200 protein-coding genes, 7 tRNA genes, 13 pseudogenes and 2 riboswitches (2 of these 222 cut by a window edge) are annotated in these 230686 nt (G+C 63.9%); of the genes and pseudogenes, 137 read left to right on the forward strand and 83 right to left on the reverse strand.

Annotated elements, in window-relative coordinates:
- A protein-coding gene (locus ACRHIG_RS12505; protein ID WP_489630331.1) for a LysR family transcriptional regulator crosses the window boundary here: on the reverse strand, positions 1–314 show its 5' portion. 595 nt of this gene lie to the left of the window's left edge; the window shows 314 of its 909 coding nt (coding positions 1–314); its start codon is at positions 312–314; the stop codon falls past the left edge of the window.
- A gap of 98 nt (positions 315–412) precedes the next feature.
- On the opposite strand from ACRHIG_RS12505, the gene ACRHIG_RS12510 reads away from it, so the two are divergent.
- Positions 413–1636, forward strand: coding sequence for an MFS transporter (locus ACRHIG_RS12510; protein WP_489630332.1), 1224 nt, complete (start codon positions 413–415; stop codon positions 1634–1636).
- Positions 1637–1649: 13 nt separating this feature from the next.
- Here the strand turns inward: ACRHIG_RS12510 and ACRHIG_RS12515 are convergent, their stop codons facing one another.
- Entirely contained in the window at positions 1650–2537 is an 888-nt protein-coding gene (locus tag ACRHIG_RS12515) for an EamA family transporter (RefSeq protein ID WP_489630333.1), read from the reverse strand.
- A gap of 77 nt (positions 2538–2614) precedes the next feature.
- Between ACRHIG_RS12515 and ACRHIG_RS12520 the strand changes: the two genes are divergently transcribed.
- A complete protein-coding gene (locus ACRHIG_RS12520; RefSeq protein ID WP_489630334.1) occupies positions 2615–3103 on the forward strand; it encodes an Lrp/AsnC family transcriptional regulator in 489 nt (162 codons plus the stop codon).
- A 4-nt stretch (positions 3104–3107) separates the two neighbouring features.
- Positions 3108–3929: an APH(3')-I family aminoglycoside O-phosphotransferase gene (locus ACRHIG_RS12525; protein WP_489630335.1), complete on the forward strand. Its 822-nt coding sequence runs from the start codon at positions 3108–3110 to the stop codon at positions 3927–3929.
- A 13-nt stretch (positions 3930–3942) separates the two neighbouring features.
- On the opposite strand, the gene ACRHIG_RS12530 is transcribed toward ACRHIG_RS12525, so the two are convergent.
- Positions 3943–4470, reverse strand: coding sequence for a hypothetical protein (locus ACRHIG_RS12530; protein ID WP_489630336.1), 528 nt, complete (start codon positions 4468–4470; stop codon positions 3943–3945).
- 138 nt (positions 4471–4608) lie between these two features.
- On the opposite strand from ACRHIG_RS12530, the gene ACRHIG_RS12535 reads away from it, so the two are divergent.
- Positions 4609–4992, forward strand: a complete 384-nt coding sequence (locus ACRHIG_RS12535; RefSeq protein ID WP_489630337.1) for a glutaredoxin — start codon at positions 4609–4611, stop codon at positions 4990–4992.
- A gap of 8 nt (positions 4993–5000) precedes the next feature.
- Here ACRHIG_RS12535 and ACRHIG_RS12540 read toward each other — a convergent pair whose 3' ends face one another.
- Positions 5001–5237: a DUF3820 family protein gene (locus ACRHIG_RS12540; protein WP_034749909.1), complete on the reverse strand. Its 237-nt coding sequence runs from the start codon at positions 5235–5237 to the stop codon at positions 5001–5003.
- A 144-nt stretch (positions 5238–5381) separates the two neighbouring features.
- Between ACRHIG_RS12540 and ACRHIG_RS12545 the strand changes: the two genes are divergently transcribed.
- The 18 genes and pseudogenes from ACRHIG_RS12545 to ACRHIG_RS12630 all read left to right on the forward strand — a co-directional run bounded on the left by ACRHIG_RS12545 (position 5382) and on the right by ACRHIG_RS12630 (position 37013).
- The gene (locus tag ACRHIG_RS12545) at positions 5382–6593 is read left to right on the forward strand and encodes an MFS transporter (RefSeq protein WP_489630338.1); all 1212 of its coding nucleotides are present in this window, start codon (positions 5382–5384) and stop codon (positions 6591–6593) included.
- 75 nt (positions 6594–6668) lie between these two features.
- Positions 6669–7886 carry a YeeE/YedE family protein gene (locus ACRHIG_RS12550; RefSeq protein ID WP_489630339.1) on the forward strand — a complete coding sequence of 406 codons (1218 nt, stop codon included), beginning with the start codon at positions 6669–6671 and terminating at the stop codon, positions 7884–7886.
- A gap of 68 nt (positions 7887–7954) precedes the next feature.
- Positions 7955–9433: a sodium:solute symporter gene (locus ACRHIG_RS12555; RefSeq protein ID WP_489630340.1), complete on the forward strand. Its 1479-nt coding sequence runs from the start codon at positions 7955–7957 to the stop codon at positions 9431–9433.
- Between the two features lie 75 nt (positions 9434–9508).
- Entirely contained in the window at positions 9509–11383 is a 1875-nt protein-coding gene (sppA, locus tag ACRHIG_RS12560; RefSeq protein ID WP_489630341.1) for a signal peptide peptidase SppA, read from the forward strand.
- Between the two features lie 72 nt (positions 11384–11455).
- A complete protein-coding gene (locus ACRHIG_RS12565; RefSeq protein ID WP_489630342.1) occupies positions 11456–12007 on the forward strand; it encodes a GNAT family N-acetyltransferase in 552 nt (183 codons plus the stop codon).
- Positions 12008–12444: 437 nt separating this feature from the next.
- Complete coding sequence (locus ACRHIG_RS12570) at positions 12445–13803, forward strand: efflux RND transporter periplasmic adaptor subunit (protein ID WP_489630343.1); 1359 nt, start codon at positions 12445–12447, stop codon at positions 13801–13803.
- Positions 13800–16915: pseudogene (locus ACRHIG_RS12575) on the forward strand (efflux RND transporter permease subunit). The gene ACRHIG_RS12570 and the pseudogene ACRHIG_RS12575 overlap by 4 nt, the downstream one beginning before the upstream one ends.
- A complete protein-coding gene (locus tag ACRHIG_RS12580) occupies positions 16912–20151 on the forward strand; it encodes an efflux RND transporter permease subunit (RefSeq protein ID WP_489630344.1) in 3240 nt (1079 codons plus the stop codon). Before ACRHIG_RS12575 ends, ACRHIG_RS12580 begins: the two are co-directional and overlap by 4 nt.
- Positions 20148–21569 carry an efflux transporter outer membrane subunit gene (locus ACRHIG_RS12585; RefSeq protein ID WP_489630345.1) on the forward strand — a complete coding sequence of 474 codons (1422 nt, stop codon included), beginning with the start codon at positions 20148–20150 and terminating at the stop codon, positions 21567–21569. Before ACRHIG_RS12580 ends, ACRHIG_RS12585 begins: the two co-directional genes overlap by 4 nt.
- 127 nt (positions 21570–21696) lie before the next feature.
- Positions 21697–24276 carry a chemotaxis protein CheB gene (locus ACRHIG_RS12590; RefSeq protein WP_489630346.1) on the forward strand — a complete coding sequence of 860 codons (2580 nt, stop codon included), beginning with the start codon at positions 21697–21699 and terminating at the stop codon, positions 24274–24276.
- The gene (locus ACRHIG_RS12595) at positions 24273–26408 is read left to right on the forward strand and encodes a PAS domain-containing sensor histidine kinase (RefSeq protein WP_489630347.1); all 2136 of its coding nucleotides are present in this window, start codon (positions 24273–24275) and stop codon (positions 26406–26408) included. Before ACRHIG_RS12590 ends, ACRHIG_RS12595 begins: the two co-directional genes overlap by 4 nt.
- Before the next feature lie 87 nt (positions 26409–26495).
- Positions 26496–28652, forward strand: coding sequence for a S46 family peptidase (locus tag ACRHIG_RS12600; RefSeq protein WP_475415224.1), 2157 nt, complete (start codon positions 26496–26498; stop codon positions 28650–28652).
- 145 nt (positions 28653–28797) lie between these two features.
- Complete coding sequence (locus ACRHIG_RS12605; protein WP_489630348.1) at positions 28798–31572, forward strand: type VI secretion system Vgr family protein; 2775 nt, start codon at positions 28798–28800, stop codon at positions 31570–31572.
- A gap of 25 nt (positions 31573–31597) precedes the next feature.
- A complete protein-coding gene (locus ACRHIG_RS12610) occupies positions 31598–32104 on the forward strand; it encodes a phospholipase D-like domain-containing protein (RefSeq protein ID WP_489630349.1) in 507 nt (168 codons plus the stop codon).
- Positions 32105–32148: 44 nt separating this feature from the next.
- A complete protein-coding gene (locus ACRHIG_RS12615) occupies positions 32149–33597 on the forward strand; it encodes a phospholipase D-like domain-containing protein (protein ID WP_489630350.1) in 1449 nt (482 codons plus the stop codon).
- A gap of 58 nt (positions 33598–33655) precedes the next feature.
- Entirely contained in the window at positions 33656–35248 is a 1593-nt protein-coding gene (locus ACRHIG_RS12620; protein WP_489630351.1) for a tetratricopeptide repeat protein, read from the forward strand.
- Between the two features lie 4 nt (positions 35249–35252).
- Positions 35253–36437, forward strand: a complete 1185-nt coding sequence (locus tag ACRHIG_RS12625) for a tetratricopeptide repeat protein (RefSeq protein WP_489630352.1) — start codon at positions 35253–35255, stop codon at positions 36435–36437.
- 42 nt (positions 36438–36479) lie between these two features.
- Positions 36480–37013 (forward strand): hypothetical protein, encoded by a 534-nt coding sequence (locus tag ACRHIG_RS12630; protein WP_489630353.1) that lies wholly within the window; start codon positions 36480–36482, stop codon positions 37011–37013.
- A 3-nt stretch (positions 37014–37016) separates the two neighbouring features.
- On the opposite strand, the gene ACRHIG_RS12635 is transcribed toward ACRHIG_RS12630, so the two are convergent.
- On the reverse strand, positions 37017–37418 hold the full coding sequence (locus ACRHIG_RS12635) for a hypothetical protein (RefSeq protein ID WP_489630354.1): 402 nt from the start codon (positions 37416–37418) through the stop codon (positions 37017–37019).
- A gap of 151 nt (positions 37419–37569) precedes the next feature.
- Positions 37570–38193, reverse strand: coding sequence for a TetR/AcrR family transcriptional regulator (locus tag ACRHIG_RS12640; protein ID WP_489630355.1), 624 nt, complete (start codon positions 38191–38193; stop codon positions 37570–37572).
- Positions 38194–38260: 67 nt separating this feature from the next.
- Between ACRHIG_RS12640 and ACRHIG_RS12645 the strand changes: the two genes are divergently transcribed.
- The 3 genes from ACRHIG_RS12645 to ACRHIG_RS12655 all read left to right on the forward strand — a co-directional run bounded on the left by ACRHIG_RS12645 (position 38261) and on the right by ACRHIG_RS12655 (position 40013).
- Positions 38261–38779, forward strand: coding sequence for a DUF2867 domain-containing protein (locus ACRHIG_RS12645; RefSeq protein ID WP_489630356.1), 519 nt, complete (start codon positions 38261–38263; stop codon positions 38777–38779).
- Positions 38780–38865: 86 nt separating this feature from the next.
- Positions 38866–39477, forward strand: a complete 612-nt coding sequence (pnuC, locus tag ACRHIG_RS12650; RefSeq protein ID WP_489630357.1) for a nicotinamide riboside transporter PnuC — start codon at positions 38866–38868, stop codon at positions 39475–39477.
- Positions 39474–40013 carry an AAA family ATPase gene (locus ACRHIG_RS12655; protein ID WP_489630358.1) on the forward strand — a complete coding sequence of 180 codons (540 nt, stop codon included), beginning with the start codon at positions 39474–39476 and terminating at the stop codon, positions 40011–40013. Before pnuC ends, ACRHIG_RS12655 begins: the two co-directional genes overlap by 4 nt.
- Here the strand turns inward: ACRHIG_RS12655 and ACRHIG_RS12660 are convergent.
- From ACRHIG_RS12660 to ACRHIG_RS12670, 3 genes are all read right to left on the reverse strand, one after another.
- Positions 40010–42106 carry an alpha/beta hydrolase family protein gene (locus tag ACRHIG_RS12660; RefSeq protein WP_489630359.1) on the reverse strand — a complete coding sequence of 699 codons (2097 nt, stop codon included), beginning with the start codon at positions 42104–42106 and terminating at the stop codon, positions 40010–40012. The genes ACRHIG_RS12655 and ACRHIG_RS12660 overlap by 4 nt on opposite strands.
- A 12-nt stretch (positions 42107–42118) precedes the next feature.
- Complete coding sequence (locus tag ACRHIG_RS12665) at positions 42119–44266, reverse strand: TonB-dependent siderophore receptor (protein ID WP_489630360.1); 2148 nt, start codon at positions 44264–44266, stop codon at positions 42119–42121.
- A gap of 86 nt (positions 44267–44352) precedes the next feature.
- Positions 44353–44450, reverse strand: a riboswitch (TPP riboswitch).
- A 66-nt stretch (positions 44451–44516) separates the two neighbouring features.
- Positions 44517–45674, reverse strand: coding sequence for an iron-containing alcohol dehydrogenase (locus ACRHIG_RS12670; RefSeq protein ID WP_070288711.1), 1158 nt, complete (start codon positions 45672–45674; stop codon positions 44517–44519).
- Positions 45675–45816: 142 nt separating this feature from the next.
- Between ACRHIG_RS12670 and ACRHIG_RS12675 the strand changes: the two genes are divergently transcribed.
- Together ACRHIG_RS12675 and ACRHIG_RS12680 are read left to right on the forward strand one after the other, a co-directional pair.
- Complete coding sequence (locus ACRHIG_RS12675) at positions 45817–46122, forward strand: ferritin family protein (RefSeq protein ID WP_070288812.1); 306 nt, start codon at positions 45817–45819, stop codon at positions 46120–46122.
- Positions 46123–46215: 93 nt separating this feature from the next.
- Complete coding sequence (locus ACRHIG_RS12680; protein ID WP_489630361.1) at positions 46216–46695, forward strand: Imm26 family immunity protein; 480 nt, start codon at positions 46216–46218, stop codon at positions 46693–46695.
- Positions 46696–46937: 242 nt separating this feature from the next.
- Here the strand turns inward: ACRHIG_RS12680 and ACRHIG_RS12685 are convergent, their stop codons facing one another.
- Entirely contained in the window at positions 46938–48296 is a 1359-nt protein-coding gene (locus tag ACRHIG_RS12685) for a sensor histidine kinase (RefSeq protein WP_475415240.1), read from the reverse strand.
- A 13-nt stretch (positions 48297–48309) separates the two neighbouring features.
- A complete protein-coding gene (gene ompR / locus ACRHIG_RS12690) occupies positions 48310–49011 on the reverse strand; it encodes an osmolarity response regulator transcription factor OmpR (protein ID WP_223278807.1) in 702 nt (233 codons plus the stop codon).
- 326 nt (positions 49012–49337) lie between these two features.
- On the opposite strand from ompR, the gene ACRHIG_RS12695 reads away from it, so the two are divergent.
- Entirely contained in the window at positions 49338–49664 is a 327-nt protein-coding gene (locus tag ACRHIG_RS12695; protein WP_489630362.1) for a hypothetical protein, read from the forward strand.
- A 160-nt stretch (positions 49665–49824) separates the two neighbouring features.
- A complete protein-coding gene (locus ACRHIG_RS12700; RefSeq protein ID WP_489630363.1) occupies positions 49825–51684 on the forward strand; it encodes a flagellar assembly protein A in 1860 nt (619 codons plus the stop codon).
- Between the two features lie 3 nt (positions 51685–51687).
- On the opposite strand, the gene arfB is transcribed toward ACRHIG_RS12700, so the two are convergent.
- Positions 51688–52086 carry an alternative ribosome rescue aminoacyl-tRNA hydrolase ArfB gene (gene arfB / locus ACRHIG_RS12705; protein ID WP_034749850.1) on the reverse strand — a complete coding sequence of 133 codons (399 nt, stop codon included), beginning with the start codon at positions 52084–52086 and terminating at the stop codon, positions 51688–51690.
- A gap of 196 nt (positions 52087–52282) precedes the next feature.
- Here arfB and ACRHIG_RS12710 point away from each other — a divergent pair, with 196 nt between their 5' ends.
- On the forward strand, positions 52283–52765 hold the full coding sequence (locus tag ACRHIG_RS12710; RefSeq protein WP_489630364.1) for a chemotaxis protein CheW: 483 nt from the start codon (positions 52283–52285) through the stop codon (positions 52763–52765).
- Between the two features lie 39 nt (positions 52766–52804).
- Here the strand turns inward: ACRHIG_RS12710 and ACRHIG_RS12715 are convergent, their stop codons facing one another.
- The 5 genes from ACRHIG_RS12715 to ACRHIG_RS12735 all read right to left on the reverse strand — a co-directional run bounded on the left by ACRHIG_RS12715 (position 52805) and on the right by ACRHIG_RS12735 (position 58144).
- On the reverse strand, positions 52805–54772 hold the full coding sequence (locus ACRHIG_RS12715) for an ATP-binding cassette domain-containing protein (protein WP_489630365.1): 1968 nt from the start codon (positions 54770–54772) through the stop codon (positions 52805–52807).
- Positions 54773–54887: 115 nt separating this feature from the next.
- A complete protein-coding gene (gene prmB / locus ACRHIG_RS12720) occupies positions 54888–55778 on the reverse strand; it encodes a 50S ribosomal protein L3 N(5)-glutamine methyltransferase (RefSeq protein ID WP_475415245.1) in 891 nt (296 codons plus the stop codon).
- A gap of 56 nt (positions 55779–55834) precedes the next feature.
- Positions 55835–56971 (reverse strand): succinyl-diaminopimelate desuccinylase, encoded by a 1137-nt coding sequence (gene dapE / locus ACRHIG_RS12725; protein ID WP_489630366.1) that lies wholly within the window; start codon positions 56969–56971, stop codon positions 55835–55837.
- 69 nt (positions 56972–57040) lie between these two features.
- Positions 57041–57397 carry an ArsC family reductase gene (locus tag ACRHIG_RS12730; protein ID WP_489630367.1) on the reverse strand — a complete coding sequence of 119 codons (357 nt, stop codon included), beginning with the start codon at positions 57395–57397 and terminating at the stop codon, positions 57041–57043.
- Between the two features lie 138 nt (positions 57398–57535).
- Positions 57536–58144: an RES family NAD+ phosphorylase gene (locus ACRHIG_RS12735; protein WP_489630368.1), complete on the reverse strand. Its 609-nt coding sequence runs from the start codon at positions 58142–58144 to the stop codon at positions 57536–57538.
- Positions 58145–58476: 332 nt separating this feature from the next.
- On the opposite strand from ACRHIG_RS12735, the gene ACRHIG_RS12740 reads away from it, so the two are divergent.
- On the forward strand, positions 58477–58857 hold the full coding sequence (locus tag ACRHIG_RS12740) for a hypothetical protein (protein WP_489630369.1): 381 nt from the start codon (positions 58477–58479) through the stop codon (positions 58855–58857).
- A gap of 126 nt (positions 58858–58983) precedes the next feature.
- Here the strand turns inward: ACRHIG_RS12740 and ACRHIG_RS12745 are convergent, their stop codons facing one another.
- From ACRHIG_RS12745 to dapC, 4 genes are all read right to left on the reverse strand, one after another.
- Positions 58984–59901 carry an FAD-dependent monooxygenase gene (locus ACRHIG_RS12745; protein ID WP_489630370.1) on the reverse strand — a complete coding sequence of 306 codons (918 nt, stop codon included), beginning with the start codon at positions 59899–59901 and terminating at the stop codon, positions 58984–58986.
- Positions 59901–60530 carry an FAD-dependent oxidoreductase gene (locus ACRHIG_RS12750; protein WP_489630371.1) on the reverse strand — a complete coding sequence of 210 codons (630 nt, stop codon included), beginning with the start codon at positions 60528–60530 and terminating at the stop codon, positions 59901–59903. The genes ACRHIG_RS12745 and ACRHIG_RS12750 overlap by 1 nt, the downstream gene beginning before the upstream one ends.
- Positions 60531–60652: 122 nt before the next feature.
- Positions 60653–61480: a 2,3,4,5-tetrahydropyridine-2,6-dicarboxylate N-succinyltransferase gene (gene dapD / locus ACRHIG_RS12755; RefSeq protein WP_070223998.1), complete on the reverse strand. Its 828-nt coding sequence runs from the start codon at positions 61478–61480 to the stop codon at positions 60653–60655.
- A 17-nt stretch (positions 61481–61497) separates the two neighbouring features.
- A complete protein-coding gene (gene dapC, locus ACRHIG_RS12760; RefSeq protein ID WP_489630372.1) occupies positions 61498–62727 on the reverse strand; it encodes a succinyldiaminopimelate transaminase in 1230 nt (409 codons plus the stop codon).
- A gap of 251 nt (positions 62728–62978) precedes the next feature.
- Here dapC and tsaB point away from each other — a divergent pair, with 251 nt between their 5' ends.
- The 4 genes from tsaB to ACRHIG_RS12780 are packed head-to-tail and all read left to right on the forward strand — an operon-like array spanning position 62979 to position 66019.
- Complete coding sequence (tsaB, locus tag ACRHIG_RS12765; RefSeq protein WP_489630373.1) at positions 62979–63704, forward strand: tRNA (adenosine(37)-N6)-threonylcarbamoyltransferase complex dimerization subunit type 1 TsaB; 726 nt, start codon at positions 62979–62981, stop codon at positions 63702–63704.
- Positions 63701–64192 (forward strand): ribosomal protein S18-alanine N-acetyltransferase, encoded by a 492-nt coding sequence (gene rimI, locus ACRHIG_RS12770; RefSeq protein ID WP_489630374.1) that lies wholly within the window; start codon positions 63701–63703, stop codon positions 64190–64192. Before tsaB ends, rimI begins: the two co-directional genes overlap by 4 nt.
- Positions 64189–65088 carry a uracil-DNA glycosylase gene (locus ACRHIG_RS12775; RefSeq protein WP_489630375.1) on the forward strand — a complete coding sequence of 300 codons (900 nt, stop codon included), beginning with the start codon at positions 64189–64191 and terminating at the stop codon, positions 65086–65088. The genes rimI and ACRHIG_RS12775 overlap by 4 nt, the downstream gene beginning before the upstream one ends.
- The gene (locus ACRHIG_RS12780; RefSeq protein ID WP_489630376.1) at positions 65081–66019 is read left to right on the forward strand and encodes a DUF1853 family protein; all 939 of its coding nucleotides are present in this window, start codon (positions 65081–65083) and stop codon (positions 66017–66019) included. Before ACRHIG_RS12775 ends, ACRHIG_RS12780 begins: the two co-directional genes overlap by 8 nt.
- 75 nt (positions 66020–66094) lie before the next feature.
- Here ACRHIG_RS12780 and lplT read toward each other — a convergent pair whose 3' ends face one another.
- A complete protein-coding gene (lplT, locus tag ACRHIG_RS12785; protein WP_489630377.1) occupies positions 66095–67357 on the reverse strand; it encodes a lysophospholipid transporter LplT in 1263 nt (420 codons plus the stop codon).
- Positions 67358–67616: 259 nt separating this feature from the next.
- Here lplT and alr point away from each other — a divergent pair, with 259 nt between their 5' ends.
- The 4 genes from alr to fliD all read left to right on the forward strand — a co-directional run bounded on the left by alr (position 67617) and on the right by fliD (position 72224).
- A complete protein-coding gene (gene alr / locus ACRHIG_RS12790) occupies positions 67617–68708 on the forward strand; it encodes an alanine racemase (protein ID WP_489630378.1) in 1092 nt (363 codons plus the stop codon).
- 73 nt (positions 68709–68781) lie between these two features.
- Positions 68782–70158, forward strand: coding sequence for a DNA repair protein RadA (radA, locus tag ACRHIG_RS12795; protein ID WP_230540493.1), 1377 nt, complete (start codon positions 68782–68784; stop codon positions 70156–70158).
- 131 nt (positions 70159–70289) lie between these two features.
- Positions 70290–70610: a PilZ domain-containing protein gene (locus ACRHIG_RS12800; protein WP_475415257.1), complete on the forward strand. Its 321-nt coding sequence runs from the start codon at positions 70290–70292 to the stop codon at positions 70608–70610.
- Between the two features lie 228 nt (positions 70611–70838).
- Complete coding sequence (fliD, locus tag ACRHIG_RS12805; protein ID WP_475415258.1) at positions 70839–72224, forward strand: flagellar filament capping protein FliD; 1386 nt, start codon at positions 70839–70841, stop codon at positions 72222–72224.
- Positions 72225–72305: 81 nt separating this feature from the next.
- Here fliD and ACRHIG_RS12810 read toward each other — a convergent pair whose 3' ends face one another.
- On the reverse strand, positions 72306–72839 hold the full coding sequence (locus tag ACRHIG_RS12810; RefSeq protein ID WP_489630379.1) for an AraC family transcriptional regulator: 534 nt from the start codon (positions 72837–72839) through the stop codon (positions 72306–72308).
- A complete protein-coding gene (locus tag ACRHIG_RS12815) occupies positions 72749–73105 on the reverse strand; it encodes a cupin domain-containing protein (protein ID WP_489630380.1) in 357 nt (118 codons plus the stop codon). Before ACRHIG_RS12815 ends, ACRHIG_RS12810 begins: the two co-directional genes overlap by 91 nt.
- A gap of 100 nt (positions 73106–73205) precedes the next feature.
- Between ACRHIG_RS12815 and ACRHIG_RS12820 the strand changes: the two genes are divergently transcribed.
- The 3 genes from ACRHIG_RS12820 (at position 73206) to ACRHIG_RS12830 (ending at position 75788) form a co-directional block, all read left to right on the forward strand.
- A complete protein-coding gene (locus ACRHIG_RS12820; protein WP_489630381.1) occupies positions 73206–74456 on the forward strand; it encodes an MFS transporter in 1251 nt (416 codons plus the stop codon).
- A gap of 32 nt (positions 74457–74488) precedes the next feature.
- Entirely contained in the window at positions 74489–74983 is a 495-nt protein-coding gene (rraA, locus tag ACRHIG_RS12825; protein WP_475415261.1) for a ribonuclease E activity regulator RraA, read from the forward strand.
- Between the two features lie 166 nt (positions 74984–75149).
- Entirely contained in the window at positions 75150–75788 is a 639-nt protein-coding gene (locus ACRHIG_RS12830; protein WP_489630382.1) for a choice-of-anchor C family protein, read from the forward strand.
- 108 nt (positions 75789–75896) lie between these two features.
- On the opposite strand, the gene ACRHIG_RS12835 is transcribed toward ACRHIG_RS12830, so the two are convergent.
- A complete protein-coding gene (locus tag ACRHIG_RS12835) occupies positions 75897–76280 on the reverse strand; it encodes a MerR family transcriptional regulator (protein ID WP_489630798.1) in 384 nt (127 codons plus the stop codon).
- Positions 76281–76361: 81 nt separating this feature from the next.
- Here ACRHIG_RS12835 and ACRHIG_RS12840 point away from each other — a divergent pair, with 81 nt between their 5' ends.
- The 4 genes from ACRHIG_RS12840 (at position 76362) to ACRHIG_RS12855 (ending at position 79851) form a co-directional block, all read left to right on the forward strand.
- The gene (locus ACRHIG_RS12840) at positions 76362–76799 is read left to right on the forward strand and encodes a hypothetical protein (RefSeq protein ID WP_475415263.1); all 438 of its coding nucleotides are present in this window, start codon (positions 76362–76364) and stop codon (positions 76797–76799) included.
- Between the two features lie 74 nt (positions 76800–76873).
- Positions 76874–78718: a DUF4153 domain-containing protein gene (locus ACRHIG_RS12845; protein ID WP_489630922.1), complete on the forward strand. Its 1845-nt coding sequence runs from the start codon at positions 76874–76876 to the stop codon at positions 78716–78718.
- Between the two features lie 178 nt (positions 78719–78896).
- Complete coding sequence (locus ACRHIG_RS12850) at positions 78897–79307, forward strand: hypothetical protein (protein ID WP_489630383.1); 411 nt, start codon at positions 78897–78899, stop codon at positions 79305–79307.
- Positions 79308–79428: 121 nt separating this feature from the next.
- Positions 79429–79851: a hypothetical protein gene (locus tag ACRHIG_RS12855; protein WP_489627761.1), complete on the forward strand. Its 423-nt coding sequence runs from the start codon at positions 79429–79431 to the stop codon at positions 79849–79851.
- Positions 79852–80008: 157 nt separating this feature from the next.
- Here ACRHIG_RS12855 and ACRHIG_RS12860 read toward each other — a convergent pair whose 3' ends face one another.
- A complete protein-coding gene (locus ACRHIG_RS12860; protein ID WP_489627372.1) occupies positions 80009–81358 on the reverse strand; it encodes a transposase in 1350 nt (449 codons plus the stop codon).
- Positions 81359–81471: 113 nt separating this feature from the next.
- On the opposite strand from ACRHIG_RS12860, the gene ACRHIG_RS12865 reads away from it, so the two are divergent.
- From ACRHIG_RS12865 to ACRHIG_RS12875, 3 genes are all read left to right on the forward strand, one after another.
- The gene (locus tag ACRHIG_RS12865; RefSeq protein ID WP_489630384.1) at positions 81472–81741 is read left to right on the forward strand and encodes a hypothetical protein; all 270 of its coding nucleotides are present in this window, start codon (positions 81472–81474) and stop codon (positions 81739–81741) included.
- A 427-nt stretch (positions 81742–82168) separates the two neighbouring features.
- Complete coding sequence (locus ACRHIG_RS12870; RefSeq protein ID WP_489630385.1) at positions 82169–82597, forward strand: LysE family translocator; 429 nt, start codon at positions 82169–82171, stop codon at positions 82595–82597.
- 9 nt (positions 82598–82606) lie between these two features.
- Positions 82607–84148 (forward strand): aminotransferase-like domain-containing protein, encoded by a 1542-nt coding sequence (locus ACRHIG_RS12875; protein ID WP_489630386.1) that lies wholly within the window; start codon positions 82607–82609, stop codon positions 84146–84148.
- Here ACRHIG_RS12875 and motA read toward each other — a convergent pair.
- Positions 84102–84964 (reverse strand): annotated as a pseudogene (gene motA, locus ACRHIG_RS12880) (flagellar motor stator protein MotA). The gene ACRHIG_RS12875 and the pseudogene motA overlap by 47 nt on opposite strands.
- A gap of 3 nt (positions 84965–84967) precedes the next feature.
- The gene (locus ACRHIG_RS12885; protein ID WP_489630387.1) at positions 84968–85927 is read right to left on the reverse strand and encodes a LysR family transcriptional regulator; all 960 of its coding nucleotides are present in this window, start codon (positions 85925–85927) and stop codon (positions 84968–84970) included.
- A 104-nt stretch (positions 85928–86031) separates the two neighbouring features.
- Between ACRHIG_RS12885 and ACRHIG_RS12890 the strand changes: the two genes are divergently transcribed.
- On the forward strand, positions 86032–87201 hold the full coding sequence (locus ACRHIG_RS12890; protein ID WP_489630388.1) for a mandelate racemase/muconate lactonizing enzyme family protein: 1170 nt from the start codon (positions 86032–86034) through the stop codon (positions 87199–87201).
- A 2-nt stretch (positions 87202–87203) separates the two neighbouring features.
- Here ACRHIG_RS12890 and ACRHIG_RS12895 read toward each other — a convergent pair whose 3' ends face one another.
- A complete protein-coding gene (locus tag ACRHIG_RS12895; protein ID WP_489630389.1) occupies positions 87204–87560 on the reverse strand; it encodes a glyoxalase superfamily protein in 357 nt (118 codons plus the stop codon).
- Positions 87561–87600: 40 nt separating this feature from the next.
- Positions 87601–88347, reverse strand: coding sequence for a hypothetical protein (locus tag ACRHIG_RS12900; RefSeq protein ID WP_489630390.1), 747 nt, complete (start codon positions 88345–88347; stop codon positions 87601–87603).
- Between the two features lie 139 nt (positions 88348–88486).
- Between ACRHIG_RS12900 and ACRHIG_RS12905 the strand changes: the two are divergent.
- From ACRHIG_RS12905 to nosR, 9 genes and pseudogenes are all read left to right on the forward strand, one after another.
- Positions 88487–89543: pseudogene (locus ACRHIG_RS12905) on the forward strand (Lnb N-terminal periplasmic domain-containing protein).
- A 79-nt stretch (positions 89544–89622) separates the two neighbouring features.
- Positions 89623–90876: a DEAD/DEAH box helicase gene (locus ACRHIG_RS12910; RefSeq protein WP_489630391.1), complete on the forward strand. Its 1254-nt coding sequence runs from the start codon at positions 89623–89625 to the stop codon at positions 90874–90876.
- An 87-nt stretch (positions 90877–90963) separates the two neighbouring features.
- Positions 90964–91422 carry a hypothetical protein gene (locus tag ACRHIG_RS12915; protein ID WP_475415272.1) on the forward strand — a complete coding sequence of 153 codons (459 nt, stop codon included), beginning with the start codon at positions 90964–90966 and terminating at the stop codon, positions 91420–91422.
- 135 nt (positions 91423–91557) lie between these two features.
- Positions 91558–92421, forward strand: coding sequence for a response regulator (locus tag ACRHIG_RS12920; protein ID WP_489630392.1), 864 nt, complete (start codon positions 91558–91560; stop codon positions 92419–92421).
- A gap of 20 nt (positions 92422–92441) precedes the next feature.
- Positions 92442–92774 carry a hypothetical protein gene (locus ACRHIG_RS12925; RefSeq protein WP_475415274.1) on the forward strand — a complete coding sequence of 111 codons (333 nt, stop codon included), beginning with the start codon at positions 92442–92444 and terminating at the stop codon, positions 92772–92774.
- Positions 92771–93610: an HDOD domain-containing protein gene (locus ACRHIG_RS12930; RefSeq protein ID WP_475415275.1), complete on the forward strand. Its 840-nt coding sequence runs from the start codon at positions 92771–92773 to the stop codon at positions 93608–93610. Before ACRHIG_RS12925 ends, ACRHIG_RS12930 begins: the two co-directional genes overlap by 4 nt.
- Before the next feature lie 14 nt (positions 93611–93624).
- The gene (locus tag ACRHIG_RS12935; protein WP_489630393.1) at positions 93625–94167 is read left to right on the forward strand and encodes a PAS domain-containing protein; all 543 of its coding nucleotides are present in this window, start codon (positions 93625–93627) and stop codon (positions 94165–94167) included.
- Positions 94134–95087 (forward strand): ATP-binding protein, encoded by a 954-nt coding sequence (locus ACRHIG_RS12940; protein ID WP_489630394.1) that lies wholly within the window; start codon positions 94134–94136, stop codon positions 95085–95087. Before ACRHIG_RS12935 ends, ACRHIG_RS12940 begins: the two co-directional genes overlap by 34 nt.
- On the forward strand, positions 95084–96433 hold the full coding sequence (nosR, locus tag ACRHIG_RS12945) for a response regulator c-di-GMP phosphodiesterase, NosR family (protein ID WP_489630395.1): 1350 nt from the start codon (positions 95084–95086) through the stop codon (positions 96431–96433). Before ACRHIG_RS12940 ends, nosR begins: the two co-directional genes overlap by 4 nt.
- On the opposite strand, the gene ACRHIG_RS12950 is transcribed toward nosR, so the two are convergent.
- The 5 genes and pseudogenes from ACRHIG_RS12950 to ACRHIG_RS12970 form a co-directional block, all read right to left on the reverse strand.
- A complete protein-coding gene (locus ACRHIG_RS12950; RefSeq protein WP_489630396.1) occupies positions 96430–97761 on the reverse strand; it encodes an ATP-binding protein in 1332 nt (443 codons plus the stop codon). The genes nosR and ACRHIG_RS12950 overlap by 4 nt on opposite strands.
- Positions 97762–97851: 90 nt before the next feature.
- Positions 97852–98523, reverse strand: coding sequence for a hypothetical protein (locus ACRHIG_RS12955; RefSeq protein WP_489630397.1), 672 nt, complete (start codon positions 98521–98523; stop codon positions 97852–97854).
- Positions 98520–99544: pseudogene (locus ACRHIG_RS12960) on the reverse strand (MlaD family protein). Before ACRHIG_RS12960 ends, ACRHIG_RS12955 begins: the two are co-directional and overlap by 4 nt.
- Before the next feature lie 52 nt (positions 99545–99596).
- On the reverse strand, positions 99597–100412 hold the full coding sequence (locus ACRHIG_RS12965) for an MlaE family ABC transporter permease (RefSeq protein WP_070224172.1): 816 nt from the start codon (positions 100410–100412) through the stop codon (positions 99597–99599).
- Positions 100413–100492: 80 nt separating this feature from the next.
- Positions 100493–101368, reverse strand: coding sequence for a LysR family transcriptional regulator (locus ACRHIG_RS12970; protein WP_475415280.1), 876 nt, complete (start codon positions 101366–101368; stop codon positions 100493–100495).
- Between the two features lie 119 nt (positions 101369–101487).
- Between ACRHIG_RS12970 and ACRHIG_RS12975 the strand changes: the two genes are divergently transcribed.
- On the forward strand, positions 101488–102861 hold the full coding sequence (locus tag ACRHIG_RS12975; protein ID WP_489630398.1) for an MFS transporter: 1374 nt from the start codon (positions 101488–101490) through the stop codon (positions 102859–102861).
- Positions 102862–102876: 15 nt separating this feature from the next.
- On the opposite strand, the gene ribB is transcribed toward ACRHIG_RS12975, so the two are convergent.
- Positions 102877–103524, reverse strand: a complete 648-nt coding sequence (gene ribB / locus ACRHIG_RS12980; RefSeq protein WP_489630399.1) for a 3,4-dihydroxy-2-butanone-4-phosphate synthase — start codon at positions 103522–103524, stop codon at positions 102877–102879.
- A gap of 95 nt (positions 103525–103619) precedes the next feature.
- A riboswitch (FMN riboswitch) is annotated at positions 103620–103770 on the reverse strand.
- A gap of 185 nt (positions 103771–103955) precedes the next feature.
- Here ribB and ACRHIG_RS12985 point away from each other — a divergent pair.
- From ACRHIG_RS12985 to ACRHIG_RS13010, 6 genes are all read left to right on the forward strand, one after another.
- Positions 103956–106799 (forward strand): M16 family metallopeptidase, encoded by a 2844-nt coding sequence (locus tag ACRHIG_RS12985; protein WP_489630400.1) that lies wholly within the window; start codon positions 103956–103958, stop codon positions 106797–106799.
- A 93-nt stretch (positions 106800–106892) separates the two neighbouring features.
- Positions 106893–107090 (forward strand): hypothetical protein, encoded by a 198-nt coding sequence (locus tag ACRHIG_RS12990; RefSeq protein WP_489630401.1) that lies wholly within the window; start codon positions 106893–106895, stop codon positions 107088–107090.
- Positions 107091–107230: 140 nt separating this feature from the next.
- Positions 107231–108790 carry a methyl-accepting chemotaxis protein gene (locus tag ACRHIG_RS12995; protein WP_475415284.1) on the forward strand — a complete coding sequence of 520 codons (1560 nt, stop codon included), beginning with the start codon at positions 107231–107233 and terminating at the stop codon, positions 108788–108790.
- A gap of 85 nt (positions 108791–108875) precedes the next feature.
- Entirely contained in the window at positions 108876–109745 is an 870-nt protein-coding gene (locus ACRHIG_RS13000; protein ID WP_475415285.1) for a ThiF family adenylyltransferase, read from the forward strand.
- Complete coding sequence (locus ACRHIG_RS13005) at positions 109746–110576, forward strand: nitroreductase family protein (protein WP_489630402.1); 831 nt, start codon at positions 109746–109748, stop codon at positions 110574–110576.
- Entirely contained in the window at positions 110498–110845 is a 348-nt protein-coding gene (locus ACRHIG_RS13010; RefSeq protein WP_489630403.1) for a hypothetical protein, read from the forward strand. Before ACRHIG_RS13005 ends, ACRHIG_RS13010 begins: the two co-directional genes overlap by 79 nt.
- A gap of 19 nt (positions 110846–110864) precedes the next feature.
- Here the strand turns inward: ACRHIG_RS13010 and ACRHIG_RS13015 are convergent, their stop codons facing one another.
- The 4 genes from ACRHIG_RS13015 to ACRHIG_RS13030 form a co-directional block, all read right to left on the reverse strand.
- A complete protein-coding gene (locus tag ACRHIG_RS13015; protein ID WP_475415287.1) occupies positions 110865–111857 on the reverse strand; it encodes an EDSAP-1 family PEP-CTERM protein in 993 nt (330 codons plus the stop codon).
- Between the two features lie 111 nt (positions 111858–111968).
- Positions 111969–112949 (reverse strand): EDSAP-1 family PEP-CTERM protein, encoded by a 981-nt coding sequence (locus tag ACRHIG_RS13020; RefSeq protein ID WP_489630404.1) that lies wholly within the window; start codon positions 112947–112949, stop codon positions 111969–111971.
- Between the two features lie 188 nt (positions 112950–113137).
- On the reverse strand, positions 113138–113491 hold the full coding sequence (locus ACRHIG_RS13025; protein WP_489630405.1) for a glycosyltransferase: 354 nt from the start codon (positions 113489–113491) through the stop codon (positions 113138–113140).
- On the reverse strand, positions 113452–114369 hold the full coding sequence (locus ACRHIG_RS13030) for a glycosyl transferase family 1 (protein ID WP_489630406.1): 918 nt from the start codon (positions 114367–114369) through the stop codon (positions 113452–113454). The genes ACRHIG_RS13025 and ACRHIG_RS13030 overlap by 40 nt, the downstream gene beginning before the upstream one ends.
- Positions 114370–114509: 140 nt before the next feature.
- On the opposite strand from ACRHIG_RS13030, the gene ACRHIG_RS13035 reads away from it, so the two are divergent.
- The 4 genes from ACRHIG_RS13035 to ACRHIG_RS13050 all read left to right on the forward strand — a co-directional run bounded on the left by ACRHIG_RS13035 (position 114510) and on the right by ACRHIG_RS13050 (position 116086).
- Positions 114510–114683: a hypothetical protein gene (locus ACRHIG_RS13035; protein ID WP_475415290.1), complete on the forward strand. Its 174-nt coding sequence runs from the start codon at positions 114510–114512 to the stop codon at positions 114681–114683.
- A 221-nt stretch (positions 114684–114904) separates the two neighbouring features.
- A complete protein-coding gene (locus ACRHIG_RS13040; RefSeq protein WP_475415291.1) occupies positions 114905–115042 on the forward strand; it encodes a hypothetical protein in 138 nt (45 codons plus the stop codon).
- Between the two features lie 129 nt (positions 115043–115171).
- Complete coding sequence (locus tag ACRHIG_RS13045) at positions 115172–115540, forward strand: hypothetical protein (protein ID WP_489630407.1); 369 nt, start codon at positions 115172–115174, stop codon at positions 115538–115540.
- An 87-nt stretch (positions 115541–115627) separates the two neighbouring features.
- Positions 115628–116086 carry an acyl-CoA thioesterase gene (locus ACRHIG_RS13050; RefSeq protein WP_086147498.1) on the forward strand — a complete coding sequence of 153 codons (459 nt, stop codon included), beginning with the start codon at positions 115628–115630 and terminating at the stop codon, positions 116084–116086.
- An 89-nt stretch (positions 116087–116175) separates the two neighbouring features.
- Here the strand turns inward: ACRHIG_RS13050 and ACRHIG_RS13055 are convergent, their stop codons facing one another.
- The 3 genes from ACRHIG_RS13055 to ACRHIG_RS13065 form a co-directional block, all read right to left on the reverse strand.
- Positions 116176–117582 (reverse strand): DEAD/DEAH box helicase, encoded by a 1407-nt coding sequence (locus tag ACRHIG_RS13055; RefSeq protein ID WP_071322891.1) that lies wholly within the window; start codon positions 117580–117582, stop codon positions 116176–116178.
- Between the two features lie 489 nt (positions 117583–118071).
- The gene (fabI, locus tag ACRHIG_RS13060; RefSeq protein ID WP_230540585.1) at positions 118072–118860 is read right to left on the reverse strand and encodes an enoyl-ACP reductase FabI; all 789 of its coding nucleotides are present in this window, start codon (positions 118858–118860) and stop codon (positions 118072–118074) included.
- Positions 118861–119008: 148 nt separating this feature from the next.
- Positions 119009–120367, reverse strand: coding sequence for a transglycosylase SLT domain-containing protein (locus ACRHIG_RS13065; RefSeq protein WP_489630408.1), 1359 nt, complete (start codon positions 120365–120367; stop codon positions 119009–119011).
- A gap of 339 nt (positions 120368–120706) precedes the next feature.
- Between ACRHIG_RS13065 and ACRHIG_RS13070 the strand changes: the two genes are divergently transcribed.
- Both ACRHIG_RS13070 and ACRHIG_RS13075 read left to right on the forward strand, forming a co-directional pair.
- Entirely contained in the window at positions 120707–121279 is a 573-nt protein-coding gene (locus ACRHIG_RS13070; protein ID WP_101484633.1) for a DUF1415 domain-containing protein, read from the forward strand.
- Complete coding sequence (locus ACRHIG_RS13075) at positions 121279–121473, forward strand: DUF1289 domain-containing protein (protein ID WP_070223900.1); 195 nt, start codon at positions 121279–121281, stop codon at positions 121471–121473. The genes ACRHIG_RS13070 and ACRHIG_RS13075 overlap by 1 nt, the downstream gene beginning before the upstream one ends.
- Positions 121474–121631: 158 nt before the next feature.
- Here the strand turns inward: ACRHIG_RS13075 and ACRHIG_RS13080 are convergent, their stop codons facing one another.
- The gene (locus ACRHIG_RS13080) at positions 121632–122138 is read right to left on the reverse strand and encodes a DUF1993 domain-containing protein (protein ID WP_489630409.1); all 507 of its coding nucleotides are present in this window, start codon (positions 122136–122138) and stop codon (positions 121632–121634) included.
- Between the two features lie 260 nt (positions 122139–122398).
- Here ACRHIG_RS13080 and ACRHIG_RS13085 point away from each other — a divergent pair, with 260 nt between their 5' ends.
- Together ACRHIG_RS13085 and ACRHIG_RS13090 are read left to right on the forward strand one after the other, a co-directional pair.
- Positions 122399–125524 (forward strand): sensor domain-containing protein, encoded by a 3126-nt coding sequence (locus ACRHIG_RS13085; protein ID WP_489630410.1) that lies wholly within the window; start codon positions 122399–122401, stop codon positions 125522–125524.
- Between the two features lie 10 nt (positions 125525–125534).
- Positions 125535–127808: a xanthine dehydrogenase family protein molybdopterin-binding subunit gene (locus ACRHIG_RS13090; RefSeq protein ID WP_489630411.1), complete on the forward strand. Its 2274-nt coding sequence runs from the start codon at positions 125535–125537 to the stop codon at positions 127806–127808.
- A 6-nt stretch (positions 127809–127814) separates the two neighbouring features.
- Here the strand turns inward: ACRHIG_RS13090 and ACRHIG_RS13095 are convergent, their stop codons facing one another.
- Positions 127815–128243 carry a thioredoxin family protein gene (locus ACRHIG_RS13095; protein ID WP_489630412.1) on the reverse strand — a complete coding sequence of 143 codons (429 nt, stop codon included), beginning with the start codon at positions 128241–128243 and terminating at the stop codon, positions 127815–127817.
- A 277-nt stretch (positions 128244–128520) separates the two neighbouring features.
- On the opposite strand from ACRHIG_RS13095, the gene ACRHIG_RS13100 reads away from it, so the two are divergent.
- Complete coding sequence (locus ACRHIG_RS13100) at positions 128521–129438, forward strand: 23S rRNA (adenine(2030)-N(6))-methyltransferase RlmJ (RefSeq protein ID WP_092714677.1); 918 nt, start codon at positions 128521–128523, stop codon at positions 129436–129438.
- Between the two features lie 73 nt (positions 129439–129511).
- Here ACRHIG_RS13100 and ACRHIG_RS13105 read toward each other — a convergent pair.
- Positions 129512–130260, reverse strand: a pseudogene (locus ACRHIG_RS13105) (SAM-dependent methyltransferase).
- A 55-nt stretch (positions 130261–130315) separates the two neighbouring features.
- Positions 130316–130924: a Maf-like protein gene (locus ACRHIG_RS13110; protein ID WP_489630413.1), complete on the reverse strand. Its 609-nt coding sequence runs from the start codon at positions 130922–130924 to the stop codon at positions 130316–130318.
- 223 nt (positions 130925–131147) lie between these two features.
- Between ACRHIG_RS13110 and ACRHIG_RS13115 the strand changes: the two genes are divergently transcribed.
- From ACRHIG_RS13115 to ACRHIG_RS13250, 28 genes and pseudogenes are all read left to right on the forward strand, one after another.
- Positions 131148–131645: a YceD family protein gene (locus ACRHIG_RS13115; RefSeq protein ID WP_086140344.1), complete on the forward strand. Its 498-nt coding sequence runs from the start codon at positions 131148–131150 to the stop codon at positions 131643–131645.
- Positions 131646–131959: 314 nt separating this feature from the next.
- Positions 131960–132142, forward strand: coding sequence for a 50S ribosomal protein L32 (gene rpmF, locus ACRHIG_RS13120; RefSeq protein WP_034749653.1), 183 nt, complete (start codon positions 131960–131962; stop codon positions 132140–132142).
- A gap of 209 nt (positions 132143–132351) precedes the next feature.
- Complete coding sequence (gene plsX / locus ACRHIG_RS13125; RefSeq protein WP_102294926.1) at positions 132352–133419, forward strand: phosphate acyltransferase PlsX; 1068 nt, start codon at positions 132352–132354, stop codon at positions 133417–133419.
- A gap of 15 nt (positions 133420–133434) precedes the next feature.
- Entirely contained in the window at positions 133435–134433 is a 999-nt protein-coding gene (locus ACRHIG_RS13130; protein WP_489630414.1) for a beta-ketoacyl-ACP synthase III, read from the forward strand.
- 32 nt (positions 134434–134465) lie between these two features.
- Positions 134466–135407: an ACP S-malonyltransferase gene (gene fabD, locus ACRHIG_RS13135; RefSeq protein WP_489630415.1), complete on the forward strand. Its 942-nt coding sequence runs from the start codon at positions 134466–134468 to the stop codon at positions 135405–135407.
- A gap of 49 nt (positions 135408–135456) precedes the next feature.
- Complete coding sequence (gene fabG / locus ACRHIG_RS13140) at positions 135457–136200, forward strand: 3-oxoacyl-ACP reductase FabG (RefSeq protein ID WP_035820245.1); 744 nt, start codon at positions 135457–135459, stop codon at positions 136198–136200.
- A gap of 178 nt (positions 136201–136378) precedes the next feature.
- The gene (gene acpP / locus ACRHIG_RS13145; RefSeq protein ID WP_008449912.1) at positions 136379–136618 is read left to right on the forward strand and encodes an acyl carrier protein; all 240 of its coding nucleotides are present in this window, start codon (positions 136379–136381) and stop codon (positions 136616–136618) included.
- A gap of 29 nt (positions 136619–136647) precedes the next feature.
- Positions 136648–137898, forward strand: a complete 1251-nt coding sequence (fabF, locus tag ACRHIG_RS13150; protein WP_326455852.1) for a beta-ketoacyl-ACP synthase II — start codon at positions 136648–136650, stop codon at positions 137896–137898.
- Positions 137899–138077: 179 nt separating this feature from the next.
- Positions 138078–138548, forward strand: coding sequence for a hypothetical protein (locus tag ACRHIG_RS13155; RefSeq protein WP_489630416.1), 471 nt, complete (start codon positions 138078–138080; stop codon positions 138546–138548).
- Between the two features lie 66 nt (positions 138549–138614).
- Positions 138615–139238, forward strand: a complete 624-nt coding sequence (gene rpoE, locus ACRHIG_RS13160) for an RNA polymerase sigma factor RpoE (RefSeq protein ID WP_070223871.1) — start codon at positions 138615–138617, stop codon at positions 139236–139238.
- 72 nt (positions 139239–139310) lie between these two features.
- Positions 139311–139646: an RseA family anti-sigma factor gene (locus ACRHIG_RS13165; protein WP_475415301.1), complete on the forward strand. Its 336-nt coding sequence runs from the start codon at positions 139311–139313 to the stop codon at positions 139644–139646.
- 252 nt (positions 139647–139898) lie between these two features.
- A complete protein-coding gene (locus ACRHIG_RS13170; protein WP_489630417.1) occupies positions 139899–141389 on the forward strand; it encodes a DegQ family serine endoprotease in 1491 nt (496 codons plus the stop codon).
- A 54-nt stretch (positions 141390–141443) separates the two neighbouring features.
- Positions 141444–141689: a glutaredoxin family protein gene (locus tag ACRHIG_RS13175; protein ID WP_489630418.1), complete on the forward strand. Its 246-nt coding sequence runs from the start codon at positions 141444–141446 to the stop codon at positions 141687–141689.
- Between the two features lie 317 nt (positions 141690–142006).
- The gene (gene lepA, locus ACRHIG_RS13180) at positions 142007–143800 is read left to right on the forward strand and encodes a translation elongation factor 4 (protein WP_475415304.1); all 1794 of its coding nucleotides are present in this window, start codon (positions 142007–142009) and stop codon (positions 143798–143800) included.
- Positions 143797–144714, forward strand: a complete 918-nt coding sequence (gene lepB / locus ACRHIG_RS13185; protein WP_099400487.1) for a signal peptidase I — start codon at positions 143797–143799, stop codon at positions 144712–144714. The genes lepA and lepB overlap by 4 nt, the downstream gene beginning before the upstream one ends.
- A gap of 92 nt (positions 144715–144806) precedes the next feature.
- Complete coding sequence (gene rnc, locus ACRHIG_RS13190) at positions 144807–145622, forward strand: ribonuclease III (RefSeq protein ID WP_034749615.1); 816 nt, start codon at positions 144807–144809, stop codon at positions 145620–145622.
- A 1-nt stretch (position 145623) separates the two neighbouring features.
- Complete coding sequence (gene era / locus ACRHIG_RS13195) at positions 145624–146526, forward strand: GTPase Era (RefSeq protein ID WP_076566641.1); 903 nt, start codon at positions 145624–145626, stop codon at positions 146524–146526.
- A gap of 28 nt (positions 146527–146554) precedes the next feature.
- Positions 146555–147426, forward strand: a pseudogene (gene recO / locus ACRHIG_RS13200) (DNA repair protein RecO).
- 49 nt (positions 147427–147475) lie between these two features.
- Complete coding sequence (gene pdxJ / locus ACRHIG_RS13205; protein WP_475415306.1) at positions 147476–148237, forward strand: pyridoxine 5'-phosphate synthase; 762 nt, start codon at positions 147476–147478, stop codon at positions 148235–148237.
- A 22-nt stretch (positions 148238–148259) separates the two neighbouring features.
- Entirely contained in the window at positions 148260–148661 is a 402-nt protein-coding gene (acpS, locus tag ACRHIG_RS13210; RefSeq protein ID WP_489630419.1) for a holo-ACP synthase, read from the forward strand.
- Between the two features lie 7 nt (positions 148662–148668).
- Positions 148669–150548: pseudogene (gene uvrC, locus ACRHIG_RS13215) on the forward strand (excinuclease ABC subunit UvrC).
- 127 nt (positions 150549–150675) lie between these two features.
- Complete coding sequence (gene pgsA, locus ACRHIG_RS13220) at positions 150676–151260, forward strand: CDP-diacylglycerol--glycerol-3-phosphate 3-phosphatidyltransferase (RefSeq protein WP_034749601.1); 585 nt, start codon at positions 150676–150678, stop codon at positions 151258–151260.
- 114 nt (positions 151261–151374) lie between these two features.
- Positions 151375–151450, forward strand: a tRNA-Gly gene (locus ACRHIG_RS13225).
- A 92-nt stretch (positions 151451–151542) separates the two neighbouring features.
- Positions 151543–151618, forward strand: a tRNA-Gly gene (locus tag ACRHIG_RS13230).
- A 71-nt stretch (positions 151619–151689) separates the two neighbouring features.
- Positions 151690–151765 (forward strand) — tRNA-Gly (locus tag ACRHIG_RS13235).
- Between the two features lie 56 nt (positions 151766–151821).
- Positions 151822–151897: transfer RNA gene (locus ACRHIG_RS13240), tRNA-Gly, on the forward strand.
- 88 nt (positions 151898–151985) lie between these two features.
- Positions 151986–152061, forward strand: a tRNA-Gly gene (locus ACRHIG_RS13245).
- 42 nt (positions 152062–152103) lie between these two features.
- Positions 152104–152177: transfer RNA gene (locus ACRHIG_RS13250), tRNA-Cys, on the forward strand.
- Here the strand turns inward: ACRHIG_RS13250 and ACRHIG_RS13255 are convergent.
- The gene (locus ACRHIG_RS13255; RefSeq protein WP_489630420.1) at positions 152146–152463 is read right to left on the reverse strand and encodes a hypothetical protein; all 318 of its coding nucleotides are present in this window, start codon (positions 152461–152463) and stop codon (positions 152146–152148) included. The two genes, ACRHIG_RS13250 and ACRHIG_RS13255, sit on opposite strands and share 32 nt — an antisense overlap.
- On the opposite strand from ACRHIG_RS13255, the gene ACRHIG_RS13260 reads away from it, so the two are divergent.
- A complete protein-coding gene (locus ACRHIG_RS13260; protein ID WP_489630421.1) occupies positions 152456–153943 on the forward strand; it encodes a SulP family inorganic anion transporter in 1488 nt (495 codons plus the stop codon). The genes ACRHIG_RS13255 and ACRHIG_RS13260 overlap by 8 nt on opposite strands.
- A gap of 33 nt (positions 153944–153976) precedes the next feature.
- On the forward strand, positions 153977–154429 hold the full coding sequence (locus tag ACRHIG_RS13265; RefSeq protein WP_489630422.1) for a hypothetical protein: 453 nt from the start codon (positions 153977–153979) through the stop codon (positions 154427–154429).
- 22 nt (positions 154430–154451) lie between these two features.
- Here the strand turns inward: ACRHIG_RS13265 and ACRHIG_RS13270 are convergent, their stop codons facing one another.
- Both ACRHIG_RS13270 and ACRHIG_RS13275 read right to left on the reverse strand, forming a co-directional pair.
- Positions 154452–156158 carry a methyl-accepting chemotaxis protein gene (locus tag ACRHIG_RS13270; protein WP_489630423.1) on the reverse strand — a complete coding sequence of 569 codons (1707 nt, stop codon included), beginning with the start codon at positions 156156–156158 and terminating at the stop codon, positions 154452–154454.
- A 15-nt stretch (positions 156159–156173) separates the two neighbouring features.
- The gene (locus ACRHIG_RS13275) at positions 156174–156362 is read right to left on the reverse strand and encodes a hypothetical protein (protein WP_489630424.1); all 189 of its coding nucleotides are present in this window, start codon (positions 156360–156362) and stop codon (positions 156174–156176) included.
- A gap of 178 nt (positions 156363–156540) precedes the next feature.
- Here ACRHIG_RS13275 and ACRHIG_RS13280 point away from each other — a divergent pair, with 178 nt between their 5' ends.
- The 9 genes and pseudogenes from ACRHIG_RS13280 (at position 156541) to ACRHIG_RS13320 (ending at position 169123) form a co-directional block, all read left to right on the forward strand.
- The gene (locus ACRHIG_RS13280; protein WP_489630425.1) at positions 156541–158691 is read left to right on the forward strand and encodes a TonB-dependent receptor; all 2151 of its coding nucleotides are present in this window, start codon (positions 156541–156543) and stop codon (positions 158689–158691) included.
- 248 nt (positions 158692–158939) lie between these two features.
- Positions 158940–162011: a formate dehydrogenase-N subunit alpha gene (gene fdnG, locus ACRHIG_RS13285; RefSeq protein ID WP_489630426.1), complete on the forward strand. Its 3072-nt coding sequence runs from the start codon at positions 158940–158942 to the stop codon at positions 162009–162011.
- Between the two features lie 13 nt (positions 162012–162024).
- Positions 162025–162948 carry a formate dehydrogenase subunit beta gene (gene fdxH, locus ACRHIG_RS13290; RefSeq protein ID WP_489630427.1) on the forward strand — a complete coding sequence of 308 codons (924 nt, stop codon included), beginning with the start codon at positions 162025–162027 and terminating at the stop codon, positions 162946–162948.
- Positions 162935–163606, forward strand: a complete 672-nt coding sequence (locus ACRHIG_RS13295; RefSeq protein WP_489630428.1) for a formate dehydrogenase subunit gamma — start codon at positions 162935–162937, stop codon at positions 163604–163606. The genes fdxH and ACRHIG_RS13295 overlap by 14 nt, the downstream gene beginning before the upstream one ends.
- A 100-nt stretch (positions 163607–163706) precedes the next feature.
- Positions 163707–164774, forward strand: a complete 1068-nt coding sequence (fdhE, locus tag ACRHIG_RS13300) for a formate dehydrogenase accessory protein FdhE (RefSeq protein WP_489630429.1) — start codon at positions 163707–163709, stop codon at positions 164772–164774.
- Positions 164771–166179 (forward strand): annotated as a pseudogene (gene selA / locus ACRHIG_RS13305) (L-seryl-tRNA(Sec) selenium transferase). Before fdhE ends, selA begins: the two are co-directional and overlap by 4 nt.
- Positions 166176–168131 carry a selenocysteine-specific translation elongation factor gene (selB, locus tag ACRHIG_RS13310; protein WP_489630430.1) on the forward strand — a complete coding sequence of 652 codons (1956 nt, stop codon included), beginning with the start codon at positions 166176–166178 and terminating at the stop codon, positions 168129–168131. The pseudogene selA and the gene selB overlap by 4 nt, the downstream one beginning before the upstream one ends.
- A gap of 12 nt (positions 168132–168143) precedes the next feature.
- Positions 168144–168239: transfer RNA gene (locus tag ACRHIG_RS13315), tRNA-Sec, on the forward strand.
- Positions 168240–168412: 173 nt separating this feature from the next.
- Complete coding sequence (locus tag ACRHIG_RS13320) at positions 168413–169123, forward strand: substrate-binding periplasmic protein (protein ID WP_475415320.1); 711 nt, start codon at positions 168413–168415, stop codon at positions 169121–169123.
- A 14-nt stretch (positions 169124–169137) separates the two neighbouring features.
- On the opposite strand, the gene ACRHIG_RS13325 is transcribed toward ACRHIG_RS13320, so the two are convergent.
- The 7 genes and pseudogenes from ACRHIG_RS13325 to fur form a co-directional block, all read right to left on the reverse strand.
- A complete protein-coding gene (locus ACRHIG_RS13325) occupies positions 169138–169878 on the reverse strand; it encodes a GGDEF domain-containing protein (protein WP_489630431.1) in 741 nt (246 codons plus the stop codon).
- A gap of 3 nt (positions 169879–169881) precedes the next feature.
- Positions 169882–170280, reverse strand: coding sequence for a DUF1987 domain-containing protein (locus ACRHIG_RS13330; protein ID WP_475415322.1), 399 nt, complete (start codon positions 170278–170280; stop codon positions 169882–169884).
- 22 nt (positions 170281–170302) lie between these two features.
- The gene (locus tag ACRHIG_RS13335; RefSeq protein WP_070222302.1) at positions 170303–170860 is read right to left on the reverse strand and encodes a SiaB family protein kinase; all 558 of its coding nucleotides are present in this window, start codon (positions 170858–170860) and stop codon (positions 170303–170305) included.
- Between the two features lie 65 nt (positions 170861–170925).
- A pseudogene (locus ACRHIG_RS13340) lies at positions 170926–172082 on the reverse strand (SpoIIE family protein phosphatase).
- A 232-nt stretch (positions 172083–172314) separates the two neighbouring features.
- The gene (locus ACRHIG_RS13345; RefSeq protein WP_489630432.1) at positions 172315–172905 is read right to left on the reverse strand and encodes an NAD(P)H-dependent oxidoreductase; all 591 of its coding nucleotides are present in this window, start codon (positions 172903–172905) and stop codon (positions 172315–172317) included.
- 73 nt (positions 172906–172978) lie between these two features.
- The gene (locus ACRHIG_RS13350) at positions 172979–173341 is read right to left on the reverse strand and encodes a MerR family transcriptional regulator (protein WP_070222296.1); all 363 of its coding nucleotides are present in this window, start codon (positions 173339–173341) and stop codon (positions 172979–172981) included.
- Between the two features lie 69 nt (positions 173342–173410).
- A complete protein-coding gene (gene fur / locus ACRHIG_RS13355) occupies positions 173411–173848 on the reverse strand; it encodes a ferric iron uptake transcriptional regulator (protein ID WP_475415326.1) in 438 nt (145 codons plus the stop codon).
- A gap of 238 nt (positions 173849–174086) precedes the next feature.
- Between fur and ACRHIG_RS13360 the strand changes: the two are divergent.
- Positions 174087–174981, forward strand: a pseudogene (locus tag ACRHIG_RS13360) (LysR family transcriptional regulator).
- Positions 174982–175126: 145 nt separating this feature from the next.
- A complete protein-coding gene (locus tag ACRHIG_RS13365) occupies positions 175127–175744 on the forward strand; it encodes an OmpW/AlkL family protein (RefSeq protein ID WP_475415328.1) in 618 nt (205 codons plus the stop codon).
- Between the two features lie 76 nt (positions 175745–175820).
- Here the strand turns inward: ACRHIG_RS13365 and ACRHIG_RS13370 are convergent, their stop codons facing one another.
- The 9 genes from ACRHIG_RS13370 to ACRHIG_RS13410 all read right to left on the reverse strand — a co-directional run bounded on the left by ACRHIG_RS13370 (position 175821) and on the right by ACRHIG_RS13410 (position 184992).
- On the reverse strand, positions 175821–176648 hold the full coding sequence (locus ACRHIG_RS13370) for a MetQ/NlpA family ABC transporter substrate-binding protein (RefSeq protein WP_489630433.1): 828 nt from the start codon (positions 176646–176648) through the stop codon (positions 175821–175823).
- Between the two features lie 25 nt (positions 176649–176673).
- Positions 176674–177348 carry a methionine ABC transporter permease gene (locus tag ACRHIG_RS13375; protein ID WP_152251093.1) on the reverse strand — a complete coding sequence of 225 codons (675 nt, stop codon included), beginning with the start codon at positions 177346–177348 and terminating at the stop codon, positions 176674–176676.
- Complete coding sequence (locus ACRHIG_RS13380) at positions 177341–178150, reverse strand: methionine ABC transporter ATP-binding protein (RefSeq protein ID WP_034779177.1); 810 nt, start codon at positions 178148–178150, stop codon at positions 177341–177343. The genes ACRHIG_RS13375 and ACRHIG_RS13380 overlap by 8 nt, the downstream gene beginning before the upstream one ends.
- A gap of 185 nt (positions 178151–178335) precedes the next feature.
- On the reverse strand, positions 178336–179469 hold the full coding sequence (locus ACRHIG_RS13385; RefSeq protein ID WP_489630434.1) for a TonB family protein: 1134 nt from the start codon (positions 179467–179469) through the stop codon (positions 178336–178338).
- Between the two features lie 11 nt (positions 179470–179480).
- Positions 179481–180098, reverse strand: coding sequence for a biliverdin-producing heme oxygenase (locus tag ACRHIG_RS13390; protein ID WP_475415333.1), 618 nt, complete (start codon positions 180096–180098; stop codon positions 179481–179483).
- A 35-nt stretch (positions 180099–180133) separates the two neighbouring features.
- Positions 180134–183055, reverse strand: a complete 2922-nt coding sequence (locus ACRHIG_RS13395) for a TonB-dependent receptor (protein WP_489630435.1) — start codon at positions 183053–183055, stop codon at positions 180134–180136.
- Positions 183056–183156: 101 nt separating this feature from the next.
- The gene (locus ACRHIG_RS13400) at positions 183157–184152 is read right to left on the reverse strand and encodes a FecR family protein (protein WP_489630436.1); all 996 of its coding nucleotides are present in this window, start codon (positions 184150–184152) and stop codon (positions 183157–183159) included.
- Between the two features lie 8 nt (positions 184153–184160).
- The gene (locus ACRHIG_RS13405; protein ID WP_489630437.1) at positions 184161–184697 is read right to left on the reverse strand and encodes a sigma-70 family RNA polymerase sigma factor; all 537 of its coding nucleotides are present in this window, start codon (positions 184695–184697) and stop codon (positions 184161–184163) included.
- Between the two features lie 67 nt (positions 184698–184764).
- Positions 184765–184992, reverse strand: a complete 228-nt coding sequence (locus ACRHIG_RS13410) for a hypothetical protein (protein WP_475415337.1) — start codon at positions 184990–184992, stop codon at positions 184765–184767.
- 26 nt (positions 184993–185018) lie between these two features.
- Between ACRHIG_RS13410 and ACRHIG_RS13415 the strand changes: the two genes are divergently transcribed.
- The gene (locus ACRHIG_RS13415) at positions 185019–185585 is read left to right on the forward strand and encodes a YceI family protein (RefSeq protein ID WP_475415338.1); all 567 of its coding nucleotides are present in this window, start codon (positions 185019–185021) and stop codon (positions 185583–185585) included.
- Between the two features lie 173 nt (positions 185586–185758).
- On the opposite strand, the gene ACRHIG_RS13420 is transcribed toward ACRHIG_RS13415, so the two are convergent.
- From ACRHIG_RS13420 to ACRHIG_RS13430, 3 genes and pseudogenes are all read right to left on the reverse strand, one after another.
- Positions 185759–187567 (reverse strand): NAD(P)-binding domain-containing protein, encoded by a 1809-nt coding sequence (locus tag ACRHIG_RS13420; protein WP_489630438.1) that lies wholly within the window; start codon positions 187565–187567, stop codon positions 185759–185761.
- 143 nt (positions 187568–187710) lie between these two features.
- Complete coding sequence (locus ACRHIG_RS13425) at positions 187711–187890, reverse strand: helix-turn-helix domain-containing protein (RefSeq protein ID WP_489630799.1); 180 nt, start codon at positions 187888–187890, stop codon at positions 187711–187713.
- A pseudogene (locus tag ACRHIG_RS13430) lies at positions 187891–188852 on the reverse strand (sigma-54-dependent Fis family transcriptional regulator); the annotation flags it as partial.
- A gap of 201 nt (positions 188853–189053) precedes the next feature.
- Here ACRHIG_RS13430 and ACRHIG_RS13435 point away from each other — a divergent pair.
- The 5 genes from ACRHIG_RS13435 to ACRHIG_RS13455 all read left to right on the forward strand — a co-directional run bounded on the left by ACRHIG_RS13435 (position 189054) and on the right by ACRHIG_RS13455 (position 194533).
- Complete coding sequence (locus ACRHIG_RS13435) at positions 189054–189179, forward strand: hypothetical protein (RefSeq protein WP_489630439.1); 126 nt, start codon at positions 189054–189056, stop codon at positions 189177–189179.
- A gap of 44 nt (positions 189180–189223) precedes the next feature.
- Complete coding sequence (locus tag ACRHIG_RS13440) at positions 189224–190549, forward strand: alginate export family protein (RefSeq protein WP_489630440.1); 1326 nt, start codon at positions 189224–189226, stop codon at positions 190547–190549.
- A gap of 28 nt (positions 190550–190577) precedes the next feature.
- Entirely contained in the window at positions 190578–191906 is a 1329-nt protein-coding gene (locus ACRHIG_RS13445) for a serine hydrolase domain-containing protein (RefSeq protein WP_489630441.1), read from the forward strand.
- Positions 191907–191985: 79 nt separating this feature from the next.
- On the forward strand, positions 191986–193554 hold the full coding sequence (locus tag ACRHIG_RS13450) for a CHASE2 domain-containing protein (RefSeq protein WP_489630442.1): 1569 nt from the start codon (positions 191986–191988) through the stop codon (positions 193552–193554).
- Positions 193555–193819: 265 nt separating this feature from the next.
- Entirely contained in the window at positions 193820–194533 is a 714-nt protein-coding gene (locus tag ACRHIG_RS13455; RefSeq protein ID WP_489630443.1) for a PEP-CTERM sorting domain-containing protein, read from the forward strand.
- Between the two features lies 1 nt (position 194534).
- Here the strand turns inward: ACRHIG_RS13455 and ACRHIG_RS13460 are convergent.
- The 3 genes and pseudogenes from ACRHIG_RS13460 to ACRHIG_RS13470 all read right to left on the reverse strand — a co-directional run bounded on the left by ACRHIG_RS13460 (position 194535) and on the right by ACRHIG_RS13470 (position 199757).
- A pseudogene (locus ACRHIG_RS13460) lies at positions 194535–197299 on the reverse strand (Hsp70 family protein).
- A gap of 5 nt (positions 197300–197304) precedes the next feature.
- Positions 197305–199173: an Hsp70 family protein gene (locus tag ACRHIG_RS13465; RefSeq protein ID WP_489630444.1), complete on the reverse strand. Its 1869-nt coding sequence runs from the start codon at positions 199171–199173 to the stop codon at positions 197305–197307.
- Positions 199170–199757, reverse strand: coding sequence for a DUF2760 domain-containing protein (locus ACRHIG_RS13470; protein ID WP_475415928.1), 588 nt, complete (start codon positions 199755–199757; stop codon positions 199170–199172). The genes ACRHIG_RS13465 and ACRHIG_RS13470 overlap by 4 nt, the downstream gene beginning before the upstream one ends.
- 272 nt (positions 199758–200029) lie before the next feature.
- On the opposite strand from ACRHIG_RS13470, the gene ACRHIG_RS13475 reads away from it, so the two are divergent.
- From ACRHIG_RS13475 to urtE, 7 genes and pseudogenes are all read left to right on the forward strand, one after another.
- Positions 200030–200629 (forward strand): transglutaminase-like domain-containing protein, encoded by a 600-nt coding sequence (locus tag ACRHIG_RS13475; protein WP_489630445.1) that lies wholly within the window; start codon positions 200030–200032, stop codon positions 200627–200629.
- A 16-nt stretch (positions 200630–200645) separates the two neighbouring features.
- Positions 200646–201434 carry a DUF4349 domain-containing protein gene (locus tag ACRHIG_RS13480; RefSeq protein ID WP_475415926.1) on the forward strand — a complete coding sequence of 263 codons (789 nt, stop codon included), beginning with the start codon at positions 200646–200648 and terminating at the stop codon, positions 201432–201434.
- 197 nt (positions 201435–201631) lie between these two features.
- Positions 201632–202885, forward strand: coding sequence for an urea ABC transporter substrate-binding protein (gene urtA, locus ACRHIG_RS13485; RefSeq protein ID WP_489630446.1), 1254 nt, complete (start codon positions 201632–201634; stop codon positions 202883–202885).
- Positions 202886–203022: 137 nt separating this feature from the next.
- Positions 203023–204608, forward strand: a pseudogene (urtB, locus tag ACRHIG_RS13490) (urea ABC transporter permease subunit UrtB).
- Positions 204605–205726 carry an urea ABC transporter permease subunit UrtC gene (gene urtC, locus ACRHIG_RS13495; RefSeq protein ID WP_489630447.1) on the forward strand — a complete coding sequence of 374 codons (1122 nt, stop codon included), beginning with the start codon at positions 204605–204607 and terminating at the stop codon, positions 205724–205726. The pseudogene urtB and the gene urtC overlap by 4 nt, the downstream one beginning before the upstream one ends.
- Positions 205723–206553, forward strand: coding sequence for an urea ABC transporter ATP-binding protein UrtD (urtD, locus tag ACRHIG_RS13500; protein ID WP_489630448.1), 831 nt, complete (start codon positions 205723–205725; stop codon positions 206551–206553). The genes urtC and urtD overlap by 4 nt, the downstream gene beginning before the upstream one ends.
- A gap of 2 nt (positions 206554–206555) precedes the next feature.
- Positions 206556–207254 carry an urea ABC transporter ATP-binding subunit UrtE gene (gene urtE, locus ACRHIG_RS13505; RefSeq protein ID WP_489630449.1) on the forward strand — a complete coding sequence of 233 codons (699 nt, stop codon included), beginning with the start codon at positions 206556–206558 and terminating at the stop codon, positions 207252–207254.
- 2 nt (positions 207255–207256) lie between these two features.
- On the opposite strand, the gene ACRHIG_RS13510 is transcribed toward urtE, so the two are convergent.
- Both ACRHIG_RS13510 and ACRHIG_RS13515 read right to left on the reverse strand, forming a co-directional pair.
- Complete coding sequence (locus ACRHIG_RS13510) at positions 207257–207841, reverse strand: chromate transporter (RefSeq protein ID WP_475415920.1); 585 nt, start codon at positions 207839–207841, stop codon at positions 207257–207259.
- Entirely contained in the window at positions 207838–208425 is a 588-nt protein-coding gene (locus tag ACRHIG_RS13515; protein WP_475415919.1) for a chromate transporter, read from the reverse strand. Before ACRHIG_RS13515 ends, ACRHIG_RS13510 begins: the two co-directional genes overlap by 4 nt.
- Positions 208426–208643: 218 nt before the next feature.
- On the opposite strand from ACRHIG_RS13515, the gene ACRHIG_RS13520 reads away from it, so the two are divergent.
- Positions 208644–208865 (forward strand): hypothetical protein, encoded by a 222-nt coding sequence (locus ACRHIG_RS13520; RefSeq protein ID WP_489630450.1) that lies wholly within the window; start codon positions 208644–208646, stop codon positions 208863–208865.
- A 416-nt stretch (positions 208866–209281) separates the two neighbouring features.
- Here the strand turns inward: ACRHIG_RS13520 and ACRHIG_RS13525 are convergent, their stop codons facing one another.
- Positions 209282–209881 carry a response regulator gene (locus ACRHIG_RS13525; protein ID WP_489630451.1) on the reverse strand — a complete coding sequence of 200 codons (600 nt, stop codon included), beginning with the start codon at positions 209879–209881 and terminating at the stop codon, positions 209282–209284.
- A gap of 340 nt (positions 209882–210221) precedes the next feature.
- The gene (locus tag ACRHIG_RS13530) at positions 210222–210770 is read right to left on the reverse strand and encodes a phosphohydrolase (protein ID WP_166448106.1); all 549 of its coding nucleotides are present in this window, start codon (positions 210768–210770) and stop codon (positions 210222–210224) included.
- A gap of 200 nt (positions 210771–210970) precedes the next feature.
- Here ACRHIG_RS13530 and ACRHIG_RS13535 point away from each other — a divergent pair, with 200 nt between their 5' ends.
- Together ACRHIG_RS13535 and ACRHIG_RS13540 are read left to right on the forward strand one after the other, a co-directional pair.
- Positions 210971–214114 (forward strand): NAD(P)-binding protein, encoded by a 3144-nt coding sequence (locus ACRHIG_RS13535; protein ID WP_489630452.1) that lies wholly within the window; start codon positions 210971–210973, stop codon positions 214112–214114.
- Between the two features lie 2 nt (positions 214115–214116).
- A complete protein-coding gene (locus ACRHIG_RS13540) occupies positions 214117–215028 on the forward strand; it encodes an alpha/beta hydrolase (protein ID WP_489630453.1) in 912 nt (303 codons plus the stop codon).
- Here ACRHIG_RS13540 and ACRHIG_RS13545 read toward each other — a convergent pair.
- Complete coding sequence (locus tag ACRHIG_RS13545; protein ID WP_489630454.1) at positions 215013–217520, reverse strand: ATP-binding protein; 2508 nt, start codon at positions 217518–217520, stop codon at positions 215013–215015. The two genes, ACRHIG_RS13540 and ACRHIG_RS13545, sit on opposite strands and share 16 nt — an antisense overlap.
- A gap of 20 nt (positions 217521–217540) precedes the next feature.
- Positions 217541–217822 (reverse strand): hypothetical protein, encoded by a 282-nt coding sequence (locus ACRHIG_RS13550; RefSeq protein WP_489630455.1) that lies wholly within the window; start codon positions 217820–217822, stop codon positions 217541–217543.
- 233 nt (positions 217823–218055) lie between these two features.
- Here ACRHIG_RS13550 and ACRHIG_RS13555 point away from each other — a divergent pair, with 233 nt between their 5' ends.
- Positions 218056–218685 (forward strand): LysE family translocator, encoded by a 630-nt coding sequence (locus tag ACRHIG_RS13555; protein WP_475415914.1) that lies wholly within the window; start codon positions 218056–218058, stop codon positions 218683–218685.
- On the opposite strand, the gene ACRHIG_RS13560 is transcribed toward ACRHIG_RS13555, so the two are convergent.
- On the reverse strand, positions 218648–219394 hold the full coding sequence (locus ACRHIG_RS13560) for a YceI family protein (protein WP_475415913.1): 747 nt from the start codon (positions 219392–219394) through the stop codon (positions 218648–218650). The two genes, ACRHIG_RS13555 and ACRHIG_RS13560, sit on opposite strands and share 38 nt — an antisense overlap.
- Positions 219395–219919: 525 nt before the next feature.
- On the reverse strand, positions 219920–222625 hold the full coding sequence (locus ACRHIG_RS13565; protein ID WP_489630456.1) for a M1 family metallopeptidase: 2706 nt from the start codon (positions 222623–222625) through the stop codon (positions 219920–219922).
- Between the two features lie 254 nt (positions 222626–222879).
- On the opposite strand from ACRHIG_RS13565, the gene ACRHIG_RS13570 reads away from it, so the two are divergent.
- Positions 222880–223503: a glutathione S-transferase family protein gene (locus tag ACRHIG_RS13570; protein WP_475415911.1), complete on the forward strand. Its 624-nt coding sequence runs from the start codon at positions 222880–222882 to the stop codon at positions 223501–223503.
- Positions 223504–223643: 140 nt separating this feature from the next.
- On the opposite strand, the gene ACRHIG_RS13575 is transcribed toward ACRHIG_RS13570, so the two are convergent.
- The gene (locus ACRHIG_RS13575) at positions 223644–224132 is read right to left on the reverse strand and encodes a prolyl oligopeptidase family serine peptidase (RefSeq protein ID WP_489630457.1); all 489 of its coding nucleotides are present in this window, start codon (positions 224130–224132) and stop codon (positions 223644–223646) included.
- A 38-nt stretch (positions 224133–224170) separates the two neighbouring features.
- Entirely contained in the window at positions 224171–225748 is a 1578-nt protein-coding gene (locus ACRHIG_RS13580; RefSeq protein ID WP_489630458.1) for a prolyl oligopeptidase family protein, read from the reverse strand.
- A gap of 388 nt (positions 225749–226136) precedes the next feature.
- Between ACRHIG_RS13580 and ACRHIG_RS13585 the strand changes: the two genes are divergently transcribed.
- Positions 226137–226715: an RDD family protein gene (locus ACRHIG_RS13585; RefSeq protein WP_489630459.1), complete on the forward strand. Its 579-nt coding sequence runs from the start codon at positions 226137–226139 to the stop codon at positions 226713–226715.
- Between the two features lie 30 nt (positions 226716–226745).
- Here the strand turns inward: ACRHIG_RS13585 and ACRHIG_RS13590 are convergent, their stop codons facing one another.
- On the reverse strand, positions 226746–228476 hold the full coding sequence (locus tag ACRHIG_RS13590) for a CehA/McbA family metallohydrolase (RefSeq protein WP_489630460.1): 1731 nt from the start codon (positions 228474–228476) through the stop codon (positions 226746–226748).
- 336 nt (positions 228477–228812) lie between these two features.
- On the opposite strand from ACRHIG_RS13590, the gene ACRHIG_RS13595 reads away from it, so the two are divergent.
- A complete protein-coding gene (locus tag ACRHIG_RS13595; RefSeq protein WP_489630461.1) occupies positions 228813–230120 on the forward strand; it encodes an MFS transporter in 1308 nt (435 codons plus the stop codon).
- A 10-nt stretch (positions 230121–230130) separates the two neighbouring features.
- A protein-coding gene (gene nirB / locus ACRHIG_RS13600; RefSeq protein WP_489630462.1) for a nitrite reductase large subunit NirB crosses the window boundary here: on the forward strand, positions 230131–230686 show its start. The gene runs 1997 nt beyond the window's last position; the window shows 556 of its 2553 coding nt (coding positions 1–556); it begins with the start codon at positions 230131–230133; the stop codon falls past the right edge of the window.

Below are 230686 nucleotides of genomic sequence, written 5' to 3' on the forward strand. Positions count from 1 at the left end.
GGCACGAAGCAGTTGATGCGCAGGCGTCCGCGCGGCGCCGCGCCCTGCGATGCTTCGCGCTCGGCGCCATCGATATCGTCGAGGATGCGCTTGCACTGCACGAAGAAGGCGTCGCCCTCGGGCGTCGTATGCAGCTGGCGCGTGCTGCGCTGGAGCAGGCGGGCGCCCAGCCGCGCTTCCAGGCGATTGACGAGCTTGCTGACGGCCGACGGCGTCAGGGCCAGGCGGCGCGCGGCGGCGGAAAAGGCGCCCGTTTCCACCACGGCCACGAACACGGCCATCTCGAACGCGCGGTTGATGTCTTGCCTGGCCATTATTGAATCCATTTCACAGATGTTTCCATTATTAGAGTCTATATCAAAAGTATTTATCTCGATACACTGGCCCGCTTGAACCATTTGTTGGAGCCATCATGACCACCGCAGCCCCTGTTTCCCCTTCAGCCAGCAGCATGCCGCCCGGCGTGCTGGCGCTGGCCGTCGGCGCCTTCGCCATCGGCGTGACCGAATTCATCGTCGTGGGCATCCTGCCCGCCATCGCGAAGGATTTGCAGATTTCCATCGAATCGGCCGGCTCGCTGGTCAGCCTGTACGCGCTGGCGCTGGCCATCGGCACGCCGCTGCTGGTGCTGCTGATGTCGCGCCTGCCGCGCAAGGCGGCCTTGCTGGGGCTGATGAGCGTATTCCTGGCCGGCAATCTGCTGGCCGCCTTTTCCCACACGTTCGAACTGCTGCTGGTGGGACGGGTCATCACGGCGGTGGCGCACGGCACCTTCTTTGCCATCGGCGCCACCGTGGCGGCCAGCCTGGTGCCCAAGGCGCAGGCGGGCAGGGCGATTTCCGTGATGTTCGCGGGACTGACGCTGGCCATGGTGATCGGCGTGCCCTTCGGCAGTTTCCTCGGCAACCTGATGGGCTGGCGCTTGCCCTTCTTTGCCGTGGTAATCCTGGCCGCGCTGGGCCTGGCCGCCATGGCGCGCTGGCTGCCGGCCGGTTTGCAGCAGGGCAAGGGCGGCAAGGCCATGACGCAGCTGGCAGCCCTCGGCAGCGGCCCCATTCTGACGATGATGGCGGTGACCACGTTCGGCTTTGGCAGCAGCTTTGCCGCGTTTACTTTCATCACGCCCATCTTGACGGACGTGACGGGCTTTTCCGCCACCATGGCCAGCGCCTTGCTGATCGTGTTCGGCATCGCCACCTTTGCCGGCAACCTGGCGGGCGGCTACCTGACGAGCCACCTGGGCTGGCAAAAGGCCTTGCGTGTGATGCTGCTGTTGCTGGCCGTGACGCAAGCGGGCGTTGCCTTGAGTATCAGCTCGCCATGGATGATGACGGTAATGCTGTTCGTCTGGGGCGTGTTCGCCTTCGGCCTGTCGCCCGCCTTGCAGGCCGGCATGCTGGCGACGGCCGAGCGCTACACGCCGCAGGCCGTCGATTTTGCTTCCGGCCTGAACATTTCCGCGTTCAACCTCGGCATTTCCTTCGGTTCCATGCTCGGTGCGCTGATGGTCTCGCGCCAGCTGATGGCGTCGTCGCCGTGGGCCGGCGTGGCCGCCGCCTTGCTGGCCTTGCTGCCGCTGGCGTGGCTGGCGCGCAAGAACCTGGCCGCCCACGTGGCGGGGGCGGCCGTGCACTGAGGATAGGGAGGACTCAGGTATGCACGGCGGCGGCCGGCGCCCGTTTCTGGCGCTGTGCCATGTAGGAACTGCCCATCGAGGCGGCCATGATCATGGCAATCGCCAGCCATTGCGCGGCGTCAAGGCGTTCATCGAGCAGGATGAAGGCCAGCATGGCGGCCACGGCCGGTTCCATGCTGCTCATGATGCCGAACGCTTGCGGCGTCAGCCGTTTCAGGGCCACCATTTCCAGCGAGATCGGTATCGCGCTGGAAATGAGCGCTACCCCCAGGCCGATGCCCAGCACGACGGGCGAGAGCAGGGCGGCGCCGCTGTGCATCACGCCCACGGGCACCACCACCAGCGCGGCCATGGTCAGGCCCAGGGATACCGAATGGCCCGCATGCAAATGGCTGGCGCGCTTGCCGAAGACGATGTACGAGGCCCAGCAGACGGCCGCGCCCAGAGCGAACAGCACGCCCGTGGGATCGAGATTGCTGATGTCGTGGCCGAGCGGCAACAGCAGCGCCAGTCCCGCCACGGCCAGGGCCACCCAGACGAAGTCGAGCGGGCGGCGCGAGGCCAGCAGGGCCACGGCCAGCGGCCCGGAAAACTCGATGGCCACGGCGATGCCGAACGGGATCGTGCGCAAGGCCATGTAGAAGCACAGGTTGGTCAAGCCCAGCGCCGCGCCGTACAGGGCCACCGTGCGCAGGTCGGCGCGGCTCAGCTGCCAGCGCCACGGGCGCCAGAACAGCAACAGCAGCAAGGCGGAAAAGCCCACGCGCACGGCCGTCGTGCCTTGCGCGCCGACCAGCGGGAACAGGCTGTGCTTGGCCCATGAGGTGCCCAGCCCCAGCGCGGTGACGGAGCCGAGGATGGCGAGCAGGGGAATGAACGAGGAATAGCGGCGTAATGGCATGATGATAAATGGCTTGATATCGAAGTAGCGAAAGTTTATTGTGTCTGCTCCGATATTTGCACTGCATTTTGCCCTCCATGACGCAACTTTCGCTCACGCCTTCGCCCGCCCTCGATGCCTTCGACCTGGCCATCCTCGACATCTTGCAGCGTGATAACACGACTTCGCAGCGCGAAATCGCCCAGGCCGTGCATTTGTCCGCGCCGGCCGTACAGCGGCGCATCCGCCGCCTGCGCGAGAGCGGGGTGATCCGCAGCGAGGTGGCGGTGCTCGACGCCAGCCGCCTGGGCCGCCCCTTGACCCTGACGGTGGAAGTGCATCTGCACGACGAGCACCCGCAGCGCACGGCCGGCATGCGCGCGCGCATCATGGCCGAACCTGCCATCCAGCAATGCTATGGGATTACCGGCGAGGCCGATTACCTGCTGGTCATCACCGCCAGCAGCATGGCCGAGTACGAGGCGCTGACGGAACGCCTGTTCGGCGGCGACGACAATATCCGGCGCTACCGCACCTCCGTGGCATTGACCTGCCTCAAGATGGGCTTGCACGTGCCGCTGGGATAGAGCGATGAGTACCTTCGACAGCATGCAAACCTCTGTGACGGAGGCTATGCCCGCCAGCCTGCGCACCGCCGTTGCCGGCTATCAATGGACGCGCGACAGCATCGGCGCGTCGGATGCCGCCGTCTACCGCCTGCAGGGCAGGGATGGCGCGCCGGACCTGTACCTGAAGCACGGCAGGGGGCCTGCCGCCGCCGACCTGGCCGATGAAGCGGCGCGCCTGCGCTGGCTGGCGCCGCACCTGCCCGTGCCGGTCGTGGTCCAGTTCGGCCAGGCGGCGGACCGGCAGCAGGCATGGCTGCTGATGACGGCGCTGCCAGGCACAACGGCGTCTGCGGTGCTGGAAGCGAACCCCGCGCTAAGGTCCACCGTGGTCGACGCGCTGGCGGCCTTCCTGCGCCGCCTGCACGCGCTGCCGGTGGCCGGCTGTCCGTTCGACGCCGGTCCTGCCGTCCGGCTGGCCCAGGCGCGCCAGCGCATCGATGCGGGCCTGGTCGACACCGATGATTTCGATGCTGAACGGGAAGGCTGGACGGCGCAGCAGGTGTGGGCGGCGCTACAGGATTGCCGGCCTCTCGCGCCCGACTTTGTCGTCACGCATGGCGATTTTTCGCTGGAAAATATCCTCATGCACGAAGGAAAGGTTGCCGGCTGCCTCGACGTGGGACGGGCGGGCGTTGCCGACCGTTATCAGGACCTGGCTATCGTCTGGCGTGCTCTCGGTGAGTTGGACGCCGCGCTACAGCAAAGGTTTGCTGAGCAATATGGGCTCCTTGATATCGATCAAGGCAAGCTGCAATTTCACTTGCTGCTCGACGAGCTGTTTTGAAGGCTGCCAGCCATCAAGGCTCTTCGCGCTCCGCATCGCGTTCGCGGCAGCTCAAGGACGCGTAATGACCTTGGGGCAGCCGGGCCTGGATGGCAACCTCGCTCAGTGCTTGCCGGATATCGACGGGGTCGCTCAAGGTGCAGCGCTGGGCGATGGCGAACGCTTGCAGCTTCTGTGTGCTGCCCTGCACCTTGAGCGTCACGCCCGCCCCGGGGCTGACGCAGCAGCCGATGTATTGCGTGATGTATTCTTCCTCGATCAGCACCAGTTCATGCCCCATGAAGCTGGCCGGCTTCTTGAGCAGGTAGTAATCGGTGTAGTCGAAGCGCTGGTCCGGGTGCTTGCCGACGTAGCCTTCGCGCATGTAGGCCCGGATCGCCTTGCCGGAGGTGCCTACCCTGGCTGTCGTGCCCTTTTTCAGGTGCAGCGCCTGGATCAGGCCGCTTTCGAGTCCCGGATCGGCAGCGGCGAGGGCGCTGGAGGAGCAGGCGGCGAGCAGAAGCGAGCCGATCAGGCGGCGGGTGCGGCACCATTCAGACATGGGAAGGATTGCTTGCATACATTTCATAGGTGAAGAGACGGGAAGCGCAGTGTAGCCCACGCCGGCCTGTGCGCGTGGCACAAGTGCGTGGCACAATGCATGACCCGCACGCCACGTGCCACTGACACCAGGAATTTCATGACCCGCGCCATCCTTGACGAAGCCCAGATCCATCCCGCCGCCCGCCCTTTGATCGGCAGCAAGCACCAGGACATCGTGCGCGAGGTGCAGGCGGCCATCGGCGCGCACCAGGTCGTGGTGGTCGGCATGGCGCTCAATCCGTTTCCGCGCAAGGCGCGCAAGATACTCGACGTGCTGGGCACGCCCTACCAGTACTTGCAATACGGCAGTTATCTGAACCAGTGGCACCGCCGCAATGCCTTGAAAATGTGGACGGGCTGGCCCACGTTTCCCATGATTTTCGTGAATGGCGTGCTTATCGGCGGCGCCAGCGAGCTGCAAAAGCTCGTGGAAAATGGCGAGTTCAGCGCCATGCTGGCGAAGAAGCTGCGCGCGATTTAAGCTCCGTCCTATTCCCCCGGCCGCCACGGCGACTTGCGCGTGCGCAAAGGGTCGAGCAAGCTGCGTAAATCGTTGTGGTCGAGCTCATACATCAGCGCAATTAAACTGCCCAGTTCGCCCGAGGGGAAGCCCTCGCGCGCGAACCAGCCCAGATAGTGTCCCGGCAAGTCGGCCAGCAGCCGTCCCTGATATTTCCCATAGGGCATTTCGCGCGTGACCAGCAGCGCCAGTTTTTCTGAATTCATGCGACAGCTCCGTAATCGATCGATGCAGTGTAGCAGAACACGACATTGTTGAGTATGGGGCAACTATCTTCTGCCCGCTGACGTATTTTTCGAAACAAAGAAAACCCCGATACTGCATGCCAACATCATTTATCGGAGTTTGTCATGCCCATTGCCTTGCTCGCGCTGACCCTCAGCGCATTTGCCATCGGAACCACCGAGTTTGTCATCGTGGGGCTGTTGCCCACCATCGCCGCGGACCTGGGCGTCAACCTGCCGTCGGCCGGCCTGCTGGTCAGCCTGTATGCGCTGGGCGTCGCCGTCGGCGCGCCTGTCCTGACTGCCCTGACGGGCAAGATCCCGCGCAAGACCCTGCTGCTGTCGCTGATGGTCTTGTTTACTTTGGGTAACTTGCTGGCCTGGAAATCGCCCGGCTATGAAACCCTCGTCATCGCCCGCATCCTGACGGGGCTGGCGCATGGCGTGTTCTTTTCCATCGGCTCGACCATCGCCACATCATTGGTGCCCAAGGACAAGGCGGCCAGCGCGATCGCCATCATGTTTACGGGCTTGACCGTGGCCCTGGTGACGGGCGTGCCGCTGGGCACCTTCATCGGCCAGCACTTCGGCTGGCGCGAAACCTTCCTCGCCGTCTCGGCCCTGGGTCTGGTGGCGTTCATCGGCAGCCTGCTGTACGTGCCGTCGACCATCAAGCACAGCAAGCCCGCCTCGCTGCTGCAGCAAGTGCAGGTGCTGGGCCAGCCCAGGCTGCTGCTGGTGTACGCCATGACGGCCGTCGGCTATGGCGGCTCCTTCATCGCCTTTACCTATCTGGCGCCGATCCTGCAGCAAGTGTCGGGTTTCAGCGCCGGCGCCGTGGGCGCGGTGATGCTCGTGTATGGCGTGTCCGTGGCGTTCGGCAATATATGGGGCGGCAAGCTGGCCGACAGGAAGGGGCCAGTGCGCGCCCTGAAACGGATCTTCCTGCTGCTGGCAGCCGTCCTGCTGCTGTTGACCTTCACGGCGCCGCATCCCGTGCTCGTCGTCATCACCGTGCTGCTGTGGGGCGCCGTGGCCTTCGGTAACGTGGCCGGTCTGCAAGTGTATGTGGTGCAGCAAGCGGAACACTTCACGCCCCGCGCCGTGGACGTCGCTTCCGGCCTGAATATCGCCGCTTTTAACCTTGGCATCGCCGGCGGCGCCTGGGGCGGCGGCCTCATTGTGGAACACCTGGGCCTCGTGCACACGGGCTGGATCGGCGCCATCGTCGTGCTGGGCGCCTTTGGCTTGACGGCCTTGAGCGGCCGGATGGACCGCCTGCATCCCATCCCCGTGCGTGCGGGCGGCGAAAAGTCGATGCATGCGGTGGGGCATTAGTCTACAGGCAAGTCGCTGGCATGCGCGAGAGCAGGGTTTACAATAGCGCTTACCTTTATCTCGCCCATACTCCCCATGTCCGATACCGCAATGTCACCGCTGCGCCTGCGCGCCGCCATCAACCCGAAACCGCTGGGCGTCGCCCTGTTGCTCATCGTGCTCGGCGCCTGCTACCTGGCGCAGACGGTGGGCGCCACGCAGGCCGCGCTGTACGTGGTGGGCGCCTTGCTCGGCGTCACCCTGTATCACGCGGCCTTCGGCTTCACGTCCGCCTGGCGCGTCTTCATCGCCGACGGCCGCGGCGACGGCTTGCGCGCGCAAATGCTGATGCTTGCCGTGGGCGTGGCGCTGTTCTTCCCCGCGTTGTCGGCCGGCACCCTGTTCGGCACGCCGGTGGCGGGCCTGGTGTCGCCCGCCGGCACCTCGGTGATCTTCGGCGCCTTCATCTTCGGCATCGGCATGCAGCTGGGCGGCGGCTGCGCGTCCGGCACGCTGTACACGGTGGGCGGGGGCAGCACGCGCATGCTCATCACGCTGGCCGCCTTCATCGTCGGCTCCGTGATCGGCACGGCGCACATGCCGTTCTGGACGGCGCTGCCGCAATTGAAACCCATTTCCCTCGTCACAAGCCTGGGCCTGGTACCCGCGCTGGCGCTGAACTGGCTCGTCTTCGCGCTGATCGCCGGCATCACGGTGCTGGTGGAAAAGCGCCGCCATGGCAAGCTCGTCGCGACGCCCCTGCGCCCGTCGCAGGCATCGCCCTGGCTGCACGGCCCCTGGCCGCTGGTGGCGGGCGCCATCGCGCTTGTCGTGCTCAATTTCATCACCCTGGCGCTGTCGGGCCGGCCGTGGGGCGTGACGTCCGCGTTCGCCCTGTGGGGCGCGAAAGCGGCGTCCGCGGTCGGCATCGACACGGCCAGCTGGGCCTATTGGTCGACCAAGGCCAATGCGGCCGCCCTGGCCGCGCCGTTGACGCAAGACAAGACTTCCGTGATGGACATCGGCATCGTGCTGGGCGCCATGCTGGCGGCGGCCCTGGCCGGACGCTACGCGCCCGTGTGGCGCATCCCACGCCGTTCGATCATCGCCGCCGTCGTCGGCGGCTTGCTGCTCGGCTACGGCGCGCGCCTGGCCTACGGCTGCAATATCGGCGCGTATTTCAGCGGCATCGTCTCGGGCAGCCTGCACGGCTGGCTGTGGCTGGTCTGCGCTTTTCTGGGCAACGTCATCGGCACGCGTTTGCGCCCGTGGTTCGGCCTGGAAGTGGAGAAAGTCAAACCGACTGGCTGCTGAGGCCGGCATAAACAGGGGCTTTGCTGTATATTTCGGCCCCTGTTCCCCTTGCCGCCAGCGTATCTCCCATGTCCCCCCTCATCCTGTTTGCCGTCATCCTCGCGTATTTCCTGATCCTGCTGGGCGTGGCATGGCGCACCTCGCGCCACGCCACCAATGACAGTTTTTTCATCGGCAACAAGGACAGCAACTGGATGCTGGTGGCCTTCGGCATGGTCGGCACCACGCTCACGGGCGTGACCTTCATCAGCGTGCCGGGCGCCGTGGGCAGCAACGGCTTCGGCTATATCCAGCTGATGATCGGCTATGTGCTCGGCTACCTGGCCATCACCTTTATCTTGCTGCCGCTGTACTACCGGCTGCAGCTGACCTCCATCTACCGCTACCTGGAAGTGCGTCTGGGCCGGCGCTCCTACCAGAGCGGGGCGGCGTTTTTCATCGTCTCGCGGCTGCTGGGCGCCACGGCGCGGCTGTATCTGGTGGTCAATATCCTGCAAGCCACCATTCTCGACAGCCTGGGCGTGCCGTTCTGGCTGACGTCGTGCGTCGTGCTGCTGCTGATCCTGCTCTACACCTACGAGGGCGGCGTGAAGACCATCGTCTGGACCGATACCCTGCAAACGGCGTGCATGCTGGCGGGCCTCGTCATCTGCAGCGTGTTTTTGCTGCGCGCAATGGACCTGTCCCTCGTCGACAGCCTGGAGCGCATGCGCGCGCAAGGCCTCACGCGCATCTTCACCGTCGACCCGGACAGCCCCGCCTATGTGTGGAAGCATATCCTTGCCGGCATGTTCATCACGATTGCCATGACGGGCATGGACCAGGAAATGATGCAAAAGAACATTTCCGTGCGTACCTTGCGCGACTCGCAAAAGAACATGCTGAGCCTGACCGTGGTGCTGACGGGCGTGCTGCTGCTGTTCCTCTTCCTCGGCGGCTTGCTGCACCTGTATGCGCCGCAGGCCGGCGTGACGGCCACGGGCGACAAATTGTTCCCCGCCGTCGTGCTGGGGCACTTCCCCGCCGTGGTGCAGCTGATCTTTTTCATCGCCCTCGTTTCCGCCCTGTTTCCCAGCGTGGACGGGGCGCTCACTGCCTTGACGTCCACCTTCTGCATCGACCTCCTGGGCGTGCAGCGCAGGCCGGACTTGAGCGCGGCCGCGCAGATGCGCTGGCGCCGCCGTGTGCACCTGGGTTTTGCGGCCCTGTTCCTGGTGCTGATCATGGCCTTCAAGTGGTTTGACGATCCCAGCATGATAGGCGTGATCCTGAAGCTGGCCAGCTATACCTATGGTCCGCTGCTGGGTCTGTTCGCCTTCGGCCTGCTGAGCCGGCGCGGCGTGCGCGACCGCTGGGTGCCGCTGGTGGCCGTGGCGGGGCCGCTGCTGTGCGCGCTGATCGAAGGGGAGCAGGCGCGGCTGTTCGAGCATTACCGCATCGGCCTGGAACTGCTGATCCTGAACGGCGCCATGGTGCTGGCTGGCCTGTTCCTCATTTCCACGCCGCCAGGGCAGGGCGGCCAGGACGCGCAATACTTGTCAAAATAAGACGAATCCCAAGGCGATGGCGGCCATTTTCAGCTATATTGATTTCCTTTAGGTACATAACCTCACGGAGCATCGATGTCACTCAACCCCTTCCCGCCGCTACGCCGCGGTTTTGGCGCATTCTGGCGCGCGCTGGACGCCACCCGCCGCGCGGTCATCAATCTGATTTTCCTGCTGATCGTCATCGCCATCCTGATCGCCATCTTTGGTGGCGGCGCCAAGCCCCTGGCGGACAAGACCACCCTGGTGCTGGACTTGCAAGGCCCGCTGGTCGAGGAAACCCCGGGCGGCGTGCGCGAGGCGGTGCTGGCCAATGTCAGCGGCGAAGTCAAGAAAAGCGTGCAGCTGCGCGACGTGCTGGCGGTGCTCGACACGGCGGGCAAGGACAAGAACATCGGCTCCATGGTGATCCTGCTCGACGAATTGCAGGGCGGCGGCCTGGCGTCGCTGCGCGAAGTGGCGGCCGGCGTCGAGCGCTTCCGCGCCACGGGCAAGAAAGTGACGGCCTGGGGTTCCAGCTACAACCAGCGCCAGTACCTGGTGGCGGCCAAGGCCGACGAGGTATTCCTGCACCCGATGGGCGGCGTCATGCTGGAAGGCTTTGGCCGCTACCGCAATTACTACCGCGACGCGCTCGACAAGGTGGGCGTGACGGTCAACCTGCTGAAAGTAGGCACGTATAAAAGCGCGGCCGAGCCCTTCATCGCCAACGGCCCGTCCGAAGCGGCGGCTGAAGCGGACCGCTACCTGAACAACGGCCTGTGGGCCACCTACACGGCGGACGTGGAAAAGGCGCGCAAGCTGCCGGCCGGCGCCATCATGCAAACGATCGACAACCTTCCCGCGCTGATGACGGCGGCCGGCGGCGACATTGCCAAGCTGTCGCTCAATGGAAAACTGGTCGACGGCCTGAAAACGCGCGATGAACTGCGCCAGTTCATGATGGCGCGCGGCGCCAAGAACACGGAAGGCACGAACTTCCGCCAGGTGAACTACTCCGATTACCTGGCGCGTCTGCGCCCCGTGCACATCGGCGACGCCGTCGGCGTGGTCATCGCCTCCGGTGAAATCGGCGACGGCATCGCGCCGCCGGGCGCCATCGGCGGCCTGTCTACCTCGCGCCTGATCCGCCAGGCGCGCGAAGACAAGTCGATCAAGGCCATCGTGCTGCGCGTCGATTCGCCGGGCGGCAGCGCCTTCGGCTCGGAACTGATCCGCCGCGAACTGGAGCTGACGCGCGCCGCCGGCAAGCCGGTGGTCGTCTCGATGGGCAACGTGGCCGCTTCCGGTGGCTACTGGATCAGCACCTCGTCCGACGAAGTGATCGCCGACGCGGCCACTATCACGGGTTCCATCGGCGTGTTCGCGATCCTGCCGACGGCCGACAAGGTGGTGGAAAAGCTGGGCATCCACACGGCCGGCTCGCCCACCACCTGGCTGGCCGACGCGGGCAACCCCTTGCGTCCGCTCGATCCCCGCTTCGCGCAAGTGATCCAGGGCTCGATCAACCACGTGTATGGCGACTTCCTGAGCCTGGCCGCCAAGGCGCGCAAGACGACGCCGGAAAAGATCGATGCAGTGGCGCAGGGCCGCGTCTGGACCGGTTTGCAGGCGAAAGAGCGCAACCTGGTCGACCGCATCGGCAGCTATGGCGATGCGCTGGCCTCGGCCGCCAAGCGCGCCAATCTGGGCACCGACTACCGCGTGACCTACCTGGAGCAGGAAACGTCGAACGTAGACCGTTTGATCGGCATGTTCGGCTCCAAGGCCATGGCCTCGCTGGGGCTGGGCGAGCACGTGAAACTGGGCCTGGCCGGCACGGGCTTGCCAGCCGATGCGGCGCTGGGCATGGCGCAGGACCTCTCCTGGCTGTCGGGCATCACGCGCGAGCACAAGCCGTTCATGGCCCTCACGCACTGCCTGTGCGAGGTGCCTTTGGGTGGCAAGTAAGGTCAGGCCTTACACAGCGATATGACACCCCAAGCCGGCTTTGCCCGGCTTGTTTTCCTTGAGGAGCGGACTATGGCAAGCGACATGAACGGCGATACGGATAGCGCGATCGCCATCCGACCTTGCGTGAAAGGCGATGAACAGGCGCTGGCGCTGGTGGGACAGGCTACTTTTCTTGAAGCGTTCGCCGGCATCCTCGATGGCGCCGACGTCATCGCCCATTGCCAGCGCCAGCACGACGCGCAGCTGTACCGCGACTGGCTGGCGCTGCCGGCCATGCGCCTGTGGCTGGCCGAGGCCACGCCCGGCGGCGCGCCCGTGGGCTACCTGGTGCTCAGTCCTGCCAGCCTGCCGGTGGCGGACTCCCGCCCGGACGACGTGGAAATCAAGCGCATCTACTTGCTGCACCGCTTCCAGGGCCGGCGCGTGGGCCAGCGCCTGATGCAGGCGGCGCTGAGCCAGGCGCGCGCCGGCGGGGCGGGGCGCGTGCTGCTGGGCGTGTACGCGGAAAACCACGACGCGCTGGCGTTCTATGCGCGCTGCGGTTTTGCGCAGCTGGGCCGGCGCACCTTCCGCGTGGGCCGTACCGACTACCAGGATGTCATCCTCGGCATGACCTTGTAAAACCAGGTAAAGAATCGCCCCCGTCTGTGAGCACTTGAGCCCCACGCGGCGCCAGGTCAAGCCGGCTGGCGGGAGATTTGTAGCGAGTTTGTATCTGCATGCGAGTCGCCCGCGTCACGTGCTCGCCGTGGCGCGGCGCCCCGCAAGCCTGATTTTTTCACTATTCCCCCGCAGTGGCGGCCTGCCTGCCGGCCCGTCTGCTCCTCCCATGCCTGCCTGGCTGTGTGTAATTGTTTCAAGTAGAAATGAAACAGTTACATGACTATGCTAGAGTCGTTTCACGCTAGGGAGCGATGTTTTTTCAGCTGACTTTCAGCTCTTGACTCCCCCGGCTATGTACCGAAACAACCCCGAAAAACGGTCGTCCGGCCTGAGTGTGTCCCACCTCGGCCGGCGCCACAGACTCGCCGTGCCAGCGGCTACTACAAGGATAAGCGATGGATTCGCAGACAACACCCAACACCCCGCGGCGCAGCCGCCGCTCGAAAATCGTCGGTAGCGTCATCGCGCTGGCAGTGATGGGCGCGCTGGGCGGCGGTGCCTGGTACCTGACCCATTCCGGCGCCAGCGCCCAGGGCGGCGCCGGCGCTGGCGGCCCCGGCGGTCCCGGTGGCCCAGGCGGGCCAGGCGGACGCCGCGGCGCGCCCTCGACCACCGTGGGCGTGGCCACGGCCGTGAAGTCCGACCTGCCCGTGGTGCTCGATGCGCTGGGCACGGTGACGGCCGCATCGACCGTGACGGTGCGTCCGCAAGTGTCGGGCATCTTGAAGGAGCTGAAATTCAAGGAAGGCGGCATGGTCAAGGCGGGCCAGGTGGTGGCGCAGATCGACCCGGCGCAGTTCGAGATGGCGTTGATGCAGGCCACGGGCCAGCGCCAGCGCGACGAGGCGCAGCTGGAAAACGCGCGCCTGACCCTGAAGCGCTATCAAACCCTGCTGGGCCAGGATTCCATCGCGCGCCAGGATGTCGACACGCAGGCCGCATTGGTAAAACAGTTGGAAGGCACGGTCATGACGGACCGCGCGGCAGAAGGCACGGCCAGGCTGAACCTGGGCTATACCAGGGTGGTCTCGCCGATCAGCGGCCGCGCGGGCCTGAAGGTGGTCGATATCGGCAACCTGGTGAGCACCAGCGACGCGGGCGGCGTGGTGGTGGTGACGCAGTTGTCGCCCATCGACGTGGAATTCTCCGTGCCACAGGATAAGGTGCAGACCATCCAGGAGCGCCTGAATGGCGGTTCGGCCCTGGCGGCGCTGGCGCTGGACCGCACGCGCACGCATACCCTGGACAAGGGCAGCCTGACGGCGCTCGACAACCAGGTCGACGTGCAGACGGGCACCGTGCGCGCCAAGGCCCGCTACACGAACGACAAGATGGCGCTGTTCCCCAGCCAGTTCGTCAACGTGCGCCTGGAACTGGGCAACATCACGGGCGCCGTGCTGGTGCCCGTCACGGCCTTGCGTCACAGCAATAATGGCGATTTCGTGTATGTGCTGAAAGCGGATAAAACCGTCACCGTGCGCATGGTCACGCGGGGCCAGGCCACCACCGACATGGTGGAAATCCGCGCCGGCCTGGAAGCGGGAGAACAAGTCATCACGGAAGGCGCCGACCGCCTGAAGGAAGGCGCGAAGGTCATGCTGGCGGGCGACAAGCCGGCCATGGGCGGCGCGGCAGGTGGCGAACGCCGCCACCGCCGCCAGCACGCCGATGGCAGTGGCGGCGCGGCCAGCGCATCGGCCTCCGCATCGGCCAGTGCGCCGGCGACCGCCCCGGCGAAGGGCGCTGCGCAATGAGTCCATCGACGCCGTTCATCCAGCGCCCCGTCGCCACGGCGCTGCTGATGCTGGCCATCGTGCTGGCGGGGCTGGTCGGCTTCAAGTTCCTGCCGCTGGCCGCCTTGCCGCAGGTGGATTTCCCCACCATCCAGGTGCAGACCCTGTACCCGGGTGCCAGTCCGGAAGTCATGGGCCAGACCGTCACGGCGCCGCTGGAGCGCCAGTTCGGGCAGATGTCGGGTCTACAGCGCATGAGTTCCACCAGCGCGGCCGGCGTCTCCCTCATCACCCTGCAATTCACCCTGGGCCAGACCCTGGACGTGGCCGAGCAGGAAGTGCAGGCCGCCATCAACGCGGGCGGCTCGCTGCTGCCGACCGATTTGCCGGCGCCGCCCGTGTACGCGAAGATCAACCCGGCCGACGCGCCCGTGCTGACGCTGGCCATCACGTCGGACACGATGCCGCTGACGCAGGTGCAGAACATCGTCAACACGCGCCTGGCGCTGAAGATCAGCCAGGTCAATGGCGTGGGCCTCGTCTCGCTGTCGGGCGGCCAGCGTCCCGCCGTGCGCATCCAGGGCGACACCAAATTGCTGGCCTCGTACGGCCTGGGCCTCGACAGCCTGCGCACGGCCATCGCGGCGGCCAACGTCAACAGCGCCAAGGGCAGTTTCGACGGCCCCACGCGCTCGTTCACCATCAACGCCAACGACCAGCTGGTGACGGCGGAAGATTACAAGCGCCTGATCATCACCTATAAAAACGGCGCGCCCGTGCGCCTGGCTGACGTGGCCAATGTCGTCGACAGCGCGGAAAACACGCGCCTCGGTGCCTGGTCGGGCAAGCAGCCGGCCATCATCCTGAACGTGCAGCGCCAGCCCGGCGCCAACGTCATCAAGACGGTGGACGCCATCAAGGCCCTGTTGCCCGACCTGCAGGCCAGCCTGCCGGCGGCCATGAAGCTCGACGTGCTGAGCGATCGTACGACGGGCATCCGCGCCTCCGTCGAACACGTGGAAATGGAACTATTATTGTCCGTGCTGCTGGTGGTGCTGGTGATCTTCGCCTTCCTGCACAGCCTGCGCGCCACGGTGATCGCCAGCCTGTCCGTGCCGATTTCGCTGATCGGCGCCTGCGGCGTCATGTATCTGCTCGGCTACAGCCTGAACAATCTGTCGCTGATGGCCTTGACCATCGCCACGGGCTTCGTCGTCGATGACGCCATCGTCATGATCGAAAACATCGCCCGCTACATCGAGGAGGGCGAAACGCCGATGGCCGCCGCGCTGAAAGGCGCGTCGCAGATCGGTTTTACCATCATCTCGCTGACGGTGTCCCTGATCGCCGTGCTGATTCCCCTGCTGTTCATGGGCGACGTGGTGGGCCGGCTGTTCCGCGAATTTGCCATGACCCTGGCCATCACGATCCTGATTTCCGCTGTGGTCTCGCTGACCCTGGTGCCGATGATGTCGGCGCGCTGGCTGAAAAGCCACGCCGATGAAAAAATCAGCGCCACGGGCCAGCGCATCCAGGCTTTCCTCGACAAGGTCATCCATCAGTACGACCTTGCGCTCGTTTGGGTGCTGAAACGCCAGGGACTGACCCTGCTCGTGGCCCTGGCCACCTTGCTGCTGACCGTCGTCCTGTATATCACCATCCCCAAAGGCCTGTTCCCCACGCAGGACACGGGCCAGCTGCAGGCGCGCATCGAAACCTCGCAAGCCGTCTCGTACGCGCGCATGGCCGCCTTGCAGCAAGCGGCCGCCAGCGCGCTGCTGGAAGACCCCGCTGTCGATACCTTGAGTTCCCTCGTCGGCGTCGATGCGGCCAACAACACCATGCTGCACACGGGCAGCATGCTGATCAACCTGAAGCGCCCGCGCAGCGGCAGCCAGGACGAGATCATGGAACGCCTGCGCAACCGCGTGGCCCAGGTGGCCGGCGTGACCCTGTATCTGCAGCCGACGCAGGATCTGACCATCGATGCGGAATCGGGGCCGACGCAATACCGCGTCTCGCTCGAAGGGGCCGACACGGCCACCGTCACCGAGTGGGCCGGCAAGCTGGCCGCCCGCATGCGCGAGCAATCGCAGTTGCGCAACGTCGTCACGGATGCGGGCGCCACGGGCGCCGCCGTCACGGTGGCGATCGACCGCGACAGCGCCGCGCGCATGTCGGTGACCACGGCCACCGTCGACGACGCGCTGTACAACGCCTTCGGGCAGCGCATCATCTCGACGATTTTCACGGAAACCAACCAGTACCGCGTGATCCTTGAGGCGCAACCGGGCATCGTCACCACGCCGGCCGACCTGTCGGACCTGCAGGTGCGCACGGGTTCCGGCAAGTCGACGCCGCTGTCCGCCTTTGCCAGCGTCAGCGAAAAACAGGCGCCGCTGCAGATCACGCACGTGGCGCAATACCCGGCCACGACCCTGGGCTTCGATACGACGCAAGGCGTGGCGCTGGGCAGCGCCGTCGACGCCATCCGCCAGGCGGCGAAGGACATCGCCTTGCCGCCATCGGTGACCTTGACCTTCCTCGGTGCGGCCGGCGCGTATGAAAACTCGCTGTCGAATCAGCTGTGGCTCATTCTGGCCGCCGTCGTCTGCGTCTACATCGTGCTGGGCGTGCTGTACGAAAGCTACATCCATCCGCTGACGATCCTGTCGACCCTGCCGTCGGCCGGCGTGGGCGCCTTGCTGGCGCTGATGATCTCGGGCCAGGACCTGGGCGTGATCGGCATCATCGGCATCATCCTCTTGATCGGCATCGTGAAAAAGAACGCCATCATGATGATCGACTTCGCCATCGAGGCCGAGCGCGACGAGGAAAAAGCCCGCAGGAAGCCATCCACCAGGCGGCGCTGCTGCGTTTCCGCCCGATTTTGATGACGACCCTGGCGGCCCTGTTCGCGGCCGTGCCGCTGATGCTGGGCTGGGGCGAGGGCGCCGAGCTGCGCCGTCCGCTGGGCCTGGCCATCTTCGGCGGCCTGATCGTCAGCCAGGTGCTGACCCTGTTTACCACGCCCGTCATCTACCTGGGCTTCGACCGCCTGGGCCAGCGCTTTGCGGGCAAAGGGAAGAACGCTGTCAGTCTCGATAAACCGGGTGCGGGGAGTGCCGCGTGAACCTGTCCGAACCGTTCGTCAAGCGTCCCATCGCCACCGTGCTGCTGACCATCGGCATCGCGCTGGCGGGCGTCGGCGCCTTCTTCGTGCTGCCCGTCTCGCCGCTGCCGCAGGTCGATTATCCGACCATTTCCGTCAGCGCCAGCCTGCCCGGCGCCAGCCCCGCGACCATGGCCACCTCGGTAGCCACGCCGCTGGAGCGGCGCCTGGGCGTGATCTCGGGCGTAAACGAAATGACGTCGTCGTCGGGCACGGGTTCGGCGCGCATCAACCTGCAGTTCGACCTGAACCGCAAGATCGATTCGGCCGCGCGCGAAGTGCAGGCGGCGATTGCCGCCGCGCGTGTGGACTTGCCGGCCACCTTGCGCAGCAACCCGACCTACCGCAAGGCCAATCCGTCCGACGCGCCCGTGATCATCCTGGCGCTGACGTCGAAAACGCGCACGCCGGGCCAGATCTACGATGCCGTGTCGAACCTGGTGCAGCAAAAGGTGGCGCAAGTGAAGGGCGTGGGCGACGTGGAACTGGGCGGCGGTTCGCTGCCGGCCGTGCGCGTGGAACTGCTGCCGTATCAGCTCAATCACTATGCCGTGTCGATGGAGGACGTGCGCGCCGCCATCCAGGCCAGCAACGCCAACCGGCCGAAAGGGGCGATTTCCGGCGACGAGCGCAGCCTGCAGATCTATTCGGGCGCGGCGACGGCTTCGGGCGGACGCAGCGCGGCCGACTACCGCAGCCTGGTCGTGGCCTGGCGCGACGGTGCCGCCATCCGCCTCGACGACGTGGCCGAGGTGGTCGACGGCGTGGAGAACAACAACACCCTGGGCCTGTTCAATGGCGACCCGGCCGTCATCGTGCTGATCACGCGCCAGCCGGGCGCCAACGTCATCGCCACCGTCGACGGCGTGCGCGCGCTGCTGCCGCAACTGCAGGCGCAGCTGCCGGGCGACATCAAGCTGCAGGTGGCGTCCGACAGCACCAATTCCATCCGCTCGTCGCTGCACGAGATCGAATTCACCCTGATCCTGTCGATCGTGCTCGTCGTGCTGGTGGTCAGCGCCTTTTTGCGCAGCGTGCGCGCCACCATCATTCCCGCCGTGGCCACCATCGTTTCCCTGCTGGGCACCTTCGGCGTGATGTACATGCTGGGTTTCAGCCTGAACAACCTGTCCCTGATGGCGCTGACGGTGGCCACGGGCTTCGTCGTCGACGACGCCATCGTGGTGCTGGAAAACACCCAGCGCCACATCGAGGCGGGCATGGACCGCTTCAAGGCGGCCCTGCTGGGCGCGCGCGAAGTGGGCTTTACCGTGCTGTCGATCAGCCTGTCGCTGGTGGCCGTCTTCATTCCGCTGCTGTTCATGGGCGGGCAGGTGGGGCGCTTGTTCCGCGAGTTTGCCGTGACCCTGTCGGCCGCCGTGATGATTTCGCTGGTGATCTCGCTCACGACCACGCCGATGATGTGCGCCTGGCTGCTGAAAAGCGGCCAGCAGCACCAGCCGCCTGGCCGGGTCGCGCGCTGGTTCGAACGGGGCTTCGAGCGCATGCTGAAAGTCTACGAGCACTGCCTGGACTGGGCGCTGTCGAGCGCCGCGCTGGTGATGACCATCCTCGTCTTCGTCGTCGGCTTGAACGTCTACCTGTTCGCGGCCGCGCCCAAGGGCTTCTTCCCGCAGCAGGACACGGGCCAGATCAACGGCGGCATGCGCGCCGACCAGAGCATCTCGTTCCAGGCCATGCAGAGTAAATTGCGCCAGCTGGTCGACATCATCAAGGACGATCCGGCCGTCGCCACCGTCGTGGGGTTTACGGGCGGCGGACGGGCAGGGGGCGGCTTCATGTTCATCGACCTGAAACCCGCGTCGCAGCGCACGGACAAGGGGCAAGCCGTGATCGCGCGCCTGCGTCCGCAACTGGCCAAGGTGACGGGCATTTCGCTGTTCCTCAACCCCGTGCAGGATTTGCGCATGGGCGGGCGCTCGAGCAATTCCACGTACCAGTACACCCTGATCAGCGACAACCAGGCCGACCTGAAGAAATGGGCGGCGAAGCTGGCCGACCAGATGAAACTGCAGCCGGCCCTGATCGACGTCGACACGGACCAGGCGGAAAACGGCGTGGAAACCTTTGTCACCATCGACAAGGACCGCGCCACGCAGCTGGGCGTGCAAGTGAAGGATATCGACAATGCGCTGTACAACAGCTTCGGCCAGCGCCAGGTGGCGACCATCTACGATGAGCTGAACCAGTACCACGTGATCATGGAAGTGGCGCCCCGCTATGCGCAAAGCCCGGAAGCGCTGCGCTCCGTGTATGTGCCGGCGTCGAATGCGGCGGCCGTCGCCGCCACCAGCACGGCGACGGCGACCGCCAGCGTTGCCGCGACAGCGTCCAACACGACGGCGGCGCGCGATCCGTCCAGCGGCTCGGCCCTGTCCACCACCCTGGCGCACATGGTGCCGCTGTCGTCGTTCAGCAGCTTTGCGGAAAGCTCGACGGCCACGTCGATCAACCACCAGGGCGGGGAACTGGCGACCACCGTGTCGTTCAACCTGGCCGACGGCTATCCGCTCAGCGACGGGCAGGCTGCCGTGGCCCAGGCGGAGTCGGAAATCGGCATGCCGGTCAACGTGCGCGGCAGCTTCCAGGGTTCGGCGAAGAGCGCGCAGGACAGCAACAAGGAGCAGCCGCTCTTGATCCTGGCGGCCATCGTGGTGATCTACATCGTGCTGGGCATCCTGTACGAAAGCCTGATCCATCCCGTCACCGTGCTGTCGACCTTGCCGTCGGCAGGGGTGGGCGCCGTGCTGGCCTTGCTGCTGTTCCGCATGGAGTTTTCCATCATCGCCCTGATCGGCGTGTTCCTGTTGATCGGTATCGTCAAGAAAAATGCTATATTGATCATCGACTTCGCGCTGGAGGCCGAGCGTTCGCGCGGACTGACAGCCGTGGAAGCGGTGCGCGAGGCATGTCTGCTGCGTTTCCGCCCCATTCTGATGACCACCCTGGCGGCGGCGCTTGGCGCCTTGCCGCTGGCGATCGGTTTCGGCGAGGGGTCAGAGCTACGCCAGCCCTTGGGGGTCGCCATCATCGGCGGCCTGATCGCCAGCCAGTTACTCACATTGCTGACCACCCCGGTGGTCTACATCCTGCTCGACAAGCTGCGCACGCGCAGCGCCGACGAGCAGCAATTGAGCCGCATTCCTGGGCCAGATAACCCGAGCACACAATCATGAAGCAAGTAAAACCTATTTCTTCCGCCATTCCCGCACGCCGCCTGCTGGCCGTGGCTGCTGCCGTCCTGCTGGCCGGCTGCGCCGTCAGCCCCGCGTATGAAACGCCGACGGCCGCCGCGCCGCAAACGTTCAAGGAGGCGGCCGGCTGGCAGCCTGCCGCGCCGGCCGACACCCTGGAGCGGGGCCCGTGGTGGACCCTGTTCGGCGACGCGCAGCTGAACCAGCTGGCCGAAGGCATCGACATATCAAACCAGAACGTGGCGGCCGCCATCGCGTCGTACGAGCAGGCGCGCGCGCTGGTGCGCGAACAGCGCGCTTCGCTGTTCCCCACCGTGAACCTGACGGGCAGCGGCGCCCGCTCCGGTGGCGGGGGCGAGCAGCAGACGAACAACAACTTCAAGGCTGCCATCGGCGCGTCGTGGGAGCCGGACGTGTGGGGCAAGCTGCGCGCCGGCGTGACGGGGGCCGACGCCAGCGCGGCCGCCAGCGCGGCGGACCTGGCCGCCGCGCGCCTGTCGGCGCAGGGCGAGCTGGCCACGAATTACTTTTCGCTGCGCCAGAGCGATGCGCAGATCGCGCTGCTGAACGCCACCATCGATGGCTACAAGCGCGTGCTGGAAATCACCGGCAACCGTTTTAACTCGGGCATCGCCGCGAAGTCCGACCTGCTGCAGGCGCAGACGCAGCTGGCCAATGCGCAGATCGACCTGTCGAGCCAGACGCGCGCCCGCGCGCAGCTGGAACACGCGATCGCCATCCTGTTGGGCAAAGCGCCGTCCGACTTCAGCCTGGCCGTGGCGCCGTGGACCCTGACCGTGCCCGAGGTGCCGCTGGGCGTGCCATCGACCCTGCTGCAGCGCCGCCCAGACATCGCCGCCGCCGAGCGCAGGGTGGCCGTGGCCAACGAGCAGATCGGCATCGCCCGTTCCGCGTATTACCCGAGCCTGAACCTGACGGGATCGTACGGTTCCGGCGCCAGCAAGGTGGGCGACCTGTTCAATGCCTCATCGAGCCTGTGGTCCCTGGGCGTGTCGGCCGCGCAAACCCTGTTCAACGCGGGCGCCACGACGGCCAGCGTGGACGCGGCCAAGGCGGGGCATGAGGCGGCCGTCGCGCGCTACCGCCAGACGGTGCTCAGTGCCTTCGGCGCCGTGGAAGACCAGTTGTCGGCCACGCGCGCGCTGGCCGAGCAGCTGGCCTTGCGCCAGCAGGCGTCGTCGGCCGCCGACCAGGTCGAACAGCAGATGCTGAACCGCTACAACGCGGGCCAGGTCGGCTATACGGACGTGGTGACGGCGCAGGTGACGGCCCTGTCGGCGCGCCGTTCGCTGGTGCAGGCCCAGGCGGACCGCCAGACGACGGCCGTGGCACTGATCCAGTCGCTGGGCGGCGGCTGGCATGTGCCGCAGGCGCAGTAAGGGGCGGCTTGGCGCAGGGTAAAACCCCTGCGCCAAATTCACGTTTTCCTGCGCATCTTGAGTGCTAGAATGCAAGATTATCAATTCCCAGCCTGACGGTCCCGCCGTGGCTGCTTTCTTGCAGACGATGACACGCAGCAAACACAGCAATATGTCCGTTCCCGACGTGGCCACCATCGTCTTTCCCGTGGTGGCCATCGGCGCTTCCGCCGGCGGACTCGATCCCATCGTCGCTTTCCTGGCGAACGTACCGCAGGAAAGCGGCATCGCCTATGTGGTGATCCAGCATCTTGATCCCACGCAAAAAGCCATGCTGCCGGAATTGCTGCAGCGCGCCACCAGCATCCCCGTCGCGGAAATCACGCATCAGTCGGAATTGCGCCCCAATCATATCTACGTGATTCCGTCGAATGCGGACCTGGGCCTGTCCAAGGGCCGATTCGTGCTCAGCGAGCCGGTGCAGCTGCGCGGACACCGGCTGCCCATCAATGCCTTTTTCGAAAGCCTGGCCGCCGAGCTGGGCGAACTGGCCGTCGGCGTGATCTTTTCCGGCATGGGCAGCGACGGCACGCGCGGCTTGCAGGCGATCAAGCAGGCGGGCGGACTGACCCTGGCCCAGCATCCCGATACGGCCAAGTTCGACATGATGCCGCAAAGCGCGATTTCCGCCGAAGTGGTGGATCTCGTCGATTTCCCCGACAAGATGCCGGACAAGATCATCACCTATCTGTTCCGCAGCAGTTTCCTCAGCTTGCCGGGGCATGAACCGAACGGCCGCAATTCCCTGCAGGAAATCGTCGCCTTGCTGTCCGAGCATACGGGCAACAGTTTTACGGATTACAAGATCAACACGGTGCTGCGCCGTATCGAGCGGCGCATGAGCTTGTACCAGATGACGTCGATGGAAGAGTACGTTCCCTACCTGCGCGACAATCCCGCGGAAATCGACTTGCTGTTCAAGGAATTGCTGATCGGCGTGACGAGCTTTTTCCGCGATCCGAAAGTGTGGGAATACCTGAAGATGGTGGTCGTGCCGCAAATGCTGGCGGCCCACCCGGACGGGCGCGCCTTCAAGGCCTGGGTGCCCGCCTGTTCCACGGGCGAGGAAGCGTATTCGCTGGCCATGGTGTTCCATGAAGTGGTGGCCGGCATCAATCCGCCGTCGAAATACAGCCTGCAGATCTTTGCCACCGACCTGTCGGCCGACGCCATCGACCGCGCGCGCCAGGGGCGCTTTCCGCACAGCATCATCAGCGACGTATCCGCCGAACGGCTGGAGCGCTTCTTTATCAATGACAAGAACGGCTACCATGTGAAGAAAGAGATCCGCAACACGATCATCTTCGCCCAGCAAAACATCATTTCGGACCCGCCGTTCACCAAGCTCGACATCTTGTGCTGCCGCAACTTGTTGATCTATCTCAATGCCAAGCTGCAGCAGCGCCTGATTCCCCTGTTTCATTACGCCTTGAACCGCGATGGGATTTTGCTGCTGGGCAGCGCCGATACGCCCGGTCATTTTTCCGAGCTGTTTTCGCCGCTGACCACGTCGACCCGGCTGTACCGCCGCCTCGACAACCTGGCGCGCCAGCGCCTGCCCACGTATTTTCCCACCAAGGTTTCGTTGGCATCCCCCACACCTAGCGACACGAGAGAAGTCAGCATGACCGGAAAGATTCAATCCCATGTCGAGCAATTATTGCTCCAGAAATACTCACCTGCCGCCGCGCTGCTGAACCAGGATGGGGACATCCTGTATATCAATGGCCGTACGGGCGCCTTCCTGGAACCGGCGGCCGGCAAGGCCAACTGGAATATCCACGCCATGGCGCGCGAAGGCTTGCGCTACGAGCTGGCCGGCCTGATCAAGCAGGCGCTGCAGAGCGAAAGCGTGGTGCGCCTGAAGGGCCTGGTCGTCAAGGACCACCTGGGACAATCGCTGGGCGTGGACCTGAGCGCCGAAGCCCTGAGCCAGCCCGAATCCCTGCGGGGCATGGTCTTTGTCACGTTTTCCAGCGTGCCCCTGGTGGCCGAGGCGCGGCGCGGCCGTTCGCCGAACCCCAAGGTGCTGGAACTGGAACAGCAGCTGGCGCAGGCGCGCAATGAGATCCAGGCCGTGCGCGACGAGATGCAGACCTCGCGCGAGGAACTGAAATCGGCCAACGAGGAGTTGCAGTCGACCAATGAAGAGCTGCAGTCGACGAACGAGGAATTGACCACGTCGAAGGAAGAGATGCAGTCGCTCAACGAGGAGTTGTATACGGTCAATGCCGAGCTGCAATCGAAGGTCGATGATTTGTCGCTGGTCAACAGCGACATGAAGAATCTGCTCAACAGCACCGATATCGCCACCATCTTCCTCGACAGCGACTTGCGCATCCGCCGTTTCACGGCGCCGGCCACGCAAATCTATAAGCTGATCCAGACGGACTTGCGCCGTCCGCTCAGCGACATCGTCAACGACCTCGATTATCCGGACCTGGAAGACGATGCGCTCGAAGTCATCCGCAGCCTGGTATTTTGCGAGCGCCAGGTGCCGACCAAGACGGGGCGCTGGTATAACGTGCGCATCATGCCGTACCGCACGATCGAAAACGTGATCGACGGCGTGGTGGTGACCTTCATCAACATCACGGAATCGAAGCTGCTGGAAGCCCAGCTGCGCCAGATGCAGTCGGACGGGGCGGGCGGAGAGAGCGCGCCATGAGCGAACCATTCGACAGCGGTGCCGTGCCTGCCAGGCTGAGAGAGCAGGCCGAGCAATTGGCGGCGGAGCAGCGCCAGGCCGTGCCGCCGCCGCAGTCGAATGAAGACATGATGCGCCAGCTGCACGAGTTGCAGGTCAGCCAGATCGAGCTGGAAATGCAGAACGCGGCCCTGGCCGAGCTGGAGCAGCTGAAGAATGAATTTGAAAGCAGCCGCGACCGTTATGCGGAACTGTACGAGCAGGCGCCCGTCAGCTATTTTTCGCTGGCGTGCGATGGCGTCGTCACGCGTGTCAACGTGGCCGCTTGCGGCTTGCTGCAGCGCGACAAGAACCAGCTGCTGGGGCGGCGCTTCGAGCAATTCGTCGCGCCCCATGCACAGGGCCGCTTCCGGCGTTTCCTCGACGCCGTCTTCAACAGCGGTGCGCGCCAGGTGCTCGAAGCGCAGCTGTTCGAAGCGGAGGCGGGCGGCACGGGCGGCATGGGCATGGTGCGCATCGAGGCCAATTTCGACGCGGCCAGCGCCACGGCGCGCATGCTGGTGACGGACCTGGGCGACGAGCACGCGCGCGAATCGGCCTTGCGGCGCGCCTTCGTCATTCTCGACAGCATACGCGAAGGCGTGCTGGTGACGGACAGCGACAACCGTATCATTTCCGTCAACCCCGCCTTCACCACCATCACCGGCTACCAGGCGGAGGAAGCCATCGGACGCGACCCGTCCTTCCTCGGCGGCGGCACGCATTTGCCGCAGTTTTATGAAGCCATGTGGCGCAGCCTGCACCAGGATGGCAGCTGGTATGGCGAGCTGGTGAACCGGCGCAAGAATGGCGAGCGCTTCGTCGAATCGCTGTCGATCACGCCCATGCGCAGCCAGGACGGCGCCATCAGCCATTTTGTCGGCGTGTTTTCCGATATCACCGAACGCAAGCTGGCCGAGGCGGACCTGCGCGAACTGCACCGCGAGCTGGACCAGCGGGTCGTCGACCGCACGGCCGAACTGCTGCGGGCCAACCAGCACCTGCAGCTGGAAGTGCACCAGCGCGAGCGGGCGCAGGAAGCCTTGCGCGATGCCGAGCGTTTCTTTCATGCCACCATCGATTCGCTGACGGACCGCGTGCTGGTGCTGGACCAGGCGGGCAGCATCGTGCATGCCAACCAGGCTTGCCTGGCCTTCGTCGGGCAAATCCCGCGGCCGCTGAACTACCTGGAATTTTGCGAGATGGACCCGCGCTGGCAGCGCAGCGCCGGACGCGAGCTGGCCGCCGGCATCCGCTCCGTCATTGCCGGCACCGCCGACGCATTTGCGCTCGAATACGAATTTACCACGCGCTCAGGTCCCCGCTGGTCGCAGGCCAGGATCAGCCGTTTTCTGGGCGAAGGGCCGCTGCGCGTGGTGGTGGCGCACACGGACATCACGGAACGCAAGCTGATGGATAGCGCCTTGCGCCAGTCGCACGCCCAGCTGCGCCAGCTGGCGCTGCACCTGGAAACGGCCAAGGAAGACGAGCGCAAGCGCATTTCGCGCGATATTCACGATGAGCTGGGGCAAAACCTGCTGGCGCTGCGCATCGACATTTCCATGCTCAGCGCGCGCACCGAGGGTTCCCATCCGCGCCTGCACCGCCGCGTCGGCGCCGTGCTCAGCAATGTAGACACCACCATCAAGAGCGTGCGCGGCATCATGAACGAGCTGCGCCCGATGGCCCTGGACTTGGGCTTGCAGGCCGCCATCGAATGGCAGGTGGGCGATTTCCGCAAGCGCAGCGGTGTCGCCTGCCGCCTGCTGATCCGCGACGAGGCCCTGTTTGCCGCCATCGGCAGCCAGGCCGAGATCGTGCTGTTCCGCATCGTGCAGGAAGCGCTCAGCAACGTCATGCGGCACGCCCAGGCCAGCCAGGTCGAGATCGAGCTCAGTTCGGATGCCTGCGCCGTGTACGTGGCCATCAGCGACAACGGCATCGGCATCACGCCGCAGCAGCAGCGCAAGAAACAGTGTTTTGGCCTGATCGGCATCGCCGAGCGGGTGACGGCGCTGGGCGGGCATTTCGAGGTGGGCTTGCCCGCGTCGGGTGCCGGCTGCCGGCTGGCATTGCAGATTCCGCTGCACGGCATGGGGCGTCCGTCCGCCTGATACAGAAATTGCAATGGGTCAATTTTTGCCGACCCAGGCCCCTTGGACAGGCTATACTTTCGCCTGCTATTCATGGAGGGGCATATCTTGTTCAAAACAATCGTTTTACCAGTCGCCTTACTGGGCGCGTTCGCCGGCGCACACGCCGACGAAGGGCAGTGGCAACCACACCAGCTGCCACAGCTGAAAGCCGAACTCAAACGGGTCGGCATCGACATTCCTGCAGAAAAACTCGCCGACCTGAGCAAGCACCCGATGAGCGCCATCGTGTCGCTGGGCGGCTGCTCGGCCGCTTTCGTCTCCGACGCGGGCCTGGTGGTGACGAACCATCACTGCGCGTATGGCGCCGTGCAGCGCAATTCCACGCCGGAACACAATTACATCACCAACGGCTTCCTGGCCAAGACGCGCGCTGGCGAGCTGCCGGGCGGTCCGAACAGCCTGGTGTATGTGACGGACAAGGTGGAAAACGTCAGCGAGCGCGTGCTGAAAGGCTTGACGGCCGACATGAGCGGCCGCGCGCGCCACGAAGCCGTGGAAAAGCGCATCAAGGACCTGATCGCCGAATGCGAGACGGATAAGATGTACCGCTGCTCCGTGCCAGCCTTCCACCGCGGCCTCGAGTACTACCGCATCCGCCAGATGATGATACGCGACGTGCGCCTCGTGTACGCGCCATCGGACAAGATCGGCAACTTCGGCGGCGACACCGACAACTACGAATGGCCGCGCCACACGGGCGATTACTCGTTCCTGCGCGCCTACGTGGGCAAGGATGGCCGTCCGGCCGACCCGTCGCCCGACAACGTGCCGTACAAGTCGAAGGACTTCCTGGTGGTCTCGGCCGAAGGCTTGAAGGCCGGCGACGGCATCTTGCTGGCGGGCTATCCCGGTCGCACCAGCCGCTACAAGCTGCCGGCGGAAATCCGCTTCGCGCGCGATACGGCCTTCCCCCTGAAAGTATCCGAACTGCAAGCTGACCTGGCCGTGATGGCCGACGCCACGCAGGGCGATGCCGCCTCCGCCGTGCGCTACGCCAGCGTGGTGAAAAGCATCAACAACGTGCTGAAGAAAACCCAGGGCTTGCTCGACGGTTTCGCCCGCAAGGACATCGCCGCCATCAAGGATGGACAGGACGCCGAGTTCCGCGCCTGGTACGCCAAGCAGCCGAACGTGTCGGCCACCCTGCTGGCCGAACTGGACGCGGCGATCGCCAGCGACATGGCCCTCAGCGAAGAAGAGTTCGCCTGGACGGTGGCCACCAACAGCGATCTGCTGAAAAGCGCGCGCACCGTCTACCGCCTGTCGCAAGAGCGCCAGAAGCCGGACGCCGAGCGCGAATCGGGCTTCCAGCAGCGCGACCTGGCCTTCATCAAGGCCCGTCTGACGCGCCTGGAACAGTCGTATGTCAACAAGGTCGACCAGGCGCGTTTTGAAGCCGGCCTGAAGCGTTATGCCCAGCTGGCGGCGAAGAGCCACCCGCAAGGCCTGGACGCGCTGCTGCCGGCCCCAGGCGCCGTGGCGGCCCTGTACCAGCAGACGCAACTGGCTGACACGGCCAAGCGCCTGGCCTGGCTGGAAAAGGACCAGGCTGCCGTGGCCCAGTCCGACGACGCCTTCATGCAGCTGGCCGTCAAGCTGCAGCCCGTGGAACTGGCGCTGGAAGAGCGCCGCAAGGAAATCGACGGCAACCTGGAACGCGTGATTCCGCAATACATGCAAGCCGTGATCGCCTGGAAGAAATCGCAAGGCAAGCCGGTGTATCCTGACGCCAACTCGACCCTGCGCGTGACCTACGGCACCGTCGCGCCGTATTCGCCGCGCGACGGCATCACCAAGGGGCCGTTCACGACCGTGGAAGGCATCGTCGAGAAAGTCACGGGCAAGGCCCCGTTCGAAGCGCCGCAAGGCTTGATCGACGCCGTCAAGCAAAAACGCTACGGCCAGTTCCGCGACCCGGCCCTGGGCACGGTGCCCGTCAACTTCCTCACCAGCGCGGACACCACGGGCGGCAATTCCGGCTCGGCCGTGATGAACAAGCGTGGCGAGCTGATCGGCCTGAACTTCGATTCGACGTATGAATCGATCACCAAGGACTGGTACTTCGACACGGCCATCACGCGCGCCATCCACCTCGACATCCGCTACATGCTGTGGGTGATGAAGGAAGTGGACCACGCGGATAATTTGCTGCAGGAAATGACGATCAAGTATCCCAAGTCTGTGAAAACTGCCAACAAGTAAGCTTCAGCTTGCATTAGCGCAAAGCCGCATCCGCCCCGGGGCCGATGCGGCTTTTTTGCGTATGGTCAACTGGTTTGAGTTCCATCAATATGCCAGCGTCCGCCATGGTTAGCATGGACCAGGGAAACTATGCGATGGAGGCAATATGGATGATGGCGAGCTGGCAGCCGATCTTGCGCGCCTTTTCGGCGCGGGCAGACAAGTTCAGGACAGCCGCTTGCTGCGCATGGATTTTCCGTGCGAGGACGGTCCGCCCGACACCGCGCTGCTGGTCAACAGCTTGCGGGCACACGAGGAAATGTCACGCGACTTCCGCTTCGACGTCGAAGTGCTGTCCGACAATCTCCACGTTCCCCTGACGGCGATGATGGGACGCATGGTCACGATTTCGATGGTGCGCGATGACGGCAGCTTGCGCTATTTTAATGGTTACGTCGGCGAATTTCGCCTGTTGCGCAGCGATGGCGGTTTCGCCTTCTACCAGATGGTGCTGCAACCCTGGCTGGCGTTGTCCAGGCTGCGCATGGACAACGTTTCGTTCCACGAACGCACGGTCATCGACATCAGTGAAACGACCTTCAATCATTATTTGCAGCGCGACTGGCAAAACCGGCTGCATGAGGAAAAAGCGATATTAAGCTGCGCCAACCAGCATAATGAAACCGATTACAACCATCTGCACCGGCGCTGGGAAGACCAGGGTATCCATTACTGGTATGAACATCGCGCCGACGGCCATACGCTCTGTCTGGGCGACAATACCTGGCTGAGCGACAGCATCGATCCAGGCGACGGCCATGCCAGCGAAGCCGACGAGATGGTGTTTTGCAGCGGCGCCGGCTCGCTGGAGCGCGACGGCATACGCGATTGGCAGGCAATACGCAAGATCGCCTCAGGCTCGCTCACGCTGGCCAGCTTCAACTACAAGCATCCGTATGCCAGCCGCGCCAGCGGCTATGCGCTGCACCAGCAGGGCGACGTGTTTGCCCATGAACTGTATCAAAACACCGGCTATGGCTATGCCGGCATGGGCGACGGCGAAGCGCTGGCGCAACGCCGCCTGGAGGAGCAGAACTGCCAGGCGCAATACTTCGAAGCGGGCGGCAATCACCGCTGCGCCCAGGCCGGGCGCAGTTTCACGCTGGGCGGACACTTCAGCGCCCAGCAATCCATGCCGGCCAGAGGTGAGGCGGCGCGCCCGGACATCGGCGCGCGCGAATACCTGATCCTGTCGGTCGATCACGTCGCCAGCAACAATTACCAGGCAGGCACGGGCGCGAAGTCGCATTATGAAAACCGGTTTAACTGCATCCGCAAGAGCATCCGCTGGTATCCGGGGCGGCAGTTCAACAGCACACCTTGCGCCTTGCCCGGCGTGCAGACGGCGATCGTCACCGGGCCGGCAGGCGAAACCATCCATACCGACGGGCTGGGCCGGGTGAAGGTGCAATTTCACTGGGACCGGCTGGGCAAGTTCGACGCGGGCAGTTCGCCATGGATCCGGGTCATGACGCCATGGGCGGGCCAGGCGTTCGGCCAGATCGCGCTGCCGCGCATCGGCCAGGAAGTGCTGATCCAGTTTCTCGACGGCAATATCGACCGTCCCGTCATCGTCGGTGCTGTGTACAACGGCAACCATGCGCCGCCGTGGAATTTGCCGGGGCAACGCATGCTGGGCGGCTGGCGCAGCGCCGAGCTGATGCCTGGCGGCGGCTGCGGCGTGCGCGGCAACCAGCTGGTGCTCGACGACACGCACCAGCGCATCCAGGCGCAACTGAAAAGCGATCATCAGCACAGCCAATTGTCGCTCGGCTGCATCAGCCGCATCGAAGACGCCGGCGGGCGCAAGGATGCGCGTGGCGAGGGCTGGGAACTGGCGTCAGACGCCTGGGGCGTGGCGCGGGCCGGGCGCGGCATGTTGCTGACCACCGAAGCGCGCCCTGGCGCCGCCTCGCATATCAAGAGCATGGATGAAACCTTGCGCCGGTTGGCCGAGGCTGCTGAGCGGCACAAGGCGCTTGCCGCCCTGGCGCAGCATTACGGCGCGCAAGAAAGCGCCGCCCAGCAGGGTGCCGCCGCCGATGTGCTCAATGCCCAGCATGCCGCGATCAAGGGCGGTGCCGGCAGTGGCGAAAGCGCATTTCCCGAACTATCCAAGCCGCATCTGGTGCTGGCCAGTCCGGCCGGTATCGAAACGACGACCGCGCAATCGACGCACATCGCCAGCGCCGAGCACACTGCGCTGACGTCCGGGCGCGACCTGTCGCTGGCGGCCGGCGGCGGCCTGTTCGCCAGCATCGGCGCGGCGTTCCGCCTGTTCGTCCACAAGGCTGGCATGAAACTGATCGCCGCAGCTGGCCCGGTGCAGATCGCGGCGCAAACCGATACGGTCGATATCGTCGCCAACAAGGTGCTGGAATTGATCAGTCAGACGGACTGGGTGAATATTCGCGGCCGCAAAGGCGTGCGCCTGCATGGCGCCAATTGCATGCTTGAAATTAGCGACAAGGTACAGTTTTTTACCGCGTCGCCGACGCTGTTCCATGGAAACCTGGAAACCTTGGCCCCCAAGAACCGGCCGCAACCGGAGCAGGAGCCGCCCATCGCGCCGGCAGCGGGGCAGTTGCAGCATACGATACAGGCCCATGCGGATGGCGGGCAATACGCGCAGGTGCCGTACACGCTGTACAACGGGGAAGCCGAAGTCGAGCAAGGCCTGACCGACGAATTCGGCCGCATCCTGATCGCGCATCAGGATGGCACGCCGCGCTACCGTGTCGTCCTTGGCAATGGCGAAGAGTTTTCATTGCAAGCGAGCGCACGCTTCGACCCGGACGCGGCGCCGGACGGCGAACACAAGCTGTCGAACCGCGGTTGGCGCGCGTTCGACGACACGGCCGACGGCCGCGGGGTTCAATGATGCACGACACTGACTGGAGAGCGCCATGCCGGAATCGAGCGGCCGCATCGAAACCACCCATATCGACGAAGTCGGACGGACTGCGACCAGTTCGCTTCAGTGGCTGCTGGAAAACCGCAACCTGAAGGGCAAGGCCACTCATCCGATTACGCATAACAACAAGCTGACACTGTTCATCTGCGGACAGGAAGGGTTCGCCGACATCGCCAGCGAGATCGCCAAGGCTAAACATTCGATCGACCTGTGCTGCTGGGGTTTCGACCCGGGCATGGAACTGGTGCGCGGCAGCAGCGCCACTTGGCCGCGGGGCGAAACGTTTGGCGACTTGCTGATCGCCGCCGCACGGCGTCATGTCAGGGTGCGCCTGCTGATCTGGCATGACCGGATCGGTTCGCCGATGGTGCGCAATATGCCGGGCTATTCGCACGGCACCTCATCATGGAAAACCGATGGACAACGCTTTGATGACATCAGCGCCAAAGCCAGCCTGGCGATGTTGCACGATGCTGTCCAAAAAAGAAACATATTTTAGGCAACGGTTATTGGGGCGAGTACGTCCGGCCCGAGGATATGCCGATGATGGCGCGTGAAGAATATTGTCACAGCTGGTATGCGGCCGCGTTCAAGGGCCTGTTTGGCGGCCTGGAGATCCGCTTGCGGCACGGCGACAGCGGCGCGATCGGCAAGAGTATCGCGACCGAAATAAACCAGCCGCACGGCTTGACGATGGGGGAAATCGAGAAGCCCGGCATGCAATATCTGGGCACGCACCACCAGAAGCCGGTCCTGATCGATTTCGCCCACGAAGAGGGGGCCAAGGCCGTCGGTTATGTGATGGGCCTGAACTCGGTGACCGATTATTGGGACACGACGGCCCATCTGCTCGACGATACGCGCCGCGAACAGGGCGGCGTCAACGAGCGGCGCGAGTGTGTGCAGGGAATGGCCGCGGACGGCGGGTTCTCCACGCTGAAACCGTACCAGGATTATGCCTGCCGCATCGACGGCGGCCGTGCGCTGATCGCGCTCTACAATAATTTCGTGAAGGCGTGGGATCGCGCGATCGACGACCGCACGCGTTCGGCTTCCAAATCCTGTGTCAGCTGGGAGTTGCCATGTGGCAGGCCACCGGCGCGGCTGTTGGATAAGGCCGAGCCAAGCGACTCCACCGTGCAGATCGTCCTGACGCAGCCCGAGGAGCAGGACAAGACGATCAAGGAAACCTATTTTCGCGCCGTGACCCAGGCCAGCCTGGCGGCCGGCTACCTGTACGTGGAAAACCAGTATTTCCAGTATGAAGAATGGGCCCGGCACTTGCTGGCCGAGCGCAAGAAGGTGGTCGCCGCCTGGAAGGCCGGAAGCCTGAAAGCTGGCAAGACCATGCGTGATATGCCGGTCATGCACGTATTCATCGTCATTCCCGTGCCGGAGCGCGCGCAGATGGTGCCGCGCACCCACGACACGCTGGCTGCGCTGGGGCAGCATGCCGGCATGACGGGGCAAAACACCATGATCGACGACTACAACAAGCGGCCAAAAACCCGGCGTGTCAGGGCGGGATTCGGCATTTCCACTGAGGCGGAAGTCAAGTTGCCCGACGTGGTGCAGCACTCCAACGGCATCAACAAACCCGGCGTGATGGCGCTCGAAAGCGAATTCGGGCTGAAGGTATCGGTGGCCATGCTCAATGTCAGCGCGTTTGACAAGGACCGCTGGCGCTACCGTGAAATCTACATCCATTCCAAATTGATGCTGGTCGACGACGCGTTCATGACGCTGGGCAGCGCCAATCTGAACCAGCGCAGCATGGCCGTCGACAGCGAAATCAATATCGCCACCGTCGACCACCGCGTGGCCCGCGATTTGCGCAAGCGGGTGTGGCGCATGCATAGCGGGGAACTGGTTGATGGCGGGGGCGGGACGAAGACGGAGATTGTGGATGCTTTTGAAAAGTGGGGAAACTTAATGAAGGCCAATCGGACGAAAAAGCTGGCAAAAAAAGGAGGAGCAAAATTAAAAAAATGATTGGTTTTCTGTTGCCATTAGAAGATAGCCGAAGTTCTACTATACGTCTGGGGTGAGCATGAAACAGTATCAAAAGATATTCATTCGCCCGCCATTTTTTATCTTGGCAGTTTTCCTATGTATACCTTTATTCTCCTGCAAAATGCCAAACGACAAAGTCTTGCCGCGCAACCAAAGTTTGCCGCTCTTCAATCCGCATGTTCCTGACTTCATTTGCGAAGTGGAGGCAAGCAAGGTGCCGCCCATTGATGCGCAAGCCGAGGACTGGTTTTTCGAAGCGCGCGCCTTGGAAGATCCTGAAATTTTCGTGGAAGACCGCGATTACAAAAAAATCGTTGCTCTGACGCATCAGGCTGCAGAGCGATTGCACTGGAAGGCGATGCTCAATCTGGCCAGCCTGTATGTGGAAGGGCGCGATCCTTTATATGGTGAGGAAGAGGCTGTGCAACTGGTGGAAAAGGCAATGCGGCTGGGCATACCTGCCGCCTATGACCGGATGGGAACGTATTATGCGAATGGCACCGGCGTTGACGGCGACATCACTCGCGCTTATGCCTTCTGGCAAAAGGCTGCTGTCATGGGCAATCCTCAGGCGATGGCATTTTTAGGAGAGAAATTAAGAGCGGGAACAGACGGTGCTATTCCTGGATATTGGGCCAATATTCCCGTAGCGATAAAAATGATGGCATGTGCGCTTTCTCAGGGATACGGGCCTGCTGCGTTTAACCTGCACTATTTGTATGCAATACCAAGAGCTGCAAATGGCGATGAAATTGGCGATCGAACTCCTGCAACCAAACAGCGTGCTCTAAATGTGTTGCATGAGGGAGTCAAGTTTGGCTGCGCTGAGTGCGCGAGCGCATTGGCAATTGAATTTGGTTCACCTTTTGATCTTGCCGATATGCTGGCGCCCTATGTGGACAAGGCTCGCGGCGAACGTTATGCGGTACTTAATCGTGAACTGGGATTCAATCCCAATGCGCGCTTTCCTAATCTGGACAAGGTCTTGCCGCTCCCGCCCGCCGATCTGCCGCCTTGGAATGGCGACAGGGATACCTTGCTGCATGCCGCCAAGGGCGTCCGCCTACCACCAGCCACCCCGCCGCCAAGCGCCGCCTCGCTGTTGCAAAAACCATATTTCCTGGCCGCCGACTATGCGCTGCGTCCCACCGGCTTGCTCAGCGACGCGCCGAATGCGCCGTTTTCCGCATACTGGCAACCCGCCGGTGGGCAGGGTTTGACGGAGCCGGCCCGGCTGTTCGGTGAAGACGAAGCGTTCCGCCATTTCAGCACGCTCGATGCCGCTGGAAAGAGCCGTTACGGCCCCGTGACGTGGGAACAGTGCCTGACGATGCGGCACAACCATGGCGCCGTGGAACCGCGCGCGGCGCGCGGTTTGCTGCGCGAGGTGGCGCGGCCCGAGCCTTTGTTGAACTGCGCTTGCGACCAGGTCTGTCCGGTCAGCGGCGTCTGGCAACCGTGGGTGGCGGCAGACCATCCGCTGCAGGCCATCGTCAACCAGTACTGGCGGCAGGCGTGGCTGAACCAGGGCGCGCCGTTCCCGCGACCGCGCCGCGACTGGCAGCTGGACTTGCCAGATGGCGACGTGACGTGGCATTTGATGGATGCGTCCCTTCCTGCTCTTGGATAAGGCAATGGATCGCAATCAATCCAGCATGGCTGCCATGAGAGGACGCTTCGCGTCGCTTATTGTCTTGTGCTGCCTGCTGGCCTGCAAAATGCCTAACGACAAAGTCCTGCCACGCAACCAAAGCCTGCCGCTTTTCAATCCGCATGTTCCCGACTTCATTTGCGAAACCGAGGCGAGCAAGGTACCGCCCATTGATGCGCAAGCCGAGGACTGGTTCCTCGAAGCGCGCGCCATGGAAGATCCCGAAATTGCCGTGGAAGACCGCGATTACAAAAAAATCGTTGATCTGACGCGTCAAGCGGCAGAGCGGTTGCACTGGAAGGCGATGCTCAATCTGGCCAGCCTGTATGTGGAAGGACGCGATCCTCTATATGGTGAGGAAGAAGCGGTGCAACTGGTGGAAAAGGCGATGCGGCTCGGCATACCGGCCGCCTATGACAGGATGGGGACGTATTTTGCGAATAGCACCGGAGTCAACGGCGACATCACTCGTGCTTATGCCTTTTGGCAAAAGGCTGCGCAGATGGGTAACCCGCAAGCGCTGGGTTTTTTAGGAGAAAAACTCACTGCGGGGAAGGATTATCCAGGTGCTGAAATGTGGGGGAACATTCCTGTGGCAATCAAGATGATGGAATGCGCGCTGGGGCAGGGATATGGCCCATCCGCATATGATTTATCTTATTTATATGTTGTAGTAAGAACGCCTGACGGCACGTCTGATGGGGAAAGAACAACTGAAACCAAAGAACGTGCGTTGCAAGTATTACATACCGGAGTAAGGCTGGGCTGCGAGAAATGCGCAAACAAACTCAAGATTGAATTCGGAGATCCATTTGATCTCGCAAATATGCTGGTTCCGTATATTGATAAGGCGCGAGCGGAACGTTACGGCGTACTTAGTCGTGCCCTCGGCTTCAACCCCAATCGCCGTTTTCCCAACCTCGATAAAGTCCTGCCATTGCCACCGGCTGATCTGCCGCCTTGGGATGGTCAACGAAAGAGCCTGCTCGACGCCGCCATGGGTGTCCGCCCGCCGCCAGCCACCCCGCAGCCAAGCGCCGCCTCGCTGTTGCAAAAACCATATTTCCTGGCCGCCAACTATGCGCTGCGTCGCGCCGGTTTGCCGTCCCGGCATGGCCCCGCACTGTTCACGCGCCACGGCCTGCCGCATTGCCTGCGCCACGTATAATTCCGCGCACTATCCACCGCTATTCTTTTTCGACAGGTTCCCATGCCCCAGACTCCCGATTTGCCGCCGGATTGGCACGCGTTTGAAACAGCCTACGACGTCGAGGCAACCTGGTTCAGGCTGGCCAGCGCATCGCTGGCGCTGCTGGGCGCGTCCGCTTTCAAGGATCAGGCATTTTCAGCCTTTGCCTTCAACGCCGTATCGTTCCCGTCCATTTCGCTGAGCTTTGATACCGATCCCGGTAACAGGGCGCGCGATTACTATCCTCCTGACTGGTCGAACGAGTGCATGGAAGCCGACGTGCCGGAAATCGGGCAATTGTGGGAGGAGGGGCATGCAGGGATCGAAGGCGCGCTGAGCGAGCTGATCGACGCCGCCGATGACGAGCTGCTCTGCGCCATCGAGGAAGGCTATCTGCACAGCCTCAGGAAAACCATGGTGCGGCTGGAAACGAGCCATGCCTTCGAGCAGATCAAGACGTGCGCGCCGTTCTGGACCGTGGTCACGCAAATCGATGCCGATACGGATGAAGAGGAGCGCCTGCTCGAACAGGTGCGCCGAGACCTTCTGGCGTGAACGTTATATCAGGGCTTGCCAGGCCTTCACTTCCCCGTCCGTGAGCGCCGGCCCCCAGCCGCCGCGCAGCGCCGCATCGTGCTGCGCATAGTGCCCAAACTGCGGTAGCGCCACGTCATGCCGGACGCAGATGGCAAAGACGGCTTCCAGCTGGCGCCTGCTTGCCGCAAGGTCATCGCCATGCCAGGTGCAGGCGCTCGTTTCCAGCACATGCTGCACCAGTGCTTCCAGCGTGCCCAGCAGGTGCCCGGGCAGTGCCGCGCGCACGTCTTCCGGCCAGGGATCGCCCATGCCCGTCACCGCCAGGGATGCAAAGCCCCGTTCCCAGGCTGCAAACCCTCCAGGCGCGAGTTGCGCCACTTTCCACACGTGAGCGGCGAACGCGGCCAGGGCGGGATGATCCATATCAAAGCGCCGGCAAAAACGTTGCAGGCACGTGACGGCAATGCATTGCCTGGCGATCACGGAGAGTGTGTCGATTGAAATATCCTGCATAAATCAACAATGTATCAAGTAGGGGGACTCATCTTGCGATGTCTGTTCATCTGTACAGCCATCACTGTTTTTCATCGGCCTGCCGCAGCGCCTCCACCGGCAACTGGAAGAAGCGCGGCACCATGGCCGGCGACAGCGCGTCGCCGCCGTCCGCCATGGCCAGGCGGCCGCTCAACAGCAGCATCACGTAGCCGTGGCCCAGCGACCAGCCGGCGCTGGCGGCGGCCTTGTCCCAGCGCGGGTCGAGGCCAGCTTCGCGCACGGCCGCGCCCGCCGTCTGCAGCACGTACTGGAAGCACGCCTGCGCCGCTTCCTGCAGGGCGGGGAACTGGCGCACGTCCTGGTGTTCGAACATCAGCCGGTAGTGGGCGGGCGCGGCCAGGGCGAATTCGATGTATTGCTGGCCCAGCAATTGAAAGCGCTGTTCGGCGGCCAGGCTGCCCGGCGGCGGCAGCTGCGTTTCCCATTTCTGTATCAGGCTGGCGAAGCCGGCCGCCGCCACCTCGGCCAGCAGGGCTTCCTTGCTGGGGAAGTGGCGGTACACGGCGGCGGCCGAGACGCCCACCGTGCGCGCCAGTTCGCGCAGCGACAGGGCGGCGTCGTGCTGCTGCGCCAGTTGCGCGATGACGGTGGCGACCAGGGTGTCGCGCAAGTTGCCGTGATGATAGGTGCTCGTTGTTGTCATTCTATGTTATCGCTGTTCACATTGTCGTGTATGATGGGCATGTTATCACTGAAAACATGGAGAGCACATGCATGAGATGAACATTGCCGTCCGCACCGTGGACTTGCCGCCCGGCGCCAGCATCGCCCCCTTGTATCCCGGCAGCAACCTGGCCGATGCGTACGCCGTCGACTTGCCGACGGCGCAGGCGCGCCAGATGGACATGCAGAGCCTGGCGCGCCAGCTGTTGGGCAGGCAGCCGGGCTGGGCGCGCAAGCTGATGGTGCTGCGCGACGCCATCGTGGCGCGTTTCGGCATCCGGACGGCAAAACAGATGGAAGCGCGGCCCGGCAAGCGCATCGGCATCTTCCGCATCTATGCCGTCAGCGACGACGAGATCATCCTGGGCGAGGACGACAGCCACCTGGACTTCCGTCTGTCCGTGCTGCGCAACCGCGACGCTGGCCGCCATGGCAGCGTGACCGTCTCCAGCGTCGTGCATTGCCACAACTGGGTGGGACGCGCCTACATCCTGCTGATCCGCCCGTTTCACAAGCTGATCGTGCGGCATTCGCTGGCGCGCGCGGCCAGGGCAGGCTTCGCCTGAGGCGGGGAGGGGGCGGACGGCAAGGGCAATCTTGCTTATTCATGGCCGGTATTGCATACTGCACCACCAGCCTCATCACGATTCCCATGAACGATACGCTTCTCCTGCTGGGTTTTGCCACCACGCCGCTTGAACTGATTTCCTTTGTCCTGGCATTGACAACCGTTGCGCTGAACATCCGCCAGAATCACTGGGCGTGGCTGTTCGCCATCATTTCCTCGGCCGCCTATGGTTTCGTGTTTTTCGAGTCGCGCCTGTATGGCGACATGGCCCTGCAGCTGTTGTTCATCAGCGTCTCATTCTGGGGCTGGTACCAGTGGCTGCATCCGGCCAGCGGCGGCAAGACCCTGCCCGTCACGCGCCTCGATGGCCGCGGCTGGCTGGCCTGCGCCGCGGGCTGGCTGGTGGGTTTCCTGCTCATCGCCTGGCTGCTGACGACGACGGACACGGACGTGCCCCATGCGGATGGTTTCCTCACGGCAGGCAGCCTGGTAGGACAATTCCTGTTGTCGCGCAAGAAGCTGGAAAACTGGATCGCCTGGATCATCGTCGACGTGCTGTATGTGTGGCTGTATGTGCACAAGGGCCTGACCCTGACGGCCGTGCTGTACGCCTTCTTCGTGGTGATGGCCGTTATCGGCTTGCTGGCGTGGAAGAAGTCGGCGCCCGCCGCGCCCGGCGCGATGGTCCTCAAGTGACGGGCCGCTGCGTGCGCGTGGCCATTCTGGGCGCGGAATCGTCGGGCAAGTCGACCCTGGCGGCGGCCCTGGCCGAGCGCTACGGCACCGTCTGGGTGCCCGAGTATTTACGTGAGTTCGTCGCCACGCAGGGCAGGGTGCCTGTGGCGGAAGACCAGTATGGGATTGCGCGTACGCAAGTTGAACGCGAAGACGCGGCCGCCGCGCAAGCCCGTCACTTCCTGTTCTGCGACACGACGCCCTTGATGACGCTGGTCTACAGCCGCCATTATTTCAATGGCGCCGATGCGCAACTGGCGGCGCTGGCCGCCGGCCATCAATACCACGCGACCATCGTGACTGCCCCCGACAGCCCCTGGACGCCAGACGGTTTGCAGCGCGAATCGGAAGCCGTGCGCCAGCTGATCTACCGCTATCTGCTCGACGAGCTGGACGCGCGCGGCATCGCCTACCTGCTGGTCAACGGTCCACTCGCGCAGCGCTTGAAGCAGGTTGACGGCTGGATGGCGGGGGCTGCGGCAGTCCTGCAGCGTTAAGGCCTGCCAATATGCTGGTGCAGGAATGCTTCCAGTTTCCGATACATCGCGGTGGCGTTGCGCGTCTTGTAAAAGCCATGCCCCTCGTCTTCCACCATCATCCATTCGGGCGCGTTATTGGCGGCAATCAGCGCCTTGCGCATCAGCTCGGCCTGCACGGGCGGCGTGGTCTCATCCTTGTCGCCATGGATGAGCAACACCGGCACCTTGATCCGCTGCGCTTGCTGGCTCGGTGAAATGGCATCGAGTTCGCGTGTATCCTCGCCCAGATAGTCCTGGAACTCGCGCCGCACATACTTGAGGCGGCGCGTCATGGGGGCGTCCTGCAGCAGCTTCAGTTCATACGCGCCGGCATAGCCAATCGCGCATTTGAAGGCGCCAGGCGCACGGACAGGCAGCATCATGGCCACATACGCGCCGAAGCTGGCGCCATACGAACAGACGCGACTGGCATCGACTTCACCCTGCGCCAGTACGGCCGCGAGGCCGTCGAGGATGTCATCCTGGATCAGCGTACCCCATTGGCGATAGCCGGCGCGCCGGAACCGCTGGCCGCGACCATCGGAGCCACGGTAATTTACCTGCAGCACCGCATAGCCGCGGCTGGCAAGGAATTGGGCGTCGCTATCGAAATACCAGGTGTCGGCGATGCCGTGCGGGCCGCCATGGGGCATCACCACCAGAGGCAGCTTGACGCCGGGAGCATGCTTCGGCATGGTCAGGTAGCCATGCAGGTCCAGTCCGTCACGTGCCTTGAAGGCAATCGGCCGGCGCGGGGCCATCTGTTCCGGATCGATGTCGGCCATGGTCGCATACAGCAGGTCGGCCTTGTTGCTGGCTTTGTGATACAGGTAATAGCTGCCCGGATCGCGGTCGTTGGAAACGGCAAACAGCAAGGTGGCGCCATCGTCCGTGAAATTGATGAACTGGACATGATCGTCCGGAAACGAGGCGCTCAATTGCTGGTGCAGTCTGGCGCTATCGCTGGCAGGATCGACGTACACGGTGCGTGGCCTGCCGATGTCGATGACGACGGCAAATGGCGTGTCGTCGGGCGCCAGCATGGCAGTTCTGACGTCGCCGACGGCATCCTGCGCCAGGACAGTTTGTTTGCCGCTGGCAAGTTCTTGACGTATCAGCGAATACGGGCCGTTATCGTTGTTCTGAAAGGCGAAAAACGCGCTGTCGTCCGGCGTGAACTGGAATGGAATGAAATTCCTGCCTTTTTGCATCGTATGCAGACGCCATTCGCTGCTGGCATCGTCATAGCGATACAAGATGGGAGTGAGCTCGTCGTTCCAGCCATAGGCAAAACGTGGCACCTGATTATTCTGCAAGATGTAACTCAGCCGCGGCGCAGCAATATTGGCGATCAGCTTGCGCACGCCCTGTTTGCTGTCCACGTCATACAGCATCGAGCGGTCGCGATCCCAGTCCTGGGCGGACAGAAAGACATGGCCCGTGCGCGGCCGGGGAATGGTATTGATATAGGCGTAGCCATAATCATCCTGATACTGTCCGCGGCTTGATGAGCGAAACATTTCATAGCCATACAAATATTCCTGCTTGTTGCCGTCGAGGTCAAAGGCGAGGATTTCTCCCGTCGACATGGGCTTTTCGAGGGAGCCTTGTTCCTCGCCCTTGCGCATGACGAGGCGCCGGTTGTTCAGCCAGAAGTAGCTCATCGGCACTTCAAAGATACGCAGGCGCAGCGTGCCGACCAGTTGCATCTCGGGCAGGCTGTAGATCCCGATGGTGGGAACCATGCGTTCACCCTGGGGAACTTGCACCGTCACGGCCAAATGCTTGCCATCTGGCGAAAGCCGCAGCTTACTGACGGCATCGCGCTTGGTGAAGTGTTCGATGGGGATGAGTCGCTCTGCCGACCAGGCAGCGCTGGCAGCCAAAGTCGGGAACAGGACGGCGACGAGTAAGGGCAAGGCGCGTGGCAATGTAGGCATCGGCAAGGGTGGGTAGTTGCAAATAATGATATTTATTGTAGCAATAAAATCAATTCCTATTAGGAAATATTTCCAGCTTCCTCGCCATCCTCGCCGTCGTCCCCGTGCCAGGTCTCTTGCGCCCTGGATCAATCTTTACAGGAATTAAAAATCGAACTGCGCCGACACCTTGAAGGTGCGGCTGGCGCCCGGGTACAGGTAGCCGTCGGACTCCGGCGTCACATCGCGCCAGTAGAACTTGTCGGCTACGTTGTTGACGGCGGCGCGCAGCACGGCGCGCGTGCCGGCGATGCGCGTGGCGTAAGCGGCGCCCAGGTTGAACACGTGGTACGACGGCACGAAGGTCGTGTTGTTGTACTCAAACGCTTTCTTGCCCGCATATTCCCAGCTGCCATTCACGCTCAGGCCCGCCACCTGTTGCACGGCATAGTCCGCATGCACGGCCGCCTTGAAGGCGGGCACGTTGGGCACGCGCTTGCCGTCGAGGTCCGCATTGCCCGTGCCTGACTGCTGGCTGTTCAGGGCCGTCACGGAAGCGCCCAGGCTCAGGTTGGACGATGCCTTGCCCTGGGCCGACAATTCCAGGCCCCGGTGCTGGGCCTGGCCTTCGCGCACGAAGTAGCCGGCCGTATTCTGGAATTCCAGGCCCTTGCGGATCTGGAACAGGCTGGCCGCCAGCATGAAGTCCGGCGTCACATCCATCTTGGCGCCCAATTCGATCTGCTTCGAGCGGCTCGGCGACAGCTCTTCGTTGGCATTCATCGCCTTGCGGTCGGCCGTGCCGCCATGTTCCATGCCCTGCGAATAGGCCGCATACACGGACACATTGTCGAGCGGAGTGTAGACGAGCGAGACGTTCGGCAGCAGGAAGTCATGCTTGGCGCGGATTTCCGTGTCGGCCTTCAGCACGTACTGGTAGCCGTCGACATTGATATGGCGCAAGCCGCCATGCAGTTTCCAGTTCGGCGCCAGGCTGACGATATCCTGCACGAAGACGGAGTTTTCCGTATCCTTGCGCACCAGGCGCACGGGACCCGTGACGCCGGGCGACGTGCCGACGATCTGCGGCTGGTAGATGTTGCTCACGCCCACCCAGTCGTACACGTACAGGCCGGCGCGGTCCTTGCGGCGGAAGGTCGAGACGCCGGCCGTGAAGTCATGGCGCAGGGAGCCGGTGGCGAACTTGCCCTGGATCATGGCTTGCGCGCTCAGCGGTTTTTTCGTCTCGCCCAGGCTGCGGTAGTCATACACGTCGTAATCGCCATTGCCGCAGAAGCCGGGGTACAGGTCCTGTCCGCTGCAGCCGTACGGGAAGGCCGTGTAGTCGTCGCGCTTGAACGAGTGCTGGTTTGCCGACAGGGTGGCGTGCCAGTCGTCATTGAAGGCGTACTGGAAGCGCAGGCCGATATTGCTGGTGACGGTTTCCACGGGGCGCGTCCACGGCTGCAGGTTGAGCATGGCGTCGGCGCTGATGCCGGTCGGTAAGGTTTTATTGTTCAGCAGCTGGAAGCCGGGCGCCGTGGCCTGCGCCTTGTCCTGGTAGTCGGCGTCCAGTTGCAGCAGGGCTTGCGGCGAAATCTGCCAGTCGAAGGCGCCGGAAATGAATTTGCGGTTGCCGTCCGCGCCCTTGATGTAGGAGCGCAGGCGTTCGGCCGCCACATTGACCCGGTAGCCGAAGCGCGTGTCTTCCAGGCGTCCGCCCAGGTCGACGGCGCCGTACAAGGTGCCCCGTTCGCGCGTTTCCACGGTCACCGTGCGCAGCGGCGCGGCGGTGGGGCGCTTGACGATGAAGTCGATCACGCCGCCCGGCGCGGCCACGCCCGCCTGCAAGCCGGCCAGGCCTTTCAGCACTTCGATGCGTTCCTTGTTTTCCAGCGGAATTTGCGTGTCGCCAGGAATGGCCACGCCATCCTTGCGGTAGCTGGAATTGTTGTCGAGCTTGAAGCCGCGGATCGTAAACTGTTCCGCATAACCGACGGCGTTGTAGGCATCGTTGATGCTGGCGTCGAGCTTGACGGCATCGCTGAGATTGCGGATTTGCAAGTCCTGCATGTCTTTTTGCGAAATGACGGTGACGGACGCGGGCGTCTGCAGCAGCGGCGCGTCGGAAAAGCCACCCACGGAGGCGCGCTTGGCGGCCGGCGCCTTGCTGGCCGTGACGACGACTTCGGCCATGCTTTGCGCCTGCGGGTCGGCGGCTTCGGTGGTGTCATTCGCGGCGAAGGCAGGCGCGGCAAACGCGTGCAGGATGGCCAGTGTCAGGACGGAAACAGATAAATTCGGTGTGGACATAGATTGCTCGTGGTTCAAGCCGGCTCTGGGAAAGAGCACGGCAGGCTGCTTGTTCGGCTGGCGCCAACGCAGGAGCTATCAAAGGAGGGAGGTACTTTGCGCTTTCCTTCGCTGGCATTATCCAGATCAGGTACGAAGGGTATCTCTCACCCGGATGACTGCTCCAGGACCCCTAGCGAACTGACAGCTTAGCATGAAGCACGGCCGGCTGTCCCCCTGGCCGACCGTTTTACAACAGTGTGGCGCGAATCTATAAACTGAGTTCCAGCACCTTGCGGCTGACGGCCGGCGTCACTTCGCGCTGTTCGCCCAGCGCCGTCATGCCATGCGCTTCCAGGGCGGACACGACGGCGTCCACGCTGGCATGGTTCAGGCCGTAATCGGCCAGGCGCGTCTTGACGCCCATGTGGCGGAAGAAAAATTCCGTGCGCGCGATGGCCGCCTCGATGCGGCCATCCTCGTCGCCGCCATCGAGGCCCCACACGCGGGCCGCGTATTGCAGCAGCTTGGCGCGCTTGGCCTGTTTGCGCACGCGCAGCATGCTGGGCAGGATGATGGCCAGGGTTTGTGCATGATCGAGCTCGTACAAGGCCGTCAATTCGTGGCCGATGGCATGCGTGGACCAGTCCTGCGGCACGCCCACGCCGATCAGGCCGTTCAAGGCCAGGGTGGCGCTCCACATCACGTTGGCGCGCACGTCGTAGTCGTCCGGGTGCGACAGGGCTTTCGGGCCTTCCTCGATCAGGGTCAATAAAATGCCTTCGGCGAAGCGGTCCTGCACGGACGCGTTCACGGGATAGGTCAGGTACTGCTCCATCACATGCGCAAACGCATCGACGACGCCATTGCCCACCTGGCGCAGCGGCAAGGTGAACGTCTTCGACGGATCCAGCACGGAAAATTTCGGATACACCTTGCGGCTCATGAACGAGCGCTTTTCCTGCGTGGCCTTGCGCGTGATCACGGCCGAGCCGTTCATTTCGGAACCCGTGGCCGGCAAGGTGAGCACCGTGCCGAAGGGCAGGGCGGCCTCGACGATCTTGCCGCCCTTCGCCAGGATGTCCCACGCTACGCCCTCGTGCAGGGCGGCGGCGGCGATGAACTTGGTGCCGTCGACCACGGAGCCGCCGCCGACGGCCAGCAGGAAATCGATGCGCTCGCTTTTCACCATGGCCACGGCCTGCATCAGGGTTTCATAGCTGGGATTGGGTTCGATGCCGGCAAATTCCAGCACCGTGTGGCCGGCCAGCGCCGCCCTGACTTCATCGTAGACGCCGTTCTGCTTGATGCTGCCGCCGCCGTAGGTCATCAGGACCCGCGCCTGCGGCGGGATCAGGCCGGCGATGGCGGCGATCTGGCCCTGGCCGAAGAGGATTTGCGTCGGATTGTAAAAGTCGAAATTGAACATGGGGCTCCCGCTGCCGAGGTGTAGGCTGTTGCTGAGCCATGATTATGGCCGAACGGGTGAAATCGTGTCGTGGACGCTTGAGCTTTTCGCCCGCGCGGTGGAGAATGCAGCCGATGTCACCACCACGCGAAAAGGAATGCGCATGACCACCGTCCCACTGGAAGAATCCGGCTTGCCGGCCACCGCGCTCGACATGCACCGCGCCATCGGCGCCGCCATCGCCGCGCTGCAGGCGCTGGACTTGAACAGCCAGCGCTTCGAGGCGTGCACCGACCCCGAACTGCGCCGCGTGCTGGCCCACGCGGGCGACACCAGCCGCAAGGAAGCGGCCATGCTGCTCGAATGGATGCGCCGCCGCGACGCGCGCCTCGATACGGCCATGAAGGAGGCGCTGTTCAAGGCGGGCCCGATTGTTGCCCAGTATCACTATGACGAGAAAATATTGTAACTATCGGTTTGTTGTTGTGGCGTACCATGCGCCACATGGCCTTTGCTTCGCGTAGACTGTGCCCCGAACACGATTTTGGGGGAGTCTGCAGAAATGAAATCATTACCATACCGAGAAGGCAGCTGGTTTGCCGTGCCTTTGCCGGGCGGCGGTTATGCCGTCGGCGTGGTGGCGCGTACGGCGCCTGCCGGGCGCATCATGCTGGCGTATATGTTCGGACCACGACGCGATGTCTTGCCGACACTCGATGAACTGGAAGGCTTGCGGCCGGAACAGGCCGTGCGCCGCCTGCGCACGGGCGACATGGCCCTGCTCAACGAGCGCTGGCCCCTGCTGGGCGACAGCCGCCACTGGAACCGCGACGACTGGCCCATGCCGGCGTTTATCCGCCGCAATGAATCCTTGCAGCGCGCCTGGCGCGCCAGCTATGCGGACGCCGATCCGGCCAAGCTGGACCGCGAGGAATCGATCCCCTTCGACACGCCGGGCATGGAAAGCGATTCCCTGTATGGCTACGGGGCGACGGAATTGTTGATGAGCAAATTGCTGGTGCAGGAGCAGGCGTCGGCCTGATGGCAGTCGGGCGGCGTTGGCGTTGGATTAGCATGGCGATGCCGTGCTAATCCAACCTAAATAAATCACACCGCCGGCAAACTGATCTGAAACGCCAGTAGGTGCCGGAGCCTGCATCGGGCGGCGTAGGTCGGATTAGCGAGGCCTTGCCTCGCGTAATCCGGCCACATTGTTGGCCAAGGCCGCTGGTGGTGTCGGCTTACGCGCTTTGCGCTAAGCCGACCTACACCGACCAGCGCCGCTTATGCCGCCGGCAAGCTGATCTGAAACGCCAGGCCGCCGCCTTCGCGGTTGCGCACCTGTAATTCGGCGCCGTGGCGCAGCAGCACGCGGTCGACGATGGCCAGGCCCAGGCCTGCGCCGTTGGCCTGCCCGCGCGCCGTGTCGAGGCGGGTGAACGGCTTCATCAGCTGCTCGATCTTTTCCGCCGGCACGCCCGTGCCGTGGTCCTGTACTTCGATGATGACCTTTTTCGCGCCGTGGCTGGTGCGCACGTGGCAGGCGATGTCGATTTCCGTCACGTCGCTGCCCGGCGTCTTGCCATAGCGGCGCGCATTCTCGATCAGGTTGTTCAGCACGCGGCGCAAGTCGGTGGGGTTGCCCATCGCATGCGCGCCGTCGGCGATGCTGGCGTTGAGCTTCACGTCCGGCAGGCGCATCGCTTCGCGCGTCATGTCGTGGAGCAAACCGCTCAGATCGACGTCGGTAAAGCTCGACGCTTCCGTCGGCTTGGCGTAATCGAGGAACTGGCCGATGATGGCGTCCATCTGCCCGATATCGGACTGGATGCCTTCGCGCGCCTCGTCCGACAGGTTGGCCATTTCCACTTCCAGCTGCATGCGCGCCAGCGGCGTGCGCAAGTCGTGCGAAATGCCGGCCAAAATCACGGCGCGGTCCGATTCCACCTGTTTGAGATCATCGACCATCTGGTTGAAGCTGCGGTTCGCCTCGATGATTTCGATCGGGCCCTTTTCCGGCAGCGGCGCCGGCTGCTTGCCCTTGGCGATGTCGCGCGCGGCCGCCGTCAGGCGCGACAGCGGCAGATTGATCAGGCTGGAAATGATGGCCGCGCCCAGCAGGGACAGCAGCGATACCAGGCTGGCCCAGCCCAGCCACTGGAAGCCCGTGAGGCCGCGCAGGCGCTCGCGGTCCAGCATCAGCCAGTATTCGTCGTCGTCGATCTTGAAGCTGACCCAGAAGCCCGCCACGCCGTTGACGCGCGCGGAAAAGCGCGTGTCCTTGCCCAGCTTGGCCTTTACCAGCGCCTCGATCTCGGGCATCAGGTAATTGTCGGGCGGCGGCTCGATGCGGTCGTCCTCTTCCAGCGAGAAGATGCGGATGCCTTCGTTGCTGACGAGGTCGAACAGCAGCTCGCGGCGCAGCTCGGGCGCCGAGTGCGTCAGGGCCGCATGCGTGATGGTGACGACGGAAATGATCTGGGCGGAAATCTGCTGCGCCTGCGGTTCGCGCTGGATGACGGAAATCATGCCGATCCAGGTGATCATGCTGACCGTGGTCAAGGTGCCGAGCAGCAAAAAGGTGCGCCAGAACAGGCCGCTTTTCAGCCGCGCCAGGCTGATATCGGGAACAAGCTTCATCATGCCTCGCCAGCGATCAGCGCGGCTGTCCGTCCGGGATGAAGACGTAGCCAAGGCCCCACACGGTCTGGATGAACAGCGGGCTCGACGGATCGGGTTCGATCAGTTTACGCAGGCGCGAAATCTGCACGTCCAGGCTGCGGTCGAACACTTCGTATTCGCGTCCGCGCGCCAGTTCCATCAGTTTCTCGCGCGACAGCGGCTGGCGCGCATGGCGGGCAAACACTTTCAGCACGGAAAATTCGCCCGTGGTCAGCGGCACCGTTTCGCCATTCTTTTTCAAGGTGCGCGTACCCAGGTCCAGCACGAAGTCGCCGAATTCGAAGGTTTGCGGCGTTTCCGACGGCGCGCCCGGGATTTCATCGGGACCCTTGCGGCGCAGCACGGCACCGATGCGGGCCACCAGCTCGCGCGGGTTGAACGGCTTCGGCAGGTAATCGTCGGCACCCATTTCCAGGCCCACGATGCGGTCCACGTCCTCGCCCTTGGCCGTCAGCATGATGATCGGCGTCTGGTCGCCCGCGCCGCGCAGGCGGCGGCAGATCGACAGGCCGTCTTCGCCGGGCAGCATCAGGTCGAGCACCAGCAGGTCGTAGCGTTCGCGCAGCCACAGCTTGTTCATGGCCGTCGCGCTCTCTGCCGTGAAGACATTGAAACCCTGTTCGGTCAGGTAGCGCCGCAGCAGGTCGCGCAGGCGCACATCGTCATCGACCACCATGATCTTTGCCTGGTGGCCGTGGATCGATTGCGTTGTTGTATTGCTGCCGGTAGTGGAGGTTGTGGTCATTTAGGGTGTCGTGTTATCTTATATTAGTTGCTATAGTAACGCCTCGCGCGGCGTCGGCAAGGGGCTGTGGCGACCCATTACAAAGTGTTACAAACTTTACCCAATTACTCTTACTGCACCGTGTAAAGCATCATACACTGGGGCCACAGTGGAAATCAGCTTTAAGTTTATACGGCATTGCGGAAGAGGAACTCAATGAATATCTTTACTAAAAAATTCACGCCGCTCCCAGCGCAGCTATCGCCGCACGTACGACTGTGCTGTCCGCATTTGCCGTTTGTTCCGTGTTGGCCGCCAGCCTGGCGCTGGCGCAAAACCAGCCGCCGCCACGCCGTGACGACCAGCAGCAAATGCAGGCCCAGCGGTACGAACAGGTACAGCGCAGCAATAGCAATGATACGCGACTGCGCGAACAGCGTGACGCACGCAGTTTCGACACGCGCGCCGAAGAGCAGCGCCGTGCCAACGAAGGCGCCGACGCTTCGCGCCGCACGGGCCGCATGACGCCCGACGAGCGCCGCGACCTGCGCCGCCAGATCAACGAAGTGGGCCAGGACATCTATTCGAATCCGCCGCGCCGCTAGGCATCGCACACCTCATCCGACAGGGCCATCTCGCAAGACATGGCCCTGTCTGCATTTGGCCCTCAACATTGTTGTCCAGCCAGGCACAGCGCCACGCCCCGTGATATTGTTATAGTGCAATAAGACAATTCTCTGAATCTGTTGCTGGGGGAGGCAAGTGGTGAGCGACGACGACACGCCCGTTCCTGATGCGGCGCCCGCAGGCAGCCTGCCGCATGGCCTCGTCCAGCGCGGCGAGGGCGTGTGTCTCGACCTGTCGCTGGCGCCGGCGCAGTTGCGCGCCGCCGTCGACCAGCTGTTCCAGTCGGGGCAGCTGCTGGCCGGACTCGATTACGGTTTGTTCCTGCTGACCCTGTTCCATGCCCCCACGCCCCGCGCCGCGCCCAAGGGCGACGCCTTGCTGCGCATCGCCGCCCGCGTGGCGCCATTCCCGCCCCAGCGCCGCGCGCTGTATAAACAGGTCAAGATCCGCGGCGACAGCGCCGAGTTTTACTTTGAAGCATTGCTTCCTGACGCGGATGGCCAGGTGCCGGCGCGCCGCGAATTCGACGAGCTGGTGGCCGACCTGTGGGGCAAGGGCGTACGCTACGGCATCGATAGCGCGGCCGTGCGCGCCATGCTCGGCAGCGGCAAGGCCGAGCGCATCACGGTGGCGCGGGCGCTGGCGCCGCAGCCGGGGCGCGACGCCCAGCTGGTCGAGGTATCGCAAGGCATCCACCGCGACGACGCGCCGCGCGAACGTCCCGATGGCCGGCTCGACCTGCTCAGCTTCAAGAACCGCTTTCCGCAAGTGAAAAAACATGCGCGCCTGCTGCGTTTGCTGCCATCGTTCCCCGGCTTGCCCGGCTACGACCTGGCCGGCACGGCGCTGCCGCCGCCCGCGCCGCTGGAACTGGACCTGGCGGCGGTGGCCGGCGTGGGCACGGCGGTCGAGCGCTTCAGCGATGGCGATTTCGTCGTGGCCACGCAGGATGGCTACGTGAATGTCGATGAGCACGGCAAGATTTCCATCGAAAACAAGATCGTCAGCCGCGAAGGCGTCAGCAGCCGCACCACGGGCAACCTCAAGCTGCGCGCCGCCTACGAGGAATATGGCGAAGTGCAGGAGCAGCGCCAGCTCGACGGCAGCGACATCACCATCCATGGCGATGTGTACGGCCATCTGCACTCGCATGGCGGATTAATATGGCTACAGCGCAATCTGGTGGGCGGCACGGCGTTCAACGAGCATGGCGACGTGCGCGTCGAGGGCGTCGCTTCCGGTTCCGTGCTGCAGGCGCTCAGCGGCGAAGTGCACGTGAAGCGCGCGGAAAGCTGCGTCATCGCCGGCACGCGCGTGGTGATCGACAGCGCCAGCAATTGCGAAATTATCGCCGACGAGGTCGTCATCGAACTGGCCGAAGGCTGCGCCGTGGCGGCGCGCACCATCCGCATCGGCAGCGCCGGCCCGCGCAAGCAGGTGGAGATGCTGCTGTTCCCGCTGGTGCCCGACTTGAGCGCCCTGGAGCAAAAGATGGCGGAAAGCCTGGCGAAGGCCGCGCAACACCAGCAGATGCGGCACAAGCGCCAGCAGGAAATCGACGCCATCGCGCAATTGCCCGAGGTGCGCAACTATCTGACCCTGGCAGGCCAACTGCGGCGCGGCGAATTGCAGCTGCAGCCAGCGCAACAGCTGCAATACGACAAGCTGGCCACGCGCATCGCCCCCGTCCTGAAAGAGGTGGCGCGGCTGCGCGTGGAAGTCAAACAGTCGGAAATCCTGCACGCGCAGATGCTGGCCCTGGTGGAACAATTGCGCCAGGAGCGGCAGGCGACGGCTGGCCAGTCGCGCTGCACCCTGGGCCTGGTCGATGGCGAGACGACGGTACGCGCCCTGGTCGTGCCGCCCGGACCGGCCAAGGTCTACGACCGGCCGCCGAAGGAGATCAAGGCCTTGCTGCGCAGCGCCACGCCGGCCACGCTGCCCGTGTTTGCGGACAGCACGGGCAGCCTGGACTGGACGTATGCGCCGCCGCCCTAGCGTTTAATCCGTGACCTTGCCGCGCGACTGCTTGAGGACGCTGTGCGTGCTCTTGCTGTCGAGGCGGCGCCGCTGCGAGCTGCGCGTGGGCTTGGTGGCGCGGCGCACGGCGGGCAGGAAGGTCACGCTGTCGATGATTTCCTGCAAGCGCCGCAAGGCTTCTTCCTTGTTCTGCTCCTGGCTGCGCGACTGCTGCGCCTTGAGGACCAGCACGCCATCCTTGCTGATGCGGCTGTCGCGCAGGGCCAGCAGCCGTTCCTTGTACGCTTCCGGCAGCGACGAGGCGGCGATGGGAAAGCGCAAATGGATGGCGCTGGACACCTTGTTGACGTTTTGCCCGCCCGGGCCCTGGGCGCGGATGGCGGAAAATTCAACTTCAGCGGGATTGACGAGGTGTTGCATGGCCTGCCTGTGGAGAAGCGATGTGGGTATTGTAAGGGAAGTTGGCTGCGCCGGCGCAAGGCCGGGACGGCCAGCCAATGATGCCTTCCTGGAAAGTTGATGTTTCTCAACGCCGCCTGTGGCGATGCTGGTTAGCATGGGGCCAACGTTGCGCCACTGCGCATCCTGGCAGCGCTTACCGGATGAAAGGAACACCATGCAGCCGACGACCACGCCTGGCGCCACAACCGCGCAATGCCTGACGCAGTACTTGAGCTTTCGGCTGGGCGGCCTGGAATACGGCCTCGACTACCGCTGCGTGCGGGAATTGCGTCCGCTCAAGGAGCTCGACCGCTTTTCCTCGGAAGGGGAAGTGCTGCACAGCGTGGCCGTCTCGCGCGGCGTGATCATCCCCATCGTCGACATGCGCGCCGCGTTCGGCAGCGCCCACGGCGCGCCCGACCCGGCCACCGACGTGATCATCCTGCAGCTGAGCAATGGCGTGATGGGCATGGTGGTCGACGGCGTCACCGACATCGTCAGCCTGGCGCCCGGCGACATCGCCGCCGTGCCCGGCCTGGGCGAGGCGGAGGCCGACTATCTGCTGGGCCTGGGCACGGTGGCGGGCCGCCGCCTGATTCTCGTCGACATCGACCGCCTGATGGCCATCCGCAGCCCCAGTCCCATGCAGGTAGCCTGAAAAAAGACGACCCGGAGGTCGTCTTTTGTCGCTGCTTGATTAACCGAGTTTTTCCAGCTGATCCTGCAGATCGAGCCATTCCGCTTCCAGCTGCGCCAGGTCCTTGGTGAAGAAGGTCTGGTCGGCCAGCAATTGCTTCAGCTTGGCCTTGTTGGCGGCGTCATAGATGGTCGGCTCGCCCAGCTTGGCATCGGTTTCCGCCTTTTGCGCGTTGCGCTTGGCGATCTGCTCTTCCTGACGCTTGATCTTGTTCTCGATCGGCTTGCGCAGGGCGGCCGTTTTCTGGCGTTCCTCCGCTTCCTTGCGCTTGTCGCGCACGGGCGCGGCAGGGGCGGCGGCCGGCGCGGGTACGGACGACGTTACCGGGAAATCGGTCTTGTTGGCCTTGCCGGCGGCCGGCAGCACATCGGTACCCTTGCCCAGCTTGGTCTTGAAGAGCCAGTCCTTGTAGTCGTCCAGGTCGCCGTCGAACGGCTGCAGCTTGCCGTCGGCGACGATGATGAATTCGTCGGTGGTGGCGCGCAGCAAATGGCGATCATGGGACACGACGACCAGGGTGCCTTCGAACTGCGCCAGCGCTTCCGTCAGCGCTTCGCGCGTTTCCAGATCCAGATGGTTGGTCGGTTCATCGAGCAGCAGCAGGTTCGGACGCTGCCAGACGATCAGGGCCAGCGCCAGGCGGGCTTTTTCGCCGCCCGAGAACGGGGCGATGGAAGCGGTGACCATGTTGCCGGGGAAGTTGAAGCCGCCCAGGAAGTTGCGCAATTCCTGCTCGCGCACGGTCGGCGCGATTTTGGCCAGATGCCACAGCGGCGATTCGTCGTGGCGCAGCATTTCCACCTGGTGCTGGGCGAAGTAGCCGATGTTCAGGCCCTTGCCCATGGTGGCGTCGCCCGTCAGCGGCATCAGTTCGCCGGCGATGGTCTTGATCAGGGTCGATTTGCCGGCGCCGTTCTGGCCCAGCAAGCCGATACGCTGGCCGATCTGCAGCGAAAACTTGATGCCGTTGACGATGGTTTTATGCGTGATTTCGCCCGTCGCCTCGTTTTCGATCTTGTAGCCCGCATCGACGTCTTCCATCACCAGCAGCGGGTTCGGGGCCGACAGCGGCTCGCGGAATTCGAACGAGAATTCGGCGGCGGCGCGCAACGGCGCCAGTTCTTCCATCTTCGCCAGCGCCTTCATGCGGCTTTGCGCCTGGCGGGCTTTCGAGGCTTGCGCCTTGAAGCGGTTTACGAAGGATTCCAGATGGGCACGCTTGCGCTGCTGCTTTTCCAGCGCGCCGGCGGCCAGGATCATCTGCGCCGCGCGCTGACGCTCGAAGCTCGAGTAGTTGCCCGAATAGCGTTTCAGCTTGCGCTCGTCGATATGCACGACCACGTTGACCACTTCGTCGAGGAAGTCGCGGTCATGGGAGATGATCAGCAAGGTGCCGGCGTAGCGCTTGAGCCAGTCTTCCAGCCAGATGATGGCGTCCAGGTCCAAGTGGTTGGTCGGTTCATCGAGCAGCAGCAGGTCGGACGGGCACATCAGCGCTTGCGCCAGGTTCAAGCGCATGCGCCAGCCGCCGGAAAAACTCGCCACCGGCTGCTGCATCTGGTCCAGGGTAAAGCCCAGGCCCAGCAGCAATTGCTCGCCGCGCGACTGCACGGTGTAGGCGTCGGCATCGGCCAGCGCGCTGTAGATCTCGCCGATGGCGATGCCGTTTTCCGATGTGGCCGGCTCCGATTCCAGGCGCGCCAGTTCCGCTTCCAGCTTGCGCAAGGTGACGTCGCCGTCGATGGCGTAGTCGAGTGCGGCACGGTCCAGCGGCGGCGTTTCCTGCGCCACGTAAGCCACGCGCCATTTGGCCGGGAAATCGATCTCGCCCTGGTCAGGGTGCAGTTCGCCGCGCATCATGGCGAACAGGCTCGATTTGCCCGCGCCATTGGCGCCGATCAGGCCGATCTTGTCGCCCGGATTGAGGGTGACGTCGACTTGTTCGAGCAACGGTTTGATGCCGCGCATCAGGCTTACTTGTAGGAAACGTATCATTTTTTCTTTGTGAAGGCTGGGCTTTACCCCTCGCCGTAAAATTCAGGCATGTCGGAATACGCTACGCTAATCCGACCTACCAAGTCGATCAAACCAGCTTGAGCTGCTCGGCCGTCAGCAGGAATACCATGTCGTCGCCGGCGCTCGTCGTCAGCCAGGTCAGGCCCAGCTCGCCGAAGGCCGCTTCCGCGTAGGCGCGTTCGTTGCCGATTTCAATCATCAGGATGCCGTCGTCCGTCAGGCGCTCGGCTGCGCCGGCGATGATCTTGCGCACCAGGTCCATGCCGTCGCTGCCGCCGTCGAGGGCGATCTGCGGTTCGGCCAGGTATTCCTGGGGCAGGGCGCCCATCGACGCGGAATTCACGTACGGCGGGTTGCTGATGATCAAATCGTATTTCTTGGCCGGCACGTTCGTGTACAGGTCCGATTCGATCAGGTGCACGCGGTCTTGCAATTTGTACGTGTCGACGTTGCGCTTGGCCACGGCCAGGGCATCGGCGGAAATGTCCACGGCGTCGACGCTGGCGTTCGGGAAGGCATCGGCCATCATGATCGACAGGCAGCCCGAACCGGTGCACAGTTCCAGGATGTTTTCCACGGCTTCCGGTTCCGCCACCCATGGCGAGAAGTACTCAGGGATCAGCTCGGCGATGAAGGAGCGGGGCACGATCACGCGCTCGTCGACGTAGAAGTTATACGTGCCCAGCCAGCCTTCCTTGGTGATGTAGGCGGCCGGCACGCGGTCGATGCTGCGGCGGTCGATGACCGTCATCACGCTGGCCACTTCCGACGGCAGCAGCTTGGCGTCGAGGAAGGGTTCGAGCTTGTCGAGCGGCAACTTCAAGGTGTGCAGGATCAGATAGGCCGCTTCGTCGAACGCTTCGGCGCTGCCGTGGCCGAAAAACAGCTTGGCGGTGTTGAAACGGGTGACGGCGTAGCGCAGCAGGTCGCGTGGCGTGGAAAACGGGTTCGGGGTCATGGCATTCTCGAAAAGACGGTGTTCTGGCCCGCCGTGACGGGCCTCGGTATTCTGGTTCAGACGGGCAGCAAATGCTCCAGCGTGCGCCGGTAAATATTCTTCAGGGGATCGATGTGGCGCAGTTCGATGTGCTCGTCGATCTTGTGAATACTGGCATTGGGCGGCCCGAATTCTATCACTTGGGGGCAGATTTGCGCGATAAACCGGCCATCCGAGGTGCCGCCCGTGGTCGACAGCTCCGTCGTGAGGCCCGTTTCTTCCAGGATGGCGGACGACAGCGCATCGGACAGGGTGCCGCGCGGCGTGAGGAAGGGCAGGCCGCTTAGGGTCCATTGTAAATCGTATTGCAAGTCATGCTTGTCGAGGATGGCGTGCACCCTTTCCTGCAGGCTTTCCGCCGTGCTGGCCGTGGAAAAGCGGAAGTTAAAATCGATCACCATGTCGCCCGGAATCACGTTATTGGCGCCCGTGCCCGCGTTGATGTTGGACATTTGCCACGACGTGGGCAGGTAATACTCGTTGCCCGCGTCCCATTTTTCCTCGACCAGGTCGGCCAGCGCCTGCGCCGCTTCGTGGATCGGGTTTTTCGCCAGGTGCGGGTAGGCGATATGGCCTTGCACGCCCTTGATCGTCAAGCGGCCCGACAGCGAACCGCGGCGGCCGTTCTTGATCATGTCGCCCAGCTGCGCGCTCGAGGTCGGCTCGCCCACCAGGCAATAGTCGATCTGTTCGCCGCGCTCTTTTAACTTATTGCAGACGATGACGGTGCCGTCCGTGGCCGGGCCTTCCTCGTCGCTGGTGATCAGGAAAGCGATGGAACCCGTGTGCCCTGGCGTGGCGGCGATGAATTCCTCGCAAGCCACCACCATGGCGGCGATCGAGGTCTTCATGTCGGCCGCGCCACGGCCGTACAGCTTGCCGTCGCGGTGCGTGGGAATGAAGGGCAGCGAGCGCCATTGCTCGACGGGGCCGGTGGGCACCACGTCCGTATGGCCGGCAAAGACGAATACGGGCGAGGTGGTGCCGCGGCGTGCCCACAGATTGGTGACGTCGTTCGACTGGATCGTCTCGCAGACAAAGCCCAGCGGCGTGAGGAGGTCGATCAGGTGCTGCTGGCAGCCTTTGTCGTCGGGCGTGACCGAGGATAGGGCGATCAGTTTTTCGGTCAGGGCGAGGGTTTTGGAGGTGGTCATGGTGTGGAGCGGGGTCGTACCCTTGGGACTCGGCGTCCCCGTACGACCCCAGCTTTGCAGGTGTCGGGTTTAAACTGAAAAAATGTTCTTGTACTGGGCATCGGAAAACGCCACGCTGAACTGGCCATCCTTGTCCAGCACGGGGCGCTTGATGATGGATGGGTTTTCCAGCATCAGTTCCAGGGCGCTGGCGGCGTCGACGGTGGCGGCTTTGCGCTCGTCGGACAGGGCGCGCCAGGTCGTGCCTTTCTTGTTGACCAGCACATCCCACGGCAATTGCTCGAGCCACGCTTCCACTGTGGCGCGTTCCAGGCCCTGCTTCTTGAAGTCGTGGAAGGTGAAATCGAGTTGCTGCGCGGCCAGCCAGGTGCGGGCCTTTTTGACGGTATCGCAGTTGGGGATACCGTAGAGTGTAATGGTCGTCATGGGTAGGGCTAAGGGGAATGAATGCGGTTCGCTTGATCGCGGCGCTTGCGCCAGGCCAAAATGCGATGGTAGCCGCCATTATACAGTCGATGCGCAGTCGATGCGGCAGTGCAACACGGTTGCATGTTGCGGGCAGGTTCAGGGCCAGGCGCTGCGAATGCCCAGTTGCGTGGCCACCTGGCCGAAGTCGCGGTGCGTGGATAGCGGCGTGGCGGATGCCATCGCCAGCTTGGGCGCGGCGCGGTGGAACAGCACCCCTGCCGTTTCATCATTCTTGTGGCGCGACATGTAGAGCATGCCATCGACCTCGTCCGGATGCGCATGGATGGCGGCCGACCAGGCTTTGGTGGTTTGACACGACGATGTGCCGCTGAGCCCCGCGTGGCCGCCCAGCTTCCGGAGGGCGGCACCCGTCAGGTCGGCCAGGATGAGTGTTTCTCCCGTGAACCGTATGACAAAGCGCGCCTGTATCACGGCCAGGCCGATGATGAAGTGGTTGCGGATGGGCTTGCGGTCGTGCAGCAGTGTTTCGGCCAGCGCCACGGCCAGCGATGCGCCCAGGTAGCAGGTGCCGAAGCGGGCCGCCGCTTGCGGGTGGGGATCGTCGAAGCGGTAGGTATTCGCCCTGCCGAAGTACGGTTCACCCGTGGCATGGCCGGAAACCCGGTACAAGGTGGCGGGATCGCAGCGCACCGTTTGCAGCGCTGCGGGCAGTTGCGGCAAGCGGGGCAGGCGCAAGGTTGCCACGGTGTCGCCGCTATTCGTCGGCGTAGGCGCGGGCGGCCGCCATCACGGCGTCGAGTTTTCCTTTTGCCAGGGCTTGCAGCGGCGACTTTCCGCCCAGCGACAGGCGCGGGGCGGTAAAAAGTCCCATTTGGCGGCGCCGGGCAAGTCGCCGAGAATTTTGCTGACTTTTTCCAGGGTGTGGCGGTCGTGGCGGGGATCGGCGAAAAATGCGGGTAAACATATTCGCCGGAGGCGCCGCGCAAGGCGAACAGGCGCCTGGCTTTCATTGCCGCACTGATTGCCTGCGGCGTGACTGCCAGCCGGGCGCGCAATTCGGGGCCGGATAGCAAGCTGTGCGAGGCCACGTCTTTTTCACGCTGCTGCCGTTCCTGTTCTTCCAGGCCGCGCATGAATTGCCGGGTGCTGACGTGGCCTGCCTGAATGTCGAGGACGGAAGCCAGGTTCAGTTCGCGCTCGGCCACGATATCGAGATCGCGCCGCATTTGCGCCAGCAGCGCGGGCCGGTCGTCGTGCGGCACGGCGTCCAGCAGCGATGCATAGGCTTCCTGGAAAGTGTCTTGCGCAATGTTGAAGCGCAAGCCGGTGGCGCTGGCGGCCAGCGTATCGGCCAGCTGCCTGGCCAGCGAGGGCGCGGCTGGCGCATGGGCGGCTTCGGTAGCTGCCTCACCAATTGTGCCGGTGTCGCCATTGCCGGCAGGGCGACGTGTGTTTGATGTGTTTGACATGGCCAACTCCTTGCAATGCATGTTTCAGCATAGGACACGAAGTCAAACAAAGCAAACAAAGCAAGTAAATTAATTTCAACGCGTTGATGCAGCACAAACCTTGAGTGCAGCGGACTACACGGGCCGTGGCGCCGCCTTGCCCGGTTCGGCAGGACCGAAATGCAGGCCCAGCCGCAAGGCCAGGGCGCGCAGGGCGCCGCTTTCCTGCAGGTGCAGGGCCAGCGCGATGTGGCCGTCGGGGCGCACGAGGTAGGCCGCGTCGCGGCCCAGGCCGGCCAGCTTGGCGGCCACGTTATAGGTATAGCAATGCACGGGCAGTTTCAGCACGCGCGCTTCGTCCAGCAGTTCCGGCGCCGGTTCGCCATAGATATGCAATTGCCAATCCATGCTGCGCAGGGCGATAAAATTGTCTTGCGTGCCGTCCGAGAACCAGGGTAGGCGGTCGCCGCCGCGAAGGTATTCCGCATGGCCGGTGGAGAGGGCGCTGTCTTCATAGCTGATCTCGATTTGCGACACGGTCTTGAACAGCAAGCGGCGCGCCCGCGCGAAGCCGGACAGGAAGGGCAGCGCGTGCGGCACCAGCCAGCGCCGCAGGAATTGCCCGGCCATGCCCTGCGCGACGATGGCCTGGAAGGCGCGGTCGGTGGTGGCGACGAGCTTGCGGGCAAACACGATGCGCTCGCTTTCATAGGTGTCGAGCAGGGCATCGTTGCTTTGGCCGTGCAGCTTTTGCGCCAGTTTCCACGCCAGGTTGACGGCGTCGCCCAGGCCCGTGTTCATGCCCTGGCCGCCCACGGGGCTGTGCAAGTGGGCCGCGTCGCCGAGGATGAAGCAGCGCCGGGCGCGGAATTGCGCCGCCACCCGGTGATGGACTTTATAGGTGGAAAACCAGTTCACGTGTTCGACGTGGATGCCCAGCAGGGTTTCCACGTCGCTACGCACGTCGTCGAAGACGGGTGCCGGCGCGCCGTCGGGGCGGTCGGGCAGGATGCCGATCAGGCGCTGCATGCCGCTGGTGCGCACGGGCAACATCAGCGCAAAGAGTTCGCGCCCAGGTGGGCGTGCAAATCCGTGTTGTTGCCGGCCACTTGCGCATCGGCCACGTAGTACAGGTGGTCGTAGGTGCCGCCCGAGAACGCGAAGCCGGCGATCTCGCGTACCTTGCTGCGGGCGCCGTCGCAGCCGCAGATATAGTCAAACGTGCAATATTGGCGTTCGCCATTGTGGAGCAGGATGGCTTGCACTTCGCTATCGTCCTGCGTCCATAGGTCCAGCGTGACGTTCCATTCCACGTGCACGCCGGCCGCCGCCAGCTTGCTGATCAGAAAGCGTTCATGCTCGTCCTGGGGCAGGCTCAGCACGAAAGGATAGGGGCTCAGCCCTTCGCCGATCTCGCCCAGCGCCAGTTTTACCAGCTCCTCGCCGCCTTCGTGGATGTGCATGGCATTGATCTTGATGCCCAGGTGCACCAGTTCGTCGGCAAAGCCCAGTTGCTGGTAAAACTCCAGGGTGCGCGCATGCACGGCCATGGCCCGCGACGCCTGCCCGGGGCCGCTGTTTTTATCGATGATGCGGCAATCGACACCATGGCGCGCGAGGCGCAAGGCAAGCATGAGGCCGGTAGGACCGGCGCCGACGATCAATACGGGAGGAGTATTCATGCCATCCAGTATAGGACAGGATGGAACAGGACAGCGGGACGATTGAAGTTGCTAGTCGGAAATAAAAATGTCCCGCCGGAGCGGGACATTCAGGGTGCTGCGTGCGCCTTGCGGCGCATTAATTAAATACCGCGCAGCAACTCGTTGATGCCCGTTTTCGCGCGGGTTTTTGCATCCACGCGCTTGACGATCACGGCGCAGTACAGCGAGTACTTGCCGTCTTCCGAAGGCAGGTTGCCCGAGACCACGACGGAGCCGGCTGGCACGCGGCCGTAGGTTACTTCGCCCGTGGCGCGGTCGTAGATCTTGGTCGACTGACCGATGTACACGCCCATCGAGATGACGGAATTTTCCTCGACGATGACGCCTTCGACGATTTCCGAACGGGCGCCGATGAAGCAATTGTCTTCGATGATGGTCGGGTTCGCTTGCATCGGTTCCAGCACGCCGCCGATGCCGACGCCGCCGGACAGGTGGACGTTCTTGCCGATCTGCGCGCAGGAACCGACGGTGGCCCAGGTGTCGACCATGGCGCCTTCATCGACGTAGGCGCCGATGTTGACGTAGGACGGCATCAGCACGACGTTCTTGGCGATGAAGCTGCCACGGCGGGCGACGGCAGGCGGCACCACGCGGAAACCGCCCTTGGCGAAGTCTTCGGCCGTGTAGTTGGCGAACTTGGTCGGCACCTTGTCGTAGAACTGCATCGTGCCGTCCGATGGCAGGACCACGTTGTCTTCCAGGCGGAACGACAGCAGCACGGCTTTCTTGACCCACTGGTTGACGACCCAGTCGCCCGAGGTTTTTTCCGCCACGCGGATGCTGCCGTTGTCCAGGCCATTGATGACGTGGGAGACGGCGTCGCGCAGTTCGGCCGTGCCGTTGCGCGGATTGATCTCGGCGCGGTTTTCCCAGGCCTGGTCGATGATGGTTTGCAGTTGTTGGCTCATGATGATGTCTTGTTCATTTAGTTGGTTGATGCGGATGCGGAAAGCTGCTGGCAGAATTTTACTATGCGCAAGGCCGCTTCCAGCCCTTCGGCCGTTTCGGCCACCAGGGCCATGCGGATGCGGTTGCGGCCCGGATTGATGCCGTGCGCGTCGCGCGCCAGGTAGCTGCCAGGCAATACCGTGACATTATATTCGGCGTACAGGCGTTGCGCGAATTCGGTGTCGGACAGTCCCGTGCGGCTGACGTCGGCCCACAGGTAGAAACCGGCGTCCGGCAATTGCACGTCCATCACCGATTGCAGCAGCGGCGTGATGGCGTCGAACTTGGCGCGGTACTTGGCGCGATTTTCCTCGACATGGGTTTCGTCGTTCCAGGCCGCGACGGAGGCCGCCTGCACGGCGGGGCTCATGGCGCCGCCGTGGTAGGTTCGGTAGAGCAGGAATTTTTTCAGTACTTCCGCGTCGCCGGCGACGAAGCCCGAGCGCATGCCCGGCACGTTCGAGCGCTTCGACAGGCTGGAAAACACCACCAGGCGCGCATACGGGCGCTCGATCGTGGACAGGCCCAGCATGTGCGCCGCCTGCAGCGCGCCCAGCGGAGGCGTGTCGCCGTGGTAGATCTCGGAATAGCACTCGTCGGCGGCGATGACGAAGTCGTAGCGCTCGGACAGGGCGAACAGGTGTTCCCAGTCCGTCAGGGTGAGCACGGCGCCCGTCGGGTTGCCCGGTGAACACAGGAACAGCAGCTTGACCTTTTCCCACACGCTGGCCGGTACGCTGTCGTAATCGCAGCCGAAATTGCGCGTGGGGTCGGAATTGACGAAATACGGTTCGGCGCCGGCCAGGTAGGCCGCGCCTTCATAGATCTGGTAAAACGGATTCGGGCTGATCACGAGCGAACCGGCCGACGGATCGATCACCGTTTGCGCCAGCGCAAACAGCGCTTCGCGCGAACCGTTCACGGGCAGGATTTGCGTGGCAGGATTGAGCTTGGGGATGCCGTAGCGGCGCTCCAGCCAGCTGGCAATCGCGCTGCGCAAGGCTTCCGAACCGATGGTGGTCGGATAGCTGGCCAGGCCGTGGATATTGTCGACCAGCGCCTGCTCGATGAAGGCCGGCGTCGGGTGCTTGGGTTCGCCCATGCCCAGGCTGATGGGCGCATACTCGGGATTGACCGTCACGCCGGCAAACAGTTGACGCAGCTTTTCGAATGGATATGGTTGCAGTTTAGCAAGAAGTGGATTCACGGAACGGACCAGGGCAAGAGTGGAAAGACGATGTTGCTGAGCGATGTAGCTTAGTAGTGTTGCTTAGTCATGGCTGAACGATTGCTTGGCGCGGCAGACTTGATGCCGGTCAAATAATAGGCTGCGTCTTTTATTATAGCCGTCCTCGCGGGGCCGCTGTGCAAGCCGCGTCAGCTTGACCGCTGCCCGTCTGCTCCGGGCAGGCCGCAGCGGGGAGTGCCGCGCCATGGCGCGGCAAGGTAAAATACGGCATGCCTATCTTACTTCCCACCTTGCTTGCCATTGAAACTTCGTCCGAACTCGCCTCCTGCGCCTTGCTGCGCGGCGATGTCGTCCTGTCCCGTGCCTCGTCGGGCGTGCGCACCCATTCCCAGTCGATCTTGCCCATGGTGCAGGAATTGCTGGCGGAAGCGGGCGTGACCCTGGCCGACGTGGATGCCATCGCCTATGGCTCCGGCCCCGGCTCGTTTACGGGCGTGCGCACGGCCTGCGGCATCGCGCAGGGCCTGGCCTACGGCGCCAAGCTGCCCGTCGTGCCCGTCGTCACGCTCGACGCCATGGCCCTCGCATGCCACCAGCAGCATGGCGCACAGCACATCGTGACCGTGCTCGACGCCCGCATGGGCGAAGTGTACTGGGCGCAATATGATTACCAGGATGGCTTGCGGATCGTTTCGCCACCGGCCCTGAGCGCGCCGAGCGGCGTGGCGCCGCAAGGCGACGTGGCCGGCTGCGGCAACGGCTTTGGCGCCTATGCCGAGGCGCTGGCTGCGTTGCCGTGCACCGCCACGGCCGATGCCGTCATCATGCCGCACGCCGTGCAGGTGGCGCAGCTGGCGCGCATCGCCTTTGCGGCCGGCCGGTGCGTGACGGCGGCCGAGGCGCAGCCTTTGTATTTGCGCAACAAGATCGCGTATACCAGTGCCGAGCGCCTCGACATGCAACAGGCCAAAGCCGCCGCGGAGTCCGCGCAATGAGCGTGGAGGGCCAGGACAATGCTGCCGGCTGGGACTTGCTGCGCCTCGACTATCAGCCGATGGTCGAAGCGGACTTGATTGAGGTGCTGGCGCTGGAGCAGCGCGTGTATCCGCATCCCTGGACGCACGGCAACTTCGTCGATTCCCTCAACAGCGGCTACCCGGCCTGGGTGCTGCGCGACGTGGATGGCACCTTGCTCGGCTACTTCTTGCTGATGCTGGTCGTCGACGAAGCGCATTTGCTGAACGTGGCCGTCGAGGGCGCCATCCAGGGGCAGGGGCTGGGCCGCTTCCTGCTGAACCAGTCCTGCGCCTGCGCGCGCCAGCTGGGCATGGAATCGATGCTGCTGGAAGTGCGCCCGTCGAATACGCGCGCGCTCGATATTTACCAGCGCTATGGATTTGAACAGATAGGCCGCCGCAAGGGATATTATCCGGCGGCCAATTCGCAACGTGAGGACGCCATCGTCATGCGTTATACCTTATGAGCCGCAGCGCCGTTTTCCTCGATGAAATGGGCGTGGGGCCGTTGTGGCGCCTGCGCCAGGGTGTTGCCCCCGAGGCTATTGAAGCTCTTGAAGCTCCCGTGGAGATGGAAACCGCTTTGGCGCCAACCGTGGCCGAAGCCGCTGAAGCCGTGATCGAGGTGGTTGCCGAGGTGGCCGCTGCGGTCGTCGTCGAAGTTGCCGCCGAGGTGCGGGCCGAAGCGCCCGTCGCCGTTGCCGCTACGCCAGTGCCTGCCGCCGCGCCCGACGATACGGCCTGGTTCGACGATGCGCCTCCGCCGCCGCCCGCCAGACAGCTCAGCGATACGGACATCGCCGCCCTCGACTGGGATGGCTTGGCGGCCGCCGTGTCCAAATGCGCGCGCTGCGACTTGTGCAAGACGCGCAAGGGCGTCGTCATGGGCCGTGGCGACCGCCAGGGTGCTTGGCTGATGCTGGCCAGCAGCCCGTCCCGGCTGGAAGAGCGCGAAGGGCGCGCCTTGCCGGGCGAGCAGGGCAAGTTGCTCGACAATATGTTGAAAGCCATCGCCGTTGACGCGGCCAGCGACGTGTACATCACGCACTTGCTGAAATGCCGTCCGCTCGACGCGGCGGGCCAGGAACGCTTGCCCACTGAGGCCGAGTCCGCCGCCTGCCGCCCGTATTTTGACCGCGAACTGGCTCTGCTGCAGCCGCGCACTATTTTGACGCTCGGCTCGATGGCCGCCGCCGGCATCCATCCCGGCGAAAAGCCCGTGCGCGGCAAGGTGCGCCAGCTGGGCAATGCCTCGCTGATCGCCACCTTCCATCCGGAAATGCTGTTGCAGGACGAGACGGGCAAGGCCAAGGCGCGCGCCTGGGCCGACCTGTGCCTGGCGAAAAGCACGCACGGTGGTTGATACGGCCGTCGCTACTTTCCAGGCCCGCTTCGAACGCCGTTGGGGCCATCTGACGCACCCCCGCGTGCGGGCGCTGGCCTGGCTGCTCGACTCGCCCGACTTGCTGGACCCGTCCAGCCCCCACTGGGGTGGGCGCATCGCCAGCTTGCCTCCCGTTACGCCTGCCGTGGCCGCCTGGCTGGGGGTGCTGCAGGATGACCCATCGCCGCTCGATGCGGCGCTGGGGTCGAAATTCTATTCCCGCCTGGGCCTGTATGCTGAAAAGCTGCTGGCCTTTTATTTTGAGCAACACGGCGTGCTGGCTGCGCATGGCCTGCAGGTGCAGGTCAACCGCAACGACACGGTCGGCGAATTCGATTTCCTGCTGCATGACGACAGTGAATTGCTGCACTGGGAATTCGCCACCAAGTTCTACCTGCTCGAAGGCACGCCCGATCCCGGCGTCTTCAACCACTTGATCGGCCCGAATCTGGCCGACACCCTGGGCTTGAAGATGCGCAAGATTCTCGACAAGCAACTGGCCCTGTCCCGCCATCCGGCCGCGCAAAGCCTGCTGGCGCAGCCCGTGCGCGCGGCGCAGGCGCTCGTCAAGGGCTGGCTGTTTTACGCCCTCGGCACGGCGCCCGGCATGGACGGCATTTCCCCTGCACACGGTCACGGCTTCTGGTGCACGCCGGCACAATTGCCGGAACAGCGTTATATCGTGCTGCCGCGCCTGCAATGGCTGGCGCCGTTCAAGGGGTGCGGGGTGGCAGTGCTGGATGTGGAAGCCTTGCGCGCGCAGTTGTTTGATCTGGCGCAACCGGTGATGGTGGCCACGGTGGATACTATCGAAGGCTGGGAAGTGGAGCGCACGCGCGGTTTTGTCGTGCCGCATGACTGGACGGAGCAGGCTGCCGCGCGGCGGATAGCAGGTGCGCTACCTGCGTAACCATGAACCACAGCCGTAACGCCGGAGTCATGTAGGTCGGATTAGCGCATAGCGCGTAATCCGACGCCACATTGCTTAATGCTTCTGCTCGCCAATCAATGACAAGTTGTCATGCTCGGCCTGGTTCAGCTTGTGCTTGCGCATGATGGCGTACATGGTGCCGGCGACGAACAAGCCGAACAGGGTGATGATGATATTGAGTGGCAGGTGCAAACGGATCATGATCGAATACACGGCCAGCATGGTGAGAATCGACAGGTTCTCGTTGAAGTTCTGCACGGCGATAGAATGGCCCGCGCTCATCAGGACGTGGCCGCGATGTTGCAGCAGGGCATTCATGGGCACGACGAAGAAGCCGGACAGGGCGCCGATCAGGATCAGCAGCGGGTAGGCGATCCATACGGAGTGCACTTGCGTCATCATCATGACGATCACGCCCATGGCGATGCCGAGCGGAATGACGGTCAGCGACTTGCGTAGCGGAATAAAGCGCGCCGACAGCACGGCGCCGGCCGCCACGCCGATGGCGACCACGCCCACCAGGCTGGTCGCCTTGTCGAACGGCATGTTCAGCGATTGCTTGGCCCACTCCAGCACGATCAGCTGCAAGGTGGCGCCAGCGCCCCAGAACAGGGTCGTCACGGCCAGGGTGATCTGGCCCAGCTTGTCTTTCCACAGGATGGAATAGCAATTGGCAAAATCGGTGATCAGTTTGATAGGATTGCGCTCCTGGTGCGGATACACGCAGCCCGTGTCTGGAATCTTCAGGTTGGCCAGGGTTGCCAGCGCATAGATGCCGACCACCACGCACAGGGCCGCTTCCGTCTTGTTGGTGATGCCCGTGTCGATCAGGGGGAAGTCGAAGGACAGCAGCAGGTCGGACACGTGGCCGCTGACGAGCGCGCCGCCCATGACGGTGCCGAGGATGATGGAGGTGACGGTCAAGCCTTCGATCCAGCCGTTCGCCGCCACGAGCTTTTCCGGCGGCAGCAGTTCCGTCAGGATGCCGTACTTGGCGGGCGAATACACGGCCGCGCCGAAACCGACGACGGCGTAGGCCAGCAGAGGGTGTACATGGAAGAAGACGAGGGCGCAGCCGAAGATCTTGACCATGTTGGCGATGAACATGACCTTGCCTTTCGGCAAAGCATCCGCGAAAGCGCCGACAAAAGCGGCCAACAGCACGTAAAACAAGACGAACGATAATTTGAGTAGCGGCGTGATCCACGCCGGGGATTTCATGGACACCAATAAATCGACGGCGACAAAAAAGAGGGCGTTATCGGCCAGCGAGGAAAAGAACTGCGCCGCCATGATGGTATAAAAACCACGATTCATTCTGGAATGCCTGAAATCATATCTGGCTTGCTTTATACCACGAAAAAACGGCAAACCCCAAGTTTGGACGGGGCCGCTTTGCATAGTCTTGCCTAAGCGAAGCTTAATTAATCTGCCGTAGAAAAATACATCACATGTGAGCATTTTGTACATGGTGTCCTGGACGCCGGTCTGGTGCTCGCCGGCGGACCAGCTTGCGGTCCCCGCTTGCGGCCCATCCGGTAAAATACGGCTTTCCCACTTGCCGTGTGTCACGCTTATGCCCAGGCCACTCCTCGCCACCATCCATCTCGATGCCATGCAACACAATCTGGCGCGTGCCCGTGCCGCTGCCCGCGGCGCCAAGGTGTGGGCCGTCGTCAAGGCAAATGCCTATGGCCATGGCCTGGAACGGGCCATGCGGGGCTTTGCCGAGGCCGATGGTCTGGCGCTGGTCGAGGTCGATTACGCCGTGCGCTTGCGCGAACTGGGCTGGAGCAAGCCCATCCTGCTGCTGGAAGGATTTTTCGATGCCAGCGATTTGCCGCTCATGGCCCAATATGGCTTGAACGGCAGCGTGCATTGCGAGGAACAGATCGCCATGCTGGCAGCGGCCCGCCTGCCGCACGCCATTGACGTGCACCTGAAAATGAATACGGGCATGAACCGCCTGGGCTTCATGCCGCACGCCATCGCCGCCGCGTATGCGCGCCTGCGCGCCATGCCGCATATCGGCACGATTACCCTGATGACGCATTTCGCCAATGCGGACGAGGCGGGACCCACACGCCTGCCTTTGGCCCAGCAGATGCTGCGTTTTGAGGCGGGCGCGTCCAGCATCGGTACGCCGCTGCCGCGCAGCCTGTGCAATTCGGCCGGCGTGCTGATGCACCATCTGGACAGCGACTGGGTGCGCCCCGGCATCATGCTGTATGGCGGCACGCCCAGCGGTGCTCCCGGCGGCACGTCCGCGCAGGACTTCGGCTTGCTGCCCACCATGACCTTGCGCAGCAGCATCATCGGCATCCAGGATATCGCCGCCGGCGAAGTGGTCGGCTACGGCAGCCGCTATGAGGCGGCCGGCAACGTCAAGGTTGGCGTGGTGGCGTGCGGCTATGCGGACGGCTACCCGCGCCACGCGCCCGAAGGCACGCCCGTGCTGGTCGACGGCGTGCGCACGGGGCTGATCGGCAGGGTGTCGATGGACATGCTGATGGTCGACCTGACCCACGTGCCTGGCGCAAAGGTCGGCAGTGCCGTCACTTTATGGGGTCAGGGCATGCCGATCGACGAGGTGGCCCTGGCCGCCGGCACCATCGGCTACGAGCTGATGTGCGCGCTGGCGCCGCGCGTTCCGGTGAGCGAAGCGTAGGTGACGCGCAAGCGCGGTTTGTATATACTGTATATATAACCAGCTGTTTCATCTTACCCGGGCAAAGCACACCATGGCAAAAGTCAAGACCATCTACACCTGCAGCGATTGCGGCGCCATCAGCAACAAATGGATGGGGCAATGCACCTCGTGCAACCAGTGGAATACCATGGTGGAAACCCTGCCCGAGACGGGCGGCAACAACCGCTATTCGAACCCGCAGCACATGTCGCTGGCGCAGACGGCGCCCGTGCTGTCGCTCGACGATATCGACGCCATCGACGTGCCCCGCTTCGGCACGGGCATCGAGGAATTCGACCGCGTGCTGGGCGGCGGCATGGTGGCGGGCGGCGTCGTGCTGATCGGCGGCGATCCCGGCATCGGCAAGTCGACCCTGCTGCTGCAGGCGCTGGCGAACATGTCGCACCACAAGCGGGTGCTGTACGTCAGCGGCGAAGAGTCCGGCGCGCAGATCGCCCTGCGCGCCAAGCGCCTCGTCATCGACGCCAAGGAACTCAAATTGCAGGCCGAGATCCAACTTGAGAAGATTCTCGCCACGCTGGCCGATTTAAAACCGGAAGTGGTGGTCATCGACTCGATCCAGACCGTGTATTCGGACGCCCTCAGCTCGGCGCCCGGTTCCGTGGCGCAAGTGCGCGAATGCGCGGCGCAGCTGACGCGGGCGGCCAAGCAGACGGGCGTGACCATCATCCTGGTGGGCCACGTGACGAAAGAGGGCGCGCTGGCCGGCCCCCGCGTGCTCGAGCACATCGTCGACACGGTGCTGTATTTCGAGGGCGACGCCCATTCCAGTTTCCGCCTCGTGCGCGCCATCAAGAACCGTTTCGGCGCCGTCAACGAACTGGGCGTGTTCGCCATGACGGAAAAGGGCTTGAAGGGGGTGTCGAACCCGTCGGCGCTGTTCCTGTCGCAGCACGATAATCAAGTGCCCGGCTCGTGCGTGATGGTGACGCAGGAGGGCACGCGTCCCCTGCTGGTGGAAATCCAGGCTCTCGTCGACACCAGCCACCTGCCGAATGCGCGCCGGCTGTCCGTCGGCCTGGAGCAGAACCGCCTGGCCATGCTGCTGGCCGTGGCGCACCGCCATGCGGGCATCGCCGCCTTCGACCAGGACGTCTTCATCAATGCCGTCGGCGGCGTCAAAATTACGGAACCGGCGGCCGACCTGGCCGTGTTGCTGGCGATTAACTCGTCGATGCGCAACAAGCCCTTGCCGCGCGGACTCGTGGTGTTTGGCGAAGTGGGGCTGGCCGGTGAAATCCGCCCCGCGCCACGGGGCCAGGAGCGCTTGCGCGAAGCGGCCAAGCTGGGCTTTACCCTGGCCGTGGTGCCCAAGTCCAACCTGCCGAAGCAGGTCATCGAAGGCCTCAAGGTCATCGGCGTGGAGCGCATCGACGAAGCATTTAATAAATTGCGCGACCTGGAGTAAGAGTTGGTATGGTTTAAATGCCAAGCTTGAGACAAGTCAAACTAAATTTCCGTTTAGAACTATAATATTTGTCCGATGGATTCGCGCAGCGAGTTCGCGTCGACAATGAATTGATAGAGAAGCGGAATACAGTGTCAGTTGAGCAAAGGCAGGGCGCACGCAAGATATTGCGTGCCAAGGCAATGTTGGTTATGGATGGCGCGGGTCCCGTGGCGGCGCGCACCCTCGATGTGGGGCCGGGCGGCATGTCGGCCGTCATCGCGGAACCGGTGCCGACAGGCAAGCAGGGCAAGGTGCTGTTCGAGTTGTTTTACGACGGCTCGGCGCACATCATTGAGGCGCGCGCGTCCGTCTCGCACTGTATTTTCAGCAGTGCAGGTTTCAAGGTGGGACTCACTTTCCTGCAGCTGGACATGGCCGTCAGCAGCGCCATTTCGAAATTCATGCGCTGAGTCGCGTCCGGAAAGTGCTGCCGGTGAAATGCGCTAACATGGTGCATATGGGTTTGCAGTCAGGAAAAACCTGTTCTGTTCGCTGTTTTGATATTCCGGTAATACTGCATAATTATCAACCAGAAGAGGGACGCCGCCGCGCCACGCGCGCCTGCCGTCCGTTTCAGCGCAGCACGGTCACGACCTGAACCGTGTGCCATGACCATACACCCGACGGGAACGCCTACCATGTTTAATTCGACCATCAACAGCAGGGCTTACACCAACAACACGCAGCAGACGACGCAGGGCAATATTTCGGCCGATGTGTATGCGAAGGTGGAGCGTCAGATGCAGTCGCAGAATACGGGCGTCGTCAAGCTCAATGCCAGCCTGGCGCGCGACCAGGCCAAGTTCTCGGGCCTGGGCCAGCTTCAATCGGCGCTGGCGAAATTCCAGACCGTGGCCAAGAACATGGCCGGCAGCGGCCTGGCCACGTCGGCCACGTCGAGCGCCAAGGACGTGCTGAGCGCCACCACCACCGACAAGGCCGTCAGCGGCAGCCATGAATTGAACGTCAAGCAACTGGCGCAGGGACAGACCCTGCTCAGCGGCGCGCAGAAATCCTCGAGCGCGGCCATCGGCACGGGCGCGCCGGCGCTGGTCAAGATCGAGGTGGGCACGGCCGACGGCAAGCAATTTACGCCCGGCAGCGGCAAGATCATTGCGGTGACCATCGACAGCAGCAACAATAGCCTCGACGGCATCGCCGCCGCGCTGAAGCAGCAGGGCATCGACGCCAGCGTGGTGAAGGGCGCCGACGGCTATTCGCTGGCCATCAATGGCAAGAGCGGCGCCGACAGCAGCATGCGCATCAGCGTGTCCGGCGACGCTGCCGTCAGCAATCTGCTCAGCTATGCGCCTGGCGCCGGCAAGGGCATGCAGCAGACGGCCGCCGCGCAGGACGCGCTGCTGACCGTCGACGGCAAGGACATCAAGAGCGCCACGAATACCCTGACGACGGCCGTCGAGGGCGCCACCATCGAATTGAAGAAAAAGGGCACGACGGATCTCGTCATCGCCAAGGACAGCAGCCAGATCGCCACCAACGTGGCCAGTTTCGTCACGGCCTACAATGAGCTCAACAGCAAGCTGCAGAGCCTGCAGCAGGGCGATTTGAAATCCGACACGGCCCTGGGTCAGGTGCGCTCGCAGATGGAGCAAGTGTTGCGCACGGCCAGCACGGGCGTGCCATCGTCGGTGCTGGGCAGTGCGGGCGTGACCCTGGGCAAGAGCGGCGAGCTGGTGCTCGACGACAAGAAGCTCAAGGCGGCCATCGCGGCCGATCCGGACGCCGTCAGCAAGATGTTTACCAATAACGGCAAGGGCGTGGCGGACCAGTTCGCCAGCAAGATCGGCGAGCTGACGGGCGAAACGAGCATCATCCGCAAGGAAGTGCAGACGGTCGGCAAGGAGATCACCACCCTGACCAACAAGAAAGCCGTGCTGGCCAAGGCGCTGACGGCCCAGGCGCAGGCCCTGGTGAAGGCGTATTCGGCCCAGGAACAGATGGGGACGAACTCGGCCCTTCCCGGTTATACGGGCAAGAATTCCCTGTTCGACTTCATGGCGTAAGCCCGCAGCCGCCCATCCGCCGCGCGGGGCGGGGCGGCTGCGCCTTGCCTTGCCCGCTGCAGCGGCGCGCCTGCCAGCTGGCTATAGTCTGTCGCCCTGGGCAAAGAAGGCCGACGGTGAACTGCCGAAGGTCTTCTTGAACATGGCGGAAAAGGCTGACTGGCTGGCGTAGCCCAGTTCTTCGGCCACCTGCGACAGCGGCACGCCGCGCGCGATCAGGGGCGCCGCGTGCGCCAGGCGCACCTGCTGGCGCCACTGGCCAAAACTCATGCCCAATTCCCGTTCGAACAGCCGCGCCAGGGTACGCTCCGAGGCGCCGACCAGCTGCGCCCAGTGTTCCAGGGTCTGGTTCGAACCCGGCTTCTCGATCAGGCTGTCGCACAGGGTCTTCAGGCGCTTGTCGCTGGGCAAGGGGACGCGGATGGGGCGCGTGGCCGAGCGTTTCAATTCATCGAGGATCAGTTCGGCCAGCAAGGCCTCGCGCGCCGGCTCCTGGCCCGGGTCCAGCTGTTCCAGCGCCATGATCAGCTGGCGCAGCAGGTTCGACACTTCCAGCACCTTGCAGTCGTGGCCCGCGAACGGGGCGCGCGCGGCATGGATGCACAGGGGGCGCAAGCGGGTTTTTCCAGTATCGTGACGGCATGTTCCACGTTGGGCGCGATCCAGATGGCGCGCATCGGCGGCAGCACCCAGCTGCTGTTGTTGGCGGTGATGCGCAGCACGCCTTCGAGCGCCATCGTGACCTGGCCCCAGGGGTGGCTGTGCGGTAACAAGAATTCATCGGGTTGCAGGTCGCGCGCGATCATCGTCACGGGGATGGTCGCGCTGGGCGCTTCCCGCGGCGGACACATGCGGGTATGGTGGAGGATAGGTACACCCATCAGCTTGGCCTTAATTCGATAAATTATGTCGTTCTGTCGGAAAACAGACGATGGTATTTTGCATACACTTGAGCTTCACCAGTATAAGACAGGGTATGACATGATAACAACCAACTCGGCAAGGGACTTGCCACCGCCGTCACCGCCCACCTTGCGCAGCGATGCGCGCGTCATCGCCCTGGTGGGGCTGGCGCATGGCGTGTCGCACTTCTACCACCTGATCCTCGCGGCTCTGTTCGTCTGGTTGAAACCCGCATTCGGCCTCTCGTATGCGGAACTGGGCCTGCTGATGACGGTGTTCTTCATCATCTCGGGCGTGGGGCAGGCGCTGGCCGGCTTCGTCGTCGACCGCTTCGGCGCCCGCGCCGTGCTGTTTTCCGGCATTTTCCTGCTGGGCGTGTCGGCGCTGGCCCTGTCCACCGCGCACAGCTATGCGGCGCTGATGCTGGGCGCCATGCTGGCAGGCATGGGTAACAGCGTGTTCCATCCGGCCGACTATACCATCCTCAACCAGCGCGTTTCGGCGGCCCGCGTGGCCTACGGCTTTTCCGTGCATGGCATCAGCGGCAACATCGGCTGGGCCCTGGCCCCGCTGTTCATGACCTATGTCGCCACCCATTACGATTGGCGAATCGCGCTGCAATGCGCGGCCGTGCTGCCGTTCGGCGTGCTGCTGGTCCTGTTCCTGAACCGCCACGCCATCCGTCCCGAGCCGGTCAGGAAGGCGGCCCCAGGCCAGATCGCCGGCGGCGAAGGCACCCTGGACTTCCTGCGCCTGCCGGCCGTGTGGATGTGCTTTGCCTTCTTCTTCATCACCGCCATCGCCCTGGGCGGCATCCAGAGCTTTGCCAGCGTGGCCCTCGTCAAGCTGTATGGCATGAGCCTGGCGCTGGCCACCAGCGCCTACACGGCCTATATGCTGGCCTCGGCCGTGGGCATGCTGGCCGGCGGCGTGGTGGGCGCGCGCAGCAAGCAGCCGGACCGCAACGTGGCGATCGCCTTTTCCGCCGCCGCCCTGCTGGCCGTGCTGCTGTCCATGGCCGTCGTGCCGGCCTGGGGCGCGGTGGTGCTGATGGGCGCCATCGGCCTGACGTCGGGCGTGGCGGGACCGTCGCGCGACCTGATGATACGCGCGGCAGCGCCGAAGAATGCCACCGGGCGCGTGTATGGCGTCGTGTATTCGGGCCTCGACAGCGGCCTGGCCGTCGGCCCCCTGTTCTTTGGCGCGCTGATGGATGGGGACCATCCGGCCCTGTTGTTCGTGTTCATCGGCCTGTTCCAGGCGCTGGCGATCGCCACGGCCGTGGGCGTGGGCGGCAAAACACGTGCCGCCGGGCTGCAAAAGGCATAGAATCGTTGCCATCTGCCACGAAAGGAGTTCCCATGAACTTTGCCACCACCGACCTGTGCGACGACTATGCGGCCATGCTCGACGAGGGCACCCTGGCCGTGTTGCCGCCCGTGTACCGCGCCTTTGGCCAGCGCGTGCGTTTCAGCGGTCCCGCCACTACCTTGCAAGTGTTCGAGGACAATGCCCTCGTGCGCAGTACCCTGGAAACGCCGGGCCAGGGCCGCGTGCTGGTGATCGATGGGGGCGGCAGCCTGCGCCGCGCGCTGGTGGGCGGCCAGCTGGGCGTGTTGGCCGAAAGCAACGGCTGGGCCGGCATCGTCGTCGATGGCTGCATCCGCGACAGCGAGGAAATCAATGTCTGCCAGATCGGCGTGCGCGCCCTGGCCACGCATCCGCGCAAGAGCGGCAAGACGGGTGCGGGCCAGCGCGACGTGCGCGTGCAGCTCAGCGGCGTGGCCGTGCATCCGGGCGACTGGATCTACGCCGATGCGGACGGCGTCCTGGTGGCGCGGCAGCAACTCGATTGACGGCGCAAGGGCTGCGCCGTGCTGTCAGCGCCGCACGGCGCGCCTGAAAACGTTACAAATTATCCACATTCAATATATTTCTGTAAAGTTCTTTGATTTTCATCAAGGCTGAGATATGATTTCACTTAAGGTAACTTTAATGCCAATAAGACAAGGAAATCAGCTCATGAAAATCGCCACCATCGCAGCAGTTGTCGCCCTGTTTGCCGCAGGCACCGCCAGCGCCAGCCCCGTCAACCTGATCACGAACGGCAATTTCGAGACGGTTGCGCCCGGTTCCACGTTTTCCAGTGGCTTCCAGGTCGTCAACAGCGGTTCGTCGGCCATCACCGGCTGGACCGTGGGCGCCAGTTCCGTCGACCTGATCCGCAATGCGTATAACGCCATCGATGGTTACAGCATCGATATGCTGGGCACGCCTGGTCCTGGTTTCCTGTCGCAAAATTTCAATGTCGTTGCCGGCCAGACGTACAACCTGAGCTTTGACATGGCGCGCAATTCCGGCGGCCCCGCAGGCCAGGGCGTGAGCGTCAATTTCGGTGGCGTGGCCGGCAATTTCTACTCGACGGCTGCCGCCTCGAACACCTTGTACAGCAATACGCTGAGCTTCACGGCCGCTTCCACGGGCCTGGCGACCCTGTCGTTTGCCAGCGCCGCCAAGGCCGGCACGCCATTCGACAACTACTCGGGCGCCGTCATCGACAACGTGTCCGTGAGCGCCGTGCCGGAACCGGAAACCTACGCCATGCTGCTGGCCGGCCTGGGCCTGATGGGTTTCCTGCGCCGCCGCAAGGCTGCCAAATAAGCCGGGGTTGCCCGACATCAAACCGCCTGCTGCCATGCACAGGCGGTTTTTTTACGTCAGCGGTCTTGCGCGCCGCCCGCGCCCAGCAGGAATAGCCACGGCAGCAGTTCAGGGATTCGCATCGCCATCGCCGCGCAACGGACACGCCGCCGCTGCCGCCCCCATACGCCGCACCAGTTCGCCGCGCAACTGCGTCAATCCATCGATGCGCGCATCGATTTCGCCCAGCTTGCGCGCCAGCGCCGCGCGCAGCAGGTCCGCCGTGGCGGGATCGCCGGCGGCCGCCAGCAGCGGCATGTCGGCCTCGATTTCAGCCAGGGTAAAGCCCAGTTGCTGCGCCGTGCGCAGGTAGCGCAGCCAGTCGGCCGCCTCGGGCGGATAATCGCGGTAGCCATTCGCGCCGCGCCGCGCGCGCAGCAAGCCCCGTTTTTCATAGAAGCGCAGGGTATCGCGGCTCAAGCCCGTCGCTTGCGCCATCTCGCCGATCTGCATGGTTTTTTCTTTCATAAAATGCTTGACCATGGAGTGTACTCCAAGCTCGAACATGGGCGCTTTTCATAGACAGGAGTTCCCATGTTGTCCGTTTCCGCCTTCCGCCGCGTGGTGCGCGCCAGCGCCATTTATGATGTGCTCATGACGGCCCCGTTTGCCACGCCGTGGACGTTTTTGCTGCTGCGCGAGCACTTGAGCGCCCTCAATGTGTCGCTGGGCGGCGTGCCGTTGCCCGCCTTCGAACCGTTTCATGTGCTCATCGGCAGTTTGTTTGGCAGCGTGGTGATGGTCTGGTCGGTGCTGCGCATGCTCGATCCGCAGCCGCGCTTCGGCCGCTATGACGCGGCGGCCCGCTACCTGTTTTCCACCTGGATGGCGTGGGCGCTGCTGGAGACGGGCCAGCCCCTGCTGTGGCTGTTCCTCGTGCCGGAACTGGCCTGGGGCCTCGCGCAAAGCCTGCCCTTGCACCGCGCCGGAGTCGGGCGGGAAGGGCGCGCGCACGAATCGCTGTTGAGATGACGATAACGAAATGCAATAATGGCCGTGCTCGCAGTGCAACAATGACTGCAATGAACGACTCTAAGGGAATGATTATGCAGCAGGATGCCGCAGGAAAAAACATGGCGTTGCTCGATCCGGTGGTGGCGCCGCGCATCGCGGTGACGCGCCTGGTGACGGGCCTGCTGCAAGGCTTGCTGCTGTACTGGTTGTACAGCACGGCGCAAGACAAGGTGTGGCCCGCCACGGAGGCCTACCTGCTGGGGCCCTTGATGTTGATCAGCTTGCTGCTGCCCATCCTGCTGGTGTCCAGCCTGGGCCACATGTCGGCGAAGCGCATCGGCCTGTGGATGGCGGGCGCCGCCGTCGTGCTGGCCGTGCTGGCCTGGCACGATGTGGCGCGGGGCGCGGAACACGTCATCTGGGGTAACTACAAGCCGGGCGCGCCGCTGCGCGTGATTTCCGCCCAGCTGTTCGGTTTTTGCGTGGTGGGCTTGTATATCGCCCACGCGCTGGTGCTGGCCAGCGCCCAGGATGGCCAGCGCATCGCGCGCTATCCCACCTATTTTGAAATCGCCTGGAAGCTGGGCATCCAGCTGCTGTTCTCCCTGCTGTTCGTGCTGGGTCTTTGGCTCGTGCTGTGGCTGGGCGGGCAGCTGTTCCTGCTGATCAAGCTCAGTTTCCTGAAAAAGCTGCTGGGCCAGGCCTGGTTCGTGATTCCCGTCATCTGCTTCGCGTTTTCGTTCGCCATCCACATCACGGACGTGCGCCCGTCCATCGTGCGCGGCATCCGCACCTTGCTGCTGGTGCTGCTGTCGTGGCTGATGCCGATTGCCGCCGTGCTCGTCTCCGGTTTCCTGCTGACCCTGCCATTCATCGGCTTCGAGCGCTTGTGGGCCACGCGCCATGCGGCGTCCGTGCTGCTGGGCATGGCCGGCGTGCTGGTGGTGCTGATCAATGCCGCCTTCCAGAATGGCGAAGTGGGCCATGGCGTGGCGCGCGGCATCCGCCTGGGCACGCGCCTGGCCTGCCTGCTGCTGCCGTGGGTGGTGGGCATCGCCATCTATGCGCTGACCCTGCGCGTGATGTCGCATGGCTGGACCTCCGACCGCCTGATCGCCGCCGCCTGCCTGTTGATCGCCACCTGCTACGCCGCCGGCTATGCCTGGGCGGCCAGCAAGTATGGCGACTGGCTGCACCTGATCGCCAACGTCAACGTGGCCACCGCCTTTGTCACCCTGCTGGTGCTGTTCGCCCTGTTCTCGCCGCTGGCCGACCCGGCGCGCATTTCCGTGGCCAGCCAGATGGCGCGCCTGGACAGCGGCAAGATTGGCGTGGATAAGTTCGATTTCGAATACCTGCGCTTCCAGGGGGCCCGCTATGGCCAGGCAGCCTTGCAGGAATTGAGCAAGCGCACGACGGGCACCGACGCGGCCATCGTGCGGGCGCGCGCCGAGGCCATGCTCAAGCGCCAGAACCGTCTCGACGAGACGGGCGCGCTGAGCGACGTGTCGATCAACCTGACCCTGCGCCCGGCCACGGCGAAGCTGCCGGAGAGTTTCCTGCGCCAGGACTGGACGCAAGTGAGCCCGGCCTGGCGCCTGCCCGCCTGCCTGAAGCGGGCAGGGCCCCAGTGCGACGCCTACCTGCTCGATTTCGATGGCGATGGCAAGCAGGACGTGCTGCTGATCAGCAATGACCCGCGCGCCTCATCCGTCTTGCTGGCGGAAAAGGACGATGGCAGCTGGACCGCGCGCGGGCAAATCCCCACGGACGCCCTGCGCTGCAAGCCCCTGCGCGAAAAACTGCAGGCGGGCGAATTCCAGCTGGTGCCGCCGAAAGTGCGCGAGCTGGAAGTCGACGGCCAGCGCGTGCCGATGACCTTGTATACGCAGGAGGACGAGGTGAGCTGTCCGGAAGAGACGGCGGCGACACCGTAAATGGCAGTGAGAGGATGTGGTGCACCGGACCAAACCTCTTGCTAGTTTCGAAGGCAGCAACTTCGTGCACTGAATCATTCAGACCATCCGGTATCTGGCGGAACCTGCCAATGATGGCAACCGGCCAGAAGCAGACATTACGACTTTGAACGCAATAGCACCTTCTTCTCACAAAAAGATGCAGTCATTTACCTATAGAGTTGAACTGACCGTTGATAGCGGCGCCTCAGGTCAGACTGAAATCGTAGTGCCATCAGTTGCGGAGGTTCGGACCTTCGTTGCGAAGTCGCTTGTGCCCAATTCCGTACTCATCGTGAGCCATCTAAAGCATAACGCGGACTACGGAAATTTCATCATTTTCCTGAATGCGATCGGGCTGGCATACGTACGTATACTTGAGCATCGAGGATTCCACGCGGCTAGGCTACGAGCGACAGTATCCGGTACAACAGTTCAGTTTATTGAAGACGGCGATACGTTCGACGTGGACGAAAACTCTACGATTCCGCGCGCTTCGGCTATCGAAGCGTTGAATCATTGGCTTGCGACTGGCGAACGATTTCCGGGTGTTTGCTGGGTCGATGAATAATTTATCGGGGAAGGGCCGCTTCGGGGCCTAACCTGCCAACGACAGCAACCGGCCAGGAGCGGACCTTCGCCGACTGGCAGCTTCGGGCTGACGGCAAATTCATAATTATCGGGAGTTCTATATGGATGGCGAGCAGCTCGTAGAAAAGATTTTGCAGTCTCTCGTAGAGCTGGAGCAAGAGGGGGAACTCGTTCTCACAACCAACTCTGGTTCTAGCGTAGCGAGATACATTCTGGACTCGGCATTAAAACAACTAGTCACCAATTTTCGTGACTCGGACGCACCGATAGAATGCACGATGCCGCATCTGCTAGAGCAAACTATCGATGAGATAAAGAAACGGTTTGGGGTGCCGAGTCAGCGCGCTCGAGAGATTACAGGTTCCTATTACAACCGGTTACTTGCACGTCTAACAGTTGAGAAGATTGCTGAACTTTACTGGCACGATACCCCTAGCGAGATGGCGAAGCGTTCCTACTACCGCGTTGAATTGGACAGGGACGACAGCGAGTTTGAATACCTTGACTGGCGTCGTAAGCACTGAGCTTTGCCTGCTATCATTTCATTTGTACGGCGGCTTTGGGGCGGAACCGGGCAACGACGGCATCCGGCCCTATTGTGTTGAAAAACTCTTGGGCAAGACCTCTCACAATGCAATAAATGTACAGGAAAATTGTACGCAGTGGCGTTGCTGGGCTCGCTTAACGCCTCACGAGTTTCACGCTCTGTCTTGGCGGCAGCAGCTTTTTGGCCATTCGCCGCAGATTTTGTGCCGTCGCTGCCAGCAGAAACTCATCGTGGGCGCCACTAGGGCCGCGCAAGCGCAACTGGCCGAGTTTAAGGATGCGTTTGAGGTGGGCAAATAGCATCTCGACCTTTTTCCGTTCTCTACGCGATTGTCGATAAGCGTCGGTCTTACCAATGGCTCGTGCCACGTCGCGTGCAGGTTCATGTGGGCTACGATCGATCTTACGGATATCCATATTGGGACAGCATTTCGATTTGAACTGGCAGGCCTGGCAGTCATACAGGCTGGCCCGATAGCGAAATGGGTTTTTCTGCTGGCTACGCTGAGCGGGTTTCAAGTACTTGCCAGCAGGGCAAACATAACGATTGTTTTCTCTATCGAAAATGAAATCGGTACGGCTGAAAGTGCCGTCGTGATGATCGGATTTATCCCAGACAGGAACGTGCGGGGCGATCTTCTTTTCATCAACCAGCCATCCCAGCATTGCAGCCACACCGTAATTCGTATCGCCCACCAATCGCTGTGGCTTGATAGCGAATTTCTCCTCAACCCGGTTGATCATCGTTTTGGTCGCTTCCACCTCGGCTATCTTGTTGACGGCTGATGCCTCGACATCGACAATCATTCCCGCTTTCAAATCGATCAGGTAATTTGTTGAGTAGGCAAAAATAGCTGGCCCTGCAGCGGCAGTCCAGGTTGCAGACGGATCGGTCAGCGAAATTCTTTTGGGCGGCACTGGATTAGCTTGCTCCAAAGCTGCCAGATATTCTCGCACCGGTCGACTTGCCTGCTCAGGATCACCCCAATCAATAGCGGAATCGCCTGAACAGGAACGTTGCCGCTGGGCGTCAGCCTTGATCATGCTGGCGTCGGTTGCAAACCCTTCGCCCTGTACCAGGCCTTCTGCCATACAACGCCGAAGAACCGAATCGAATAGCTGGCGAAATGCATCGTGATCGCGAAAGCGGCCGTGTCTATTTTTGGAAAAACTTGAGTGATCCGGCACCTTGTCCTTCAGGCCCAGCCGGCAGAACCAGCGGTATGCCAGATTCATGCCGACTTCTTCGCACAGCCTCCGCTCGGAACGTATGCCGTAGCAGTAGCCAATGATCAGCATGCGGGCCATTAGCTCGGGATCGACTGATGGTCGACCGGTATGGCTGTATGACTGAGCCAAGTTCTCGCGAAACTCACTCAGGTCGAGGTACTGGTCCACCGCTCTCAGTAGATGGTCTTCGGGAACGTATTCGTTTAGACTAATCAACACGAACAGCTCCCGTTTGGTCTCCTGACGTCCCATCATCGCAGCCTCCGTCTTTTCTTTGCTTAGACAGCGGCAAATCATGAAGGTCGCGTGCTCAACTGGAGTTTTTCAACGCAATAGGCCACAAGCGGTCACTCGCGCGAGCAAGAAAAATGGAAGATAAAATAATGCTCTTGCGGAAGATTCAATCAGCTATTCAGCAGATTCAGCCTCTGGCAGAGAAAGGCTGGCCGCCTGGGCAATCTATCCTACGACAACTAGGTTGGCGCGAAGTATTTGTGTCTGGATATCCTTCCGACCCAGCGCCAGGGCCGCTGTCCATGGGATTGATTGCCACTCGCGAACTCGACATGTACGGCGATAAGCCCGATCTCGCCTCGTTGATCAACGATATCCAAGACGCTGTGAATTCACTTCATTGATCCGCCTACTTCGGTAGTTCTATGACCGCTTCGGGGCGAAAGCAGACGGTGCCATTTTGGTAAAGCGCCACCGCTAGCCCAGTTTTGCTCCATGGTTCCAGGCATATGAGAACCCGATGGATCGTGGCAGGGGCCTGGGCAGGGCGGCCCTTATCGCCGCTGTAGCAGTCGTCCGGCTGATACAGCATGTGCCTGTACGCGCCGCCTTGTGCCTTGTCGCCGCCGTGCCGCGCTTCTAGACTGGGGCCTTCTCCACGCTGCGACTGCCTGCCATGACCGAACTCTTGCCCCTGATGAGCTATTGCTTTGTAATGTCCGCCACGCCCGGGCCGAATAACGTCATGCTGGCCACCACCGGCGCCAATTTCGGCTATCGGGGGCGCTGCCGGTCATCCTCGGCATCCAGGTCGGCATCTTTGTACAGACCATGCTCATGTGTGTGGGGCTGGGCAGCGTGTTCATTGCGTACCCGATGGCGCAGCAGCTGCTGCGGATCGCGGGCGCGCTGTACCTGATGTTTTTGGCCTGGAAGCTGGCCGGCGCCTCGGTGGCGGGAAGCAGCGCGCCGAAGGCCGTGTCGTTTGCGCAGGCGGCGCTGTTTCAGGCGCTGAACCCGAAGAGCTGGCTCAAGGCGATCACCATGGCGTCGGTCTTCATGCCTGCGCACGGCAACATGCTCGCCAGCGCGCTGCTGGTGTCCGTGACCGGCACCGTGGTGGGCACGCCGTGCAACGCCATGTGGGCGCTGTTCGGCGTGTCGATCCGCAGCGTGCTGAAGGCGCCGCGCAACCAGCGCATCTTCAATCTGACGATGGGTGCCATCCTGCTGGTCCTCGCCGTGATGTTTTTACGCTAGACTTGCGCCATGTTCGCCATCGACCGCTCCTCCCCCATCGCCCTGTTCAAGCAGATCGAGGACGCATTGCGCCAGCAGATCGCGCAGCGCGTGCTGCCTGGCGGGACCAGGTTGCCGTCGATCCGCCAGCTCGCCACGCAGCTCGCGGTGAGCACCAACACCGTGGTGGTGGCGTATGACAGGCTGGTGGCCGCAGGCGTCATCGATACGCACGGCACGGCGGGCTTCTTCGTCTGCGCGCCGGCCGACGCCAGCCGCGCCGTTCCCGACGAGGTGGCGCTGGAAGCGGGCCAGGAGCAGGAGCCGGTCTGGCTGAGCCAGCAAGTGAACGACCAGCGGCCGGGCGTGCTGCTGGCCAGCAGCGGCGCCTTGCCGCCCACCTGGCTGCAGGACGCGCTGCCGGCGGCGGCCGTGCAACGCGGCCTGGCGCGCAGCACGGCCGGCATGGCCTCGCGCTGTCCGCCGCAAGGGCTGGCCGAACTGCGCGAGCAGATCGCGCTGCTGTTGCGCGGCATCGGCATCGCGGCGGACGCCAGCCACATCCTCACCACGTTCGGCGGCACCCATGCCATCGATCTGATCTGCCGCACCTTCCTGCAGCCCGGCGATACGGTGCTGGTGGAAGACCCCGGATACTTCCTGATGTTCGGCAGGCTGCGCCAGGACGGCGTGCGCCTGGTGCCCATCACGCGCCGCCCCGATGGCCTCGATCTGGACGAGCTGGAGGCGGCCTGCTGCGCGCACCGTCCGCGCCTGCTGTTCATGCAGACGGCCTTGCACAATCCCACCGGGTGGAGCAGCAGCGCCGCCAACCTGCACAAGGTGCTGATCATGGCGCAGCAGTACGGCTTCCTGATCGCCGAAGACGACGTGCACGGCCATTTCCAGCCGGGTCACAGCACGCGGCTGGCATCGCTGTCCGGACTGGACGGCGTGATCTACTATTCCAGCCTGTGCAAGGCGCTGAGCCCGGCCCTGCGCATGGGCTACCTGGCCGCGGCGCCGGCCCTGCTCAAGCCCTTGATGCGTACCAAGATCCATTCCATCATGACCTTGCCTGCGCTGAACGAATACGTGCTGCTGGAAGTGCTCAAGGCCGGCAATCTGCGCAAGCACCTGGAGCGGCTGCAACGCAAGATCATGGTGGCGCGCAACGCCAGCACGCGGCAACTGAGCGCGGCCGGCGTGCTGTTCGAGCAGCCCGGCGACGCGGGAATTTTCCTGTGGGGCAGCATGCCCGAAGGGCTGGACGTGGACTTGCTGGTGCAGGATGCCTACCGCAACAAGATTCTGCTGATGCGCGGCGCGGCGTTCTCGGCCAACGACACGCCCGACCGGCACGTCCGCTTCAACGTCGCCTTCAGCCAGCATCCGCGCGTGAGCGCCTACGGAAGAACGCCTGCGCGCGCTGGCTGGCGCGCGCTCAAGCCTGGCCCGAGCCAGCGCCGCCGCCGGCATCGGAGGCAAGTCCTGAGCACCGGCCGGGGCGGCTCAGCCATCGTGCCTAGTTCTTCGTGCGCACCTGGCGCACGTGGTTTTCCAGTTCGCTGAACGAGGGGCGTTCGGTGGCGGAAATGACCTTGCGGCCGAATTCCACGGCCAGCGCCGGGGCGTAGCCGTTCAGGCTGGCCAGCAACGTCACTTTCACACATTGGTACATCTTCGCCGTTTCATGGTGCTTGCGGCGCAGCAAGCTGGCCAGCGGGGCGATGAAGCCATAGGCCAGCAGGATGCCGATGAAGGTGCCCACCAGCGCCTGTGCGATCAGCACGCCCAGCTCGGCCGGCGGCAAGCCCACGGACGCCATCGTGTGCACCACGCCCATCACGGCGGCCACGATGCCGAAGGCTGGCATGGCGTCGGCCAGTTGCGAAATCGTCTGGATCGGCATTTCCGCATCTTCATGGTGCGTCTCGATCTCGTTATCCATCAGGTTTTCGATCTGGTAGGCGTCCATATTGCCCGACACCATCAGGCGCAGATAATCGGTGATGAATTCCAGGATGTGCTCGTCGCCGAGCGTGTACGGGTATTTCACGAAGATGGGGCTGCGGTAGGGGTCGTCGATATCGTCCTCGACCGACATCAGGCCTTCCTTGCGGATCTTGCTGAGGATTTCATACATCAGCCCCATCAGCTCCATGTAGCGCGCCTTCGTGTATTGCGAACCGTGGAACAGGGTGGGAATGGCGGCGAACGTGGCGCGGATGGCCTTGGCGTCGTTGCCGACAAAGAAGGTGCCCAGCGCCGCGCCGCCGATCATCAGCAGTTCCAGCGGCTGGAACAGGGCGCCCAGGTGTCCCCCTGCATGGCGAAACCGCCGAAGACGGAAAACAGCACGACGAGAAATCCGAGTATGACTAGCAAAACCTACTCCTTCATAATATTGCCATATCGCAATATTGTAGTGTAACCCGATTCCGTCGCCGTGGCCGAGTCCGGCTGCAACTGCTGGCCGAGAAAATTGATAAAAGCGCGCACTTTGGCGGGCAGCTGGTGGCGGCTCGGGTAATAGGCGTACAGGTCGGCCGGCGCCAGTGTGTAGTCGGGCAGCACCACGCGCAGGCGGCCGCTGTCGAGGTAGCGGGCCAGGTCCCATTCCGAGCGCAGCAGGATGCCGTGGCCGTCCAGGGCCCAGCCCAGCACCACGTCGCCGTCGTTGCTGGCCACCGTGCCGCGCACCTTCACCGTGTGGGTAGCGCGGCCACGGCTCAAACGCCAGATGCCGTAGGCGTCGTCGTTCTGCCGGTGCACGATGCAGCGGTGCTGCGCCAGGTCGTCGGGTGTCCGCGGCGTGCCGTGCGCCTGCAGGTAGGCGGGCGAGGCGCACAGGAAGCGCCGGTTCGACATGATGCGCCGCGCCGACAGCCGCGTGTCGGGCAGGTCGCCGAAGCGGATGCCCAGGTCATACGCCTGCTCGACCAGGTTGATGGGGCTGTCCGTCAGCTGCAGCTGCACTTCCAGCTGCGGGTGGCGCAGGGCGAATTGCGACAGCAGGGGCGCGATCACCGTGCGCCCGAAGCCCAGGGTGGCGTTCACGCGCAGCAGCCCCCGCGGTTCCGCGCTGCCGCTGGCCAGGGAGTCTTCCATGGCGCGGATGTCGTCGAGGATTTGCCGCGCCTGCTGCAGATAGCTTTCGCCGTCGCCCGTCAGGCTGATGCGGCGCGTGCTGCGGTTGAGCAGCCGCACGCCCAGGCGCTGCTCCATCAGCACCAATCGCTTGCTGACGGCGGGCGGCGTGATGCCCAGCTCGCGCGCCGTGGCCGACAGGCTGCCCAGCTTGGCCAGCAGCACAAAGAAGGCCATTTCCGTGGTGGCATCCGTTTTCATGGTTCATCTTTCACTTCAAGTGAATAATGCTTTAAATTGAAGTCGATTATAGGGCTTTGTATCGCGGGTAAGCTGGCGTCACCAGTCAAGCACAGGAGAACCGCATGAAAATCGTCGACATCCGCGAAAAGACCATCCCCATTTCTTCCCCCATCCGCAACGCCTACATCGATTTCACGAAGATGACCTTGAGCCTGGTGGCCGTCGTCACGGACGTGATGCGCGACGGCAAGCCCGTCGTCGGTTACGGCTTCAACTCGAACGGCCGCTACGGCCAGGGCATGCTGATGCGCGAGCGCTTCATTCCCCGCATCCTCGATGCCGACCCCGCTTCGCTCGTCACGGACGACGGCGCCAACCTCGATCCGCACAAGGTGTGGGATTGCATGTACACCAATGAAAAGCCGGGCGGCCATGGCGAGCGCTCGGTAGCCATCGGCACCATCGACATGGCCATCTGGGATGCCGTGGCGAAGATCGAGAACAAGCCGCTGTTCCAGCTGCTGGCCGAGCGCCACGGCACGGGTGTGGCCGACAAAAAAGTCTTTGTGTATGCGGCGGGCGGCTATTACTACCCGGGCCAGAGCCTGTCCGCCCTGCAGGATGAGATGCGCAGCTATATCGACCGCGGCTACACGGTGGTCAAGAAGAAGATCGGCGGCGCCTCGCTGGACGAGGACTTGCGCCGCATCGACGCCATCATGGAGGTGCTGCAGGACGGCCAGAAGCTGTGCGTGGACGCCAACGGGCGCTTCGACCTCGACACTTCGATCGCCTACGCCAAGGCGCTGCGCCAGTACGACCTGTTCTGGTACGAAGAGGCGGGCGATCCGCTCGACTTCGAGCTGCAAGCGACCTTGCGCAGCTATTACGACAAGCCGATGGCGACGGGCGAGAACCTGTTTTCCATGCAGGATGCGCGCAACCTGATCCGCTACGGCGGCATGCGCGCCGACCGCGACTGGCTGCAGTTCGACTGCGCCCTCAGCTACGGCCTGGTGGAATACCTGCGCACCCTGGACATGCTGCACCAGCACGGCTGGTCGCGCAGCCGCTGCATCCCGCACGGCGGCCACCAGATGTCCTTGAATATCGCGGCGGGCCTGGGCCTGGGCGGCAATGAATCGTATCCGGATTTATTCCAGCCGTTCGGCGGCTTCCCCGACGGCGTGCGCGTCGAAAACGGCCACATCACCATGCCGGACCTGGTCGGCATCGGCTTCGAGGGCAAGGCGAACCTGTATGCGGAAATGCGGGCGCTGAGCGGGCAATGACCTTACTCGCTGCGCTGCCAGAAGCGCAGCCGGTTGCCGAACGGGTCAGCCACTTCCAGGATGCGGCCCCAGTCCTCGTCGCGGATGCCGGGGCGCGCATACGGATAATCCCTGGCCTGCAGTTCCGCATGCAGGGCGGCGACGTCGTCGACGGGGATCAGCAGCGCGGACCCCGGCGTGGCGTCGCCGTAGTGCTCGGACAGGTGCAGCACGAGATCGCCCCGCGTCACCTGCAGGTACAGCGGCGCCGTGGGCTCGAAGCGATGTTCCCAGTCCAGGGTAAAGCCGAGGAAACCGAGGTAGAACTCGCGCGCCTTTTCTTCCGAGAAGATGCGCAGGATGGGGATGGCAGCATGCATGGCGGTGCTTTCGACAGGTGACGATGCCGCCATTCTAGCCTCAGGCCGGCACCTGGCGCTTCATGCGTGCGGCGGAACTGGTCTTTTCCCAGCGGAACAGCCACATGATGATCAGCTTGGTGGTGGCGCTGACGCTGGCGAGCAGCAGCAGGGGCCAGCCCGTCGACAGGCCCATGACGCAGGCGAAGATGATGGTGCTGACATCCATCGCCAGGATGAACTGGCTCATTTTCAGGGACACGGCGCCCGTCCTGCCCGACCGGTAAATGAGGCGGATCTGGTGCGCATAGCCCTGCGCCAGCAGCACGGTGACGGCGACGATCAGGCTTTGCGAGATCACGCGTTTTTCATCGCTGAACGTGGGGCCGAAGGCCAGGCCCGCCACGCCCGCGCCCAGCAGCAGCGCGCAGGCCAGCAGCGCGTGGCGCGAGGCCAGGCTGCGGCGGTCGCGGTCGATTTCATACAGGATGGCCAGCGCGATCAAGGAGGCGACCAGGCGGGGCCAGACGATGTAGTGGTTGAACGGCGTGATCGAATAGCCGTAGACGAAGAAGGCGCAATACGCGAGGAAGCTGACGGTGAACTGGTTGATCGACAGGATGTCCGTCGTCTGGCCGGCACCGATGCCGGCATCGCGCTTGCGCCGCCAGATTTTGCAGCTGCGACCACAGGCCGAACAGGCTGACGACGATGAACAGGGAATTGAGGCTGCCGGCGAGGGCGTACAGCGAAGGGGCTTGCAAAGGCGTCTCCGGAAATCGGCAAGGCAGCGCTGCCGTGACGGCATGCCTTGTCTATACATTTTATTTTTGCAACATGCTCTCATGAAATAAATTGGCAGGCAAGCAATGATTTTTCGGCCGGGCCTGTTGCAGTGCTACTTGCCCGGACGCACCTCTTCCTGCGCTTGCCCTTATAATCGGGGCATGACTTTCTTATCACTGCGTGCCCGCTCCGTGCTGGCCACCTTCGGCAAAATGGCCGTTTCCCTGATTCTCCTGTTGTCTGCACTGTGGGGCGCGCTGGCGCTGTGGTACCAGCTGTCCGGCGGCACGGCGGCGCAAGCCATCGGCGCCTTGCTGTGGGCCGCGCTGGGCGTGGCCAGCATCGCGTTGTGGTGGACGCGCGGCGACGCGCGCGCTGCTGCCGTATGCGGCCGGTTTCATCCTGCTGCTCGTGTGGTGGAGTTTCATCACGCCGAAGCAGCAGCGCGTGTGGGCCGACGACGTGGCGCGCAATGTGACGGGCACCGTCAAGGGCAATCTGGTCACGCTGGACAATGTGCGCAATTTCGACTGGCGCAGCGATGACGATTACACGGTCAAGTGGGAGCAACGCAGCTACGACCTCGGCGAACTGCGCACGGTGGACACGGCCCTGTCGTACTGGACGGGGCCCTACATCGCGCACACCCTCATTTCCTTCGGCTTCGCCGACGGCCGCTTTTTGACGTTTTCCATCGAGATCCGCAAGGAAAAGGGCGAGAGCTTTTCCGCCATCGGCGGCTTCTTCAAGCATTTCGAGATGAGCCTGATCGCCGCCGACGAGCGCGACATCCTGCGCGTGCGCACGAATGCGCGCGGCGAGGACATGCATCTGTACCGCGTGATGATGCCGAAAGCGGCCATGCGCTCGCTGTTCCTCGCCTACCTGGACGAGGCCCAGGCGCTGAAGGCCCAGCCGCAGTTCTACAACACCCTGACGGCCAACTGCACCACCATCGTCTTCGAGATGGTGCGCCGCATCGTGCCGGGCCTGCCGCTCGATTACCGGCTGATGGCCTCGGGCTACCTCGACCGCTATCTGTTCGACGTCAAGGGCCTGGTGCCCGGCCAGACCTTCCAGCAGCTGCGCGATGGCGGCCACATCACGGCGCGCGCGCGGGCCGCCAACGACGACGCGGACTTTTCGCACGCGATCCGGCGCGGCATGCCGGGCTATGATGAAACGGGCCATCCGAAGCTGCAAATGCCCAGGCAGTAAGCGCCTGCTTTATACTGTCGCTATTCCGACCGGCCGCCTTTCGCGGCCGGTCCCACTTTCCGAATAAAGAAGGCCCGCTATGCCATTTTCCTCCCTGGGTCTGATTCCCGCCCTGGTCCGCGCCGTCGACAAGGCCGGCTATGCCGCGCCGACGGCCATCCAGGCGGCCGCCATTCCAGCCATCCTGCGCGGCAGCGACGTGCTGGGCGCGGCGCAGACGGGTTCCGGCAAGACGGCCGCCTATGCGCTGCCGCTGCTGCAGGCCTTGATGGCGCCCGTTTCCGGCCCGCGCCAGGTGCGCGCGCTGATCCTCGTGCCCACGCGCGAGCTGGCGGCGCAGGTGGGGCAGACGGTGCATGCGCTGGCCAAGCCGCTGCCCGTCAAACTGAAGATTTCCGTGCTGTTCGGCGGCGTGTCGATCAATCCGCAGATGATGGACTTGCGCGGCGGCGCCGATATCGTCGTCGCCACGCCGGGCCGTTTGCTCGACCTGGTGCGGCAAAATGCCGTGAAGCTGGGCGGCGTGTCGCTGTGCGTGCTCGACGAGGCGGACCGTCTGCTCGACATGGGTTTCAGCGAAGAAATCAACGCCATCCTGGCGCTGCTGCCCAAGCAGCGGCAAAACCTGTTCTTTTCCGCCACCTTCCCCGACAGCGTGCAGGCGCTGGCCGACAGCCTGCTGACGGACCCCGTGCGCATCGAAGTGGCGTCCGAACCGCAGGACAAGCCCGACATCGTGCAGCGCGCCATCACGGTCGACGTGCCGCGCCGCACGCAGCTGCTGCGTTACCTGATCCTGCAGCAGCAGTGGGAGCGCGTGCTGGTATTCGTCGCCACTAAATATGCGGCCGAACACGTGGCCGACAAGCTGCAGCGCGCGGGCCTGCACGTGGGCGCCTTCCACGGCGAATTCAGCCAGGGCACGCGCAGCCGGCTGCTGGCCGACTTCAAGGCGTGCCGGCTGCAGGTGCTGGTGGCCACCGACGTGGCCGCGCGCGGCATCGACATCGCCGGCCTGCCGGCCGTCGTCAACTACGACCTGCCCCGCTCAGCCGTCGACTACACGCACCGCATCGGCCGCACGGGCCGCGCCGGCGAAAGCGGCACGGCCATCAGTTTCGTCACGGCCGACACGGAAGCGCATTTCCGCCTGATCGAAAACCGCAACGACTTGCGCATTGTGCGCGAAGTGGTGGCCGGTTTCGAGCCGACGGAACTGCCCGCGCCGGCGAACCCCGTTACCGATGCGGTGAACGGCGGCGTGAAGGGCGCGCGCAAGAGCAAGAAGGACAAATTGCGCGAGGCGGCTGCCAAGGCGGCCGCAGGTAATTAAATTCGCCTTATGTGCGCTGGCCGCTTGAACGGCCACGTTTCCCGGACTAAGATTGTGTTTCTATAAAGCAAGGGGACGGGAATGCACATGACATTCATCAAACGCGCGGGCGCTTTGGCCGGCGCGCTGGCGCTGGCCGGTTGCGCCGGCATGGGGGGCAACAGCGGCAGCACGGGCATGCAGATGCCGGGCAAGACGCCGGCCGATGCGGCCGTGGCCGCCACCTGGTACAACCCGCCCAGCGAATTTCCCGGCATTTGCCTGACCCAGTTCAAGGATGGCAGCCTGCGTTTCGACGGCGGCTTCGCCTTCTATAACCCGGGCCGCTGGACGTATGACGCGGCCACGTCCGAATTGCGCCTGGCATTGGCGCCGACGCCCTCGCTGGAGCTGTCCCACGCGCAAATCGTGCAGCACCAGAATCTGCTGCGCATCGAGGCGGACAAGAATACGCTGGTATATGGCGTGAAAGCCGACACCCGGGCCATCGGCCTGGGCGGCTTTGTGTTCTACCGCGACACGCCGTGTCCGGCACGGCGCGGATAAGTGCAATGAAGGAATATTTAGTCGTATAATTTCAACGCAGGCTGGCTGCCGCGCAAGACTCGCAAGATGGTCTCGCGCGGCGGATCCCCCTCCAGGCAAGCTCCGATATCGCCGTGGCGATGAGAGGATGGTCCGATGGATGTGCACGACGAGCAAGGTGTGCCGGGTAGCGCGGTGCTGACGGCGGATGCCGGGCAGCGGGCTGCGCCGCCGCGCACCTTGCTGCTGGTCGATGACGAGCCGAATATCCTCGCCTCCCTCAAGCGCCTGCTGCGGCGCGATGCCTACCACATCCTGACGGCCGGCAGCGGTCAGGAAGGGCTGGACGTGCTGGCCAGCCATGCCGTCGACGTGATCGTGTCGGACCAGCGCATGCCCGGCATGCTGGGCGCCGACTTCCTGCGCAAGGCCAAGCTGCTGTGCCCGCAAACCATCCGCATCATGCTGTCGGGCTATACCGAATTGCAGGCCGTCACGGACGCCGTCAACGAGGGCGCCATCTTCAAGTTCCTCACCAAGCCCTGGGAAGACCATCAGCTGCGCGAGCATATCGCCGAAGCGTTCCGCCTGAAGGGCATCGATGACGACAATGTGCGCCTGAATGCGCAGCTGCGCGACGCCAACCAGGCGCTGGCGGCAGCCAATGCCGCCATGCAGGTGCTGGTGCGCCAGCAGCAGCACCAGATCAGCCGCGACGAGGTCAGCCTGGGCATCGCGCGCGAATTGCTGCAATTCTTACCCTTGCCCGTGATCGGGCTCGATGAGGACGGCATGATCGCCTTCATCAACGCGGCGGCGGCCAGCCTGTTCGAACGGGGCGCGGCCCTGCTGGGCAACGAGGCGGCGGTCGTCTTGCCGCAGCTGTTCGACGGGCAGGGCGCGCCCCGCCTGGCCGCCATCGACGGCCAGCCGTACGCCGTCGCCGTCCATCCCATGGGCCTGCATTCGCGCTCGCGCGGCAGCCTGGTCACATTGAGCCGTCATGGAGCGGATACATGAGTGGAAGCGTGAGTGAAAGCGTGAGTGAGAGCGGACGCGAGATTTCCATCGAGCAGGCGCAGGAAGGCATGGTGCTGGCGCTGGCGCTGAGCGACGCCAGCGGCGCCGTGCTGCTGGCTCAGGGCGCCACCCTGACGGCGGCGAACCTGACGGCCTTGCGCAGGCGCAACGTGGAGCGCTGCCACGTCGTCATGGCAGAGGAGCCCGACCCCGCCGCGCAGGCGCATGCCGAGCAGGAGCGGGCTCGCCGCCTGGAACGGCTGGCTGTGCTGTTCCGCGCCACGCCGCCCGATTCCGCCGGGGCGGAACTGCTGGCGCTGCTGCGGCGCTACCGGCAAGGGAGCGGGGCATGACACGGCTCAGTTTTGAACACATCATCCGCCAGATACAGGAGCTGCCCTCGCTGCCCGTGGTGGTGCTGGAACTGCTGTCGAGCATGGACCAGGACGACACGGACGTGCACGTGCTGGCGCAAAAGATCGAGCTGGACCAGGGGCTGGCGGCGAAGACCCTGCGCATCGCCAATTCCTCGTTCTACGGCATGCAATCGAAGGTCACCAGCATTCCGCAAGCCGTTTCCGTGCTGGGCTTTCACAGCATCCGCACCGTCGTCACGGCCTGCGCCCTGACGGGCAGCTTCGCGCCCGTCAGCGGCGGCTTCGATTTCCAGGCGTTCTGGCGCCACTCGCTGGCCACGGCCATCGCCGCGCGCCTGCTGGCGCCGCACTTGCGCGTCAATCCCGAAACGGCATTCACGGCCGGCCTGCTGCACGACCTGGGCACCCTGGTGCTGGTGACGCGCTTCCCGGCCGAGCACGCGCTCGTGCGCAGCCACCGGCAGGCGCACGACTGCCAGATGGCCGAGGCGGAACTGGCCGTCATCGGCATCGATCACGCGCAGGTGGGCAGCGCCCTGGCCGCCTACTGGAAGTTTCCCGAGACGATACAGCAGGCGGTGGCTGACCACCATGCCATCGAACGGCTGGAAGCGGGCGGCTTGCCGCTGGCCGTGCACATGGCCAATGCCGTCGCCCTGGCGCTCGACCTGGCCGGCGTCGACGATGCGCTGGTGCCGCCGCTGTCGCCGGCGGGCTGGCGCAGCATCGCCCTGGACGAGCAGGCCTGGCTGGCGCTGCTGGCGCAAACGGAACACACCTTCGATGAAATGTCGCGGATCATGCTGGCATGAACAGGACAAAGGCCATGGACACAGACGCAGGGCAGGCGCTGCCCGCCACGCCGGAACGCCGCCAGGGCGACACCATCGCGCTGTCGGCGTTTTTCGACGGCCATCCCGTGGCCACCTTCGCCATCGACACGGACCACGTGGTGACGCACTGGAACAGCGCCTGCGAGCAGCTGCTGGGCTTTACGGCCGCCGAGATGGTCGGCACGCGCGACCACTGGAAGGCGTTCTATCCGCAGCCGCGCGCCTGCCTGGCCGACCTGCTGGTGGCCGACGATATCGCGCTCGGTGAAAATGACCTCTACCTTGGCAAGCTGAAGCGTTCTCCCGTGATCCCCGGCGCCTTTGAGGCCGAAGATTTCTTTGCCGATATCGGGCCCGACGGCCATTGGCTGCATTTCACGGCGGCGCCCCTGCGCGACCGCCAGGGGCGCCTGGTGGGCGCCATCGAAACCCTGCGCGACGTGAGCGAACGGCGCCTGGCGGAACTGGCGCTGCGCAAGGCGCACGACAACTGGAACACCTGGTGGCCAAGCGCACGGCCCAGCTGGCCGAAATGAACGAGCGCCTGGCCGACGACATCCGCCAGCGCCAGATCGCCGATCTGGAGCTGCGCGAACGCAACCTGGCCCTGACGGAATTGAACAGCAAGCTGTCGCTGGCCCAGCAAAAGCTGCTGCAGTCGGAAAAACTGGCGTCGATCGGCCAGCTGGCCGCCGGCGTGGCGCACGAGATCAACAATCCCATCGGCTATGTGTTTTCCAACGTCGGCACCCTGGAAGGCTACCTGGATGACCTGTTCAGCATGCTCGACGCCTACGAGGACGCCGAGCCGGCCGTCGCCGACCCCGTGGTGGCGGCGCGCCTGCGCGCGCTGCGCGAACAGATCGACCTCGATTTCCTGCGCACCGACATTCCCATGCTGATGGGCGAGTCGAAGGAAGGCATCGCGCGCGTGCGCCGCATCGTGCAGGACTTGAAGGATTTTTCGCGCACGGATGCGCACCAGGAGTGGGTCTGGGCCGACCTGCGCCAGGGCATCGATACCACGCTCAATATCGTGAATAACGAGGTCAAGTACAAGGCCGACGTGGTGCGCGAGTATGGCGACATTCCCGACATCGAATGCCAGCCTTCCGAGCTGAACCAGGTGATCATGAACCTCGTCGTCAACGCGGCCCACGCCATGGGCGAGGCGCGCGGACGCATCACGCTGCGCACGGGCAGCGACAACGCGACGGAAGTGTGGATCGAGGTCGAGGACACGGGCGGCGGCATCGCGCCCGAACACCTGTCGCGCATCTTCGATCCATTCTTCACCACCAAGGCCGTCGGCAAGGGCACGGGGCTGGGCCTGTCGCTGGCCTACACGACGGTGCAGAAACACCATGGCCGCATCGACGTGCGCAGCGTCATCGGCCGCGGCACCACCTTCCGCATCACCTTGCCCGTGCGCCAGGCGCAGGCCGTTGCACCATGACCGAACAGGACAGCATGAGCATGAGCACCAGTACCAGCGCCAGCACCGCGGCCGCGCCGCCCACCATCCTGTGCGTCGACGACGAGCCGAATATCCTGTCGTCGCTGCGGCGGCTGTTCCGCCCGCACGGCTACCGCGTGCTGACGGCCGACGGCGGCGCGGCCGGCCTGGCCCTGCTCGAGAGCGAGACGGTGGACCTGGTCATTTCCGACATGCGCATGCCGCACATGGATGGCGCGCAGTTCCTGGCCCAGGTGCGCCAGCGCTGGCCCGGCACCATACGCCTGCTGCTGACGGGCTATGCCGACATCCAGTCCATCCTCGACGCCATCAACCAGGGCGAGATCTACCGCTACGTGACCAAGCCGTGGGACGAGAACGATATCGTGCTGGTGGTGCGCCACGCGCTGGAACGGCGCGCGCTGGAACAGGAAAAACGGCGCCTGGAAGCGCTGACGGCCAGCCAGAACGTGGAGCTGCAGGCGCTCAACGCCAGCCTGGAAGCGAAGGTGGCCACGCGCACGCAGCAGCTGAAGCAGTCGCACGACGAGGTGCAGGCGGCCAACGAGCGCCTGAAGGCCACGTTCGTGACGACGATCAAGGTGTTTTCCAACCTGATCGAAATGCGCGGCGGCAAGCTGGCCGGCCATGCGCGGCGGGTGGCCGAACTGTCGCGCAAGCTGGCGCAGGCGCTGGGCCTGGAAGGGCAGGAGGCGCGCGACGTGTTCATCGCGGCCCTGCTCAAGGATATCGGCAAGCTGAGCCTGAGTGACGACGTGCTGGAACTGCCGGCCAGCGCCTGGACGGGCGAGCAGCTGGCCGCCTTCCGCAAGCATCCGCTGCGCGCCGAACAGCTGCTGATGGCGCTCGACGAGCTGCGCGCCGTTTCCGTGATGCTGCGCTCGCAGCTGGAGCGCTTCGACGGCGGCGGCTTTCCCGACGGCCTGGTGGGCCTGGCCATTCCCATGGGCGCGCGCATCCTGGCGCTGGCGTCCGACTACGACGGCTTGCAGATCGGCGCCATGGTGCAGCGCAGCCTGCGCGCCGAGGAAGCGCGCAGCCTGATCTACGACAGCGTCGGCAAGCGCTACGACCCGGCCGTGGTGGCCGCTTTCCGCAGCATCATGGAGGAGACGGAGCCGCCGGCGCGCGACCTGACCGTGCTGTCGGGCCAGCTGGAGCCGGGCATGACGCTGTCGCGCGACCTGATCAGCCGCGACGGCCTGATGCTGCTGGCGGCCGAACACGTGCTGACGGCCCGCGTGATCGCCCAGCTGCTCGATTTCGAAGGCAAGAATGGCGGGCGTCTGAGCATCCGCGTGTACGCGCCCGTGAAGGATGCCTAGGCGTTCGCGGTAGCGGCGCTGGGCGGCTGCAGCGGCAGGTGCACGGTAAAGCGCGTGCCCTGGCCCACTTCCGACGCCACCTCGATGCGTCCGCCGTGCTTGTTGACGATGCCGTACGACAGCGACAGGCCCAGGCCCGTGCCGCTGCCCACGGCCTTGGTGGTGAAGAACGGCTCGAAGATGCGGTTCAGGTGCTCGGGCGCGATGCCGGCGCCCGTGTCGCCGATTTCCACCCACACCCAGTCGCCCGCGTGGCCCGTGCGGATGCTGATCACGCCGTCGCTGCTGATGGCCTGGCCCGCGTTGACGAGCAGGTTCATGAAGACCTGGTTCAGCTGCGAGGCCAGGCACAGGATGGGCGGCAGCTCGCCATAGTGCTTCTCGATGCGCGCCTTGTATTTCAGTTCGTTGGCGACGATATTCAGGGTGCTGTCCAGGCCCGCATGCAGGCTGGCCACTTGCCAGTCCGTCTCGCCCACGTGGGAAAAATCCTTCAGCGCCTGCACGATGTCGCGCACGCGTTTCAAGCCATCCATCGATTCGCGCACCAGGTCGCCGATGTCGTCCTGCAGGAAGGCCAGGTCGGCCTGGCCGCGCACCTGGGCCACGCGCGCGGCCAGGGCCGGGCCGTCGAGCGGCTCGCGCATCGCCGCTTCATACTGGGCGATCACGTCGAACAGGGTGCCGACATAGGCTTGCAGCGAACTCATGTTGGAGTTGACGAAACCGATCGGGTTGTTGATTTCATGCGCGATGCCGGCCGCCAGCTGGCCGATGGACGCCATCTTTTCCGATTGCAGCAGCTGGTCGTGCGCTTCCTGCAACTTGCTGATCAGTAGTTGCTGCTCCTCGCCGCGCGCCTGCAGCATCGCTTCCATGCCCTTGCGTTCGGTGATATCCGTCAGCGAACCGATGACCTCGAACGGTACGCCGTGCTCGTCGCGCACCAGGCGCAGGCTGTCGTGCATCCACAGATAGCTGCCGTCGCGCACGCGGAAACGGTATTCATAGGCGCGCGCGCCTTCGACGAAGATCTGTGCCAGGCTGGAAAAGATGCCGGGGGCATCGTCGGGGTGGATGTGGTCGAACCAGAAATTCGGGTCGGCCACCATCTCCTCGGGCTGGTAGCCCAGCACATTCAAGGCATTGTTGCTGACAAAGGTCATCTTGAAGTCGCCGCTGGGCACGGTGCAATAGATGATGGAAGGCGTATTGTCGAGCAGGTATTGCAGGCGCACGGCCGTGGCCGCCGACGCGTCCGCATCAGGCGCCGCCCCGGCATGCCGGCCGGTATCGGGGGTGGAAAGGTCGAAATCCTCGAACTGCATCGTCACACCTCGCTGCCTGCACGGCATAGCTGTCATCCTGGCTGAATTATGCCTGATTCTGCCTGCCTTGGGCCGTCCATGGGCACACGCTCAAGGGGCCGGCGGCTGTTCGACGATCGCCATGCGCCGCGCGATGCGCTGCGCCGCTTGCGTGTCGCCCGCCTGTTCGGCGCGCAGGCGCTGCACGCCCAGCCAGGCCAGCAGCGGGCGGCGCCAGCCCTGGTCCGAGGCGGTGGCCACGGCCGTGTCGAGCAGCGCCGGCGTGGCGCGGCCCGAGCGCAGCAGCACGCCGGCCGCCACCAGCCGCGACAGCGGGTCATCGATGGCCGCCACGGCGCTGGCGGCGGCCGTGTCGGATGCGGCGCCGGCTGCCGCCCGCTGCGCTTGCGGCAGCAGGGCGGCGTCGGTCCCTTGCGCCTTGCCGGCCAAATAGGCCGCATACGCGCGGTCGGCGTCGTTCGCGTCCGCTTGCAGGGCGTCGAAGCCCCCGCAGTCCTCGAAGGCCAGGCTGGCCACGCGCGCGGCGCAGCGCAGCAGTTCGATGCGCGCCACCAGTTCGAGCTTGCCCGTGCCGGCCACCTGGCTGCGGGCGCGGCGGAATTCCGTCTGCTCGACCAGGGCGTTGCCATTCAGATAGGCGGCCTGGAAGCGTTCGATGGAACTTTGCGCATTCATCTTCCAGTCGGGCACGGGCGGGCCGCTGGAGCAGGCGGCGAGCAAGGTGGACAGCAGGACGGCGAGGGCGGGGCGGGACATTTTCATGGCAGTTTGATCTCCGGATTGCGCTTGAACGGCCATTTGCGGTTGATGTCATTGACCAGCTGCTCGACCTTGCGCAGATTGCTTTCCACGTCCGCGCGCAGCGGACCCAGATCGGCGGTCGCCGCCCTGGCGTTGGCGCCCACGGCTTGCGCCTCGACCAGCACGGCGTCGACTTTTTCAGGCTGGCGCGCGTGTCGGCCAGCAGGGCGTTCAGCTGCACGATGGTTGCCTGCGCATCCGTCATGACGCCCTTGTCGCCGAAGACGCGCGTGTCGGCATTGGCCACCAGGCCATCCGTGCGGCGCGCCAGCTGGTCGGCCGTAACCAGCAGGGCGTTGGCCCGCTCGACCAGCAGGCGCGACTGCTTGTCGTCGCCCGTCAGCAAGCCCATGGCGCCGCCCGGGCCGCTCAGCTTGCCCGTCACGGCCTGCACGTTGCGCAAGGTGCCGTCGAGGGCGGAATCGCTGCCCGTCAGGCTGGCCACGTTGTTGAGCAAATCCTTGGCGGCGGCCAGCAGGCGGGGAATTTCCGCCGCCATGTCGCCCACCAGCAAGTCGCGCGTGGCGTCGTCGGGCAGCGGCGGGTCCGTCAGGATGCCGCTGTAGGCGCGCAGCTTGGCGCCGCCCACGATGCCCCGCTCCAGGGTGAAGATGGAGCTGCTGCGCAGCCAGTGCGCATCCTTGCGCGGCACGTCGACGATGACGCGCGCCCGCCCGTCCGGCGCCAGTTCGATGCGCTGCACGCGGCCGATGGGAAAGCCGGAAAAGGTCAGGTCAGCGCCCACGCCCACGCCGTCGGAATCGTCGGCCGTCAGCACCAGGGTTTGCGTGGCTTCGAAGGCGCCGCGCGCATACATCAGGTAGACGACGGAGCCGACCACCAGCACGAACATGAAGATGAGCAGGATGGCCGCCTTCAGTTCGGCGTGGCGCACGGGCGGCGGGGCGGGCAGAACGGAATCTTGCGTGAGACCGGCTGGCGCCGTGACGTCGACCTGGTCGGGATTTTGCGGTTGGCTCATGGCTTCTGGCTCTGGTATGGGGGAAATCGGAATCGCTGGCGAGTGGCGGGCATCAGTAGTAATTGCCCATCAGCGAAGCCACTTCGATCAGTAGGATGACGGAAAACAGGCGCAGCATTTCGGACAGGCCGTGCGCGGCCCACAGGCGGTTGCGGCGGCCGTGCGGGTCTTCCGGATAGTACGAGGAGGCCAGCGGGATCAGGGCCACGGCAAAGCTGAAGAAGATCACCTTGAGCATCAGGATCAGGGCCACGGCCGGGTTGAAGATCTGCCCCACCACGCGCGTGTAGCCTTGCAGCGCCCATGGCGTGAAACCGTAGATGGTGAGGTAGGCGAGGATCAGCGAGGTGACGCAGCTGACGATGGCGAGCATCCACACGGCGAAGATGCCGGACATGACGCGTGGAAAGTATTCGCGGCGCAGCAGGTCGACGCCCTGGCGCTGCATGGTGTCAAGCATGCCGGAAGAGCGCATTTGCGCAAATGCAATGCCGTCGGGCAGGGTCAGGCGCAGCGCCACGAACAGGGCGGCCGTCAGCGGTATCAGTTCCAGCACCAGCACGCGCACCACCATTTCCAGCGCATAGCGCGACAGGCCGTAGCTTTGCGCGCTGACGACGACGATGCGGATCAGCACCAGGCTGACGAGCGCGCAGGCCACGCTGAACCACACGAGGTTGGGCGCCGTGTTCGTCACGAGGCGGTGCGCGAGGATGGGACGGTTGTCGCGGTTATAGCTCGACGGCGACAGGGCCAGCGAAAACACGAGGATGGCGAAATGCAGCATGCGCCACCAGCTGACCAGCCAGGCCATGGTGGCCCGGTGCAGGCGGCGCAGGCTGATGATGAGGGAGACGGAGAGGGTCATCATGGCATCTTAACATTGGATGCGTTCGATACAAGCGATTGTCCTGCCGTGCGGCCGTGCGGCCGTGCCCGGCAGCCTGGCTACTGGCCGGCCACGCTGGCGACGCTGTGGATAATCGCGTCGGCCGCCGCGCGCACGCGGGCCGAGCGGTTCAGGTCGGCGTGCATGACCAGCCACACGTCGTAGCTTTCCGCCCGTTCGGGCCAGATGCGCACGAGCTGCGGGTCGATGTCGCCCAGGTGAGTGGCCAGCTCGGCCACGCCCAGGCCCGCGCGCGTGGCTTCCTGCAGCATGGCCGCCGAATTGACTTCCATGGCGACCCTGGCGTTGGCGACGGGCTCGCCGGCGATTTTCTCCGCGTGCCGCGGCGTCACGGAATGGTGGTAGATGACGATGTCGTGGCCGGCCAGCGCCGTGCCGCGCACGGGTTCGCCCCGTGCGGCCAGATAGGTCTTCGATGCGTACAGGCCCAGGCTGCGCTTGACCAGGTGGCGGGAAATGAGGTCCGGGTCGGTGGGACGCACGCCGCGTACGGCCAGGTCCGCTTCGCGCCGCGTCAGGCTGGCCAGCGCGGGCGCCACGTTGAGCACGATGCGGATGTCCGGATGCGCCGCGTGCAGCCGCTGCATGGCGCGGATGACGAAATGGCTGGCCATGGTGTCCGTGGTGGCCACGCGCACCAGGCCGCTTAAACGGGTGTCGACGCCCTGCATCTCGCGCTGCAGCTTGTCGGCCGCCCGTTCCATCGCCTCGGCGGCCGTCAGCGCCAGCTCGCCGGCCGGCGTGGGCACATAGCCCGACGGCGTGCGCAGGAACAGGGTGGCGCCCAGCGACGTTTCCAGCGCGGCCAGGCGGCGCCCGCAGGTGGCCTGGTCGATGCACAGCAGGGCGGCCGCGCCGCGCAGGGTGCCGGCCCGGCCGATGGCCAGAAAGATGCGCGCGTTATCCCAATCCAAGCTGCTTCTCCTATTGCGTATGGTGATGCATTTTTGCATCAGTTTGCCGAGTTTATGCCTGTTTACTGCATCGTGCAACGCTCGCATAATGGCTGCCCCCTGTTACTGCAAGGAGTACCATGACTGCCTCTCTACCGCGCCGCGCCAGCGGCTTGATCTTGCTGACCCTGGCCTTCGGCTTCGTCATGGCGATGCTCGACGTCACGGCCGTCAACGTGGCGCTGTCCGATATCGCGCTGGACTTGCATATCCCGCTGACGGGCCTGGTCTGGGTGGTCGACGGCTACACCTTGACGTTCGCCGCGCTGCTGCTGGCCGGCGGCGCGCTGGCCGACCGCTACGGGCCGAAAGCCGTGTACCAGGGCGGCCTCGGCGTCTTCATCCTCGGCTCGATCCTGTGCGGCGCCGCGCCCGACGGGCATTTCCTGACGGCCGCGCGTTTGCTGCAGGGCGCGGGCGCGGCCCTGTTCATGCCCAGTTCGCTCAGCCTGCTCACGCACAGCTTTGACGACGAGCGCGAACGCACGCGCATGCTGGGCGCCTGGTCGGCGCTGGTGGGCGTGGCCGGTGCGTCCGGCCCCTTGATCGGCGGCATCCTCGTGCACCAGTTCGGCTGGCGCAGCGTGTTCTGGGTGAACGTGCCGCTGGGCCTGCTGGCCATCGTCATGGCGCAGCTGCTGCTGGCCGCGCCGGCGCGCCAGCCGCGCGATCTGTCTCTGTTCAGCCATGCGCTGGGTGTGGCGGCGCTGGCGGGCCTCAGTTTCGTGCTGATCGAAGGGCCCGTGCTGGGCTGGCTGTCGCCCGGCGTGCTGACGGCGGGCGCCGTGACGCTGTTGTCGGCCGGGCAGTTGCTGCGGCGCGAGCGCAGCGGCAGCCATCCGCTGTTGCCGCGTGAACTGTTTCACAGCAGCAGCTTTGGCGCGGCCAATGGCGTGGGTTTTCTGATCAATTTCTGCGTATTCGGCCAGCTGTTCTTATTGAGCCTGTTCCTGCAGCAGTCGGGCGGCGCCGACGCCCTGCAGTCGGGCTTGCGCCTGCTGCCCATGATGGCGGCCTACACGGTGGGGAACTTCATGGCGGGACGTATCGCGGCCCGTCATGGCACGCGCTGGCCCATGCTGGCCGGCTTGCTGGTGGGGGCCGCGATGGCCCTGCTGCTGATGGGCTTGCGTCCGGGCACGCCGTATGGCTGGCTGGCGCTGGGCACGGCCGTCATGAACGTGGCCATCGGCATCGCCATTCCCGCCATGACGGCCACCGTGATGCGGGTGGCCGGCAAGCGGCATGCGAACAGCGCGGCGGCGGCCCTGAATGCCAACCGCCAGATCGGCGCGCTGGTGGGCGTGGCGCTGATCGGCAGCATCCTGCACATGCTGCCCGACTGGTCGCTGCGCCTGCCGCTGGCCTACGCGACGATCGCCGCCGCGTATGGCCTGGCGGCGGGCCTCGTGTACCGCCACGTGCATGTGCCGAAGGCCGTGGCCGCCGCGTGAGCGCTTACTGTACGCTTATTTTCCGTGCGTGCTGCGCCATTCCACCAGTTCTTCGATGGTCAGGATCGGCATGCCGTGCAGTTCGGCGAAGCGTTCGATATCGTCGCCGCGCATCATGGTGCCGTCCGGGTTCATCAGCTCGCACAGCACGGCGGCCGGGTTCAGGCCCGCCATGCGCGACAGGTCGACGGAGCCTTCCGTGTGGCCACGGCGCTCGAGCACGCCGCCGGGCGCGGCGCGCAGGGGGAAGACGTGGCCGGGGCGCACCAGGTCGGCGGGCTTGGCGTTCGGCGCGATGGCGGCGCGGATGGTGGTGACCCGGTCGGCGGCCGACACGCCCGTCGTGACGCCGTCGCGCGCCTCGATGGAGACGGTGAACGGCGTGCCGTAGCGGCTGCCGTTGTCGGACGACATGGGCGGCAATTCCAGCGCGCTGACGACGTCCGTGGGCAGGCACAGGCAGACGATGCCGCTGCATTCGCGGATCAGCAAAGCCATGGTTTCGTGCGTGAGTTTCTCGGCAGACAGGATCAGGTCGGCTTCGTTTTCACGGTCGAAATCGTCGAGCAGGATGACGGGAATGCCGGCGCGCATGGCGGCCAGGGCGGACTGGATGCGACCTTCCAGGTCGTTGGAAAGCAGGGTATAGCTGTTGACTAACATGGTGAAACGCTCCTCGCATAGGCGAAAAACGCTGCAGGGCAAGCGAATAGACGCAGCCGGCCGCATCGACAGGTCGATCGGACATCGCGTTTACTGCACATCTTCTTTCATCCGGACTATACCGTCGGCCCCGGAGTCACACCGGATCTGCTGACCTCGCCAAGCGGTGCCTGGAAAGCGCTCGCGGGCTTGACCGTTGCCGGTCTTACCGCCGGTGGGGAATCGCACCCCGCCCCGAAGACGTATTGTTGTGCCGGTCCACATGACCGGCGGCAATACTTTAGCACAGATGAAAAAATGTGGCAGGACACTGTTGAGTTTGCTATTCGGCAAAGTTCCCTGGGAAAAATGGTTTACCCTAAGCTGTTTTTAATGGCGGAAAGACGATTTCAGTGTAAGGTATGACTACTGAATCTTACCGTTGAGAATACATGAAGCTGAGTAAATTACGCCTGATCTCGGGCGCCGTCTTGCTGGCGTGCGCCTGCATGGCCCAGGCGGAAATCCGTTTGACCGATCCCCTGCCGCTGGCACCAGAAGTTACCGTCGGAAAACTGCCGAACGGCTTGACCTATTACATCAAGAAAAATGCCCGTCCCGCGCAGAAAGTGGAGTTGCGCCTGGTGGTGAAAGCCGGCTCCATCCTGGAAGACGACGACCAGCAAGGCCTGGCGCATTTCACGGAACACATGGCCTTCAATGGCTCCACGCATTTCAAGCGCAATGAACTGATTTCCTATTTGCAATCGATCGGCGTGAAGTTCGGCGCCGACCTGAACGCCTACACGAGCTTCGATGAAACCGTCTACGTGCTGCCGATTCCCACGAACAAGAAGGAAAACCTGGAAAAGGGGTTTCTCGTGCTGGAAGACTGGGCGCATGGCTTGAAATTCAATCCGGCCGACATCAACAGCGAGCGCGGCATCGTGCTGGAAGAGGCGCGCCTGGGCAAGGGCGCCAGCGACCGCATGAACAAGGTCTTGTATCCGAAACTGCTGAACGGTTCGCGCTATGCGGAACGCATGCCGATCGGCAAGGAATCGGTGCTGAAAACCTTCAAGCCGGAAGCCATCAAGCGTTTCTACAAGGATTGGTACCGTCCCGATCTGATGGCCGTGATGGTGGTCGGCGACGTGGAGCCGAGCCAGGCTGAAAAGCTGATCCGGCAGCATTTCGGCAAGCTGAAAAACCCCGCGAAACCGCGTCCGCGCCTGTATGCGGAAGTGCCGCAGCGTTCGCAGACGGAAGCGCTGGTGATCACGGACAAGGAAGCGCCGGACGACAGCGTCTTCATCCGCTACCCCATCCGCGCCGCGCAGGAGCCCGTCACCATCGCCGACTACCGCCGCCAGATGATCGAAAACCTGTATGGCCAGATGCTCAGCGCGCGCATGCAGGAATTGACGCAGCAGGCGAACCCGCCCTTCATCCAGGGCGGCAGCAGCATGGGCAAGCTGGTGCGCGGCTATGAATCGTTCAGCGCGTATGCCTTGCTGGGCAAGGGCGGCGTGCAGCCGGCCGTCGATGCGCTGGTGCAGGAAGATGAACGGGCGCGCCGCTTCGGCTTCAGCCAGGATGAGCTGGACCGCGCGCGCAAGGACATGCTGCGCAATTACGAGCGCGCGTACAGCGAGCGCGACAAGTCCGATTCGGCCGGTTTCGTGGCCGAGTATTCGCGCAACTTCCTGGAACAGGAAGCCATCCCCGGCATCGCCAACGAATTGCTGTACGCGCAGGAACTCTTGCCGCAGGTGACCTTGCAGGAAATCAACGAGACGGTGGCCAAGGTGATTCCCGACCAGCAAAAGAAGCTGGTGGTCTTCATGGGCGCCGAACCGAAAGCGGGCGATGCGGCCTCGACTGTGCCGACGCAGCAGCAATTGCTCGACGCCGTGGCGCAAGCGGAGCGGCAAACCGTCGAGCCGCGCACGGAAAAAGTGCTTGCCAGCAAGCTGATGGACGGCCCGCCGGCCGGCGGCAGCATCGTCTCGGAAAAGTTGAACAGCGCCATCGGCGTGACGGAACTGATCCTGGGCAATGGCGTGCGCGTGTTGTTGAAACCGACGGATTTCAAGAACGACCAGGTGCTGATGGGCTCGACGCGCTTCGGCGGCCAGTCGCTGTTCGGCGACGCCGACATCTACAACGCCCGCTATGCCAGCGCCGTGGTCGGCAGCATGGGGCTGAAGGATTTGGCGCCGCTGGACTTGCAAAAAGTGCTGGCCGGAAAAACGGTCAATGTGGGCGCTTCGCTGGGCGAGCTGAGCGAAGGCTTTGGCGGCTCGGCCAGCGGCGCCGACGTGGAAGCCATGTTGCAGCTCGTGTATTTGTATTTCAATGACGTGCGCAAGGATGCGGGCCTGTACCAGTCCTTCATCGGCAAGCAGCAGGACCTGGCGAAAAACAGCATGGCGCAGCCGGAAGCCGTGTTCTACGATGCCATCCAGCACGCCATGTATGGCGACAACCCCCGCGTTGATGGCGTGCCGCGCGCGGCCGATTTCGACAAGGTGGGCCTGGACCGCTCATTGGACATCTTCCGCCAGCGCTTTTCCAGCGCGCGCGGCATGACCTTCATCTTTGCGGGCAGCTTCGAGCTCGACAAGATCAAGCCCCTGATCGCCAGCTACCTGGGCACCTTGCCCGTGGGCGAGGTGGCGCACGCCTACCGCGACGTGGGCATGCGCCCGGTGACCGGGGTCGTCAAGAAGGATATCTACATGGGCAGCGAGCCCAAAAGCACGATTTCCATCACCTTCAATGGCGACGCGGCGTATTCGGACGAGCAGAAACTGACCCTGCAGGCGCTGGGCGAGGTGCTGAACCTGAAAGTCATCGAAGTGCTGCGCGAAAAGATGAGCATGATCTATGGCGGCGGCTTTGAAACCTCGATGGGCCAGCATCCGTACGGCCATTATTCGGTGGCCTTGAATTTGCCGACGGGACCGGAAAACGTGGACAAGGTGATCGCCGCGGCCTTTGCCGAAATCAACAAGATGAAGGCGGACGGGCCGTCCGTGGCCGACCTGGAAAAGGTCAAGCTGAACTGGATCACGCGCCAGCAAAAATCGCTGCGCGAAAACCGCTACTGGATGAGCCAGCTGATGGGTTCGGTGACGCAGGGGCGCGATCCCGCGCACATCCTGCGTTACGAGCAGCGCGTGCGCGCCATCACGCCGCAAGCCGTCAAGCTGGCCGCGCAGCGCTACCTGGACATGCACAATTATGTGCAGGTGGTGCTGTATCCGGAACGTAAAAACGTCGCGGCCAAGTAATTTATATGCCGGGCTTGCCGGGACGCTAGCGTGCCGAAGCTGTTAAACTGCTGTTAATTGATCTGATCGCAATTTAACAAGCAAGGAAATACGATGGCGAAGAAAGAAGAACTCGATCCGGAAACCCTGGAATTGATCAACTGGTGTATCGAGGTCGAAGGCTTCCTCGTGGCCGGCGGCGCCACCGTGGCGCAGGCGCAGGACCATATCGAAGAGCAGGTCGAGTGGTTTACCGACAAGTTCTATGATGGTTTGACGCCCGAAGAGGCGGCCAAGGAAGCGCTGGCGTGACGCGTCAGTAACAGCGAGTAGCAACAAAGCGGGCGGTGCCTGCCGGGCATCAGCCCGGTAGCGCCGCCCGCTTTGCTTTTCTGAAAAGATTTCCATTGGGAAATTGTTTATAATTCCACATTTTCTTTATCCAGGCACCCATGACTCTCCGTTCGCGCATTCTTTTATTGTGTTTCAGCACCTTGCTTGGCATCGTCCTCATCGCTTCCTTTTCCCTGTATTCCTTGCGCCAGACCATGATGGCCGAGCGCGTCGAGCAATTGACGGTGCTGGTCGAACTGGCCAACGCGTCGGTGGAAAAGGCGTATGCGCTGGAACAGTCGGGGAAGCTCACGCGGGAGCAGGCCCAGCAGCAGGCCAAGCTGGCCATCGGCAGCTTCGTCAAGGATGAGATGTATTACTTCGTGCGCGATTTCAGCACGGACTTGCTGTACGTGCATCCGAATGCTTCGCGCATCGGCACGCCGCAAAAGAACATGAAGCAGTCGGGCGACCGCTACCGCGCCGCGCTGGCCAACAGCCGCATCGGCCTGGTGCTGGCGGACGGCACGCGTCCGGGTGTGAAGGACCCGGTGGCGAAGATGTATGCCGTGGTGAAATTTGCGCCGTGGGATTGGCTGATCGGCACGGGCACGTATATCGATGACATCAACCACAAGTTCTGGGCCCAGGCGGGTGCGCTGCTGGCCATTGGCGGCGCGCTGATGGTGGTGGTGGGCGCCCTGGCGGCCCTGATGCTGCGCCGCATCCTGGCCCAGCTCGGTGGCGAGCCCGACTATGCTGTCGCCATCGTGGCGCAAATCGCCCAGGGCGATCTGACCACGCAGATCGACACGCGTCCCGGCGACACATCGAGCCTGTTGATGGCGATCAAGGCCATGCGCGACAACCTGGCGCACCTGGTGAGCCAGGTGCGCAGCGATGCGGAATCGATTTCCACGGCATCGGGCGAGATCGCTTCCGGCAACCACGACCTGTCGGCGCGCACGGAGCAGCAGGCGGGATCCCTGGAAGAAACGGCTTCGACCATGGAAGAAATGACCTCGACCGTGCGCCAGAATGCGGACAATGCGCGCCAGGCCAACCAGCTGGCCATTTCTGCCTCGCAAGTGGCGAGCCAGGCGGGCGGCGTGGTGAGCCAGGTGGTCGACACCATGGGCGCCATCAATGCCTCGTCGAAAAAGATCGGCGACATCATCGCCGTCATCGACGGCATCGCCTTCCAGACGAATATCCTGGCCCTGAACGCGGCCGTGGAAGCGGCGCGCGCGGGCGAGCAGGGCCGTGGCTTCGCCGTCGTCGCCAGCGAGGTGCGCAACCTGGCCCAGCGCTCGGCCGGTGCCGCCAAGGAGATCAAGCAATTGATCGACAGCTCCGCCGAACAGGTGGGCGCCGGTGAAAAACTGGTGGCGCTGGCGGGCGAAACGATGGAAAAAGTCGTGTCCAGCGTGCAGCACGTGACCGATATCGTGGCCGAGATTTCCTCGGCCAGCGCCGAGCAGAGCGCCGGCATCGAGCAGATCAACCAGGCCATCGTCGAGATGGATAACATGACGCAGCAAAACTCGGCCCTGGTCGAGCAGGCGTCGGCGGCGGCGCAGGCGATGAACGAGCAGGCGGCGGGGCTGGCGCAGATCGTCAGCGTGTTCAAGGTGGGCGCCGTGGCGCCGGCCGCGGCACCGCGGCGCCTGGCGCGCTAGCCGCTTTTTCTGTCATGAGGGGAACTTATCCCCGGCTCACCTGTCCAAACTTTTTCGTCCGCATGGGCGCACAGAAGAGGTGAGCATGACAGACGGTTTTTCCTATCACGCGGCATTTGCCCGCAACCTGGGCTGGGTGACGCAGGCGGAGCAGGAGAGCTTGCGGGGCAAGCGCGTGGCCATCGCGGGCATGGGCGGCGTGGGCGGCGTGCACTTGCTGACCCTGGCGCGGCTGGGCATCGGCGCCTTCCACATCGCCGACTTCGACACCTTCGATATCGCCAACTTCAACCGCCAGGCCGGCGCCATGATGTCGACCCTGGGCCAGCCCAAGGTGGCCGTGCTGGCGCAGATGGCGACGGACATCAATCCCGAACTGGAGATTAAACAGTTTCCCGACGGCATACACGACAGCAACCTGGCCGAGTTCTTTGCCGGCGTCGACCTGTACGTGGATGGCCTCGATTTCTTTGCCTTCCCCGCGCGCCAGGCCACCTTCGCCACGTGCGCGCGCCTGGGCATTCCATCCATCACGGCCGCGCCGCTGGGCATGGGCACGGCCGTGCTCAGCTTCATGCCGGGCGGCATGACGTTCGAAGAATACTTTGGCTGGGGCGACTTGCCCGAGGAAGAGAAGGCGCTGCGCTTTCTCGTCGGATTGGCGCCGGCCGGCTTGCACGGCCCCTATCTGGTGGACCCGTCCGCCATCAACCTGAAGGAGCGGCGCGGGCCGTCGACCATCATGGGCTGCCAGCTGTGCGCGGGCGCGGCCGCCACGGAAGCCTTGAAAATTCTGTTAAAACGCGGCAAGGTGATGGCGGCGCCGCACGGCATGCATTTCGACGCCTACCGCAACAAGCTCGTGCATACATGGCGTCCCGGCGGCAACCGCCATCCGCTGCAACGGCTGACCATGGCCATCATCAAGCGGCGCCGCGCCGCACAGGGGGCATAAATGGCGCAAGCATTGCTGAACGATCCCGTGCTGGAAGACATCCTCGAGCAGGCGCGCTGGGCGCCCAGCGGCGACAACACGCAGCCTTGGCGCTTTGAAGTCGTGGACCAGCGGCACGTGGTCGTGCATGGCTTCGATACGCGCAGCCACTGCGTGTACGACCTCGACGGCCATCCCAGCCAGCTGTCCTTGGGCGCCTTGCTCGAAAGCATGGCCCTGGCGGCCAGCTGCCACGGCTTGCGCATGGAGGCGCGCCGGCGCACGGCCATGCCCGAGACCCTGCCCACCTTCGACGTACGGCTGGTCGACAGCCCCGGTATGCTGCCCGATGCGCTGGCGGCCTTCCTGCCCCGGCGCAGCGTGCAGCGGCGCCGGCTCAGCACGCGCAGCTTGCGCGCCAGCGAAAAGGCGGCGCTGGCGGCCAGCTTGCCGCCCGGCTACGGCGTGCAGTGGTGCGAAGGTGCGCGCGCGCGCCTGGCCTGTGCACGTCTGATGTTCGACAATGCGAAGCTGCGCCTGACCATGCCCGAAGCGCACAAGGTGCACCGCGACGTGATCGAATGGGGCGCGCGCTTCAGTGCCGACCGCATCCCGGAGCAGGCGCTCGGTGTCGATCCGATGACGGCGCGGCTGATGCGCTGGGTCATGCATAGCTGGCGCCGCGTGGATTTTTTCAATACCTGGCTGGGCGGCACTATTGCCCCCGGCTGCAGATGGACTTGCTGCCGGGCCTGTATTGTGCCGCGCATTTCGTGCTGCTGGCCGATGCGCCGCCGCGCCATATCGACGATTACGTGGCGGCCGGCCGCGCCATGCAGCGCTTCTGGCTGACGGCCACGCAGCTGGGCCTGCAATTGCAGCCGGAATTGACGCCGCTGATCTTTGCCCGCTACGTGCGCGAACGGCGCACCTTTTCACGCACCGATGGCATGCAGGACATGGCGCAGGAACTGGCCGTGCAATGCCAGGCCGTGCTGGGGGCGGCGGCGGTCGAGCGGGCCGTGTTCCTCGGGCGCATAGGCGCGGGGCCGGCGGCGAGTGCGCGTTCGCTGCGCCGGCCGCTGCAAGACTTGCTGGTGGCGCCCACGGCTGGGCCGTGAGGCGTGACTTCCTGCGCGGTCAGCGCCGCCGCCTTGGCGCCAGGGCCGCCAGCGCCGCCAGGCCCGCCGCCAGCAACGGCAGGGTGCCCGGTAGGGGCATCGGCGTGACCGCCGGCACATACGCCAGTTCGGAACTGTTCAGCATGTTCAACACCAGGGTATAGCTGCCCGCCACCAGGTTGTCCGTGACGGCGCCATACTGCCCGCCGCACGTCGTGCCGATGCCCGTGCCCGTGGGCGCGCCGCAGCCGCTGGGGTCGTACGTGAACATGCTGCCGCTGGTCAGCGGCGTTTGCGCGTATCCTGTGTTGAGGTTGGCGGCGTCGGCCAGTTCGGTGCCGCCCAGGATGCCGGAGCCCAGGCTGCCGTCGGGGGCCCAGTTGAAGACGATCTGGCCGTGTTCATCGATGATGGTAAACGTCATCGCCATATTCGTCGTGGCCGCCGAGCCCGTGCCGGCCAGGGCGTCCAGGTACAACTGCATGAAGGGCAGGGCCTGGAAGTCGAAGGCCAGGGTCGCGCCCGGTTGGCCGACGACGAAATTGACGGTCATCGCGGTGCTGGAACCGTTGCGTCCCGAGGCGTCGGCGCTGCCGCCGCCCGTGAGGAAGGTTTCCGCCGCATTCACGGTATGCGTGCTGGTCGAGCCCGGTGGAAAGGGCGGGATTTGCGAGGTGACGATCTGCGCCTCGCCGCGCGCATACGAGGCATTGCCCATGCCTTGCTGCGTAAAGTCGTTTTCTCCCTTGGTCACGGCGCCGCGTGTCGCTTGCGGCGCGTCGATCTCGTTGCTGCCGCCGTGGATGATGCTGCTGCCATTGAGCGTGGCGGTGGTGCGCGACAGGTCGATGTTGCTGAGCAGGGAGACGGACCCGGAGGGATTGCTGATGACCAGGCCAAAGACGCTGGTGTACGAATAGCCATAGGCGGCGGCGCTGGCAGTGCCGCTGCTGGCCAGCAACAGCAAGGCCAGCAGGGCCGTTGGCAAGCGGGTACAAGAAAATATAGTCATGAAAATCCTCATCTGCCGGTCGGCCGCGTTCGTTGTAAGGAAAACCGACAGGCCTGCCACATAAAAAAGGCGAGGAGATTCCCTCGCCTGTAAATCCCCCTGTTGCCTGGTTCAGGCGGCAAGCTTGCGGCGGCGGGCATAGCCCAGGCCAGCCAGGCCCAGACCCAGCAGTGCCAAAGTGCCAGGTTCCGGCACCGCCTGTTTCACCAGGTCCACGCTTTCCACCGCATTCAAGGTCAAGGTGTAGTTGCCGGCCGTTAAAGCATTGCTGACGGAACTGAAGTTGCTACCGCAGCCCGTACCCACGCCCGTGCCCGTGGGTGTGCCGCAGCCGGAAGGGTCGTAGGTGAACAGGTTGCCGCGCGTCAGGAAATTGGTCGCCAGGCTGGTGTTCAGGTTGGCGCCATCGGTGTTTTCCGTGCCGCCGAAGATGCCCGAGCCGACCACGCCATCGGGTGTCCAGTTGAACACCGTCAGGCCGGCTGCGTCCGTGATGGTGAAGGTGACGACCAGGTTGGCCGTGGCGGTGGACAGCACGCCCACTGTGCTTTGCAGGAATACCTGCATGAAGGGCGATGCCAGGAAGTCAAAGCTCAGCGTCGCCGTGGGGGAGCCGACGACGAAATCGACGGAGAAGCCCGTGGTCGAACCGTTGCGCCCGGACGCATCGGCCGTGCCGGCAGGCCCGTCCAGGTGGGCTTCGGCCACGTTCACCGCCTGCGTGGAGGTGGAGCCGGGCGGGAACGAGGGGAACTGCGTGCTGACGATCTGCGCGTCGCCGCGCGAAAAGTTGCCGCTGGGACCTTGCTGTGTGAAGTCGTTCTCGCCCTTGGTCACGGCGCCGACGTTGGCGCGCGGCGCGTCGAGCGAGCCGGCGCCGCCATTGATGACGCTCACACCGTTCAGGGTAGCCGTGCTGCGCGAGATGGTGGTGCTGTTGGCCACAGTGATCTGGCCCGTCGGCACGCCGATCGTCAGGCCGAAGATGTTGTTGTAGGAATAGCCGTAGGCGCCCGCTTGTGCGCTACCGGCCGCGCACAGCATGGCCAGTGTCGCTGCCGCCGGGAGCAGTTTCAGTTTAGAAAGTTTCATGTCATTCACCTCGTGGTTGAGTGAGTCTGGAAGTCTTGCCTGAGTCCTGTCGGCAGGTGCTCATGGCCAGACTTAAGCGACTTCCATGCCAACGCATGAGGTTCTTTTGAAATCAAGGACTTGGCGTGCTTTTGTTGACGCAGTGCAGGTGTTGCCGGACGCGTTGTAAGAAAAACCGACGCTGCCGCTCAAGGCTGCTCGTCTTGCGGCAAGGAGCCCAGCAGGGCGTGCAGGTGGGACAGCAGGCGTTGTCCTGGCACATAGTCGCGCATGGCCGTGGCCAGCTGGCGCGCCGCCAGCCTGGCGCGGCCATCGTCGAGCATGCGCGTGGCGGCATGGCGCAGGGTGGTTTCCTGGAAGCGGTCGGCGCGCAGCAGCAGGCCGGCGCCGGCGCCGGCGATGCCGTGCATGTTGAGGAATTGATCGAGGTTGCCGGCGATGCCGATGACGGGCACGCCTGCCGTCAGCGCCTGCTGGCTGGTGGGGCTGCCGCCGTTGCAGATCACCAGGCTGGCGCGGCGGGCGGCCGCGTCGCCCGGCAAAAGGGGGCGACATAGGCATTCGGCGGCACGGCATCGACGCGGATGGTGCCGGCCGTGGCCGCCAGCACGGTGACGGGCAGGGGCGCCAGCGCGCGCAGCACGCGCGGCAGCAGCTGCCCCTGGCCCGAGCTGCCGAGGGTGACATAGATGATCGGGCGTCCGCTGCTCAGTTCAGGGCGCTGCCACCAGGGCGGCAAGTCGAGCGGCGGCGCCCAGATGACGGGGCCCAGGTAGTCGTGCGTGGACGGCATGCCGTGCGGCGGGAACAGTTGCGGAATATCCGCGTACAAGGTGCGGTCGGCATCCGTGTAGATGCGCCGCAGGTCGCCGCCCAGCGAGGGCAAGCCATGGCGGCGGCGCACGCGGTTCAGGGGCACGGCATGCGAGGCGAAGGCCAGCGGCCGGATCAGGCGGAACAGGGGATCGGCCAGCCAGATGGGCAGCATGCCGGTCAGGGGCAGGCTGGGCACCGTGTAGTGCTGGCGCACCCAGGGACTCCAGTAGGCGTTGCTGATGGTAATGTAGGGAATGCGCTGCAGGCGCGCGCTGACGGACAGCGACAGGCGGAAGTCGCCGATCACGAGATCGGGCTGGACGGCATTGAGCAGGCGCAAATCGTCTTCCACGTACGCGTGCAGGGTGCTTTCCGTGTAGACGGGCTTGCCGTGGGCCAGCGCTTGAAGGAATTGCAGCGACGAAATGCTGTCGATGCGCCAGCGCCGGAAAGGGACTTGCTTGAAACAAAAGTCATAGCCGTCGGCGCAGGCAAAATGCACCTCATAGGCGTCCTCGTCCAGGCCCTGGGCCAGGCTCAGGGGACGGCCAACATGGGCCAGGGTCACTGCCTCGGCCATGAATAAGATTTTCTTGCGCGCCATCGTGTGGGGATCGCTTGAACTCTACCGTAGGGGATGCTCTCCAATTGGAGCGGCGCCGCGCCGTTTAGTTCCCGAGGCATGCCACAGGCGGGCGCCGGGCATTTGCCGCATCGGCTACAGTGGGACAAAAGGAGGCCACCATGCAGCCACGATTCCGTCATGCCCCGCTGCGTGCGCACAGCACGCCCGAACCCGATATGCCGCCACCGCCGGAAGGCGATCCCCTCACGCCGCCGCCGGAGCAGCCGCCGCACATCGACCCTGTGCCGGTCGAGGAACCGACGCCGCCGCCGCCGCCCGTCAAGATGGGCTGAACGGCAGGCTGCGTGCCGCGTCTGCTGCCGACGTGTGGTTTATTTCCAGTCGGAAATGGAACACTTGCGCGGCGGTATAGCCACGCCATTTAAACAACAAAAATCTCAATAAATGTTGCCGAGTGGATACAAATCAAGCTTGAACTGTCGAGTGTCATGCGGCCGTCACGATTCTGTTCTTATAATGAGACATCATAAAAATTCTTGTACAGGAGACCATCATGGGCAATTCCTTGCATAACAAAATCTACCTGGGCCGTCGCCCTGTGCTCACCAGCAAGAACCTCGCCGCGCTGGCGCTGGCGGGCGCCGTGGCCGGCTGCGGCCTGGCGTGGCTGCTGCTGCGCAGCTACAAATAAGCGCCTTCTCGTCCGTGTTTCAGCCGCCTGGCCGCATGGCGGGCGGCGGTAGATTCACGTTGCCTGTTGCCGATGCGCAGCGGGGCGCGTACCATGGGGGCCGAACACCTGGCCTTTTATGGAAAAGTAATGAAGAACGAGAAATTAACAACCGATGAATATGACGCGCTGGAGCAAGTTGCACGCGGCATCAAGACCGAGCGCCCGAGCGCCTGCGTTGCCCGCAATGCCAAGCGCCTGTCGGGCCTGAAGTTGCTCAGCTATGCACGCGATGGCCGTCTGTCCATCACGGATAAGGCGCAGCAACTGCTGTTCCTGCGCCGCTGCATCATGGGCTTGCGCGCCGTGGCCGCCGATCCGCTGACCAAGCTGGATACGGACGTGGCCTATTTCCTGGGCAAGAAAGCCCACATCGTGGCGCGCGCCGAAGGCGAGGGCCACGATATTTCCGACAAGGGCCGCGAATCGCTGGCCGACATCGACAACCTGGGACTGTAACAGCCTGTCCCGGCAACCGGCCCCTGGGGCCGGTTTTCACATCCCCCTCACTTTTATTTCCCCTTGGAGAACACTTTGGACAGCGCGATGAACTGGTCGGCCCACGAACTGACGATGACGGTCCTGATGACGCCCGATATGGCCAACTTTTCCGGCAACGTGCACGGCGGCACCATCCTGAAATACCTCGACAGCGTCGCCTACGCCTGCGCCAGCCGCTATTCGGGCAGCTATGTGGTGACCTTGTCGGTGGACCAGGTGATGTTCCTGCAGCCTATCCACGTGGGCGAACTGGTGACGTTCCTGGCCTCGATCAATTACACGGGCACGACGTCGATGGAAGTGGGCATCCGCGTGGTGACGGAAAACATCCAGCAGCGCCTGGTGCGCCACGCCAACAGCTGCTATTTCACCATGGTGGCCGTGGACGCCAACCGCAAGCCCGTGGCCGTGCCGCCGCTGGCGCTGGAAACGCCGGAGCAGCAGCTGCGCTTCGAGCAGGCCAAGCTGCGCAAGCTGTCGCGCCAGAAGGTGTCGAAGAAATAAAGCGTTGCGGGCATAAAAAAACGGCCGCCAGAGTGATCTGGTGGCCGTTTTTTTATTGCTTGCCGCCCGTTGGCGGCATGGCGCCGTGATTAACGGTCGCCGTAGCTGCGGCGTGCGCCGTCGGTGCTGCGCGGGTTCGAACCCTTGTAGCCGCCGCCGGTGCTCGGTGCGCCGTCCTTGCGTGGTGCGCCTGGCTTGCTGAACGTGCGTTGGCCTGGCTTCGCGCCGCCACGGTTGTCGCCTGGTTTCCAGCCGCCTGGACGGGCGCTCGAACGTGGTGCCGATGCCGTTTTCTTTGGCTCGAAACCTTCGATGACATTGACCGGGATCAATTGCTTGGTGAAGCGTTCGATGCGCTTGACGTTCATGCCTTCAGCGTGGTTCACCAGCGAGATGGCCAGGCCATTGCGGCCAGCGCGGCCGGTACGGCCGATGCGGTGGACGTAGTCTTCCGGGAACTTCGGCAGATCGTAGTTGAACACGTGGGTGATCGTTGGCACGTCGATACCGCGGGCGGCAACGTCGGTGGCGACCAGCACCTTGACCTGGCCGCGGCGCATGCCGTCCAGGGTGCGGTTGCGCGCGCCCTGATGCATGTCGCCGTGCAAGGCGGCAGCCGAGAAACCGGCGATGTTCAGACGGTCGGCGATGGTGTCGGCGTCACGCTTGGTGGCGGTGAACACAACAGCCTGGTCCAAGGTTTCGTCGCGCAGCAGGTGGTCCAGCAGGCGATTCTTGTGCGACAGGTCGTCGACGAAGTGGACGCGCTGCGTGATGTTTTCATGCTTGTTGCTCGAGCTTGCCACCTGGATGACCAGCGGGTTTTTCGTGATGCGGCGCGCCATGTTGCCGACCACGCCATCCAAGGTTGCCGAGAACAGCATGGTTTGACGGCCTTCCGGCGTCGCTTCGACGATCTTTTCGATGTCGTCGATGAAACCCATGTCCAGCATGCGGTCGGCTTCGTCCAGCACCAGGATTTCCAGTTGCGAGAAGTCGATCTTGCCCGAATCCATGTGGTCGATCAAACGGCCAGGGGTCGCGACCAGAATCTCGGGATTCTTGGCCAGCAATTGCATTTGTTTAGGGTAAGGCATGCCGCCCAGGATCGACACAGCCTTGATGCGGCGGATGCCGGTGCTGTACTTGTCGGTGTTGGTCGTCACTTGCAGGGCCAGTTCGCGCGTTGGCGTCAGCACCAGCATTTTTGGCTGGGCAGCCTTGAAACGTGGACGCTCGCCGCGGGCGCGCGATGCTTGCATTTCCTGGTTTGGCGTCTTGCCGGCGGCGCTTTGTTCGGCGCTGGCCAGTTTGTGCAGCGATGGCAGCATGAAAGCTGCCGTCTTGCCCGAACCGGTCTGCGACGAGACCAGCAGGTCACGGCCTTCGATCGCGGCTGGAATCGCTTGCGACTGTACCGCGGTTGGCGCGGTGTAGCCCGATTCGGTCAGAGCGGCGAGGATGGACGGATGCAGGCCTAAGGATTCAAATGTCATTCTTTTTCTTTCGTGAAAATCAGCGTTCTTGCAAAAAGCAGAACGCAAAATAGCAACGCCAACCAAAACGAAATGACTCAACTAGAAAGAAATTTCGGCACAAAAGCTTTGCGCCGGGACGGTGTCAGGTGCGACACACAAGGCGGGAGGGCTTTATTAAGCGGCATCCTGTGGATGCGCTAAGGCTTGCGAAGCTGCTAAGTTTGTAGTGCATGTAACTGCTGTGTTGCCATCGCTTCAAGGAAACATATTGCAGCGCACAACGACACTATACCGTATTTGCCGCCGTTTTGCACGGCCTAAATGGGAAGAAACGACAGTCCTACCACGTTTTGATCATGTTTCCTATGTGAAATCAGTAGGAATACGTAGTTTTCTTCCGTTTAATGGAGCATGGCCACGATGTCGGCGGGCAGCGGCGGCGCCTGTCGCGTTTCCCTGGCCAGGTTGATTTGCCGGGCCGCTTGCGCCACGTCGACCAGGTGCCAATTACTCTACTTCCGGATTGACGGCCATTACTTGCGAAAAGCCGCCATCGACGTAGGTAATCTCGCCCGTGATGCCGGAAGCCAGGTCGGACAGCAGGAAGGCGGCCGTGTTGCCCACCTCTTCGATGGTGACGTTGCGGCGCAGCGGGGCGTGCTCGGCCACGAAACCCAGCAGCTTGCTGAAATCCTTGATGCCGGAGGCGGCCAGGGTCTTGATGGGGCCGGCCGAGATGCCGTTGGCGCGGATGCCGCGCGGGCCCAGCGACTCGGCCAGGTAACGCACGGACGCTTCCAGCGAGGCCTTGGCCAGGCCCATGGTGTTGTAGTAGGGCACGGCGCGCACGGCGCCCAGGTAAGTCAGGGTCAGGACCGAAGCGCCCGGATGCAGCAGGGGCAGGGCGGCCTTGGCCATGGCGGGAAAGCTATAGGCGGAAATGTCGTGTGCGATGCGGAAACTGTCGCGCGACAGGCCGTCGAGGAAGTCGCCGGCGATCGCCTCGCGCGGCGCGAAGCCGATGGCATGCACGAGGCCATCGAGGTGTTCCCAGTGCTGCGCCAGGTCGCGGAAGACGGCCGCGATCTGTTCATCGCTGGATACGTCGCAGTCGAACACCAGTTCGCTGCCGAATTCCGCCGCGAATTCCGTGATGCGCTCCTTGAAGCGTTCGCCCACGTACGTGAAGGCGAGGGTGGCGCCTTCGCGGTGGCAGGCCTTGGCGATGCCATAGGCGATGGAGCGGTTCGACAGCAAGCCCGTGATGAGGATTTTTTTGCCTTGCAAGAAAGCCATGACGACTCCTGTCTGGGGTGGTGGGGCGGATGTGCAACCGGCCGCGACAGCAAAGCTGTGGCGGCCGGCGAGGTGGCTCTATACAGATCAGGCGATCAGTGGCGGGCCTTGGCGCGACTGTTGCCGCCGCCGCGCTGGATGCGCGGTTTCACCAGGAAATTGGCGCCGTTTGCGCCTTGCCGCCCTTGGCGGCGCGGCGCAGTGCCTTGGCGGCCCGTTCCGGACGGTCCGCTTCCAGCAGCATGGTGGCGCTGTCGGCGATTTCCTGGGTGATGTCCTTGTTCATCGTGGCCGAGGTTTTCGGCACGAGGATGGTGGAGCCGGCGCGCAGGCTGGTGCGCTGCGGAATGTTGTTGGCCTGGCGCAGCACGTCGGCCGTGGTGCCGAATTTCGACGCCAGGGTTTCGATGCGCTCGCGCGCATTCGTGATCTTGTGCGTGGTCCAGCTCGACAAGGCATGGCCCCATTGCGCCAGGTTGGTGGTGAACTTGGCAGCGTTTTCCTGCGGCAACAGAATCTTCGTCTTTTCGCCGCCGATGATGACGGGGCGGTTGAATTGCGGATTCAAGGCCTTGAATTCATCCATCGACAGTTCGGCCAGCTGGGCGGCGACGGTGATGTCGATGTCGCTGGTCTTGTCGATGGCCGTGAAATAGGGCTGGTTGTCGACCACGGGCAGGGTCAGACCGAACTGGGCCGGATTGGCGATGATGTTTTTGACCGCTTGCAATTTCGGCACGTAGTTGCGCGTTTCGGCCGGCATCAGGTCGGCCAGGCTTTCGAAGTCGGTCGGTTTGCCCAGCGCCTGGTTTTTCTTGATGGCGCGCTGCACCGAGCCTTCGCCCCAGTTGTAGGCGGCCAGGGCCAGTTGCCAGTCGCCAAACATGTCATACAGGCGCTGCAGATACGTCAGGGCCGCATCGGTCGAGGCCAGCACGCCGCGGCGTTCGTCCTTGAACATGTTTTGCTTGAGATTGAAATCGCGCCCCGTGGCGGGCACGAATTGCCACATGCCGGCCGCGTTGGCGCTGGAGAACGCTTGCGGGTTGAAGGCGGATTCGATGAACGGCAGCAAGGCCAGTTCCGTCGGCATGCCGCGCTTTTCCAGTTCCTGCACCACGTGGAAAATGTAGCGCGAGGCGCGCGCCGTCGTGCGGGCGATGTAGTCGGGGCGGGTGGCGTACCAGTTGACGTGGTTGGCCACCAGCTGGTTGTTAATGTCGGGAATCGCATAGCCGCTGCGGATGCGGCCCCAGACATCGGCTTCGCGCAGCGGATCGGAATTGTCGCTGAGGTTTTTCAGCAGACGGTCGGTCTTTTGCAGGCGGTTGTCGAGGGTGGGGAGTTTCGCCGTGACCTGGGCGGTCATCGGGATCAGGGCCGGCGTGGCGGCGGCGACTGGCGCGTTATCGCTCTCAACACCGGCTTCGTACGCCTGGCTGAGGGCGGGCGCAAGCGCCAGGGCCAACGCCGCCAGGACGGTAGATTTAAAGGAGTTTTCGTGCATAGTGTTCCATTGTTGTCGTCGGAGAAACATCGGACAGACCCATGATCAAGCTGCGAGTGTACGTATATCCACATGCCGGAGTCAAGAATTATGTCAGCATGATGACAGGAAATAAGCGGCAATAAGTGGGAAGCGGCTGAGTTTCCATTCGTAAATGCTGTCATTATTGCAAATTTAATTTGCCCAATGCGCGATTCGGCCGCTGTTATAGCATACATGGCGACGAGGCTGGCGCAAGCCTGGCCGTCGTCCGGTATGAGACTGCGCAAAGAGTGCGTACAATTTGGCTTTGGCCGGCCATTCGGGTGCCGGCCGCCTTATTGATAGAGAGTCAAGTATATGAACACCCCGCCGCGCCACGACGACGACAACGCCGTCATCATCGCCAATACCGTCGCCTGGCTGGAAAAGGCCGTGATCGGCCTGAACCTGTGCCCGTTCGCCAAGGCCGTGCACGTCAAGAAGCAGATCCGCTATGTGGTGTGCGAATCGAGCAATCCGGAAGATCTGCTGGCGATGCTGATGGACGAGCTGCAAACCCTGGCCGACACGGACCCCGAGCAGATCGACACGACCCTGCTGATCCACCCGTACACCCTGAACGATTTCCTCGACTACAACGAGTTCCTCGATGTGGCCGACGCGGCCGTGGAAGACATGCACCTGGCCGGCGAACTGCAGGTGGCCAGTTTCCACCCGAACTACCAGTTTGCCGAGACGTTCGAGGACGACATCAGCAACTACACCAACCGTTCGCCCTACCCGACCCTGCACCTGCTGCGCGAGGACAGCATCGAGCGCGCCGTCGAGGCGTTCCCGGAAGCGTCGGAAATCTTCGACAAGAATATCGCCACCCTGGAAGCGCTGGGCGTCGAAGGCTGGGAAAAGCTCGGCTTGCCGAAGGTATCCTGATGGGTGACAAGGAATTGCCGCCGCGTCCAGACACGCCCTGCGTGGCCGTGTGCTCGACGACCTTCGATGAAATCTGCCGCGGCTGCGGCCGCACCGTGGTGGAAGTGGCCCACTGGGTGTCGATGACGGATGAGGAGAAGGAAGTGGTGTGGGTGCGCATCCTGGCGCAGGGGTATCCGCGCCGGAATACTTAATAGCGACGCAATAGAGTATTGCATTACTCCATTGCGTCGACGCTTAAGCAAATCGTAGCGAGCGGCGATGATTTGTGGCTAAGAAGCGCAGCCGTACTCAAGTACGGCGAGCATCGCAGGCCGCAAAGCGCGCCGCGCAGTAGATTTGCTTATGCGTCTTAGAAGCTGCCGATAAAATCCTTCTTGCCCACTTCAATGCCATTGTGGCGCAGGATGTCGTACGCCGTCGTCGCGTGGAAGAAGAAGTGCGGCAGCGCGTAGTGGAACAGATAGGTCTGGCCCGTGAAGTGCTTGGTCTTTTCGCCGCTGCCGGTGGTGATGGCGCGCGTTTCGCTGCCGTCGATGTGCGCTTGCGGCAGGCTTTCCAGGAAGGCGATGGTTTTCACGATGCGCGCTTTCAGTTCCGCAAAGCTCTGTTCACTGTCTTCATATGGCGGCACGGCCACGCCGGCCAGGCGCGCGCCGCAGCCCTTGGCGAAGTCGGTGGCGATCTGGATCTGGCGCACGAACGGCAGCATGTCCGGGAACAAACGGAATTGCAGCAGGGCGTTCGGGTCGATTTTCTTGTCTTGCGCGTGCGTTTCCGCCTTGTCCAGAATGGCGGCCAGGCTGCCCAGGATCTGTTTGAAGACGGGGATCGAAGCGGAGTAGATGGAGAAGGTCATGGTGGTTCCTCTAGGTAAAGTGGCGCGATGATAGCAAGCTGCGCGCTTTTCTGCTGGCGCTGGCCGGGCGCGCGGGCTTGCTTGTGGTTTTTCCACCCTGTCTATATGACATGCGGTAGCCGCTGGCGCGTGTTTATTGGTGACTTTTCCCGCTTTTTCCATGCATAATTGCTCCTGAAAAAGTTTCTTCCCGCCTTATCACCCAGATTCCCCGTAAAGTTCGATGATCGCCCGCCTGATCCCTGTTGCCCTGTTGCCGCATGTTTAATTCACCTTATCAGCGCCTGCGCGCCAGCCTGCGCGTGCTGTACGGCTCGTCGATCTATGGCGCCCTGCTGCTGGTGGTGTTTGGCGGCCTGGTCGTGCCCGCCATCTTCGGCAGCTATGTGCTGGTCGGCGTGCACGAGCGCCAGTCGGCGCGCACCAGCCTGAACGAGGCCTTGCAGCGCAATGCCGACATCCTGGCGTTGGGCATGCAGGAGTCGCTGTGGAACATGAATGCGGAATCGGCCCATTCGCTGGTCGAGTCGGTGATGCGCGACCGCGCCGTGCTGCTGGTGAAGGTGCTGGGGCAGGGCGACACGGAATTCATCCGCCTGCAGGCGCCGCAGCGGCCCGTGGGCAATCTGTACCGCGCCGAGCGCGACATCCTCGTGCGCGGCGAACGCATCGGCCACGTCGTCGTCGAGATGGACGATGCGCGCAGCCAGCAGGAGCTGCGCGAAAAGCAGATCTCCTATATTTTCGTGCTGGGCGCACAGCTGGCCGTGTCGATGGCGCTGATCGTGCTGTTCCTGAACCGCCGCCTGCTGAAACCGCTGCGCCGCCTGACGCGCTTTTCCGACCGCCTGTCGCACGGCGATTTCGACACGCCCCTGGTCTCGCACAGCAATGACGAGCTGGGACGCCTGACGGCCCAGCTCGAGCAAATGCGCGCGGCCATCGGCCAGCTGTTCGAGGACGTGGGCCAGCGCGAAGAGCGTTTCCGCACCATCGTCACGCAGGTGCCGGGCGCCGTCTTCCGCTACCGGCCCGACGGCCCCATCGATTTCGTCAGCGATGCCATCGAAGAGATTTCCGGCTATTCGGCGCGCCAGTTCATGCGCGGCACCACGCATGCCTGGGCCGACCTGATCTGCCCGGAAGACCGCCGCGAGCACCGCCGCGCCGTGCGCCAGGCGGTGGCCGACGTGCGGCCGTATGCGCTGGAATACCGCATCGTCGACGCCTTCGGCATCGAGCGCTGGGTGGCCGAGAATGGCCAGCCGCAGGCGGGCGAGCAGGGCGTCATCTGGGTCGACGGCATCATTGCCGACATCAGCCAGCGCAAGCACCACGAGATGCGCATCGAAGCGCTGCTCACGGAGCAGAGCGCCATCCTCGACAACGTGATGTTCGGCGTGATGTTCGTGCGCCACCGCCGCATCATTTCCGTCAACCGCCGCTGCGAGGAACTGTTCGGCTACGGCCATGCCGAGATGACGGGCAATTCGACCGCCATCGTGTTCATGACCTCGTATGACTTCGAGGAGGCGGGCGAGCGCCAGTATCCGGCCATGGCGACGGGCGCCGACTTCAGCGAGGAGCGCCAGTACAAGCGCCGCGACGGCAGCCTGTTCTGGGCGCTCGTCAGCGGCTGCGCGCTCGATCCGCTGCGCCCCAACGAAGGCAGCATCTGGGTGTATGCCGACATCACGGCGCGCAAGGAAGCGGAGGAAAAGCTGCGCCTGTCGGCCACCGTGCTGGAACACATCGCCGACGGCGTGATGGTGGTCGATGCCAGCGGCATCATCGTCACCGTCAATCCCGCCTTCACGCAGATCACGGGCTACAGCGAAGCGGAGGCGCTGGGCCGGCACTCTTCGCTGACACGCTCGGCGCGCCACGACGCGGCATTCTACGAGGCCATGTGGGACGAGCTGAAGACCAGCGGTTTCTGGCGCGGCGAAATCTGGCACCAGCGCAAGAACGGTGAAGTCTATCTGGAGTGGCTGACCATCAGCGCCGTGCGCGACGCGCGCGCCGGCACCACGCATTACGTGGGCGTATTCAGCGACATCACGCTGATCAAGCAGTCGCAGGAAAAGCTCGACCACATGGCGCACCACGATCCGCTGACGGCGCTGCCGAACCGCCTGCTGTTCCATGACCGCCTGCAGCATGCGTTGCTGCGCGCCGCGCGCGACCAGGAGCAGCTGGCCGTCCTGTTCATCGACCTGGACCGCTTCAAGAACGTCAACGACACCCTGGGCCACCATGTGGGCGACGAATTGCTGCAAAAGGTGGCCGGCCAGCTGGCGGCCCGCCTGCGCGAAGGCGATACCCTGGCGCGCCTGGGCGGCGACGAGTTCATCGTGCTGCTCGAGGGTATCGACGGCGAGTACGGCGCGACGCAGGTGGCGGAAAAGCTGATGACCATGTTCGACCAGCCGTTCACGGTGGCCGACCACGAACTGTTCGTCACCTGCAGCGTGGGCATCAGCCTGTATCCGGACGATGCGCTGGACTTGAACATGCTGATCCGCAACGCCGACGTGGCCATGTATCAGGCCAAGGCGCGCGGGCGCAACGGCTACCGCTTCTATGCGCCGTCGATGACGGGCGAGGGCGTCGAGCGCCTGCGCCTGGAAACCTTCCTGCGCCGCTCGATCGAAAAGAACGAAATCTTCCTCAATTACCAGCCGCAGGTGGAAATCGACACGGGCCGCCTGGTCGGCGTCGAGGCGCTGGTGCGCTGGAACCACCCGGAACTGGGCCTGGTGCCGCCCGCGCGCTTCATTCCGCTGGCCGAGGACAGCGGTTTCATCAACCAGCTGGGCAAATGGGTGCTCGACGAAGCGTGCCGCCAGATGATGCGCTGGCAGGCGCAGGGCTTGCACGTGCCGAAGATGGCCGTCAACCTGTCCGTCAAGCAGTTCGAGCGGGGCAGCATCGCCGGCATGGTGGCCGACATCCTGAAGGAAACGGGACTGGAGCCGCAGCGGCTGCAGCTGGAAGTGACGGAATCGGTGATCATGAACACGGGCGACGCCCTCGGCTTCATCAACGATCTGCACGCCATCGGCGTGGGCCTGGCCATCGACGATTTCGGCACCGGCTATTCCTCGCTCGCGTATCTGAAACAGCTGCCCGTGCAAACCCTGAAGATCGACCGCTCCTTCATCAAGGATATCTCGACGGACGTCAACGACGAAGCGATCGCCATTGCCATCATCCAGCTGGGCAAGAGCATGCAATTGTCCGTGATCGCCGAAGGCGTGGAGACGGAAGAGCAGGCCGCCTTCCTGCTGCGCCATGGCTGCAAGCTGGCGCAAGGTTATTTTTATAGCCGTCCGGTGCTGGCACAGGATATGCTGGAGCGCTGGATCGATCACTCACCACTATAAAGGATAGCCCATGGCCGCAGAATCCTCCCCGTCGCGCCGCCGTTTCCTGCTCGGCGGCCTTGGTCTCGGCGTGGCCGGCGTGGGCGCCCTGGTGCTGGGCTGGGGCGTGCTGCCGCCGCGCCAGCGCCTGCACGGCAGCGCGCCGCTGCCGCTGCATGATGGCGCCGTGGCCTTGAACGGCTGGCTGGCGATTCAATCGGACGGCACGGTGCTCCTGGCCATGCCGCGCAGCGAGATGGGGCAGGGCGTGCACACGGCCTTGCCGATGCTGGTGGCCGAGGAACTCGACGTGCCGCTGGCCGGCGTCAAGCTGATCCAGGCGCCCATGGATAAAATCTTCGGCAACGTCGCCATGCTCAAGGACAGCCTGCCGTTCCACCCGGATGACCAGGGCCGCGTCAAAGCGCTGGCGCAGTGGACGGTGGCCAAGGCGGCGCGCGAACTGGGCGTGATCGTCACGGGCGGCTCGTCGAGCGTGAAGGATGGCTGGGGCCCCATGCGCGAGGCGGGGGCGTCCGCGCGCGCCATGCTGGTGGGGGCTGCCGCCGCGCAGTGGCAGGTGCCGGCTGCGCAATGCCGCACGGAAAATGGCGCAGTGCTCCACCCGGACGGCCGGCGCGCCAGCTACGCCAGCCTGGCGCAGCGCGCCGCCGCCATTGATCCGGGCACGCCCGTGCTCAAATCCCCTAAGGATTTCAAGCTGATCGGCCAGCCGGCGCCACGCCGCGACACGCCGTCGAAAGTGAATGGCAGCGCGCGTTTCGGCATCGATGCGCGCCCGCCGGGCATGCTGTACGCGGCCCTGCATCTGCCGCCGCGCCTGGGCGATACCCTGGCCGCCTTCGATGCGGCGCCCGTGCTCGCCATGGCCGGGGTCAAGAAAGTGCTGGACTTGACGCCGCAGCTGGCCCAGCGCAGCGTGTCTTGTGCCGCCGTGGTGGCCGATACCTGGTGGCGCGCCAGACAGGCCGCTGCCGCCTTGCCGACGCAGTGGAAGGCGGGCCAGCACGCGAACTTGTCCAGCGCGGGCGTGTATGCGGAATTTGCCCGCCTGCTGGACACCGAAGCCGGTTATGCCTACCACGCCAGCGGCGAGGTGGAAAGTAAAGCCGTGCAAGGCTTGCGCAGCGTCAAGGCCGAATACCGCGCGCCGTTCCTCGCGCACGCCGCCATGGAGCCCGTCAACTGCACCGCGCAGGTGAAAAATGGCAAGGTGATGCTGTGGGTCTCGACGCAGGCGCCCGGCATCGCCGTCGATGTGGCGGCGAAGGTGGCCGGCGTCGATGCGAAGGACGTGGCCATCGAGGTGCTGCTGCTCGGCGGCGGTTTCGGCCGCCGCCTGGAAGTGGATATGATCGCGCAAGCCGTGGCCATCGCGCTGCAGTGCGATGGCGCTCCCGTGCAGCTGGTGTGGACGCGCGAACAGGACACGGCACACGATATGTACCGTCCCGCCGCGCTGGCCCGTTTCGCGGCCCGTCTCGACGAGCACGGCCGCATCGCTTCCTGGGGCAACAAATCCGTCAGCGGCTCCATCACGCACCAGTTTCTGCAGCGCAATTTCGGCTTGCCCGGTGCGGGGCCGGACAAGACCACGGCCGAAGGCGAATTCGACATGCCGTATGAAATCGCCAACCAGCGCATCGCCCACGTGATCGCCGACAGTGCTGTGCCGGTCGGTTACTGGCGCTCGGTCGGGCATTCGCACAATGCCTTTTTCAAGGAAAGCTTTATCGATGAACTGGCGCACGCGGCGGGGCAGGACGGCATCGCCTTCCGCCGCGCCATGTTGACGCAGCATCCGCGCCACCTGGCCGTGCTCGATGCGGCGGTGGCCAAGGCGGGCAGTCCTCCGCCCGGCCATGCGCACGGCGTGGCCCTGCACCAGTCGTTCGGCAGCATCGTCGCGCAAGTGGCGCAAGTGTCCGTGGAAAACGGCGAGATCCGCGTGCAGCGCGTCGTGTGCGCCATCGATTGCGGCATCGCCGTCAATCCGAACATCATCGCCCAGCAGATGGAGTCGGCCGTGCTGTTCGGCCTGTCGGCGGCGCTGGGCGGCGAGATCACCTTCAAGGATGGCAAAGTCGAGCAGAGCAATTTCCACGATTATCCCGTGCTGCGCATGGGGCAAACGCCCGAGGTGGAAACCATCATCATCGCCAGCGCCGAGCATCCCGAAGGCGTGGGCGAGCCGGGCACGCCGCCGATCGCGCCAGCCGTGGCCAACGCGGTGTTCAGTCTGACGGGAAAACGGCTGCGCAGCCTGCCGCTGCGGCTGGCTTGATGTGGATCAGGCCAGCGTGGCGGCCAGCAGATGACGCAGATTGCAGTCGCGCTGCCAGTCGCGCCGTTCCTGCGTGCTGGCGGCCAGCGCCGCCAGTTCCCCGGCGCTGAGCGCCTGCTGCGCCTGCAGCATGCGGTGCGCCAGGCCGCCGTCGGGCAGCACGGTGCCGAAGAAGGCCACGTTATCCTCGTGCTGGATCAGCAGGGTGGGAAAGTTGTCGATGTCGAGGTCGCCGACCACGTCGGCCTGGTCTTCGATGTCGATCCAGACGAAGGCGACGTCCGGGTGGCGCGCGGCCAGTTCCTCGAACGTGGCGCGGTAGCTGCCGCAGGTGCCGCACCATAGCGCACACAGGCAAGCCACCGTCCAGCGCGGGCCGGCCAGGGCTGCCGCGACGTCGGCGCGGTTATCGGTCGTGAGGGTCAGGCTGTGCATGGTTGTATCTAGTTGGTAGGCGGATGGACGCGGGGCGCCCGATGCGCGTATTCTACCGCGCCCGGCCCCCGCGGTCCCGAGAATGCATGAGCTTGTTTATGGGTGTTTTTTGATGCAATACACCTTTCTGGTGGATAATGCTGATAATTGCGCGCTGATTACGCTGGTCCATGCTGTTTCCTGGCCCCGCAGCCTGACCCCTCCAGTCTGTTCTCATGCCCTGCCCGGTGTCAGCGCTCCCGCCTTTGTTTATTTTTATTATGGAATTAGCCAGCTTATGTTGAGTTACCGCCACGCCTTTCACGCGGGTAATCACGCCGATGTGTTGAAGCATTATGTGCAGATTCAGTTGTTGCAATATCTGAATCAAAAAGATACCGCCTATAGTTATATCGATACCCACTCCGGCGCGGGCGTGTACGCGCTCGACGGCGGTTATGCCTCGAAAAATGCCGAGTACGAAACGGGCATCGCGCCCCTGTGGGACCGCACGGACTGGCCGGCCTCGCTGGCCGAGTACATGAAGCTGATCAAGGAAATGAATCCGAGCGGCAAGATGCGCTACTACCCGGGTTCGCCGTACTGCGCCGACAAGGTCAGCCGCGAGCAAGACCGTTTGCGCCTGTTCGAACTGCACCCTGCCGATGCAAAGATTCTGGCCGACAACTTCCGCAAGGTCGAGGCGCATGCGCTGGCCCAGGGCGAGCGTCCCACCGTGCGCGGCAAGCGCGTGCTCATCACCAAGGCGGACGGCTTCCAGAGCCTGAAGGCCCTGCTGCCGCCGCCATCGCGCCGCGCGCTGGTGCTGATCGACCCGCCGTACGAAGACAAGATGGATTACCGCAAGGTCAAGGACACCCTGGCCGACGCCCTCGTGCGCTTCCCGTCCGGCATGTACGCCGTCTGGTATCCGGTGCTGCAGCGCATGGAATCGCGCCAGTTCGCCGACAAGCTCAAGCAATTGCCCAGCTCGGACTGGCTGCATGTGACCCTGACGGTCAACACGCCGTCGCCGGATGGCTTCGGCTTGCACAGCAGCGGCATGTTCATCTTGAACCCGCCATACACCTTGGAACCGATGTTGCGCGAAGTCATGCCGTACCTGGTGAAGGTGCTGGGCCGCGACGATGGCGCAAAGTTTGTGTTGGAGACGGGCAAGGGCGGCCAAAAGAACACCGGTACACGGCGCGTATAGTCGTCCTCGGTTGGTGCTGCAATAAAAAACGCCACGGTTGATGCAGCCGTGGCGTTTTTTTATGAGAGGGAGATTACTGTCCCAGCAACAGGAACACGGTCGGTTTCTTGTGGAAGTCCGGTGCCTTGCCAGAGGCCAATTGTTTCTTCCACTGTCCGCCATTCCACGTCTGCACGCTTTCCGAGTCCAGGCTCAGGTCGGTGGCGACGCAGATCAGGGTCGATGGCGCGCATTGCGCCACGAGGGCTTCGAGCATGGCGGCGTTGCGGTACGGCGTTTCGATGAACAGCTGTGTCTGCTTTTCATTGCGCGACCGGCTTTCCAGTTCCTTGATGCGCTTGGCGCGCAGGGCCGCATCGGTGGGCAGGTAGCCGTTGAAGGCGAAGCTCTGGCCGTTCAAGCCGCTGGCCATCACGGCCAGCAGGATCGACGACGGTCCCACCAGCGGACGCACCTTGATGCCGTGCTGATGCGCCAGACGCACCAGGTCGGCGCCGGGGTCGGCCACGGCGGGCACGCCCGCTTCCGACACGAGGCCCGCGTCGCGGCCCGCCAAGAGCGGTGCCAGCAGGCCAGCCAGCGCTTGCGCCGGGGTATTCACGTTCAGTTCGGAAATCGTGATTTCCTGCAGCGGCCTGGCCAGCGGATGCTGGTTGCCGATCAATTTTAAAAAGCGCGCGCCGTCTTGGCGTTTTCTGCGACGAAATAATCGAGTTGCGAGGTGATCTGCCGTACTTGCTCCGGAATGATGCGGGCCAGCGGGTCGATGGCGCCATCGGACAGGCCGAGGTGGTTGGGGATCAGGTACAGGGTGCCGGTCATATTCTTAGCTTTGTATTGGCCGGGGTCAGACCCGTCGGGTCTGACCCCAGGGTGGTTAAGGGGTGAAAAACGCCACGCCCGCCTTGCGCAGCATGCCGGTGAGGGCGATCAGCGGCAAGCCGGTGAGGGCGGTCGGGTCGGTGCTGTCGATGCGTTCGAGCAGGGCGATGCCCAGGCCCTCGTTCTTGGCGCTGCCGGCGCAGTCGTACGGCTGCTCGATGCGCAGGTAGGCGTCCAGTTCCGCGTCGGGCAAGTCGCGCACGGTGACGAGGGTCTGGATGTCTTCCACCTGCGCCACGGCGGGCGACTGGCGCCCGTCGAGCAGGCATAGTGCCGTGTGGAACACGGTCCGGCGCCCGCGCATGGTTTGCAGTTGGCGCAGGGCATTGGCATGGTTGCCGGGCTTGCCGATCTGTGCGCCGTCCAGGGTGGCGACCTGGTCGGAGCCGATGACGAGACTGCCAGGATAGCGGTCGAGCACGGCCTGCGCCTTGGCCTGGGCCAGGCGTAGGGCCGTGGCGCTGGGGCTTTCGTCTGGCAGGGGGCTTTCGTCGAGGTCGGGCACGGCCACCTCGAAAGGCAGGCGCAGGCGTTGCAGCAATTCCTTGCGGTAGGTCGAACTCGATGCAAGAATCAAGCGCGATGGGGCGGAAGTTGGTATCATTCGGCAGTGGATGGCGGCCGGCATGGCCGCACTGGTCGGTGTCAGTGGAATTTCATGCAAATTCCAGGGCGCGGAGCCCATAACTGAGGCTCCATGCGGCATGACGGTGTTGATGAATATGTCATGTTTATGGCAATCATTGCGTCAAAAAAGATGCTTAGTCTTTGACTCGGTGCTAAAAACCCTGTTATTATCGCAGGTTTTCCGGGGAAATTTTCTACCAATGAATGCTTTTGTGATCGACGCCTTTGATTTTTGTCGTATCAGCGGGAGCCGCGAGGGTGTAACTCCTGTCGCTGAAATGACCCGGTTGACCAAGGATTGTGCAGATAGTTCCGGCGAGATCGCCTGGAAGATCGTCGGCGGCACCAGCAAGCTGGGCTACCCGCAACTGACCTTGTCGGTCAACGGCACCGTTCAGCTGGTTTGCCAGCGCTGCCTGACTCCGTATGCTTACGTAATTGATTCTTCGACTGTTCTGATGCTGGGCAAGGATGACGAGCACGCGGACGAGATCGAAGAAATCATCAACGATGAAACGATCGACGTGATCGTCGGCAGCCGCAGCATGGATGCCGCGGCCCTGATCGAAGATGAAGCCTTGCTGGCCCTGCCGCAGGTACCCAAACACGACGTCTGCCCCGATACGGCGCAGCTCGATGCTCTCAAGTCTGAAAAGAAGTCGCCGTTCGCGGCACTGAAAGACTTGAAGCCAGAATAAGTAGTGTAAGAAAGGAAGCCTTAAAAAACCGTAGCGAGCGGCCCGATATCGTCTTGAGTAGCGCAAGCGTACGAAGGTACGCTGAGCAACGCCGAGGCGATAGCGGGAAGCGCAGTAGGTTTTTTATGCTTCCTGTAAAGAACGTGTCAAACGCGTGTAGTAATCGAGTATGGCAAGTGTAGTGAAATGTAATTGTAATAAACGATGTCGGTCCGGACTGTTTTCGGGTAGTCTTTGCCGCTGGGATACTCGATTCGCATGTATTTGCCAATCGATTGTGCTAAAATTTTAGAACTTATGTATTAGGAGTCATCATGGCAGTTCAACAGAACAAGAAAACCCCTTCCAAGCGCGGCATGCACCGTTCGCACGACTTTCTGGTCGCGCCGCAATTGAGCGTCGAGCCAGTTACCGGCGAAACACACATGCGTCACCATATCAGCCCTAACGGCTTCTATCGTGGCCGTAAAGTGTTGAAGACCAAAAACGACGAGTAATCGACGTTTTTGTTGGGTAAGATGAAAGCGGTGTTGCGTGGTTATTCGGCGTGGCGCCGCTTCTTCTTTTTTATCGGCTGCAATTCATCTTGCGCACCCGTCATTTTGAATCAAGCTTGCTCAGGCGTGCATGACATGCTGCGCCCTGCATATGCTCCAGTCCGATTCACATCTTGCCGCACGCCCGCAGCGGTATTGAATCAACACAAATGACAATCAAAATTTCTATCGACTGCATGGGCGGAGATCACGGTCCCTCAGTCACTATTCCCGCAGCAATTTCCTTCGTAAAACATGAGCCTGAAGCCGAACTGATCCTTGTTGGATTGGAAGACGTGATCCGTGCCGAACTGAAAAAACATAAAGCCGACACGCATCCGCGCCTGTCGGTATTGCATGCCTCCGAACAAGTTACCATGGACGATCCCCTGGAAGTGGCCCTGCGCCGCAAGAAGGATTCCTCCATGCGCGTGGCCATCGAACAGGTCAAGAGCGGCGTGGCGCAAGCCTCCGTTTCCGCCGGTAATACGGCAGCCCTGATGGCCGTGTCGCGCTATGTATTGAAAACCATGTCCGGCGTCGACCGCCCTGCCATCTGCAGCATCTTGCCGAATCAAAAGAACGGTCCGACCTACATGCTGGACCTGGGCGCCAACGTCGATTGCGAACCGCATCACTTGCACCAGTTCGCCATCATGGGCTCCGTGCTCGTGTCCGCCATGGAAGGCATCGCACGCCCGACGATCGGCTTGCTGAACGTGGGCACGGAAGATATCAAGGGCAATGAAGTGGTGAAACTCACCTCGAAGCTGCTGCAGGCCGACCACGAGCGTGGCGCGCTGAACTTCTACGGCAACGTGGAAGGCAACGATATTTTCAAGGGCACGACCGATATCGTCGTCTGCGACGGTTTTGTCGGCAATGTCACCCTGAAAGCCATCGAGGGCCTGGCGCGCTTCATGAAAGACGTGCTCACTTCCGAATTCAAGCGCAATCCGATCACCATGCTGGGCGCGCTGATCGCCCGCGGGGCCCTGAAGGCCATCGGCAACCGTTTGAATCCCTCGCGTTACAACGGCGCCAGCCTGCTGGGCTTGCGTGGTCTCGTCTTCAAGAGCCATGGCAGCGCCGATGCCTATTCCTTCGAATGGGCCTTGCGCCGCGCCTTTGATGCGGCAAAAAATGACGTGCAAGCGCACCTGGCCAGCCTGATCGCCGAGCTGATGCCGCGCACGCCAGTACCGGACGAACCTACATCAACAAGCTCTACCATTTAGTGGACGGGTATTTGCATGACTGTTTTTAGCAAAACTTACAGCAAAATTATCGGTACCGGCAGCTACTTGCCGGAGAAGCGCGTCACGAACCAGGATTTGACCGAACAGCTCGCCGCCAAGGGCATCGAGACGTCGGATGAATGGATCGTCTCGCGCAGCGGCATTTCGGCGCGCCATTACGCGGCGCCGTCGCAAAATTCCTCGGACCTGGGCGTGGAAGCGGCCAAAAAGGCCCTGGACATGGCGGGCCTGAACGGCAATGACCTGGACCTGATCATCGTCGCCAGCTCGACCCCCGATTTCTTCGGCAGCTTCCCCAGCACGGCCTGCATCGTGCAAAACAAGCTGGGCATCACGAACAACTGCGCCGCCGTCGACGTGCAAGCCGTCTGCAGCGGCTTCGTGTATGCGGTGGCCACGGCCGACAGTTTCATTCAATCGGGCATGCATAAAAACGTGCTGGTGATCGGCGCCGAAGTATTTTCGCGCATCCTCAATTTCGACGACCGCGGCACTTGCGTGCTGTTCGGCGACGGCGCCGGCGCCATCGTCATGACGGCGTCGAAAGAGCCGGGCATCCTGGCCGCCAAGCTGCACGCGGACGGCCGCCACTCGGACATCCTCAGCGTGCCCGGCAGCCTGGCCGGCGGCGCGCTGGCCGGCAGCGCTTTCCTGTACATGGATGGCCCGGCCGTGTTCAAGCTGGCCGTGTCCGTGCTGGAAAAGGTCGCGCACGAAGCGTTGGCGCACGCCAACATGACGTCGGACCAGATCGACTGGCTGATCCCGCACCAGGCGAACATCCGCATCATGAACAGCACGGCCAAGAAACTCGGCTTGCCACTGGACAAGATGGTCGTCACCGTCGACCAGCATGGCAACACATCGGCCGCCTCGATCCCGCTGGCGCTCGACATCGCCGTGCGCGACGGCCGCGTCAAGAAAGGCGACAACGTCATGATGGAAGGCGTGGGCGGAGGCTTTACCTGGGGCGCCGTGCTGGCGCGCATGTAATCCCGCAACACTATTAAAAAAACGGAGTCGACATGACACAATTTGCATTTGTTTTTCCAGGCCAAGGCTCGCAAGCGATTGCGATGCTCGATGGTTTTGCCGGCAACCCCGTGGTGGCGCAAACCGTCGCCGAAGCGTCGGATGCCCTGCAATGCGACCTGGGCAAGCTGATCGCCGAAGGTCCGAAGGAAGAGCTGGATCTCACCACCAACACGCAACCGGTGATGCTGACGGCGGCCGTGGCCTTCTACCGCGCCTGGCTGGCGGCCGGCGGCCCCGTGCCGACGGTCGTGGCCGGTCATAGCCTCGGTGAATATTCGGCGCTGGTCGCCGCCGGCGTGATCTCGTTCAAGGATGCCGTGCCGCTCGTACGTTTCCGCGCGCAAGCCATGCAGGAAGCCGTGCCTGTGGGGCAGGGCACGATGGCCGTCGTGCTGGGCCTGTCAGACGACGACGTGCGCGCCGCCTGTGCGGAAGCAGCGGCGGAAAACCCGGCCCTCGTGGTCGAGCCCGTCAATTTCAATGCGCCTGCGCAAGTCGTCATCGCCGGCCACACTGCTGCCGTCGAGCGCGCCTGCGAACTGGCCAAGGCCAAGGGCGCCAAGCGCGCCATGAAGCTGCCCGTCTCCGCGCCATTCCACTCGTCGCTGCTGCAACCGGCATCGGACCGCCTGCGCGAGTACATGGCCGGCCTGACGTTCGCCGCGCCGCAGATCGCCCTGATCAACAACGTCGACGTGGCCATCGTCAACGACGTCGCCGGCATCAAGGATGCATTGGTGCGTCAGGCAGCCAGCCCCGTGCGCTGGGTGGAAACCATGCAGAAAGTGGCAGCCGACGGCATTACGCAAGTGATCGAATGCGGTCCGGGCAAGGTCCTGATGGGCCTGGCCAAGCGCATCGATCCCGTGCTGGTGGGCGACGCCATCGTCGACCAGGCATCGCTGGAACGTATTTTGATGCAGCTCAAATAAACATCAGATCGCGGCAGCCTGCCTGCCGCGGTTGCTCTTAAGGAAACTCATGAATTTAGCAAATCAAGTCGTGCTGGTCACGGGCGCCTCGCGCGGCATCGGCCGCGCCATCGCCACCGAACTGGGCAAGCAGGGCGCCACCGTCGTCGGCACCGCCACCTCGGAAAGCGGCGCGCAAGCGATCACCGATTATCTGGCCGCCGAAGGCGTGGCGGGCAAGGGCCTGGTCCTGAATGTGACCGATGCGGCGCGTTGCGCGGCCGTCGTCGACGAGGTGCAGAAAACCTACGGCAGCCTGTCCATCCTGGTTAACAATGCGGGCATCACGCAAGACCAGCTGGCCATGCGCATGAAGGATGAGGAGTGGGACAGCGTCATTTCGACGAACCTGTCGGCCGTCGGACGCCTGTCGCGCGCAGTACTGCGTGGCATGATGAAAGCCAAAACCGGGCGTATCATTAACATCACGTCGGTGGTGGCTTCGTCGGGCAATCCGGGGCAGATGAATTACGCGGCGGCCAAGGCCGGCGTGGAAGGCATGAGCCGCGCGCTGGCGCGCGAAATCGGCAGCCGCAACATTACCGTGAACTGCATCGCCCCCGGCTTCATCGATACCGACATGACCAAGGCCCTGAGCGAAGAGCAGCACGCGGCCCTGTTGACGCAAATTCCCCTGTCCCGCCTGGGCAAACCGGAAGATGTGGCGGCGGCGGTGGCCTTTCTGGCTTCGCCGCAGGCGGCGTATATCACGGGCACGACCCTGCACGTGAACGGCGGAATGTACATGAATTGATGTGAAAGCTAGACAGGGCGGGCGTTTGTGGCATGATTCAACGGCCGTTTTTGTCTATAATCGCATCTTTTAGCAGCAGCTTCGGTCGAATTAGCAGCAGACACCGAAATTAGTATTCGGACGCGCAAACCTGATAAAATGCGCGCACTTTCCGTAACACACACTTTGGAGCCATAACATGTCGGATATCGAACAACGCGTTAAGAAAATCGTCGCTGAGCAACTGGGCGTTGCAGAAGCAGACATCAAAATCGAATCCTCCTTCGTCGACGATCTCGGCGCCGATTCCCTGGACACCGTGGAACTGGTCATGGCCCTGGAAGACGAATTCGAAATGGAAATCCCTGACGAACAAGCTGAAAAAATCACCACCGTGCAACAGGCGATCGACTACGCCACCGCACACGTCAAGGCCTAAGCCTGTCTGACCGACTTCAGGAGAATCGCTTGAGCCGTTCTAAAAACCGTCGTGTTGTTGTCACCGGCCTGGGCTGCGTTTCACCTGTCGGCAATACTATTGCCGAGGCGTGGGGCGCAATCATTGAAGGTAAATCCGGCATTGCCACGATTACCAAGTTTGATGCACAGCCATTCACCACGCATTTTGCCGGTGAAGTCAAAGGCTTCAATATCGAAGATTACATCTCCGGTAAGGAAGCCCGCCATATGGATACCTTTATCCATTACGGCATGGCTGCGGGCATCCAGGCGATGCAGGACTCCGGCCTGGAAGTGACCGAGGAAAACGCCGAGCGCATCGGCGTGATCATCGGTTCCGGTATCGGCGGCTTGCCGCTGATCGAGGAAACCAAGTCCGAGTACGAAAAGCGCGGTCCGCGCCGTATCTCGCCCTTTTTCGTGCCTGCCTCGATCATTAACATGATCTCTGGCAACCTTTCGATCAAATATGGTCTGAAGGGCCCGAATCTGGCGATCGTGACGGCGTGTACCACCGGTTTGCACAGCATCGGTGCCGCAGCGCGCATGATCGAGTACGGCGATGCCGACGTCATGATCGCCGGTGGTGCCGAATCGACCGTGTCGCCGCTGGGCCTGGGCGGTTTCGCCTCGGCACGCGCCTTGTCGACCCGCAACGACGATCCGGCAACGGCATCGCGTCCGTGGGATGCCGACCGCGACGGCTTCGTGCTGGGCGAGGGCGCTGGCGTCATGGTGCTGGAAGACTACGAGCACGCGGTAGCCCGTGGTGCCAAGATCTATGCCGAAGTGCATGGTTTCGGGATGAGCGCAGATGCTTATCACATGACCTCGCCGTTGGAAGATGGCAGCGGCGGCAGCAAATCGGTGATCGCGGCCCTCAACAACGCCGGCTTGAACGCGGATCAGATTCAATACCTGAACGCGCACGGCACGTCGACCCCGCAAGGCGACGTGGCGGAAGTGATGGGCATCAAACGCACCTTCGGCGAGCACGCCAAGAATCTGGTCGTCAACTCGACGAAGTCGATGACGGGCCATTTGCTGGGCGGCGCGGGCGGTCTGGAAGCGGTGTTTACGGTCCTGGCATTGCACCATCAGGTGTCGCCTCCGACCATCAACATCTTCAACCAGGATCCGGCTTGCGATCTCGATTTCTGCGCCAACACGGCGCGGGACATGAAGATCGATTATGCAGTGAAGAATTCGTTCGGCTTTGGCGGAACGAATGGCACGCTGATTTTCGGTAAAGCGAAATAAGCAGGAACTTTCAAGCGCTCGCTACGGTCAAATCGTAGTGAGCGCTGATTCGGCGCCAACGTTCGTTGGCGCCTGAATTTGCCCGGCATGGTGCTGGCGCGCCTTTTTTCCCATGAAGTATGTCGATCGCGGTAGCGGCTGTCATTCGCACGCCTGTCTGTTTGCGCCTGTTGCAAGCGGTGCTGGGACTGTGTGCCTTGCTCGCCGCCTGGCCCTTGAGCGGCGCGTGGCGCGCTGCGGCGGTGCCTGCCCAGCTGGTGGGCGGCTATGCGCTGGGCTGGCCCGGTGCAGTGCTGAGTGCGGCTGGCGGCGTGTTTTTGCTGGCTTTGCTGCGCAGGCGCAGAAAGCCGCTGGCGCTTGATATTTCGCCGGTCGGCCAGTTGCGGCTGGCGGTATATCTGGAGCGTGGCGGGACGTCGAGGACGGATGCCGCCGGGCTGGCGGTGCCGGCCGGCGCGGGGCTGGCGCCGCCGTCAGGGCTGCGCCTGTTGCCGGGCTCGACCCTGTGGCCGTCGCTGCTGGTGCTGTGCCTGGCCGATGCCGCGGGGCGGCACATGCAGGTGCTGGTGCAGCGCGGCGGCAGTTGCCCCGCCTTCCGTCCGCTGGCCGTGGCGTGCCGGGCCATCGCGGCGCGGAGTGGGGAAGAATAAAAGTGGGATGAACACTGAACTTCTTGCAGCGGGCCAACTCTATATCCATACAGGCGCCCACGCTGCATGACTACAGGGACATTGGGCGTGAGGACAGAGCGCGAGTATGATCAGTTACTGGTCGAGCGGGTGCAGGCTGGCGACAAACGGGCATTCGATGTGCTGGTATCGAAATATCAGCGCCGCTTGATGCGTCTCGTGTCGCGTCTTGTGCATGACCCGGCGGAGGCCGAAGATGTGGTGCAGGAAACCTTTATCAAGGCGTACCGGGCGCTGCGCCATTTTCGCGGCGATGCCGCCTTCTATACCTGGCTGTATCGCATCGGCATCAATACGGCCAAGAATTATCTCGTCACGCAGGGGAGGCGCGCCGCCACGTCCAGCGATGCCGACGCCGAGCAGGCGGAGTCCTTCGATGATGGCAATAAATTGCGCGACAACAATACACCCGAATCGGTGCTGGCCAGCAAACAGATTGCGGCCACCGTCAATGCAGCCATGGATGTGCTGCCCATCGAATTGCGCACGGCCATCGTGCTGCGCGAAATCGAGGGCCTGAGCTATGAAGAAATATCGGAGATCATGGCGTGCCCCATCGGCACCGTGCGCAGCCGGATTTTTCGTGCGCGCGAAGTGATTGCGGAGAAATTGAAACCGTTGTTGGACATGCCGATTGACAAGCGCTGGTAATCTGAGGAGTATGAGGTTGGCATGGCTGCGTCCGGTTTTCGCACCGATCCTCTTGAAATGGCAGGACCCATCATGGATACGCATACACGATTGCACGAGACTATTTCCGCGCTGGCCGATGGCGAGCTGGCGGCGAGCGAACTCGAACTGGCTTTTGCCGCTCTCGATACGCCATCGGGGCGGCAAGCCTGGAATGCCTATCGCCATATCGGTGACGTGCTGCGCTCGGAGGAGTGCGGCCACGCGCTGAGCGCCCAGTTCGACGGGCGCCTGGCCAGCCGCCTGGCCGCCGAGGCGGCGCCTGAGGACCCGGTTGCCCATGCGGAGCCGGTGCTGCCCTTGTCCGCCGCCATCGTGCCGACCGGTGCGGCCGAGCCGCTGGAGGCGGGACCGCTGGCGCAGCGCTAGCGCCAGGGCTGCTTTCCATCTTATGCCAGGCTTAACGCCCGCGTCACCCTCTTGACACTGGACTTCGGTACGATTGACACTGTGTGCAGGCAATATCTTGCTTTTGCGATATATTGTTGCTGCCATGCGCGCTGCCGGGTGTGGATGTCCCTGAGGTGCCGTCATTGTGGCCAAATCATGCACGCAGGCAATCGCCTGATCCGCGTTTTGATCCGTTTATATCTTCGAAGAGATCCTTTCCATGAAAAAAACATGTGTGCCGCCAGCAAGTCGTTTTCCGTGAAGACGCTTTCCGCCTTATTGTTCGGTACCGCTGGCGTGTTTCTGGCTCCCGCCATGCTGGGGCTGGCGCCGCAGGCGCAGGCCGCCGTGCCGGCTGTGAAGCTGCCTGATTTCTCGGACCTGGTCGACGCCGTCGGCCCCGCCGTCGTGAATATCCGCACCACCGAGCGCCTGAAAATGGGCGGCCCCGGCGCTGGCGCCGGTAGCCAGGACGAGCAGGAAATGCAGGAATTTCTGCGCCGCTTCTTCGGCGGCGCCATGCCGACCCCGCGCCAGCAGGCGCCGCGCGGCGGCCGCCGCGCCGTGCCGCAGGAACAGGAAGTGCAACGCGGCGTGGGCTCCGGCTTCATCATCTCGGCCGATGGCTACGTGCTGAGCAATGCCCACGTGGTCGATGGCGCCGATGAGGTCTACGTGACCCTGACGGACAAGCGCGAATTCAAGGCCAAGGTGATCGGCGCCGATGCGCGCACCGACGTGGCCCTGCTGAAAATCGAGGGCGGCAACCTGCCGCGCCTGACCATCGGCGACTCGAACAAGATACGCGTGGGCGAGTGGGTGATCGCCATCGGCTCGCCGTTCAACCTGGAAAACACGGTGACGGCCGGCATCATTTCCGCCAAATCGCGCGATACGGGCGACTACCTGCCCCTGATCCAGAGCGACGTGGCCGTCAACCCCGGCAACTCGGGCGGTCCGCTGATCAATATGCGCGGCGAAGTGATCGGCATCAATTCGCAGATCGCCACCCTGTCCGGCGCCTACAACGGCATTTCGTTTGCCGTGCCCATCGATGAAGCCATGCGCGTGGGCGAGCAGCTGAAAAAGACGGGCAAGGTCGTGCGCGGCCGCATCGGCGTGCAGATCGGCGAGGTGAGCAAGGATGTGGCGGAATCGCTGGGCTTGCCGAACGCCAAGGGCGCGCAAGTGTCGATGGTGGAGCCGGGCGGTCCGGCCGACAAGGCGGGCATCAAGCCGGGCGACATCATCCTGAAATTCAACGGCGCGCCGATCGAGCGTTCGTCCGACCTGCCGCGCCTGGTGGGCGGCGCCGCCGTCAACGGCAAGTCCACGGTCACCGTCTGGCGCAAGGGCGCGCAGCAGGACATTCCCGTCACCGTCGTCGAGCTGGAAGGCGAGAAAACGGCGAAGAAGGGCGCCAGGGAGCCGGAAGCGCAAGCCGTCAATGCGCTGGGACTGAAGGTCAGCGACGTGCCGGCCGCGAAGAAGCAGGAATTGAAGATCGACGCCGGCGTGCTGGTCGAGGATGCCGATGGCGTGGCGGCCCTGGCCGGCCTGCAGCCTGGCGACGTGATCTTGCAATTGAATAATGTTGCCGTGAAAGATGCCAAGCAGTTCAATGCCCTGGTGGCCAAGCTCGATCCGAAGAAATCGTCGGCCGTGCTGGTGCGCCGTGGCGATACGGCGCAATTCGTTTCGCTGCGTCCGTCGGCCAAGTAAGTTGCTGATTCACCCGCATCCCGGCTCCGGCAGGGATGCCTTTCCCCTTTCTTCATGCACTTCACCCTCTATTCCCGCAGTTATTGCCATTTATGCCAGGACATGCTCGACGCCTTGCTCCTGCTGCAGCCACCTGAAAAACCGTTCACGGTGGACGTGATCGATATCGATGCCTCGCCCGATGCCACGCTGCTGGCCCGTTTCGACGAGCTGGTGCCGGTGCTGTTTGGCGACCTGGCGCAGCCCGAACTCTGTCATTATTTTCTCGACGAGGCGGCCGTGCGGCGCCGCCTGGTGTAGCTTAATTGCCAATATTGACACTGCAATGCACCATTCTGGTGCTGAAAACAGCCGAAAATGTCGGCTTGCCCCAGTGCCGGCCTCATAAGACGGGCTTTCTACTCTGAAATCCGGTAAAATGGGGAGGTCGAAAAAGCTACTGTCCGAGGCAGCAGCTTCTGTCGCTTCAAAAGCGCTCGCCTGGGCATGCAGATGTCCTGCTCGGAGCGCTTTTTTCATCATGAGTGGGGCGCCTGGTTTTGGCCCTGTTTGGCCCGGACATGATCCCCCTGATTCCTGTTAAAGCAGTGTCGTCAACTTCGCACTTATATTAGTTAATGAACAACATACGCAACTTCTCCATCATCGCCCATATTGACCACGGTAAATCGACCCTGGCTGACCGCATCATTCAATTGTGCGGCGGCTTGTCCGACCGCGAGATGGAGGCGCAGGTGCTCGATTCGATGGATCTGGAGCGCGAGCGCGGCATTACCATCAAGGCGCAAACGGCGGCCCTGCACTACAAGGCGCGCGACGGCCAGATCTACAACCTGAACCTGATCGATACGCCGGGCCACGTCGACTTCAGCTATGAAGTGTCGCGCTCGCTCTCAGCGTGCGAAGGCGCGCTGCTGGTGGTGGACGCGTCGCAAGGCGTGGAAGCGCAAACGGTCGCCAACTGCTACACGGCGCTGGACCTGGGCGTGGAAGTGGTGCCCGTGCTGAACAAGATCGACTTGCCGAACGCCGACCCGCCGAACGCCATTGCCGAGATCGAAGACGTGATCGGCATCGACGCGGGCGACGCCGTGCATTGCTCGGCCAAGACGGGCCTGGGCGTGCAGGACGTGCTGGAATCCCTGATCGCCAAGGTGCCGCCGCCGAAGGGCGACCCGGATGCGCCGCTGCAGGCGCTGATCGTCGATTCCTGGTACGACTCCTATGTGGGCGTGGTCATGCTGGTGCGCGTGGTCAACGGTACTCTGAAGCCAAAGGACAAGATCCGCCTGATGGCCACCGATTCGGTGCAGCTGGTGGAAGACATCGGCGTATTTTCTCCCCGTTCGCAATCCCTGCCGCAACTCTCCGCTGGCCAGGTGGGCTTCATCATCGCCGGCATCAAGGAATTGAAAGCGGCGAAAGTGGGCGACACCGTCACCCTGGCCAATCGTCCCGCCGCCGAGCCATTGCCTGGCTTCAAGGAAGTGCAGCCGCAGGTGTTCGCCGGCCTGTTCCCCGTGGAAGCGAACCAGTACGACGCGCTGCGCGACTCGCTGGAAAAGCTGAAACTGAACGACGCGGCCCTGATGTACGAGCCGGAAGTGTCGCAGGCGCTGGGCTTCGGTTTCCGCTGCGGCTTCCTGGGCTTGCTGCACATGGAAATCGTGCAGGAGCGCCTCGAGCGCGAATTCGACATGGACCTGATCACGACGGCGCCGACCGTGGTGTATGAAGTGATCCAGCGCGATGGCAGCCTGATCAACGTCGACAACCCGTCGAAGATGCCGGACCCGTCGCGCATCGAGGAAGTGCGCGAGCCTATCGTCACCGTCAACCTGTACATGCCGCAGGAATACGTGGGTTCCGTGATTACCCTGTGCATCGCCAAGCGCGGCATCCAGATGGACATGAGCTACCACGGCCGCCAGGTCAAGCTGGTGTATGAAATGCCGATGGCCGAGATCGTGCTGGACTTCTTCGATCGCCTGAAATCGACGTCGCGCGGCTATGCCTCGATGGACTACGAGTTCAAGGAATACCGCGCGGCCGACGTGGTCAAGGTCGACATGCTGATCAACAGCGAAAAAGTCGATGCGCTGGCCATCATCGTCCACCGTTCTAACAGCCAGTACCGTGGCCGCCAGGTGGCCGCCAAGATGCGCGAACTGATCCCGCGCCAGATGTTCGACGTGGCGATCCAGGCGACCATCGGCGCGAACATCATTTCGCGCGAGAACGTGAAAGCCCTGCGCAAGAACGTGCTGGCCAAGTGCTATGGCGGCGATATCAGCCGCAAGAAGAAATTGCTGGAAAAACAAAAGGCGGGCAAGAAGCGCATGAAGCAAGTGGGTTCCGTGGAAATCCCGCAAGAAGCATTCCTGGCAATTTTACAAGTGGACGATAAATGAACCTGCAAGTGATCTTAGGAAATTTCGCTTTAATCCTGTTCGTGCTGATGGTGCTGACGGGCCTGGTCTGGTGCCTGGATGTGTTTTATCTGTCCAAGCAGCGCCGCAAGGCGGCCGACCGCGCCCTGGCGGAGTTCGATGCGCGCCAGTCCAAGCTGGCCGCCGAGGGCATCAAGTCCGATGCGGGCGGCAGCCGCGCGAGCATCGAGGCGGCCCTGTTGCGCCAGCCCACCTGGGTCGAGTATTCGGGCAGCTTCTTCCCCGTCATCGCGCTCGTGTTCTGCCTGCGCTCGTTCCTGTACGAGCCGTTCAAGATCCCGTCGAGCTCGATGGTGCCGACCTTGCTGGTCGGTGACTTGATCCTGGTCAACAAGTTCACCTATGGCATTCGTTTGCCGATCGTTAACAAGCGCATCATTGAAGTCAACGATCCGCAGCGCGGCGACGTGATGGTGTTCAAGTACCCGAAAGATATGTCGCAAGACTATATCAAGCGCGTGATCGGTGTGCCCGGTGATAAAATCACCTATGAAAACAAGCGCTTGACGGTTAACGGCAAGGAAGTGGCGTACACCCCGCTGGACGACTACCTCGATGACGAAAGCACGGTCTACCACAAGCAGCTGGAAGAAAACCTGACGGGCGTGAGCCACCGCATCCTCAACGACGAGCCCGCTCCCACGTTGAACTTGCGTGAAGTGAAGGATTTCCCGCACAAGGAAGCGTGCAACTACAACGAAGACGGTTTTACGTGTGTGGTGCCACAAGGCAATTACTTCATGATGGGCGACAACCGCGACAATAGCGCGGACAGCCGCTACTGGGGCTTCGTGCCGAACGAGAACATCGTCGGCAAGGCTTTCCTGGTGTGGATGAACTTCAGCAATCCGAAACGCGTGGGCGGCATACACTAAGCCGGCCTGGTCTGTAATGGACCGCCCCTGGCTGCCGCGCCGATTCCCCGCGCGGCGGCCAGCCGAATTACTCAGATGACACAGAAACAATAATGAATCTTCAGCTATTGCAAACCCGTTTAGGCTATACGTTCCAGGATGCTGGCCTGTTGCAGCAAGCCTTGACGCACCGTAGCCACAGCAGTTTGCATAACGAGCGGCTGGAATTCCTCGGCGACTCCATCCTCAACTGCGTGGTCGCCTCCATCCTGTACGAGCGTTTCAAGTCCATCGACGAGGGCGATCTGTCGCGCCTGCGCGCCAACCTGGTCAAGCAGCAGTCGCTGTATGAGATCGCGCAAAAGCTGGAACTGTCGCAATTCCTGCGCCTGGGCGAAGGCGAGCTGAAATCGGGCGGCTTCCGCCGTCCATCGATCCTCGCCGACACGCTGGAAGCCCTGCTGGGCGCCATCTTCCTCGACACGGGTTTCGACGCCGCCAGCACGGTGATCCGCGCGTTCTATATCCCCATCCTCGACTCGGTCGATCCGCAAACGCTGGGCAAGGATGCCAAGACCCTGCTGCAGGAGTTTCTGCAGAGCAAGAAAATTTCGCTGCCACAGTACAACGTGGTGGCCACCCACGGCGCCGCCCACAGCCAGGAATTCGAGATCGAATGCCTGGTGCCGAAATTGAATATCCAGGTTTACGGCCGTGGCGGAAGCCGCCGCGCCGGTGAGCAAGCCGCCGCCAAACTGGCGCTGGACGTGGCCGAGCAGGCACTGTTGAAGTCGCCAGCCGCCAGCCGCAAGCCCAAACCGCGCGCCGCCCAGCTCAAGCTGGCCGGCATTGCCACCATCCAGAGCGACGACGCGCAAGCCCCTGCGGCACCGGCGATCGCCGCTCACACTAAACAGAATCGACACTAGCATGACAGCCACCAAAATGCCCGACAACTTCCGCTGCGGCTATATCGCCATCGTGGGCCGCCCCAACGTGGGCAAATCGACCCTGATGAACGTGCTGATCGGCGCGAAGGTCAGCATCACTTCGCGCAAGGCGCAAACCACGCGCCACCGCATCACGGGCATCCAGACGCTGCCGGACGCGCAATTCATCTACGTCGACACGCCTGGCTTCCAGACGCGCCATTCGAACGCGCTGAACAAGACGCTGAACAAGACCGTCACGAACACGCTGATTTCCTCGGACGTCATCCTGTACGTGATCGAGGCGGGCACGTTTGGCCCGGCCGACCAGCAAGTGATGGACCTGCTGCCGAAGGAAGTGCCGTGCATCCTCGTCATCAATAAATCGGACCGCGTGAAGGACAAGGCCGTGCTGCTGCCGTTCGCGCAAAAGATCGCCGCCATGCGCGACTTTGCCGCCATCGTGCCCGTCTCGGCCAAGCTGCATTTCCAGCTGGAAGGCTTGCAGAACGAGATCAAGCGTTTCTTGCCGGAAAACCAGCCCATCTTTGGCCCGGACGACATCACGGACCGCAGCGAAAAATTCCTCGCCTCGGAAATCGTGCGCGAAAAACTGTTCCGCTTCGTCGGCGACGAACTGCCGTACACGAGCACCGTGCTGATCGAGAAATTCGAGCAGGAAGGCGATCTGCGCCGCGTGTTCGCCGCCATCCTGGTCGAGCGCGATACGCATAAATCCATGATTATCGGCAACAAGGGCGCGCGCCTGAAGGAAGTCTCCACCCAGGCCCGCCTGGACATGGAAAAGTTGTTCGGCGGCCCCGTGTACCTGGAAATCTGGGTCAAGGTCAAGTCGGGCTGGGCCGACAACGAGGCGGGCTTGCGCGCCTACGGCTACGAGTAATCCGCAACCCGGGGGCGACGCTACACGCATGAGCACCACCACGCCAGCGCAGCGCGATCCTGCGCCAGCTTCACCTGCTGCATCTGCTGCATCTGCACCCGTCCCCGCGCCGGCGGCCATCGCGCCGCCGGCCGCACCTTCCGCAGCGCCTGCGTCGCCGCCTCCACGGCGCAGCCGTCCGCCCGCGCGCGACGGCCGCATCACGGGCCAGCCCGCCTTCGTGCTGCACAGCTACCCGCATAAAGAAACCAGCCTCATCGTCGACGTGTTTACGCGCGAGTACGGCCGCATCGCGCTCGTCGCCAAGGGCGCCAAGCGGCCCCATTCGCAGTTGCGCGGCGTGCTGCAGACGTTTCAGCCGCTGCAGGCGGGCTGGACGGGGAAATCCGAGCTGCGCATCCTGACGGGCGCGGAATGGGTGGGCGGCATGTTGCCGCTGGAAAAGACCGCCCTGCTGTGCGGTTTCTATCTGAACGAATTGCTGGTGAAACTGCTGGCGCGCGACGACCCGCATCCCGTCCTGTTCGACCATTACGTTGCCACCTTGAATCAACTGGCGCACAATGAGCCGCCGCCCATCGTGCTGCGCAAGTTCGAGCGCGCGCTGCTCAAGGAAACGGGCGTGGCGGCCGACCTGACGCGCTGCACGGGCACGCGCCAGGCCGTCGAGGCGGGGCAGGTGTACGTGGTCGACCCGGAGCGGGGGCCGCGCCCGGCGCGCGCCGCCGACGCCTGGCCCAAGATCACGGGCAAGACCCTGCTCGACATGGAGCGCGAAGATTATCTCGATGTGGCCACGCAGGCGCAAAGCAAGCTGCTGATGCGCTTTTTGCTGGCCCATCAACTGGGGGCGCCACCTTGAACACGCGCCAGATACTGATCGATTTAATGCAGCTGTAGTGCTGCTCTTTACATTGCAGCGCTACGGCACTTTACGGATACCATCACTATGAGCTTTTTGCAGCCTGCCGGCCCCGTCATCGACCTGGGCGTCAATATCGACCACGTGGCCACCTTGCGCAATGCGCGCGGCACCGCGTATCCGGACCCGGTCCGCGCTGCCCTGCTGGCCGAACAGGCGGGTGCCGACGCCATCACCCTGCATCTGCGCGAAGACCGCCGCCACATCAAGGATGCGGACGTGATCGCCATCGCGCCGCAATTGCTCACGCGCATGAACCTGGAAGCGGCCGTGACGCAGGAAATGCTCGACTTCGCCTGCCGCATCCGCCCGGCGGACGTGTGCCTGGTGCCGGAAAAACGCACGGAAGTGACCACCGAGGGCGGTCTGGACGTGGTGCGCTACTTCAAGGAAGTGCAGGCGGCCGTGAAGCAATTGCAAGGCGAGGGCATCCGCGTGAGCCTGTTCATCGATGCGGACGAGCAGCAGATCGCCGCCGCCGCCGAACTCGGTGCGCCCGTGATCGAACTGCACACGGGGCGCTATGCCGATACGGCAGGCGCGGAACAGCAGGCGGAGCTGGAGCGCATCAAGGCGGGCGTGCTGTTCGGCGTCGGGCGCGGCCTGAAGGTCAACGCGGGTCACGGCTTGCATTACACCAATGTGCAAGCGATTGCCGCCATTCCCGATATCGCCGAACTGAACATCGGCCACGCCATCGTCGCGCATGCCGTGTTTGTCGGCTGGGAAAATGCCGTGCGCGAAATGAAGGCCATCATGGTGGCCACGCGCCTCGGCCACCGGGCTTGATCATAGATAGCAAGGAGGTGGCATGATCTACGGCATCGGCACCGATATCTGCAAGATTCCCCGCATCGAGGCGGCCCTGGCGCGCCATGGCGAGCGTTTCGCCAGAAAAATACTGGGGCCGCAGGAGCTGGAGAAATTCCGCGCCCGCAGCGCCAAGAATGCCGTGCGCGGCGTGCGCTTCCTGGCCACCCGCTTTGCGGCCAAGGAGGCGTTTTCCAAGGCCATCGGCCTGGGCCTGCGCATGCCGATGACGTGGCCCGCCGCGCAGATGCTGAATCACCCCAGCGGCAAGCCGATGATCGTCTGCAGCGGCGTGCTGGCGGACTTCATGGCGCAACATCGGCTGAGCGCGCAAGTGACCATCAGCGATGAAGAAGAATATGCGGTCGCGTTCGTGATCGTGGAACAGGCAGTGCAAGAATGAGCCAGCAATGACCGAAGCAATACCCGACCTCAATTCCACGGAAACGCCACCCGACCCGCGCGCGCAGGTGCTGGCCACCGTCGCCAAGCTGCCGAACCTGCCCGGCGTGTACCGCTATTTCGATGCCGCCGACAAGGTGTTGTACGTCGGCAAGGCGCGCGACCTGAAAAAACGCGTGTCCAGCTATTTCCAGAAAAACCTGGCCAGTCCCCGCATCGCCATGATGGTCGAGCGCATCGCGCGCCTGGAAACGACGGTCACGCACAGCGAGGCGGAAGCGCTGATCCTGGAAAACAACCTGATCAAGGCGCTGCAGCCGCGCTACAACATCCTGTTCCGCGATGATAAATCGTATCCGTATCTGAAAATCACGAATGGCGATGCGCCGCGCATGGTGTATTACCGGGGCGCGGTGGACAAGAAAAACCAGTATTTCGGGCCGTTCCCCAGTTCCTGGGCCGTCAAGGAATCGATGCAGATCCTGCAAAAGGTTTTTCTCATCCGCACCTGCGAGGACAGCGTCTACGCGAACCGCACGCGGCCCTGCCTGCTGCACCAGATCGGCCGCTGCAGCGCGCCCTGCGTGGACCTGATCAGCAAGGAAGACTATAAAAACGACGTGGAAAACGCGGCGCGCTTCCTGCGCGGGCGCCAGAGCGAAGTGCTGGCCGACCTGGAAAAGAAGATGCACGCGTTTGCCGCCGAGCTGAAATTCGAGCAGGCCGTAGTGGTGCGCAACCAGATCGCCTCGCTGTCGCGCGTGCTGCACCAGCAAAGCATGGAAACGACGGGCGACGCCGACGTCGACATCCTCGCCGTGCTGGTGCAGGGCGGACGCGCCTGCGTCAACCTGGCCATGGTGCGCGGCGGGCGCCACCTGGGCGACCGCGCGTATTTCCCGAGCCAGCTCAGCGATGCGGCGGCGATTGCCGAAGAAACCATCGAGGTGGAAGTGCTGGCCGCCTTCCTGGCCCAGCACTACACGGAGAAATTCATCCCCGGCACCCTGATCCTGAACATCGAATTCGACCAGCCGGCCCTGATGGTGGCGCTGATGGAACAGTGCGGCCACCGCATCAACCTGATCTTCCAGCCGCAGGGACAGCGCCGCCAGTGGCTGGAAATGGCGCAAAAGGGCGCCGGGATTTCGCTGGCGCGCCTGCTGTCGGAGCAGGGCTCGCAGCAGTCGCGCACGCGCGCGCTGGCCGAGGCGCTGCGCCTGGAAACGGAAGACCTCGACAGCCTGCGCGTCGAGTGTTTCGACATCAGTCACACGCAGGGCGAAGCGACGCAGGCCTCGTGCGTCGTGTTCCACCACCACGCCATGCAGAATGGCGAATACCGGCGCTACAACATCAACGACATCACGCCCGGCGACGATTATGCGGCCATGCGCCAGGTCTTGATGCGCCGCTATGAAAAGGTGGCGAATGGCGACGGCGTGATGCCCGACGTGGTCCTGATCGACGGCGGCAAGGGCCAGATCGAAATGGCGCGCCAGGTGTTCGCCGAGCTGGGACTCGATATCAGCTTGATTGTCGGCGTAGCCAAGGGGAGGGGCGCAAGGTGGGCCTGGAAACCCTGCTGTTCGTCGATGGCCGCGCGGCGCAGGAACTGGGCAAGGAGTCGGCGGCGCTGATGCTGATCGCGCAGATCCGCGACGAGGCGCACCGCTTCGCCATCACGGGCATGCGCGCCAAGCGGGCCAAGACGCGCCAGACCTCGCGCCTGGAAGAGATCGAAGGCATCGGCGCCAAGCGCCGCCAGAAACTGCTGTCGCGCTTTGGCGGCTTGCGCGGCGTGGTCGACGCCAGCGTCGAGGACCTGATGTCGGTGGAGGGAATTTCCACGCAGCTGGCGGAAGAGATTTACCGCCAATTGCACTGATGGCGGCGTGGCCTGGTCCGGCGCTGCCGCAACCGGACTAGGCTAATGTTGCCGGGCCATGTAGACTAGTGGCGCTTTCTTCACGCTTTCTTCATGCTCAATTTACCCGTCGGCCGATTGCTCTCTTATGCCTTTTAATATTCCCATCCTTTTGACCTGGCTGCGCGTGGCCCTGATACCGCTCGTCGTCGGCGTGTTTTACCTGCCGCCGTCGATGCTGCTGCATGGCGACCAGAACCTGGTTGCCACCCTGGTCTTCATCGTTGCGGCCGTGACCGACTGGTTCGATGGTTTTCTTGCGCGGCGCTGGAACCAGACGTCGGCCTTCGGTGCCTTCCTCGACCCCGTGGCCGACAAGCTGATGGTGGCGGGCGCCTTGCTGGTGCTGGTGCAGCTGGACCGGGTCAATGCCGTGCTGGCCTTCATCATCATCGGCCGCGAAATCACCATTTCCGCCTTGCGCGAATGGATGGCGCAGATCGGCGCGTCGAAATCGGTGGCCGTCAGCTCGATCGGCAAGATCAAGACGGCCGCGCAAATGACGGCCATTCCCCTGCTGCTGTACCACGAAGTGATCTTCGGCGCGATCGACACCCATGTGTGGGGCGAGAAGCTGCTGTGGATCGCCTGCGTGCTGACAGTGTGGTCGATGTTCTATTACTTGCGCCTGGCATGGCCCTTGATCAAGGAAAAGGCCGGCAACCTCCATTAATTGCACAGGGATTAGGCAGTCGACGGCTTTCTTCGGAATATTTTGCAAAAGACCAGATATTGCCCGTTGACAGCCCCTGTAATCCCTCTATAATGCTGGCCTGTTGTTGATGACGCGGGAGTAGCTCAGTTGGTAGAGCGCAACCTTGCCAAGGTTGAGGTCGAGAGTTCGAGACTCTTCTCCCGCTCCAGTTTTCTGGATCGTGTCATAGGTAAAAACAGCGAATGCAGTAAAAAGTAGTACTGGCGATGTAGTAGAGCTTCTGATACAATGTTGTCCACTGCGGGAGTAGCTCAGTTGGTAGAGCGCAACCTTGCCAAGGTTGAGGTCGAGAGTTCGAGACTCTTCTCCCGCTCCAGTGAACACTGGATCAGCAGTAAAGCAGCACTGGTAAACGGTAGCAAAAAGCAGTAAAATAGCGGTTCGTATGCGGGAGTAGCTCAGTTGGTAGAGCGCAACCTTGCCAAGGTTGAGGTCGAGAGTTCGAGACTCTTCTCCCGCTCCAGCGAAAGCTGAAGCAGTACAGCAAGAATGGCAGTAGCAGAAAATAGAAGCTCCAATGCGGGAGTAGCTCAGTTGGTAGAGCGCAACCTTGCCAAGGTTGAGGTCGAGAGTTCGAGACTCTTCTCCCGCTCCAGAATTCTAAAGGGAAGCTCAGCTGGCTTCCTTTTTTATCCGCCGCAACGCAGTCATGCGGCGTGATCAGGCGGTAAACAAGCTCCAATGCGGGAGTAGCTCAGTTGGTAGAGCGCAACCTTGCCAAGGTTGAGGTCGAGAGTTCGAGACTCTTCTCCCGCTCCAGTTTTCAAGGTGGGCCGCAAGGCGCATCCAAGCAGTTCCTCTGGCGAGGTAGCAAAGAGGTTATGCAGCGGCCTGCAAAGCCGTTTAGACGGGTTCGATTCCCGTCCTCGCCTCCAGATGAAAAAAATAGCCCACTTTCGAGTGGGCTATTTTTTTGTCTGCGGCCTCGCCAGACTTTGCCCGCTGTGCATCTTGTATAATGCCGGCAAGCTCAGCCGCGCCGCCTGGCGCCTTGATGAAACTTCCCCTTTCCGCCAGACCGATGTAGTCACTGACGACTTTCCTGCTCCGTTCAACCTCAGCGCACCTTTTCTGTGACGCCCGCTGGCTTGGCTGCGCCTGGTTATTTTTCATCAGGCCGGCATTTCTCTGTTCCGACTTTGGATACGCATCAATGATCAACGCAACTTTTCGGGAAGAGTGGTTCTCGAACATACAAAAAAACGTCCTGGCGGGCCTGACCACCTCGTTCGCGCTGGTGCCGGAATGCATCGCCTTTGCCCTGGTGGCGCAGTTGAATCCCCTGATGGGCCTGTATGGCGCCTTCATCATCTGCGCATTCACGGCCATCTTTGGCGGGCGCCCCGGCATGATTTCCGGCGCGGCCGGTTCCATGGCCGTCGTCATCGTGGCGCTGGTGGCCCAGCATGGCGTGCAATACCTGCTGGCGACCGTGGTGCTGAGCGGCATCATCATGGCGCTGTTCGGCCTCTTGCGCCTTGGGAAGTTGATACGCATGGTGCCCTACCCGGTGATGCTGGGCTTCGTGAATGGCCTGGCCATCGTCATCGCCATGGCCCAGCTGGAACACTTTCGCCAGGCCACGCCGCAGGGTGAACAATGGCTGCAAGGCACGCCCTTGTATGTGATGGTCGCCCTGGTGGCGCTGACCATGGCCATCGTCTACGTGCTGCCGCGCCTGACAAAAGCCGTGCCGCCCGCGCTGGTGGCCATCCTGGGCGTGGGCGTGCTCAGCCATTTCCTGCACCTGCCCACGCGCACCCTGGGCGACCTCGCGCATATCGCCGGCGGCTTGCCGGCCCTGCATTGGCCCACGGTGCCGCTGGACATGGCCACCTTGCACATCATCTTTCCGTATGCGGCGCTGATGGCCATGGTGGGGCTGCTGGAAACCTTGCTCACCTTTAATCTCACCGATGAGATGACGGAAACGCGGGGCCAGCCCAATCGCGAATGCATCGCCCTGGGCGCCTCGAACGTCGTGTCGGGCCTGTTTGGCGGCATGGGCGGCTGCGCCATGATCGGGCAGACCATGATCAACCTGAGCTCGGGCGGCCGCTCGCGCCTGTCGGGCGTCACGGCCGGCGTGATGATTTTATTGTTCATCCTGTTCCTCTCGCCGCTGATCGAACGCATTCCGCTGGCCGCGCTGGTGGGCGTGATGTTCGTCGTGGCGCAGCAGACGTTTGCCTGGGGTTCCCTGCGCGTGCTGGGCAAGGTGCCGCTGCAGGATGCGCTGGTGATCGTCGCCGTGACGGTGATCACGGTGTTTACGGACCTGGCGATGGCGGTGCTGTGCGGCATCGTGATTGCCGCCTTGAATTTTGCCTGGCAACATGCGCGCGAGATGCGCGCCGACATCGATGATGGCAGCTCCGGCGTGCGCGTGTACCTGCCGCACGGCACCCTGTTTTTCGCCTCGACCACGCATTTCCAGGAACTGTTCCAGCCGGCCGCCGATCCGGCCCGCGTCATCCTCGATTGCCGGCATCTGCACATGGCCGATCACTCGGCCATCGCGGCCATCGAAGCCTTGTATGAGCGCTACGACAAGGCCGGCAAGCACCTGCAGGTGACGCATCTGTCCGCCCGTAACCAGGCCTTGCTGCAGCGGGCCGGGGTGGATGTGAGCGTGGCGTAAAATACGGGATTGCTGAATGTCTGTGGAGTGTGAATGCTGTCGTACGAACAAGAACAATTATTGCAACAAAGCCAGACGGCTTTTGATGCCTACTATGACGCGCTGGGTGCGTCGCTGGTGAGTTTTGTCGAGCGCCTGGGCATCCAGCCCGCGCACGAAGTGCTGAGCAACGCGGCCGAGTACCTGCCGTACATCGATGCGGCCATGCGCACCATCGTCATCCGCGACGAGAGCTGGCAATGGGTCAAAACCATGCTCGGCTACTTTATCGGCGAATACTTCGTGCAAGGCCATGCGGGTTGCTGGTATGTGGAAACGCGGGCCGAATCGCCGCATTTCTGCCGCATCATGGTAGGCGGCTTCGAGCATGGCTTGCCGATGGACGCCGCCATCGATCCGGAGGCGCTGGCGCTGGCATTTCTGGGGCAATCCGCGCCGCGCGAGCTGGCGGCACTGATCGCCACAGCGCAAGCCGGCGCGGCTTGATGCCGCGCGGCTTGCAGCAGCTTTAAAACTCTTCCCACTCGCCTTCGGCAGGTGCCGTTGCCTTGCCGCTGGCGCGCGTCGCGGGCAGGCGCAGGGCAGGGATGGAGGCCTTGCGGACTGGCGCTGCCGGGGTTGCCGGCGCGCTGCGCTGCGCCGCCTTGGCGCTGAAGCGGTCGGTGGCCGCCGCGTTGGCGTCCAGGCGGAAGACGCTGACCACCTGTGCCAGTTCGCTCGCCTGTTCCTGCATCGCTTCTGCCGCTGCCGAGGCTTCTTCCACCAGGGCCGCATTTTGCTGGGTCACCTGGTCCATTTCGGAAATGGCCTGGTTGACTTGCTCGATGCCGGCGCTTTGCTCTTCGCTGGCGTTGCTGATCTCGCTCATGATGGACGTGACGAAGCCGATGCTTTGCACGATTTCTTCCATCGTCTTGCCCGCCTTGTCGACCAGGTCCGTGCCCACGTCGACCTTTTGCACGGAATCGTCGATCAAGCCCTTGATTTCTTTTGCCGCCGCCGCCGAGCGCTGCGCCAGGTTGCGCACCTCGGTTGCCACGACGGCGAAGCCGCGGCCCTGTTCGCCGGCGCGCGCCGCTTCCACGGCCGCGTTCAAGGCCAGGATGTTGGTCTGGAAGGCGATGCCGTCGATGACGGAGATGATGTCGACGATTTTCTTCGACGAGGTATTGATCTCGCCCATGGTGGCGACCACTTCGGCCACCACGGCGCCGCCGCGGCTGGCGATGCCGGCCGCGTCGCCGGCCAGCTTATTCGCCTGGCGCGCATTGTCCGCATTCTGTTTCACGGTCGAGGTCAGTTCTTCCATCGACGAGGCCGTTTCTTCCAGCGAACTGGCTTGCTGTTCCGTGCGCGACGACAGGTCCTGGTTGCCGGCGGCGATTTCTGCGGACGCCGTGGCGATGGTGTCGGTGCCGCTGCGCACCTGGCCCACGATGCCGACGAGGCTGTCGTTCATGGTTTTCAGGGCGTGCATCAGCTGGGCCGTTTCATCGCGGCCCTGCACCGTGATGGTGCTGCTCAGGTCGCCAGCTGCCACGGTTTCCGCCACTTTCACGGCGTCGCGGATGGGGCCGGTGATCGAGCGCGTGATCCACCACGCAAAACCGATGCCCATCAGCACGGCCAGCACGCCCATGGTGATCAGGAAGATGCGCGTGCCGCTGTAGGCTTCGATGATGCTGGCGCCGACGCCGTCGGCAGCCTTGATCTGCATGCCGGCAAAGCGCTTCACTTCGGCCAGGTAGGCCACGGTGATCGGTGCGACTTCCTTCTCGAACACGATCTTGGCACCGGCTACGTCGCCGTCGGCCTTCATCTTGAAGGCGCGCGCGCGCGTCGTCACGTAGTCGGTGCGCACCTTGCGCACGACCTTGAACTGCTCGATCACGGCCGGGTTGAGCAAGGAGGCGATGATGTCGTCCTGCAGCTTGCTGGAACGTTCCGCATCGACCTTCAGGTCTTCCTCGATCTTGGCGCGCACGACAGGATCGGTGATTTCGAACGAGGCGACGCCGCGCACGCTGTTGAGTTCGATGATCTTCGACCATTCGGCCACCATGCGCTGGTTCTTGATGCTGGTATTGATCAGGCGGTAAGTCAGGTCGCTGGCCGTTTGCATGCGCACGAGGGCGGTAACGGTCAAGGCGGCAAGCAACAGCAATACGACAGCAAAGCCGACGCCAAGGCGGCTGCCGATGTTCAGGTTTTTCATGTAATTCCTAACAGTTTAATAGTCATGATCGCCGCCGCCAGCAGGGGCGGACAGGCGCCGCAAGGCGCAGGGGATCGGGGTCTTCGGGTGCCGCGTGATGGCTGTGCGGCGCGCCGCGCTGAGCGTGGCGTTGGAGGTGAAGCAGGGGGCATGCCGGTCAGGCTGACCGTTGCCCAGCAAGCCGCAAGTATAGCATTGACGCACAGAAATAGTTTCTTACGGCAATTTTAATTATTTTTTGATATTGATTTCCTGTTGCTTTTTTACATCAAGTCCCTCGTCCATAAGTACTATCACTTACATTCCGCCTTACTTTTTCCATTCGTGGCTGATAAAATACTAATGATAATCATTCGTATTAAACCATCGACCAGGGAATTGTATGCAGCAACGTCGCAAGCCAGGATGCAAACCGATCACCATCGCCGTACTGGGCGCCTTGACCTTCGGCGCCACGCCATTGGCGGCATGGGCGCAGGAAAGCATGCCCGCCGTCACCGTGACCGCGGCCAAGGACAAGGATGGCTATGTCGCCGCCACCTCCGCCAGCGGCACCAAGACGGAAATGGCCCTGCGCGACGTGCCGCAGACGATCAACGTGGTGCCGGCCGCCGTCATCCGCGACCAGAACGCCATGTCGATCCAGGACATCATGAAGAATATCCCCGGCGTGGGCTTGTCCACGGGCGACGGCCAGCGCGACCAGGTGTTCATCCGCGGTTTCACGGCCATCGGCGACCAGTTCGTCGACGGCTTCCGCGATGACGCCCTGTATTTCCGCGACCTGTCGAACGTCGAGCGCCTGGAAGTGATCAAGGGGCCGGCCGCCGTGCTGTACGGCCGTGGTTCCTCGGGCGGCCTGGTCAACCGCATCACCAAGAAGCCGGGTATCGATATCACGGACGTGGCTTTGAGCCTGACGAATACGGCAGGGCGCCGCGGCGAAGTCGATGTGGGCCGTGTCGGTGAGACGGTGGACTGGCGCGTCACGGGCGCGCGCGAATTGTCCGACAGCTACCGCGACCAGCAATTCATCAACCGCACGGCGCTGGCGCCTTCCTTGGCCATCCGCCTCTCAAACGCGACGAAACTGCTGCTGCAGGGCGACTACCTGGAAGACCGCCGCCTGACGGACTTCGGCATCCCGTCCTACCAGGGCCGTCCCGTCGCCGTCGATGCGGGCACCTATTATGGCGCCGCGAATGCCCGCGATGCCGACTTCAGCCAGTCGCGCGTGGTCTCCACGGCCGCCACCCTGACGCACAAGTTCAGCGATAGTTTGTCGCTGCGCAATGCCTTCCGCTATTACGATTACCACCTGGACCGCAACAACACGAATATTTCCGGCAACGTCAACGAAGTCAAGGGCACGATGAACCTCGGTCACGCCAAGCTCAACCGTGACGAGAGCGGCTGGTTCAACCAGACGGAATTGACGCAAAAGCTGGTCACGGGCAGCCTGCGCCACGAAGTGCTGTACGGCGCCGAGTTCGGCAAGCAGAACAAAGATGCCAGCAGCTGGGCCTCGACCGTGGTGGCGACGAATGTGTCGATCTTCCATCCCGTCCTGCCTGTGGTTAACCGCAGCAAGCTGGGCGCGCGCAGCGATACCTTCGGCACCTACGACACGGCGGCCGCCTACGTGCAGGACGCCATCAGCTTCAGCGACGGGTGGAAGGCGCTGGCCGGCTTGCGCTACGACCGCTACCAGCAGCAGTCGCGCCTGGCCAATGCGCTTGGCGTGACGACGGCGGACCTGTCGCGCACGGATTCGGCCTACAGCCCCCGCGCCGGCCTCGTCTGGCAACCGGGCGCGGCGCAATCGTACTACGCCTCGTGGAGCCGTTCGTTCCAGCCGAGCGGCGAGAACTTCGCCCTGGCCGCGAATAACGCCGACCTGGCGCCGGAAACCACGCGCAACACGGAAGTGGGCGCCAAGTACGAGCTGTGGGGCGGCCGCGCCAACGCCACCGTGTCGCTGTTCCGCCTGGAGCGCGACAACATCAAGACCAGCGACCCGATCACGAACCGCATCGTGCCCGTCGGCACGCAGCGCACGGATGGCCTGGAACTGACCTTCAATGCGGACTTGCACGACGGCTGGAAAATGATGGCCGGCTATGCGTATCTGGACGCCACCATCACCGATTCCATCGCCGTCGACCGCAGCGTGAATGCGCCGGGCACCACGACGGCCAGCTCCGTCGCCATCAAGGGCAAGCGCGCTACCTTGACCGCGCGCAATACGGCCAACCTGTGGCTGACGAAAGACCTGGGCCACGGCTTCACGGTGGGCGGCGGCGCGAATGCCGTCGGCAGCCGTTTCGCCAATCCGGGCAACACGGTGGTCCTGCCCGGCTACGTGACGGCCGACGCCATGGCCGCTTACCGCACGGGCCGCTATGAAGTGCAGCTGAACGTCAACAATATCGGCGACACGCGCTACATCGTGTCGGGCCACGGTTCCAGCCCGAACCTGAGCTTGCCGGGCGCGCCGCGCAACGTGGCGCTGACCTTGCGCTACAGCCTGTAATTTTTGCCGTTCCCCGAAAGAACCCGCTCGCGAGCGGGTTTTTTCATGCCTGCCCATTTAGAGGAAGTGTTCGGTATGGATAAATTAATGTTGACTGCGAGCAATTTTTTCCGGCGGACTGAGCCTTGACTGGGTTTGAGGGGTAAAATACGCGTCATACGGCACAGGCATGGTGCTTATATCTTGGTGATATGACACTATCATGACGCCGTATGACTTTTTATTTACTCACATCATAGAGGTCTGATATGGTTCAGATATCCAGGCGCCAGTTCCTTCGGGTAACTGGCGCCACGATTGCTGGCTCCAGCCTCGCCTTGCTCGGTTTCGCGCCGGGGCAGGCGTTGGCAGAGGTACGGCAATACAAGCTGGCTCGCACGACCGAGACCCGCAATACCTGTCCTTACTGTTCCGTTGGCTGCGGCGTCCTGCTGTATGGCCTGGGCGATGGCGCGAAAAATGCCGTCTCCAGCATCATCCACGTGGAAGGCGATGCCGATCACCCGGTGAACCGCGGCACGCTGTGCCCGAAAGGCGCCAGCCTGGTCGACTTCATCCACAGCCCGAACCGCCTGAAAGTGCCCGAATACCGCGCACCGGGCGGCACGGAATGGCAACCGATCTCCTGGGATGTGGCGCTCGACAAGATCGCGCGCCTGATGAAGGATGACCGCGACGCCAACCTGATCGAAAAGAATGCCGACGGCAAGACCGTCAACCGCTGGCTCTCCACCGGCATGCTGGCCGCGTCCGCCGGCAGCAACGAAGTCGGGTATCTGACCCACAAGACAGTGCGCAGCATGGGGATGCTGACCTTTGATAATCAGGCGCGTGTATGACACGGACCGACGGTGGCAGGTCTTGCCCCGACGTTTGGCCGTGGCGCGATGACGAATCATTGGGTCGATATCAAGAATGCCGACGTGATCCTGGTCATGGGCGGCAATGCAGCAGAAGCACATCCTTGCGGATTCAAATGGGTAACGGAAGCGAAGGCGCATAACAAGGCCAAGCTGATCGTTGTCGATCCGCGTTTTACCCGTACCGCATCCGTGGCAGATTACTACTGCGCCACGCGTACCGGCACGGACATCGTCTTCCTCGGCGCGATCATCAATTATCTGCTGACGAACGACAAGATCCAGCATGAGTACGTGCGCAACTACACGGACATGCCTTTCATCGTGCGCGAAGACTATGCGTTCGAAGACGGCCTGTTCTCTGGTTTCGACAAGGAAAAAGGCAAGTACACCAACAAGGCCACCTGGGATTACGAGATCGGCGACGACGGCTACGCCAAGGTCGACCCGACCCTGGAACACCCGCGCTGCGTCTACCAGATGATGAAGAAGCACTACTCACGTTACACGACCGAGATGGTCGAACGGACGTGCGGCGTGTCGGCCGACAAGTTCCACAAGGTGGCGGAAGCTTTGGCTTCGACCGCCGTGCCGGGACGCGCCGGTACCATCCTGTACGCGCTGGGCTGGACGCACCACTCGACGGGTGCGCAAACCATCCGCACGGGCGCCATGGTGCAGCTGTTGCTGGGCAACATGGGTATCGCGGGCGGCGGCATGAACGCCTTGCGCGGCCACTCGAACATCCAGGGCTTGACCGATCTGGGCCTGATGTCGAACCTGTTGCCAGGCTACATGACCTTGCCGAACGAGGGCGAGCAGGATTTCGATGCCTACATCGCCGCGCGCGCCACCAAGCCGCTGCGGCCGAACCAGCTCAGCTACTGGAGCAATTACCGCAAGTTCCACGTCAGCTTCATGAAGACGTGGTGGGGCGACTTTGCCACCGCGGACAACAACTACGCCTTCGACTATCTGCCGAAACTCGACAAGCCGTATGACTTGATGCAAGCCATCGAGAACATGCACCAAGGCAAGATGACGGGCTATATCTGCCAGGGTTTCAACGTGCTGGCGTCCGCGCCGAACAAGCAGAAGGTCACGGAAGCGCTGTCGAAGCTGAAGTTCCTCGTCATCATGGACCCGCTGGCTGTGGAAACGGGCGAATTCTGGAAGGCGCACGGGCAATACCACGAAGTCGATCCCACCAAGATCATGACGGAAGTGTTCCGCTTGCCGACCAGCTGCTTCGCCGAGGAACGCGGTTCGCTGGTCAGTTCCTCGCGCGTGCTGCAGTGGCACTGGCAGGCGGCCGAACCGCCGGGCCAGGCGCGCAGCGACCTGGAGATCATGTCGGGCCTGTTCTTGCGCATGCGCAACATGTACAAGAAAGAGGGCGGCAAGTTCCCCGATCCTATCGTCAACCTGACGTGGAATTATGCGCAGCCGCATAACCCGCAACCGGAAGAAATCGCCCGCGAATTCAACGGCAAGGCGCTGGCCGACTTGTACGATCCGAAAGATCCGACCAAGCTGCTGGTGAAAAAGGGCGAGCAGCTGGCCTCGTTTGCGCAATTGCGCGACGACGGCACGACCACCAGCGGTTGCTGGATCTTCGCCGGCAGCTGGACGCAGGCGGGCAACCAGATGGGACGGCGCGACAATAGCGACCCGACCGGCATCGGCCAGACTCTGGGCTGGGCCTGGGCGTGGCCGGCGAACCGCCGCGTGCTGTACAACCGCGCCTCGTGCGACCTGAAGGGCAAGGCCTTCGATCCGACCCGCAAGTTGATCGAATGGAATGGCACGAACTGGAGCGGGGCCGATATTCCCGACTTCAAGGTCGACGAACCGCCGGAAAACGGCATGGGGCCGTTCATCATGCTGGGCGAGGGCGTGGCGCGCTTCTTTGCGCGCGGCGCCATGGCCGAAGGGCCGTTCCCCGAGCATTACGAGCCGTTCGAAAATCCGCTGGGCTACAACCCCATGCATCCGAAAAACCCGCAGGCGACCAGCAATCCGGCCGCGCGCGTGTTCGCCGATGACCGCAAGCTGTTCGGCACGCACGAGGAATATCCGCATGTGGCCACCAGTTACCGCCTGACCGAGCATTTCCATTACTGGACCAAGCATGCGCGCCTGAACGCCATCATCCAGCCGCAGCAATTCGTTGAAATCGGCGAAGAGCTGGCCAAGAGCATCGGCGTGGTGGCTGGCGGCGAAGTGCGCGTCAGTTCCAAGCGCGGCCACATCATCGCCAAGGCCGTCGTCACCAAGCGCATCAAGGCCTTGATGATCGAGGGCAAGCCGGTGCATACCGTCGGCCTGCCGCTGCACTGGGGCTTTACGGGCGTGGCCAAGCCGGGGTATCTGATCAATACCCTGACGCCGGGCGTGGGGGATGCGAATTCGCAAACGCCGGAATTCAAGTCCTTCCTCGTGAAGGTGGAAAAAGCATGATGGGAGCTCAATAATGGCACTGCAATCCTTAGATATCCGGCGCCTGTCGGCGACCACGGTAACGCCGCCGCAGGCGCGCAGCCCGGTGACGGGCACCGTGGCCAAGCTGATCGATGTGTCGAAATGCATCGGCTGCAAGGCTTGCCAGACGGCGTGCATGGAATGGAACGACTTGCGGGACGAAGTCGGCGAAAACCATGGCACCTATGACAATCCGACGGACCTGACGCCGCAATCGTGGACGGTGATGCGTTTTGCCGAACACGAAAACAACGACGGCAACCTCGAGTGGCTGATCCGCAAGGATGGCTGTATGCACTGCGAGGACCCGGGCTGTCTGAAAGCCTGTCCGGCGCCGGGCGCCATCGTGCAGTACACGAACGGCATCGTGGATTTCCACCAGGAAAACTGCATCGGCTGCGGCTACTGCGTGGCCGGCTGTCCTTTCGACGTGCCCCGCATTTCGAAAAAGGACGACCGCGCCTACAAGTGCACCTTGTGCTCGGACCGCGTGGCCGTGGGCCAGGAACCGGCCTGCGTGAAGACGTGCCCGACGGGCGCCATCGTCTTCGGCACCAAGGAAGACATGAAGGTGCATGCGGAAGAGCGCATCGTCGACCTGAAGTCGCGCGGTTTCGAGAACGCGGGCCTGTACGATCCGCTGGGCGTGGGCGGCACGCACGTGATGTACGTGCTGCACCATGCCGACAAGCCGAAGCTGTATTCGAACTTGCCGGAACGCCCGCGCATCAGCCCGATGGTGGGCTTCTGGAAGGGCTGGTCCAAGCCGCTGGCGGTGGCCGGCATGGCCGCGACGGCGCTGGCGGGCTTCTTCCATTACACGCGTGTCGGTCCGAACGAAGTGAGCAAGGAAGAAGAGCACGAGGCTTTGGAAGAAGCCAGGCGCATCCGGGAGGAACATAATGAGCCACAGTGACCTGCATGATGGAAAGCTGCGCGACAAGGATGGCAATCCCTTGATCGAACGCTACAACCCGAACGAGCGCACGAATCACTGGGTGACGGCCATCACCTTCGTCATGCTGGCCCTGTCCGGCCTGGCCATGTTCCATCCCTCGATGGCGTGGCTGGCGAACCTGTTCGGCGGCGGGCAATGGACGCGCATTTTGCATCCGTTTGCCGGCCTGGTGATGTTCGTCTCGTTCGCGATCCTCGTGGTGCGCTTCTGGCACCACAACAAGTTCGAGGACGGCGACAAGCAGTGGCTGAAACAGATGGATGACGTGCTCAACAACCGCGAGGACAAGCTTCCGAAGATCGGCAAATACAATGCCGGCCAGAAGATCCTGTTCTTCGTGCTGCTGTTCTGCATGGTGGGCTTGCTGCTGTCGGGCATCGTGATCTGGCGCGCGTATTTCGCGTTCTATTTCCCGATCGGCGTGGTGCGCTTTGCCGCCTTGCTGCATGCCGGTTGCGCATTCGGCATCATCTGCGCCATCATCGTACACATCTACGCGGCGATCTGGGTCAAGGGCTCGGTCGGCGCCATGGTGCGCGGCACCGTCACCTATGGCTGGGCGCGCAAGCACCATCCGAAGTGGTTTGAGGCGGTGGTACGCAACAGCAAGGATTAAGCTGCCGTAAGCGATACCCTGCTGCAAGAGCCGGGGCCGGTCCCACAGGATCGGCCCCTTTCTCTTTATCGATTAAAATACTTTTACATCCCCTTTTTTGATGGGAACTCCATTGGTACAACGTATTCTTCAGCCAGGCGAAATCGAAGGCCTGGACCACAACGCGATTCCGCGCCTGCTGCTGCCGCAGCCTGACAGCCTGTTTACGGCGCGTGCCTTGCGCTTGCGCGAACTGGCGCAGGGCAATATCAAGGGCATCCCCGTCGACGCGGGCATGCAGGGCTATCTGGTGCTGATGGCCGCGCTGGCCGATGCGCAGGCCGCCGTGGTGGGAAAACTGGCGCCCGGCGCCGTGCCTGCCGCCGACCCCGATGCGCTGCGCCGTGCCATCGCCCACCGCATGCCGGTGTTGCCCGTCAGCGGCGCCCGTCCGCCCGTCTGGCGCGACATCTTTGCCAGCCTGCTCGATGAACTGGCCGCCACGGCGGCACGCCAGCCGGCCCTGTCCGGCGGCCTGACGCAGGTGCTGGCGCAACTGCGCGCGCTCGACGCGCCAGCGCTGGACGCCTGCGCCGATGCCGTGCTCGATGAAAACGGCGACAACCTCAATCCCATGCACGCGCCGTTCGTCGCGGCCGCCCTGCAAATCCTGTGGTCGGTGTCGGCCAGCGAACTGCGCGCCGCGCGCGTGCCGGACCTGGAAACGGGCACCCTGTGCCCCGTCTGCGGCTCGCACCCCGTCGCCAGCGTGATCCGCATCGGCGGCCAGTCGCAGGGCTACCGCTACCTGCATTGCGGCATCTGCGAAAGCGAATGGCATATGGTGCGCGTGAAGTGCTCGACCTGCGAACAAAATGGCAAGATCGCCTACCAGGGTCTCGATGCGGCCGACGCCGCGCCGTTCGACCCCGTGGCGGCGAAGGACGACAAGTTACCCAACAAGGCGAATGACCCGAAGAAGGTGGCGCGCGCGGAAACCTGCGACGACTGCCATACCTACCGCAAGGTCTTCAACCAGGAACACGATTACAACGTGGAACCGCTGGCCGACGACCTGGCCAGCCTGATGCTCGACCTGCTGGTGGGCGAAGCGGGCTACCAGCGCGCCAGCGGCAATCCGCTGCTGTGGCTGGGGAAGGGCGAAAGCGGCGAGGGCCAGCAAGCATGACGACGGGGCAGACCGTGCGCCTGCCGTCGGTGGACCGCATCCTGGGCGACGCGGCTTGCCTTGAGCTGATCGCCGCATACGGCCGCGCGCAGACCCTGGCCTGCGCGCGCTCCGTGCTGGCCGACCTGCGCACGGCCATGCTCGCCGGTGCAGTCTGCGAAGAGGGCGCGTCAATCGCCGCCATCGTCGCGCAGGTGGACGAACGGCTGCAATCGCAAGCGCACCCGCGGCTGCGCCCCGTGTTCAACCTGACGGGCACCGTGCTGCACACGAACCTGGGCCGCGCGCTGCTGCCCGACGCCGCCGTGCACGCCGTGGTCGAGGCGCTGCAGTGGCCGATGAACCTGGAATTCGACCTGGAAACGGGCAAGCGCGGCGACCGCGACGACCTGGTCGAGGAACTGCTGCGCGAACTGACGGGGGCCGAAGCGGCCACCATCGTCAACAACAACGCGGCCGCCGTGCTGCTGATGCTGAACACTTTGGCGCAGAACAAGGAAGTGATCGTCTCGCGCGGGGAACTGGTGGAAATCGGCGGTGCCTTCCGCATCCCCGACGTGATGACGCGCGCGGGCGCCGTGCTGCGCGAAGTGGGCAGCACCAACCGCACGCACCTGGCCGATTACGCGAATGGCGTGAATGAAGACACGGCCTTGCTGATGAAGGTCCATTGCAGCAATTACGCGATCACGGGTTTCACGAAAAGCGTGGCGCTCGACGAACTGGTGCCGCTGGCGGCGCAACACGCGATTCCCACGGCCGTGGACCTGGGCAGCGGTACCCTGGTCGACCTGGCGCAGTACGGCTTGCCGCATGAAACGACGGTGCGCGAAACCATCGCGGCGGGCGCCGACCTGGTGACCTTCAGCGGCGACAAGTTGCTCGGTGGTCCGCAGTGCGGCGTCATCGTCGGCCGCGCCGACCTGATCGCGCAAATCAAGCGCAATCCCTTGAAACGCGCACTGAGGGTCGGCAAGCTCACCCTGGCGGCCCTGGCCCCCGTGCTGCAGCTGTACCGCGCGCCGGACTTGCTGGCCGAACGCCTGACCACCTTGCGCCTCTTGACGCGCCCCGCCGCCGCCATGCGCGCGCAGGCGCAAACCCTGCTGCCGCAGTTGCAAGGCGTGCTCGGTGCCGCCTATGTGGTCACGGCCGAAGCCATGCAAAGCCAGATCGGCAGCGGCGCCTTGCCCGTCGACCAGCTGCCCAGCTTTGGCCTGGCCATCCGCAGCGCCCCGGCTCGCGCCTGAGCAACCCATTGGGTGTGCTGGAACAGCGCCTGCGCGCCTTGCCTTGCCCCGTGATCGGCCGCATCGGCCAGGACACGCTGTGGCTCGATTTGCGCTGCCTGGACGCGGCGCACGAGACGGCCTTCATCGCGCAGCTGGCCGGGTTGTCCGCATGATCGTCGGCACCGCAGGCCATATCGACCATGGCAAGACGACCCTCACGCGCGCGCTGACGGGCGTGCACACGGACCGGCTGAAGGAAGAGCAGGCGCGCGGCATCTCGATTGAACTCGGCTACGCCTATCTGCCGCTGGCCGATGGCACGGTGCTGGGCGTGATCGACGTGCCGGGCCACGAAAAATTCATCCGCACCATGGCGTCCGGCGTGACGGGCATCGATTTCGCCCTGCTGGTGGTGGCGGCCGACGATGGCATCATGCCGCAGACGCACGAGCACCTGGCCATCTTGCAGCTGCTGGGCGTGACGCGCGGCGCCGTGGCATTGACCAAGATCGACCGCGCAGACAGCGCCCGCGTGGCGCAGGTGGAGGCGGACATCGAGGCGCTGCTGGCCGGCACGCCGCTGGCGGGCAGCCCGATCTTCCCCACCGCCGCCCATCGCGACAGCGATGCGGGCGTGGCCGCCTTGCTGGCGCACCTGACGCTGGTGGCGCGCAGCCTGCCGCAACGCGATGAGCGGCGCTTGTTCCGCCTGGGCGTGGACCGCGTGTTCACCCTGCCGGGGCAGGGCACCATCGTCACCGGCACGGCGCTGGCGGGACGCGCGCAGGTGGGCGACATGCTGCAGCTGGCGCCCGGCGGCGCGCCGGCGCGCGTGCGCAGCATCCATGCGCAGAACCGCGCGGCCGAGACGGGCATGGCGGGCCAGCGCCTGGCGCTGAACCTGGCCGGCATCGACCGCGAACGCATCGAACGGGGTAACTGGATCGTCGCGCCGGCACTGGCGCAGTGCTCCGAGCGCCTCGACGTGGAACTGACGCTATTGCCCGACGCCGGCGTGCAGCTGAAAGCCTGGTCGCCGCTGCACGTGCACCTGGGCGCCGCGCACCAGCTGGCGCGCGCCGTCATGCTCGATGGCGAAACCCTGTCGCCGGGCCAGACGGGCAGGGTACAGCTGGTGTTCGACGCTCCCATGCACGGCGTGCCGGGCGACCGTTTCGTCGTGCGTAATGCGCAGGCGACGCAGACGGTGGGCGGCGGCATGGTGCTCGACCCGTTCGGCCCCGCGCGCAAGCGCCGCAGCCCGGCGCGCCTGGCCTGGCTCGATGCCTTGGCCGCGTTTGTGGCGCAGGGCGACTATGCGGCCCTGCTGGCGCAAAGCCCGCTGGGGCTGCGCGAGTCGCTGCTGGTGCGGCTGTCGCTGCTGCCGGCGGACGCCATCGCGCTGCCGCCAGACACGCGGCGCATCGCCCTGCGCGGCGACGACGCCCTGCTGCTGGCGCCAGCGGCCTTGCTGGCGCTGCAAGAGCGGGTGCTGGCCGCCTTGGCGGTGTTCCATGCGCGCGCCCCCGACGAGGCGGGGCCGGAACTGTGGCGCCTGAAACGCATCGTCGACGCGGAGATGGAAGACGCCTTGTGGAGCCACCTGATCGAAGGCTTGCTGGCGCAGGGCGGCATCCTGGCGCGCGGCGCCAGTCTGCACTTGCCGACGCACAGCGTGGAACTCACGCCGCAGGAGCAGGCGCTGGCCGAGCCCTTGCTGGCCGCGCTGGAGCAGGGGCGTGCCGATCCGCCCTGGACGCGCGACCTGGCGCGCGACCTCGGCCTGGCCGAGGACGACACGCGCCGGCTCTTGCGCAAACTGGCCAAGGCAGGGCAGATCAGCCAGGTGGTGCACGACCTGTTTTATCACCAGGCGGCGCTGGCCGGGCTGGCGCAGCTGGTGCGGGAACTGGCGCGCCAGGCGGAAGAGGATGCCGGTTTGCCAGCCGGCAATGGCGCCGTGGGCGCGGCCACTTTCCGCGATGCCAGCGGCCTGGGCCGCAAGCGGGCGATCCAGGTTCTGGAGTTCTTCGACCGCGTCGGTTATACTCGCCGTGTTGGCAATGGGCATTTGTTGCGTCCGCAAGCATTGTGGTCCTACACCGCAGCCTTGCCCAACGACTAGCTCAGGCACCGCGGAAAGCACACTCATCCGGTGATGTGGCCGGGCTTCAAACCCGGTGGAGGGCGTCAGACGTTCTCCCGTAGGTTCGACTCCTACTGTTTTCCGCCACTTGTCTTTCTCGCCATCTTCCCCCTCGCATGATGATCCCGGCGTTGGCCCTGAGCCACGTTACGGAAAAATAATGGTTTAATTGATAACGTTCGGCCATGGCTGGCGGGGGCCGATGATACCATCGGGCAGGTGGCAGGGATGCGTATCCCCTGTGGTAGAAGAAGGCAAGCATGAAACAAGCAAGCATGGCATGGCTGCTGGCGGCACTGTTGCTGCCGGCGGCGGCCGGGGCGGGAGGCCTGCGCATCGTCGGCGAGCATTTGCCGCCGTCAAGCATGATGGAAGGCAATGTCGTCGTGGGACGCGAAACGCTGAAGGTGCGCGAGATCATGGCGCGCGCCGGCATCGGCTATACGATGGAACTGCTGCCGTGGAAACGCGCGTATGCGCAGGCGCTGCGCGAGCCTGACACCTGCATCTTTTCCACCACGCGCACGCAAGAGCGCGAAGCGCAGTTTCGCTGGATCGGCCCCCTCAACGAAGCGGAGTGGATACTGTATGGCCTGGCCGAGCGGCATCTGGCGCTGCGCACCCTGGCCGATGCGCGCGGCCTGGTAATCGGCACGGTGCTGGGCGACGCGCGCGACGATTACCTGCGCCAGCACGGCCTGAACGTGGCGCCCGTCACGCAGGAGTGGCTCAATCCGCAAAAGCTGCTGCTGGGGCGCATCGACCTGTGGGCCGTCGGGCTGGCGGTGGGCAGCAAGCCTTTCGTCGGCAAGGAATGGGAGGGCAAGGTGGTGCCGCTGCTGACCTTCAACCGCGTGCAGACTTACCTGGCCTGCAACCTCAAGGTGTCCGAGACGCAGGTGGCGGCCATGCAGCGCGCGGCGGCGGCCATGCGCCGCGACGGCAGCATGGCGCGCGAACAGCTGCGCTGATCCGGTGCGCTGACTCAGCTCTCCAGCCACTGGCGCACGCAGTTGCGCCCTTCGCGTTTGGCCTGGTACAGGGCCTGGTCCGCATGGCTGTAGGCCGTCTCGAAGGCCGTGCCGGCGCGGTTCCAGCTCAGGCCCACGCTGACGGTGATGGCGCGCGTGATGGGCGCCGCATGGCGCTGGCGGCCGACCGTCTCGCAGATGCGCTGCGCCACCTGCGCCGCGTCGTCGCGCGAGGAGGTGGGCCAGACCACGGAAAACTCTTCGCCGCCGACCCGGCCGATGGCCGTTTCCTGTCCCAATAATCCTTTCAAACAGTCGACCACGGCCTGGATCACGCCGTCTCCTGCCGGGTGGCCGAAGTCGTCGTTGACCTGCTTGAACAGGTCGATATCGAGCACGATCAGCGCCATATCGCCCTGCTCCAGGCAGCGCGAGGCGTGGTCGATCACGGCGCCGCGGTTCAGGGCGCCCGTCAGCGGGTCGTGCGTGGCGCGGTATTCGAGCTGGCCGGCCAGCGTCTGCAACTGGCGGTTCAGCAGATGCATGTCGCGCTCGGCGCGGTCGCTGCGGCCGATCAGCCGGCGCGTCTCGCGCATCAGCCGCTCGTAGTGAACGATCAGTTCACCGAGCACGCGGCGCTGCGCCTCGCCGCTGGCGTGAAGGTCGGCGTGCATGCGGCGCGCGGCAGCCAGCGCCGCCGCTTCCACGGTGAACAGGTCGGGCTCCAGCCCGGACTCGGAGAGGGCGGCGCGCATGCCCTAGCTGCCCTGCACGGGATGGTCGTGGAAGTCCAGCGCCGTAAAGTCCTGCTGCAGCTCCTGGCCGAATTCCAGGATGGTGTCGTCGTCCTCGTCGTGATACCAGTTCAGGCGCACCTGGTTGCCGTCCACGGCCGCCTGGTTCAGGGTGTCGAACAGGGTAAACAGCATCTTCGTGCTGGAGCTGTTGAAGTAGGCCAGCGAGACGTTGACGGTGATGGCTGCTGCGCGGCAGTCTTCCAGGTAGGCGCGCACCGCGGCGATCAGCGGGCCATAGAAGGCGGCCGCGTTTTCCGGGTACGACTCGCCCTTGATCGACAGGGTGTGCTGCTCGAAACGGAAGTCGATTTCGGGCGAACTCGGGGTCGCGGCGATGAACAGTGGTGACGGTAATTGCATATGCTTTCCTGAGTCGGCTCTTTCAAATGATGGCTTTGATGCAGAAGATGGTGTGGCCAGGCTCCTGTGGGTCCTGGACGAATTCGAATTCCAGCGGCTCGCTGGCGTCGCGCGCCATGGTCAGAAAACCCAGGCCCGCGCCCTTGCTGTCGGACGGCGCTTCCTCGCGCAGGGCCTTCTTGTAGGCGAGGCGGATTTCTTCCATCGTCATCGTGTGCAGCGGCTCCAGGCGCGCGCGGATCTGCGCCACGTTGTCCGTCGAGACGGGGTTGGCGCACAGCAGGAAAAAGCTGTCGCCGCGCGTGCCGATGCAGAACGAGCCGCGCCGCATCTGCTGGTCCAGCTGCGCATCGGGCGTCAGGCTGTCGGCCGAATAATGCATGATGTTTTGCGACATCTCGATGAACGAGGAAAAGATGCGCCGCCGCGTGGGCCCGGCCGCGCCGGCCGTATCGAGGCGCGCCTTGATGGTTTCGGAAATGGCGCTGACCACGTGCTGCGAGAAATAGCCCACGTAAAAAAAGATGATGTTGCGCTTGCGGGCCACATCCCAAAACTCGTTGAATTCTTCGTACAGCACGTGCGTGCTCCTGGCTAGCCGGTGACCCGGTTTCTTGTTGATAAGGTGGCTCGATGGCGCCCAAACTACAGGCGGAAACAGAAAAAGGTCAGGTCGTCGCGGCGCGGCTGTTTTCCCTGCCACGCGGCGCTGTCCTGCAGCAGCGCCGCCGCCACCTCGCCGGCCGGCGCGTCGCGCCGCGCCAGCAGCTGCTCGCGCATGCGCCGCTTGCCGTAGGCGATGTCGCGCGCGCCGCCGATCTGGTCGAGCAAGCCGTCGGTGGTGAGGAACAGCAGGCTGCCGGCGGGAATGTCGGGCGTCTCGTTGTGCCAGCAGTAGCCGGCCGGCGTGTCGACGTAGCCCACGCCCATGCGAGCGCCGTCGATGGCGCGCACGGTTTCTTCGCCGGGGGCCACCACGTAGAGCGCCAGTTTCGCCCCCGCGAAACGCAGGCTGGCGCTGGCCTCGTCGTAGCACAAAAAGGCGCAATCCATGCCGTCGTTCGAGCCGGCGTGGCCGGTGGCCGCGCCGCTGTCGGCGCCGTCCTGGCCCAGCAGGGTCTTGATGGCGCGGCTGACGGCGCCGATCAGGGCGGCCGGATCGCGCGGCCCCCGTTCGCGCAGGGCCTGGCTCAGGGCCGACGAGGCGATCAGGGTCATGAAGGCGCCCGGCACGCCGTGGCCCGTGCAGTCGGCGATGGCGGCGAACCAGCCCCTTCGTAGCGTTCGAAAAAGTAGAAGTCGCCGCCGACCACGTCGCGCGGCTGCCATTCCAGGTGGGCGTCGGGCAGGGCGGCGCGCAGTTCCGCATCGGAGGTGCGCAGCAGGGCGCGCTGGATCACGCTGGCGTAATCGATGCTGTGCATGATCTGCCGGTTCTTTTCGGCCTGCATGGTGGCCACCACGTTCATCAGCTGCAGGCCGAAGCCCACGCCGGCCAGCGCGCCATCCTCGGTGATGATGAAGCCGTCGGCCAGCGCCTTCTCTCCCGCTTCCACGGCGCGGAAGGTGAGGTCCTCGATGCTCATGGCGCCATCGACGATCAGCGGTTCCTTGTCCATGAAGGCGATGCAGCTCTTCTTGCCGTACACCTCGTGATAAAAGGGCTTGGACATCTGCGACATGAAGATGTTGCGGCTGATTAAGCCGATGGGCTTTTGCTGTTCCGTGACGGGCAGGCTCATCATGTCACGCCGCTCCGTGAACAGTTCCAGCACGGCGAAGTTGCTGGCGTCGGCCTGCACGGATTCCGTGGGAATGCACAGGTCAAGCGCCACGGACGTGCGATAACGGGGAAGATGCAATCGAGAAGCGTTGAACTCCACAGCGGCTACCTTTACATGACGATCGGACCCTTGTTGTCACGCGGGCAAGGCGACTGACAAACAGGCAATATCATCATGGTAGCCGTCGAATGTGACGGCTTGATTACCGGCTTGTCAAAACCGTATGCAAGATGGCTGTAGGGCAAGCAACTTACAGGCCCCGGGCCAGCGCCTGCGCCTGCGCCAGCCAGCGTTGGCGCTGCGCTTCGGTGGAATTGATCATGGGGCCGAAACTGGCCACCTTGACGGGCTTGACGCCGCAGAACTCCAGGGTCGTCTTGCGCAGCTGGTGGATGCCGGGCATGCGGTAGACCCAGCGGAAATACCAGGGCGGCGTATCCATCGCGACCAGCAGCTGGGCCGTGCGTCCCAGCAGCAGCTGGGCTGGAAACGCCTTGCCCGGGCGGTATTTGAAGGCAAAGCCGGGCAGGAAGACGCGGTCGACAAAGCCCTTCAGCAGGGCCGGCGCGCCGCCCCACCAGATCGGGTAGGCGAACACCAGGTGTTCGGCCCAGCCGATGGCTTCCTGCGCGGCCAGCAAGTCCGGCTCCAGCGGCTGCACCTGGCGGTAGCCTTCATGCAGGTTCTGGTCGAAGTCCAGCTGGCCCAGGCGCAGCTCGCGCACGCTGTGGCCTGCGCCGCGGGCCGTGGCGGCGTAGGCCTCGGCCAGGGCGGCGCAGAAACTGTCGCTGGACGGGTGGCCGAGGAGAATCAATATGCGCTTGGGTGTCGTCTTGGTCATGATGCAGGCTGTCCGTTAAAGAAGAGCTTGCATGCTAAAGCCTGCCCCTAGTGGCAGAGTCAAGCGCGGAATGTCAGGCTGCCTGCAATTGCTGGCGCGCCAGGCAGTCGCGGATTTCCGTGTCGATGTCGGCCAGCTGCGCGTCGAGCTGGCGCAGGCGGGCGATATCCTGCCGCACCTGCGCGCGCTTGGCGTCGATGTGCCGCGACAGGGCGGCCCAGTCCGTGTCATCGCCGGCCAGGACGGGCAGCAGTTCGGCCAGGCGGAAGCCCAGGACCTGCGCCTGGCGTATCAGCTTGACTTGTGCCAGGTCTTGCTGCGTATACACGCGATAGGCGCCGGAACGGCGCACGTCGCCCAGCAAGCCCAGCGCTTCATAGTGGCGCAGGGCCTTGGGCGAGGTGCCCGCCAGACGGGCGATTTCTCCGATGTACATGGGTGATCCTTTCTCGAGCGTGAGCGAATCTTACCGCAAGGCAGTGGCGCCCAGGCGGCTCAGGCATCGTCAGACCCGGCGCGGCGGGATTTTCTTCGCCGTGCACTCGGCGCAGGTGCCGTACAGCGACAGCGCGTGCTCGTGCAGCACGAAGCCCCGCTCGGCGGCGATCTCGTTCTGGCGCAGTTCGATGCCTTCGTCGACGAATTCATCGACCTTGCCGCAACCCGTGCAGACCAGGTGGTCGTGGTGCTGGCCTTCGTTCAGTTCGAAGACGGCGTGGCCCGATTCGAAGTGCCGGCGAAACAAAATGCCCGCTTCGGCAAACTGCATCAGCACGCGGTAGATGGTGGCCAGGCCCACGTCGATCTTTTCAGCCAGCAAGAGTTTGTAGACATCGTCCGCACTCAGGTGCTTGATCGTGCCTTCCTGGAACAGCTGCAGAATCCGCAAGCGGGGGATGGTCACTTTCAAGCCCGATTCACGCAGTTCCCTCAATATATCCATGTCTCCCATTCCTTTTTGTAATCGCTGAGCGAGGTAAGCCATTATATCGCAAATGATAATCATTACCATTCTCATGTGCGCACTGAAAATAGTATGCTGCATGGGCAGGCGGCAATCCAGTGACATCGGTGCAAGTAGTGCTTGCGTTGCGGACAAGTTTGCCAGCGCGATAGTTAAGAATGGAAAAATGGCACCCGGATCGCTACACTGTGCAGCAGACAATAACAATGGAGGGGCCATGGACCGATTCGATGCGATGCGCATCTTTACCCGCATCGTCGAACTGCGCAGTTTCACGCAGGCGGCGCATGACCTTGGCTATCCGAAGGCCACCGTCACGCATGCGATCAAGCAGCTTGAAGCGCGGCTGCGCGTGCGCCTGCTGCAGCGGACCACGCGGCAAGTGACGCCCACGCCCGATGGCGAGGCGTATTACCAGCGCTGCGCGCGCCTGCTGGCGGACCTGGAAGAAACGGAAGCCGTGTTTTCCTCGGCGGCGCGGCAGCCGGCCGGCAAGCTGCGCATCGACCTGCACGCGACCCTGGCCATGCACTTCGTCATGCCCGTGCTGGACCGGTTCTGCGCCCGCTATCCCTTGATCGAACTGGAAATCGGCATGGGCGACCGCCTCGTCGACCTGGTGCGCGAAGGCGTCGATTGCGTGCTGCGCGTGGGAGAGCTCGGCGACTCGTCCATGGTGGCGCGCCGCGTCGCGCTGCTGGAGCAGGTGACGTGCGCCAGCCCCGCCTACCTGGCCGCGCACGGCACGCCGGAAAACCTGGCGCAGCTGGCGGGCCACCGCGCCGTCAATTTTTTCCGCCCGGACGGGCAAGGTCTGGCCCTTCGATTTCAAGGCGGATGGGCAGCGGCACAGCGTGGCCTTGCCGGGCAGCGTGTCCGTCAACAACGCGGACGCGTATCACGCCTGCTGCCGCGCGGGCATGGGCTTGATCCAGGCGCCCCGTTATCACCTGGAGCGGGCGCTGGCGTCCGGCGAGCTGGTGGAAGTGCTGCGGGACTGGCGTCCCGACCCGCTGCCCGTGTCCGTGCTGTATCCCCACCACCGGCAATTGTCGCCGCGCGTGCGCGTGTTTGCAGACTGGGTCGCCAGCCTGTTCGCCGAGGCGGCCTGATTTTGCAATGCCGCATTTTCTTGACCTGGGCAAAGGAAAAAATCCCTCTGTTGATGCCATCTAGCACTATTTGATGTGGATCAAAGTTTTTGTTGCACTGCACTCTTAGACTTCGCAGCGTTACTTAACGACAGAGGAAAATAAAATGAAAAAGTCCGCAACTGCAGCAGCAATCGTTTTGGCCGCCATCGGCGCCTTCGCCGGCAACGCAATGGCACAGGAAGGCCCATGGCTGGTCCGTGCGCGCGCCGTGCACATCGATCCGGCCGATAAATCTGCTCCTGTTGGTGGCGTCGGCGCATCCGACCGTTTGACGGTCAGCAGCAAGACGATTCCTGAAATCGATATTTCGTACTTCTTCACCCCGAATATCGCTGCCGAGCTGATCCTGACTTACCCGCAAAAGCATGACGTCAAGCTCGACGGCAACAATATCGGTACCTTCAAGCACCTGCCGCCGACCCTGTCGCTGCAATACCACTTCATGCCTGAAAAACAGTTCAGCCCTTACGTGGGTGCCGGCATCAACTACACGAATATCTCGGACGTGAAATTGCTGAATGGCGCCGGCCGCCTCGAGCATGACAGCTGGGGCTACTCGCTGCAAGCCGGTGTCGACTACAAGCTGGACAAAAACTGGTCCCTGAACTTCGACATCAAGAAAGTGCAGATCCGCAGCGATGTGTTCATCGGTGGCGCCAAGGCCAGCGAAGTCAAGGTCGATCCTATCCTGATCGGCATCGGCGTCGGCTACCGTTTCTAAGCCGGAATAGCGCCCGCAAGGCGCGGACAATAAAAAAGGACGGCCTTGGCCGTCCTTTTTGCATTGCATGCGTCGTTTATTTTTTCAGCGTCTTTTCCAGCGCCAGCTGGTAGTCCGTCTTTTCGTAGCCGGCCAGGTATTTGTTGGTGGCGTCGAGGAAGGCGCGCGAGCGGTAGGCCGCTTCCAGGTCCTTGACCCAGGGCTTGGCCTTGTCGGCCGTGCGGATGGCGACCAGGTTGATGTAGCTGTCCGAGATCTTTTCCACGGCGAGGGCCGACGTCAGCTTCATGCCGGCGGCCAGGGCGAAGTTGCCGTTGACGAAAGCGTAGTCGGCGTCCGCCAGCGAGCGCGGCAGCTGCGCCGCTTCCAGCGGCACCAGTTTCAGCTTCTTCGGGTTCTCCAGTACGTCGCGCTCGGACGCGCGCAGCGGGTCGACGTTCGGTTTCAGCTTGATCCAGCCCATCTTGGCCAGCATCACCAGTGCGCGCGCCTGGTTGGTCGGGTCGTTCGGCATGGTGATGGTGGCGCCGTTCCTGACTTCGGCCAGCGTCTTTTGCTTGCCGCCGTACAGGCCGATCGGCATGGTCGGCACGGTGATCAATGAACTCAGTGGCAGCTTGTTATCGGTGGCGAACTTGGTCAGATACACGATGTGCTGGAACACGTTGGCGTCCAGCGAGCCTTCGGCCAGCGCGTAGTTCGGCTGCACGTAGTCGTTGAATTCGACGATCTTGACCTTGTAGCCCTGTTTTTCCAGGATGGGCTTGATGCCCAGCTTCAGCTGATCGGAATACGGGCCGGAGCTGGTGCCGATGACGAGTTCTTTCGGGTCCTTGGCATGGGCGGCGGTGGCGAAGGCCAGGCTGGCGGCGGCCAGGAGCAAATTACGGCGGAGGTGGTTCATGCGAGTCCTTGTTTCTGAATTTGAATTAACGTTTGTCGAGGCGCTTGGCGATGCGCGTGCCGGCAAACTGGATGGTTTGCACCAGCACGATCAGGATGGCCACGGTGGCGACCATGATGTCCGTCTCGAAGCGGTAATAGCCATAGCGGATGGCCAGGTCGCCGATGCCGCCGCCGCCCACCACGCCGGCCACGGCCGAATACGACAGGAAGCTGATCGACAGCACGGTCAGGGCCAGCACCAGGCCGGAACGCGCTTCCACCAGCAGCACGCGGAAGATGATCTGCATTTCCGACGCGCCCATGGCGTGCGCCGCCTCGATCACGCCGCGCGGCACTTCGCGCAGGTTCTGTTCCACCAGGCGCGCCAGGTAGGGAATGGCGGCGAACGACAGCGGCACGCTGGCGGCCAGCGGGCCGATCGAGGTGCCCGCGATGATGCGCGTAAACGGCGTCAGGGCGACGAGCAGGATGATGAAGGGGAAGCTGCGCACGGTATTGACCAGCCAGCCGAGGATCGTTGACAGGGGACGGTTTTCCAGCGACTGGCCTTCCGAGACGAGGAACAGCAGGATGCCCAGGGGGCCGCCGATCAGGATGGCGGCCGTGAGGCCGATGCCCAGCATGGTCATGGTCTGGCCCAGTGCTACCCAGATTTCCGGCAGCAGCTTGATGACGTTATTGATCGATTCTTCAAACATGTGTTGCATCCTTCCATGCGGTGGCTTCAAACGCCTCGGTGCCGTAATACGCCAGCTCGCGTCCCAGCGCCGTCTTGCGCGGGGTGGCCGTGTCGCTCAAATCGAATTGTTCGGCGATGGCGCCGTTTTCCACGACGGCCACGCGGTTGCAGATGGCGCCCAGCACCGACAGCTCATGGCTGACGATGACGATGGTCACGCCCAGGCGCGCATTGATGTCGCGCAGGGTGTCGAGCAGGGCGCGCGTCGTTTCCGCGTCCAGCGCGGACGTCGGCTCGTCGCACAGCAGCACGTCGGGGTGGCTGGCCAGGGCGCGGGCGATCGCCACGCGCTGTTTCTGCCCGCCGGACAATTGCGCCGGATAGCTGTGCAGCTTGTCGGACAGGCCGACGAGCGCCAGGCATTCCTCGACTCTGGCGGCGATCTGCTCGCCCTTGGCCGTGCCGTGGATTTTCAGGGGGAAGGCGACGTTGTCGAAGACGCTGGCGTTTTGCAGCAGGTTGAATTGCTGGAAAATCATGCCGATGTTCTGGCGCGCGTCGCGCAGTTCGCTCTTGCCCAGGCGGGTCAGTTCGCGCCCGGCCACGGTAATGGTGCCGCTGTCGGGGCGCTCGAGCAGGTTAATCAGGCGCAGCAGGGTCGATTTGCCGGCGCCGCTCTTGCCGATCAGGCCGAAAATATCACCGGGATAGACTTCCAGCGTGACCGATTTGACCGCGTGGAATTGTTCGCCCTTGGGCAGCGCGAAGGTCTTGTTCGCGCCATCGATGCGAATCACCGGCGTACGGTGTGGTGTGGTCATGCAGTGTTTCCTTTTTTATTGGACCGTGACAGGCGTGCTTGCAGGGGCCAAATCGCCCAGCCTGTTACGTCGGTTGCGTAGTATACCTCCGATCGTGTTATTACTCCTACGACAGAATCTTGCTTTGAATATGCAAATAATGTCTATATGGGTATTTGGCGAGAGTAAACGCGGTTTTTTCGTGTTCAGCCGATGGAAAATTCGACGGGAATCGATAATTCCAGCGGGTCCGGCCGTTCCTTGGGAATGCGCGGCAGTGGCGCCGCCCGTTGCAAAGTGTCGAGCGCGGCCTGATCCAGCGCCGCGGAACCGGAACTGCGCTCGATGGCGGCCGCCAGCACCTGGCCATCGCGGTCGATGCGGCAGCGCAGATACACCACGCCCTGTTCCTGCTTCGCGCGCGACGCCGTCGGATAGCGGCGGAAGCGCTCCATGCGCGCCAAAACCTTGCCTTCCCAGCTCGATACGCCGCTGCGCAGCTCCTGTGGCGCGGGCGGCAGGGCAGGCGAGGGCGGTGCCGCCGCGACAGACGCCGTGGCTACCGGTGCCGGCGTGACGGCGGCATGGCGCACCTCGGCAACGGCCGCGATGCTCTCGGCTTGCGGCGGCATGGGCGCGGCATCGGGCTGCGGCAGCACGAACTGCGGGATGGCCGGCACTGCCTTTTTGGCAAGGGCGTGCGATGGCGCGGCGGCCGCGCTGACCTGTTCAGCAAGATTCTGCTCCAAAGGGCGGGGCGGGGCGGCGGCCGGCAGGAACAGCAGCATGGCCGGCTGTGCGGAGTCGGGCGCGATGGCCAGTACGGGCGCCGCTGGCGCCCGGTGGTGCACGGCCCATCCCAGCAGGGCGGCATGCACGGCGAAGACCGTGGCGATGGTCAGCGGCTTGTGCCACTCCGGCGGCGGCGTCTTTTCTGGCGCCGGCGCCGGACCCTCCGGGCGACGCAGCAGATAGAGGATGACGGCGATTTCCATCGTTGCCACGAGAACGATGACCCACCAGGGCGGATGGCCGAGGCACATGGCGACAAAACCGATGGCCATGCCCAGGCAAGCGAGGATCTTGCCGCGCCGCGACACGGCGCGGTGTTCGCGCCACTGGCGCAGCGGCGCGCCAAAGCGCGGGTGGTGCAGCAGCCAGTGTTCCAGGCGCGGTGAGGCGCGGCTGAAGCAGGCCAGCGCCAGGATCAGGAAGATCGTCGTCGGCATGACGGGGAGCAGGGCGCCGATCACGCCCAGCGCCACCATCAGCATGCCGGCCACCGTCCAGGCCCAGCGGCGCAGCCGTGCCGTGTGCGCTTCCGCGTTTGCCCGGGTCACTGGTTCCTCCATCAGGCGCAGGCCTCCACGTGGCCGTACATGCGCAAAAAGGCGGCGCGCGCGCCCTCGATCACGCGCGCTTCGCCGGCGTCATCGAGGGCGGCCGTATCGAGTACGGACGTAAACTCGCGCCAGTGGCGCGCGCGCCCGTCCGGGTGGCCCGCAAGGTGGCGCGCGCCGTGGTGTTCATCGAGGCCGATCTTGCCGGCCAGTTTATACAGGATGGCCGCGCCCAGCTTCGAGCCTTCGCTCACGTACAGCCAGCCCAGCGCCGTTGCCAGGTCCAGCTGCGCGTCGAACGGCGGCGTGGCCGCATCGGCTGGCAGGGCGGTGCCCAGGTCGCGCAGGTCGGCCGCGATGCTGGCGTAGCGGCGGCGCTGTTCCAGATCCGGCAGCAGGGCGGCCAGTTGCGCGTTGTCGTACAGCGCGTCGACGTCGCGCAGGAACGCGTACTGCGCCTGCAGGAAGCGCGCGTAATTGTCGCGGCTGGAAAACGGCGCGCTGGCCATGATGCGCTGGTCCAGCAATTCGTGGGTGGCCATGGTGTCGGCTTTCAGGCGCTGGCTGCGGGTCGGGGCCGCGTTGGTCGGAACGGCGTTCAAGGTGCTGGTGGTGTCGCTTGCATGCATGGAATATCTGCTCTCTATTATAAGGATGAATCAAATCAGAAACGAAGGCCAAGCGTGACGCGCGCCGTGCGGCCCGGTCCCGGCATCAGGCTCAGGGTCAGCGGATCGAGGTAGTAACGGTCCGTCAGGTTGTCCACCGCCACGTCGACGGTGGCGTTGGGCGTGATCCTGTAGCTGGCGAACAGGTCGGCCAGGGTGTAGGCCTGCGTCAGCACCTGCGGCGAGGTGCCCGTCCACGACTGCCACACGGCCTTGTCATCCTGACGCGCCAGCGGATGGCCGACGTGCGTCAGGCGCGTGCCGACAGTGAGTTTCTCCTGCAGCCAGCGCGTGCCCAGGGTCAGGTTGGCGCTCAATTTGGGCTGGATATGGTTGCTCACGTAGGAGCTGCTAAAGCCGATGGGCGAGCAGTCGGGCGTGTTCCAGATATCCGATTGCCACTTGCTGGCCGTGCGCAAATAGGCCGCCGTGGCCGCGTCGCAGATGAGGGTCTTGCGGTTCCAGGTGCCGGAAAAGTCGGCAAACACGCTACCCCGGTCATATGACGACTGCAGCTCGATGCCCGAAACGCTGTACTTGTCCGTATTCGCCATCGAGAAATTCTGCGCGTAGGCCGGCAGGTCGGGAAGCGGACGGCGCGTGATGTAGCCGTGGGTGACGTTGTCGAAGTACGCCACGCGCAGGCGCAGCTTGTCGGCGGCGCTCCATACGCCATCCTTGACCAGGCTCACGCCGATCTCGCGGTTGTGGCTGCGCTCGGCATTCAAGGGCGACGAATACGTGGCCGAGAATCCCATTGTCGACTCATACAGGCTGGGCATGCGCAGGCCGCGCGCGTCGCGCAGGAACAGGCTGACGCTGTCGGACAGGCGCGCCGTCAGCGCAAACGTGGGCGCAAAACCGTGGTCCTTGCGGCGGATCGGCTTGCTGTAGCTGAACAGGCCGGGGATGGCGTCGCGGAAGACATAATCACTGCCGCTCCAGTCGGCGACCTGCGAGACGTCCAGCGGCGCCGGCTCGGCGCCGTATTTTTCCACCATGCCGCCCACCAGCGCGGGATTGGTGGCGGGCGTAAACCGGCCCTGCGCATCCTGGTACCACTTCGCTGCGCCGAGCTGATCGCCGTCCTTGTCCCACATGGTGACCCATTGCCAGCCTTGCGGCTGGTATTGCTGTTCGGCGCGGCGGTTGCGGTCGCGTGACTCGAAGCGCTGGAAGCGCCCGCCCGCCTCGACACTCAGCCAGTCGCGCGCCTGCCACTGCAGCGAGGCGAATGCGCTCTGCTCGTGGCGCTTGCCGTTGCGCAGCGTGTGGTTGGCGTTCAGGTCTTCGTCGAGGATGCGCACGCTGTCGGCCGGGCCGATATCCTCGTTCTGCAGCGACAGGCCATAGTCCAGCTTCAGCGCGCCCATGCCGGTGGCGAAGCGCGAGCTGTTCGTCAGGTCCGCGCCGACGCGGCGCGCCTGGTTCTTCGCCAGGTACAGCACTTCCACGCATTCCTTGCATTCATGGCCGCCCGGATTGGGCTTGCCTTCCAGCGGATTGCTGAAGATGTCGCCGTTGCGCGACTTGCTCTGCATGTCCGTCAGCCACAGGTTGGCCTTCAGGTCGATCAGCTGCTGGCCTTCCGGCTTCCACTCGTAGCGCGCCGTCAGGGCGTTGGTGCGCACCTGGCTGGGGTCCCACTGCGGGATGCTGCCGGTGCTGTTGCGGTAGATCTGCGACGGCATGATTTCGCCATAACTGCTGTCGAAATAGCGGTAACCCAGCTCCAGCTTCTGTTCGTGCGGCAGGCGCAGGTTGGCCTTCAACAGGGCCGAGGTGGTGCGGTTGGCCGTGTTCAGCACTTCGTCGCCCTTCTTGAAGAACTGCGTCACGCCATTGTCGTCGCCCCATTCGTTGAGCATCTGATAGCGCCCGAAGCCGCGCGTGCCGGAAAAATAATTGCCGATGCTGCGGTGGCTGATGGCGGCCACCAGGTCGTAGTCATCCTGGCGCGTGGCCACGGCGATGCTGCCAAAGCCGCTGCGCGGGTCGCCCAGCTTGTTGCGGTGCGTGCGCGGCGCGCTGCCGAAATCGGCGGGCGCCGAGACGCTGTTGTCCTGCATGCCGCCGCGCAAGCGCACGCCCGTGCGCTGGCCCGGTCGCAGGATGTCTTCGGGGCGCAGGGTCTGCATGCTGACCATGCCGCCGATGGCGCCCGCGCCTTGCGCCGACAGGTTCGGGCCCTTGTCGATGCGGATGGCGCTGATCAGGTCAGGGTCGATGTAGCTGCGGTCGGCGATGCCCGCGTATCCGCGGTAGACGGTGGACGACTGCAGGCTGCCGTCGATCAGCACGGGCACGCGGCCCTGGCCCTGCATGCCGCGTACGTTGACGTCGACGGCGCCGCTGTTGCGGCTGTCGCCCACCTGCACACCGGCCACGCCCTTGAAGATATCGGCCGGCGACGTGCCGCGGAAGCGTTCGATCTGCTCGCGCCCGATGTAGGCGGACGATGCGGACGTGACGTAGGGCAGGTCAGCCGGATCCGTGTCGTCCGCCTCGAACGTGCCGCTGCCGCCCTGGCCATTCACGCGCAGGGTGCCGATCTGCACCGCGCCGGCAGAGACAGGCGCCGGCGCGCTGATGATGATGGTCGTACCGCCTTGCAGCTGCGCCTGCAGGCCGCTGCCGGCCAGCAGCTGGCGCAGCGCCTCGGGCAGCGAATGCCGGCCTTGCAGCGGCGCGCTTTGCCGTCCCTGCGTCAGGCGCGCGTCGGCCAGCAGCACCATGCCAGCCTGGCGCGCCAGCTCGTTCAGCGCGCGGTTCAGAGGCTGCGCGGGGATGTGCCATTCCACCTGCGCCACCGGCGCGGCGGCGGCATGCACGGCGGGCGTGCCGAAGGCCAGGCCGATGGCCAGTAAGAGGGGAGACAGGCGGGCGGGCAAGGGGTGGCGTGGTGGAGTCAAATGCATGTTTTTCCTATGGTGATGTTGGTGATCCTTCATAGTTAAAACGAATGAGTATCATTTACCCTGACGTGCGGATTGATTTTATTTCGCGACATGGGGACAAATCAGCGGGCGACGATATGCAGCTTGCCGTCCTGGCGCAGCAGGCGCACGGGCAAGGCCAGCGGCAGGGCGGCGGCAAATTGCGCCGGCAGCTTGGCGTCGAAGCTGCCGTTCAGGCGCAGGCCGGCCAGGGCCGGATCGTCGAGCACGAGGTTGGTGTCGCCATAGCGCTGGAATTCGGCCAGCGCCTCGGCCAGGGTGGCGTCCTCGAAATCGAGGCGCCCGGCACGCCAGTTGCCCACCGCTTGCGCGTTGACCCTGGCCAGCGCATTCACGCCGTGCGGCGTGACGGTGACCGTGTCGCCCGCCCGCAGCACTTCGGCATGCGCGCCGGCTTCGCTTTCCACGCGCACCGTGCCTTGCGCCACGCTCACCTGTGTCGTGGCGTCCACGTGGCGCACGGAAAAATGCGTGCCCAGCACCGTTGCCGTGGCCGCTCCCGCGATGACCTGGAACGGACGCGCAGGGTCGGCGTGTACATGGAACATGGCCTGGCCGCGCAGCAGGCGCACGGTGCGCCGGTCGCGGTGCAGGGTCACGTCGACGGCGCTGCCACTATCGAGTTCGATGCGGCTGCCGTCGGGCAGGACTTGCGTGGCGAACTGGCCGCGCGCCGTGCTGTAATCGTGCTGGAAGCCGGGGCGCTGCAGATGGCTGGCCAGCGGCCAGGCCAGCAGGCCGCACAGCAGCAGGCAGCCGCCGGCCAGCGCGCCGCGCGGCGGGAAGGAGGCCGCCTGGCGCAGCCGCTGCAACAGCGATGACGGCGTGCCCGCCGCCGGGGCGGGCTGGCTGAAGGCCGCCACGCGCTGCGCCGGCAGACTGGCCAGCAGCGCATCGGTGCGGGCCAGCGCCTCCCAGGCCTGCTGGTGGCGCGTGTCCGCGTCCAGCCATTGCTGCCATGCCGCCAGTTCGTGCGCGGCCAGGCCCGCGTCGTGACGCAGCAGCCATTGCGCCGCCAGGAAGTCGATGTCGTCGGCCGTCGTGTCTTGTGATGTCATGTGCTGTTTCATAGCGTATCCCGCTCGGGTAAGCCTTTTTTACAGGCGAGCATGCCGTTGATGATGTGTTTTTCCACCATGTTGACGGAGATACCCATCTGGGCGGCGATCTCGATCTGGCTCAGGCCATCGAACTTGTACAGCGCGAAAGCCTGGCGGCAGCGCGGCGGCAGGGCGTCGATGATGGCCAGCAGGCGCTCCATGGTTTGCCGGTCGTGCAGCCGCTGGTCGGGTTCATCGGCGCGCGGCGCGCGCAGCTGCATGTGCGGCTCGTCGAGCGCGTCATGGGGCCGTCTCTGCTGCAAGCGCTGTTCATCGATGGCGATGTTCTTTGCCGTCACGTACAGCAGCGCGCGCTGGCCGCTATCGGGCGCCGCGCCGCTGTGCAGGGAGGGCGCACCGCCTTGCCGGGGAGGTGCGCCGCCGAGCGGATCGCGTGCCAGGATGCGGGCGTAGGCTTCCTGCACCACGTCCTGTGCCTTGTCGCGGCATCCCGTGGAGCGCGAAATCAGGCGCAGCAATTCCTGGTAATAGCGTTCAAGCACCGCGCGTTTCCTCGTTATCAAAGCAGGCAATCATAGCAAGCTCATCAAACAATAACAAGAATCATTCTCATTTATGTTGCTGGATAACGCTGGATATTTTTTGCAATGAAGACAATAATCGGTAGCAGAAGCCGCTGTCGCGAAGATTACCGCCCTTATTATCGATTTTATCGATGCTAACTAGGTATATTTTCCGTTTTACATCGATCTTCATGCCATGCATAATCTGTTGCAACTGAAGCCAGACAATCAGCCGCAGGCGCCGTTCGCCTGCAGCCGTTTGCGGTTTTGACATCCACCACTCCCTATCAGGAATCCATCATGAAAAAACTGCTCGCTTTTATCGCCGCCGCCGGTTTCTCGCTGTCCGCTGTTGCCGCTCCTGAAGTCTATGTCATCGATGGCAGCCACACCTTCCCCCGTTTCGAGTACACCCACATGGGTTTCTCGACACAGCAAAGCCGTTTCAATAACACCACCGGCAAGGTCACGCTGGACCGCGCCGCCAAGACGGGCGCCGTCGAAGTGCTGATCGATACCAAGTCCGTCGACACGGGTTCGACCCTGTTCAACTCGCACATCCAGGGCGAGGACTTCCTCGACACGGCCAAGTACCCGGTCGCCACCTACAAATCGACCAAATTCAATTTCGACGGCGACAAGCTGGCCTCCGTGGAAGGCAACCTGACCCTGAAAGGCGTGACCAAGCCGGTGACCCTGACCGTCACCTCGTTCCATTGCGCACCGCACCCGATGCTGAAGAAAGACGCCTGCGGCGCCAACGCCACGGCCAAGATCAAGCGCTCGGAATTCAACGCCGGTAAATATGCGCCGGCCGTCAGCGATGACGTGACCCTGACGTTTGCGATCGAAGCGATCAAACAGTAATCGTTGGCTGCATGACGTAAGAATGGCGGCGGACTTCGGTCCGCCGCCATTTTTTTGAGTGGCGGTAGGTCGGAATAGCGCGGCAAGGCCGCGCGTAATCCGACATGAGCCGCCACCAAGGTGTCGGATTACGCGACGTGTCGCTAATCCGACCTACGCGGGCGACAGCACCTTTACGCCAGGTGATGCACCTCCTGCTGCCCATACACGGGGGTAGTCAAGCCTTCCATGCGCGCCTTCAGCTGCAGCGACAGGTACTGGGAATAGTGGCGCGACTGGTGCAGGTTACCGCCGTGGAACCACAGCGATTGCTGCTGCGTGGGTTTCCACATATTGCGCTGCTCGCCCTCCCACGGGCCCGGGTCCTTCGTCGTGGCGGAACCGAGGCCCCACACCTTGCCCACTTTATTCGCCACCTCGGGCGAGATCAGGTCGGCTGCCCAGCCGTTCATGGAGCCGTAGCCGGTGGCGTATACCACCAGGTCGGCGGGCAGCTCCGTGCCGTCGGACAGCACGATGGAATGGGCTTTCAGTTCCTGCACGCCGACGCCGCTTTTCAGCTTGATCTTGCCCTCGGCGACCAATTCGGAGGCGCCCACGTCGATGTAGTAGCCGGAGCCGCGGCGCAGGTATTTCATGAACAGGCCCGAATCGTCGTCGCCGAAATCGAGCATGAAGCCGCGTTCTTCCAGGCGCGCATAAAAGTCGGCATCGCGCTCGCGGATGGCCTGGAAGACGGGCTTCTGGAAGTCGGCCAGGATCTTGTACGGAATCGAGGCGAACGTCAGGTCGGCCTTGGCCGTCGTCATGCCGGCCGCCAGCGCCCGTTCCGAATACAGGTCGCCCAGCGCCAGGTCCATCAAGGAATCGGACTTGACGATGTGCGTCGACGAGCGCTGCACCATGGTCACATCCACGCCCGCTTCCCACAGGGCGGCGCAGATATCGTGCGCGGAATTGTTCGCGCCGATGACCACCACCTTCTTGCCGGCATACGCGTCCGGCCCCGGATGCTGCGACGAGTGCTGCTGCTCGCCCTGGAACACGTCCATGCCCTTGAACTTCGGCATGTTCGCCTTGCCCGACATGCCCGTCGCCAGCACCAGCTGCTGCGGCTTGAGGGTGACGGGCTGGCCGTCGCGCAGCACCTGTACCGTCCACTCGCCGCTGGCGTCGTCGAAGCTGGCCGATTCGCATGACGTCGAACCCCAGTAGTTCAGTTCCATCACCTTGGTGTACATTTCCAGCCAGTCGCCGACCTTGTCCTTGGGCGTGAAGACGGGCCAGTTGTCGGGGAAAGGGATGTACGGCATGTGGTCGTACCAGACGGGGTCGTGCAGGCACAGCGACTTGTAGCGCTTGCGCCAGCTGTCTCCCGGGCGCGCGTTTTTCTCGATGATGATGGTGGGGACGTTCAATTGCCGCAGGCGCGCGCCCAGCGCGATGCCGCCCTGGCCGCCGCCGATGATGACGCAATACGGTTGGCGCGCGTAACCGAGTTCCTTGGCTTCCTGTTCACGGTGCTCCAGCCAGCTGCTGCGGTTGGTGCGCGCGCCGTGTTCCGCGCCCATGGGCCGCCGGCCGCCCTTGGCTTCTTCAAAACCCTTCAATTCGCTCATGGTGGTAAGCAGCGTCCAGATCTTGCCGTCGCGGATGCGGATGAAGCCCACGCCGCGCGCCACATTCGTTTCCACCGTGATCCAGCTTTGCAGCACGCCGCCCGCTTCCACCGCATGCTCGCCGTCGGCGATGCGGATGGAGACGGGCTGCACGGCGCCCAGCTGGGCGGCCAGCATGGCGGCGATCTGCTCGCGGCCTTCCAGGGTTTTCAGGTTCCAGGTAAACAGCACCAGGTCGCGCCAGTAGCCGTCCTGTTCGAACAGCTGCGCGGCGCCCGTGCCGTCGCTGGCGCGAAGAAAGCCTTCGAGCTGCTCCAGGATGCCGGCCACGGCCAGGTCGTGCGGGTTGATTTCGGTTTGCATCGTGTCTCCTCCAAGTCTGCTGACTTTATGATGGGATGCGGCTGTGTTGCCGCTGACGATGTTGTAACACCGGCGTTCCGGCCCCGCATCCCGCAGCGCAGCATGGACGAATGTGAGACGGAAATCTCAGCTTGCCGGATGCCTTACTGGCGGTGCGGCGGCACGATGTGCAGCTGCTTGAGGCGCCGGTACAGGGTGGCGCGCGAGACGCCCAGCATGGCGGCCGCCTGCAGCGGGCGCCATTTGGCGGCGTTCATGGCGTTGACGATGCGCGTGCGCTCGGCCAGCTCCTGCGGCGTGCAGGCCGGCGCATCCTCTGTCACGGGGGCGGCGTTTCGGACGCGTGCCCGCGCGCTGGCCTGGCGCAGCGGCGCGCGCACGCGCGCATGCAGCCAGGTGCCGCCGCCCGCCAGGCGCAGGGACAGCAGGTTGTGTCCCGTGCGCGCATCGAACAGCCGTTCGGCGCGCACTTCCAGCACCTCGGCGACGGGACGCGGCAGGCTATCGAGACCGCCGATGACGTCGCGCGCGCAGCGGTTGGCGGCGACGATGTCGCCATGTTCATCGATGGCGAGCAGCATTTCCGGCTGCACTTCCACGAAGTGGCGGTTGCGGTGCGCCAGCAGGATGCAGCAATGGCCGTAGGACGTGAGAAAAAGCCGTCCTCGATCAGGGTCGCGCCCTGGCGCACCAGCTGTTTCACCAGGCGCTGGCTGTCGCGCGCATCGGGCGAATTCAAGGCCGACGCATCGAGCACGCCGATCAAGTCGCCGTGCGGCGAAAAGATCGGCGCTGCGCTGCAGGTCAGGCCCGTGAAGGCGGCGCGAAAATGGTCGGTCTTGTGCACGGTGATGGCTTCCTGGTCGAGCAGCACGGAGGCGATGCCGCACGTGCCTTCCTCCTCTTCCGACCAGCACGAGCCCGGGTACAGGCCCGCCTTCTTGAAATCCTTGCGCTGGTCCGTGTCGACCGCGTAGTCGATCGTCACGCCGCGCGCATTGGCGAGGATGACGCAGTAGCCCGCTTCGCGCACCATGGCGTGCAGGCGCGGCAGGCACTGGCCCGTGGAGCGCAGAAAATTTTCCTCGGATTGCTGGATGGCGCGCAGTTCGGCGCCCGTCAGGATGCGCGGCCCGGTGGTGGAGGCGGGATCGAGCCGGTAATCGTCCAGCGAGCGCCGGTACGAGGACGCCAGCCTGGCCGTATCGGCCCCGGGATTGACGATACGGCCGGCGATCAGGTCGCGCACGCGGTCGATATGGCTGGTCTGGCGGACGTAGGGCATGGCGCTCTCCGGTGTCTCGGTATTTTTGATGGTATGCCCGTTTGTAGCATGAAGGCCGGGGCGGCGCATTCTGCGCTGCAGCATCGGCTGCCGTGAGACGTTCGTCTCAAGGTTTGGCCCCGCACAATAGGATGCTTTACAACAAGAGCATCTCTGATAACATCCGTTCAAATCGACAGTCAGCTATCGCAAGGGATACCTATGGCAACGCAAGCGATGTTCCCCGTGCGCCGCTCACTCATCCTGGCCCTGCTGGGCTGGAGCGCCGCCTGCGGCGCCGCCGGCCAGCTCGATCCCGATGGCCAGAGCAGCCTGGAAAAGAGGTAGCCCGGCGCGCCGCCGTCGAACCGGCCATAGCCGCCGGCTGGCACATGACGCGTTCCGTGGAAGCGGGCGTGCAGGTGGCCGGCGAGAGCAATCTGTTCTGGAAGCTGTCGAATACGCCGGCGCGCAATCCCGGCTTCGATTTCAATCCCTACTGGTACGAGTTCTATGTCAAGCCGGCGCTCGGCTTCAAGCGCAACCTGGGCGACGGCAGGCAGCTGTATGCGCGCGTGTCCGCCGTCGGCTCGGGTACCTTGCGCCATGATCCGTTTGGCGCGGGCGACACGGGCCGCATCTCGATCGAGGAATTCGTCGCCGGCATCCGCATGCCGCTCGGCGGCACGAATGCGCGCCTTGACCTGTCTGCCGGCGCGCAGAATTTCACGCTGGGTACCGGCATGCTGATCGCCAATGGCGGCTCGAACGGCTTTGACCGTGGCGCGCTGAAACTGGGGCCGCGCAAGTCCTTCCAGAATTCCGTGGTGGCCAAGATAAGCCAGGATGCGTTCAGCGCCCAGGCGTTTTATCTCGACCCGAATGAAAATCCCGACAACGATAGCGGCACGCGCGTCGTCGGCGTTGACGTCAGCTACGCGCCCGCGAACGACCGCAAGGCCGGCATCGCGTATGGCAAGGTGCCCCGTTCGCATGCCGTGTATCCGCAGGCGGCGCCGGGCGGCATCGGCGCACCGCTGGCCGTGCCTGACGGCCGCAAGGACTTGCAGTTCGTGTATGGCTACGCGCGCGTTCCCGTGCTGCCCACCGTGCTGTCGAAAGGCTGGTTCGGCGTCGATGCCGCGCGCGAGTGGAATACGCGCGAGCCGATGCGGGCCTGGGGCTGGCGCACGGAAGGGGGCTTTTCGTTGCCCGACGTGGCGTGGACGCCGAAGTTCACGCTTGGCTACCAGAGTTTTTCCGGCGACGATCCGCGTACGGCGCGCAACGAGCGCTTCGACCCGCTGTTCTTCGAAGGCACGCCGGGTGCCTGGGCTTCTGGCAGCAAGGCCACCTGGGTTTTCGTCAATGCCAACGTGAACGCGCTGCAGGCCACCATCGAGCTGCACCCGACGCCGAAAGACACCGTGACCGCCTACCTGGCCCAGGTGCGGGCCAACCGGATGGGCAGTCCGCTGCAGTTCGGCCAGGCCACGCGCCTCGACGTGCCGGGCGACGCGCCCGTGGTGATCGCCGGCGTGCTGCGCCCGATGCTGGCCAACGATGTCTTCGTCAAGTATGTGCGCGTCGTCAACCCGAATACCTACCTGACCCTGGGCTTCAGCGCCTCGTTCGCGCAGTCGGGCGTGAACCAGCTGGTGAACGGGCAGGCCAGGACCTGGACGGGATGGCTGGCGAACGTCGTATGGGTTTATTAAATATTCTGTCTATCAAGGAGAGCACCGCATGAACGATTTCCCCAGCATGAAACGCCTGGCCCTGGCCGCCGCCTGCCTGGCGCTGTCCGCCGGCGCCCACGCGGCCGAGGCGACGGCGCCGCTGTCAGCGGCCGCCAGCGACCCGGCCGCCTTGCAATGGATGGTGGGCGCACCGCCGCCGGCCGACAAGATCATCCGCTTCGACGATGGCAGCTATTTCAATTTCCCGCAGCTGCGCTGGAGCGTGTCGCACTTCCGCCAGCTGATGCCGACGGTGGACGTGTCGCGCGGCCTGAAAGCGCCTGTGCCCTTGCAACGCGCGCTGCGCAAGGATATCGACAGCCTGCGCTTCACGCCCCTGGGCGCGCAGGAAACGATGACCTGGGAGCAGTCGCTGGGCGCCAACTACACGGACGGCATCGTGGTGCTGCACCGGGGACGCATCGTGTATGAACGGTACCTCGGCGTGCTGAAGGACAGCGGCCAGCATGGCGCCATGTCGGTGACGAAGTCCGTCATGGGCACCATCGGCGCGGCGCTGGTGGCCGAAGGCAAGCTCGATCCTGACAAGAAAGTGGCCGAGTATGTGCCGGAGCTGGCCAAGTCGGCGTTTGGCGACGCCACCGTGCGCCAGGTGCTCGACATGACCACGGGTCTGAAATTCAGCGAAGATTACGCGGACCCGAAAGCGGAAGTGTGGCAGCACGCGGCGGCCGGCAGCCCGCTGCCCAAGCCGAAGGATTACACGGGGCCGCGCAGCTATTTCGAGTACCTGCAAACGGTGCTGCACGAGGGCCGGCATGGCGAGGCGTTCGGCTACCGCACGGTCAACTCCGACGTGCTGGGCTGGATCATCGCCCGTGTCACGGGGCAGAACGTCAACGACTACCTGTCCGAGCGTGTCTGGCAGAAGCTGGGCGCCGAGCAGGATGCCTACATGACGGTCGATTCGACGGGCACGCCGTTTGCCGGCGGCGGCCTGAATGCGGGCTTGCGCGACCTGGCCCGCTTCGGCGAAATGCTGCGCAACGATGGCCGCTACAACGGCCAGCAGATTCTGCCCAAGGCGGCCGTCGAGGATATCCGCCGCGGCGGCGACAAGCAGCTGTTCGCCAAGGGCGGCTACGATCTGCTCAAGGGCTGGAGCTACCGCGACATGTGGTGGGTCACGCACAACGACCATGGCGCCTACATGGCGCGCGGCGTGTATGGCCAACGCATCTACGTCGACCCGAAGGCGGAAATGGTGATCGTGCGTTTCGCCTCCACGCCGACGGCGGCCAATGCGGCGAACGACCCGACCACCACGCCGGCCTTCGAAGCGCTGGGCAAGCTGCTGCTGGCCAAGCCGAAGTAGGCTGCCAGCCGTGCGGCTAAGCGGGCACAACTGCAATATACTATCCTTTCGTCATCATTTATTGCTTGAATGATAATTCATGCAGCGCACGCGAGGGGAACGCACCGTGGAAACCAGCCAGCCGGACCAACCGCGCCCCCCGTTGTGGCGGCGCCTGCTGTGGCCGGTCGCGCAGCTGGGCTCGGCCTTCAAGCTGACGGGCACGCATCTGCTGCATCACGTGATCGGCGCCAGCCTGATCGCCGCCCTGATGCTGCTGCTGGAAGGTTTTCACGTGCTCGAATGGCTTGACGCGGCCATGCTGCGCGCCAGCGCGGAACAGGGGCAACTGCTGAACCGGGGCAAGGACCCGGGCGCCGCCTACCGGCCCGGCATCATCGAAATCGACCAGCCCGCGTTCGAACGGGTCTTCGACGAGCGCGAACCGCTGGAACGCACGCGCCTGGAGCAAGTGATCGCCAGCGCCGCCGCGCGCGGCAGCAAGGTGCTGGCCATCGACCTGGACCTGGCGCCGGCCGTGTATGAACAGCACCGGGCGGGCGAGCGGCCGCTGGACCGCCTGCTCGACCGGCTGGCCGCCGACGGCCGGCAACTGGTGCTGATCCTGCCCGAGCAATCGGACCGCAACGCGAACCTGGCATGGATACGCGCGCGCTGCGCGGCCGGCATCCACTTTGCCAGCCCGCGGATCCGCGAACGCATGGGTGCCGTCACGCGCATCGAGCTGAAAAGTCCCGTGCTGGCGGCCGTGGCCTTCGAGCTGGCGCATGGCGCCGACGAGCAGGAGCAACAGCAGCCCATGCCGGCCGTCCTGTCCGAGCAAAAGGAAGGGCTGGCGCTGGCCGGCCGCGTGTGCCAGCTGGCACGGCGCACGGGCAGCGAAAAGGAGCTGGCGCGCTGGGCGTTCGAACCCGTGATCCACGGCGACGCCAAGGATGCGGCCGAGCAGAACGCCGTCACTGCGCCGTTTCACCCGGCCGCCGTGGCGCCGGCATTCCTGTATCCCACGCGCACGCGCGTCAAACTGATCGATGGGCAGGCCGGCGTGGATGCCGGGGCGCTGCGCAAGAATGTCGTGTATATCGGCAGCACCTATGACGTGCGCGACCGCTATACGACGGCCGAAGGCGAGCAGGCGGGCCTGCACCTGCACGCCGCCGCCCACACGTCGCTGGGCATCGGCACGGCCGACGTGAATAAATATGCGGTGTTCGCGGCCGACATCGTCATCGGCGTGTTGCTGGGCTGCCTGTTCGGCGGCCTGTGGACCCTGTATGGCCGCGCCGAACTGGCCATCGACAAGCGCATGGAAGACCACGATTTCAGCCGATTGCACCGCGTGGGCACCGTGGCGGAATTCTATGGCATCCGCCTGATGCTGGTGCTGGTGTGGGCCTCGCCGTTCGTCATCGGCGCGCTGGCCATCTACCTGTCGCGCGGCTTGCTCGAGCAGGGCTGGTGGGTCAATCCCGGGCCCCTGATCGCCGGCATGTTCCTGCACGCGATGTCGCTGCGCGACGAAGCCCACCATCCGCACGAGGAAGTGCCGGGCCTGTCCGTGTGGGGCCAGCTGCGCCGCACGCATCCCGGCATCGTGCTGGTGCAGGCGCCGCTGGCGGCGGTGCTATTGGTGGTGGCGCTGCTGTAAATTACCTGGAAATGGCGCAAGCCGGGCAGGGCCGGGCAGGAAGGTGAAATTATCTTTTAGTAAATTTTAAAAACACTGTTGTTTTTATTTATTTGCTAATTTAAAATGATTTTTTGATAATTTCATGTGAGGCATCATCTGCGCCGCAGGTGCTCACTTCCTTTTTCGCGAAAGCCGACAAATGAACCTGATACGAAAACAGCTGTGTTTTTTGAGCGTGATGCTAGCCGCTGCATCGATGCACGCGGCGCACGCCCAGGCAACGATGCAACCTTTGCAAGCCAGCAATTTCTTGATGACGGAGTATCCTGAGTACAATGGCAATACGCAGGCACAGAAGGTGACCCTGTTGTCCGATGCCGGTGGCGTGACGAAACTGGGCATGACGAGCCTGGCCAGCAGCCTCAGCATGGATACGCAGGGAACCAGCATGTCGAATGGCGATCTGTACACGGGCGTGTTCGACATCAGCGTGCGTAACGGGTATCGCGTGACGGGCTTTTCCTTTGCCGCCACGCTGGTAGGCGTGCTGCAGGTCGCCGAGGCGCCCCCTGGCGCCAGCATGGTTCAGCCTGGCAACGCCAGCAACAGTGGATCGATGGAAGTCCGCGCTTTGACCGGGCCGCATGGGCAGCGCATCGCGGGCGAGTCATTCCGCCAAGAAAGCCTGGACGGCACGCAGAACATATTGCTGCAAGGAGTCGGCTTGTCGTTGACGGACCCGTTCACGATGTTTATAAGCGGCATGAGCTATGTCAATGCACAGCTGGGCCAATATCGCGTGAACGGCCCTGACTACAGCTTTGACGCGAGCCTTCCTGCCTATGCGAGTTACCGCTTCGTCAATCCGACCCTGACCATTTTCACGTCGCCCGTACCGGAACCCGGCACCTACGCGATGCTGCTGGCCGGCCTGGCCCTGTGCGGCACAGCCGGCTTGCGCCGTCGCCGTGGGGCGCGCAGCGGCGCGCCAGCCTGATTCAGCTGATCAGCTTCAAGCCCGGCGGCAGCGCCTCGCCCAGCATGCGCTTGGTATTCGCTTCGTCCAGTTGCGTCACTTCGCTGACCATGGCCTGCCACAGGGGCGGCGCGCCGACGGCTTTCAGGCGGGCGAGGATGGTGGCGCGCAAGTCGTCGCCGATGTCGCGCGAGCGGTCGCCCGTCATGCGCGCCAGGTGGGTGGCGGCAAACGCCGCCGGTTCCGTCTTTTTCCAGTCCAGCGCCAGCAGCACGTGCAGCCAGTCGGCCACGGTGGCGCTGTCGACCACTTCGTGCGCGCTGCCGTGGAAGGGCTGGCGCGCGCCGACCCTGGCCAGCGCCCACAGGGTGTTCGTGTCCGCCGCTTCCTCCTTCTTGCCGGCCTTTTGCAGGCGTTTCAGCAGCCAGGCGCCCACTTCCGCCTTGTAGGCGCCGGGAATGCGCTCGAGCGAGGCGCCCAAGCGCAGCATGTCGTCGTCGCTGCCATTGACGAGGGTGACGGGCCGGCTGCCGCGCTGGGCCGCGTCGGCTTGCAGGTTGAAGGCGAAATCGTCGAGCAGGCGCAGTTGCTGCTCCACGCTCAAGCCGCCGGCTACGCGGCGCCACAGGGTCCACCATTCGGCGCACACCTGGTTGTCCTTGTGATGCTGGACGCCCGCGTCGAACATGGCCCACAGCTGCTCGATGCGCCACGGATCGAGCGCATCGCCATAGCCGGGCCGCAAACAGTAGCCGGCCAGGTTCAGCCACACCCGTTCATGCTCGGCGGAGCGGCGCCGGCCACGCGCGCGCAGCAGGAGGGCGTCGAACAGCTGGCGCAGCAAGGGCGTCTCCCAGCTCTCTCGCCCGCCCAGTCCCCGTTCCAGATGCTGGCGCAGCTGGCGCACTTCCTTGGTTTCGACCTTTTGCGCCTTGCCGCCGAAGATGCGCTCGATCTTCTCGACGGCTTCCTTCACGCGTGGCGGCACGCTGGACGTTTCGGCCGGCGTTTCCTCTTCTCCCCGCAACTGGAATTCCAGCAGCCAGCGGTCGCTGGCATCGGCTTCGGCCACGCAATGCACTTCCAGGGTACCCACTTCCGTCATCACGGTGGCCAGCTGCACCGCGATTTCGCGCTTGTCATTGCCGTCGCTGGCGTGCAGTACGCTGGCCAGCGGCGGCAGGCGCAGGTACTCGCCCGCGCCCAGGTCGACGATGTCGCCCAGCTTGGGCGGCGTGCCCGTTTCCGCGATGGACGAGGCCAGGTGGAAGCGCACGGGCCGGCCCAGGCGCAGCGCGAACAGACGCTGCGTCAGGCGGATTTCCTCGCCGCTGGCGCTGCCGCGTGGCAGGATGCAGACGGCGCGGTGATCCTTGCCCGCCTCGCCCAGCACGAGGAAATAGCTGCGCGGCGAGCCGCCGCCGATGCGCGGCGCCTGGCCGCGTCGGGCCAGCGCGTAGGCGACGGCGCCACGGGCCACGGCCACGTCGGGATTGTCGTTATGCAGGATGGTGAGGGACTGACCCCGCCAGTGTTCCAGGGTCTCGGCCAGGCGGCGCGCCAGCGCGTCGGCGCGGAACACGCCGCCATTCAGCAGCAGGGTATCGGGCAGTGCGCCGGCATGCTGGTGCAAGAAGCTGGCCAGGTGGCGTGTGATGGCCGCGTCCTGCGCATACGGCAGGCCGAATTCGACGATGCCGGCACGGCCTTTTTCGCCGTATCGTTTTGCCCAACTTTCGGGAAGAAGCCGTCGACCACCATGGCCGCCACTTCCTCGCGCGTGACGTCGGCCGAACGGCTGCCGCCGATCAAACGCGAACCCGCGCCCAGCAGGGTCACGGTGACGCTGTCGGGCGCGTCGTTCGACAGCAGCAGTTCCTTGGCCGCGCGGCAGCGTTCCATCAGCTGCGACAAGCGCGCGGCGGACAGCTTCATGCCGCTTTCGCTGCCTGCGGCCATGCGCGTTTCCACCAGGTGGGCCAGCGCCAGGTCCATATTGTCGCCGCCAAGGATCAGGTGGTTGCCCACGCTGCTGCGCGTGAGCTGCGGTGCGCCATCGTCGTCGAAGGCGACGTCGATCAGGCTGAAATCGGTGGTGCCGCCGCCCACGTCGCAGACCAAAATGCGGCGCGTGTCGGCCAGGTCTGCGCGCAGGGTGGCGCGCCGGCGCTGCAGGTAGTCATAAAAGGCCGCCTGCGGTTCTTCCACCAGCCGCAGCGTGGGCAGGCCCGCCATGCGCGCCGCTTCCAGGGTGAGTGCGCGCGCACCCTCGTCGAACGAAGCGGGGATGGTCAGCACCAGTTCCTGCTCTTCGAGGGGCGCGTCGGGGAAGCGGTGATTCCACGCGGCGCGCACGTAGGCAAGGTAGCTGGCGCTGGCTGCCACGGGCGACACCTTGGCCACGTCGGCATCGGCGCCCCACGGCAAAATGGGCGCCTGGCGGTCCACGTTCGCATGCGACAGCCAGCTCTTCGCGCTGGAAACGAGCCGGCCCGGCACCTGGGCGCCGAGCTGGCGCGCGAACGCGCCCAGCACGGCATGCTCAACGTCTTGCTGCGGCCACGGCAGCTGCAAGTCGCCCGCCGCCAGTTCGCCGGCGGCGGGGTGGTAGCGCAAGGAGGGCAGCAGGGGGCGTGCGCCCACTTCGCCGGGCGCGACCAGCTGCTCGATGGCGAACAGCTTGATTCCTGCCTGCGCATCGCCGGCCGCCGCATACGCCACCACCGTATTGGTGGTGCCCAGGTCGATGCCGACCAGGAAGGCCGGCTTGCCCGCAGTGCTGCCCATGGCGCTTATTGCGGCGTGCCGCGCACGTCGAATTCCACCTTCCAGCGCTCGGCGCCGTCAGGGGAAACGGCCAGCAGTTCCAGGGTACCCGCTTCCGTCACTCTGGCGTGCAGTTTGACTTGCACGACGTCGCCGGCCTGGCGGCCTTCGGCGGACAGGGTCGCCTGGATTTCGCTCAGCTCCTGCAATTCATCGGGACCCCAGAAGTCGAGCAAATCGCCGATCTGGTCGTTGCGCCGCGTGGACGAGGCGAAGAAGCGGAAGTGCACGGGTTCGCCCACGACGAGGCCGAATTGCTGGCCCGGCAGTTCCAGCTCGCTGCCTTCTTCCATGCCGAACGGCGCCACGCACAGGGCCTGGATCGGCGGCTCCATGCCAGGGATGGCGGGCATGGCCGATTCGATGGCGACATAAAAGGCGCTGGCCGTGCCGCCGCGGATGCGCACGCCATGGCCGCGCCGCACGTAGCTGTAGTAGGCGGCGCCGCGCGCGACGGCCAGGTCCAGGTCGGCCCCGGCCAGCATGCGCGCCGGTTCCGCGCCTTCCATGTACAGCCAGTCGTTGACGGTGCTCATGATACGCTGCACCAGCAGGTCGGACTTGAAGACGCCGCCGTTGAACAGCACGGCAGTCGGGTGCAGGAAGCTGGCGCCTTCCGCCTGGCGGCCCGCGAAGCCTTCCAGTTCGCTGGTCGCCGCCACTTGCCGGCCCAGGAAGGCGGCCAGGTGGCGCGTGATGGCCGCGTCCTGCGCATACGGCAAGCCCAGTTGCGTCAGGCCGGCGCGCGTACGCACGGCAGGACGGCTCGACGCTTCCACCTGCGGGAAGAAGCCGTCGAGAATGAAGGTGGACACTTCCGCGCGCGTCAGTTCCGTGCGGATGGAGCCGCCGATCAGTTTCGAACCGCGGCTGGGCACGACGATCGGTGCCACGTCGAGACCGCTGTCGGCCAGCAGGCTTTCCTTGGCGCTGCGGCAGCCGTACGTGAGCGCGCGCATCTGCCAGGCGTCGAGCTGGGTGCCGTTGGCGGCCAGCTTGCGTGCCACCAGGTGGGCCAGGGCCAGGTCCATATTGTCGCCGCCGAGCAGGATGTGTTCGCCGACTGCCACGCGGTGCGGTTCCAGCACGCCGTCGCGCTCCAGCACGGCGATCAGCGAAAAGTCGCTGGTGCCGCCGCCCACGTCGACGACCAGGATGATGTCGCCCGGCTTGACTTCCTTGCGCCAGCGGCCTTCGCTGGTCTGGATCCAGCTGTACAGGGCCGCCTGCGGCTCTTCCAGCAGGGTCAATGAGGCGTAGCCGGCCGCCTGCGCCGCTTCCATCGTCAGCTCGCGCGCGGCAGGGTCGAACGATGCGGGTATCGTCACCGTGATTTCCTGCTCGGCGAACGGCGCTTGCGGGTGGGCGTTGTCCCAGGCCTGGCGCAAATGCGTCAGGTAGCGCGTGGCGGCCGTGATCGGCGAGATGCGCGCCACTTCGGCCGGCGCGTCGTTCGGCAGGATGGCCGCGCGGCGGTCCACGCCCGGGTGGCACAGCCAGCTTTTCGCGCTCGACACCAGGCGGATCGGCGTGGTGGCGCCGCGGCTGCGGGCCATTTCGCCCACGACGAACGGCGCTTCGGCTTCCTCGGTGACCCAGGGCAGGGCCAGGTCGCCCGCCGCCACTTCGTCGGCGTGCGGCAGGTAGACGAAGGACGGCAGCAGCGGCAATTCCTCGACCGTGCCCGGTGCCGACAGTTGCGGTACTTTCAGCACGCCGTGGCTGGACTTTTCGCCGTCGCTCTCGACCAGGTTCACATACGACAGGGCGCTGTGGGTGGTGCCCAGGTCGATGCCGATGGCGTAGCGCGGGGTGTTGTTCGTTGCGTCGTTCACAGTTCCACCTCGGCCGGTGCCAGGATGGCGGCGTCGTGCTGCTCGCTCAGTTTCGGCAGGCGCACGCTGGAGGCGCGCCAGCCGCGGTGGCTGAGGGTGCCCGTGAATGGTGCGGAACCGACCACGTTGCCCGTCAGGCGCACGCTGGCCGAATCAAAGCCTTCCTGCAGCACGATGCGGCTGCCCTCGGCTTCCTGGCGCACGGCCTCGATGGTGAAATATTCGCGCATGACCTTGGCGCAGCCTTCATGCACGACGCGGGCGGCCGCGCCGATGTCGGCATCGGCATGGCTGCCCAGATTTTCCTGGGTGAAGTCGATCAGGCGCGCTTCGCGCTGCAGCAGGGCCAGCAGTTGCAGGGCCGCGTCCGGCGTCGCCTCTTTTAATATGACGGGGGCGGCGGCTGGCGTCGGCACGGGAGCGGGCGCCGGAGCAGGGGGCACGGGCGCCACAGGGGCGGCCTCGGGCAGGGACAGCTTTTCCACGCGGGCCGCATAGGCGGCGTCCGACAGGGTGCTGAAGAAGGCGCCGAAGGCCAGCGGGACGCGGCGCCAGAACGATGGGTGGGACGATGGTGTGCTCATAGGAACTCGTTTCTCTGATCTGTAGGGGGCGTCGGCGGCGCGCCGGATGGCGGGGCCGCTTCGCAGGGTGGTGCATGCGCCGGCCCGTCGTGCATGTCGGGCCGGCTGGCGTTTGCCCGCATGATACCAGCTACGGGGCCGGCGCCAAAGTCGCCGCCCCCGTTCCCGCCTGCCTGCGGCGTGCATTTTCTTTGTTCCTGCGCAAGGAAACGCTCGATTTCGGCTGTCTTCGACTAGAATCGCACATTATCTTTTTGCCAGACATTGATGCCATGGTTTCCGACTTTTCCTCATATCTGGCCAGCAGCACGTATATCGACAGCGAGCATCCGGCTGTGCGCGCCAAGGCGGCCGAGCTGGCGGCAGGCGCCGTGGGCGACGCCGCCATCGCGGCCCGCTGCTTTGCCTTCGTGCGCGACGAGATCGCCCACAGCTGGGATTACCAGCGCAACCCCGTCACTTGCCGCGCGTCCGATGTGTTGCAGCATGGCACGGGCTATTGCTATGCGAAGAGCCATCTGCTGGCCGCGCTGCTGCGCGCCAACGGCATCCCCGCCGGCCTGTGCTATCAGCGTCTGGCCGTGGGCGAGGCGGGGCCGCCGTTCTGCCTGCATGGCTTGAACGCCGTCTACCTGCAGGAATTCGGCTGGTACCGCATCGATGCGCGCGGCAACAAGCCTGGCGTCGACGCCGCCTTCACGCCGCCGCGGGAACAGCTGGCCTTTCCCGTGCTGGCGCCGGAAGAGCGCGATCTGCCGGAAATCTGGGCGGCACCGCTGCCGCAGGTGATCGCCTCGCTGACCGGCCATGCGACCGTGCAGGATGTGGCCGCGCACTTGCCCGATATCGAATTGTTGCCGCTGCAAACATAATCTCAAGAAAGAAATCATGAAAAAAGTGTATCTTGGCCTGCTTGGCCTGATGTTGTTGGCCGGTTGCGGCAGCAAGGGCGAGAGCGGTGGGCAATCGAGCGCCGCGCGTCTCGACGGCAAGGAAAAGGGCAGCGAGTTTCTTGCCTATGAACACAATGTCAGCGTCGATACGAGCGAGGCGCAAGTGCCGCTCCTGTATGAAAAAGTCGTGGCCGCCTGCAAGGCTGACACGGACAATGGTTGTCTGCTGCTCGATTCCAGCATCAACGGCGGACGCTACGTGCACGCACGCATCAGCGTGCGCGCCAAGCCGGCCGGCATCAAAAAGCTCGTCGCGCTGGTCGCGGCCGAAGGCGACGTCACCAGCCAGGGCACCAAGGTGGAAGACCTGGGCCGTCCCGTGCTCGACAGCAAGAAACGCCTGGAAATGCTCAAGCAGTACCAGGCGCAGCTGCAAGACCTGGAAAAGCGCTCGGGCACGAATGTCGATGCGCTGATCAAGGTGAGCAAGGAACTGGCCACCGTGCAGGTGGAGCTGGAGCAGGCGACGGCGGCCAATGCACTGTTGATGCAGCGCATCGACACGGACTTGCTGAACGTGGCCATCAGCGCCGACGGCAAGCAATCGTTCTGGCGCCCCGTCAAGCGCGCGCTGGGCAATTTCACGGAAAACCTGTCGGAAGGCGTGGCCAACGCCATCACGGCCATGGCTTACATCCTGCCGTGGCTGGTGGCTTTCGTGCTGCTGTTCCCGCTGGGACGCAAGGGCTGGCGCCGTCTTCGTGGAGCGCCGCGCAAGGATTGATGCGCAAGCATTAAAGCCTCCGGCGCACCGTTTTACGGCAATTTGAAACCTGGCTGCACAGTCCTTGTGCGGCCAGGTTTTTTCGTGCGGCGAGAGCCGCGTGCACCATGGCGGATACCTGTTGGCGCTGGCATGCATTCTGCTTTAACAACATGGCAGACCCAGCTCGACCCCACGAACCCATCACAGGAGTCCTCATGTCACGACGCATCATCCTGAAAGCGGCCGCCGCCGGCGCATTCGCCCTGGCCACGTCCACCTGCATGCAGGCAGCCCTGGCCGCCGATACGATCAAGGTCGGCATCTTGCACTCCCTGTCGGGCACCATGGCCATTTCCGAAACGTCGCTGAAGGATGTGGCGCTGATGACGATCGCCGAGATCAATGCCAAGGGCGGCGTGCTGGGCAAGAAGCTGGAAGCCGTCGTCGTCGATCCCGCGTCGAACTGGCCCCTGTTCGCGGAAAAAGCGCGCCAGCTGGTGGCGCAGGAAAAAGTGGCCGTGGTGTTCGGCTGCTGGACGTCCGTCTCGCGCAAGTCGGTTTTGCCGGTGTTCAAGGAACTCAACAGCCTGCTGTTTTACCCCGTGCAATACGAGGGCGAGGAACTGGAAAAGAATGTGTTTTATACGGGCGCCGCGCCCAACCAGCAGGCGATTCCCGCCGTCGAATATTTGATGAGCAGGGATGGCGGCGGCGCCAAGCGCTTCGTGCTGCTGGGCACGGATTACGTGTATCCGCGCACCACCAACAAGATTTTGCGTGCCTTCCTGAAAAGCAAGGGAGTCAAGGATAGCGATATCAGCGAGGTCTACACGCCGTTCGGCCATGCCGACTATCAAACCATCGTCGCCAACATCAAGAAGTTTTCCACGGGCGGCAAGACGGCCGTCATTTCCACCATCAATGGCGATTCGAACGTGCCGTTCTACAAGGAGCTGGGCAATGCGGGCCTGAAAGCCACGGACGTGCCCGTCGTCGCGTTTTCCGTGGGCGAGGAAGAGCTGCGCGGTATCGATACCAAACCCTTGCTCGGCCATCTGGCGGCGTGGAATTATTTTGAGTCCGTCAAGAACCCCGTCAACACGGCTTTCATCAAGCAGTGGAAGGCGTATGCCGTGGCGCACAAGCTGCCGAACGCCGGTTCGGTGGTGACGAACGACCCCATGGAAGCGACCTATGTCGGCATCCATATGTGGGCGCAAGCCGTGGAAAAGGCGAAATCGACGGACACGGACAAGGTGATCGCCGCCATGGCGGGCCAGAGCGTCAAGGCGCCATCGGGCTTCACCCTGACCATGGATGCAACGAACCACCACTTGCACAAGCCCGTGATGATCGGCGAGATCAAGGCCGATGGGCAATTCAATGTCGTGTGGAAAACCAAGGAAACGATACGCGCACAGCCGTGGAGCCCGTTTATCAAGGGCAATGAGGGCAAGCAGAAGCTGTAAAAAGCTTGCGCGTCGATTCGTCGCCGCAACCCCAGGCAGAGAGCTGGGGTCAGACCCGGCGGGTCTGACCCCTGTCCTTGTCTTTGGGGGAAGGATACCTGTCAAGACATCGGCTTTACTACATGGAATCCATGCACATGCAGCTTCTCCCCAAACTGCTGGTCCTCGCCTGCCTGTTGCTATCCTCGCTGGCGCAGGCCGCCATCTCTCCCGACCTGCTCAAACCGCTGGCCGGCGACGATCCCGACGCCAGGGTCGCCGCCGTGGCGCAGATCGCCGCCCTGGCCACGCCCGAGGCCGCCCGTGTGCTGCACGCCTTGCAGGACGACAGCCTGTATGCCGCCCCCGGCGGCAAGGTGTACATCGTCGACGGCGAGCAGGCGTACGACCCTGTCATCGGCCAGAACGTGCCGCTGCCGGAAGGCATCGATGGCGTGATGGTCAACAACCGCTTGCGCGCGGCCGTGGCGGGCGCCTTGTCGGGCTTGCAGCTGCTGGCGCCGGAGCGGGCCACGCGGCTGGCCGCCGCGCAAGCCTTGCAAAAGGCGGTCGACCCGGCGCAGCTCCCCTGATCCGCACCGCGCTGGCGCGGGAAAGCGATGGCGAGATCCAGCAGATATTGCAGGTGCTGATCGCCAGCGCCAACCTGCATGCGCCCGATGCCGCCACGCGCAAGGCCGCCGTGCAGGCGCTGGCCGGCAGCAGCGATGCGCGTCTGCTGCCCGTGCTGCAAGCCATGTTGGAGCCGGGCGGTGAACCGGATGAGGCCGTGCAGCTGGCGGCCATCGAGACGATGCGCCAGATCAAGGGCAGAGTGGCGCGTATGGAATTCGCCGGCAATGTGTTCTATGGCATTTCCCTGGGCAGCGTGCTGCTGCTGGCGGCCCTGGGCCTGGCCATCACCTTTGGCTTGATGGGCATCATCAACATGGCGCATGGCGAATTGCTGATGATAGGCGCTTACACGACCTATCTGTGCCAGCTGTTTTTCCGCGCCTACCTGCCGGGCCTGCAGGATGCGTATCTGCTGGCCGCCTTGCCGGCCGCCTTTCTCGTCGCCGGCCTGGTGGGCGTGGCGCTGGAGCGCACGGTGATCCGCTGGCTGTACGGCCGGCCGCTGGAAACCCTGCTGGCCACCTGGGGCATCAGCCTGATCCTCATGCAGCTGGTCCGCACGATCTTCGGCGCGCAAAACGTGGAAGTGGCCAATCCCGCCTGGATGTCGGGCGGCGTGACGGTACTGGGCGGCCTCGTGCTGCCGTACAACCGGCTGGCCATCATCGCCTTCGCCGTCGTCGTCGTCGTGGCCGTGTGGCTGATCCTCAACAAGACGCGCCTGGGCCTGTTCGTGCGGGCCGTCACGCAAAACCGCCGCATGGCTGATTGCGTGGGCGTGGCCACGGGCAAGGTCGACATGCTCACTTTCGGCCTCGGTTCCGGCATCGCGGGGCTCGGTGGCGTGGCCCTGTCGCAGCTGGGCAATGTGGGGCCGGACCTGGGCCAAAGCTATATCGTCGATTCCTTCATGGTGGTGGTGCTGGGCGGCGTGGGCCAGCTGGCCGGCACCGTGATCGCCGCGCTGGGCCTGGGCGAAGTCAACAAATTCCTCGAGCCGGTGGCGGGTGCCGTGCTGGCGAAGATCGCCATTTTGATATTCATCATCATTTTCATCCAGCGCCGGCCGCAGGGCCTGTTTGCCATGAAGGGACGCAGCGTCGAATGATTACCTCATATCAATCCAAGCAGGGCCTGTTCACGCGGCCCGTCTGGCTGGCGATTGGCGCCTGCAGCGTGCTGGCGGCGCTGTTGCCGATTTTTAATCTGGCGTTTGCCGAAGGGCATGTGCTGCACGTGTCCGCCTACACGGTGGCGCTGGTGGGCAAGTTCATGTGCTACGCGCTGGCCGCGCTGGCGCTGGACCTCGTCTGGGGCTACACGGGCATCTTGTCTCTGGGCCACGGCGTGTTCTTTGCGCTGGGCGCGTATGCGCACGGCATGTATCTGATGCGGGCCATCGGCGACCAGGGCCAGTACCGCAGCAGCCTGCCCGATTTCATGGTCTTTCTCGACTGGAAAACCTACCCCTGGTACTGGGCGTTTACGGAACACTTCTGGTACTGCATGGCCCTCGTCGTGCTGGTGCCGGGCGTGCTGGCCTTCGTCTTCGGTTACTTTGCCTTTCGCTCGCGCATCAAGGGCGTGTATTTTTCCATCATCACGCAAGCGATGACGTATGCCTTCATGCTCTTGTTCTTCCGCAATGACACCGGCTTTGGCGGCAACAATGGCTTCACGGATTTCAAGACGATACTGGGGCACAGCATCACGGCGCCCGCCACCCGGGCCGTGCTGTTCCTGCTGACCCTGGCCTTCCTGCTGGCGGCGTTGGTGGGCGCGCGCGCCATCGTCCGCTCGAAGCTGGGCAGGGTGCTGCAGGGCGTGCGCGACAGCGAGGCGCGGCTGATGTTCCTCGGCTACAACCCGCTGTGGTTCAAGCTGTTCGTCTGGACCCTGTCGGCCGTGCTGTGCGGCATCGCCGGCGCCCTGTACGTGCCGCAGGTAGGCATCATCAACCCGTCCGAAATGTCGCCCGCCAACTCCATCGAGATGGTCGTGTGGGTGGCGGTGGGCGGGCGCGGCACCCTGCTCGGTCCGATTGTGGGCGCCTTCACCGTCAACGGTCTGAAAAGCTGGTTCACGGCCGCCTTACCGGAACTGTGGCTGTTCGCGCTGGGCCTGCTGTTCATCGGCGTCACCCTGTTCATGCAGCAAGGCATGCTCGGTGTCTTGAACAAGCTCAAACGTAAAAAAGTCGCCATCGTGGCAGAGGAGGCCGCATGAGTATCCGCATGTTGCCCGGCATGGCCAGCGCGGAAGCGGGGCCGACATATTCGCGCGTAAAAGGCGAGGGCGTCGACACGACGCATGGCGCGATCCTGTATCTGGAAGACATCAGCGTGTCGTTCGACGGCTTCAAGGCCATCAACAAGCTGAGCCTCGATATTTCCGTGGGCGAGTTGCGCTGCATCATCGGCCCTAACGGGGCCGGCAAGACGACGATGATGGATGTGATCACGGGCAAGACGCGGCCCACGTCCGGTACGGCCTGGTTCGGTCAGACCATGAATCTGGCGACGATGACGGAAGCGCAGATCGCCCACGCGGGCATCGGCCGCAAGTTCCAGCGCCCCACCGTGTTCGAGCAGCACACGGTGTTCGACAACCTGGAACTGGCGATGAAGATGGACAAGCGCGTGGCGCCCACCCTGTTTGCGCGCTTGTCGTCCGAGCAGGCGGGCAGGATCGAAGCGATCTTGCTTTTGATCCGCCTCCACGGCCACGAGGCGCGGCCGGCCGGGTTGCTGTCGCACGGGCAAAAGCAGTGGCTGGAAATCGGCATGCTCCTGATGCAGGAGCCGCAGCTGATTTTGCTGGACGAACCGGTGGCGGGCATGTCCGACGCGGAAACGGCGCGCACGGCGGAACTCCTCAATGAATTGCGCGGCAAACATTCCATCATGGTGGTCGAGCACGACATGGGTTTCGTCACGGACATTGCCCAGCAAGGCATCGTCACCGTGCTGCATGAAGGGGCCGTGCTGGCGCAGGGCCGCATGGACGAAGTGCAGGCCGACGAGCGCGTCATCGAAGTCTATCTGGGAAGGTAATCATGCTCGAAGTGCAAGAATTAAATCAGTACTATGGCTCCTCGCACACCTTGCGCGGCATCGACCTGTCGGCGCGCAAGGGCGAATGCCTGGCCTTGCTGGGGCGTAATGGCGTAGGCAAGACAACCTTGCTCAAATGCCTGATGGGCGTGCTGCCCGTGGCGCAGGGCACGGTGGTGTTCCAGGGGCGCGACATCACGAAAATGACGCCGCACGCGCGCGCCAGGCTGGGCATGGCCTACGTGCCGCAGGGACGCGACATCTTTGCGCGCCTGACGGTCGAGGAAAACTTGCTGATGGGCATGGCGGTGAAGCGGGGCAGGCTGGCCTCGCGCATCGATCCCCACGTGTACGAGCTGTTTCCGGTATTGAAAGAGATGCTGGCGCGGCGCGGCGGTGATTTGTCCGGCGGGCAACAGCAGCAGCTGGCCATCGCCCGCGCGCTGCTGGCCGAACCGCAATTGATCATCTTCGACGAGCCGACGGAAGGTATCCAGCCGTCCGTCATCAAGGATATCGGCAGGGTCATTGCTTTGTTGAAACAACGGGGCGACATGGCTATCGTGCTGTGCGAACAGTATTTTGATTTCGCCCGCGAACTGGCCGACGACTTCATCGTGCTGTCGCGCGGCAGCGTGGTGGCCAGCGGAAGTGCGGAACAGATGGACGGCGAGGAGGTGAAGCGGCACCTGGCCGTGTAAGGTCAGACGAGCTGGAGCCAGCCCAGCACGGCGCCGCCCGCCAGCAGCCACAATAAATGGATCTTCGTGCGCCAGATGATCAGGCCCGCCACGATGGACAGGCTCCACAGGGGCCAGTCGGTGCGGATGTCGTGGTTGGCGCCACCCAGGATCATGCCGGTGGAAATCAGGAGGGCGACGACGATGGGCGCCATGCCCTGCTTGAAGGCGCGCACGGGGCGCAGGTCGCGGTTGCGGTAGCCCCATTGGGCTGCCACGTAGGTGAGGGTGGTGCTGGGCAGCATGATGCCTAACATGGTGATGAACACGCCAAGATACGCGGCCGTGTAGCTGCCCGCATTCATGCCCACGTTCCAGCCCATCAGGGCGACGAACAGCACGTTGGGGCCGGGCGCTGCTTGCGCAATGGCGATCGACTCATTGAATTGCGTCTGGGTCAGCCAGCCATGCTGTTCGACGAGGAAACGGTGCATTTCAGACGTGGTGGAAATGGCGCCGCCGATCGACATCAGCGACAGCATCAGGTAGTGGGCGAACAGGTTCAGCCAGTCGCCCGCGCTCAAGGCCAGTTGCAGGGGCGGATTCATGAAGACAGCTTCCGATAGGTCAGCAGGCAGCCGATGCCGCCCAGGCCCAGCAGGATGTACAGCAGGGGCCAGCGGAAGACCGCCACCATCAGCACGCCCAGCACGGTGATGGACAAGGTCAGCCACAGGGGCAGCGGATGCTTGCTCAGCGCGGTCGCCAGCTTCACGCCCGTGGCGGCGATCATGCCGGCCGACACGGCCGCCATGCCGCGCAGGGCGCCCGCCATCTGCGGGTTGTCGCCAAAGCGCGTGTACAGCACGCCCAGCAGCAGGACGATGACGAGGGGGACGGCCAGCATGCCGGCCAGCGCCGTCAGCGCGCCTTTTAAACCGAAATAGCGCCCGCCCACCATCAGTGACAGGTTCACCACGTTCGGCCCGGGCATGATCTGCGCCACGGCCCAGTCTTCGAGGAATTCCTCCTGCGTCAGCCAGCGCTTGCGCTCGACCATTTCGCGCTGGATCACGGCCAGCACGCCGCCAAAGCCTTGCAGGGCCAGCCAGGTGAACGAGAAGAACAGGTCGGCAAGCGAGGCGGGTTGCGGGCGGGGCTGGTCAGGCTGGGGCGTGGAAGGCGAGGGCATGACTGATTATCGCCGTGGCCGATCGCGCTTGTCCATCGCTTTCGGCTCTGCTTGTACCTGCAAGAAAAAACCGTGGCTCATGTTTCCCTGCCATTGACATCGAGAGTTTATCGGCAATACTTTTAGCGGCAACATGACCGCTATCCCTGTCCGCGCTGGCGTGGCTCGCCCCGCTACGCCCTCTCATCCCTCCGTCCCCTTCGCAGGAGTTGCTTATCATGCCTCATTCCATAGAAACGCTGCATATGCCCGTCAAAACCGTGGTGCTGCATACGCGGGTCGATCAGAAGATGTGCGATATCGTCAACCTGGGCATCGCCGTGCAGGCTGCCTTCAGTACCTTGTGCGCGCTGGAATACCTGAAGTCATACAATGTCGCCCCTGAACTGATCGAACGCGTGCTGCTGCATCCGGAGCAGCGCCGCCAGACCGTGCACTGAGTATCCGCACGGCAACTGTGTTGCCGGCAGCGTCAGCCCGGCGTTGTCGGATTGTCCATTACGGCTCAGTTATGCACAAATGATGGGCTAACGAAATTGGCGAAATAATTTTCTTGTGATTATGTGTGATTTTCTAAGTGTTTGATTTTAATGGATTTTATTTTTGCTGTTTGATTGAGCAGTTTATTGAAAGCCGCACGGGCTGTGGCTTTGAGGGCTGTCAATAGGCGCTTATCCACAAAGATATCCACAGTCCGTGTGGATATCTGAAAAAGCGCTTAACAATCCGCCACTTAGGAAAATGGGACCGGCCCGCGCCTGCCATCGGCGCGCAAGATGGGCCAAAATAGGGCATGCCACAAGCCTGTATGCCTATCCAGTACTCTTGTTTTTATGACTGAAAGTAGCGGCCGTGTTCAGGGCGTGCCGCCGGCCGGCGCCGCGGGCGTGTCGCCGCACTGGGCCAGGGCCGCGGCCAGTTCGGCGACGTGTTGCTCCGCCTCGCGCAGGGTGGCGTAGGTGCGCAGCGAGGCGATCACGGTGGTAAACAACTTGCGCGTGGTGAGGTCGGTCTTGCACCAGAAATCGTTGATGTCGTAGTCGATGATGATGCGGTGTTCCAGCGCCTGGCCCGGCTGGCCCGTGCGCAGGATGATGCGCACGGCGCTGTTGTGCAGGTCTTCGCGGATCTGGCGCGCCACGTGCAGCCCCGCATCCTGGGTTTCCATGATCACATCGAGCAGCACCACGGCGATATCTTGTGTGCCGCGCAGCAGGCTGAGTGCCTCGGCGCCCGAATACGCGTGCAAAAAGCTCAGTCTGCGGCCCTGGAAGCTGGCCTGGCTGAGGGCGAACTTGGTCACCACGTGCACGTCGACATCGTCATCGACGATCAGCACGCGCCATGGCGCCGCGTTGGCAGTCTCTGCCGTCGCGTCTGCCCGGGCCAACGGCTCATCGACCAGCCAGTCCGGTTCGTCCGCCCCCTTGGCGGCGCTGTCGCTATCCATGTTCATGCATTTATCCACCGTTGATCGTGCTTGCTACTCCACACTATGCCAGTCTGCGGGGTTTGTCAAAACAATGCTGTTCAAGCAAGACGGTCCGGCGCCTGGATTGCTTATGCACAGCAAAATATATTTTCATGGCGGTGAAGTGACTTTGATCGAGCGCAAATTCGTGATTGCAAGTCATTGATTTTATTGGAGTAAAAAATTGCCTGTGAAATCAGCAAATTGTTGAAACCCGCATCAATGCTGGTGTTGCGGCTTGTCAAGAGGGGCTTATCAACAACTTTATCCACAGTTGCTGTGGATATCTGAAAAAGCCGTGCAAAAACCGGGGCTTAGCGCCCGTTCATGCGGCCAGCCCAAGCCCGCTCAGCTGGGCGAAGGCATGCAGGAAGCGCTGCTTGGCTTCGGCCGGGCCCATGGCCTCGATTATACCGGGCAAGGGGGCGATGCCGTCAAGGTAAGCCCAGCGTTCGGCCGAGTGCGGCATCAGGTCGCGCTTTTCCGTGGCCAGCGCGATCAGGTCGGCCCGCTTGATGGGCGCGTAATCGGAAAAGTCCAGGCCATACGTGGCGGCGATGATGGCGCTGACCTTGTCTTCCAGCACGGCAAATTCCGGCAGCAACACTTTCAAGGGCTTCACCATGTCGCCCAGGTAGGCTTCGGCCGCGTCGTGCAGCAGGGCGGCCAGGCGCAAATGGGGCGGCACCAGTTCGGCGACGATCAGGCTGTGCTGGGCGACCGAGTAAAACACTTGCGTCTGTCCATTGAAGCGGCACTGGTAAGCGAGGCCGTGGGCAATGTCTTCAATGGCTACCTTGTCGATATGCGGGCGCAAGGGATAAAAACGGTTGCCTGAATAGGTGGAAACGTAGTCGGTGGTAATCATTGCCATGGCATGGTGCTCGGAACGCTCAAGATGCTTCATCGTACACCCGATGGCATGGGCTTGCCCCAGCTGCCGTGCGCAGGCGGCGGGCTGCTGAGCCTATGCATCTTGGCAAATCCTTTAATTTATTTCATATCATTCATTGTTCTTTCTCAAATACACTATAGCAATCTTGTTTGTCTGAAACTTCATTTAGGGGCAGGGCAATGACGGCGATACCTTCGGCAAGACCTTCGTATATCTATCAGGGCGGTTCGGTGATGATGCACTCGCCGCTGCAATTGAAACAGTCGGAAATGTACGGCTATTTCGTCAGGGGCGACCTGGCCAAGCTGCAGGCCACCGTGAATACCACCCTGAACCAGGTAGCGGGCAGCAAGATGACCCTGAAAGCCCTGTCGCCGTACGTGATGCTGACGTTTACACGCGTCAACCATGCCGATTCGGCCAACCCCGTCGACCAGGCCAAGGGCTGGATCACGGAGGTCGATATCGTCACCTGGATCATGGTCGGCCAGATGGATGAACACGGCAAGCTCGCGCATATCTACTGGTATCCGTGCCACATTTTTGTGGATGACGCCATGGCCCTGATCAACGGGCGCGAATTGTTCGGCTATCCGAAATACCTGTGCGACTACGAGATTCCCGCCGCCGGCAGCGAGCCGCTGCGTTGTTCCGTCGCGGCCAAGGGTTTCCAGCATTTTTCGCCGGAAACGAAACTCGCCCTGCACCCGCTGCTCGAAGTCAATGCCACCGTGCAGACGGGGCAGCACAAGAGCGTCAACAGTTTCCTCGAACTCATCGAGCAGGCATTCCAGATTTTTCTCTCCATCCCCGATTTCTTCGACATGGACCAGGCCGGCTGGGCCGATATCCTGTCGCTGCTGCGCAACCCGCGCATCGACCAGATATTCCTCAAGCAATTCCCCGACAGCGCGGGCGTGAAAGCCGTGTACCAGGCCCTGGTGGCCGCGCCGGCCGAAATCAACCGCCTGCACAGCGCGCGCCTGCTCGGCTATGAATACGAATGCACGGTGCACGCCTTCGACAGCTTCCCGCTGGACCAGACCCTGGGCTTGCAGCTGGGACCGCAGGCGGCGATATTGCCGTTCAATGTGAACTTCGACTTCACGGCCATGCCGGGCGAGGAGCTGGTCGACAATTCACGCATCGCGCCGGAAAAGATCGCCATCCTCGGCGGCGGCGTGGCGGCCATGACCACCGCGTATTATCTGACGAACCAGCCGGGCTGGCAAAACCGGCATGCCATCACCGTCTACCAGCTGGGCTGGCGTCTGGGCGGCAAGGGCGCCAGCGGACGCAATGCGCAGGCGGGCCAGCGCATCGAGGAGCATGGCCTGCACATCTGGTTCGGCTTCTACGCCAACGCCTTCAGGATGATCAAGGAAGCCTACGCCAGCCTGGAACGCCCGCCCGGCGCGCCGCTGGCCACCTGGCGCGACGCCTTCAAGCAGCACGATTACGTGGCCCTGTCGGAAGACGTCAAGGGACAATGGCGCAACTGGTCCATCGTCTTTCCCACCTTGCCGGGCGAGCCGGGCGAGGGCGGCGAAGACATCACCCTGTGGCAGATGGCCATCGCCATGGTGGGCTGGATCGAGCAGTGGATCCGCCAGATCCGCCAGGTGGCGGACGCCGACGCGCGCATCGCGCGCGCCAGCGCGCAGCCAGGTGACGGCGAAGGCGTGTGGCCGGGCTGGCTGCGCCGCCTGGCTGACGAAGTGGTGGGGCAGGCCGATGAACTGGGGCTGGACGTGGGCCTGTCCGTGGGCGCGCTGGCCGCCCTGGTGGCCGACCTGGCGCCGGACTCCACGCGCCACGACCAGGCCCGCCACCAGCTGCTGGCCAGCACCCTGAACGGCATCCGCGGCTGGCTGCGCCTGCGCTACCGCGCCCTGATCGATGGCGACGACGAATTGCGCCGGCTGTTCACCTGCCTGGACCTGGGCATCACGGTCATGAAGGGCATGTTCGAGGATGGCGTGTTCAAGAACGGCTTCGACGTCATCAACGACATCGATTTCCGCGCCTGGCTGCGCAAGCATGGCGGCGACGAGCAGTTCAGCGTCAATTCGGCCCCCGTGCGCGGTTTTTACGACCTGGTGTTCGCCTACGAGGGCGGCGATTTCGCCAAGCCGAACATCGAGGCGGGCACCTTGCTGCGGGCGATGGCACGCATCGGCCTGGCCTACAAGGGCGGCATCATGTTCAAGATGCAGGCCGGCATGGGCGACACGATTTTCACGCCGCTGTACGAAGTGCTGCGCAAGCGCGGCGTGGAATTCAAGTTCTTCCAGCGCGTGGAAGAACTGGTGCCGGGCGCGGGCGACATCGACAGCATCCGCATCACGCAGCAGGTGCAATTGAAGGACCCCGCCGCCGGCTACGCGCCGCTGGTGGACGTGAAAGGGCTGGCGTGCTGGCCCAGCGCGCCCGACTACGCGCAGATCGAACCGGCCCAGGCGGCGCTGCTGCAGGAGCAGGAAGTCAACCTGGAATCGTACTGGAGCGGCTGGCCGCAGCAGTACCAGCAGGCGTTCGGCCGGCAGCTGCCCGCCACGGTCTTGAAGAAAGGCGTCGATTTCGACAAGGTGGTGTTCGGCATTTCCATCGGCTCGCTGCCGGCCCTGTGCCCACAGCTGCTGGCGCAAAGCCCGGCCCTGCAACTGACGGCCGAGAAGGTGAAAACGGTGGCCACGCAGGCTTACCAGGTGTGGCTGAACAAAAACCTGGCGCAGATGGGCTGGACCACGCAGCCGAAGGGCCAGCAGCCCGTGCTGTCGGCCTTCACGGAGCCGTACGACACGTGGGCGCCGATGGATCAACTATTGGCGCACGAGGACTGGCCGGCGGGCCTGGAGCCGAAAAACGTCTCGTATTTTTGCAGCGCCTTCCCCGTCGACAGCTACCCGCCCGTCACCGACACGGATTTCCCCGCCCGCTGCGCGGCCAGCGCGAAGCAGGGCGCGCTGCACCAGCTGGAACGCGAGATCGGCGCGCTGTGGCCAGAGGCGGGCGCGCCGGGCGCGTTCCCGTGGCAATGGCTGGTCGACGCGAAGGCTGGCACGGGGCCGGCGCGCTTCGACAGCCAGTACTGGCGCGCCAATGTCGATCCGTCCGAGCGCTACGTGATGTCGGTGGTGGGCAGCACCCAGTACCGGCTGGCCACCGACCAGTCGGGCTTCAGCAACCTGTTCCTGACCGGCGACTGGATCAGGACGGGCCTCAACGCGGGCTGCGTCGAGGCGGCCGTGATGGCCGGCATGCAGACCTCGCGCGCCATGACGGGCTATCCGGCCGTGATCCAGGGCGAGACGGATTTCTAGGCATGCAGCGCCTGATGCCGTTGTGTCTTGTCCTTGTCCACCTGCACGCGGGCGCCGCGCCGCCCGGCGCCATGGTGCTGTGGCCCGGCGCGCCGCCCGGCGGCGCGGCGTCGGGCCCGCAGCGGGCCAGCGCCAAAGGCTCCATCACGCAGGTGGAGCAGCCTTACCTGATCGCGCACCGCCCGGCGCAGCCGAACGGCACGGCCATCCTGCTGGTCAGCGGCGGCGGCTATGCGCATATCGAGGCGGGCAAGGAAAGCGGCCCGGCCGCCAGCTGGCTGCAAGCGCGGGGCGTCACGGCGTTTGAACTCGTGTACCGTCTGCCGCAGGAAGGCGGTGGCGCCAGCGCGCCGTTCCAGGACGGCCAGCGGGCCATGCGCTTGATCCGCGCGCGCGCGGCCGAGTGGCGCATCGACCCGGCGCGCATCGGCATGCTGGGTTTTTCCGCCGGCGCGCACCTGGCCGGCATGACGGCCGTCCAGCCGGACGCCGCCCTGTATGCGCCCGCCGATGCGATCGATGGCGTCTCGGCGCGGCCCGATTTCGTCGTGCTGCTGTACCCCGTGCTGACCATGGAAGCGCCGTTCGACACGACGCATGCGAAGAAGCAGCTGCTGGGAAGTCACCCCACGCAGGCGGCGCGCGATGCGCTGTCGGTGGAGCGCCACGTCGATGCGCGCACGCCGCCGATGTTCATCGCTCAGGCGCTGGACGACCCGATTTCACCGCCCGACAACAGCCGCTTGATGGGCGCTGCCCTGGACCGCGCGGGCGTGCCGTTTGAACTGCACCAGTTCCGGCACGGCGGCCATGGCTGGGGCCTGGGCAAGCCGGACAGCGAACCGGCCGCGTGGCCGCAGCTGCTGCTGGCGTGGCTGCAATCGCATGGCTGGATGCCTCAACCTGCGGGCTGATCTTCCAGATCGCGCCGCGCCACGTCCAGCGCCGCCCGCAGCTGCGGCAGGAATTGCTCCACGTTGTCGAGCTGGCCGTTCGAGGCCAGGGTTTCCATCTGGTGGCACAGGCCGTGCAGGGTGGGACGACTCAGGTAGCCGGCGCTGCCTTTCAAGGCGTGGAAGGCGGCTGCCGCCGCGCTGGCATTGCCGTCGCGCACGGCGTGGCAAGCCAGGTCCAGGCGCCGCGGCGCTTCCGTCAAGAACGCTTGCGCGATGCGCTGCAAGTGCTGCGCCGACAGGCCTGCCAGCGGCAGGATGTGCACGGGCGCCGTCATGGGATCGGCCGGAGCGACCGGCTCGCCGGCGTCGGCCAGGCCGAACTGGCGCGCCAGGGTGTCGTCCTCGGTGGGCGCGGCTGGCGGCAGCGCGTGGCCGCGCGCCAGCAGCAGGTCGATGATGGCATCGATTTTCTCGAACAACAGCGCCTCGTCGACGGGCTTGCTGAGGAAGTCGTCCATGCCGGCGGCCAGGTAGCGTTGCCGGTCATGTTCGCTGGCGTTGGCCGTCAGCGCGAGGATGGGGATGTGCGCGTCGGGAATGGGGAATTGGGCATTGCCGCCGTCGCGGATCAGGCGCGCGGCCTGTTCGCCATCCATTTCGGGCATGCGGCCATCCATCAGCACGCAGTCGTAGGGGCCGGATCCCAGCGCGCGCAGCGCCTGTTCGCCGTTTTCCACGATGGTCACGTCATGGCCCATGCTTTCGAGCAGGGTGCCGATGATGATCTGGTTGGTGCGCACGTCTTCGGCGCACAGGATGCGCAGGCGGCAGGCATGGCGCGCCTGGCGTGCCGGCCGGCGCGCGTCGGCCGCCGGCGCGCTGCCGGGCGTCAGCGGCAAGGTGAAATGGAAGCGCGAGCCGATGCCGACCCGGCTTTCCACGCCGATCGCGCCCTGCATCAGTTCGACCAGTTCCTTGCAGATGGCCAGTCCCAGGCCCGTGCCGCCGTAGCGGCGCGTGGTGGAATGGTCGGCCTGCTCGAATTTCTGGAACAGGCGCGGCAAGGTGTCCGCGTCGATGCCGGGACCCGTGTCGCTGATGATGAATTCGATCTCGCTGCGGCCGTCGCCGCGCGGCGGCGTGCGGGCGCGCCGCACTTCCAGCAGCACTTCGCCATTGGCCGTGAATTTCAGCGCGTTGCCCAGCAGGTTGATGAGGATCTGCCGCAGGCGCGTGGGGTCGGCGCGCACGTAGCGGGGCAGGTCCAGCGCCAGTTCGCGGCGCAGCAGCAGGCTCTTGGCATCGGCCTGGCCCTGCACGATGCCGGCCGCGTCGCCGATCAGCGCCAGCAGGTCGAAGTCCACCGTCTCCAGGGTCAGCTTGCCCGCGTCGATCTTGGAAAAGTCGAGGATGTCATTGAGGATGGTCAGGAGCGACACGCCATTGTGCAGGCCGATGCGCAGGTATTCCTGCGTGCGGCCCTTGACGGACTGGTCGCGCAGGGCGAATTTCAGCATGCCGATCACGCCGGCCAGCGGCGTGCGGATGTCGTGGCTCATGGCGGACAGAAAATCGATGCGGTGGCGGCTGACCACTTCCGCGTGCTCCTTGGCCCTCAGCAGGGCGTCGTTGCTGAGGGTCAGCGCCAGGGTGCGTTCCTGCACCCGCTGCTCCAGATTGTTGCGCAGCAGGCGGATCTGGTCGGCCAGGGCAAAGGCCAGCAGCAAGCCGTCGAAGGTGCCGCCCAGCAGGGTCACCAGCTGGGCGTTGGCCACCATGGCCGGCATCAGGCCCAGGTTGGCCGGCAGGATCAGAAAGCCGGGCAGCATCAGCGCGACGAAGGCCAGCACGAAGAAGCGCGCCGGCTGGTAGCCGCGGCGCCAGACGACGATGCCGCAGACCAGCGCCAGCAGCATCCAGATGCTGATGGCGATGGTGGCCAGGGTGTGCGCATACGACAGGGCGAAGAAACAGCTGGGCAGCAGCAGCAAGGGCAGCGCCAGGTTGACCTTGCTGAGACGGTACAGCAGAAGCGAGTAGTCGCGCAGGCGCAGGAAATGCATGTAAAACAGGGTGCTGAAGACGGGCAGCAGGAAAAATGGCACGTAATGCAGCTGCAGCTGGTGCCAGTCGAACAGGTCGGCAAAGACGTGGAAGGTCATGGCCCAGGCCAGGCCATAGGTCAGCACGTACAGCGCGTAATACGCCGAGGCCTTTTCCAGGGTGATGGAAAAGATGAAGAAATTGAACAGGCCCAGCGCCAGCAGGGCGCCGATGGACGCCACCATCAGGAAGTTTTCCTTGCCCACCAGCTTGCGGTAGTCGTGCTGCGTCTTTACGCCGAACATGGGGGCGCGCGCGTAGTAGGGGCTGGAAAAGCGGATCAGGATGTCGTACGTGGCGCCCGGCGCCAGTTGCACGTTCATGCCGTAGTGCAGCAAATAGTCGTGCGGCCGCTGGTAGCCCGTCAGCAAGATCCGCGGCGCCGTGTGCGCCCCGGGGCCATACACGTGCAGGTCGACCAGGTCGATCAGGGTGTCGTTCGGGTCGATGACCCAGGCCGCTCGCTGCTGTCGTTGCGCACCTGCGCATGCAGCCAGTAGGCGCCGCCGAACAGGTCGACCTGGTCGGCCCGGCGCTGGCGCGCCAGCCAGGCGGGCAGGGCGGCGGCATCGGCAGGCGCGGCGTCATTTCCAGCGAGAAACAGTTGCCCGTCTTTGCCCAGGTGAGCGATACCTTGCATGCCCAGGGGTAAGGGCGCCGCCTGCGCCGCGCCCGCCAGGCCCAGCAGGCCGAACAGCAGGCCGAGCACGAGCGCCCAGCCGCATAGCCAGGCGCTGACGCGGGCGCTGGAAGCGCGGTGGCGGGAGGGGGCGGGTGGGCTGGCATCGATGGGTTGGGTGATGGTCGCGCGGGAAAGGGCGGCAGCGCCGTTTGCTGTGGAGTGCCCATTTTAATCGACTCTCGGTGACACACGGGCAATTTCATGTCCTGCCCGCATGGCGCCCGCTCCGGTATCATGGCGCCTTTGCCCGCGAGATCATCATGCTCAGTCCCGACCAGTTCCTGGCCTTCCTGGCCGCCGCCGTCCTCATTACCGCCAGCCCCGGCCCCGACAACCTGATGGTGCTGGGCGTAGGCATGTCGCGCGGGCGCCGCCAGGGCATGGCGTTCGGCCTGGGCTGCGCCCTTGGCTGCCTCACGCACACCGTGCTGGCGACCATCGGCGTGTCAGCCCTGCTGGCCGCCTCGCCCGCGGCCTTTACGGCGCTGAAAGTGGCCGGCGGGCTGTATCTGGTGTGGCTGGGCATCGGCGCCTTGCGCAGCCGCGGCGGCGCCAGAGTCGATGGCGCGGCTGCCTTGCCCGACGAATCCTTGCTGCGTTTGTTCGGCAAGGGACTGTTTGCCAACAGTATCAATCCGAAAGTCGTGCTGTTTTTCCTCTCGTTCCTGCCGCAGTTCATCGTCGCGGGCCAGGGCGATGCCAGCTGGCAGACGGCGCAGCTGGGCCTGGTCTTCACGGCGCAGGCGTGCGTGCTGTTCGGCCTGCTCGGCTATTTTTCCGGCGCCGTCGGATTGTGGCTCAACCGCCGCCCGCGCGCCGGCCTGTGGCTGGACCGCGTGGCCGGCACCATCTTCATCGGTCTCGGCTTGCGCCTGATCCTGGCACGCTGACCTCTTGCCGGGCGGTGATGCGGAACGCCAGTTCCATCTGGTCCTGCACGGCCATGGCGCCGCCCAGGACGGCGAACGGCACGATGCCGAAGTCGCTTTGTTTCAGCAGCAGGCTGCCGCTGGCCTGCAGGCTGCGCCCATCGGCCGCTTGCTCGATCCGCACGGGCAGCCGCACCGCGCGCGTCACGCCATGCAGGGTGATGTCCGCATCAAACACCTGCTTATCGCCCGAGCGGCGCGCCTCGATGCTGACCCACGGATAGCGTTCCGCCTCGAGCACGCGCACCAGCATGTTGTGGCGCGTGCCGGCGATGGCGTCGGCCGACGGCGTCGTCGTCAAGCCGGCCGCCCGCCGCAGGCTTTCCTCATCCACGCTCATCTCGTCGAGCCGGAAGCGCAACTGCGCGCGCCCCGGCGCGGGCGCCACCACGCCCTGCAGGCTGCGGCTGGCCACCACGTGGTCGTGCCCCAGCCGCGCCAGCGCGCCGCCACGGCGCACGGTGATGGTCAGCAGCGATTCTGCGGGCGCGATGTGCAGCAGGTACATGCCTTGCCGCTGCCACGCGGGCGCCGGCACGGCGGCAGGGGCGGCCGGCGCGGAAGCGGGGGCAGGAGCGGGCGGCAAGGGCGTGCAGGATGCCAGCACGGCGCAGGCGAGCAGAAACGTGGTGCGGATGGCTGAAGGCGGGCGGTGGTTCTGGGTGGGCATGGGTAGACGGGACAAGGGCGATGGGAGAATAGTACGTGATCCGCGCGGTGGCGCGCGTGCAATGTTAGAGCTACGTCATAAGGCGGTCATATGCCGCTGTTATGATGCTTTCGTTGGCACACAGCATGCGGTGCGCAAATCACTACGTTCCGGGAGCGATAGGATGCAGGCATGACTCAACAGCTTAGCCGGTGAGCTCAACCATCGGCACCAGACATGTAAGATTTGTTTTACAGCAATGATCGCAGGGCAGGGCAGGGGAAATGCAGGAATCGGCCGGGGATTTAATGAAGTCCTAAGCCTGTCTCGACGAAGGGCTGGCATAGTGGATACATGGCGCACGGAAACCCCGAGCGCAAGGTTGCCGGACACCTCAATGACCGGCACGATTTCCACTTTTTCATGTGTTTTCCGTTTTATCCCTGCGCTCTGAAACAGCGTTTCAACCGGCTACCGCACCTTGCGAAGCCGGTTTTTTTGCCTGTGTTTTCATCACTTCCCGGCGCCGCGGCGCCGGGAAAGCACTTAACCCGCCTGTTTTGCCAGCCACGCATCGACGGCCGGCAGCCGTTCGGCGCGCAGCTTGATGCGGTACTTGATGCCGGCCACGGAGCTGTCGGCGTCGCCGCGCGCGCCGGCCGGCAGGTGCGCCTGCGCGTACGCTTCCAGCTTGGCGATCATGTCCGGCTGCGCCGACGCGGCCGCCAGGCGCGGGAAGTAGCGGCTGCGCGAGCTGGCGTCGATGCGCGCATTGACTTGCTCCAGGTGCGCCAGCGCGAAGTCGAAGGCCAGTTCCGGATGCGTGCGCGACACGCGCGAGATCATGGCCGGGCTGTTCGTCACGCCCGGTTCATCCGTCAGCGCCAGCGCCAGCGCGCGCCGCGCCAGGACGGGATCGTCGCTCGAGGCCAGCAGGTCGTACAGCTGGTTCTTCACCAGCGGCGTCTTTTCCTGCCGCGCCCTGGCGTGCAGCTGCTCCCAGGTGGCGGCGTCCGCATGCTGCGCCACCACGCCCAGGATGGTGCGGCGCAGCGGCGCGGGCATGGCGGCGGGGTCTTGCTCGCTGGCCGCATGGCGGCGGCGCGCCTCGGCGATCACGCCCGGCTCGCCCATGTCGCCGAGGATGGCGATCAGCTGGCCGCGCAACGTCGCCACGCTCGAGGCTTCGCCCGCGCGCGCTTCCCAGCCCGTCTGCGCCATCATCGGCGCCAGGCGCGCCACGGCAAAGCGGCCGAAGGCCTGCTGGCGCGCTTTGCTTTCCGCGCTATCGCCCGCGTATTGTTCGTACAGGCTGCCCAGGGAGGCGGCCACCTTGCCCAGCACCTGCGGATCGGCCGACAGCGGCGTCGCTTTCAGCAGTTCCAGGAAATCGGCCAGGTTTTGCGCGCCGGCCAGGCCCAGCGACTGGCTGTCCGCCAGCAAGCCCAATTGGTCGATCGGCGCCAGGCGCGCGAAGCTGCGCGCCAGCGCGCGCGTGTTGGAAGGCGCGTACACGGTGCGGTAGTAGCCGCTCTGGCCCGCGTTCACCAGCAGGGCGCCGCAGCCGGGCACGTTCAGGGTCGCCTTGCCATTCCTGACCAGCACCGTGGCCAGCTTGCCGTTGCCGACCGTCGAGGCGATGACGGGCACTTTCCACGACAGCGGTTTCTTGTTCGGCTGGTCCTTGGAAAATTCCGTCTGCGTCAGGCGCACGCGCGTATTGCCGTTCCTGCACACGGCCTCGCCCACGGTGATCATCGGCACGCCCGGCTGCAAGGTGAAATCATGGGCGATGGCGCTGACAGGCTTGCCGGCGGCCGCATCGACTTCGCGCCACAGGTCGTCCGACACCGTATTGCCATACGCATGCTTGCGCATGTAGCTGCGCACGGCCGTGCGCCAGGTATCGGCGCCGACATACGCTTCGAGCATGCGGATCACCGCTTCGCCCTTTTGATAGGTGATGCCGTCGAAAGCCTGGCTGGCCTGCTCCACGGTGGCGATGCGCTGCACCACCGGGTGCGTGGTGCGCAGCGCGTCCTGGCTCATGGCCGACTCGCGCCCGCCCACGCTGGACAGGGCCGTGTTCCACTCCGGGTGCAGACGCTCCGTGGTGCGGCTTTCCATCCACGACGCGAAACCTTCGTTGAGCCACAGGTCGTCCCACCAGCGCATGGTGACCAGGTCGCCGAACCACTGGTGCGCCATTTCATGCGACAGGGTGGTGTAGATGTTTTCCTTGTCGGCCTGGGTCGAGATGGCCGGGTCGAGCAGCAGGCCGTATTCGAAGGTGAAGACGGCGCCCCAGTTTTCCATGGCGCCGAAGAACTGGCTGCGGCCCGGCGCGGCGATGTTGTCGAGCTTGGGCAGCGGATAGCGCACGCCGAAATAATCATTGTATTCGCGCAGCAGGGCGCTTGACTCGTCGAGCGCGAAGCGGCTTTGCGCCAGCGCGCCCCGCTTCGTGATGACGCCGATCTCCGTGCCGTCGGCCATCGTTGTCGCCCGCTCGAAGTCGCCCAGGCCGAAGAACAGCAGATACGTCGACATGCGCGGCGTGGTGGCGAAGTACACGTGCTTCATGCCATTGCCCAGCTCTTCGCTGCTGATGATCGGCATGTTGCCGACGGCCATCTGGCCGCTCGGCACGACCACGTTGAGATCGAAGGTGGCCTTGTAGTCCGGTTCATCCCACGATGGCAGCATGCTGCGCGCATCGGAATTTTCGAACTGCGTGTACAGCGCGCGCTGGCGGCCTTGCGGCGTGTCGTAGTCGAGCGAGAACAGGCCCGTGGCCTGCGTGCCGATCTTGCCGCTGTAATCGATGCGCAGCAGGTACTCGCCCTTCGTCACGGGTTCGGCGAAATGCACGGTGGCCGTCTGCTTGTCCGCATCGAACTCGATCTTGCGCGTCACCTGCTTGCTGCCGCCCTTGCCTTCGATGGCGGCGGCCGCAAACGCCAGGTTCAAGGCATTGAAGGTGATGCTGGCGGTCGGCGCGTCGACGGCCACCTTGATGGCCACCTCGCCCTTGAAGGTAGAGGCGGCGGCGTCCGGCGTGATCGACACGATATAGTGCAGGGGCGTGACGCCGCGCGGCAGCTGCGTGGTGGTGCCGGGGGCATGGCTGGCCGAGACGTACCTGGCGGCGGGAGCGGCATTGTCCGCATGGGCTGCGGTGAGGGAAGCCAGTGCCAGGACGGCGGCGGCCAGTTGGCTGCGCCGGAAGCGCGGAGTCGGTGTGCGATGCATGGTATGCCCTTGGTGCATGGATAAAACGCCCGCCAGCCGGATAGGCTGCGGGCGTCGATGACGTGTGGGGGACATCGCTGGAACTGGCGGCCAGCGTTCCCGTACAGCAATCTAAGGCGAAACGGGGGCAAAGTCAACGCGCCAGGGGCGCCGCACCATGGCGGTGCGCTGGTATGATGGACGCCTGACTGTACTGCCGCAGGCCAGTCCCGCAGCTGATTGGCCGCCACCATAACGAGACGAGACCCAAGCACATGAAACTGACTATCAGCCCCCGCACGCCCAATCCGCGCCGCGTCACCATGTTCATCGCCGAAAAGGGCATCACCGGCATCGAGGAAGTGGCGCTCGACCTGATGGCGGGCCAGCACCGCGATCCCGCCTTCCTGGCGAAAAACCCGCTGGGCCGCGTGCCCGTGCTGGAACTGGACGACGGGCGCGTGCTGACCGAGACGCGCGCCATCTGCACCTACCTGGAAGGCTTGCAGCCGCAGCCCAACCTGATGGGCGAGGGATTCGAGGAGCGCGCATTTATCGAAATGGCCGACCGCCGCGTGGAACTGCACCTGTTCAGCGCCGCCGCCAACTGGGCGCGCCACGGCCACCCGGCCCTGGTGGCGCTGGAAAACCCGCAGTTTCCCGATTTCGCCACGGCGCAGGCGGGCAAGCTGCGCGAGACGGCGCAATGGCTGGACCAGGTGCTGGCCCACCAGCCCTACATCGCCGGCGAGCGGTTTACGATTGCCGACATCACGGCCTTCTGCGCGCTGGAATTCGTGCGCGGCCTGATGAAATACCGTCCGGGCGCGGAAGGGTTGCAGAACTTGCAAGCCTACCGCGACCGTATCGCCGAGCGGCCCAGCGCGCAGGCAAGGTAAGCAGTGCCTGCGGGCCGCGTCGACAATGTTGTCGGCTTACGCCCGTTGGGCTAAGCCGACCTACGCCGGCCTACGCCGACCTACGCCGACCGACAGCCCGGTAGGTCGGATTAGCGGAACGCGTAATCCGACATCACCACTTACTTCAGCTGCTCGTGCAGGAAGGTGTAGGTCAGCGCCCACATCAGCGCCTGCTGGTCGTTGTTGGCGGCACCCGCGTGGCCGCCTTCCGTGTTTTCCCAGTACAGCACGTCGTGGCCTTGCTCTTCCATCTTCGCCACCATCTTGCGCGCATGGCCGGGGTGGACCCGGTCGTCGCGCGTCGAGGTGGTCAACAGCACGCGCGGATACTTTTTATCCTTGAAGACGTTCTGGTACGGCGAGTACTTGCTGATGTACGCCCATTGTTCCGGTACGTCCGGGTCGCCGTATTCTCCCATCCACGAGGCGCCGGCCAGCATCTTGTTATAGCGGCGCATGTCGAGCAGCGGCACCTGGCTGACGACGGCGTTGAACAGATCGGGACGCTGCACCAGCACGGCGCCCGTCAGCAGGCCGCCATTGCTGCCGCCCATGATGCCCAAGTGGCGCGGGCTGGTGACCTTGCGCTTGATCAGATCCTGCGCCACCGAGATGAAATCGTCATACGCGCGCTGGCGGTTTTCCTTCAGCGCCGCCTGGTGCCAGCGGGGCCGAACTCGCCGCCGCCGCGGATATTCGCCAGCACGTACACGCCGCCTTTTTCCAGCCAGGCCACGCCCGTGGTGCCGCTGTAGCTCGGTTTGAGCGACACTTCGAAGCCGCCATAGCCATACAGCACCGTGGGGTTGCGGCCGTCGAACTTCGTCTTCTTGTTCATGATGGCGAAATACGGCACTTTGGTGCCGTCCTTCGACGTCGATTCGAACTGCTCCACCTTGTACGGCGCCGCATCGTAGTAGGCGGGCAGCGACTTGATTTTCGTGCGCTTGTCACTGCCCGCCGTGGCCAGGTACAGGGTGGTCGGATTGAGGAAGTCGGTCACCGTCAGGAAGTACTGCTCCGAGTCGACCGGGTCGAGCGCGCTGACGGCCAGGGTGCCCAGCTTCGGCGCATCGACGGCGCGGCGCTGCCACTTGCCGTTCACGTGGCGCAGTTCCGTCAGGCGGTTCTTGACCTTGTCCAGGGTGGTGACGAGGATGGCCGATTTCGTCGCCGTGACATTGTCCAGCGACGACGTGGCCGTGGGCGCGTACAGCACTTCCAGCTCCTGCTTGCCTTGCATGAAGTCCTTCAAATCGGTGGCCAGCAGCGAGCCTTGCAGGTAGGTCTTGCCGTTGACTTTCCAGTCCGAGCGCAGGGTGATGATCAATTGATCGCGCACGGTGAAGGCCGTCGCGTCGTCCGGCTTCGGCACTTTCTTCAGGTCCGCGCCGTCGCGCAAGAAGGTTTCGCCGCTGTAGAAATCGATTTGCCGTTCGATGAACTGGTGCTCGTGCCCGGGCGTGAAATCCTTGTAGGCGCCCGCGCTCAGGTCGTCGGGCTTGGCTTCATACAAGGTGTGCGCCTGCGCCAGCGGCGTGCCGCGCTGCCACTCTTTGATGATGCGCGGGTAGCCGGAGCTGGTCATCGAGCCGGGGCCGAAATCGGTGGACACGAACAGCGTGTCCTGGTCGATCCAGCTGGCGCTGCCCTTCGCTTCCGGCAGGCTGAAGCCGCCGTCGACGAAGGCGCGCCTGGTCACGTCGTATTCGCGCACCACCTTGGCGTCACCGCCGCCGCGCGACAGGGAAATGAGGCAGCGTTCGCCCTTCGGGTACAGGCAGGAGGCGCCGCCCCAGACCCAGTTTTCATGCTCGCCGGCGGCCAGCTGGTCGAGGTCGATCACGGTTTCCCATGCCGGTTCCGCCAGCTGGTACTGCGCCAGGGTGGTGCGGCGCCAGATGCCGCGCACGTGCTGGGCGTCGCGCCAGAAATTGTAGTAGTACTCGCCTTCCTTGCTGACGTAGGGAATGCGTTCCTTCGAGTTGAGGATGGTTTTCAGGCGCGCCTGCAGGGCCGGGAAGCCGGGCTGGCTTTCCAGTTCCTTCGTGGTGACGGCATTGTGCTGCTTGACCCAGGCCAGCGGCTTGTCGCCGAGGACTTCTTCCAGCCACAAATGGGGATCGGTGTTGGCGGCGGCAGGGGCGGGAGCTTGCGCATGGGCAATGCCCGCTGCGGCCAGGCCGAGCAGCATGCTGCCGGCGAGAGTGCGATATGACGACATGGTGGATTCCTGGTTGGTCCGATGGAGGCCGTGTTGCAGGCAAAACGGCGCAGCCATGGTGCCATGGATTGCTGTAAGGAACCAGTGTGATGTAGATATTAGTGCAGCTTTAGCATGTATTTCCTATAATATTCGCTGTTGGATCGCCTGGCCGTATTTTCTGCGGCCCGGTAATGGGCTAGAGTCTGGCGCCGCTATGGGCTCGCCGCATGTACGGCAGGGCGGTGTTCAAGACCTGTTTAGCTCCCGAATTATTTTAATGTCAATAAGCTGTGCCCGGTGGTGTTGCCTGCTGTTCGGGACACTCGCCCCGTGCCGCAGCGGGCACCTTGCTATTGATTCTTTTCGCGTACGCGATGCGCATAACGGTCTGGACAGAACATAAAACATGCAACAACTCAAAGAGTATTATGAACGACAAGATACCGAAGAACTGCTCGCGATTGCGCGCAAAGATCTGACCGAGGAGGCGCGCCTCGTTCTGCAGGAGGTGCTCGCTGGCCGCAACGTGGCGCCCGAGGCGACGACTGCGGCTCGCTCGGATGCGCTGGATCAGCAAGCACAGCACGCAAAGGAGGCCGGCCGGCTGGCATCACGATGGACCCGCTTCCTGGCATTTCTCGTGGATGTATGGGGGGTGATAATCATGCTCACCATCTTGTTGTCGCCACTGCGGTGGATATCTGAGGAAATACATGTCAATGTCGTGCTCTCCGTATGGTTGGTCTACTTTTTATTGAGGGATGGCATACAGGAATTGCACCTAGGGAAGCGCTTGTTTTCGATTCGTACGGTGCACGCGCGCTCATCGCGTTCCTGTACCTGGCTACGTTCAATATGGCGTAACGTCATGCATCTGTTTTTCTGGGTAGATGCCTTGCTTATCTTGTCCTCCCATAAAATGCGCCTGGGGGACATGCTCGCTGGCACGATTGTGATCAAGGCAGAGCCAGAGCATCGGCGGTGACCTGCCTGCCAGGCATCGATGCAGACAAATTCATTGCAGCTGCATCACCCACACGGGCGCTGACCAGACGATGTTGCCGTCATCCTGCGTCAGGCGCGCGTAATAGAAATGGGGGCCGGGCGCGGGCGTGACGGTGACCTCGGCCTGGTCCGATATGGCCGTGACGGAGCCATTGCCGCCCGGCACGCCGTGGAAGATGGCGACGGCCGCCGCTTGCCGTCCCGTGCTGTTGCTGAAACTGGTGGCCAGGTGCAGCGGCCCGCGATTGTCGAAACGCTCGCCCATCAGCTTGCCATTCGCCGTGAACAGCAGTTGCGCGTGCTTGTCCATGGTGGCGTAGACGCGGCGCGCGCGCAGCGCATCGAGGAAGCTGTCGCGTGAAACGGGCATGCCGGCGGCCGGGCTGGCCACCAGCACGGCCGTCCTGTTGCCGTATGACGCGCCCCAGTTGGCGCAGTGGTTGTCCTGGTTGCTGCTGAAGGCCACGTGGTAGCCGGCCGTCAGGGCCCGGTTGCAGGCCGCCTCGTAGTTGCTGCGCCGCGTTTCCGTTTCCTCGTCGTTGGTGGAAAAGGCCGACGTGTTCATCACTTCGCACAGCACCATCGCCGCGTCGCCGTCCGGCGTGTAGCCGAGCGGCTGGCCGTTGACGAGAAACTGGCCCGCATAGGCAGGGTGGTTGAACTGGCCTATCCAGCCCCGTTCGCGCATCAGCGCATACAGGGCGGCGTAGTCGCTTTTCGGCGTTTCCACGTCGGCCAGCAGTTCGCCCTGGGCATTCCTTTCCCAGCCCAGCAACTGGTCGCTATTCAAAATGTTCAGATGGCCGCCCTTGTTGATGACGCCCCATTCCATGCCGTACAGGGCCAGGAAGCCGGGGTGCGCCGCAGTGTAGGCGGCCGCTTCGGCCAGACCCGTCTGGTACAGGGCCTTCGCTTCGGCTGGCTCGGCCGCGCTGTTGGTGCCGTCCGAGCCGTCGTACATATGGTTGTGCTCGGACGTCAGCAGGGCGTCCAGGCCGTGATCCTGCGCATATTTATAGGCATCGATGGGGCCGAACGGCGCCGTCTGCGGTTCCTGCGCGCCATGGCAGTCGTTCAGTGCCGCGCCGCCGTCGCTGTGGCGCGTCTGGCTGTGCAGGTTGGCGTAGACGATGCGGTATCCGGGCTGGCCTTCCAGGCTGGGCAGCTGCTGCAGGCCGGCGTGGAAGGCGGGCACCCTGGGCGCCGTGCTGGGGCCCCGCTGCACCTGGATTTGCCATTGCTGTTCCACCTGCGCCTCGTGCGGCGTGCCGGCATCGGCCACGGCCAGCAGGCGCAGTTGGTACAAGCCGTCCGGCGCCAGCATGCGCCGTTCGCGGGCATCGGCATCGGCGCGGCCATCCCAGGGCAGGGTGATGCTCCGGCCGCCGGCGCCCACCTGTTCCGTGCCCGACCAGCGCCGCAGCACGGCCCCTTGCGGGCCGGGGCCGGACAAGGTCAAGGCCCAGCGCACCGCATGGGGGCGGCCTGCGTCCGGATAGGTGAGGCGCACAATAAATGTACGTGACTGCGCGCTGCGCGCCTGCGTGACCCGCCCGCCGCGCGCGGCGTGGAACGGCGCGAACACGGTCGCGTCCAGTTCACTGTGTTCCCTGGGTTCGGCGGCGCCATCTTGTGCCGCAGCAGTGTTACTCCAAGTGATCAAGAGCGCACCCACGCAGACGCACGCCAGCGCACGCGCCATGCCGCGCCGTGGCTGCCATTGCCGCAGTTGCCCGACCATGCCGGCCTCCGCTTCATGAACTCAATAGTAATTAGACAATCATTGCCACTTTCGAGTTCCTTGGCGCACCAAGAAGAGGCGTGCCTGCACCGCCAGGTGCCATGATCTGGCGCAAAGTCCGTACAAATAGGCAGGCCGGCCCCTGAAGCAGGCCTGGCACGGCGCTTGCTAAACAGGAGATACGGATCAACGGCGATCCCTTGAATAAACTTGACAACGGTCCAACGACGGACCACCTGGACAACGGCGTCCGCTCTGGCTGATTTTTTCATCGGCGGGGGCGGGCGCCGTTTTGTTTGCATCTTTGTTATTTTCGGGATACTTCGGGAAACCATCATGGCTAGCCAAAAAGCAACAAGCATCGCGCTCTTCTCCCTCGCCACGCCGCCCATGCGGGCATTCCACCTGACGTGGATGGCATTTTTCGTGTGTTTCTTCGCCTGGTTCGCCTGCGCACCGCTGATGCCGGTCATCAAGGGCGAGTTCGGCCTGTCCCTGGCGCAAGTGGCGAACATCAATATCGCGGCCGTCGCCATCACCATCCTCGTGCGCCTGATCGTGGGCCCCTTGTGCGACCGCTACGGCCCGCGCAAGACCTACACGGGCTTGCTGCTGCTGGGCGCCATTCCCGTGCTGGGCGTGGCCGCATCGCAAAGCTATGAAAGCTTTCTGTTCTTCCGCCTGGGCATCGGCGCCGTCGGCGCCAGCTTTGTCATCACGCAATATCACACGTCCGTCATGTTCGCCCCCCGCGTCGTCGGCACGGCGAATGCGGCCGCCGCCGGCTGGGGCAATGCGGGCGGCGGCGCGGCGCAGGCGCTGATGCCGCTGCTGCTCGGCGCCGTGCTGATGCTGGGCGTGTCCGAATCGCTGGGCTGGCGCGTGGCCCTGCTGGTGCCGGGCGTGCTGATGCTGGTGATGGCCGTGCTGTACTGGCGCTATACGCAGGATTGCCCGGAAGGTAATTACTCGGACTTGCGCGCCGCCGGCGTGGCCATCGACGGGGGAAAAGGTGGTGGCAAAAGCGGTGGCTGGGACAGCTTCAAGGCCGCCAGCGGCAATTATCGCGTGTGGCTGCTGTTCGTCACCTACGGCGCCTGCTTCGGCATTGAAATCTTCATCCACAACATCGCCGCCGTGTACTACGTCGACCATTTCGGCCTGTCGTTGAAATCGGCCGGTCTGGCCGCCGGCAGCTTCGGCTTGCTGGCCCTGTTTGCCCGCGCTTTGGGCGGCTGGATGTCCGACAAACTGGCCCTGCGCGGCAACCTGAACAGCCGCGTGACCCTGCTGTTCATGCTGATGATAGGCGAAGGCGTGGGCCTGCTGTGGTTTGCCAAGGTCGACAGCGTCACCTGGGCCGTCATCGCCATGCTGGTCTTCGGTCTGTTCACCCACATGGCGTGCGGCGCCACCTACGCCCTGGTGCCCTTCATCGACAGCAAGGCTCTCGGCGGCGTGGCCGGCATCATCGGCGCCGGCGGCAACGTGGGCGCCGTGGCGGCCGGCTTCCTGATGAAGGGCACGGGCGACATCCGCCAGACGCTGATCATCCTCAGCGCGCTGGTGGTGATCTCGGCCCTGTGCGCCATCGCCGTGCGCTTTACCCGCGAAGCGGCCGAACCGAACATGGCCGCAGCCTGAGGAGAGAACAATGAACCACCCCTTGAACATCGTCGTCCTCGGCCATGGCATGGTCGGCCACAAATTCCTCGAACGCCTGGCCCTGGACAACGCGCCGCACCTGTCCGTGACGGTCTTGTGCGAAGAGCCGCGCCCCGCCTACGACCGGGTGCACCTGTCCGAATTTTTCAGCGGAAAGTCGGCTGAGGACCTGTCGCTGGTGGCGCCCGGCTTCTTCGACAAGGGCAACGTCGTCCTGAAGCTCAATGCGCGGGCCGTGTCCATCGACCGCGCGGCGAAAACCGTCACGGCCAGCACGGGTGAAGTGCTGGGCTACGACAAGCTGGTGTTCGCCACCGGCTCCACGCCGTTCGTGCCGCCGCTGCCGGGCAAGGAGCGCGATGGCTGCTTCGTCTACCGCACCATCGAAGACCTGGAAGCCATGCTGGCCTGGGGCGGAAAGTCAAAAACGGGCGTGGTGATCGGCGGGGGACTGCTGGGCCTCGAATGCGCGAAAGCCTTGCGCGACCTGAAACTCGACACCCACGTGGTGGAATTCGCGCCGCGCCTGATGGCCGTGCAGGTGG

Source organism: Janthinobacterium sp. C22 (assembly GCF_057919405.1).

Bases quoted from the DNA above. Each gene is read 5' to 3' on its own strand.
- ACRHIG_RS12510 (WP_489630332.1), top strand. From the start codon at position 413: ATGACCACCGCAGCCCCTGTTTCCCCTTCAGCCAGCAGCATGCCGCCC.
- ACRHIG_RS12515 (WP_489630333.1), bottom strand. From the start codon at position 2,537: ATGCCATTACGCCGCTATTCCTCGTTCATTCCCCTGCTCGCCATCCTC.
- ACRHIG_RS12520 (WP_489630334.1), top strand. From the start codon at position 2,615: ATGACGCAACTTTCGCTCACGCCTTCGCCCGCCCTCGATGCCTTCGAC.
- ACRHIG_RS12525 (WP_489630335.1), top strand. From the start codon at position 3,108: ATGAGTACCTTCGACAGCATGCAAACCTCTGTGACGGAGGCTATGCCC.
- ACRHIG_RS12530 (WP_489630336.1), bottom strand. From the start codon at position 4,470: ATGTCTGAATGGTGCCGCACCCGCCGCCTGATCGGCTCGCTTCTGCTC.
- ACRHIG_RS12535 (WP_489630337.1), top strand. From the start codon at position 4,609: ATGACCCGCGCCATCCTTGACGAAGCCCAGATCCATCCCGCCGCCCGC.
- ACRHIG_RS12540 (WP_034749909.1), bottom strand. From the start codon at position 5,237: ATGAATTCAGAAAAACTGGCGCTGCTGGTCACGCGCGAAATGCCCTAT.
- ACRHIG_RS12545 (WP_489630338.1), top strand. From the start codon at position 5,382: ATGCCCATTGCCTTGCTCGCGCTGACCCTCAGCGCATTTGCCATCGGA.
- ACRHIG_RS12550 (WP_489630339.1), top strand. From the start codon at position 6,669: ATGTCCGATACCGCAATGTCACCGCTGCGCCTGCGCGCCGCCATCAAC.
- ACRHIG_RS12555 (WP_489630340.1), top strand. From the start codon at position 7,955: ATGTCCCCCCTCATCCTGTTTGCCGTCATCCTCGCGTATTTCCTGATC.
- sppA (WP_489630341.1), top strand. From the start codon at position 9,509: ATGTCACTCAACCCCTTCCCGCCGCTACGCCGCGGTTTTGGCGCATTC.
- ACRHIG_RS12565 (WP_489630342.1), top strand. From the start codon at position 11,456: ATGGCAAGCGACATGAACGGCGATACGGATAGCGCGATCGCCATCCGA.
- ACRHIG_RS12570 (WP_489630343.1), top strand. From the start codon at position 12,445: ATGGATTCGCAGACAACACCCAACACCCCGCGGCGCAGCCGCCGCTCG.
- ACRHIG_RS12585 (WP_489630345.1), top strand. From the start codon at position 20,148: ATGAAGCAAGTAAAACCTATTTCTTCCGCCATTCCCGCACGCCGCCTG.
- ACRHIG_RS12590 (WP_489630346.1), top strand. From the start codon at position 21,697: ATGACACGCAGCAAACACAGCAATATGTCCGTTCCCGACGTGGCCACC.
- ACRHIG_RS12595 (WP_489630347.1), top strand. From the start codon at position 24,273: ATGAGCGAACCATTCGACAGCGGTGCCGTGCCTGCCAGGCTGAGAGAG.
- ACRHIG_RS12605 (WP_489630348.1), top strand. From the start codon at position 28,798: ATGGATGATGGCGAGCTGGCAGCCGATCTTGCGCGCCTTTTCGGCGCG.
- ACRHIG_RS12610 (WP_489630349.1), top strand. From the start codon at position 31,598: ATGCCGGAATCGAGCGGCCGCATCGAAACCACCCATATCGACGAAGTC.
- ACRHIG_RS12615 (WP_489630350.1), top strand. From the start codon at position 32,149: ATGATGGCGCGTGAAGAATATTGTCACAGCTGGTATGCGGCCGCGTTC.
- ACRHIG_RS12620 (WP_489630351.1), top strand. From the start codon at position 33,656: ATGAAACAGTATCAAAAGATATTCATTCGCCCGCCATTTTTTATCTTG.
- ACRHIG_RS12625 (WP_489630352.1), top strand. From the start codon at position 35,253: ATGGATCGCAATCAATCCAGCATGGCTGCCATGAGAGGACGCTTCGCG.
- ACRHIG_RS12630 (WP_489630353.1), top strand. From the start codon at position 36,480: ATGCCCCAGACTCCCGATTTGCCGCCGGATTGGCACGCGTTTGAAACA.
- ACRHIG_RS12635 (WP_489630354.1), bottom strand. From the start codon at position 37,418: ATGGATCATCCCGCCCTGGCCGCGTTCGCCGCTCACGTGTGGAAAGTG.
- ACRHIG_RS12640 (WP_489630355.1), bottom strand. From the start codon at position 38,193: ATGACAACAACGAGCACCTATCATCACGGCAACTTGCGCGACACCCTG.
- ACRHIG_RS12645 (WP_489630356.1), top strand. From the start codon at position 38,261: ATGCATGAGATGAACATTGCCGTCCGCACCGTGGACTTGCCGCCCGGC.
- pnuC (WP_489630357.1), top strand. From the start codon at position 38,866: ATGAACGATACGCTTCTCCTGCTGGGTTTTGCCACCACGCCGCTTGAA.
- ACRHIG_RS12665 (WP_489630360.1), bottom strand. From the start codon at position 44,266: ATGTCCACACCGAATTTATCTGTTTCCGTCCTGACACTGGCCATCCTG.
- ACRHIG_RS12670 (WP_070288711.1), bottom strand. From the start codon at position 45,674: ATGTTCAATTTCGACTTTTACAATCCGACGCAAATCCTCTTCGGCCAG.
- ACRHIG_RS12675 (WP_070288812.1), top strand. From the start codon at position 45,817: ATGACCACCGTCCCACTGGAAGAATCCGGCTTGCCGGCCACCGCGCTC.
- ACRHIG_RS12680 (WP_489630361.1), top strand. From the start codon at position 46,216: ATGAAATCATTACCATACCGAGAAGGCAGCTGGTTTGCCGTGCCTTTG.
- ACRHIG_RS12685 (WP_475415240.1), bottom strand. From the start codon at position 48,296: ATGATGAAGCTTGTTCCCGATATCAGCCTGGCGCGGCTGAAAAGCGGC.
- ompR (WP_223278807.1), bottom strand. From the start codon at position 49,011: ATGGTGGTCGATGACGATGTGCGCCTGCGCGACCTGCTGCGGCGCTAC.
- arfB (WP_034749850.1), bottom strand. From the start codon at position 52,086: ATGCAACACCTCGTCAATCCCGCTGAAGTTGAATTTTCCGCCATCCGC.
- ACRHIG_RS12710 (WP_489630364.1), top strand. From the start codon at position 52,283: ATGCAGCCGACGACCACGCCTGGCGCCACAACCGCGCAATGCCTGACG.
- ACRHIG_RS12715 (WP_489630365.1), bottom strand. From the start codon at position 54,772: ATGCGCGGCATCAAACCGTTGCTCGAACAAGTCGACGTCACCCTCAAT.
- prmB (WP_475415245.1), bottom strand. From the start codon at position 55,778: ATGACCCCGAACCCGTTTTCCACGCCACGCGACCTGCTGCGCTACGCC.
- dapE (WP_489630366.1), bottom strand. From the start codon at position 56,971: ATGACCACCTCCAAAACCCTCGCCCTGACCGAAAAACTGATCGCCCTA.
- ACRHIG_RS12730 (WP_489630367.1), bottom strand. From the start codon at position 57,397: ATGACGACCATTACACTCTACGGTATCCCCAACTGCGATACCGTCAAA.
- ACRHIG_RS12745 (WP_489630370.1), bottom strand. From the start codon at position 59,901: ATGTTGCCCGTGCGCACCAGCGGCATGCAGCGCCTGATCGGCATCCTG.
- ACRHIG_RS12750 (WP_489630371.1), bottom strand. From the start codon at position 60,530: ATGAATACTCCTCCCGTATTGATCGTCGGCGCCGGTCCTACCGGCCTC.
- dapD (WP_070223998.1), bottom strand. From the start codon at position 61,480: ATGAGCCAACAACTGCAAACCATCATCGACCAGGCCTGGGAAAACCGC.
- tsaB (WP_489630373.1), top strand. From the start codon at position 62,979: ATGCCTATCTTACTTCCCACCTTGCTTGCCATTGAAACTTCGTCCGAA.
- rimI (WP_489630374.1), top strand. From the start codon at position 63,701: ATGAGCGTGGAGGGCCAGGACAATGCTGCCGGCTGGGACTTGCTGCGC.
- ACRHIG_RS12775 (WP_489630375.1), top strand. From the start codon at position 64,189: ATGAGCCGCAGCGCCGTTTTCCTCGATGAAATGGGCGTGGGGCCGTTG.
- lplT (WP_489630377.1), bottom strand. From the start codon at position 67,357: ATGAATCGTGGTTTTTATACCATCATGGCGGCGCAGTTCTTTTCCTCG.
- alr (WP_489630378.1), top strand. From the start codon at position 67,617: ATGCCCAGGCCACTCCTCGCCACCATCCATCTCGATGCCATGCAACAC.
- radA (WP_230540493.1), top strand. From the start codon at position 68,782: ATGGCAAAAGTCAAGACCATCTACACCTGCAGCGATTGCGGCGCCATC.
- fliD (WP_475415258.1), top strand. From the start codon at position 70,839: ATGTTTAATTCGACCATCAACAGCAGGGCTTACACCAACAACACGCAG.
- ACRHIG_RS12815 (WP_489630380.1), bottom strand. From the start codon at position 73,105: ATGGGTGTACCTATCCTCCACCATACCCGCATGTGTCCGCCGCGGGAA.
- ACRHIG_RS12820 (WP_489630381.1), top strand. From the start codon at position 73,206: ATGATAACAACCAACTCGGCAAGGGACTTGCCACCGCCGTCACCGCCC.
- rraA (WP_475415261.1), top strand. From the start codon at position 74,489: ATGAACTTTGCCACCACCGACCTGTGCGACGACTATGCGGCCATGCTC.
- ACRHIG_RS12830 (WP_489630382.1), top strand. From the start codon at position 75,150: ATGAAAATCGCCACCATCGCAGCAGTTGTCGCCCTGTTTGCCGCAGGC.
- ACRHIG_RS12835 (WP_489630798.1), bottom strand. From the start codon at position 76,280: ATGCAGATCGGCGAGATGGCGCAAGCGACGGGCTTGAGCCGCGATACC.
- ACRHIG_RS12840 (WP_475415263.1), top strand. From the start codon at position 76,362: ATGTTGTCCGTTTCCGCCTTCCGCCGCGTGGTGCGCGCCAGCGCCATT.
- ACRHIG_RS12845 (WP_489630922.1), top strand. From the start codon at position 76,874: ATGCAGCAGGATGCCGCAGGAAAAAACATGGCGTTGCTCGATCCGGTG.
- ACRHIG_RS12850 (WP_489630383.1), top strand. From the start codon at position 78,897: ATGCAGTCATTTACCTATAGAGTTGAACTGACCGTTGATAGCGGCGCC.
- ACRHIG_RS12855 (WP_489627761.1), top strand. From the start codon at position 79,429: ATGGATGGCGAGCAGCTCGTAGAAAAGATTTTGCAGTCTCTCGTAGAG.
- ACRHIG_RS12860 (WP_489627372.1), bottom strand. From the start codon at position 81,358: ATGATGGGACGTCAGGAGACCAAACGGGAGCTGTTCGTGTTGATTAGT.
- ACRHIG_RS12865 (WP_489630384.1), top strand. From the start codon at position 81,472: ATGGAAGATAAAATAATGCTCTTGCGGAAGATTCAATCAGCTATTCAG.
- ACRHIG_RS12870 (WP_489630385.1), top strand. From the start codon at position 82,169: ATGCTCATGTGTGTGGGGCTGGGCAGCGTGTTCATTGCGTACCCGATG.
- ACRHIG_RS12875 (WP_489630386.1), top strand. From the start codon at position 82,607: ATGTTCGCCATCGACCGCTCCTCCCCCATCGCCCTGTTCAAGCAGATC.
- ACRHIG_RS12885 (WP_489630387.1), bottom strand. From the start codon at position 85,927: ATGAAAACGGATGCCACCACGGAAATGGCCTTCTTTGTGCTGCTGGCC.
- ACRHIG_RS12890 (WP_489630388.1), top strand. From the start codon at position 86,032: ATGAAAATCGTCGACATCCGCGAAAAGACCATCCCCATTTCTTCCCCC.
- ACRHIG_RS12895 (WP_489630389.1), bottom strand. From the start codon at position 87,560: ATGCATGCTGCCATCCCCATCCTGCGCATCTTCTCGGAAGAAAAGGCG.
- ACRHIG_RS12900 (WP_489630390.1), bottom strand. From the start codon at position 88,347: ATGCCGTCACGGCAGCGCTGCCTTGCCGATTTCCGGAGACGCCTTTGC.
- ACRHIG_RS12910 (WP_489630391.1), top strand. From the start codon at position 89,623: ATGCCATTTTCCTCCCTGGGTCTGATTCCCGCCCTGGTCCGCGCCGTC.
- ACRHIG_RS12915 (WP_475415272.1), top strand. From the start codon at position 90,964: ATGACATTCATCAAACGCGCGGGCGCTTTGGCCGGCGCGCTGGCGCTG.
- ACRHIG_RS12920 (WP_489630392.1), top strand. From the start codon at position 91,558: ATGGATGTGCACGACGAGCAAGGTGTGCCGGGTAGCGCGGTGCTGACG.
- ACRHIG_RS12930 (WP_475415275.1), top strand. From the start codon at position 92,771: ATGACACGGCTCAGTTTTGAACACATCATCCGCCAGATACAGGAGCTG.
- ACRHIG_RS12935 (WP_489630393.1), top strand. From the start codon at position 93,625: ATGGACACAGACGCAGGGCAGGCGCTGCCCGCCACGCCGGAACGCCGC.
- nosR (WP_489630395.1), top strand. From the start codon at position 95,084: ATGACCGAACAGGACAGCATGAGCATGAGCACCAGTACCAGCGCCAGC.
- ACRHIG_RS12950 (WP_489630396.1), bottom strand. From the start codon at position 97,761: ATGCAGTTCGAGGATTTCGACCTTTCCACCCCCGATACCGGCCGGCAT.
- ACRHIG_RS12955 (WP_489630397.1), bottom strand. From the start codon at position 98,523: ATGAAAATGTCCCGCCCCGCCCTCGCCGTCCTGCTGTCCACCTTGCTC.
- ACRHIG_RS12965 (WP_070224172.1), bottom strand. From the start codon at position 100,412: ATGACCCTCTCCGTCTCCCTCATCATCAGCCTGCGCCGCCTGCACCGG.
- ACRHIG_RS12975 (WP_489630398.1), top strand. From the start codon at position 101,488: ATGACTGCCTCTCTACCGCGCCGCGCCAGCGGCTTGATCTTGCTGACC.
- ribB (WP_489630399.1), bottom strand. From the start codon at position 103,524: ATGTTAGTCAACAGCTATACCCTGCTTTCCAACGACCTGGAAGGTCGC.
- ACRHIG_RS12985 (WP_489630400.1), top strand. From the start codon at position 103,956: ATGAAGCTGAGTAAATTACGCCTGATCTCGGGCGCCGTCTTGCTGGCG.
- ACRHIG_RS12990 (WP_489630401.1), top strand. From the start codon at position 106,893: ATGGCGAAGAAAGAAGAACTCGATCCGGAAACCCTGGAATTGATCAAC.
- ACRHIG_RS12995 (WP_475415284.1), top strand. From the start codon at position 107,231: ATGACTCTCCGTTCGCGCATTCTTTTATTGTGTTTCAGCACCTTGCTT.
- ACRHIG_RS13000 (WP_475415285.1), top strand. From the start codon at position 108,876: ATGACAGACGGTTTTTCCTATCACGCGGCATTTGCCCGCAACCTGGGC.
- ACRHIG_RS13005 (WP_489630402.1), top strand. From the start codon at position 109,746: ATGGCGCAAGCATTGCTGAACGATCCCGTGCTGGAAGACATCCTCGAG.
- ACRHIG_RS13015 (WP_475415287.1), bottom strand. From the start codon at position 111,857: ATGACTATATTTTCTTGTACCCGCTTGCCAACGGCCCTGCTGGCCTTG.
- ACRHIG_RS13020 (WP_489630404.1), bottom strand. From the start codon at position 112,949: ATGAAACTTTCTAAACTGAAACTGCTCCCGGCGGCAGCGACACTGGCC.
- ACRHIG_RS13030 (WP_489630406.1), bottom strand. From the start codon at position 114,369: ATGGCGCGCAAGAAAATCTTATTCATGGCCGAGGCAGTGACCCTGGCC.
- ACRHIG_RS13035 (WP_475415290.1), top strand. From the start codon at position 114,510: ATGCAGCCACGATTCCGTCATGCCCCGCTGCGTGCGCACAGCACGCCC.
- ACRHIG_RS13040 (WP_475415291.1), top strand. From the start codon at position 114,905: ATGGGCAATTCCTTGCATAACAAAATCTACCTGGGCCGTCGCCCTGTG.
- ACRHIG_RS13045 (WP_489630407.1), top strand. From the start codon at position 115,172: ATGAAGAACGAGAAATTAACAACCGATGAATATGACGCGCTGGAGCAA.
- ACRHIG_RS13050 (WP_086147498.1), top strand. From the start codon at position 115,628: ATGAACTGGTCGGCCCACGAACTGACGATGACGGTCCTGATGACGCCC.
- ACRHIG_RS13055 (WP_071322891.1), bottom strand. From the start codon at position 117,582: ATGACATTTGAATCCTTAGGCCTGCATCCGTCCATCCTCGCCGCTCTG.
- fabI (WP_230540585.1), bottom strand. From the start codon at position 118,860: ATGGCTTTCTTGCAAGGCAAAAAAATCCTCATCACGGGCTTGCTGTCG.
- ACRHIG_RS13065 (WP_489630408.1), bottom strand. From the start codon at position 120,367: ATGCACGAAAACTCCTTTAAATCTACCGTCCTGGCGGCGTTGGCCCTG.
- ACRHIG_RS13070 (WP_101484633.1), top strand. From the start codon at position 120,707: ATGAACACCCCGCCGCGCCACGACGACGACAACGCCGTCATCATCGCC.
- ACRHIG_RS13075 (WP_070223900.1), top strand. From the start codon at position 121,279: ATGGGTGACAAGGAATTGCCGCCGCGTCCAGACACGCCCTGCGTGGCC.
- ACRHIG_RS13080 (WP_489630409.1), bottom strand. From the start codon at position 122,138: ATGACCTTCTCCATCTACTCCGCTTCGATCCCCGTCTTCAAACAGATC.
- ACRHIG_RS13085 (WP_489630410.1), top strand. From the start codon at position 122,399: ATGTTTAATTCACCTTATCAGCGCCTGCGCGCCAGCCTGCGCGTGCTG.
- ACRHIG_RS13090 (WP_489630411.1), top strand. From the start codon at position 125,535: ATGGCCGCAGAATCCTCCCCGTCGCGCCGCCGTTTCCTGCTCGGCGGC.
- ACRHIG_RS13095 (WP_489630412.1), bottom strand. From the start codon at position 128,243: ATGCACAGCCTGACCCTCACGACCGATAACCGCGCCGACGTCGCGGCA.
- ACRHIG_RS13100 (WP_092714677.1), top strand. From the start codon at position 128,521: ATGTTGAGTTACCGCCACGCCTTTCACGCGGGTAATCACGCCGATGTG.
- ACRHIG_RS13110 (WP_489630413.1), bottom strand. From the start codon at position 130,924: ATGATACCAACTTCCGCCCCATCGCGCTTGATTCTTGCATCGAGTTCG.
- ACRHIG_RS13115 (WP_086140344.1), top strand. From the start codon at position 131,148: ATGAATGCTTTTGTGATCGACGCCTTTGATTTTTGTCGTATCAGCGGG.
- rpmF (WP_034749653.1), top strand. From the start codon at position 131,960: ATGGCAGTTCAACAGAACAAGAAAACCCCTTCCAAGCGCGGCATGCAC.
- plsX (WP_102294926.1), top strand. From the start codon at position 132,352: ATGACAATCAAAATTTCTATCGACTGCATGGGCGGAGATCACGGTCCC.
- ACRHIG_RS13130 (WP_489630414.1), top strand. From the start codon at position 133,435: ATGACTGTTTTTAGCAAAACTTACAGCAAAATTATCGGTACCGGCAGC.
- fabD (WP_489630415.1), top strand. From the start codon at position 134,466: ATGACACAATTTGCATTTGTTTTTCCAGGCCAAGGCTCGCAAGCGATT.
- fabG (WP_035820245.1), top strand. From the start codon at position 135,457: ATGAATTTAGCAAATCAAGTCGTGCTGGTCACGGGCGCCTCGCGCGGC.
- acpP (WP_008449912.1), top strand. From the start codon at position 136,379: ATGTCGGATATCGAACAACGCGTTAAGAAAATCGTCGCTGAGCAACTG.
- rpoE (WP_070223871.1), top strand. From the start codon at position 138,615: ATGACTACAGGGACATTGGGCGTGAGGACAGAGCGCGAGTATGATCAG.
- ACRHIG_RS13165 (WP_475415301.1), top strand. From the start codon at position 139,311: ATGGATACGCATACACGATTGCACGAGACTATTTCCGCGCTGGCCGAT.
- ACRHIG_RS13170 (WP_489630417.1), top strand. From the start codon at position 139,899: ATGTGTGCCGCCAGCAAGTCGTTTTCCGTGAAGACGCTTTCCGCCTTA.
- ACRHIG_RS13175 (WP_489630418.1), top strand. From the start codon at position 141,444: ATGCACTTCACCCTCTATTCCCGCAGTTATTGCCATTTATGCCAGGAC.
- lepA (WP_475415304.1), top strand. From the start codon at position 142,007: ATGAACAACATACGCAACTTCTCCATCATCGCCCATATTGACCACGGT.
- lepB (WP_099400487.1), top strand. From the start codon at position 143,797: ATGAACCTGCAAGTGATCTTAGGAAATTTCGCTTTAATCCTGTTCGTG.
- rnc (WP_034749615.1), top strand. From the start codon at position 144,807: ATGAATCTTCAGCTATTGCAAACCCGTTTAGGCTATACGTTCCAGGAT.
- era (WP_076566641.1), top strand. From the start codon at position 145,624: ATGACAGCCACCAAAATGCCCGACAACTTCCGCTGCGGCTATATCGCC.
- pdxJ (WP_475415306.1), top strand. From the start codon at position 147,476: ATGAGCTTTTTGCAGCCTGCCGGCCCCGTCATCGACCTGGGCGTCAAT.
- acpS (WP_489630419.1), top strand. From the start codon at position 148,260: ATGATCTACGGCATCGGCACCGATATCTGCAAGATTCCCCGCATCGAG.
- pgsA (WP_034749601.1), top strand. From the start codon at position 150,676: ATGCCTTTTAATATTCCCATCCTTTTGACCTGGCTGCGCGTGGCCCTG.
- ACRHIG_RS13260 (WP_489630421.1), top strand. From the start codon at position 152,456: ATGATCAACGCAACTTTTCGGGAAGAGTGGTTCTCGAACATACAAAAA.
- ACRHIG_RS13265 (WP_489630422.1), top strand. From the start codon at position 153,977: ATGCTGTCGTACGAACAAGAACAATTATTGCAACAAAGCCAGACGGCT.
- ACRHIG_RS13270 (WP_489630423.1), bottom strand. From the start codon at position 156,158: ATGAAAAACCTGAACATCGGCAGCCGCCTTGGCGTCGGCTTTGCTGTC.
- ACRHIG_RS13280 (WP_489630425.1), top strand. From the start codon at position 156,541: ATGCAGCAACGTCGCAAGCCAGGATGCAAACCGATCACCATCGCCGTA.
- fdxH (WP_489630427.1), top strand. From the start codon at position 162,025: ATGGCACTGCAATCCTTAGATATCCGGCGCCTGTCGGCGACCACGGTA.
- ACRHIG_RS13295 (WP_489630428.1), top strand. From the start codon at position 162,935: ATGAGCCACAGTGACCTGCATGATGGAAAGCTGCGCGACAAGGATGGC.
- fdhE (WP_489630429.1), top strand. From the start codon at position 163,707: ATGGGAACTCCATTGGTACAACGTATTCTTCAGCCAGGCGAAATCGAA.
- selB (WP_489630430.1), top strand. From the start codon at position 166,176: ATGATCGTCGGCACCGCAGGCCATATCGACCATGGCAAGACGACCCTC.
- ACRHIG_RS13320 (WP_475415320.1), top strand. From the start codon at position 168,413: ATGAAACAAGCAAGCATGGCATGGCTGCTGGCGGCACTGTTGCTGCCG.
- ACRHIG_RS13325 (WP_489630431.1), bottom strand. From the start codon at position 169,878: ATGCGCGCCGCCCTCTCCGAGTCCGGGCTGGAGCCCGACCTGTTCACC.
- ACRHIG_RS13330 (WP_475415322.1), bottom strand. From the start codon at position 170,280: ATGCAATTACCGTCACCACTGTTCATCGCCGCGACCCCGAGTTCGCCC.
- ACRHIG_RS13345 (WP_489630432.1), bottom strand. From the start codon at position 172,905: ATGACCAAGACGACACCCAAGCGCATATTGATTCTCCTCGGCCACCCG.
- ACRHIG_RS13350 (WP_070222296.1), bottom strand. From the start codon at position 173,341: ATGTACATCGGAGAAATCGCCCGTCTGGCGGGCACCTCGCCCAAGGCC.
- fur (WP_475415326.1), bottom strand. From the start codon at position 173,848: ATGGATATATTGAGGGAACTGCGTGAATCGGGCTTGAAAGTGACCATC.
- ACRHIG_RS13365 (WP_475415328.1), top strand. From the start codon at position 175,127: ATGAAAAAGTCCGCAACTGCAGCAGCAATCGTTTTGGCCGCCATCGGC.
- ACRHIG_RS13370 (WP_489630433.1), bottom strand. From the start codon at position 176,648: ATGAACCACCTCCGCCGTAATTTGCTCCTGGCCGCCGCCAGCCTGGCC.
- ACRHIG_RS13375 (WP_152251093.1), bottom strand. From the start codon at position 177,348: ATGTTTGAAGAATCGATCAATAACGTCATCAAGCTGCTGCCGGAAATC.
- ACRHIG_RS13380 (WP_034779177.1), bottom strand. From the start codon at position 178,150: ATGACCACACCACACCGTACGCCGGTGATTCGCATCGATGGCGCGAAC.
- ACRHIG_RS13390 (WP_475415333.1), bottom strand. From the start codon at position 180,098: ATGCATGCAAGCGACACCACCAGCACCTTGAACGCCGTTCCGACCAAC.
- ACRHIG_RS13395 (WP_489630435.1), bottom strand. From the start codon at position 183,055: ATGCATTTGACTCCACCACGCCACCCCTTGCCCGCCCGCCTGTCTCCC.
- ACRHIG_RS13400 (WP_489630436.1), bottom strand. From the start codon at position 184,152: ATGACATCACAAGACACGACGGCCGACGACATCGACTTCCTGGCGGCG.
- ACRHIG_RS13410 (WP_475415337.1), bottom strand. From the start codon at position 184,992: ATGTCAAAACCGCAAACGGCTGCAGGCGAACGGCGCCTGCGGCTGATT.
- ACRHIG_RS13415 (WP_475415338.1), top strand. From the start codon at position 185,019: ATGAAAAAACTGCTCGCTTTTATCGCCGCCGCCGGTTTCTCGCTGTCC.
- ACRHIG_RS13420 (WP_489630438.1), bottom strand. From the start codon at position 187,567: ATGCAAACCGAAATCAACCCGCACGACCTGGCCGTGGCCGGCATCCTG.
- ACRHIG_RS13435 (WP_489630439.1), top strand. From the start codon at position 189,054: ATGGCAACGCAAGCGATGTTCCCCGTGCGCCGCTCACTCATCCTGGCC.
- ACRHIG_RS13440 (WP_489630440.1), top strand. From the start codon at position 189,224: ATGACGCGTTCCGTGGAAGCGGGCGTGCAGGTGGCCGGCGAGAGCAAT.
- ACRHIG_RS13445 (WP_489630441.1), top strand. From the start codon at position 190,578: ATGAACGATTTCCCCAGCATGAAACGCCTGGCCCTGGCCGCCGCCTGC.
- ACRHIG_RS13450 (WP_489630442.1), top strand. From the start codon at position 191,986: ATGCAGCGCACGCGAGGGGAACGCACCGTGGAAACCAGCCAGCCGGAC.
- ACRHIG_RS13455 (WP_489630443.1), top strand. From the start codon at position 193,820: ATGCAACCTTTGCAAGCCAGCAATTTCTTGATGACGGAGTATCCTGAG.
- ACRHIG_RS13470 (WP_475415928.1), bottom strand. From the start codon at position 199,757: ATGAGCACACCATCGTCCCACCCATCGTTCTGGCGCCGCGTCCCGCTG.
- ACRHIG_RS13475 (WP_489630445.1), top strand. From the start codon at position 200,030: ATGGTTTCCGACTTTTCCTCATATCTGGCCAGCAGCACGTATATCGAC.
- ACRHIG_RS13480 (WP_475415926.1), top strand. From the start codon at position 200,646: ATGAAAAAAGTGTATCTTGGCCTGCTTGGCCTGATGTTGTTGGCCGGT.
- urtA (WP_489630446.1), top strand. From the start codon at position 201,632: ATGTCACGACGCATCATCCTGAAAGCGGCCGCCGCCGGCGCATTCGCC.
- urtC (WP_489630447.1), top strand. From the start codon at position 204,605: ATGATTACCTCATATCAATCCAAGCAGGGCCTGTTCACGCGGCCCGTC.
- urtD (WP_489630448.1), top strand. From the start codon at position 205,723: ATGAGTATCCGCATGTTGCCCGGCATGGCCAGCGCGGAAGCGGGGCCG.
- urtE (WP_489630449.1), top strand. From the start codon at position 206,556: ATGCTCGAAGTGCAAGAATTAAATCAGTACTATGGCTCCTCGCACACC.
- ACRHIG_RS13510 (WP_475415920.1), bottom strand. From the start codon at position 207,841: ATGAATCCGCCCCTGCAACTGGCCTTGAGCGCGGGCGACTGGCTGAAC.
- ACRHIG_RS13515 (WP_475415919.1), bottom strand. From the start codon at position 208,425: ATGCCCTCGCCTTCCACGCCCCAGCCTGACCAGCCCCGCCCGCAACCC.
- ACRHIG_RS13520 (WP_489630450.1), top strand. From the start codon at position 208,644: ATGCCTCATTCCATAGAAACGCTGCATATGCCCGTCAAAACCGTGGTG.
- ACRHIG_RS13525 (WP_489630451.1), bottom strand. From the start codon at position 209,881: ATGAACATGGATAGCGACAGCGCCGCCAAGGGGGCGGACGAACCGGAC.
- ACRHIG_RS13530 (WP_166448106.1), bottom strand. From the start codon at position 210,770: ATGGCAATGATTACCACCGACTACGTTTCCACCTATTCAGGCAACCGT.
- ACRHIG_RS13535 (WP_489630452.1), top strand. From the start codon at position 210,971: ATGACGGCGATACCTTCGGCAAGACCTTCGTATATCTATCAGGGCGGT.
- ACRHIG_RS13540 (WP_489630453.1), top strand. From the start codon at position 214,117: ATGCAGCGCCTGATGCCGTTGTGTCTTGTCCTTGTCCACCTGCACGCG.
- ACRHIG_RS13555 (WP_475415914.1), top strand. From the start codon at position 218,056: ATGCTCAGTCCCGACCAGTTCCTGGCCTTCCTGGCCGCCGCCGTCCTC.
- ACRHIG_RS13560 (WP_475415913.1), bottom strand. From the start codon at position 219,394: ATGCCCACCCAGAACCACCGCCCGCCTTCAGCCATCCGCACCACGTTT.
- ACRHIG_RS13565 (WP_489630456.1), bottom strand. From the start codon at position 222,625: ATGCATCGCACACCGACTCCGCGCTTCCGGCGCAGCCAACTGGCCGCC.
- ACRHIG_RS13570 (WP_475415911.1), top strand. From the start codon at position 222,880: ATGAAACTGACTATCAGCCCCCGCACGCCCAATCCGCGCCGCGTCACC.
- ACRHIG_RS13580 (WP_489630458.1), bottom strand. From the start codon at position 225,748: ATGTCGTCATATCGCACTCTCGCCGGCAGCATGCTGCTCGGCCTGGCC.
- ACRHIG_RS13585 (WP_489630459.1), top strand. From the start codon at position 226,137: ATGCAACAACTCAAAGAGTATTATGAACGACAAGATACCGAAGAACTG.
- ACRHIG_RS13590 (WP_489630460.1), bottom strand. From the start codon at position 228,476: ATGGTCGGGCAACTGCGGCAATGGCAGCCACGGCGCGGCATGGCGCGT.
- ACRHIG_RS13595 (WP_489630461.1), top strand. From the start codon at position 228,813: ATGGCTAGCCAAAAAGCAACAAGCATCGCGCTCTTCTCCCTCGCCACG.